Here is a 225252-nt window from a genome sequence, read left to right as displayed (position 1 = left end):
CCTTCAGGCGCTCGGCCTCCGCCTCGATGTCGAAGGCCATTTCCGGCAGGTAGATGCCGTCGATGTTCTTCATCTGCGTGTTCATCATCAGGCCTTCGACATAGTCATTGCCGTTGGTCTTCTGGATATAGGCGCGGGCGGTGGCGGCTGTCAGCCAGCCGCAATGGCGGCCCATGACTTCGTGGATGACGAAGGTCTTGGGTGCTGCGCTCTGTTCGTTGCTGACATTGTCGAAGAAGGAGGCGCCGACTTCGGCGGCCGTCCAGGCGCCGAGCGACTGCTTGATCGGCACAACGTCGTTATCCACCGTCTTCGGCAGGCCGACAACGGTGAGATTGTAGCCGTTGGCACCGAGATAGGCGGCAAGGTCCGCAGCCGTCGTGTTGGTGTCGTCACCGCCGATGGTATGGAGAATGGTGATGCCGTCAGCCGCCAGCCGGTCAGCCGCGACGCGAAGCGGGTTGTCGCCTTCCTTGACCAGACCGCGCTTGGCGCAATCGGCGGCATTGGTGAGCTTGACGCGGCTGTTGCCGATCGGCGAGCCGCCGTAACGGTGCAGCAGATGCGCCTTTTCCCGCATATCCCTGGTGATCTCGATACGGTCACCCAGAAGCACGCCCTGATAACCGGAGCGATAGGCCACGATGTCGATATCAGGCGCAATGTCGCTATAACGCTCGATCAGGCCGCCCACGGCCGAAGAGAGACAGGGCGCAAGGCCACCCGCGGTCAGCATTGCGACTTTCTGTTTGGCCATCATGGCTCTCCTTTTCACATATACCCAAAGACATGTCTGGCAAATGGATGCGACAGCCGCGTGTAGGTGTAAAGTGAATTTATAAAGAAAAACGCCGATTTCTCGCGGTTTTTCAGCGGCTTGAGCAAAGTGGCGGAATATAATCGTTTCAATCGGCATAGCCGGTGGCCGGCTCCCCGTCGTCTGTGGAAAACCATGGCCCCATCGTCTGTGGCACTCTTGTTCCTGAAGCAAAACTGTCGCAAAGATGAATAAAAGTTAATGCCGCCGGCCCGCTGGACATATTGCATTCGCGGCAATATCCCGTCATGCTTGTCGCATGATGTTCGATTTCGCCTGTCTGCAAATTTCATCCCTGTGGGAACGGCTGCTCGGCGCAATCGGCGACGCGGCAGGCGGTGCGCTCGGGCGCGTGGTGGAAGCCATCCGCACCCTTTTCGAGGGCGATCCGGAGACGCGCCGCAAGGTTTCCTTTTCCGTGGCCATCATCGCGCTTTCCGCCAAGATGGCGAAGGCCGACGGTGTCGTCAACGATGCCGAGGTGCGCGCCTTCCGGCAAATCTTCGATTTTCCGGAAGAAGAAGCCAAGAACGTTGCCCGTCTTTATAATCTCGCCCGTCAGGACGTTGCCGGTTACGAGGCCTATGCCGAGCGGCTTGCCGGTCTGTGCGGTTCCGGACACGCCAATTGCGAGATGCTGGAAAGCGTCATCGACGGCCTGTTCCACATCGCCAAGGCCGATGGGCTGATCCATGAGCGGGAACTGGCCTTCCTCGGCCGGATCGCGGAAATCTTCCGTATCACCGAAGATCACTTCGAAACGATCATGGCGCGGCATGTCCATATGGACGGGCGCGACCCCTATCGCGTGCTCGGCGTTTCGCCCTCCGACGATTTTTCCGATATTCGCCGGCGTTATCGTTCGCTGGTTGCCGAACACCATCCTGACAAGCTCATTGCACGCGGCGTTCCCATGGAATTGCATGCGGCTGCGAATGAGCGTATGGCGGCTCTCAACGCCGCCTATGCGGCCATCGAGAAAGAACGCCGCGTCGCATGAGTGAATGTCTGCCGGATTTTACCCCGGATTTCGGGGGCGCAGCCGTTGCGCCTTCGCCTAACCATGGCGAAAGGCTGGGTGTGGCCGGCCCCGATATTATCCTGCTGCATTATACCGGCATGACGACAGCCGACGGCGCGCTGTCGTGGCTCTGCAATCCGGAAAGTCAGGTTTCCAGCCATTATTTCGTCTTCGAGGACGGGCGCGTCATTCAGATGGTTCCTGAAACCCGCCGTGCCTGGCACGCGGGCAAAAGCATCTGGGCGGGGGATGAGGACATCAATTCCCGCTCCATCGGCATCGAGATCGCCAATCAGGGCCATCCCGGCGGCCTGCCGGAATTTCCGAAGAAACAGGTGGAAGCCGTCATCGAATTGTGTCGCGATTGCGGCCAGCGCTGGTCTATCGCCCCGGAAAGGGTGCTGGCGCACTCGGATGTCGCGCCGATCCGCAAGGTCGATCCGGGTGAAAAATTCCCGTGGGACATCCTGTCGCAGCACGGTGTCGGCCATTGGGTGGAGCCTGCGCCGATCCGTGGCGGCCGTTTTTTCCAGCGCGGCGATCATGGCCAACCGGTCGAAGCGCTGCAGTCGATGCTGTCCATCTATGGTTATGGCGTTGAAATTACAGGCGCTTATTGCGAAAAAACCGAAGGCGCCGTGGCTGCCTTCCAGCGGCATTTCCGTCCCGCTCTGGTGGATGGCATCGCGGATTTCTCCACCATCGACACGTTGCATCGGCTGATCGCCAGCCTGCCGAGATTTTCGGCCGCCTGAACGCGAATTCTGGAAAAGCGTTCCCGATTTTCTTGCCGTTCAAGTCGCTTTTTTTGCCGTGCCACAGTTAATCCGCATTGAGGAAGTTTAAGAACGTCACTGCATGCGGTGTCGTTCTTCAGGGGAACCTGCCGTCAATATCAATCAAGGAGACCGGACAGCGGAAGGTCGTGATCGACTTTCCGGGCGCAGATTATTTGTGTCGCTTCATTGTTTCTGTCATCCGATCTGGAGACTTTTTCTACATATGAACAGGGTTGTTGTTGCTGTCGTCGCGGGCGTTGTTATGCTCGCTTCGCAGGCGGGGATTGCTTTTGCCAAAGACGAGGACGTCAAGACCAAAACCGTGACGCTGGAGACCTTCTTCCGCAAGCCCGGTTATCCCATTCCCGAAAAAAGCCTGCCTTCCTCGCTCAGGAACGACTATTCCGATCTGATCGTCAAATATGCCAAGCGTTACGGCGTTCCCACCAATCTGGCGCATGCCGTGGTTTCGGTGGAAAGCAAGTTCAATCCGAAGGCTCGCGGCAGCGCAGGCGAGGTCGGGCTGATGCAGATCAAGCCGGCGACGGCGCGGATGATGGGCTATCGCGGCACGACCAAGGCGCTCTACGATCCCGAGACCAATATTCGCTGGGGCATGCAATATCTGGCGACAGCGCATCAGCTTGGCGGCGGTCAGGTGTGCAGCACGATCCTGCGTTACAATGCAGGCCATGGCGCCACCCGGATGAACCCGGTGTCCAAGCGCTATTGCGGCAAGGTGCAGGCGCTGCTGGCCGGCTGAGGCCGCCGTCGATCGTCTGCGGAATTGCGAAAAGCGATTCCGGTTCGGCCCGGCATGCTGTAGTCAGAAGCAAATCTGATACGGAGCATGACATGCCGGATTTCAAATATATCGTCGTCGGGGCCGGAATGATGGGAGCGGCTGCGGCGCGGCATCTCTCAGTGCAAACGGATGGCGTGGCGCTGATCGGCCCGGACGAACCCGCCGATCGCAAGACCCATCAGGGTGTGTTTTCGAGCCATTACGACGAAGCGCGCATTACCCGCGGTTTTGATGGCGATCCGGTCTGGGCGGAACTCGCGCAGCGCTCCATCCGCCGTTATGCGGAGATCGAGGCCAAAAGCGGCATCCGCTTTTTTACGGAAGCGGGCTGCCTGTTCACCGGAAACGGCAAGGGGCTTGCGGGGGACTATGTCTCGCGCGCGCTTGCCTCGGCCGACCGTCTCGGTCTCGGTGTCGAGACACTCGGCACTGATGCGCTGGCTGGCCGGTTTCCGATGTTCTCCCTGCCGGCCGACCATAGCGGTTATTTCGAGGCGCAATATGCCGGCCACGTCAATCCGCGCGCCTTGGTGAAGGCGCAATGCACGATTGCCGTCGCACAGGGCGCGCGGCTTGTGCGCCAGACGGCGGCGCATATTCGCGATACTTCCCATGGCGTCGAGGTTTCCACTCGAGAAGGGGCGGTTCATACGGCTGAAAAACTCATCGTAGCGGCCGGGGGGTTCACCAACATGGCCGAGCTTCTGCCTTCTCCGGTCGATATGGCGGCCACGGGTCGCACCATCGTCTTTTTCGAGCTGGATGAGGCGCGGCAGGCGCTGTTCGGTGCGATGCCTTCTACCATCGTACTGGCGGAGACCGAGGACGACATCGTCTACATCCTGCCGCCGGTGCGTTATCCCGATGGCAAGGTCTATCTGAAGATCGGCGGCGAGAGCGAAAAAGGCAGGCTTGAAACGCTCACTGACGCGGTTGACTGGTTCCATTCGGACGGCACGCCGGGTGAGGTGGAGTTTCTGAAAAAGCGGGCGCTCTCCTTGATGCCGGCGCTTGCCGGCTGCCCGGTCACCTCAGGCTCCTGTGTCGCCTCCATCACCCGCAGCGGGTATCCCTATATCGGTTATACGCAATCCTCCAATATCGCGGTTCTGACCGGCGGCAATTTCGTCTCCGCCAAGTCTTCGGACGAAATCGGGCGGCTGGGCGCCATGCTGCTTTTGAACGGCCAACTGACCGAGGATGAATTCGCCGCCGAAATGTCGCCGGTTTTCGTCTGACATTCAGGGACGAAGCAGCTACAAGGTTGCGACGGAAATGAGCGGATGAAGAGGGCGGCATGTCGGGACATTTCAGATACATCGTCGTGGGTCGCGGCATGATGGGTGCCGCCGCCGCCCGCCATCTGGCCGAAACGGTGGATGGCGTCGCGTTGATCGGCCCCGGCGAACCTGCCGACATCAAATCGCATCAGGGTGTCTTCGCCAGTCACTATGACGAGGCGCGGATTACCCGCACCATCGACGGCGATGCCGAGTGGGCGCTGCTCGCCAACCGCTCGATCGCGCGTTATGCCGATATTGCGGCCAGAAGCGGCGTTGAATTTTATGCGCCGGTCGGCTGCCTGATGGTGGGGCCCGAACGGGGCGGCGATAATCCTTTTGTCGACGATGTCCGCAAGGCGGCGGCGCGGCTCGGCGTGTCCACGGAACTGCTGGACGGGGAAAACCTCGAAAGCCGCTTTCCCTATTTCTCCTTCGAGCCGGGTTGCGAGGGGGTATTTGAGAGAAACAATGCCGGATACGTCAATCCGCGTGGGCTGGTGAAGGCGCAGGCTGTTCTCGCTGAAAAGGCAGGCGTGACGCTTATCGACGATATCGTCGTCTCGACTCGGGAAGAGGATGGTCGCGCACGGGTGGAGACGGCCTCGGGCGCGGTTTATACCGCAGACCGGGTGCTGGTGGCGGCCGGCGGCTTCTCGATCACGAAAGATCTGCTGCCGCAGCCGGTGGCCCTCGATGTTTATGCACGCACCGTCGCTTTCTTCGAGGTAGATGAGGGCGATCTGGATCAATATGCGGACATGCCGTCGTTGATCTATGAGCCGCGCGACACGACGAAACATATCTATCTTCTGCCGCCGGTGCGCTATCCGGATGGCAAATTCTATCTGAAGATCGGCGGCGATCCCGACGACAAGAGGCTCGGCAGCGACCCGGAAATCCGGGAATGGTTCCGCTCCGGCGGACGCGAAAGCGTGCGTGATCATCTCTCTGAGATCGTCGGATCGCTGGTGCCTTCCATCGATCTCTCGCGTGTCTCGATGGCCGCCTGTGTCGTCTCCAAAACGCAAAGCGGTTATCCGGCCATCGGCTTCACCGCCTCGCCGAAGATTGCGGTTCTGACCGGCGGCAACGGCACGGCGGCCAAGAGTTCCGATGAGATCGGACGGCTCGGCGCTGTGCTGCTGCGGGACGGAAAGATCGCCGACAGCGCCTTTGCGACGGATTTCAAACCGGCATTTCTTTGATCCTTACCTGCGCTTTTCGGTGGCTTTCGCCCCGGAACATGGTTATGCAGCCCATGCCAGTTGGCCGGGCAGCCGCGCTTTACCAATGTCGAAAGACGGTAAGGTGAGGAAAGTCCGGGCTCCACGGAAATACGGTGCCGGATAACGTCCGGCGGGGGTGACCCCAGGGAAAGTGCCACAGAGAGCAAACCGCCATGCATCGCATGGTAAGGGTGAAAGGGTGGGGTAAGAGCCCACCGCGCTTCTGGTAACAGCGGCGGCAAGGTAAACCCCACCGGGAGCAAGACCGAATAGGGATGACACGGGATGGGCGAAAGCCCGTTCACAGCCGGTTTCCAGGCCCGTCATCCGGGTGGGTTGCGCGAGGCGGCATGCAAATGCCGTCCCAGATGAATGGCTGCCACGTTCCGGGTCAAACCGGGGCCATACAGAACCCGGCTTACAGGCCAACTGGCAAATTTTCCTCAATCTTTGCGGCGGCTCGTGTATGCCGCTTCCCCCATGAATAATCAGGAATGTGTATGATTAAATCATACCGTGTGATACAAGGGGAATGAAAGGCGAAAACCATGCGCACCACCCAAGCTTTCAGCATCACACTTCCCCTGGAAATGGCGGAAATGGTCAAGGCAAAGGTCGCTTCCGGCGAATATGCGACGGAGAGCGAGGTTATCCGTGATGGCCTTCGCACCCTGGCAGCCCGCGATGCGGCCGTGGAGCGCTGGTTGCAGGAAGAAGTGACATCCGCATACGATGCTCACAAAGCAGATCCGGGCAGGGCCAAGCCTCTCAGTGAAGGTTTGGCTGAGGTCAGGGCGCGTATTGCCAAGGGTGAGGGGCGCACATAGCTCCGACCTGTCGGAAGCCCTTTATCTATTTATATTTATGCAATTCGTAATGCCAAGTTGCCGCATGTTTTTGCTGGAAACGCTTTTAAATGAAGTATTACGTTGTGCGCCTGTCACCCGAAGCGCAGACCGATCTGGTGCATATCCATCAAAATATCGCCGGCAAATCAGGGTCGTCCGCTGTCGCAGATCGGTACATTGATCGCATCGGCATATTTCTTTCAACTTTGAATGTCTTTCCCGAACGGGGCACGGTGCGTGACGAACTGCGTGTGGGACTCCGCATAATCGGTTTTGAACGCAGCGTCAGTGTCGCTTTTGTGGTGGAGCAGGACGATGTGGTTGTTCTGCGTCTTCTGGTTAAAGGCCAGGAGTTTGATGAGGAAGCACTGCGCCCTGAGAATGCGGATATAGAGCGCAGCGATGGAAACCATCGTGACTGAGCTTCTCATCGATTCCATTATTTTCTGACATTGACGGCCTGACCCATCTGCCCGTGAAGCCGGATAGTGTGGCCATTTCCTTGTTTTTACAAAGAAAAACAGCGCCTTCACCGCATCTTCCCGTGCTGTGAAAGCGCATCGCCGCGCGGTCCGGTAAACCATTCGTTAAACTTAACGGCTTATGAATTTCCGATGCGAAGTCGGTATCGTGCCGGCTTCTCCCATTGACGCCCATAGTGTCCCATGATATCCCAAATGCACACCACATTGGGTCGTGTTTTTGACCCGCAATCGCTGAAACGAGTGAGGAGCCTACGAGGGGCTGCTGCAGGGCACGTCGCCCTGGCGCTTGGCGATGTGTCGTGCGTACCGGTGTCGTCTGCAAAGTGGATGGTTCGCTTTGCGGAATGCGGTTTTGGCGAGTTGAGTAATGGACCGCTTTTTATCGAACGTGACGAACAGGATCGACGCCAAGGGGCGCGTTTCGGTTCCGTCTCCGTTTCGTTCGGTGCTGGTCAGGCGTGGCATTCAGGAGCTTTATTGTCTTCAGGATTTCGCCTTTCCGGCCATAAGTGTCGGCGGTCCGGATTTGCTGGAGCGCTACGAGCGGCAGATTGCGTCGATGGATGCCTTCTCGCGGCAAGCGAACGCGATGTCGCTGCTGGTTCACGGCGGCGGCGTTTTCATGAAGCTCGACCAGGAAGGTCGATTGATGGTGACGGATTTCGTGCGGGAATTCACCGGCATATCCACCGAGGTCACCTTCGTCGGACGGGCGGATCATTTTCAGCTTTGGCAACCGAATGCGTTTTTGGCGGCGCAGGCGGAAGCAAGAGCGGGGCGCGGTTTTTCGGCTGCTCGCCCCGCCTAGGACGGGGACACGGAATGGCGGCGAATTCAGGCGGACGATCTTCTGATGCCGATGGCGGACCTCAGCGTCACATACCGGTCCTGCTTCGCGAAGTCATTGCCGCGCTGGAGCCGTCATCCGGCAAGATCATTCTCGACGGCACGTTCGGCGCCGGCGGCTACACCCAGGCCATTCTCGATCAGGGCGCCGACGTCATCGCGCTCGACCGCGATCCGACCGCTATCGTCGGCGGCCAGGCGATGGTTGCCGCCAATGGCGGCCGGTTGAGCCTCATCCAGTCGCAATTCTCCGATCTCGCGAAGCATGCCCCGCAAGGCGGGCTCGATGGCGTCGTTCTGGATATCGGCGTTTCCTCCATGCAGATCGACGAGGCCGAACGCGGTTTTTCCTTCCAGAAAAACGGCCCCCTCGATATGCGCATGTCGGGTTCCGGCGTTTCGGCGGCCGATGTCGTCAATCGTGCGAAGGTCAGCGATCTGATCCGCATCTTCGGTTTTCTCGGTGAAGAAAAGCAGCCAGGCCGCATCGCCCGCGCCATCGAGAAGAAGAGGGCGGAGGAGCCGTTCCGCACCACCCGCGATCTGGCCGGCCTCATCGAAATCGTCACGCCGCGTAAGGCCAAAGACAAGATTCATCCCGCAACGCGGGTGTTTCAGGCACTGCGCGTTTTCGTCAATGACGAGCTGGGCGAGCTGGCGCAGGCGCTTTTTGCCGCCGAGCAGGTTTTGAAACCCGGCGGCCGGCTGGTCGTCGTAACCTTCCATTCGCTGGAAGACCGTATCGTCAAGAAATTCTTCTCCGACCGTTCGGGCAAGGCCGCCGGTTCCCGGCACCTGCCGATGGTGGAGGACAAGCCCGCCATTTTCGATAACATCGGAAAGCCGATGATCGCCGCCAGCGATGAGGAGGCGGAACTCAATCCGCGTGCCCGATCCGCCAAACTGCGGGCCGGTCTGCGCACGACCGCACCGGCGCGCGCGGCGGATTATTCGATCTTCGAGCTTCCCGATCTCGCCAGCCTTGAAAAGATGGGAGGCTGATATGCTGCGCACTTTCGATGTCATCTTGATGGGTGTGATGGTCGCCGCGGCCGTCGTCACCTATTCGATCAAGCACAAGGCCGATCTGAAGCTTGAGGAGGTCCGCAAGCTGGAGGCCGAGATCAAGCTTGAGAAGGATACGATCGATCTTTTGAGGGCCGACTGGGCGCTCTTGACGCAGCCGAACCGTCTGCACCGGCTCGTGAATGCCTATCAGGACGAGCTTGGCCTTTCGCCGACGCTGCCGACGCAATTGGCGCAACCGCGCGAGCTGCCCATGCTGCGCTCGCAACTGCCGCAGCCGCCCGAGCCGGAAGGCATGAGCGTCGAGGATGTCATTGCCGCCGCCGTCAACGGTTCCAAGCCGGGTGCGACGCTTGGCGCGGCCACCAAAAAGAAATCACCGCCGGCTGGCCAGATTGCCGTCAACGGCACTCCGGTTCCGACACCCCGGGCGCGTGTTTCCCGTCCCACAGCGGCTCCGGCCGTCTCCGCCGTCGCGGGCGATGAAACCGACGACATGGATGACACGATAACAGGATCGGTGAACCGCTAATGTCTTTTCTCTCCCGCGTCATGGTTTTGAAGAGCAAGGCTCATTTTTCCGCCAGCACCACCGGTGTTTATACCGACCATGCGGCTTTTGAGGGCGCCCGCAAGAAGCGCGCCGCCCAGGCGAAAAGCCGTGTCGGCCTCATTATTTTCGGTTTTGTGGCCTTTTACGCCGTCGTTGGCGGGCGTCTTGTGCAATATGGCATGGCCGAGCAGGAAACGGTATCGAGCATCGCACCCGCCGACCGCTTGATGGCGTCGCGCCCCGATCTTCTCGACCGCAATGGCGAGGTTCTGGCCACCGATATTCGCACCGTCTCGCTTTTCGCCGAACCGCATCGCATCGTCGATATCGATGAGGCTATCGAGAAGCTGCGGACGGTTCTGCCGGATCTCGACCAGCGCAGCACCTATCAGAAGCTTTCCTCCAATTCGCGCTTCCAGTGGCTGCGCCGGCAGCTGACGCCGAAGCAGCAGAGCCAGATTCTGGCGCTCGGCATTCCAGGCGTCGGCTTCCGCCCGGAAAAGCGCCGCTTTTATCCCGGCGGGCCGACCGCTGCGCATGTCGTCGGTCACGTCAACATCGACAATCGCGGCGTTGCCGGCATGGAACGTTACGTCGACAGCCAGGGCCTTGCCGATCTGACGGCGCTTGGCATGACCAGCGACCAGCCGCTGGAGCCGGTGAAGCTTTCCATCGATCTGCGCGTGCAGTCCATTGTCCGCGAAGTTGTGACCTCGGCCATCACCAAGTTCCAGGCGATCGGCGCCGGCGCGGTGGTTCTGGATGTGCATACCGGCGAAGTCCTCGCCATGGCCTCCGTGCCGGATTACGATCCGAACAACCCGGCCGAAGGCGCCAAGGAAGGCTGGCTCAACCGCATGTCGAACGGCACGTTCGAAATGGGGTCCACCTTCAAGTCCTTCACGATTGCCATGGGTCTCGATTCGGGCCGCGTTCGTCTCGGCGATACCTTCGATGCGCGTTATCCGATCCGCATCGGCGGTTTCACCATCAAGGACTTCCACGGCAAGGGCCGGATGCTTTCGGTGCCGGAAATCTTCCAGTATTCCTCCAACATCGGTACGGCCAAGATTGCCGACACGGTGGGAACGGAAGGCCACAAGGAATTCCTCACCCGGCTTGGCCTTTTGACCCGCATGCAGACCGAATTGCCGGAAGTGGCGCTGCCGTCGCAGCCGCGCGAATGGAAGAAGATCAACTCGATTACCATTTCCTTCGGCCACGGCGTTTCCACGACACCGTTGCAGACGGCGGTTGCCGGCGCTGCACTCGTCAATGGCGGCAAACTGATCGAGCCGACTTTCCTGCCGCGTACCCGCGAACAGGCCGATCAGGTGGCCAAGCAGGTTCTGAAGCCGGGCGCCAGCAAGGACATGCGTTTCCTGTTCGAATGGAACGGTGTCAACGGTTCGGGCCGCAATGCGCGCGTCGATGGTTTCAACGTCGGCGGCAAGACCGGCACGGCCGACAAGGTCGTCAACGGACGTTACGTGCACGACAAGAACTTCAACGCCTTCCTCTCGGCCTTTCCAATGGACGATCCGCAATATGTCGTGCTGTCCTTCATCGACGAGCCGAAGACGGACAAGGGCAATGGCGCGGCACTCGCCGGCACATCCGCAGCGCCGATGGTGCGCGATATCATCACCCGCACGGCGGCGGTGCTGGGCGTGAAGCCGAAGTTCGGCAAGGATGGCTCGGCCTTGCTCGTGTCTTATTGATTGTTAGCTTATGATGTTCCGGCGATTCGCGCCGGGGGGACAAGACGGACACAGTCGATGAATTTGCGAGATATATCCGGAAATGCGTTTCCGGAATTGAAGGAATTGCTCCTGTCTGAGATCGGGGCGATCGAAATCGGGGGGATCACCGCAGACAGCCGCAAGGCTGCGCCCGGCAGCCTGTTCGTGGCGGTTGCGGGCACCAGGGCGGATGGCGCGGCCTATGTGAAGGACGCGGTTGCCAAGGGCGCGGTCGCTGTCGTTTCCGGACACGCGCTGGATGCCGATGTGCCGGTGCTTTCGGTCACCGATCCACGCCTCTATCTCTCCCTTGCCGCTTCCCGTTTTTATGGAAAACAGCCGGAAACCATGGTCGCCGTCACCGGCACCGCGGGAAAGACGTCCGTTGCATCCTTCGTGCGGCAGATCTGGGCTTTCGCCGGCCATGCCGCTGCGCAGATCGGCACGACAGGTGTGATTGCACCCGGCCGCGAGGATTACGGCGCGCTCACCACGCCCGATCCGGTAACGCTGCATGCGCTTCTGGCCGAACTTGCGGCCGAAGGTGTGACGCATGCGGCGATGGAGGCGTCCAGCCATGGTCTCGACCAGCGCCGTCTCGATGGAGTGAGGCTGGCAGCCGCCGGTTTCACCAATCTCGGCCGCGACCACATGGATTATCACCCCACCGTCGAGGACTATATGGCCGCGAAGATGCGGCTCTTCGATACGCTGATGGAAAAGGGCGCTCCCGCCGTGATCTTCGCCGACGATCCATGGTCGCAACAGGCGATCCGTGCGGCGCGCGAAGCCGGTCTCGATGTGCGCACGGTCGGTCGCAAGGGCGAATATCTGGCCCTGAAGCGTGTCGAGCACTTCCGTCACAAGCAGATGATCGAAGTGCATCATGACGGCGAGATTTATGAAGTCGACATCCCCTTGGCGGGTGATTTTCAAGTTGCGAACGCTCTCGTCGCAGCCGGTCTTGCCATGTCCACCGGGGTTCCCGCAGCAACCGCGCTGAAGGCGCTTGAAAAGCTGATCGGCGCTGCCGGCCGTCTGGAACTCGTAGGCCAGACGAAGAACGGTGCGCTTGCCTATGTGGATTACGCCCACAAGCCGGATGCGCTGGAAAATGTGCTGACCTCGGTCCGGCCCTTCACCTCGGGCCGCATCATCACCGTCTTCGGCTGCGGCGGCGACCGCGACAAGGGCAAGCGCCCGATCATGGGCGAGGTTGCGACGCGGCTTTCCGACATCGTCATCGTCACCGACGACAATCCGCGTTCGGAAGATGCTGCAACGATCCGTTCCGAAGTCATGGCGGCGGCACCCGGCGCATTGGAAATCGGCGACAGGGCGGACGCTATCCGCCATGCGGTGTCGCTGCTTTCGCATGGCGATACGCTGATCGTCGCAGGCAAGGGGCATGAAGAGGGGCAGATCGTCGGTTCGGTAACGCTGCCGTTTTCCGATCATGAACAGGTGCGCGCTGCACTGGCAGGGCTGGAAGGATCGAAGATTTGAGCTGGTTATGGACAGTCGCCGACATGATCGCCATCACGGCAGGACGCCCCGTGGGCAATCTGCCGACCGGAATCACCGGCATTTCCATCGACAGCCGGACGGTCAAGCCGGGCGAAGCGTTCTTCGCCATCAAGGGCGACCGGGTGGACGGTCATGATTACACCAGCTTCGCCGTTGCGAACGGGGCGGGGCTTCTGGTCGTTGCCGAGGCCAAGCTGCCGGCGCTTGGCCGCCTGACCGTGCCGATGATCGTGGTGGAAGATGTGCTTGCCGCACTCGGCAAGCTCGCCATCGCGGCGCGTGAAAGAACGTCGGCGCGCATCATTGCGGTGACCGGTTCGGTCGGCAAGACCACGACCAAGGAAATGCTGCGGCAGGCGCTCGCCCCTTCAGGCCGGGTGCATGCGGCGGTTGCTTCCTTCAACAACCATTGGGGCGTGCCGCTGACGCTGGCGCGTATGCCGGCCGACACGGAATTCGGCGTGTTCGAAATCGGCATGAACCATTCCGGCGAAATCCGGCCGTTGGTGAAGCTGGTGCGCCCGCATGTGGCGATCATCACGACCATCGCCCCGGCCCATCTCGGCAATTTCAAGAACATCGAAGAGATCGCCGCCGCCAAGGCGGAGATTTTCGAGGGTCTGGAGGAGGGCGGTTCCGTCATCCTCAACCGCGATAACGCCCAGTTCGAACAGCTTGAAGAAGCGGCGCAGGAACAGGGCATCGAACATATCCTCACCTTCGGGCAGCATGCCAAGGCGGATTTCCGCCTCGCGGATTTCGAGAGCACGACGACGGGCTCGACGATCTGGGCGATCCTGAACGGCGAAACCAGCGAATTGCACATCAATATTCCCGGCCGGCACATTGCCGACAACGCCATGGCCGTGCTGGGCGCCGTTGCCGTCACCGGCGCCAATCTCGACCGCGCCTTCGAGGCGCTGGGAACGCTCGAGGCGGTAAAGGGGCGCGGCCAGCGCCATCAGCTGGCAATCAACGGCGGCACCTTCCTGCTGATCGACGAAAGCTACAATGCCAATCCTGCTTCCATGCGCGCGGCGATTGCCGTGCTGGCGGAAACGGAAACGCAGGGTCACGGTCGACGTGTCGCCGTTCTCGGCGACATGCTGGAGATGGGCGAGTTTTCCGCGCAGTTGCATGAAGAGTTGGCGGGCCCACTGCTCGCGGCCGGTATCGAACATGTCTGGCTGGCGGGGGAGGCGATGGCCGCATTGCGAGATGCGCTGCCTGATAGTGTGACCGTCATCTGGTTCCCGACGACGGCGGAACTGACCGATTTCGCCCTGCAATGGGTGCAACCGGGAGACGCGCTGATGGTAAAATCGTCACTTGGCCTCGGTTTCGGCAAGATTGTCGCCGCCCTGCTTGACAAGTATCCGGCATTCCCCGAGACGGAACGCCAAGTCTGAAATAGCCTTTTGAAAGGGCAATTATGCTGATCTGGCTCGTCGAACTGTCGGATAAAATTCAAATCTTCAACCTGTTCCGGTACATCACCTTCCGGGCGGGTGCTGCGATGTTCACCTCTGCGTTGATCGTCTTCCTGTTCGGACCGGCGATCATCAATTCGCTGCGCGTGCGCCAGGGCAAGGGCCAGCCCATCCGCGCCGATGGTCCGCAGACGCATTTCAAGAAGGCTGGCACGCCGACCATGGGCGGGCTGATGATCCTTGCCGGCATTCTCGGCGGTTCGCTGCTCTGGGGCGATCTGTCGAACGTCTATGTCGTCGCCGTTTTGATGGTGACGCTCGGTTTCGGAGCCATCGGCTTCTATGACGATTACCTGAAGGTGACGAAGCAGAGCGACAAGGGTTTTTCCGGCAAGGCCCGTCTCGGCATCGAATTCCTGATCGCGGCGATTGCCGTGTTCTTCATGATGAAGATGGCGCTCGCTTCCGCCCCGCATGGCGGCACGCTCGGCAGTTCCATCGCCTTTCCCTTCTTCAAGGAATTCGTGATCAATCTCGGCTACTTCTTCGTGCTGTTCGGTGCTTTTGTCATCGTCGGCGCGGGCAATGCCGTGAACCTGACGGATGGTCTCGATGGTCTCGCCATCGTGCCTGTGATGATCGCGGCCGCCACCTTCGGCGTGATCGCCTATCTCGCCGGCAACGCGGTTTTCGCCAATTACCTGCAGATCAACTTCGTGCCCGGCACGGGTGAGCTTGCCGTTATCGTCGGTGCGGTCATCGGCGCGGGCCTCGGCTTCCTGTGGTTCAACGCGCCGCCCGCCGCCATCTTCATGGGCGATACGGGCTCGCTGGCGCTTGGCGGCCTTATCGGTTCCATCGCTGTCGCGACCAAGCACGAGATCGTCATGGTCATCGTCGGCGGTCTCTTCGTCATGGAAACGCTGTCGGTCATCATCCAGGTCTTCTGGTTCAAGCGCACCGGCAGGCGCGTCTTCCTGATGGCGCCGATCCATCACCATTTCGAGAAAAAGGGCTGGACGGAAAGCCAGGTGGTGATCCGTTTCTGGATCATCTCCGTGGGTCTCGCGCTGCTTGGCCTTGCCACCCTGAAGCTGAGGTGAGCGATGATCCCGGTCACGTCGTTCAAAGGTAAGAAGGTCGCGCTTTTCGGGCTTGGCGGTTCGGGTCTCGTCACGGCCCGGGCGCTGGTCGCCGGCGGGGCGGATGTCGTTGCTTTCGACGACAATCCCGACAGTGTCGCGAAGGCAGAGGCCGAAGGCATCAAGACGGCGGATCTTCGGACGATTGACTGGCCGAGCTTCTCTTCCTTCGTTCTGGCGCCCGGCGTGCCGCTGACGCATCCGAAACCGCATTGGTCGGTCGACCTTGCGAAGGCTGCAGGCGTCGAGATCATCGGCGATATCGAGCTTTTCATCCGCGAGCGCCGTGCGCATGCGCCGGATTGCCCTTTCATCGCGATTACCGGCACCAACGGCAAGTCGACAACGACGGCGCTGATCGCGCATATTCTCAAGGCGTCCGGCCGCGATACGCAGCTCGGCGGCAATATCGGAACGGCGGTACTGAGCCTCGATCCGCCGAAGGCGCAGCGCTTCTATGTTGTCGAGTGCTCGTCCTACCAGATCGATCTCGCACCGACGATCAATCCGACCGCCGGCATTCTGCTCAATCTGACGCCTGACCATCTCGACCGGCATGGGACGATGCAGCATTATGCCGACGTCAAGGAACGGCTGGTGGCAGGTAGCGGCACGGCAATTGTCGGTGTGGATGACAGCCATTCGACGCTGATCGCCGACCGTATCGAACGCGCCGGTGTCAAGGTGGAGCGCATTTCCAAGCGCAATGTCGTTTCCGAAGGTCTTTATGCCGAAGGCAGCCGCATCCTGCAGGCGCATGGCGGCACTTCCGCGCTGCTGGTTGATCTCGACGGTATCCAGACCCTGCGCGGCAGCCACAATGCGCAGAATGCTGCGGCGGCAATCGCCGCCTGCCTTGCCGTCGGGGTTTCCGAAGAGGAAGTTCGCGCAGGCCTGAAGTCTTTTCCCGGCCTCAAGCACCGTATGCAGCCGGTCGGCCGACGTGGCAATGTCACCTTCGTCAACGACAGCAAGGCCACCAATGCCGATGCTGCGGCACCGGCGCTTTCAAGTTTCGACCGCATCTACTGGATCGCCGGCGGTCTGCCGAAAGCGGGCGGCATCACCAGCCTCTCGCCGCTTTTTCCGCGCATCGCCAAGGCCTATCTGATCGGCGAGGCGGCCGCGGAATTTGCCGCGACGCTTGGCGAAGCTGTGCCTTACGAAATATCCGGCACGCTGGACAAGGCCGTGCAACATGCGGCGGCGGATGCGGAAAAAGATGCGACGGCCGGCAATATCGTGATGTTATCCCCGGCTTGCGCAAGCTTCGATCAATATAAGAACTTTGAGATCAGAGGCGATTCGTTCGTCGCGCAGGTCGCGGCGCTCGATGGCATGACGATGCTGGTTGACTCTGGAAAAGGGGGCTGAAGGCCATGGTAAGCCGAGTTGATCGCGGTCCGGTCGCGGAGTGGTTCTGGACCATCGACCGTTTCTTTCTGGCGGCGTTCATCGCGCTGATGGGCATCGGTCTGATGCTGTCCTTTGCGGCCTCGCCTGCGGTTGCCGAGCGCATCGGCCTCAACAGTTTCTTCTTCGTCGAGCGTCAGGCGATGTTCATGGTGCCCTCGCTGGCGATCATGGTCGGCCTGTCCTTCCTGTCGCCGCGTCAGGTGCGCCGCGTGGCGGTCATCATGCTGATCGCCTCGCTGCTGATGATGATCTTCGCGCTATTCTTCGGCATCGAGGTCAAGGGTGCGCGGCGCTGGATTTCCATCGGCACCTTCTCGATCCAGCCATCGGAATTCATGAAGCCGGCCTTCGTCATCGTCTGCGCCTGGCTGTTTGCCGAACGGGCGCGCCATCCTGAAATTCCGGGCAACCTCTTCGCCATCATCACCTTCGGCATCGTCGCGGCGCTCCTGATCGCCCAGCCGGACTTCGGCCAGACGATCCTGACGTCGGTGGTCTGGGGCGGCATGTTCTTCATGGCCGGCGTGCCGTGGTTCTGGATCATCATGCTCGGTGGCGTCGGCGTCGGAGGCATCATCTCCGCTTATCTGATGCTGCCGCACGTGGCCGGTCGTATCGACCGTTTCTGGACCGGCGAAGGCGATACGTTCCAGGTGGATACGGCGCGTGAGGCTATCATTCGCGGCGACTGGTTCGGTCGCGGACCGGGCGAGGGCATCGTCAAGCGCATCATTCCCGATAGTCATACCGACTTCATCTTCTCGGTGGCGGCGGAAGAATTCGGCATCGTCTTCTGCATGTTCCTCGTCGCGATCTTCGCCTTCATCGTGCTGCGCGGCCTCTCGCACGCCTTCAAGGAAAAGGACGATTTCTGCCGCTTTGCCGTGGCCGGCCTCGTTTTGCAGATCGGCATGCAGTCGATGATCAATATCGGCGTCAATCTGGAACTGATGCCCGCCAAGGGCATGACGCTGCCGCTGATTTCCTATGGCGGTTCGTCGATGATGGCGATCTGCGTGACCGCCGGCTTCCTTCTGGCGCTGACACGCCACAGACCCGAAAAGCGGGCGCAGGAGCGGAGTTTCTTCCGCGTCGGTTCCGGCGTTCCCGCGGAGTAAACGATCATGAGCAAGGGTATTGTTCTTCTTGCCGCCGGGGGAACCGGCGGCCATGTCTTTCCAGCCGAGGCCTTGGCGCATACGCTGAAGGAACGCGGTTATCAGGTGCATCTCGTCACCGACAGCCGCGCCGAGCGTTATGCCGGCAAGTTCCCGGCGGATGAAATCCATGTCGTGCCGTCAGCCACCATCGGCTCGAAAAACCCGATTTCCGTGGCGCGTTCGCTCTGGAAGCTGTGGGTTGGTCTGCGCGCCGCGCGTCGGCTGGTGGCGAAACTGAAGCCTGTCGCAGTTGTCGGTTTCGGCGGTTATCCCACCGTGCCGCCGCTTCTGGCATCCACCGGGCTTGGCGTTCCCTCCATCATTCACGAGCAGAATGCGGTGATGGGCCGCGCCAACAAGGCGCTGGCAGGCCGGGTGAAAGCGATTGCCGGCGGTTTCCTGCCACCCGCCAACGGTCAATATTCCGACAAGACCGTGGCGACCGGCAATCCCGTGCGCCCGGCGGTACTGGCGGCGTCGGAGATACCCTATACGCCCTCGCAGACGGGTGAGACATTCCAGCTTGTCGTTTTCGGCGGCAGCCAGGGTGCGCAGTTCTTTTCGAGCGCGGTGCCTGCGGCGATCTGCCTGCTGAAGGATGAGCAGCGCAAGCGCATCGTCGTCACCCAGCAGGCGCGGCCGGAAGACAAGGACAGCGTGATCGCCTCCTATCAGAAGCTCGGCGTGAAAGCGGATGTTTCGCCCTTCTTCGGCGATATGGCGTCGCGTATCGGCGAGGCCGATCTGGTTATCAGCCGCTCGGGCGCCTCGACAGTGTCGGAGCTTTCGGTGATCGGCCGCCCGTCGATCCTCGTTCCCTATCCGCATGCGCTCGATCACGATCAGGCCGCCAATGCGGCAGCGCTTTCGGCGGCGGGCGGGGCAAGCGTCATCAAGCAGGCGGAACTGTCGCCGCAGAAGCTCTCCGGCCTGTTGTCCTCGGCACTTTCGGAGCCGGACCGTCTTTCGGCAACGGCGGCGGCGGCGAAGGCGACGGGCAAACCGCATGCGGCGGATGTGCTGGCCGATCTGGTGGAGGCGATTGCTTCCGGCCGGTCCGTACAGGAATTCAAGAAAAAGAATGAAGGAGTTGGGGCATGAAGATGCCGAAAGCCATAGGCCTTGTGCATTTCATCGGCATAGGCGGGATCGGCATGAGCGGCATTGCCGAAGTGCTTCACAATCTCGGCCACCGCGTTCAGGGGTCGGATCAGGCCGACAGCGCCAATGTGCAGCGCCTGCGCGACAAGGGCATCGAGGTTTTCGTCGGTCATACGGCGGATAATATCGGCGATGCCGAGGTCGTGGTCGTTTCCACCGCCATCAAGAAGAACAATCCGGAACTCATCGCGGCGCGTGAAAAGCACCTGCCGATCGTTCGCCGGGCCGAAATGCTGGCCGAACTGATGCGTTTCCGTAACGCCATCGCCATTGGCGGCACCCACGGCAAGACCACGACCACCTCCATGGTCGCGACGCTGCTGGAAGCCGGCAATCTCGACCCGACCGTCATCAATGGCGGCATCATCAATGCTTACGGCACCAATGCCCGCATGGGCGAGGGCGAGTGGATGGTGGTGGAGGCCGACGAGTCCGACGGCACCTTCCTGAAGCTGCCGGCCGATGTGGCCGTCATCACCAATATCGATCCGGAGCATCTCGACCATTACGGCAATTTCGATGCCGTGCGCGCTGCATTCCGTCAGTTCGTCGAGAACGTGCCTTTCTACGGTTTCGGCGTCATGTGCCTCGATCATCCGGAAGTGCAGGCGCTGGTCGGCCGCATCGAGGACCGCAAGGTCATCACCTATGGCGAGAACCCGCAGGCCGACGTGCGTTTTTCGAATGTACGCATCGACGGCACGCGCTCGATCTTCGACGTGGAAATCCGCCGTCGCCGCACCGGCAAGATATTCTCCTTCAAGGACCTCGTCCTGCCGATGCCCGGCCGCCATAATGTGTCGAATGCGACGGCGGCGATTGCGGTTGCCAATCGTCTCGGCATTTCGGAAGCCGACATTAAGAAGGGCCTTGCCTCCTTCGGCGGCGTCAAGCGGCGCTTCACGCTGACGGGCGAAGCCAACGGCGTACAGGTCTTTGATGATTACGGTCACCATCCAGTGGAGATCAAGGCCGTGCTGAAGGCGGCGCGGGAGGCCTGCAAGGGCCGCATCGTCGCCGTGCACCAGCCGCACCGCTATAGCCGCCTTTCCAGCCTGTTCGACGATTTCGCGCATTGTTTTAACGATGCCGACACGATTATCCTTGCTCCGGTCTATGCCGCGGGCGAAGATCCGATCGAGGGTGCGAGCTCGGAAGCGCTGGTTTCGGCCATCAAGGCCGCCGGCCACCGTGACGCCCGTTTTCTCGAGAAACGTGAAGATCTCGCCTCAGTGGTTGCAGGCATTGCGAATCCGGGTGATTTCGTGGTTCTCTTGGGGGCTGGAAATATCACGCAATGGGCAGCAGTACTGCCTTCGGAATTGAAGAGCATATCAGGAAAGTCTGAATGAGACAGGTCGATGGGGTTAAATTGCTGGGGAGGCTCGGCGACGGGGTAAATGAATTGCGGGGACGTCTGACACCGGATGCGCCCATGGACCGCGTGACGTGGTTCAGAGCCGGCGGTCTTGCGGAAGTCATGTTCCAGCCGCACGATACCGACGATCTGATTGCCTTCCTGAAAATTCTGCCGGAAGACGTGCCGTTGACCGTGGTTGGCGTCGGCTCGAACCTTCTGGTGCGCGATGGCGGCATTCCGGGCGTTGTCGTCCGTCTGTCCGCCAAGGGCTTTGGCCAGGTGGAGCTTGCCGGTGAAAACCGCATCAAGGCGGGCGCGATCTGCCCTGACAAGCATATTGCCGCTATGGCCATGGATAATGGCATCGGCGGTTTTCATTTCTATTACGGCATTCCCGGCTCCATCGGCGGTGCGCTGCGCATGAATGCGGGCGCCAATGGCGGCGAGACGCGCGAGCGCGTCGTGGAGGTCTATGCGGTCGACCGTCAGGGCAACCAGCATGTGCTTTCCAATGCCGACATGGGCTACAGCTATCGCCATTCCGGCGCCGACGCGGGCCTGATCTTCACGGGCGCGCTGTTTGAGGGTTATCCCGAAGACAAGGCGAAAATCCGTGCCGATATGGACGCCGTGCGCCACCACCGCGAAACCGTGCAGCCGATCCGCGAGCAGACGGGCGGTTCCACCTTCAAGAATCCCGAAGGTCATTCCGCCTGGGAGCTGATCGATGAGGCGGGCGGTCGCGGTCTGGTCATCGGCGGCGCGCAGATGTCGTCGCTGCATTGCAATTTCATGATCAATACCGGCCATGCGACCGGTTACGATCTGGAATATCTGGGCGAGACCATCCGCAAGCGCGTGTTCGAAAAGTCGGGCATCCGGCTGGAATGGGAAATCAAGCGGCTTGGCCTTTTCATGCCGGGCCGTGAGGTGGAGCCTTTCCTCGGAAGCTGAAATCCGGTGTTGGCCGGTATGGTTGGCGACAAAACCTTGCGTTGATGCGGCCGTTGGCGTTTATCGTAACGGTCGATCAATGGTTATGGTTTATAGCAAGATGAAAGTGGAGAGGGTGTCGGCCCTCTCCCATATTTTAGACGATTTATATTAGAGTTTTCGACGACGTTAGATGATTGGGCGCTGCTGGGGATGGTATTGGGTCTCTGGAAAAAACTGATCGAGATGATGAGTTTTTCGATTGCGACGTCGGAGCGCCGCCGGCGGCTTGAACCGCTGGAATTTGCAATCCGGGTCGCCTGTGTCGTCACGGTCATAGCTGTTCTTATCTGTTTCTTCGGTCTGCTTCTGCTGGCGGAGTTCGGGCTGGTAACGGATCTCGTCAACGGGCTTATCCTTGGCATCACCCTGTCCGCCGCTATCTCGTTTACGATAACGCTGCTGGTTTGCTGGCTGAATGCCAGGGAAGTGAAGCTTCTGGCGCAATCGCATGAGCGATTTCTGTATCTGAGCCATACGGACGCCTTGACGGGCCTCAGCAATCGCCTTGGGCTTTATGCCGGATGTATCGATCTCGGCCCGCATTATTGCGTCGCCTTCCTCGATATCGATCATTTCAAGTCCGTGAACGACAGGTTCAGCCATCTGGCAGGCGATGCGGTGATTTCCAGTGTCGCACAGCGGATACGCGCTGCCTTCGCTGCCTCCGCCAGCGTTGCCAGAATGGGTGGCGAGGAGTTCGTTGTCGTACAGGAAACCGGGCTGCAATCGTTCCTGGACGTTTGCGAAAGGCTGCGTGCGAGTATCGAGGCCGTGCCGGTCGATTATCAGGAGATGCGGATCGGTGTCACCATATCGATTGGCGTTGCTGTCCGGAAGGATGCCGAAGTCTTCGAAAAAGTCCTGCACAATGCCGATCTGGCGCTCTATCAGGCAAAGGGAACGGGGCGTAACCGCATCTGCGTGTCAGGCCAGCGCGACATCCGCCAATCCGTCGCCTAGCGTATTTCCAACAAGGCCGGGAAGAGATGCGCTGTTGCGCTATCGGGCGCAGATATGAAAAGGCCCGCGAAGCCTCAAGTTCCGCGGGCCTTCCTGTATTTTGAACCCTGCGTGGCTCAGACTTCGTCCTTGCGGGACAGAAGAATGCAGGCGAGCGTGATGAGCGCCGATACGCAGAGATAATAGCCGACATAACCCATGCCGTAATTCACCTGCAGCCATGTGGCGATGTAAGGCGCCAGCGATGCGCCGAAGATGCCGGCCATGTTGAAGGTGATGGACGAACCGGTGTAGCGCACGCGGGTCGGGAAGGGCGCGGCGAGCGCCGTTCCGATCAGGCCGTAGGTCATGCCCATCAGCATCATGGCAAGAGCCGCGAAGACGAAGATCGAGCCTTCGCCACCGGACATCAGGCCGGGCAGCAGGAAGGAGAACAGGCCGATCAGCACCGTCGTCAGGATCAGGATTTCACGGCGACCGAATTTTTCGGCGAGCTTGCCGGCGATCGGAATGAAGATGCCGAAGACGATTGAGCCGAGGATCTGCACTTCCAGCGCGTCGAGGAACGGGATTTTCAGGACCTTGACGTTGTAGGACAGAAGATAGGCGGTGCCGATGTAGAAGAGCACGAAGGTGGCCAGCGCCACGAAGGTGCCGAGCACGAGGCTGCGCTTGTGGTTGCGGAACAGTTCCGCGACCGGCACGGCCACACGCTCTTCCTTTTCGATTGCCTTCTGGAAGTCGGGCGTTTCGGTGATCGACAGGCGAACCCACATGCCGACCGCGATCAGGATGATCGAAGCGACGAAGGGAATGCGCCAGCCCCAGCTCAAAAGCGCTTCCTGAGACATGAAGTGCAGCAGGATCCAGAACACGCCGGACGAAAGGAACAGGCCAACGGGTGCACCGAGCTGCGGGAACATGCCGTACCAGCTGCGCTTGCCCGGAGGTGCGTTTTCCGTGGCGAGCAGGACGGCACCGCCCCATTCGCCACCGAGGCCGAAACCCTGACCGAAGCGGCAAAGCGCGAGCAGCAGCGGGGCCAGAACGCCGGCGGTCTCATAGGAGGGCAGGAGGCCGATCACGACCGTCGAGACGCCCATCGTGAGCAGGGCGGCGACAAGGGTGGTCTTGCGGCCGACGCGGTCGCCATAGTGGCCGAAGACCACAGCGCCCAGCGGGCGGGCGAAAAAGGCGATGGAGAAGGTGGCGAAGGACGCCAGAAGCGCCGTCATCGGGTCATTGTTCGGGAAGAACAAAGTGGGGAACACGAGCACTGCGGCCGTGGCGTAAACATAGAAATCGAAAAACTCGATGGTCGTGCCGACCAGGCTGGCAGTGAGAACTCGTGCAGGCGAATTTGTCTTTACAACGTTCGAAGTGTCAGCGGTCGGCGATACCGGAGATATCGCGTCGGTCATGGTATTGGTTCCATTTTGGATGATTGCAATGTCATGCCTTGGGAGGCGACGACTGCGTTAACGCAATTTTTGTTCTTATGGAATGCTAAAAAAGAAATAATGCAGATAATGTGATCCATCAGTGCGACACGTGTGGTTATGCCTCTCGGGGATGCTTTGGCGATTGAGAGACTGATTCAGGCCGCGGTTTTAAAACGCTGAAACGCCAGATAATTTTCCCTGGGGAATAATCCCGTCTGTTAACGTTTCGACCTTGCCTTTATCGCTGGGCGGCAGACGCGCGAGCGCCGTTTTATTTCCGATCATTGAAAACCTGCATGTTGCAATCCATGCAACTCTCTGATTCCAAGGAGGGAATCCGGATCGGTGCTGATTCTTTAACGAAACTCGGCACGTTGGACGCGGCGGTTAACGAAAGTAAACGATTCATTAACCTTAATGGCGTTTAACTGATCTCAAGGGTCATGTGCCAGAATCACCGTTCGTCAAACTCGGTCGGTTCGGAGCGTGGTTCGTAACGGAGAGTTGGTGTCAGAGGTATCGATGAGCGGCAAGCACGTAGCTGTTCTTTTGGGTGGATTTTCGTCGGAGCGGCCGGTCAGCCTGTCGTCGGGCAACGCTTGCGCGCAGGCTCTGGAAGACGAGGGCTACAAGGTCACCCGGGTCGATGTGGGGCGTGATGTCGCCGCCGTGCTAGCCGAGCTACGCCCGGATGTCGCCTTCAACGCGTTGCACGGTCCCTTTGGTGAAGACGGCACCATTCAGGGCATCTTCGAATATCTTGCCATTCCCTATACGCATTCCGGCGTGCTCGCTTCCGCGCTCGCCATGGACAAGGCGCAGGCCAAGAAGGTTGCCGCTGCTGCCGGCATCCCGGTGGCTGCCGAGCGCGTCATGAACCGCTTCGATTTCACCAGCGAGCATCCGCTTGCACCCCCTTATGTCGTGAAGCCGGTGCGTGAAGGCTCGAGCTTCGGTGTCGTGATCGTCAAGGAAGACCAGTCGCATCCGCCGCAGATTCTCACCTCGTCGGAATGGCGCTACGGCGATCAGGTCATGGTCGAGCGCTATATTCACGGCCGCGAACTGACCTGCGGTGTACTCGACGGCGAGGCGCTGGGCGTCACCGAAGTGGTGCCGCTGGGTCACAATTTCTATGATTATGATGCGAAATATGCGGCTGGTGGCTCGAAACATGTCATTCCCGCAGAAATTTCACCGAAAATTTACCAAAAAATTCAAACACTGGCGGTTATGGCGCATCGGGCGATCGGATGCCGTGGCGTAAGCCGTTCAGACTTTCGTTACGACGACCGTTTCTCAGAAGATGGCGAAGTTATCTGGCTTGAAGTGAATACGCAGCCGGGCATGACGCCGACCTCCCTAGTGCCGGAAATGGCGGCTCATGCTGGCCGCTCCTTTGGTAACCTTGTCAGCTGGATGGTGGAGGACGCTTCGTGTTTGCGGTGATCGGCAAAAAGTCGACGGCAAAAAAGCGCGAACAATTCGCGGCGGCGGCCAGCGCCGACGACCGCATGGTATTGCCGCGTCCTCTGCGTCGCTTCGTGCGTTTCGGTGTCAGCCTTGCGACCGGACGCATTCACATTCCTGCCCATACCGGTACGATTTCGGCCGTCGCCTTTTACGCGGTGACCGGGCTTTACGGCATGTCGCTCGGGGGGCACACCAATATCGTCACCCAGACCACGACATCGGCCGCAGGCTTCGCGGTCGAGGACGTGAAGGTTTCCGGCAATCTGCAGACCTCCGAAATCGAAGTGTTCCAGCTTCTCGGCCTCGATGGCAGCACCTCGCTGATCGCGCTCGATATCGATGCGGCACGCCGCAAGCTGGTGCAGCTTCCCTGGGTGGAAGATGTCGATATCCGCAAGGTGTACCCCAAGACCGTGGAAGTCCGGCTGAAGGAGCGTCAGGCCTTCGGCATCTGGCAGCATGGAACGGAACTGTCGCTGATCGAAAAAAGCGGCAGCGTGATTGCGCCGCTGCGGGACAATAAATTCGCCTCCCTGCCGCTCTTCGTCGGTCGTGACGCGGAAACGGGTGCTGCCGGTTTCGTCGAGCAGCTGGCCGACTGGCCGGAAATCCGCAACCGTGTCCGCGCCTATGTCCGCATTGCCGGCCGCCGCTGGGATCTGCATCTCGATAACGGCATCGTCGTCAAGCTGCCGGAAGAAAACCTGCCGCAGGCGCTGCAATTGCTGGCGCGGCTCGATCTCGAGGAAAAGGTGCTGTCGCGCGATGTCGCCGCCGTCGATCTCCGGCTCGCGGACCGCACCACGATCCAGTTGACCGAGGGCGCCACGGAGCGCCGTCAGGCCGCTGTCGATGCGCGCACCAAGGCTCTCAAGAAGGCGGAGAAGAACACATGAGCTTTTTCGGTTCTTCCCATTTCGGCCTGCCTCGCCTGAAGCCGCTTTCTTCCAAGCGCAGCCACATCGTTTCGGTGCTGGACATCGGCTCGACCAAGGTCGTATGCATGATCGGCCGGCTGACGCCGCGCCAGGAAAGCGAAATTCTGCCGGGCCGCACCCACAAGGTCGAAATCATCGGCATCGGCCACCAGCGCTCGCGCGGCGTGAAGTCAGGCGTGATCGCCGATCTCGACGCGCTGGAAGGCGTCATCCGTCTTTCGGTGGATGCGGCCGAGCGCATGGCGGGTCTCACCGTCGACAGCCTGATCGTCAATGTTTCGGCAGGAAGACTGGCGAGCGATATCTATACTGCGAGCATCGATCTCGGCGGCCAGGAAGTGGAAGCAAGCGATCTGCGCAAGGTTCTGGTGGCGGCAAGCCAGCAGTCCATGCGTCAGGACCGGGCGATCCTGCATTCTTTGCCGACGGGTTATTCGCTGGACGGCGAGCGCGGCATTCGCGATCCGCTTTCCATGTATGGCGATCTTCTCGGTGTCGACATGCATGTGGTCACGGTCGAGCGCACGGCGCTGAAGAACCTCGAGCTTTGCGTCAACCGTGCGCATCTTTCCGTGGAAGGCATGGTGGCGACGCCCTATGCCAGCGGTCTGGCGGCGCTGGTGGACGATGAAGTCGAACTCGGCTGCGCGGCCATCGACATGGGCGGCGGCACCACGACGATCTCGGTTTTCGCCGAAGGCCGTCTCATTCACACCGACGCGATCGGCCTTGGCGGCCATCACGTTACGACAGATCTTGCACGTGGCCTCTCGACACGAATCGAAGATGCGGAGAGACTGAAGGTGGTGCATGGTTCGGCATTGCTGAATGGCGCGGATGAGCGCGACATGATTTCGATCCCGCCGATTGGCGAAGACGATCGCGATCAACCATCGCAAGTTTCAAGAGCACTTGTAACCCGCATCGTGCGGGCGCGTATCGAAGAGACGCTGGAATTGATCCGTGATCGTATCCAGAAGTCCGGCTTCAGCCCCATCGTCGGCAAGCGCGTTGTCCTTACCGGCGGCGCAAGCCAGCTGACGGGGCTGCCGGAAACGGCACGGCGCATTCTCGCCCGCAACGTTCGTATCGGCCGCCCCATGGGTGTGGCCGGTCTTCCGGTAGCGGCGAAGGGACCGGCATTTTCAACCGCCTGCGGACTGATGATCTATCCGCAGGTGGCGGACATCGAAATTCATGCGGCGCAAGGCGGAATGTTCTCGCCGTTTGGTACGGGTAGCGGCCGGATAGCCCGGGTGGGGCAATGGCTGAAAGAGAGTTTTTGAGTGGCCTCGTGGCGTAAGCCGGAGGTTTCAGAGTTGAGTTTTCAAGAATCGGCCAGCGGGGCGATGCGGCCAGAGAAAGAAGGAATGCTAAAATGACGATACAGCTGCAAAAGCCTGATATCACCGAGCTGAAGCCACGCATCACTGTTTTCGGTGTCGGCGGTGGTGGTGGTAACGCTGTCAACAACATGATCACGGCCGGCCTCCAGGGCGTCGACTTCGTCGTCGCCAACACGGATGCGCAGGCGCTGACCATGACGAAGGCAGACCGGGTCATCCAGCTCGGCGTCAACGTCACCGAAGGCCTCGGCGCAGGTTCCCAGCCGGAAGTCGGCCGAGCCGCCGCTGAAGAATGCATCGACGAGATCATCGATCACCTGAACGGCACCCACATGTGCTTCGTCACCGCCGGCATGGGCGGCGGCACCGGCACGGGTGCTGCTCCGGTTGTCGCACAGGCCGCCCGCAACAAGGGCATCCTGACGGTCGGCGTCGTCACCAAGCCTTTCCACTTCGAAGGCGGCCGCCGCATGCGTCTTGCCGAACAGGGCATCGAGGAACTGCAGAAGTCCGTCGATACGCTGATCGTCATTCCGAACCAGAACCTCTTCCGTATTGCCAACGACAAGACGACCTTCGCCGACGCCTTCGCCATGGCCGACCAGGTTCTCTATTCGGGCGTTGCCTGCATCACCGACCTGATGGTGAAGGAAGGTCTCATCAACCTCGACTTCGCCGACGTTCGCTCGGTCATGCGTGAAATGGGCCGCGCGATGATGGGTACCGGCGAGGCTTCCGGTCCGGGCCGTGCGATGCAGGCTGCGGAAGCGGCAATCGCCAACCCGCTGCTCGATGAAACCTCGATGAAGGGCGCACAGGGCCTGCTGATCTCCATCACCGGCGGTCGCGATCTTACCCTGTTCGAAGTCGACGAGGCTGCGACCCGTATCCGCGAAGAAGTCGACCCGGACGCCAACATCATCCTCGGCGCAACCTTCGACGAAGCTCTGGAAGGTCTCATCCGCGTCTCCGTCGTGGCGACCGGCATCGACCGCGTTGCTGGCGTCGGCGAGCAGAACGTTGCCGATATGCGCGCCGCAGCAGCCGTTGCCAAGCCGCTTATCCGTCCTTCCGCGGCCGTTGCTTCCGCTCCGGCCGCAGTTCAGCCTGCTCCAGCAGTATCGCAGGCACAGAAGGCCGTAGACCCGATCGCCCAGACCATCCGTTCGGCGGAAGCCGAAATGGAACGCGAACTCGGTTTCGCCGCACACCAGCAGCCGGCTCAGGATTTCCGTCCGCAGAGCAAGCTGTTCGCATCTTCTCCGGCTGAAGCGCCGGCGGCTCTCCGTCCGGCTCAGCCGGTTCAGCAGGCCGCTCCGGCACCGGTCGCTCCGGCGCCCGTCTACCATGCTCCGGAACAGGTTGCCGCTCCGGCGCCGCGCATGCAGCAGCCGCAGGCTCCTGTCTATCAGGAACCCGCACCGGTTGCCCGCCAGGCCGAGCCGGTACGCATGCCGAAGGTCGAAGACTTCCCGCCGGTCGTGAAGGCCGAGCTGGACCACCGCACCCACGCCGCTCCTGCCGCACAGGAAGAGCGTGGCCCGATGGGTCTTCTGAAGCGCATCACCAACTCGCTTGGTCGCCGCGAAGAAGAAGAAGTTCCCTCCGACATGATGGATGCGCCGAGCATGGCGCCGCAGCAGCGCCGCGCCCCGCTTTCGCCGGAAGCCAGCCTCTACGCACCGCGTCGTGGCCAGCTTGACGATCACGGCCGCGCAACGCCTGCATCGTCCAGCCACCACGATGACGACCAGCTGGAAATCCCGGCCTTCCTGCGCCGCCAGTCCAACTAAGGGCGATTCCATCCGCCTCTTCGAACGCCCGGGTTTCACGATCCGGGCGTTTTGTTTATTTTACGTTATTAACACTAAATTAATTCGTTTTTTCAAAGGTTTACGCGTGTAACAATCCGAAACGAACAGTGATTTGTCGTGGCACCTACATGTGCGTATGTATGAGGCTGGGTAAAGGAAAACACGGACTTGGCCGGTTGCCAAACCGGCTCGAAAACTTGAACGGCGCTCAAGCGGCGCGGTTTGCAAAACAAGGCATATTCGCATGACTATCGGACTGCTCGGATTTCAGACAACTATCGCAAATGCTGTTCAGCTCAAAGGCATTGGCGTGCATTCCGGCAATCCGGTTTCGATGACCTTCCAGCCCGCAGAAGCCGGAACGGGCATCGTCTTCCACCGCCTTCATGACAATGGCAGCGTTACCGAGTTGAAGGCGGTTTCGGCCAATGTCGGCAATACCGACTTGTGCACCGTGCTCGGCCGTTCGCTTTCCCAGTCGGTTGCGACGATCGAGCACGTCATGGCCGCCATCTACGCCATGGGCCTCGATAACCTCATCGTTGAAGTCGACGGTCCGGAAGCGCCGATCATGGATGGCAGCTCTGCACCTTTCATCGAAGCGATCGAATCGGTCGGCATCAAGAGCCTCGGCGTGAAGCGCCGTTATATTCGCGTCACCAAGCCGGTGCGCATCGATTCGGGCGCCTCCTGGGCGGAGTTCCGTCCCTATGACGGTACGCGCTTCGAGGTCGACATCGATTTCGATACGCCGCTGATCGGCAAGCAGTCCTGGAAGGGCGACCTGACGGCGGATACGTTCAAGAACGAACTGTCGCGCGCCCGCACCTTCGGCTTCATGCGTGATGTGGAGCGCCTGTGGGCCGCCGGTTATGCGCTCGGCTCCTCGCTTGAGAACTCGGTCGTCATCTCCGACGACAACAGCGTCATCAATATGGAAGGCCTGCGTTACGCCAAGGACGAATTCGTTCGTCACAAGACGCTGGACGCCGTGGGCGACCTGGCGCTTGCCGGCGCGCAGTTCATCGGCTGCTACCGCTCCTATCGCGGCGGCCACAAGGTCAATGCGAATGCGCTGAAGGCGCTTTTGAGCGACCGCACCGCCTATGAGATCGTCGAAGCGCCGGCTGCCCGCAACCAGATGGTGCGCGCCCGCGAATTCGTTGCGGTCAACATGCCGGAATTCGCGCCCTGGTCTGCGTGAATTCCTTCGCAGGCTATCAATTGACAGAAAAAGCCGCTCCCTTTGGGGCGGCTTTTTCGTGATGCGAACAAGAAGTTGCGTAATATCGCCTGATATTCATGCGATTGCACGGGTCGATGCCATAAAAATGCGTTAATGCGTCATCATTGCGTTGCCCTGCGGATGCTTTTATGGCTAGAACGCCAGTGCAAAGCCGATGCTTATGTATTTGCGCGGGAAGTGGGAACTGTCGAATGAAGCATGTAGGGTCTGGTGCAATGAAGGGTACGATGCGGGGGATCGCCGTCTCGTTGATGTTGGTCGGCGCGAGTGTCGCCGTCACGGCCTGCCAGTCCGATCCGGATATCGACATCACCAAGCTCGGCGTCGAGACCGATCCGCCGGATGTTCTGTACAAGCAGGGGCTTGCCAACATGAACGCCGGTAACATGACGGAAGCCTCACGCAAGTTCGAGGCGATCGACAAGCAGTACCCCTTCACCGAATGGGGCCAGAAGGCGCTGGTGATGCAGACCTTCATTGCCACGCGCACCAACAAGAACGATGTGGCCATTACCAATGGCAGCCGGTTCCTGCGCCAATATCCGCGCTCCAAGGATGCCGCTTACGTTCAGTACATGATCGGTCTTGCCTATTCGAAGCAGATTTCCGACGTCACGCAGGACCAGCGCGCCGCACAGCGCACCGTCGAGGCGATGAACAAGGTCGTCAACGACTATCCCGATTCGGAATATGTCGCCGACGCTCAGGCCAAGATCCGTTTCGCCCGCGACCAGCTCGCCGGCCGCGAAATGCAGGTCGGCCGTTATTATCTTGAGCGCAAGGAATATCTCGCCGCCGTTTCGCGTTTCCGCATCGTTGTCGAGCAGTACCAGAACACCAACCAGATCGAGGAAGCGCTGGCGCGTCTGACGGAAGCCTATTACGCAATGGGCCTGGTGGACGAAGCGCAAACCGCGGCCGCCGTTCTCGGCAACAACTATCCTGACAGCCAATGGTATTCGGATTCCTACAAGCTGCTGAAGGGCAGCGGGCTGGAGCCGCGGGAAAACAAGGGGTCCTGGATTTCGCGCGCCGGCAAGAAGCTCATCGGCGCCTGAGACGGGGCATAGGCCATGCTGGTCCAGCTCTCGATTCGCGATATCGTTCTCATCGAAAGGCTCGACCTCGGTTTCGAGGCGGGCCTTTCCGTGTTGACGGGCGAGACGGGTGCGGGCAAATCGATTCTTCTCGATAGCCTTTCGCTGGCGCTTGGCGGGCGCGGCGATGGCGGCCTTGTGCGGCACGGGGAAGAGAAGGGGCAGGTCACCGCCACCTTCGAGGTCCCGAACAATCACCCGATACGGCTTCTCCTGCGTGAAAACGGTCTCGACGACGATGGCGACCTGATTTTCCGCCGGGTGCAATCCTCTGACGGGCGCACCAAGGCCTATATCAACGATCAGGCCATCAGCGTGCAGATGATGCGCCAGCTCGGGCAATTGCTGGTCGAGATTCACGGCCAGCATGACGACCGCGCGCTTGTCGATACCGATGCACACCGCACGCTGCTGGATGCCTTTGCCGGGCTGAGCGATGAGGCTCGTGCCGTTCAGGGCCTATACCGCACCTGGAAGGACGCCGAGCGTGCCCTGAAGACGCACCGCGCCAAAGTGGAGGCGGCGGCGCGCGAGGCAGATTACCTTCGCTCCTCCGTCGAGGAGCTGGAAACGCTCTCGCCGCGCGACGGTGAAGAGGACGAGCTGGCCGAACGCCGGGCGGTGATGCAGAAATCCGAACGCATTGCCGGCGATATCGCCGAGGCCAGCGAGTTTCTGAACGGCAATGCCTCGCCCGTGCCTGTCATCGCCTCGATGATGCGGCGTCTGGAGCGCAAGAGCCATGAAGCGCCGGGATTGCTGGAAGACACGGTGCAATTGCTGGACGCCGCGCTCGACAGCCTTTCCAATGCGCAGATGGAAGTGGAGGCGGCGCTGCGCCGCACCGAATTCGATCCGCGCGAGCTGGAGCGGGTGGAGGAGCGGCTGTTTGCGCTGCGTGCCGCCGGGCGCAAATATAATGTCGCCGTACCAGATCTGCCGGCTCTCGCTGAAAAAATGGTGGCCGATCTCGCCGATCTCGATGCCGGCGAAGAAAAGCTCGGCAAGCTCGAGGCCAATCTCGGGGTGGTGAAGGCCGATTTCGACCGTGCCGCACAATCGCTTTCCGACAAACGCCGCCACGCGGCGGATGCGCTTTCCAATGCGGTGATGGCAGAACTGCCGGCGCTGAAGCTGGAGCGGGCGCGGTTTACCGTCGAGGTGACCTCCGATGCCGAACAGGCGACGGCCGACGGCATCGACACGGTGGAATTCCACGTCCAGACAAATCCGGGTACACGTCCTGGCCCGATCATGAAGGTGGCCTCGGGCGGCGAATTGTCCCGCTTCCTGCTGGCGCTGAAAGTGGCGCTGGCGGATCGCGGTTCGGCACCGACGCTGGTATTCGATGAAATCGATACGGGTGTCGGCGGCGCGGTGGCGGATGCCATCGGCCAGCGGCTGCGCCGCCTGTCGAAAACCGTGCAGGTTCTGACCGTTACCCATGCGCCGCAGGTGGCGGCACGGGCGGCGACCCATCTTCTCATTTCCAAGGGCCCGTCCGGCGACGGCAGCGAGCGTATCGCCACGCGTGTGGCCACCATGGAGCCGAAACACCGCACCGAAGAGATTGCCCGCATGCTTGCCGGTGCATCGGTGACGGACGAGGCGAGGGCTGCAGCGGCTCGCCTGCTTGCCGCCAAGGACTGACGGCTGCCCGCTGCGTTGCGCGAGCGGATTCGGCTTGTGAGTCCAGCGGCAAAACTGTTTTTAATGTTTGTTATTTCGGCTAAAAGCGTTCGGTAATTCCGAAAAGAGGCCGTCATGTCGAAAGACCAGAAATCCGTCGAAAACCTCACCGAGCTTGAAGCCTCTTCCGAGCTTGCATTTCTGGCGGCCGAGCTTGCGCGCCACGATGCGCTTTACCACGGCAAGGATGCGCCGGAGATTTCGGATGCGGACTACGACGCGTTGAAGCGTCGCAACGATGCGATCGAAGCGGCTTTCCCGGCGCTGGTGCGGGCCGACAGCCCGTCGAGAAAAGTCGGCTTCGCACCGCTTCCGACCTTTGCGCCCATCGTGCATGCGCGGCCGATGCTTTCGCTCGACAACACGTTTTCGGAAGAGGATCTGCGGGATTTCGTCAGTTCCGTCTATCGCTTCCTCGGGCATCTGCCGGACGATTCCATCGCCTTCACCGCCGAGCCGAAGATCGACGGGCTTTCCATGTCGATCCGCTATGAGAACCGCAGGCTGAAGACGGCGGCGACGCGTGGAGACGGCACGACGGGCGAGAATGTCACCGCCAATATCAGGACCATCAAGGAAATCCCGGACGAGCTGCCCGCCGATGCGCCCGATGTGGTGGAGGTGCGCGGCGAGGTCTATATGGCCAAGAGCGACTTTCTGGCGCTCAATGCCCAGATGGAGGCCGAAGGCAAGCAGACCTATGTGAACCCGCGTAACACGGCATCCGGCTCCCTGCGCCAGCTCGACGCCAATGTGACGGCGAAACGCAAGCTGCGGTTCTTCGCCTATGCGCTGGGTGAGGTCTCGAATGGCGGCCAGCCGGCACGGATTGCGGACACGCAATATGGCATCGTCGAGAAATTCCGGGACTGGGGCTTTCCGGTCAACCCGTTGATGAAGCGATTCACCTCCGCCGAGCAATTGCTTGAACATTATAATGAAATCGGCGTCGCCCGACCCGATCTCGATTACGATATCGACGGTGTGGTTTATAAGGTCGACCGGCTCGATCTTCAGGAGCGGCTTGGTTTCCGCTCGCGCAGCCCGCGCTGGGCCACTGCGCACAAGTTTCCGGCTGAGCAGGCCTTCACCACCGTCGAAAATATCGAAATCCAGGTGGGACGCACCGGTGCCCTGACGCCGGTCGCGCGTCTCACCCCGATCACCGTCGGCGGTGTCGTCGTCACCAATGCGACGCTGCACAATGCCGATTATATCGAAGGCATCGGCAATAGCGGCGAGCGCATCCGCCCGGAGGACCACGATATCCGCATCGGCGATACGGTGATCGTGCAGCGCGCCGGCGATGTCATTCCGCAGGTGCTGGACGTGCTTCTGGAAAAGCGCCCGGCTGATGCGGTGAAATATGCGTTCCCGGAAAAATGTCCGGTCTGCGGCAGCCATGCGGTGCGGGAGCGCAATGAAAAGACCGGCAAGCTCGATTCGGTCACGCGTTGCACGGGCGGGTTCGTTTGCCGCGCGCAGGCGGTGGAGCACCTGAAACATTTCGTCTCGCGCAATGCTTTCGACATCGAAGGGCTTGGCACCAAGCAGATCGATTTCTTCTTCGAAAGCGACGATCCGGCGCTTTCGATCAAGACCGCGCCCGAGATTTTCACCCTCAAGGCGCGGCAGGAAGCCTCGCATCTGACCAAGCTCGAGAATATCGACGGCTTCGGCAAGGTCAGCGTCAGAAAGCTGTTCGACGCCATCGATGCCCGCCGCGAGATCGATCTGCACCGCCTGATCTTCGCGCTCGGCATCCGCCATGTGGGTGAGACCACCGCGAAGCTTCTGGCGCGCTCCTATGGCACTTACGAACATTTCGAAGAGAGCATGAAGGCGGCAGCCGACCCGGCGAGCGATGCCTGGGCCGAACTCAACAGCATCGACGGCATCGGCGAGGTGGTGGCCCGCGCCATCATCGAATTCTACAAGGAGCCGCGCAATCTCGATGTCATCGACCGGCTGATACGGGAGCTTCGCCCGAAGGAAGCCGAAAAGCCCTCGACCGATGGCAGTCCGGTGGCGGGCAAGACGGTGGTATTTACCGGCTCACTGGAAAAATTTACCCGTGACGAGGCGAAGGCGCGCGCCGAAAGCCTCGGCGCGAAAGTGGCCGGCTCGGTTTCCAAAAAGACCGATATTCTGGTGGCAGGACCGGGAGCTGGCTCCAAGCTTGCCAAGGCGACGGAACTGGGCGTGCAGACTATGGACGAGGACGAGTGGCTGGCCCTGATCGGCGGCTGATGCACCGTCATGGCGATGTTGTTCTCTGCCGCTAGAGCTTTGCGACGGACACGGAGAGCACAGCATGGATGACCGCATTGTCGTCAGCACAGAGCAGGTCCGGGCGCTGGTTGACAGCCAGTTTCCGCAATGGGCGGGGTTAAATATCCGACCGGTGGAACTGAGCGGCTGGGACAATCGCAGCTTCCGTCTTGGCGATGAGATGCTGATCCGCATGCCAAGTGCCGCCCGGTATGTTGCGCAGGTGGAGAAGGAGCATCGGTGGCTGCCGGTGCTTGCGCCGCTGCTGCCTTTTCCGATCCCTGCGCCATTGGCGCTCGGGCAGCCGGGAGAGGACTATCCGTTCCGCTGGTCCGTCTATCGCTGGCTTGAGGGCGAACCGCTCGCCCGGTATCTGGATCGCGTTGATCTTTCAACCATCGCCATCGATGTTGCCGCGTTTTTAAGGGCATTGCACGGGGTGGACGCTTCGGATGGCCCACCCGCAGGCGCACATAATTTCCATCGCGGCGGCTCGCTTTCGGTCTATGACGGGGAGGCGAAGGCTTCGGCGGCGCGGCTTGCCGATGAGGTGGATCAGGCGCTGGCCATGGAGATATGGCAGCTTGCACTTTCGAGCCATTGGCGGAAGCAGGGAGTGTGGGTGCATGGAGACATTGCCGAGGGCAATCTGCTGGTGAAGGACGGCCGGCTTTCGGCCGTCATCGATTTCGGTAGTTCCGGCGTCGGCGATCCGTCTTCCGATCTCATCCTCGCGTGGAATGTGCTCGATGCGGAAAGCCGCGCCGTTTTTCGCCGGGCGCTGGAGCTGGATGAGGCGACATGGCAGCGCGGGCGCGGCTGGGCGCTGTGGAAGGCTTTGATCGTGCTGGATGCGGAGCGCGGGCGTAACGACAAAATGGCCGAATGGTCGCGGCGGACCATTCGGGAAGTGTTTGCGGATCACCTGGACAACTGACCGGAACTATCGAAGACGCGCCATGCAATAGGCATCGATATACTCGCCGTCGCGGAAGGCGAAGGATTTGAGGTGTCCCTCGACCTCGAAGCCGAATTTGCGATAAAGCGCCAGCGCCGGTTCATTGTCCGTGAAAACGGTCAGTTCGATCCGTTTCAGGTCCAGCCAGCGATCGGCTATGGCGAGGATTTCGCCGATCATGGCGCTGCCGATCCCGCGTCCCTTATAGGCGTCGTGGACGCCCATGCCGATGCTGCCCGCATGCGCCCGGCGGTTGCTGTGGCGCGTCAGGCCGATATCGCCAACGATCTTGCCGTCGAGGATGGCGATCAGCGCAAAGCTGTTGGCCGGCTGGGTTTCGATCCCCTTGCGAATATCTTCCGGAGTGTGATGCGGCCAGCGCAGCGTCCCGTAGCGATATCCGGCCATATTGTGCAGTGCTGTTATCCCCGGCGCATCTGCCAGCGTGCGTGCGCGAATGCACAGGCCTTCGGGCCAGCGCGCGTCGGGGTCGAGTGGCGGGGAAATATCGAAATCCGGCATGTCTGCTCTCCTTCGTTTTTCAGCCGAGGCAGAGCGGAAACACCGCACCCTGCCAATATGCGGCAGGGTGGTGGACGGGATGACCGACTGACTAACGCGCCGATACCGCCACACGCCCTGCGGGGCGAATGGTTGCGGTGAGGTGCATATGGATAGCAAAACCGATCATGGCGGGCATAAGGCCAGAGGCGTCGCTCAGCGTCAAGACGGCAAGGCTACGTTCAGTCCCGGAAATTTCAGGACGAGGAACGTGAGGCCACCTTTTGTCGGAGCGGCCTCAGCTCTCCTGCCGTCACTGCGGCCTCGCGCGGGGCTGACGCCATCTGGAAAGCAGCCTGCCGTCGATCGCCGCAAGACCGGCGGCGATCATCGCCATGCCGGCGAAGTGTTTCATCTCCAGCTGCTCGCCGAGAAGCAGCGAACCGAGCAGTATGGCGCTGACGGGAATGAGGAAGGTGACGAGGGCAAGGTTGGTGGCGCCGGCGCTGGCGAGGATGCGGAAGAAGATCAGATAGGCGAGCGCTGTCGACAAGAGGGCGATGCCGACAAGCGCGCCCCAGGTGCCGAGGCCCGGCATGGCGAGCGTCCATGGTTTATCGATAAGAAGGGCGGCCGGGATGAGCATCAGTGTCGAAGAGGAGATCTGGCCGGTGGCGGTCATCAGCGGCGGTACGCCCATGGCCTTGAAACGGCGGCCGAATATGCCCGCGAAGGAATAGGAGATGGCCGCGCCGAGAATGGCGATCTGGCCCCAGAGACCGGATGAGCCGGTGAAGGCGGCCGGGCCGATCATGGTCGCCACGCCGGCAAAGCCGATCAACACGCCGGTGAGCTTGTTGCCGGTCATCTTCTCGTCGGCGGTCAGAAAATGGGCGACGATGACGGTGAAGAGAGGCGTGGTGGCATTGAGGATTGAGGCTAGTCCGCTGGCAATGTGGGTCTGACCCCAGACGATCAGGCAGAAGGGGATGATGTTGTTGAGCAGGCCCATGCCGAAAAAGGCGCGCCACACCGCCCATTCACGCGGCAGGCGAAGGCCCAGGATGCGGCAGACGATGAGAAGCGCGATTGCCGCCAGGCTGACGCGCAGCGTGACGATGGTGACGGGCGGCAGTTCCTTGACGGCGACACCGATGAAAAAGAACGATCCGCCCCAGAGAAGCGAAAGCGCGACAAGCATCGCCCATTCACCGGCATCCATCTGTTTCTGTATCGCCATCGTCATCTCCCAAAAGCATGAGTATCGACATGATCGCAGGCGGGTTCGCCGCCATCCACCCGATATCGGTTGAGTTTAGCTCAAACTGGAAATGGGTGGTTTTCACTGCGTTTCAGGTCTTGTTGCGTCTATTTACTCCCTGTTTTATGATGTTTTCAAACGATTGTTTCTCGTTCGATAATTGAGATGAGCTAAACCATGGCAGCCGAACTTCCGTCTTTGAAAGGGTTGCAGGCCTTCGAGGCCGCAGCACGGTATCGCAGCGTCACGCTTGCTTCCAATGAGTTGAATGTCACGCCCGGTGCCGTCAGCCTGCAAATCCGGGAGCTGGAGGCGCGGCTTGGCGTGCAATTGTTTTTCCGCAAGCCGCGCAGCATCCAGCTGACGCGTGAGGGGGAGCGTTATTACGGCGCGCTTCGTACCGCCTTCCGGATGATGCGCGAGGCGACGGCGGAACTGACGGCTCGCTCCGAGATCACGGTTCTGACGCTGAGCTGCACGCCGACTTTCGCCGTGCAATGGCTGATGCCGCGATTGCCTGCCTTCCAGCAGCAACATCCGCAGGTGGATGTCCGCATCAGCGTGACGAACCGGCTGGTGGATTTTTCAAGGGATGATGTCGATCTGGCGGTGCGGCACGGGTTCGGTCGTTATGAAGGGCTGGAGAGTATCCGTTTCATCGATGACAGCACCCTGCCGGTCTGTTCGCCGCAACTTCTGGAGAAACATGGGCCGCTTCAGGAGGCAGGCGACCTGAAATCCATTCCGCTTCTGCACGATGAAAACCGCAATGAATGGCGGCGCTGGCTGGAGGCGGCGGGAGCATCGGACGTGGATGCCTCCGGCGGTACCGTCTTCATTGACAGCAACGGCGCGCTGGATGCGGCCAAGGCCGGGCACGGCATTGCGCTGACCCGGCGTTCACTGGTTTCCCGCGAGCTTATGGAAGGCGCATTGATTGCGCCATTTGGGAAGGACATGGCCAGCACGCTCGCCTATTTCCTCGTTTATCCGCGGCGTATGCTGGATAACCCCGATCTGGTGACGCTCATCGACTGGATGCTTTCGGAAGCGGGTTCTGTCGAGGCCGGTTCTCTTTGACGTCAATCCGGTCTATGCCGGAATGAAACAACGGGAATCACTCTTGAAAACCATCGCCATCGATTTCGAGACCGCCAATGAGGAACGGGGCAGCGCCTGCTCCGTCGGGCTTGCATGGATAGAGGGCGGCGAGATCGTTCGCGTCGAGGAACGGCTGATCCGGCCGAAGGACATGCGGTTTTCGCCCTTCAACATCGCCGTGCATGGCATCCGCCCGGCCGACGTCGAAGATGCGCCGGAATTTCCCGAGGTGATGGAGGAGTTCATCGACGACTTCCAAGGCGCCACCATGATCGCCCATAATGCCGCCTTCGATTTCAGCGTCATGCGGGCGTCTTTCGATAAATACCGGCAGTCCTATCCCGATCTTTCCTATCTGTGCAGCGTCAAGATCGCCCGGCATGTCTGGCCCAATCTGGCGTCGCACAAGCTGAATGTCATCGCCCATCACCTGCAGCTGCGTTTCGTGCATCATAATGCCGCCGAAGACGCCGTCGTCTGCGCGGCCGCTTCGATTGCGGCGGCCAAGGCTTTGCGCGTCGCCCATGTCCGCGAGCTGCCGGAAAAGATCGGCATGGTCGCGGGGCGTCTCACCTCCACCGGTTACCAGCCCTGCAGCATGAAAAAACGCGCCGTCTCCCGGGTTGCGTAACGGTGGCTTCCACCTATGTTTGAAGCAGCGTAACGGAGAAGATGCGATGACGATGAGAACTCTGTCGGGTTTGTTTGCGGGCTTTCTGGCATTGCTTCCGGTGACAGCGGCGCATTCGCAGGTGGTGGGTGAGGTCGGTGTCGACTGGATCGGCAATGACATCGTCATCGAGGCGATCGCCGATCCGAAGATCAAGGGCGTGACCTGCCATGTGACCTATTTCGAGCGCGGTGTCATCGACCGCCTGAAGAACGGCAACTGGTTCGAAGACCCCTCTAACAACGCCATTTCCTGCAGCCAGACGGGACCGGTGGAGATCGGCGACATCGATCTGTCGAAGGGCGGGGAAGAAGTGTTCCGGCAGGGCATGTCGCTGGTCTGGAAGAAGCTCGTCGTCAGCCGCGTTTATGACAGGGCGAATGACACGCTGATCTATCTGGTGCATGCGCGGGAGCTGACCGACGGTTCGGCCAAGATGGCGATTTCCACGGTGCCGCTCTATAACCAGCAGGTCACATGGCAAAAGGGCAAGCCGTGAGATTTTGTCCGACGCTGTCCGTCATGCCGGACTTGATCCGGCATCCAGCCACGGTGCGTCTGCGGCATGAAAGAGTCTTTCGCGATCAAGGACTTGATCGCGCTGGACCCCGGATCAGGTCCGGGGTGACGGAGTACTTCTGAAACGGGACTGCCAGACTATGCAACCCGCGCCGCTTCGACGGCGCTGGCGCTAGGCGCTCCAAATCCTATCAAGAGACAAGAGCCGGCTTAATCAGGCCGCTTCGCGTGCCAGCTCGTCCGCAATCACGGTGTCGAGGTTGAGGAAGCAGACCATGCTCTTTTCCAGCGCCACGATGCCGCGGCAGAAGCTGCGCTGTTCTTCCGGAATGATATCGGGCGCGGGCTGCAGGTCTTCGGAGCGGATGGTCATCATGTCGGAGACCTGTTCCACCAGCAGGCCGACCAGCTTGCCGCCGATATCGGTGACGATGATGGCGGAGCGTTCGGACGGCTCGGTCATCTTCATGCCGAGGCGGCCGGCCATGTCGATGACGGGGATGACGGCGCCGCGCAGGTTGATGAGGCCGAGAACATAAGGCGGGGTGTGCGGCATCGGTGTAACCGGCGCCCAACCGCGGATTTCGCGGATCGCCATGATGTCGATGCAGAATTCCTGATCGCCCAGATGGAAGGAAACGATTTCGAGATATGCGCCGGATTGCTTGATGGCGTTGGACATGGCGGCAGGTTTCCTCTGATGGCTCTCTAACAGGCCCGCGCAGGATTGAGCTTTATGCGGTGGCCGGAGAATGGACCGGAAGACATCATGTCGAGGCTTAAAAACCGCTATGGTCATAATGCACAGCAAGATTTTAAACTTTCCCTAACAATTGCTGCTGCCCCGCCGGCAAAACCCAGTATTTTGGCGGTTTTCGCGCTCACGCAAACAGGTTATGATGGGCATATGAACGCACTCGTTTCCCATCCGCTGAAGTTTATTCTGGCTAGTCTTGCCGCTGTGGCCTCGCTTGCCATTGTGCTTCTTGCCTTTGACGGCTGGGTGCGGCACGGCACGGATATTTTCCTGTCCACGGTACAGAGCGGCATCGCCTGGTGCCTGTGACGCGTTTTCCGGCTGCGGATTTGTGACAAATCAGCGCGGTTCCCGCAAATACGCCCAGTTGATTTGCCGCCCCCGTCGCCTTTCGTTATCTGTCTGCCAGGGCCTGCGATATGCCGCCGGCTTTCGGGGTAGGATTGGACAATGAGAAATATTCGCATCGTATTGTGGGCCGTCGTGCTCGTTCTCGCCGGCGTTGTCAGCTGGTTGACGATCGAAATGACGAAGACGCGTAATGAAATGGTGGAGACGGCCTATGGCGTGCCTTTCCAACTCACGGCGCAAAATGGCCAGCCGATCACCGAAAAGGCCTTTCAGGGCAAGCCGACAGCGCTGTTCTTCGGTTTCACCCATTGCCCGGAAGTCTGCCCGACAACCCTTTTCGAGCTGAACGGCTGGATGGAGAAGGTGGACCCGGCCGGCGACAAGCTGCAGGCCTATTTCGTCTCCGTCGATCCCGAGCGCGATACGCCTGAGATCATGCAGCAATATGTCTCCAACGTTTCGAAGCGCATCACCGGCATCACCGGACCGGCGGACAAGATCGCCGAAACGCTGAAGGGCTACCGCATCTATGCCAAGAAGGTGCCGGTTGACGAGAAGGATCCGAATGGCGACTACACCATGGATCACACGGCGTCCGTCATCCTGCTCGATGCCAATGGCCGTTTTTCCGGCACCATTGCTTATGGCGAAAACCCCGAAGTTGCCGAGCAGAAGCTCCAGAATCTTCTGAAGGGCTGATAGAGGCGGCATAATTGCGCCGGGCTTATTGGACTGGCCGAGGTTTTGTGGCAAAGGCAAGAACAATAACCTCATCCAGAGAAAGCAGCCCGCCGTGAGCGAAATCCGACTTTACGTCACCACGACCGAAATCCAGGCGGGTGAAATCCTCGATCTCATGTCGGACTATTTCGGCGAGGAGGATGTTGCGATTGCTACCACCGAGGTGGATGAGAAGCGCGATATCTGGGAAGCCTCCGTCTATCTGATGGCCGAGCAGGAGGAAGAGTTCCGCGAGCGTGTCAGCGCCCTGCTTGCTCCCGCCTTTCCCGGTCTCGTGATCGAGAAGGAGACCGTTCCGGATGTCGACTGGATCGCCAAGTCGCTCGAGGGGCTGAAGCCGGTCAGGGCAGGGCGCTTCATCGTCCATGGCGCCCATGATCGCGACAAGGTGCGGGCGAACGATCTGGCAATCGAAATCGAGGCGGGACAGGCTTTCGGCACCGGCCATCACGGCACGACGGCCGGCTGCCTTGAGATGATCGAGGAGGTTCTGCGGGCGCGGACCGTGCGCAATGCGCTTGATCTCGGCACCGGCAGCGGCGTTCTGGCGATTGCCGTGCGCAAGATGCGCCCCATTCCCGTACTTGCGACGGATATCGACCCCATCGCCGTGAAGGTGGCGAGGGAGAATGTGCGGCTGAACGGCATTGTCTCCGGGATGGCGCTGGAGACCGCGCCGGGCTTCCATTCAGACGCTTTCCGCAAGCATGGCCCGTTTGATCTCATCATCGCCAATATTCTGGCCCGGCCGCTCATCAAGATGGCGCCGCAGCTCGTCACCCATCTGGCGCCCGGCGGCACCGTCATCCTGTCCGGCATTCTGGCGTCGCAGCGCTGGAAGGTGCTTTCCGCCTATAATGGCGCCCGGCTTTCCCATATCCGCACCATCTGGCGCAACGGCTGGGTCACGCTGCATTTGCGTAAAGACTGAACCAGCGGCAACATCCCTTTCGGGCAAAAGAAAAGGCGGCGCTTTCGCGCCGCCTGGAAACCCGCGAGCATGGGAGGAGCTTGCTCAAGCGGGTCGACGTATTCCTGTTCGGCGCGGTGGAGGGAGGATCGCCGCGCCGGACGTCATCAGAATACGTAGCTGGACTTTGCCTTGCGACGAAGATCGGCGCGGTTCATGCCGAGCGCTTCGAGCGACTTGTCGTCGAGGTTCAGAAGGGCTGCGTTGACATGGCGGCTGACCTGACGCTCGCGTGCTTCAACGACGCGATCGAAGGCGGTGCGGAGGAAAGATTTTGCCATTGCTTCAAATCCTTGTTTGCCAGGAGAGTGTCTCTCTCGCTGTGTTGATCTGAAGATAAGCGATGTGTTTTTGTTTAGTTAGAGGGGATATCTCAGGGTAGATATGCATTTATCGCATGTCAATTCGCCTTGAGTATTACTTATTTCGCAAAATGTGCACAATTTATCGCCGCAATCCGGTCTGTCATATATGGCTTGAAACCGGCTTTGTCCGCGTGGCATTGTCGTTGCGTGCCAATGATTTGACGGCGCAACCTTGCAGCTTTTCTCATGACAGTTCCCGAAAGACGCCCATGTTCCAGACCTTCGAAAACAAATCCGCGCCGCAATTTGGCAAGGCCCGCGTCGAGGCGCTGCGCGCCGGTTTCGATGCCCTTGGTATCGACGGTTTTCTGGTGCCGCGCGCCGATGAATATCAGGGGGAATATGTGCCGGAATGCGCCGAGCGCCTGTCCTGGCTGACCGGCTTTACCGGTTCCGCCGGCATTGCGCTGGTGACGCGCACGGAGGCGGTGGTTTTTGTCGATGGCCGTTATACGACGCAGCTCAAATCGCAGGTCGATCAATCGATCTTCAGCGGCGGCGATCTGGTTGGCGCGCCGCCCTCCGTCTGGCTGGCCGAACATGCTCCACAGGGTTTCCGGCTCGGCATCGATCCATGGCTGCACACCGGCGCGGAGTTGAAGCGGCTGGAAAAAGTGCTTGCCGGCAAGGGCGGTTCGGTCGTTCTCCTGGAAAAGAACCCGCTCGACGCCATGTGGCAGGACCGTCCCTCCGAGCCGCTGGAGCCCGTCGTTATCCAGCCCGAGGCCTTTACCGGCAGGCTGGCGAAGGAAAAGATCGCCTCGCTGGCGGAGACGGTCTCGGCAAAGGGCGCGGATGCCCTGCTGGTTACCGATCCATCCTCCATCGCCTGGATTTTCAATGTTCGCGGCAATGACGTGCCGCATACGCCGCATCCGCTGGCGCGCGCCATCATCTATGCCGACGGCAGGGCAGATATTTTTCTCGACAAACGCAAGACCGGCATCGAGACCGAGGCCTATCTGGCGCAGCTCGCGACACAATTGCCGCCGTCGAAGATCGCTGACCGTCTGCATGCTATCGCCAGCGCCAAGGGCCGCGTCATGGTGGATGCGGATTTGACTCCGGTGGCGCTGACCGGCGCAATCACGGCGGCGGGCGGCTCGCTTATCGAGGAGGCCGATCCCGTTCGCCTGCCGCGCGCGCGCAAGAACAAGGCGGAGCTTGCCGGCTCGGCAGCCGCCCATGTGCAGGATGGCGCGGCCATGGTCGAATATCTCTGCTGGCTGGACCGCCAGCAACCGGGCAGCGTTACCGAAATCGCCGCCGTCAAGGCGCTGGAGGCTGCGCGGGTCAAGGTGGGGCAGGGGCTGCAAAACCCGCTCAAGGACGTGTCTTTCGATACGATTTCAGGTGCCGGCGAACATGCCGCCATCATCCATTACCGCGTCACCACCGATACCGACCGCACACTTGCGGACGGCGAGATGTTCCTCGTCGATTCCGGCGCGCAATATGTCAACGGCACCACGGATATCACCCGTACCGTCGCAATCGGCACGGTGCCGGAAGAACAGAAGCGTTTCTTCACACTGGTGCTGAAGGGCATGATCGGCATCAGCACCGCGCGGTTTCCGAAGGGAACGCGCGGTTGCGATCTCGATCCGCTGGCGCGCATTGCGCTCTGGAAGGCGGGAGCGGATTATGCCCATGGCACCGGCCACGGCGTCGGCTCCTATCTTTCGGTGCATGAGGGGCCGCAGCGCATTTCGCGGCTTTCGACGCAGGAGCTTCTGCCCGGCATGATCCTGTCCAACGAGCCGGGTTATTATCGGCCCGGCGCTTTCGGCATCCGCATCGAGAACCTCATCTATGTACGCGAGGCGGAAGAGGTGGCCGGCGGCGACCAGCCGATGTTCTCCTTCGAGACGCTGACCTGGTGCCCCATCGACCGCAGGCTGGTCGTGCCCGCTCTCCTGACCGATGAAGAACTGGACTGGCTGAACGCGTATCACGCCGGGGTTCTGGAGAAGCTTTCTCCCTTGATCACCGACGAGGAGGTTAAGGCGTGGCTCATTGCCGCGACGAAGCCATTGGAGCGGGGCGCTTAGAGCAGCCCGAAATGCCTGATCGCGATGACGATGGCCCAGCCGATGGCGAGCATCGTCAGGCCGGGAAAGCGCAGGCAGACCAGAAGCGCTGCCACCATGCCGATCTTCACCTCGTATCCGCCTTCGAAAAAGGCGGGTGCGACGAGCGTGGTCAAAACCGCGACGGGAACGGCGTTCAGTCCCGCCTCCATGCGCGGCGGGATGGATTTCATCCGCGTCATCAGCACATAACCGCCGATGCGGGTCAGATAGGTGGCGATGGCGGCGAGGGCGATCAGGATCAGCGTATCGATATGCAGCATGTCGCTCATGGCGTTTCCACCCCGCTTTCAGAATTCGCCGTGCCATTCGGCTTCGGTGGATAGAGGACCGCGACGAGAACTCCGGCGACGGCGCCGAGGCTGACATGCCACGGCGAGCCGACGATGTGATAGGCGACCGTTGCACCAACCGCGCTTGCCAGCATGACAGGGTAGAAATTCTCCCGCTGGCGGAAGCTCAAGACCATACCCATGAAATAGATCGGCAGCAGCACATCGAGACCGATGGCTTTGGGATCGCCGACCATATTGCCGAGCGATGCGCCGAGAATGGTCATGGCCAGCCACAGCACATAGACCGGTGCTGCAAAGCCCATGTACCAGGAAAAGCCGACCGTGCCGGTATTTTCGTATTTTCTGACCGATTCGGCGAATTGCGGATCGACCAGTACGAAGAAGCCCGCGGCCTTCTGCAGGAAAGACCAGTTCGAGATCATCCGGGCAATGGCGGCCGAATAGAGGATATGGCGGAAATTGACGGCGAAAACGGATAGAACGATCAGCCAGGGGGCAACCTTCTGGCCGAACAATTCGATACCCACGAGCTGGCTCGCGCCCGCATAGACGGTGCCGCTCATGATCGTGGCTTCGGTGACGCTCAGGCCGTTATCGACTGCGACCGCGCCGAACAGCGCACCGAAGGGGGCGGCGGAGAGGGCGATCGGGAAACCGCTCTTCAATCCCTCGCGAAAATCTGCATTGAACATTTCTGGAAACTCCTTGCCCGCCGCTCTATCGCCGTCCCGCCCGGCTGGCAAACGAATTGCATGAATGGATCGATTGATTCCCTTGAAGCTTCCGTTACGGTAACGCCCCATATGGCCGGTGCCGGACGGACGGCTTCACCACCGTCCTCCCGTACCCCTCAACAGTCAGACGTTGGAAGATCGATGCTGGAAAAGCAGGAAAAGGCCGCCCTGGCCGCACGTATCCGGGATTATCTTGCCCGGGAGACCGAAGCCGAAATCGGCCATCTGCAGGCGGAAATCTTCGTGGATTTTCTGGCCGAGGAATTGGGGCACGTTTTTTATAATGAGGGGCTCAGGGATGCACATGCCGCGATCCTGAGACGCCTTGAGGATGCAGCAGGCGATATCGACGTGCTGGAGAAGCCGAAGCCGCGCTAAACTAGTCCCGCAAAATGTCGCGGCTTTTGAGAATGGCCGCGCCTTTTTCCCGCATCGTCGAAATCGCGGCCTTGATGCCCTGCGGATCGATGCCGCGGCTGGCATCTTCGATGAAACGGACATTCACACCGGGCAGCATGTCGAGGGCATCGAGCACCGAAAAACTGACGCAATAATCGGTGGCAAGGCCGCAGACGTCGAGTTGCGTGACACCCTGACGGCTCAGATAGTCAGCCAGTCCCGTCGTCGCCCCCTGATCATTGTCGCGAAAGGCGGAATAGCTGTCGACGGCGGGGTTTTCGCCCTTCTGCTGAATATAGTCGAAGGCGTCCGTCTTGAGGTCGGGATGGAATTCCGCATCCGGCGTGCCCTGCACACAATGGTCCGGCCACATCATCTGTGGTTTGCCGGAGAGTTCGCCCATGTCGAAGGGCTTCTTGCCGGGATGCTGGGAGGCGAAGCTGCCGTGATTTTCCGGGTGCCAGTCCTGCGAGGCGACGATGAGATCGTAGCCGCCATTGTCGATCAGGGCATTGGCGATGGGCACGACCCTGTCGCCATCGGTAACGGCCAGATTGCCGCCGGGGCAAAAACCGTTCTGGATATCGATGAGCAGCAGCGCCTTCATGATGTGCCTCCCTTTTCAGGGCAGGATGCCAAGCCGGCTTTAACGGATCAAGCCCCTTTCGACCTCTCCGGCAGGCACGGGTGTTTCGGGCAGGGGGCTTGCCCTGTCGCAGTCCTGCCGCATTTGCAGCAAATTTCCGGCCAAGTCGGAATTTACCTGACAATGCGGCGACGGAAATTTTTTAGGCCGATGACGACCCTTTGAGGGGCATTTCCCCGGACCACGCAGTGCGGATGCACGCAGTCTCGGCGCAAGTCATTGTTTTGCCTTCGCCTTACAATGCGCAGACCTTAACGAATTATTTTTGCAGGGACTCGTAAACACTTTGGTTACCATAATTCGTCATGCTTCGAACCAGTCAGTTCCGAAACCGGCGTGGTGTTTGCCCGCCTTTCGGATGTCCCAAAATCCCTCCGGCGTCGGCCGGGTGTGCGTGAACGGTTCGAGTAACGAGTATCATGGCGTTTTCTGCTGCGGCCTATAATGGCGCCGGTCTTGCCGGTTCGTCTTCCGTCAAGAGAGGCAAATCCTTTGCGTTCGGCCGAATGTCCGCCCTCCTTGGCGGCGGCGCCTTTGCCGGCCTTTTCGCCTTCGCCGCCTTTGCCTCGCTGCACAGCATGGCCGCCGCTTCGCATGGTGTCGGGCAGTTTGAAAAGACGTTGGTGACGCGATTCGCTTCCACGGAGACGGCAATTGCCCACGCGGCCGCGCGGGATATTCACGTGCGCAAGTTTTCCCGCCTGAGCGACCACAGCCACGGCCAGCAGAAGGCGGTTCGCCTCGCCGGCATCATGCCCGAGATCGGCGCGAAGGAATTCGGCGAACGCTTTGGCGCAGCTGTCAATGCCAAGGGGCAGGCGACGGTGAAGCAACTTGCCGCGCTCAAGCCGTCGGCGATCGTCGATTCGGCGCTGGGTCGCACCTCCGAGGTTGCCTATCAGAGCGCCGTTCCGCAGCACCCGGCATTTGAAGTGGCGCTGGCGCGGCCGCAGATCGAGGAAGAGGCAAGCAGCCTGCTGCCCGATGATGTGCCGCTGCCGAGTTTCCGCCCCGAGGTTGCAACGGCTCAGACGGTTGAGCCGTCACCGCGTCCCGCGACATCGTCCAAGGTCGAGGAACATGTTCCGGCCGTCGCTTCGGCGCCGGCTTTCGATGCGCCGGTTCCCTTGCGGGCGCCTGCGCCGCCGAAGCAGAGCACCGGCGCCATGCTCGCCTTTGCAAAGCCTGACAATCCGATGCGTGAGCCGAGCAAGATGGATGCGGTTCCGTGGCCGGATCGCGGCAACGGTACGGCGATTTACGATATTTCCTCCGGCGTGGTGCACATGCCGAATGGAGAGAAGCTCGAAGCACATTCGGGCATCGGTAAGATGCGCGACAACCCCGATTACGTGCATGTGAGAATGCGCGGTTCGACGCCGCCTTCCAGCTATCGTCTGACGATGCGCGAGGCGCGGTTCCACGGCGTCGAGGCCATTCGCCTGACGCCGGAAAACGGCGTCAACCCGCACGGCCGCGACGGTCTTCTGGCGCATACCTACATGCTGGCGAAACGCGGCGAATCGAATGGCTGCGTGGTGTTCCGGGATTACCCGCGCTTCCTTGCGGCCTTCAAGCGCGGCGAAGTCAAGCGCATGGTGGTGGTGCCGAAGTTGAACGGCAACCGGCCGACACTTGCGAGCAGCGGCGGTAAAAGCGGCGGCAAGACCCTGCTCGGCATGTTTTCGCGCGGCAGCGATTCCTGAGCTTTCCGCATTTTCCTGACGTAAAACCGCTTTGCACTTTTACTGGAAATGCTCTAGCGACCGCGCCGCTGTGTCAGCACCATGCCGGCGAAGATGAGCAGGATGCCGAGTGCGCTTGCCCAGAGTTTCGGCGGATGATCGCCAAAAAGATCGAGAACCACGCCTGAGACCATCTGGCCGCTGATGACCAGAAGGGCGGTATTGACCGCACCGATGCGCGGAATGAGCCAGCTTCCCGAAGCGATGAAGACGACGCCTATCGGCCCGCCGATAAAGGCAAGCCAGGGCGCATCGGCCGCGCCCGGCGGAATGAGGCCGCCGACGATGAGGCCGATGACCGTCAGCACGGCAAAACCGACAATGTGGTTCCAGAACGATGCGATGAGCGGCGAGTTGGACAGGCTGAGGCGGCCGTTGATCTGGCGGCTCAGTGCCACGAAGACGCCGCCGGTAAAGGCCATGGCGATCCAGACAATCATGCCGTTCTCCCGACAAGGATGATGAGCGCACTACCGCACAGGATCAGCGCCACAGCCGCCATGTCCCGCAGGTCCGGCTTTCTTCTGGGCAGGCCGAAGAGGCCGAAAAGATCTGCCAGGAGGCTGAAGATCACCTGTCCGCCAAGCCCGAGCGCGATGGTGCCGGAAAGCGCCAGCGGCGAATTGACGGCGGTGGAGGTGAGGATGACGATGGCCGCACCCACGACGCCGCCGCAATAGGCCCAGAGCGGCGCTTTCGGTTTTTCTGCCGCGCCCACGTCTTTCTTCGGACGCATGATGGCGAGATAGATCAGCGCCGCCACCGTGCCGGTGCCATGCGCCGTCCAGGAGGAAAACAGCGCATTGCCGTAATGGGCAAGCTGACCGTTGAAATGCACCATCAATGTCAAAAGGCAGCCGCTGGCGAAGGCGGCGGCAAGATGCAGCGGGTTGAGGCGTGGATGCGTCGTGTCTGTCATGGCGGGCCGGAAAGCTGAAGATGGAGACGAGCTTTAGCCCATATGTGCCTGAAGCGGAATCGAATTGCGCCGGCTCACGGTTTTAGACGACATTATCCTGTGCGTTGCGGAACAAGCGATGCGGCCACGCATTATTCCACCATGAAGAAAACGACGCGCAAACCATTGAACCGGATGACGATTTTCGTCATTTCTATTTTCATTCTCGCAGCCGTGGTCGCGGCGGTCTATCTCGTCGGCTTCACGCCCGGCGAAGTGTAAGACGGATCGATCAATGACCGGCCGGGGCGGTCTTGCCCTTGCTGCGCTCCATCGCAACGCACACTTTGGCGACGGCGAAGCGAATGCCGCGCAGCAGGAACCGGCTGGTTTCCAGATAGGCGCGATAGGGCAGAACGGTGAAATAACGCCAGCGCGGCAGGCGGTAGATGCGCAGATTGTTCTGGATTTGGCTTTCTCCGTCCGCATCCTGCGTGGCGCAGAGCGGGTAGAGGAAGGCCGCTTTCAGCCCTGCGAGATATTCCAGATCGAATGCGATGTCATAAGCGAGCCGCATGGGAATCAACTTCGATATCCATTTTCCGGCGCGGCGGTTGACGAGATAGGCCCCCGACCCTTTTTCCCGCGTGATGGCAATGGCGAGCGAACGACCGTTGGAAAGCGGGCGGAACGGGAATTTACGGCCATTGCTGACGGTCGTGAGCCGCAGTAAATCCCAGTCACCGCCATTCAGCACCGCCTCGTCGATGGCGTTGAGAAAATCATTATCGAAGACCACGTCATCCTCAAGGATGAGCGCGATATCTGCATCGCCCGCCATGAATTTATTGGCGCAGGCGACATGGCTGAGATAGCAGCCGATTTCCGGCGGCGAGGTGCGGCGGCCATGCATGAGCATATAGGAAATCTCGCTGAATTCCGGGATGGGGTAATTCAGTTCCCTGCCATTGACGCCGGGGACACGCTCCGCCTTGAGCCCCATGGCGTCGAGGCGCGCGGTCATATCCGCGAGGCGTTTGGTGGCGCTGTCCATATTGATCAGGAAAACGGCGAGCCTGCGCTGGCTTTTCGGTAATATATGCAAAGCTGTCCTCGCCAGTTCCACTTCCCCATTGCAACTCCTTTATTGCAACGGCATGACGCGGGCTATGGAAAAAGCAGCCTTCAGGCAATCACGGTTGTCGAATCAGACCTTTTCCACAAATCCGTCCAGCACGCGCTTCTGGCCGGCGCGATCGAAGTCGATCGTCAGCTTGTTTCCTTCGATGGCGGAAATATTGCCATTGCCGAATTTGAGGTGGAAGACGCGGTCGCCGACAAAAAATTTCGATGGCGTGTCGGCGACGGATTTCGCCACCAGTTCGCCGTCGATCGTGCGGGTGCGCGGGCCGCTTTCGCCATAACCGATGCGTTCGACCGCATGGCCGGAGCGGGTGCCCCAATTGTCACGGGTGGCGTCGCTGCGGTTCTGCTGCGCGCGCTTCCAGCCGGGGGTGGAATAGTTGTTGGTGAAAGGATCGGCCTTGTCGAAGCGCGATTGGCCGTAGCCGCCGCGTCCGCCATAACCGCCGTAACTGCTGTCGGATGCCGCGACATCCACATGGGCGGGTGGCAGCTCATCGAGGAAACGCGAGGGCAGGGTGGATTGCCACAGCCCGTGAATGCGCCGGTTCGAAACGAACCAGATATGGCAGAGCTTCTTGGCGCGGGTGATGCCAACGTAAGCGAGACGACGTTCTTCCTCCAGACCGGAGCGCCCGCCTTCGTCCAGCGCCCGCTGGTGCGGGAACAGGCCTTCTTCCCAGCCGGGCAGGAAGACGGTGTCGAATTCCAGACCCTTGGCGGAGTGCAGCGTCATGATGGAGACGGCATCGAGATTTTCATTCTGCTCGGCATCCATGACGAGGGCGACGTGCTCGAGGAAGCCGCGCATGCTCTCGAAGGCCTCCATCGAGCGGATGAGTTCCTTGAGGTTCTCAAGCCGTCCGGGCGCTTCGGCCGTCTTGTCGGCCTGCCACATGGCGGTATAGCCGCTTTCGTCGAGAATCTGCTCGGCAAGCGTGGTGTGCTCGGTGTTTTCCAAGAGGCCCTGCCAGCGGCGGAAATCCTGCACCACATCGAACAGCGCCTTGCGCGCCTTCGGTTTCAACTCGTCGGTCTCGATGATGTCGGCGGCCGCTGCCAGCATCGGAATATCGCGGGCGCGGGCATAGTCGTGCAGATTACGGATCGTCGTATCGCCAAGACCGCGCTTCGGCGTGTTGACGATACGCTCGAAGGCGAGATCGTCGGCCGGCTGGCACACAAGGCGGAAATAGGCCATGGCGTCGCGGATTTCGAGACGCTCATAAAAGCGCGGGCCGCCGATGACGCGGTAATTGAGGCCAAGCGTGACGAAACGGTCTTCGAACTCGCGCATCTGGAAGGAGGCGCGAACGAGGATGGCCATGTCGTTCAGATTATGGTTCTTGCGCTGAAGCTGTTCGATTTCCTCACCGACAGCGCGGGCTTCCTCCTCGGAATCCCAGGCAGCATGCACCACGACCTTTTCATCGTCAGGGCTGCTGCGTTCGGTGAACAGCGTCTTGCCGAGACGGCCCTCATTATGGGCGATCAGATGGCCGGCCGCGCCGAGAATATGCTCGGTGGAGCGATAGTTGCGTTCGAGCTTGATGACCTTGGCGCCGGGAAAATCCTTGTCGAAGCGGAGGATATTGTCCACTTCCGCGCCGCGCCAGCCATAGATCGACTGGTCGTCGTCGCCGACGCAACAGACATTCTGCGGTTCACCCTTGGCGCGCTGGGCAAGCAGCCTGAGCCACATATATTGCGCCGTATTGGTGTCCTGATATTCGTCCACCAGAATGTAACGAAACTTCTGGTGATACTCTTTCAGAATATCGGTGTGACGGCGGAAGATGCTGATCGGGTGCATCAGAAGGTCGCCGAAATCGCAGGCGTTCAGCGTTTTCAGGCGGTTCTGATAGGCGGTGTAAAGTTCGCGGCCCTTGCCGTTGGCGAAAGCGCGGCTGTCACCCTCCGGAATGTCCGGCGGCGTCAGGCCCTTGTTTTTCCAGCCGTCGATCATGCCGGCGAATTGTTTTGCCGGCCAGCGCTTGTCATCCAGACCTTCAGCCTGAATGAGTTGCTTGATCAGCCGCACGACATCATCGGTATCGAGAATGGTGAAGTCCGATTTCAGGCCGACGAGTTCCGCATGGCGGCGCAAAAGCTTGACGCCGATGGAGTGGAAGGTGCCAAGCCAGGGCATGCCCTCGACAGCGCCGCCGACCAGAACGCCGATACGTTCCTTCATCTCGCGGGCAGCCTTGTTGGTAAAGGTCACGGCAAGAATCTGGCTCGGATAGGCGCGGCCGGTGGCAAGAATATGGGCGATGCGGGTGGTCAGAACGCGGGTCTTGCCGGTGCCGGCGCCGGCGAGCACGAGAACGGGTCCGTCCAGCGTTTCTACTGCCTCGCGCTGTTCCGGGTTGAGGCCGGAAAGATAGTCGGGCGCAGCACGCGTCTGATCGCGCGCCGCCATGGCGCGGGCGGCAATGCCAAGCCCGCCGCCGCTTTCCGCACCGGCATTGTTCGTTGCCCTGCGCGGTGCGGCGGGTTCCTCATCAAAGAACGGCATATCGTCAAAACTGTTGCTCATGCGGCCCAATGTAGTGATTCGGGATATAAAGGCCAGAACCGTGTTCTGCTTTTATTCCGGTATCAACCGTCAAAACGCCCATTCCAAGGCATTTTTTCGTTTCATGTTTGCCTGTCGGCGTCGAAAGCGGCGTCAACGGGCACTTGCAACGCCACCGCAAGCTGGTTGGTCTTGGCGGCAAGCGCGATGACGCGCAGCAAATCGGCATGTTGTTCGGTGGTCATGCCATTGGCTTTTGCTGCTGCCGTGTGGGAATGGGCGCAATAGGAGCAGCCATTGGTGACGGAAACGGCGATATAGAGCATTTCCTTCACCACGGGATCGAGCGCCGAAGGTGTCGCCATCACCGCCTTGACCTCACCCCATGTCTTTTCAAGCAGATCGGCATCGAAGGCGAGGTAGAGCCACATATTGTTGATGAAATCCGATTTGCGGGTGGCGCGGATATCATCGAACACCGCCTTGACGCGAGGATCGGTTTCCGGGTTTTCGGTCTTCGTCACGGTGCTCATGGCTTCCTCCGGTTATGGCGTCTCGGGGGCAGATTAGCCCAATGGCGGATATTTGCGACAGGAATGCACGGATGGATTGCGGATTTGCTGCTCCGGGCGGCATTTGCGGCCAAATTACAATTACGTAAGGAACGGTTTTGTGCGTTGCCTTGCCTTGGCCAAGCAGGAATACTGCACCTGTCTCGGAACGTGCCGTTTTTGGGAACATATCGTGCTGCGCGGATCAACCGGAGAAATATATGCGGGTCTGGAAACAGGTGGGTGTCAGTGTTGCCGTGGTGGGAGCGGGGCTCTGTCTCTGGGGCTTCTATTCGCCCGAAGCCCGCAATGTGCTCGCCAGCATGGGGCTTGGCAAAACGCCTGCCGGGGCGATCGAAGTCGCCGCATCCGGCGGCCCGGCAGCCGGTGCGTCCACAGGGCAGAATGCCGGCGGTGCGCGCCGCAATGGCAACGCCACACTGGTGGTGACGGCCCCGGTGAAGAAAGGCACGGTCAATGACCGGCTGAATGCCATCGGCAATGGCGAGGCGATCCAGTCGGTTGTCGTCATGCCGCAGGCTTCCGGCACGCTTTCCGAAATTCGCACGTCGTCCGGCGCTCGTGTCGTGAAGGGCCAGGTGCTGGCGCGGCTCGACGATGAAGAGCAGGTGATCGAGCGCGACAAGGCACAGGTGGCGCTGCGCAGCGCCGTTGAAAAATCCAATTCCTACAAGAACCTGAAATCCGTTTCCCGCCTCGATGTGCTGGATGCGCAGATTGCCGAGGAAGCCGCCAAGCTTGCGCTGAGCACGGCCGAACTCAATCTCAAGCGGCGCGACATCGTTGCGCCGATAGAGGGTGTGGCGGGTATCGTCGCCGCCAATATCGGCGATAACGTCACCACGCAATCAACCATCGTCAGCATCGATGATCGTTCAGAAATTCTCGTCAATTTCTGGGCTCCCGAGCGGTTCGCAACCGCGATCAAGGTCGGCATGCCGGTGGAGGCGACGTCCATTTCCCGGCCGGGTGAGACCTTCAAGGGCGAGATCGAGGCCGTCGACAACCGCGTCGATGAGGCAAGCCGCACGATCCGTATCCGGGCGAAATTCGGCAATGAGAAGGACGAGCTGAGGGCGGGCATGTCCTTCGGCGTGACCATGCGTTTTGCCGGGGAAACCTATGCCTCGGTCGATCCACTGGCCGTGCAGTGGGATGCGGAAGGCTCTTACGTCTGGCGCGTGGCCGACAATAAATCGAACAAAGTGCGGGTGCAGATCGTGCAGCGCAATCCCGATGCCGTTCTCGTCAAGGCGGAGCTGGCGGATGGCGAACCTGTCGTGATAGAGGGCCTTCAGCGTGTGAGGGAAGGCGGCGCGGTCCGCGTTGGCAACCAGCCGAAGCCTGAAGAGGTTGCCAGCCAATGACGACGCAGCCACCCTCCGGGCAGGATTCCAAGCTCGCCTTTACGGCATTGTTCGTGCGCCGGCCGATTCTGGCGGCGGTTCTCAACACGCTGCTGGTCGTTGCCGGCCTTGCAGCGCTGGTGGGCGTTGAAGTGCGTGAACTGCCTGACGTCGACCGGCCGACGATCAGCGTCAGGACCACCTATGAGGGGGCGGCGCCCGAAACCATCGATCAGGAAGTGACGCAGACCATCGAAGGTGCGGTGGCGCGGGTCAGCGGCGTCAAGTCCATCTCGTCCAACTCGCAATTCGGCACCAGCCGCGTGACGCTGGAATTCGGCGACAATGTCGATCTGGCGGTTGCCGCCAACGATGTGCGCGACGCCATCGGCCGCGTCACCAATCAGCTGCCTGACGATGCCGACGAACCGCAGATCATCAAGGCAGATTCCGACAGCCAGCCGATCATGCGCCTTGCCGTCACCTCCTCCACGCTCAGCATGGAAGACCTGACCAAGCTGGTGGATGACGAGATCATCGACCGTCTGGCTGCCGTCGACGGCGTGGCCGATGTGGAGCTTTACGGCGATCAGGAAAAGGTTTTCCGGGTCGATCTCAATCAGGCGGCGCTCGCCAGCCGCGGTTTGACGGTGACCGATGTTTCGAACGCGCTTGCCAGCGCAGCCCTCGACGTGCCGGCGGGGTCGCTGAAAAGCACGACGCAGGACATCGTCGTGCGCGCCACCGCCAGCCTGACGAAGCCCGAGGATTTCTCCAATCTCCTGATCAAGAACAATATCCGCCTCAGGGACGTCGCGACCGTCATGCTGGGCGCGGATGATGAATCCACCTCGCTGCGCTCCAACGGCGTGCAGGGTGTCGGTCTCGGCGTCATCCGTCAGGCGCAGTCGAACACGCTCAGTATCTCGACCGGCGTGAAGGCGGCCGTCGACACCATGTCGGCCAATCTGCCCGAAGGTACGCGTATCGTCGTGACCAGTGACGATGCCGTCTTCATCGAAGGCGCGCTGCATGAGGTCGAGCTGGCGCTCGGTCTCTCGGCGATCATCGTCGTCGTCGTGCTTTATCTCTTCCTGCGCGACTGGCGCGCCACCCTCATTCCGGCAATCACCATGCCGGTGGCGCTGATCGGCACTATCGTCGCCATCTATATGGTCGGCTTCTCGGTCAATATTCTGACGCTGCTTGCCATCGTTCTGGCGACTGGTCTGGTGGTCGATGACGCCATTGTGGTGCTGGAAAATATCGTGCGCCGCCGGGCGGAAGGCATGGGGCCGCGCGCCGCCGCCGTTCTCGGCACGCAGGAAGTCTTCTTCGCGGTCATTGCGACGACGGCGACGCTTGCCGCCGTGTTCATTCCGCTCTCCTTCCTGCCGGGCCAGCTTGGCGGCCTGTTCCGTGAATTCGGTTTCGTGCTCGCCTTCGCGGTGGGCTTGTCCTCCATCGTGGCGCTGACGCTCTGCCCGATGCTCGCCTCGCGCATGCTGAAGGAGGGGCTGAAGGAGCCGACGGGGCCGCTTGCCTGGTTCGGCAATGTCTTTGCCTCCACCTACAAAACGACGCTTTCCGCCTGCCTCAACAATCCGCTGATCGTCATCGTCGTGGCGCTGATCTTTTCCGGCCTGTCGTGGATTGCCTTCGGCATGATCCAGAACGAACTGACGCCGCGCGAGGACCGCGCCTCGATCATGATGCGGGTCACCGCGCCGCAGGGCGTCAGCCTAGACTATACCCGCGACCAGTTGCAGCGGATCGAGGAAAACCTGCAGCCGCTGCGCGACAGCGGTGAAATCCGCAATATCTATTCCATCACCGGCATGAACGGCTCGTCCAATACCGGTTTCATGGTGCTGACGCTCGCGCCCTGGGCCGACCGTGAGCGCACGCAGAACCAGATTGCCGCCGATGTCACCTCCGCCGCCAACAGGGTGCCGGCGCTGCGCGGCAATGCGATGCAGCCGAACAGCCTCAGAATTCGCGGTGCCGGCAACGGCCTGCAGATGGCGATGGTCGGCAGCAATTATGCGGCGCTGACCGAGGCGACGCAGAAATTGCTGCTTTCCATGGAGGAAAGCGGCCTGTTCGACACGCCGCGTTTCGACAATGAACCCAATCAGGCGCAGATTTCCGTCTCCATCGACCGCGAGCGTGCATCGGATCTCGGCATCGACATCACCGGCCTGTCGCGCGCCATGCAGTCGCTGCTGGAAGGGCGCTCGATTGTCGACGTCTTCGTGGATGGCGATGCGATCCCGGTGCGGCTTTTGTCTTCCACCCGGCCGATCAACGATCCGACCGATCTGGAAAACGTCTTCCTGAAAACCGGCGACGGCAAGATCGTGCCGATGTCGGTCATCGCCACGCTGAAGGAAAATGCGGTTGCGCCGCAGCTCAACCGCGAGCAGCAGCTTCCCTCCGTCGGCTTTACCGCCAACCTCAAGGATGGCGTTTCGCTGGGCGAGGCGCTGCAAAAGGTGAATGAGCTCTCGCAATCCGTCATGCCGCCCGGCGCACGCCTGCTGCCGCTCGGCGAGGCTGCGACGCTGGAGGAAAATTCGAGCGGCATGTTGCTGACCTTCGGTTTCGCCATCGCCATCATCTTCCTCGTGCTGGCTGCGCAGTTCGAAAGCGTCTTGAGTTCGGTCATCATCATGACGACGGTGCCGCTCGGCCTTGCATGCGCGGTCATCGCGCTGTTGGTCACCGGCTCGAGCCTCAACGTCTATAGCCAGATCGGGCTTGTGCTGCTCGTCGGGGTGATGGCGAAAAACGGTATTCTCATCGTCGAATTCGCCAATCATCTGCGCGATCAGGGAGCCAGCGTGCGCGAGGCCATCGAAAAGGCCACCAGCATCCGCCTGCGCCCTGTCATGATGACGATGATTGCGACCATTCTCGGCGGCGTGCCGCTGGTGCTGGCGCAGGGGGCCGGCGCGGAAGCGCGCATCGCGCTCGGCTGGGTCATCGTCGGCGGCCTCGGTTTTGCGACGCTGGTGACGCTTTACATCACGCCGGTCTCCTACCTGCTGATTGCCCGCTTCGCCAAACCGCAGGCGGATGAGGAAATCCGCCTTCACCGCGAGCTTGAACTTGCCGCCCGCCGCAAGGCGCTGGAAGAGGACAAGCCGTTGCTGGCGGCGGAGTGAAAAACGGTTGCCGCCAAACAGTGTTTGGCGCAATCGCGATGCTGGACAAAGCGTTAACCTTATCCCATACCACCTGACGGAATTTCGTAACGGATCGAATCCGTTACGGGCAGATGTTGAGGTGGAGACGGACGATGGCGCTGAAAGATGTGGTGGCGGGAAAGCGGAACGAAGAGGGTATCGCGTCTGCGCTCGCGGTGTTGAAGCAGCAGCTCGGCGACAGGCTCCAGACCGGACAGGCGTTTCGCGAGCAGCACGGCCACACCACCACCTATCTGACCCTGCAGGCGCCTGACGGCGTCGTTTTTGCCGAGAGCGCCGATGATGTGAAGGCCGTGGTAAAGGTCTGCGCGCAATATAAGGTGCCGGTCATTCCTTTCGGAACGGGCTCTTCGCTGGAAGGGCAGGTGAATGCGCCGAACGGCGGAATCTGCATCGATTTCAGCCGGATGAATCGCATCATTGAGGTGAATGCCGAAGATCTGGACGTGACGGTGGAGCCGGGTGTGACGCGCGAGGACCTCAATGTCTATCTGCGCGATACCGGCCTGTTTTTCCCCATCGATCCCGGCGCCAATGCCTCCATCGGCGGCATGGCCTCGACGCGGGCCTCCGGCACCAATGCCGTGCGTTACGGCACAATGAAGGACAATGTGCTGGCCGTTACCGCCGTCGTTGCCAATGGCGAGGAAATCCGCACCGCGCGGCGCGCCCGCAAGTCGTCTGCGGGTTACGATCTGACGCGGCTTTTCGTCGGTGCAGAGGGGACGCTGGGTGTCATTACCTCCGTTACGCTGCGGCTTCAGGGTATTCCGGAAAAGATCGCCGGCGGGGTCTGCACTTTCGACAGCATCAAGGCTGCCTGCGATGCCGTCATCATGACGATCCAGATGGGGGTTCCGGTCGCCCGCATCGAATTGCTGGACGAAGTGCAGGTGCGGGCCTGCAATGCCTATTCCGGTCTGAACTACGCCGAGAAGCCGACACTCTTCGTGGAATTCCACGGCACCGAGGAAACGGCGGCGCTGCAATCGCAGCAGTTCGCCGAGATCGCCGCCGAATGCGGCGGCGTCGATTTCCGTTGGACCAGCGACGCGGCCGAGCGCAACAAGCTCTGGAAAGCGCGACACGATGCCTATTGGGCGTCCCGCGCGCTCGCGCCCCATCTCGACGGACTTTCCACCGATGTCTGCGTGCCGATTTCGCGGCTCGCGGATTGCGTGGTGGAAACGCAGCAGGATATCGAGGAAAACGGTTTTCTCGCGCCCATCGTCGGCCATGCGGGCGATGGGAACTTCCACGTCCTCATCCTCTTCGACGGCAAGGACGCGGAAAGCGTTGCGAAAACCGAAGCCTTCGTCGCCCGCCTCAACCGCCGCGCCATCGCCATGGACGGCACCTGCACCGGTGAACACGGCATCGGCCAGGGCAAGATGAGTTTTCTCGCCGAAGAGGCCGGCAATGCACTGGATCTCATGCGCGCCATCAAAACGTCGCTCGATCCCGATAACATCTTCAATCCGGGCAAGTTGTTCCGGCTTGTCTGATCATTCTCATATTTGATTGGTACAAAAGGCTGCTTGCCGTTAAGGCAGAAAAGAATAGGTTTGCAGCGTTCGCGAAGGGAGATGCAGGTCAGTGCTCGGACGTATTCTGGTTTTTCTGGGCGGACTGCTGGCCGTGGTGCTGTTTTCGGCGCTGCTTATTCCCTATTTCGTCGACTGGACGGATTTCCGCCGCGATTTCGAGGATCAGGCAAGCCGTATTCTCGGCAAAAAGGTGGTGGTGCATGGCCGCGTCGAAGCCCGTATCCTGCCTTTCCCTTCGGTAACATTGCATGATGTGCGCGCCGGAACGGATGCGGATGGATCGCCGCTCATTCAGGTCGCCCGTTTTTCCATGGATGCCGAGCTTGCACCTTTCCTCTCCGGCGAGGCGCGCATCTTCGACATGCGCATCGAGGAGCCCAAGGCCAAGATAAGGCTGCTGAAGGACGGCACGCTGGACTGGATGCGCGGCAGCCGCGCGGAAATTCCCGCCCGCACCGTGGTTCTGGAAAGCGTGCAGATCGAAGGCGGGCAGATCGAATTCATCGATGAGCAATCCGGCCGCAACCGCGTGGTAACCGGTCTTAACGCCGATATGTCCGCCAATTCGCTGGCCGGGCCGTGGAAGGCGGAGGGACGCGCCGCCGTCGACGGGCATCCGGGCTCCTTCTCGCTCTCCAGCAGCGAGCCGGATTATGCCGCCGGCCGCATGGGGCTCAGGGTGCGGCTGGTGCCGGATGAACATCCGGTCGAGGTCGATCTCGATGGCGCAATTGCCGCAACGGCGGGAAAGCCAGCCTATAGCGGTTCTTTCTCCTTCAGTTTCCGCGAAGACGAAAAGCAGAAGCAGCAGGCCGGACAATCGCTGTTTTCCTCGCCGCGCACCCGCGGCAGCTTTGAACTCACCAATGAAAGCGTGCGTATCCCGAGCTACCGCATGGAACTCGGCGGCAGTGAAAATCCCTATGTCGTGACCGGGGAAGCGACGCTCGATACCGGCGCCAAGCCGGAATTCCTGCTGACGGCCGATGGCCAGCAGATCGATGTCGCCCGCTTTGCGCCGCCCGTTGTGCAGGCGGGCAAGACCTCGCGCCAGCCCACCGCCTCGGTTCGCCAGCGTATCGAGGCCTTTGCGGCCATGGTGGCCCGCATTCCGGTGCCGCCGGTGCCGGGCAAGGCCAGCATCAGCCTTCCGGCGCTCGTTTCCGATGACACGACCATTCGCGACATCAGGCTGGATGTGCGCCCTGAAGGCAGCGGCTGGCAGGTGGTGAATGCCGTGGCGACCCTGCCGGGCCGGACGCAACTTGAGGCCAAGGGATCGTTGACGCTTCTCGGCGGCCCCGCTTTCAACGGCAATCTGCTTCTCGCCTCCAACCAGCCTTCGGGTCTGGCGAACTGGCTTTCCGGTTCCGTCGATCCGGCGATCCGCCAGCTCAATGCCGCCGGTTTTTCTGCCGATGTCTCGCTGACGACGCTCAACCAGCGTTTCGACAATCTGGAGCTTGCAGTCGGCGATGCGTCGCTGAAGGGTGAGCTGGAGCGACGTTCCGACGGCAAGACCTCCAATCTTTCCATCGATCTTGCCGGTAACGAAATCGATCTCGATGCGCTGAAGGCGCTCGGCAGCCTGGCGCTTGGCGATCAGGTCGGCAGTTCCGTCCTCGACCACCGCATTACCGCGAAATTCAAAGCTGACCGGTTCAACATGGCCGGTGTCACCGCCAATCATGTCGAGACCGCCTTCACCATGGCGGGCGGCGTTCTCTCGCTGGAGAACATGACGGCCGGAGACATCGCCGGTGCGGAGGTCAGGGCAAGGGGTGAGCTGCAGGGTTCGCTGCTGAAATATGCGGGCAAGGGCACGGTGAACCTGCATGCGGCGGATATGCAGCCGTTCTTCACCATGCTGCAGCAGAAATTGCCGAACCATCCATTCCTCAGCCGTCTGGCGGCGAGTGCGCCGTGGTACGCCAATTCCGATCTCTCAATGGATGTTTCGGTCAATAGCGAAAATGGCGGTGCCAATGTCGCCGTTTCCGGCACTGTCAATGGCAGCCGACTGTCGGCCGTGGCCAAGATGCCGGATTTCCTGTCGATCACCGATGATACCGCCATGTCGCTGGAAGCGGTTCTGAAAAACCAGTCGACGGCCATCCTGTTCGGGCAGGCGGGGCTCGATCCGCTGCCCTTCGATGCGGATGGCGAGGGGCTTTTGTCCATCAAGCTCAACGGCACGCTCGGTTCGCCCGCCCAGACGGAACTGCGCTTCTCGACGGAGCGCACGCATTTTTCGATGAACGGTTCCTTTGCCGTTTCATCCGCCAATTTTGGTGAGGGCAGCGCCGACGTGGCGCTCGAAAGCGCCGACATCGAGCCCTATCTCATCATGAACGCCGTCGGTCTGCCGCAGCTTGGCGGCGGCATGGCGTTGAAGGCCAATGCGAAAGTGGCGGTGGATGGCCAGAAGATCGCGCTTTCCTCGATAGGCGGGCAGGCGGGCGGAAATCCGTTCTCGGGCAATCTGACCTTCCAGCGTGCCGCGCCATATCCTGTAAACGGCGATCTCTCTGTCAGAACGGCCGATCTCGCCTGGCTGGGTGATGCGATCTATGGGCCGGTGATCGATCCGGAAACCGGGGCGCTCAACGCCAAGCCGCTGGCCATGGCCGCGTTCCCGCAGCTCAAGGCTTCGCTTGCCTTGAAAGCGGAGAGCTTCGAGGCTGGCCCCTTCGGCACGGTCACGGGTGTTTCGGCCAAGGTCACGCATGATGCTGGCAGCCTCTCGCTCGACGATGTTGCCGGCACCTTCATGGGCGGCAAGCTGACGGGACGGCTCGCCATGTCCACGGGCGAGGGGGCGGGCATTTTCCGCACCAAGATCGCGGTGACCGACGCCAATCCCGAGCCGATCCTGTGGGCGAATGCCAACGGGCCGGTCGCGGCAGGCCGGGTCGCCATCGACCTGACGGCCGAATCGACCGGCAAAAGCGTCGGTGAAATGCTGAAATCGGCAGGCGGCTCGGGTGAAATCCGGGTCGGTGGGCTGGTGCTGAAGGGGCTCAATCCGGGCACCCTGCCGCCGATCCTGCAGGCGGCGGACGGTTTGCAGCAACCGATCGACGCGCCCAAGGTGCGGCCGCTGGTGGACCAGAGCCTGTGGCAGGGTGAAATCGGCCTCGGCGATGTGGCCTTGCCGTTCTCGCTGAATGGCGGCGCGCTTCATTTCAAGAATCTGCGTGCGGGGATCGATCCGGTAACGCTGACGGCCGATGCAACGGTCGATCTTGCTGCTTCGACGGTGAATGGCGACCTCGATCTCCTGTTCAATCCCGGCACCGAAACGGTTGCGGGGGCCGAGCCTTCGGTGCGCCTGAATTATAACGGCCCGCTTGCCGCGCCGGCTTTGACGACCGACGTTTCGGCGCTCAGCAATTACCTGTCGCTCCGGGCTTTTGAAAAGGAGCGCCGCCGGGTGGAGGCCATGCAGGCCAGCGTTCTCGAAAAGCAGCGCCTGCGCCGCGAAGTGGCGCTTTATCGCTCGCAGGCGGCCGAGCGGCAGGCCGAGAAGGAACGGGCAGAGGCGGAAGCCAAGGCCAAGGCCGAAGAAGAGGCGCGTTTGAAGGCTGCGGCCGAAGAACGTCTGCGTCAGGAAAAGGAACAGCAGGAGCGGTTGCAACAGCAACAACAGGAACAGGGGCAACAACCGACGCCCGAGCGGCAATCCGCGCCGGTTCTGGTGGTGCCTCCGACGGAAAACGCGATCCGGCAACTGGCGCCTGAAAACGCTCCCGCCACGCCGTAAGCTTGCGTGGCAAGCGAGGCTGACTTCCTTTTAAGCTGGTTGACGAACGGCGCGGGGCTTCCCTCCGCATGCCGCGTCATGCTCCGGCCTGTTTTTTGACGTGTTTAGATTTTTGGTGCAGTTCCGAAGACGTCTAACGAAAGTGCGTTCTTCACCGGCGACTTCAAGGGGACCGGACAGCAATGGTTTGACCCAGCGATGAGGCCAAATCCGGCAAAGGTTTGCGACCTTCCGCGGCGAGCATTTTGCGCCGCCCATCAATCGCTTTGACGGAAAAATCCCGGTGAAACTGTCAAATCCAGGTTTCGCGTTCGCCGAATGGCGTGTCGGCGTCGAAATTTTTGGTGCCGATCCTGGCGCTTTCACCGGAAAGGCTCGGCTTTTCCGCATTTTCGCTCGACGGTGCCGATTTTTCGCCGCTGTTTTCGAGAGCCTCAAGCTGGGCTTTGAGGGACGCTATTGCGCTCTTCAGCTCTTCCTGTGCTTTCGCTTCCGTGGTCTCAGCAAGCTCCGACTGCTTTTCGGCAATCTGTGCTTTCAGTTCGGAAACGCTTGAAGACGATGTGGATGAAGAAGACAGCAGGGAAACAGCGGTGCTCGTTCCCGAAACGGCAGAAACCATGGTCGCCTCGTGGCGGATGTGTGGAATGGAAGGATCTGAAACAAAATCTGAAAGCAAGGCTACGCAATACGGGGATGCCTTGGAGGGCAGATTATGCCGCTAATGTTTAATGAATACTTTCACGGCGTTACGAGTTTTCGGCGGAATTTTTCGTAGTGGCTGGATGGGTAAAATCCGGCGGGCGAGATGCCCGCTCGTGGCCGGAGCGTCGTTGACAGGAAAGCTTGCGGAAAGTCAGCGGGTTTTCAGCCAGTTCAGCACATAAACCCGCAGCGACGAGGACAGATTGCTGTCGGCGGCGCGGTTGTCGTCTATTTCGGCAAGCAGGGCCGCGAAACTGATCTTGCGTCTTTCCGCAATGGTTTTCAGCTCGTCCCAGAAGGCATCCTCGAGTGAAATGCTGGTGCGGTGGCCGTGCAACGTCGCGGAGTGCTTGCGGATCATCGGATCGGTCTCCGGTGAAACCGGTTGGAGGTCTGAATCATGTCTCCCCGGCAAGTCCCTGTTTTGCGATTCTTTTCCGATAGTCCCGAAATCCGCGACGTCCGGCCGGCCTGTCAGTCTTTGCCGGTCCCGTCATCGTTTTTTTCGAGCCGCCCCTGATCGAGCGCCTTTTCGGCCTTTTCGTTCAGGGCCGAGGTAAGATTTTTTTCGGTCTTGGTGCGGCCGAAGGACAGGCGGTTCTGTTCCGCCTGCTTTTCTTTTTCGCTACGGGCTTTCTGTTTGCGAAACTGACGCAGATTGACGATATCGGCCGCCATGGGGATATGTCTCCTCGGGTTTCGTAAGCTCGGCGTAAAAGCCGTTATTGCTTCTTGCGGAAGGCATCCAGCGAAACGACCGAGCCTTCCTTCTTTTCCTCGCCGGATTTGGGCGTCTCGGAAGCGGCAGCGGGTTTTGCCTCATGGGAAACGGGATAAGCGGTGATCTCCGCGTCTTCGATTTCTTCCTCTTCGGCCAGAGGCACGTCGAATTCGAGCTCGAAATTGACGGAAGGATCGTAGAAACCGCGAATGGCGTTATAGGGAATAACCAGCTTTTCCGGCGTATCCGAGAAGGACAGGCCGATTTCAAAGCCGGTTTCGGTTACTTTCAGGTCCCAGAACTGGTGCTGGATGACGATGGTCATCTGTTCGGCATATTTCGCCTTGAGGTGCTGGGAAATCCGCACGCCCGGCGCGCCGGTCAGGAAGGTGATGAAGAAGTGATGGTCGCCGGGCAGACGGCCGGTTGCGGCCACTTCACCCAAAACCTTACGAATAACGCCGCGAAGGGCATCCTGTGCGAGAATGTCGTAACGGATATGATCCTGCCCCATGCGGTCCTGTCTTTCCCTTATTCGAACGTCTTTTCATGCACGGCGCGGCTTGCGCGCCAAGGACGCTGTAACACTTTGAATCTTCGCGTAATCCTTGAGCCGGGATCATTTCCGATCCTGACGCTCACGCGTTGGCCAAGTATACGCAATGTCCTGAACGGCAGCAACGGAAAAGCCGATGCCGATTGCGAGTCAGCTATCATATAACCAATTCAGGCAAAATGGAGAAGGTGGAGGTTTCTGTTGCCAGGTACCTCCGAACCCCGCCTCACGGGGCTAACCGTGAGGACTTTAGAGCGGAATTCCCGCACCGCCATTAGGCAGCGAGAGCATATTCCTTAGCGTTGTTGTCGTTTGCAACTACACTTGTGACCCGATAACGGCGGTATCATGCCGAGCAAAAGTTCGATCTTTACGCCCTTGTCGATCCTATTTCGCCCCCATCAAAAACCGGCCTTCGTTTCATGAAAGTCCGCCGGTTTTTGGTGGAGGCGCCGGGTACCGCCCCCGGGTCCAATAGGTTTATTACACCGACCGTTTATCGCCATAGCCGGGTTGCCCCGGCAAGGCTCATATAGGCGTTTCGCCCGCCTGAGAAAAGGGGGGTGATGACAATTCCATGAAAAGGTTTCGTGATTGCGGCCCGCACTTTAGACAATTCTTGACGACGAGGGATTGCTGTCCCATTGTCCATGCAACCGGTCACCAGAAGCAACACCGGGCCGGGGACACACGAAGGAGTGGACATGACTGACTATCTCGCAGATGTGAAGAAATATGACGCAGCAGCCGACGAAGCCGTGGTCGGCAAGATCGTCAAGCATCTCGGCATTGCCCTGCGCAACCGGGATTCCTCGCTGGTGTCCGCTTCCGATCCGGAAGAGCTTGCACGTGTGAAGGCGAGCTGGTGCGGCAAGAAGCTCGGCGTGACCGACGGTACGGCCGATCAGGCGATCGATGCTGTCGCCAAGGCCATGGCTGCGGACCGCTCCAAATCGCGCGTGACCTTTTATTATCTGGTCGCCAAGGAACTCGGGAAACTGCAATCTCTCTGATTTTTCCTGAAAGGCGGGGATAAGCGTTTCCCCGGTGATTGGTTCTGCCGCCCTGTGCTATTATATTCCCCTGATATCAGGGAATCGGCGGCAGAACGCATGAAACAATATCTCGATCTTCTCCGGCATGTGATGGAAACCGGCTCCGACCGCGGAGACCGCACCGGCACAGGTACGCGCTCGGTGTTCGGTTACCAGATGCGTTTCGATCTCTCCGAAGGTTTTCCGGTTCTCACCACCAAGAAGCTGCATCTGCGCTCCATCATTCACGAACTGCTGTGGTTCCTGAAGGGTGATACCAATATCGCCTATCTCAAGGAAAACGGCGTTTCCATCTGGGATGAGTGGGCCGACGAGAACGGCGATCTCGGTCCGGTCTATGGCGCGCAGTGGCGCTCGTGGCCCGCACCGGACGGTCGCCATGTCGACCAGATCGCGCTTTTGATCGAGGGCCTGAAAACCAATCCGAACTCCCGCCGTCACATCGTTTCGGCCTGGAACCCGGCGCTGGTGGACGAGATGGCGCTGCCGCCCTGCCATTGCCTGTTCCAGTTCTATGTTTCGGACGGCAAGCTGTCCTGCCAGCTCTATCAGCGCTCGGCCGACATTTTCCTCGGCGTGCCGTTCAACATCGCGTCCTATGCGCTGCTGACGCTGATGGTGGCGCAGGTCACCGGCCTGAAGCCGGGCGATTTCGTCCATACGCTTGGCGATGCGCATATCTATGCCAACCATTTCGAGCAGGCGAAGCTGCAGATGACGCGCACGCCCAAGGCCCTGCCGACGATGCGCCTCAACCCGGATGTGAAGGATCTTTTCAGCTTTAAGTTCGAAGACTTTACGCTGGAAAACTACGAGGCCGATTCAAGCATCAAGGCGCCGATCGCGGTATGAGCGAGCCGCGTGTCACCATCATCGTTGCGGTGTCCGAAAACGGCGTCATCGGCCGCGACCTCGACATGCCGTGGAAGCTTTCCACCGACCTCAAGCGCTTCAAGGCGATGACGATGGGCAAGCCGCTCATCATGGGCCGCAAGACATTTTTGTCCGTCGGCGAGCGTCCATTGCCGGGCCGCCCGCATATCATCGTCAGCCGCAATGCCGATTACCGGCCGCAAGGCGTGGATGTCGTCTCCTCGCTGGAGGAGGCTTTGAAGCTCGCCAGAAGCAAGGCTGCGGAACTGGGTGTGGATGAGGTCTTCGTGGCCGGTGGCGGTGAGATTTACCGTCAGGCCATGCCCTTCGCCGATCAACTTTCCGTCACCCATGTCGCGGTAAAGCTCGATGGCGACACTTTTTTTCCGGAAATCGATCCTGCCGTTTTTGAGAAAACCGAGGAAATCCCCGCTCCCGCAGGGGAAAAGGACAATTATCCGGTTCTGTTTACCACTTATGTGCGAAGAGCCGCGTCAAAGTGAACTATTTACCCTGATTGGGTATTTAGTTACCACCTCTGCGTTGAAACGGACGCTTCTCCTTCCTATAACGGGTCGATATTCCCGCCGCACGCGAGCAATCGCTTTCGAACGGAACCGGGAGAGGCTTTTATAAAGAGGTATTGATGCCCTGGAGCAATCAGAATGGCGGCGGCGGCCCTTGGGGCGGCGGCGGTGGAGGAAACAACCAGGGCGGCGGTGGCGGCCCATGGGGGCAGGGGCCTAACCGGCCTCGCGGTGGTGGCGGCGGCAATGGCGGCCCCCCCGATCTCGAAGAGATCATCCGGCGCAGCCAGGACCGTTTCAAGAATGTGCTGCCCGGCGGCTTCAACGGCGGCGCGGTTGCCATCGTGGTTCTCGTCGTGCTGGTTTTCCTCGGCATCCAGTCCATCTATACCGTCCAGCCGGACGAGCGCGGCGTGGAGCTGCGCTTCGGCCGCCCCAAGGACGAAATCTCGATGCCCGGTCTGCATTTCCATCTGTGGCCGATCGAGACGGTTGAAATCGTCAAGGTTACCGAGCAGCAGCAGAATATCGGTTCGCGCGCCTCGTCGTCATCGTCGAGCGGCGTGATGCTGACGGGCGACCAGAACATCGTCAACGTTCAGTTCTCGGTGCTCTATACGGTTTCCGATCCGAAATCCTATCTCTTCAACGTCGACAGCCCGGCCGAAACCCTGCAGCAGGTTTCCGAAAGCGCCATGCGCGAAGTCGTCGGCCGTCGTCCGGCACAGGATATTTTCCGCGATAACCGTCAGGCGATTGCGGCGGATGTGCGCACCATCATCCAGTCCACCATGGACGGTTATGGCGCCGGCATTTCCATCAATGCCGTGGCCATCGAAGATGCGGCGCCGCCGCGCGAAGTGGCCGATGCCTTCGACGAAGTGCAGCGTGCCGAACAGGACGAAGACCGCTTCGTTCAGGAAGCCAACCAGTACGCCAACCAGAAGCTCGGCGCCGCTCGCGGTCAGGCCGCGCAGATCCTCGAAGAAGCGAACGCGTACAAGTCGCGCGTCGTCAACGAGGCGCAGGGTGAGGCGCAGCGCTTCGTCTCCATCTATGACCAGTATCGCACCGCGCCGGACGTGACCCGCCAGCGCATGTTCCTGGAAACGATGGAGCAGGTCCTGAAGGGTTCCAACAAGATCATCATCGACGAAAAACAGGGCGTGGTGCCTTATCTGCCTCTGAACGAGATCATGCGCAACAATCCGGGCGCAGCACAGCAGGGAGGCAACTGATATGGGTAACCGTCTTTCTGCCATTCTCGTCGGCCTCGCCGTCGTGCTTTTCCTCGGTTACTCGTCGATCTTCGTCGTCAACGAGCGCCAGCAGGCCATCGTTGTCCGCTTCGGTGAAATCCAGGATGTGAAAACCGCGCCGGGCCTCTATTTCAAGCTGCCCTTCGCCTTCATGGATGCCGACCGGGTACAATATATCGAGAACCGGGCGCTGCGCTTCGATCACGACAATATCCGCGTTCAGGTTTCCGGCGGCAAGTTCTACGAGGTCGATGCCTTCGTGGTCTATCGCATCACGGATGCGCGCCGCTTCCGGCAGACGGTCTCGGGTGACCAGATGTCGGCGGAATCGCGCCTGCGTACCCGTCTCGACGCATCGCTGCGCCGGGTCTACGGTCTGCGCGGCTTCGAATCGGCGCTCTCGGACGCTCGTGCATCGATGATGCAGGAAGTGCGCGACGATCTGCGTCCCGATGCGGAATCGCTCGGCATCAGCATCGTCGATGTCCGCATCCGCCGTACCGATCTGACGCAGGAAGTCTCGCAGCAGACCTTCGAGCGCATGAAGTCGGAACGTCTGGCCGAGGCCGAACTGATCCGCGCCCGCGGTAACGAAGAGGCGCAGCGCCGCCGCGCCATCGCCGACCGTCAGGTCGTCGAACTGGAATCCGACGCCCGCCGTCAGTCCGAAGTGTTGCGCGGTGAAGGCGATGCGGAGCGCAACAAGGTGTTCGGTGAGGCTTTCCAGCGCGATCCGAACTTCTTCGAGTTCTATCGCTCCATGTCCGCCTATGCCAATGCGCTGAACGGCAACGGCACGACGCTGGTTCTGTCCCCGGACTCGACCTTCTTCCGTTATTTCAACAATATCGACGGTGCGGCCCCTGCCGCTCCGGCTGCCCCTGCGCCAGCGCCGGCGAACTGATAGCGGATAAAATGATTTTGGAGGGGCCGGTTTTACCGGCCCTTTCTTTTTGGTCCGTTTTCGTGCCAATGCTGTGGCTAAGGGCAAGGCGTCCCCCGCCTGTTCACGAAAAGGTATTTTTACACTTCATCATTCCGCCTTATGCTTTGCCGATATATGCAGGGCAAGACTATTTGAAACGCGAGGACGCTTATGGCCGTGACCCTTCTTTCGCCTTTTCGCAGCAGTATCGCCGCAGTCGCGGGCATCGCGCTTGTGGCAGGTAGCCTGACGGCACCGGTTGCTGCGAGAGCGCAGAGCCATGGGCCGGAATCGGTGGCCGATCTCGCCGAGCCGCTTCTCGATGCGGTGGTAAATATTTCCACGTCGCAGAACGTCAAGACTGAGGGCAAGGGCCCGGTTCCGCCGCGTCTGCCGGAGGGCTCGCCCTTTCAGGAATTCTTCAAGGATTATTTCGACAGCCAGAAGCCCGAGGGCGGCGAAAAGGTGAGTTCGCTGGGCTCGGGTTTCGTCATCGATCCGGCCGGTTATGTCGTCACCAACAATCACGTCATCGAGGGTGCTGACGCCATCGAGGTGATTTTCCCGAACGGATCGAAGCTCAAGGCAACGCTGGTCGGCACCGATACCAAGACCGACCTTTCGGTGTTGAAGGTGGAGCCGAAAACGCCGCTGAAGGCCGTCAAGTTCGGCGATTCGCGCAGCATGCGCATCGGCGACTGGGTGATGGCCATCGGCAACCCCTTCGGGCTTGGCGGCTCGCTGACAGTGGGTGTCATTTCCGCGCGCGGGCGTAACATCAATGCCGGTCCCTATGACAATTTCATTCAGACGGATGCGGCCATCAACAAGGGCAATTCCGGCGGTCCGCTCTTCAACATGAAGGGTGAGGTTATCGGCATCAATACCGCGATCATTTCCCCGAGCGGCGGTTCGATCGGCATCGGTTTCGCCGTGCCGACGGAGCTTGCCCAGAATATCGTCCAGCAGCTCATCGAGTTCGGGGAGACGCGCCGCGGCTGGCTCGGCGTTCGTGTCCAGCCCGTCACCGACGATGTGGCGGCAAGCCTCGGCATGGACAGCGCCAAGGGTGCGCTGATCTCCGGCGTCGCCAAGGGCGGACCGGTGGAGAACGGCCCGATTCAGGCCGGCGATGTCGTGCTGAAATTCGACGGCAAGGATATTCATGAGATGCGCGACCTCTTGCGGATCGTGGCGGAAAGCCCGGTCGGCAAGGAGGTCGATGTGGTGATCCTGCGTGACGGCAGGCAAGAGACCGTCAAGGTCAAGCTCGGGCAATTGCAGGATACGACCGACGAAAAGGCCTCGGCCGAAGATCAGCAGAGCGAAGACGGCGATGGCGGTGTGGTTGCACCGGAAGATGATGGCGGCGCCGACGATCAGGCGCAGGACCAGACGCCGGAAGTGCGCGAGGCGCCGCAGAGCGTGCTCGGCATGAATCTCGTGGTGCTGAGCAACGAATTGCGCACCGAAAAGGGCATTGCCGAAAGCGTCGAAGGCGTGCTGGTCGCGAGCGTCGATCCGGGTTCGCCCGCCGAGCAGAAGGGCATGAAGGCCGGCGATATCATCGTCGAGGTCGGGCAGGACTTCATGGAAGTGCCGGGCGACGTGCTGGTGCGCGTCAACGGCCTGAAATCCGAAGGCCGCAAGAATGCGCATATGATGGTGGCCGATGCGCAGGGTAATTTGCGCGTCGTGGCGCTGCCGCTGGAATAAGGCGCTTTCCGCCTGGTCAGGCAGGAATCGGGTGGTTATGATCCCGGCTGCTCTCTAATTCTTGGTCTCCATCGAACGGAGGCCAAGGATATGAAATTACTCGAAAACAAGGTTGCCATCATCACCGGCGCGTCATCCGGCATCGGCCGGGCGACGGCGATGCTGTTTGCCGCCGAAGGTGCGGCCGTTGTCATCAATGCGCGCGGCGAAAAGGCCCTGCATGAGGTTGCCGCAGACATTCGTGAGGCCGGCGGTCGTGTCCACACGGTTGCCGGCGATGCCGGTGTTGCCGAAACCCATTCCCGGTTGGCGGATGCGGCCATAAGCGTCTTCGGTGGCCTCGATATCGCCGTCAACAATGCCGGTGCGGTGGGAGCCATGAAACCGCTGGCGGAGATTTTGCCTGCGGAATGGGATCATGCGCTCAACGTCAATCTCACCTCCGCCTTTCTGGGCGCGCGTTACCAGATTCCGCCGATGTTGATGCGGGGTGGCGGCTCCATCGTCTTCACCTCGAGCTTCGTCGGCACCAGCGCCGGCATACCGGGCATGGCGGCTTATGGCGCCGCCAAGGCGGGGTTGATGGGGCTGGTGAAAGGCATTACCGCCGATTATGCGGTGAAAGGCATTCGCGCCAATGCGCTGCTGCCCGGCGGGGTCGATACACCTGCTGCGGGAGACGACGCCCAGAAGGAATGGGCCGCCGGCCTGCATGCAATGAAACGTATCGCGGAGCCGCCGGAAATTGCGCGGGCAGCGCTTTTCCTCGCGAGCCCCATGGCGAGCTTCGTCGCCGGTGCCGCTCTGTTCGCCGATGGCGGCAATGCGGCGGTGAAATGACCTTGGGAACTGGCGGGCAGGTGTCTTATCGCGCCCGCCATTCCTCCAGCGTCAGCGCATAGGTGACGTGCGGCCGCAGATGCGGATGCGTGTCTTCCGGCACGCGCGGATGGTCGAAGTCGCGGGAAGGATCGCGCTTCAGGCCGATGCGTTCCATCACCGCCGTCGAACGGTGGTTGTTGTGGACGGCGAAGGAGACGATTTCTGGCGTTTCCTTTTCGTCGAAGGCCATGACGAGCAGCGACTGCGCCGCTTCCGTGACATAGCCGTGGCCCCAGAAGCGGGTGGCGAGCCGCCAGCCGATCTCCATGGTGCCGACCGGGAAGGGCGGATCGAGGTTCATGACGGGGGAGATACCGCAGAAGCCCATGACCTCGCCGGTTTCACGCAGTTCCATCGCATAAAAGCCATAGCCGCTGCCGCGGATCATGCAGTTGATGGTTTCCAGCACGGCGTCCGCTTCCGCATGGCTGCGGCGGAAGGGGAAAAACTCCATGACCTTTTCGTCGGCGTTGATTTCGCGGAACAGGTCACGGTCGCTCTCTTTCCACTCGCGCAGAATGAGTCGTGGCGTCTCTCGGATGATCATGGAGTGACAAAATCCGTCTTGCGATAGCCCTGGATGTAAAGAAGCGCCGTCAGGTCGCCATGATCGATGCGCATCTGCGCCTCGGCGGCCACGGCCGGTTTGGCGTGCAGGGCAACGCCGGCGCCGGCGAGATGCAGCATGCCGAGATCGTTGGCGCCATCGCCGACCGCCATCGCTTCTTCCGGCGAGATGCCGAGCCTTGCGGCAATATCGTTCAGCGCATCCACCTTGGCCTGTTTGCCGAGGATGGGTTCGGCCACGGTGCCGTCAAGCTCGCCATTGGCTTCGCCGAGCAGATTGGCGCGGTCCTCATCGAAACCCAGCATGGCGGCGACGCGGCCAGTGAAGACGGTGAAGCCGCCGGAAACGAGGGCGGTGTAATAGCCCTTGGCCTTCATGGTGGCGATCAGCTCCCTGCCGCCGGGGGTAAGCGTGATGCGCTTTTCGATGACATCGTCGATAACCGAGACAGGCAAACCCTTCAGCAGCGCCACACGTTCCCGCAGTGCGGGTTCGAAGGCGATCTCGCCATTCATGGCGCGGGCGGTAATAGCGGAAACTTTTTCCTTCAGTCCGACTTCGGCGGCCAGCTCGTCAATGCATTCCTGGCCGATCATGGTCGAATCCATATCGGCGATCAGCAGTTTCTTGCGGCGCTGATCCTGTTCCTGGATGACGATATCGACTGGCTGTCCGGCAAGCGTGGCTGCAATGGCACTGCGAGCCTGTTCGGCTGCGGTGCCGGAAGGCAAGGCGATATCGCAGGCGATGCCATCGGCCAACCAATAAAGGCCCGATGCGTTGACGGCCTTTGCGGCCGCCTCGCCGAGGGCCGGTGTCAGAACAGGATTTGACGGATTGGCGATAAGCGTGGCAACGAGAGCCATGATGAAAAACCTTGATGAGAATTTTGATGCGATCCTGATAACCGGCCCGACGGCAAGCGGCAAGTCCGCGCTTGCGCTTCGTCTGGCGCGGGAGCGGGGCGGCGCCGTCATCAATGCCGACAGCATGCAGGTTTATGACACGCTGCGGGTGCTGACCGCGCGACCGTCCGAAGACGAGATGGAGGGCGTGCCGCATCTTCTCTACGGCCATGTGCCGGCGAGCAGCCTCTACTCAACCGGCGAATGGCTGCGGGAGATTTCCGCCCTGCTTGCGGATTTGCGCGGGCAGGGGCGTTTGCCCGTCATCGTCGGCGGTACGGGGCTTTATTTCAAGGCGCTGACGGGCGGGCTTTCCGACATGCCCGCCATTCCGGATGACATCCGCGATGGGCTGCGTGCCCGGCTGATCGGGGAGGGAGCGGCTGCGCTCCATGCCGAACTCGCACGGCACGATCCGGCCATGGCGGATATGCTGCAGCCGGGAGACGGCCAGCGTATCGTCCGGGCGCTGGAGGTGCTCAAGGCGACCGGAAAGTCGATCCGGGATTTTCAGCGCGCCAGCGGCCCGATGATCGTCGATCCCGACCGGGCGCAAAAATTCGTCGTCCTGCCGGAAAGGCCGGTGCTGCATGACCGCATCAACCGGCGTTTCGAGATGATGATGGATAGCGGGGCGGTGGAGGAGGTGCAGGCGCTTCTCGCGCTCAACCTCGCATCCGATGCCACCGTAATGAAGGCGATCGGCGTTGCCCAGATTGCCGATATGCTGGCCGGGCGCATCGGCGAGGTGGAGGTGATCGAAAAATCGGCGGCCGCGACCCGTCAATATGCCAAACGGCAGATGACCTGGTTCCGCAACCAGATGGGCGACGACTGGACACGTATCCAGCCGTGAGCGCCCATCAGTCTTTCCGGTAGAGACTGCCGAGCGGCTTCTTCAGCAGGCTTTCGCGGAGCGAGGGACGTGCATCGCCGGGTGGCAGGCCATTCTGCGCCTGCATCTGGAAACTCGCCTTGCGCAACTCGTTGACGGCGCCGGAGGCGGCATCGGGTGCCGCCGGATTTGGCGATGCGGAGAGCGTGCGGCCGGGCAGCATGTCCGGGCGGTAGGGCTCGTATCCCTCCGGTGCGGCCGTTCCCAGTTCCCGCTTCCAGCGGTCGATGTCGTCCGTCTCCCGTGGTGCGGCTGCCGGCTCCGGCAGATCGGAAAAGGCTGCTTCGACGCTTTGCTGGAAGCCGGTGATAACGGGCTTGGCCGTGGCGCGCATGCGGGTGACGATGTTGTTCAGATCGACCGTGTCAGGGGTTTCATGGTTCGTATGGCTGATGGTGCCGCTCGCCTTCGGCAATTTGGCCGTGGCCACGCGGTCGAAACGCATGCGCATCGGTACATTGACGGCCTCGCCAAAGGCGATGGCCTCGCCATTGCCGATGGAAGACAGAAAGCTGGTGGTCGAGGTCGATGCGTTCGGTACGGCGGAGAGAATGATCTTCTGGTCGATCTCGTTCGACAGCCGCATGGCGAAAACGGTCGAGCATTGCGACAGGATGGTCTGGTCCAGCTCGCTTGGCCGCTGGCTGATGACGCCGAGCGAAATGCCGTATTTACGGCCTTCCTTGGCGATCTGGGCAATGGATTGCCGGGTGGGGAAAAAGCCGCGCTCGGGGTCGGCAGGCACATAACGGTGCGCTTCCTCGCAGACGACAAGCATATGCAGCGAGCCGCGCGCCAGCACCGCCAGTTCGAAGGACATGCGGCAGAGGACGGAGATCACCGAATTCACCACTTCGGAGGGGATGCCGGAGAGCTGGAACACCGAAATCGGCTTGCCTTCCCCGGGAATGCGGAAAATATGCGCGACCGTCTCCAGAATGGTGTCGCTGATCGTATTGCTGGAGAACATGAAATTGTAGCGCGTGTCGTTGATGGCCGAGAGGATGCGGCCTTTCAGCGAGCGCAGCGCGGGTTTTTCGCCACGCCCTTCCAGCCGGCCGATACGTTCGTCGATGAGGGCGAGAAGATCGGCCATGCGATAGGGCACCGGCGTATCCGGCGTGATCGCGCTCTTGTCGGAGGTGCGGCGCACGGCGGAACCTTCGGTGCCGCGAAATGCTTTTTTCGCTTCCGGAACGAGGTCGCGAAGGACATCCATTTCTTCCGGCACGGGTTTGCGGCCGCGGAAAATCACTTCCGCAAATTCCTCAAGGCGCATCAGCCAGAAGGGAAGATCCAGCGTATCGGTGTCGATGACGACCGAATGATCGGGAAAGGCGGCCGCGAATTCATTGTGCGGATCGAGAATGAGGACACGCAGCTTCGGGTCGGCCTCGATCGCCTTGTTCAGAAGCAGCGAGACGGCGGTGGTCTTGCCCACACCCGTCGAGCCGACGACGGCGAAATGTTTGGCGAGCATCTGGGGAATGCTGATGGTGGCGTTGATCGTGTCGTCCTGAGTCAGCCTGCCGATCGTGCAGGCGTCGCGCTTGCCGCTGTCGTAAATCTTGGCAAGATCGCTGGTGCGGATGCGATGCGCCACTGCACCGAGATAGGGGTAACGGGAAATGCCGGTGGAAAAGCGCTCGCTGCCGTCCTCGGTGCGATAGACTTCGCCAACCAGTTCAACCTCGATCAGCAGCCTGTTCGGCCTGTCCGCCGCCCAGTAGTCCTCGCCGGTTCGCATGGAAAAAACCAGCGCCGCCACACGGCTCGTACCCATTTCGATGGAGATCAGGCGTCCGACGGACCAGAGCTGCGAGACATCGGTGGTGCCGGGTTCCGTTTCGGCGGCGATGGTGGCATGCGCACCGTTACAGGCGATGACGCGGCCCAGCATGCGGTTCGCCGGCTGCTGGCCGGATCGCCGTTCGTTTTCGTCCATGCGGGACGCATTATGAAACGTGTCGTTACTCACATTTTTTCCCGGTACATGCGGATGATCGCGGTGGTTCGGGCAGTATCTGCGTTCTCGATATTAAAAGATTATGCTTAACAACATGTGTACCGGCTGCGTTCGAAAATTTCGCCGAAGCAGCCTTTCGGGTAATAAAAGAAGGCGGCGGCGATTTTTTCCTGCAATATGCGTTGACGGCTGGCGCTTTTGTGGCTAACACTCCGGCCCATGAAAAATCTTAACGTACTTATCGTGGTGGGACGGCGCATGGGCAGGATGGTGTAACCATCCGGCGAAAGCACCCATGCGCTGAACGAGGCTCCTCTAGGGGCCTTTTTTTATGTCTTCAAACAGGCCCTCGGGCTCCTCGATATCCAAAGCCAAAGCGGGATGGAAACAGGCAATGACGGATAAGGACAATACGGAAAACAGCAATCGCATGACAGGTGCGGAGATCGTTCTGCAGGCGCTGAAGGACAATGGCGTCGAGCACATCTTCGGTTATCCTGGCGGTGCCGTGCTTCCGATCTATGACGAGATTTTCCAGCAGGAAGACATCCAGCATATCCTCGTGCGCCACGAGCAGGGCGCTGGCCATGCCGCCGAAGGTTATGCCCGTTCCACCGGCAAGGTCGGCGTCATGCTCGTCACCTCCGGCCCCGGCGCGACGAATGCGGTCACCCCGCTGCAGGATGCGCTGATGGATTCCATTCCGCTCGTCTGCCTGTCCGGCCAGGTTCCCACCACGCTGATCGGTTCCGATGCGTTCCAGGAATGCGATACCGTCGGTATCACGCGCCCCTGCACCAAGCACAATTGGCTGGTCAAGGACGTCAACGAACTGGCGGGCATCATCCATGAAGCCTTCCGTATCGCGCAGACGGGTCGTCCCGGTCCTGTCGTCGTCGATATTCCGAAGGACATCCAGTTCGCCACCGGCACCTACACACCGCCTTCCGCCGCCACCCAGCATGAGAGCTACAAGCCGAAGGTTCAGGGCGATCTCAACGCCATTCATGCCGCCATCGACCTGATGTCGAAGGCGAAGAAGCCGGTTTTCTACACCGGCGGCGGCGTCATCAATTCCGGTCCGGAGGCAACCCGGCTGCTGCGCGAACTGGTCGAGCTGACCGGCTTCCCGATCACCTCGACGCTGATGGGTCTCGGCGCCTATCCGGCTTCCGGCAAGAACTGGCTCGGCATGCTGGGCATGCACGGTTCCTACGAAGCCAATATGACGATGCATGATTGCGACGTTCTGGTCTGCGTCGGCGCGCGTTTCGACGACCGAATTACCGGCCGCATCAATGCGTTCTCGCCGAATTCGAAGAAGATCCATATCGATATCGACCCGTCCTCGATCAACAAGACGGTTCGCGTCGACGTGCCGATCATCGGCGATGTCAGCCATGTTCTGGAAGATATGGTTCGCCTGTGGCGCGCTCTGCCGAAGAAGGTTGAGAAGGCGCAGACGGCCGACTGGTGGGCGCAGATCGAGCGCTGGCGCGCCCGCAATTCCTTCGCCTACAAGAATTCCAACGATGTCATCATGCCGCAATATGCCTTGCAGCGGCTTTATGAGGCGTCGAAGGGTCGCGACACTTACATTACCACTGAAGTCGGCCAGCATCAGATGTGGGCGGCGCAGTTCTTCGGTTTCGAGGAGCCGAACCACTGGATGACCTCGGGCGGTCTCGGCACCATGGGCTACGGCCTGCCGGCGGCCATCGGCGTTCAGGTCGCGCATCCGGACGCGCTGGTCATCGACATTGCCGGTGACGCCTCGATCCAGATGTGCATTCAGGAAATGTCCTGCGCCATCCAGTACGGTCTGCCGGTGAAGATCTTTATCCTCAACAACCAGTATATGGGCATGGTGCGCCAATGGCAGCAGCTGCTGCATGGCAACCGCCTGTCCAACTCCTATACGGAAGCCATGCCCGATTTCGTCAAGCTGGCGGAAGCCTATGGCGCGGTCGGCATGTATTGCGACGATCCGAAGGAACTGGACGACAAGATTGCAGAAATGATCGCGGTCAAGAAGCCGGTCATCTTCGATTGCCGTGTTGCCAATCTTGCCAATTGCTTCCCGATGATCCCGTCTGGTAAGGCTCACAACGAGATGCTGTTGCCGGATGAGGCGACGGATGAAGCGGTTGCCAACGCCATTGACGCCAAGGGCCGTCAGCTAGTCTGAGCCGGGAGAGGAAAAGGACATGAACGCACACCTACAACCCACCGGCTCGGCCTATTTCATCCAGAAGGAAACGGCTGCCGTCGAAAATCACACGCTGTCGGTTCTCGTCAGCAACGAGCCGGGCGTTCTCGCCCGGGTCATCGGCCTGTTTTCCGGCCGTGGCTACAACATCGAGAGCCTGACGGTTTCGGAAACGGAACATGAGGCGCATCTGTCGCGCATCACCATCGTCACGCGCGGCACGCCCATCGTGCTGGAGCAGATCAAGGCGCAGCTTGAGCGCATCGTGCCGGTGCACCGGGTTCTCGATCTCACCGTTCGCGCCCGCGAACTCGGGCAGGAGCGGCCTATCGAGCGCGAAGTGGCTCTCATCAAGGTCGCCGGTTCCGGCGAGGACCGTGCCGAGACGCTGCGCCTTGCCGATGCGTTTCAGGCCAAGGTGGTGGATGCGACGGTGGAGCATTTCATCTTCGAGATCACCGGCAAGTCGTCGAAGATCGACCAGTTCGTGGCGATCATCAAGCCGCTCGGCCTGATCGAGATTTGCCGCACCGGTATCGCGGCGATGAATCGCGGCCCGCAGGGGATGTAACCTCCATATCCAGAGCGTATGCTGGAATATAAGCCCGCGGTTCGCCGCGGGTTTTTTTATGGCTTCACCCGGATCGGCAGATATTCAACCATATGGTTGACTTTCCGCATCGACAGTCTATATTCAACGATATGGTTGAATTATCCGCTTCACATCTCGATACCGTCTTTCATGCCCTTGGCGACGCCACGCGGCGCACGATGCTACGCGATCTTTCCCTTGGTGAGCGAACGGTGAGCCAGTTGGCCCGACCGTTCGACATATCGCTCGCCGCCGCCTCGAAACATATCAAGGCGCTGGAAAATGCGGGGCTTATCCGCCGCGAGGTGAGGGGGCGCATCCATGTCTGCCGCCTTGCGCCGGAACCGTTGGCAGAGGCGCATGAATGGCTCGATTTCTACCGACAGTTCTGGGGCAGCCGCCTCGATATTCTTGAGCAGATGCTCAGGGAGGATGATCAGGGAAAAATCCCTGCAGATGGAGGAAATGACAATGGCTGATATTGCAATGCCTGACGCCTATGGCCGTCTTGTCGAACCGACAACCCTGAAGATCGAACGGCTGCTGCCGGGGCCGATCGAGCGGGTGTGGGCCTATCTGACACAAAGCGAGCTTCGCCGTCGCTGGCTGGCTTCCGGCGAAATGCGGCTTGCGCCCGATGCGCCGTTCGAACTCGTCTGGCGTAACGATGAGCTTTCCGATCCGCCGGGCCGTCGCCCGGAAGGCTTTTCCGAAGAGCACAGGATGGCGTCCCGCATCATCACCGTCGTTCCGCCGCATCGCCTTGTCTTCAGTTGGGGCGAGGGCGCGGAGGTGTCCATCGAGCTTCAGGCTCTGGGCAAGGACGTGCTTCTGACGCTGATCCATCGCCGGCTTGCGGATCGCACGACCAAGCTCAATGTCAGCGCCGGCTGGCACGTGCACCTCGATATTCTCGCTGCCCGGCTTCAGGAAGAGGAGCCGGGACCCTTCTGGGATACCTGGCTGGGGCTGAAAGAGGAATATGAACACCGCATACCGTAATGAAGCGCGGTGCGTTCTCATGGTCTGACGGCGCGGCTTGTCGCGCCGTTTCTTCCGGTCCATACCTGGTGTCGCATCCCCGAACAACGGGCCTGCTTTTCGGCGTGGCGTTCACATTCCGATTCAACCGCTTTAGCGATTGATTCCGAAGTGTTTCGTAACCCTCTGTTACCTCACAGCATTTCCAGCGAGGTCTTGCGCGTTGGCGGCGGGAAGACGGCATCCAGCGCCGCCCAGTCTTCCTCGGTTATTTCAAGATCGGTCGCGCCGCGATTTTCCTCTACGCGGGAAACGCTGGCGGATTTAGGAATGGCGATGACGCCGTCCCTCTCCAGAAGAAAAGCGAGCGCCAGTTGCGCCGGTGTCGCCTGATAGGCCTTGGCGATGCGGATGAGTTCGTGGTTCTTCAAGATGCGGCCCTGCTCGATGGGGGAATAGGCCATCAGCGGCACGCCGCGCTCCTGGCACCAGGGCAGCAGCGAAAACTCCGGCCCACGCCGGGACAGATTGTAAAGCACCTGATTGGCGGCGCAGTTCTTGCCGCCGGGAACCGCGAAAAGCTCCTCCATGTCGTCGGTGTCGAAATTGGAGACGCCCCAGTCGCCGATCTTGCCGTCGCTCTTCAGCCTTTCGAAAGCCGCCACGGTTTCCGCAAGCGAATGCTCGCCGCGCCAGTGCAGCAGATAGAGGTCGATATGGTCGGTGCCGAGCCTTGCAAGGCTGCGCTCGCAGGCCTCTGCCGTGCCTTTGTCGCTGGCGTTCCAGGGGTAGACCTTGCTGACCAGAAACACGTTCTGTCGACGGCCGGCGATGGCCGCGCCGACCACCTCTTCCGATCTGCCGTCCGCATACATTTCCGCCGTGTCGATCAGCGTCATTCCGAGATCGATCGCCTTGCGGATGCTTTCGACCTCCTGCGGCGCGGATGATCTCGTCTCCCCCATGTTCCAGGTGCCGAGGCCAAGGGCCGGAACCTCTTTTCCGGAGGGCAGGGTGACGGAAGGAATATCGTCATACATGGGTTCGCTCCAGCGGTTGGTGATCGGACAATAGAACGTTGTTCCGACTTCTCAAAGCCGGCATGGAGGGCATTGATCCATCAAAAAAATTGACCTCGGCCATCGTTCCGGCGGGGTGGCCTGATGTTGGTCCGGCGGATAGGATTTCGGCTCAAGGAGAAATCATGACTGTCGAAACTCTTGCCGCGCTGGTGCTGTTTGCCTTCACCACATCCATCACGCCCGGCCCGAACAATATGATGCTTTTTGCCTCCGGCGTGAATTTCGGTTTCCGCCGCACCATCCCGCATATGCTGGGCATCGGGGCGGGGTTCCTGTCGCTGCTGATCGGGGTCGGCTTCGGTCTCGGCGCGTTGTTGCATTCGGTGCCCGTGCTTTACACCGGGCTGAAATTCGCAGGCGGGCTTTATCTCGTCTGGATCGCGTGGAAGATCGGCACCTCCCGCAGCCTGAGCGAGGGTTCGGCCGCATCGGAGCCGATGAGTTTCCTTGCCGCGGCCGCCTTTCAGTGGGTCAATCCCAAGGCGTGGGTGATGGCGGTGACGGCAATGGCGACCTATACGGATGAGCGGCAATATTTCCTCACCGTGCTTCTCGTCGGTGTGGCCTTCGCCGCGGTCAATCTTCCCAGCGTTTCCACCTGGGCCGGTTTCGGCTCGGCATTGCGGGAATGGCTGGCGGTGCCGGTCCGGCTCAAATGGTTCAATATCACCATGGCCGTGCTTCTCGTCATCAGCCTCTGGCCGATGCTGAAATAACGGTCTTCACGTCGGGAACTGCCGGTAACATTCCTCGGCGATTGCCTGCACCTCGTCGCGCGTCAGCTCGGCGGACACGGCGTAACCCAGTTCATTGTCGATCCAGTAGAAGGTCTCGATGCCGTCAGCGCTGGCCATGCGGAAGCTGGTGGTGCGGTTTTCCTCGTTGTGGCCGATCAGCACCGTCACCCTGCGGCCGGTCTTGTCCTGATACATCAACATTGCGCCCGGTTTGCCGCTGACGGGGATAAGACGCCCGCCGACGAGGTCATATCCGATCTTCGAGAGATCGGGTATGGTGAAGGGGTAACCGAGCCGCTTGCCGAGCCATGTTGCCAGATGCTGCTGTTCTCCGGCGCCGACTTCGACGGGATGGCGCACCTCGCTCGCGTAGATGAGATAGGCGGATTTCGCCTGCGCCGGAATATCCGTCGTCAGCGACGCCAGGGTCACGTCCTGCGGCGTGGAAAAAGACGGCGGCAGAAGCCTGCCTGCCGCAGCACCCGCCACGAAGATCAAAAGGGCGGCCGCTGTTTGCAGCAGAACCGGTTTTGCCCGCCATGCGCGGTCCCTCTTTTGCGGGCTGAGCATCGATGCATCATGCGGATGCGCGGCGGCATAGGAGGCGAAGGCATTGCGCAGAATATCGGCCTGTTTTCTCCATTCCTCCACACGGGCCTGCTCTTCCGGCCTTTCCGCCAGCCAGGCCTCGACAGCCGCGCGGTCATCGTCGGAAAGAAGTCCGTCGACATAGGCGTGCAGATCGTCTTCGGTTATGGCCTCTAGCCGTTTCATCTTGGTCTCCGCAGGGGTATGATATTATCCGCCGCCAGATGCTGGCGAAGGGTTTCGCGGGCGCGGGACAGTCTGGACATGACGGTGCCGAGCGGGATCGCCAATGTCTCTGCCGCCTCCTGATAGCTGTAGCCTTCCACCGTCACCAGCATCAGCACGGCGCGCATGTCCGGCGAAAGAAGGGCGAGTGCGCCGTGCAGACGGTCGTTCTCCAGCGTGTCGGAGAGCGTCTCCGCGCCGGCGATGCTCTCATGGCCGTCCAGGCTCTCGGACGGGTGGCGTTTCTCGGCGCGGTGGCGGTTACGATAAAGATTCGTCATTATCGTGTAAGCCCATGATTTCAAACCCGTTCCGCGCCATTGCCTTTTATTGGCCAGCGCCTTTTCCACGCAGTCCTGCAAGAGGTCTTCGCCATCGGCATCGGAACGGGAAAGGCTGCGGGAATAACGGCGCAGCATGGGCATCAGCGCCAGCATTTCGGTTTCGAAACTGCCGGCTGCGGGGGAATGGTTCCCCCGCTTTTCATCCGTCATGCCATCAGGGTTTTGCGGCATCCCATACACCGTTCATACCGTCGCCGGTGGCGTCGCCTTTTTTCGTGTCCTTGACCCAGTAATAAAGCGGCATGCCATCCTTCGCCCATTGCATCTTGCCGTCCTTGCGCTTCACGAGGGAATAGGCGCCCTCGGCCTTGTCGCTGGCGGCTGCGAAAAACGGCGGCCAGTTCACCGCGCATTTGTCATAACAATTGGATACGCCCTTCTTGTCGTTCTTGAAAGTGTAGAGCGTCATGCCTTTTTCGCCCGCCAGCACATCGCCCTTGGCGGTCTTGACGGTTTCGACCATAGGGGCGGCATAGGCCGTTCCGGCAAAAGCCAGAACGAGGGCGGGAACGATAAAGCGGATCTTCATGGACATATCCTCCTTGGTTCGGGCGGCCTCTGCCGCCAGCACATCAAGAGACACCGCAACCCGACGGATTATTCCCTGCGACAACGAATTTTTGCGATTTTTAAACTTATCCATTGAGCTAACTATTTCGATATGATAGTTAGCCTTATGGAAAACTATTCAGACGCGCTCGACGATATCTTCCTGTCTCTTGCCGATCCGACCCGCAGGGCGGTGATCCTGAGGCTGGGCGGGGGGGAGGCGAGTATCGGAACGCTGGCCGAGCCCTTCGACATGGCCCTGCCATCCTTCATGAAACATATCCGCCAGCTGGAAGAGGCGGGGCTGATCGTGACGCGCAAGCAGGGGCGCGTCCGGTTCTGCTCGCTGGAGAAACAGCGGTTCTCCATGCTCGATGGCTGGTTGTCGCAACAACGCGCCATCTGGGAAGGCCGCACCGACCGGCTCGAACAATTCGTCATGGCGCAACAGGACAGGATGTCCAGCAAAGGGGAGAATGATCAATGACCGAGACTTTCAATCCCGATCTCGACCTGAAGATTTCACGCATCATCCGGGCGCCGCGCCGGCTCGTCTGGAATGCCTGGACGGACAAGGCCAGCCTCGAACAATGGTGGGTGCCGCATCCCGGCCAATGCCGTGTCGACCGCATGGAGCTCCATCCCGGCGGCGCCTTCGAAACGCGCTACAGCGAGGACGGCACGGCCTCCGGTCCGCATGTCAAAGGATGTTTTCTGGCGGTGGATCATGAGCAGCGTCTGGTTTTCACCGATGCGCTGACGGCGGGTTTTCGCCCCTCCGCCCAGCCGTTCCTCACCGCCGTGATGACATTTCGCGATCACCCCGACGGCATGGAATATGTGGCCTATGCCATGCACAATAACCCTGAGGATCGCGACAGGCACGCGGAGATGGGTTTCTTCGACGGTTGGAACACGGTTGCGGAGCAGCTGGCGCAGCTTGTCGAGAAGCAGGCGGTCAATTGAGCCGCATCAGCCGAACAGGGGAATGTCCGGCTTGTTGAGCATGAGCCAGATGATGCCGAGAACCGCGAAAAAGGCGGGAAAACCGCAGGCGAACCAGATGCGGTAAAGGCGGAACCATTGCGCTGGCAGGGCCTGTCCGGTGGCGGCGCAGTCGCGGGCGATATCGCGCAGTCTGATCTGTATCCACACCACCGGCAGCCAGAAAATGCCGGTGAAGACATAAAGGGCGAGCGAAAGCGCGATCCAGCCCTCGGTCAGCGGCCAGCCGATGATGCGCGCGAGAAAATATCCGGTGACCGGCTGGATGATCGCGGCGGTGGCGGTAAAGACCGTGTCGGCGATGACGACGGTGCCTGAGACATGGGCGATCAGCGCCGGGCTTGCCGTCCGCCGTGCCATAACCATGAAAAAGGCAATGCCCGCGCCGGTGCCGAACAGCACCGTCGCGCCGATGACATGGGCAAGCCGCAGAAGTTCCTCAAGTGCCATCAGCGTTCATCCAAGGTGGCGAGGGCAACGAGCGTCAGGGCGACGGAAGGCAGAACCTTGACCAGAGGACCGAGCGGATCGAGCCAAAGGGTCGGTTCCAGCAGGCTGCCGCCGGCCAGATAAGCGGCGCTGACCAGCAGCATGGCGACCAGCGCCTTTCTGGCGAGCGGCCGCAGCAGAACGGCGATGCCGAGGGCTATATCGATGAGGCAGGTGGCGAGTGTGAGAATGACAGCCGGCGTGTGCGGCATGAAGGGCAGGAAATGCGCCGCTGCTCCAGTGATATTCAGCAGCGGTATGAGGCCGGACAGCAGCCAGAATAAAGACAGGCAGAGAACGATCAGGGGTTTCAACAGATATAATCTGGCAAACCACAGGTCCTGCACGCCGGAAGGGTGGGCGGCCAGCGTCTGTTCCAGGGTCTTGAGTGACGCCATCGCCGGTCCTGCTTCATTCTCCGTTACGATGCCTTCCGACATGACCGTCATGGCGGTCGAACGCAGCGGCGACCGCCAGCCGAGTTTGCCTGCGGCATCCGCCACAAGGCCGACGGGGCGCATGAAGGCGGCTGGAAGATTTATGAAAGGAGCACGGGGCAGGCCCAGCCATTGTCGGTGTCTGGCGACCACGTCCTGCAATGTCAGCGTTTCCTTCGCGGCGAGTTCGAGATCGCTGCCCGACGGGATTTCGCCGTCGATCGCCGCACATACCACGGCTGCCACATCCTCCACCGCGACCGTCCGGACGGCGATTTGTCCATTGACGAGCGGCACCACGAAGGGAAAGCCTGCAAGCGCACGCACGAGTGCTGTGCCGCCGTGCGCGTTTCGCCCAACCACCAGCGCGGGGCGCAGAATGACGTGAGGCAGACCGCTTGCGGCGAGCGCCTCATCGGCGCGGCGTTTGGTGGCGAGGAAGGGCAGGCCGGATGCTGCCCCCGCCGTGCGGGCCGATATCTGGATTATCCGTCTGCCGCCCGCCTGCGCCGTTGCTTCATGGAGCGCCAGCATCGCCTTTTCCTGCGTCGCGGCAAGGTCATCCGACAGGCCGTCCTGCAGCGCGCCCGCGCAATTGACAATGGCGTCATGGTCATGGACCAGCGATGACCAGTCTGTCGCGTGCGTCATCCTGGAAAGATCGGCTGAGACCCAGTTGGCGAAAGGCCATTTGTCGCGGGCGCGGGTGACCGAACGTGCCAGCCCCGTCACGGCATGCCCGCGGAGGTGCAGGCTTTTGAGAACCTCCGAACCGATGAAACCTGTTGCGCCGAGAATCAATATCTTCATACGAGGGATGATAGCGACCACGGTTTAAAAACCAGCCGTGTTTTATTGCCGCATTCTCACACGGCGATTCATCTTTCGTTCTTTTTCTGTTGCGCACCACGCTCGAATCCTGCGATGAGGGCGCATGTTATTTTCACCGCAACAGGACGAAGCGCTCAAGGCGGTTTCCCGCTGGCTGAAAGAAGGCCGCACACCGGTTTTCCGGCTGTTCGGTTATGCCGGAACGGGCAAGACGACGCTTGCCAAGCATTTTGCGGAAAATGTCGATGGCGAGGTGCTGTTTGCGGCCTTCACCGGCAAGGCGGCGCAGGTGCTGCGCTCGCGCGGGGCGACCAATGCCCGCACCATCCATTCGCTGATCTATCGCCCGCGCGGCGAAGAAACGGTGGAAGACGAGGAAACAGGCAAGACTTCGATTGCGCCGATGTTCTCCATCAACCGCCAGAGCCCGCTCGCCAAGGCGGCGCTCATCATCATCGATGAATGTTCGATGGTGGATGAGCAGCTGGGCAAGGACCTGATGAGCTTCGGCACGCCGATCCTCGTGCTTGGTGATCCCGGCCAGTTGCCGCCGGTTTCGGGCGGCGGCTTCTTTACCGAGCAGGAGCCGGATTATCTGCTGTCGGAAATCCATCGGCAGGCCAAGGACAATCCCATCATCCATCTTGCCATGGATGTGCGGGAGGGCCGCGAGATCATGCGCGGCGATTACGGGACCGCGCAGGTGATCTCCAAATCCGAGGTGACGCAGTCGCTGGTTCTCGATGCCGATCAGGTGCTGGTCGGCACCAACCGCACCCGCCGCCGTTACAATCAGCGGCTTCGCGAGCTGAAGGGTTTTACCGCCGATTACCCGCAATCCGGCGACAAGCTGGTTTGCCTCCGGAACGATCCGGCCAAGGGGCTGCTCAACGGCTCGCTCTGGCAGGTGATGAGTTCATCGCGCGAGACGGTGAAGCCCGGCATCAACCTGATGATCCGGCCCGAAGACGACGATATGGATCGTGGTGCTGCCAAGATCAAATTGCTGAAGGCGGCTTTCGAGGATGTGGAAACGGAAATTCCGTGGTCCACGCGCAAGCGTTATGACGAGTTCGATTTCGGCTATGCGCTGACCGTGCACAAGGCGCAGGGTTCGCAGTGGAACAATGTGGTTCTCTTCGACGAGAGCTATGCTTTCCGGGACTCGCGCGAGAGGTGGCTTTACACCGCCATTACCCGCGCGGCGGAGACACTGACAATCGTCCGTTGATCGTGACTATGCACGGATGACGCCGAGCAGAACCGCCTTGGCGACCGCCTGAAAACGGTTGCTGGCATTGAACTTGCCGATGATCTTCGCCTCGAGAACATTGAGATCGCTGCCCGAAAGACCAAGGGCGCGGGCGAGGCGCACCGGGGCGTAACCCTCCGCCATCAGTTCCAGACATTTTCGTTCGGTGTCGGTGAGGGCGATGTCCTTGGCGGGCGCCCGTTCCGTGCCATCCATGCCGTCCGCATCCGTGTCGGCGACCAGCAGTTCCTCGATCTGCTGGGCCTGGCGCTGAAGGGTGGAAAGCTCGGCGGTCAATTCCCGCTTCCGCTGCCGCAGCGCGGCGTGGAATATATCGTCCGCCTCGCTTTGCGAGAGCGAACGGACGAATTTTTCCATGATCTCGGTAATGGCGGCGACGGAAATGCCCACTTCACGGCAGACGTTGATGACGGCCATGCGCTGGACATTGCGGTGGGTGTAGACCCGCATCTGGCCGATGCGCTTCGAGGTCAGCAGCGCCTTTTCCTCGTAAAAATGCAGCGTCCGATGGGTCACCCCGAAGATATTGGCCATGTCGGCGATGGGCACGGGTTCCGCGGGCAGGGAGGAGGGCAGGCTTATATCCGGTAGAAAGCTGCTGATCCTTAGATTGGGTTTGTCCTCGTCGCCGTGACTTTCGAACGGCATCCGGCCATCCTGCATTGTCTCCCCCTTCGCGCTCTTTGACAGTGTGCCTGCCTTTTTAAAGGTGCCCGTTGCTTGTTCCCCCAAGACGGGCATGTTTTCCGATCAAGACCTCATGCCAAACGCTACATCAGAACCGTAACGTGTATTGCCTGTTTTCGTTCCCGCAATAATAAAAAATTCGCCGGCCTTCTTGCGATTGGCCTCAACCTGCGTGAAACAGGATGTCAATTCCGAACCGGAGCCCCGATGCCATGCCCGCAAAACTTTCTGTCAATCTGAACGCAATTGCCATGTTACGCAACCGCCGCGATCTTCCATGGCCGGATGTCGCGCATTTCGGGCATATTGCACTGGCGGCGGGGGCAAGCGGGCTGACTGTACACCCGCGGCCGGATCAGCGCCATATCCGCTTTTCCGATCTGCCGGTGCTGCGCGCCCTGATCGACGACAGTTTCCCTGACACGGAATTCAACATCGAAGGTTATCCGACCGAGGATTTCCTCGTTCTTTGCGAGAAGACCCAACCGGAGCAGGTGACGCTGGTGCCCGACGATCCCTCGCAGGCAACCTCCGACCACGGCTGGGATTTCCGCAAGCACGGCGTTTTCCTGAAAGACGTGGTGGGGCGCCTGAAGGCTGGCGGCATGCGCGTCTCGCTTTTTGCCGATGGCGATGGCGAACGCGAGCCGGTGGAACTGGCGGCGGAAACGGGCGCGGCGCGTATCGAACTTTACACCGGCCCCTATGGCGGCTGTTTTGACGATCCGCAAAGGGGCGATGCGCTTCTCGAAAAGCTCGGGCAGACGGCGGATCATGCCAGAGCGCTCGGGCTTGCCGTCAATGCCGGCCATGACCTCACTGTCGCAAACCTGCCCAGGCTGATGAAACGTATCCCTTATCTGGCCGAGGTTTCCATCGGCCACGGGCTGACGGCGGATGCGCTTGAATATGGCATGGCTGAAACAGTCCGGCGTTTTTGTCACGCCTGCGGTCAGGCTATTTCATAACCAAAGTCAATTTTTTTGCCTATAGTTTGGCTGCGCATGCTCCGTGCGCGAGCTTTTGAAGGCAGAAGACATATGCAAGAACATCATGTTGTCGTCGTGGGTGGAGGCTTCGGCGGTTTGCAACTGGTACACGGGCTGGAGGGGGCCCCTGTCCGCATCACATTGATAGATCGTCGCAATCACCACCTGTTCCAGCCATTGCTTTATCAGGTTGCGACGACGGCTCTGGCGACATCCGAAATCGCCTGGCCGATCCGCCATCTCTACCGCGACCGCAAGGAGGTCACGACCCTGCTTGCGGAGGTGACCGGCGTGGACCGTGCGGCGCGGACCGTGCATTTAAGTTCGGGTCAGGTGATCGGCTTCGATACGCTGGTGCTGGCCACCGGCGCCCGCCACGCCTATTTCGGCCGCGACGAGTGGGAACGTTCCGCTCCCGGTCTCAAGACGCTCGAAGATGCGACGACAATCCGCCGCCGCCTGCTTCTGGCTTTCGAACGGGCCGAACTCGCCACCAGCGAAGAAGAACGGCAGGCGCTGCTGACCTTCGTCATTATCGGCGCAGGCCCGACGGGCGTGGAAATGGCAGGCATGATCGCTGAGCTGGCGCACAAGGCGCTGCCGGCGGAATTCCGTAATGTGGATACGAGAAAGACCCGGGTGCTGCTCGTCGAGGCTGGCCCTCGCGTTCTGCCGGTCTTCACGGAAGATCTTTCGGCCTATGCGAAGGAAGCGCTCGAAAAACTCGGCGTCGAGGTTCTGCTCGGCACACCGGTGACGGCGTGCAGCGATGAGGGCGTGACGGTGGGCGAGACCTATTACCCCTGCCGCACCGTGGTCTGGGCCGCCGGCGTGCAGGCGTCGCCCGCCGCTAAATGGCTCAATGCCCCCGCCGACCGGGCGGGACGTGCCGTTGTCGGGCCGCATCTTCATCTGGAAGACGACCCGAATATCTTCGTCATCGGCGATACGGCCGCCGTCAATCAGGAAAACGGCAAGCCGGTGCCGGGCATTGCGCCCGCGGCAAAGCAGCAGGGCGCCTATGTTGCAAAGGTCATCAAGGCGCGGCTGGCTGGCCAGCCGTCACCACCGCCCTTCCGTTACAGCCATCAGGGCAATCTGGCGACCATCGGCAAACGTGCGGCGGTGATCGATTTCGGCAGGTTCAAGCTCAAGGGCGTGCTGGCGTGGTGGATATGGGGGCTTGCCCATATCTACTTTTTGATTGGAACGAGGTCGCGGCTGGCGGTGGCGTGGAGCTGGCTGTGGATTTACCTGAGCGGCCAGCACAGCGCGCGGCTTATTACCCAGAAAGAGACGTTGAAGGACGAGGCCTGAGGGCCGGGCGGGTAAATGACAAGGGCGGGAAGCATGGCTTCCCGCCCTTGTGTTATGACAGCTGCGCCAAACTACTCCTCCGTCATGCCGGACTCGATCCGGCATCCAGCCGACGCGCGTCTGCGCGGCGAGAAGAGTTTTTTCAGCCCAAGGACTTGGGCTGGCTGGACCCCGGATCTGGTCCGGGGTGACGGCGTGCGGATGTGGCGTGTGTGCCCAATCCAGGGCTCACGCGTCGAGCGACGCCATATCAATGACGAAGCGATACCGCACATCGCTCTTCAGCACGCGCTCATAGGCTTCGTTGACATCCTGAATGTTGATCGTCTCGATCTCCGAGACGATGTTGTGCTCGCCGCAGAAATCCAGCATGTCCTGGGTTTCCTTGATCGAACCGATCATCGAGCCGGAGAGATTCTTCGCGCCGATGATGAGCGAGAAGGCGTGAACCGGGATTGCATGCTCCGGCGCACCGACGACGACCATGCTGCCCTTGGGCTTCAGGAGGCCGAGATAGGCGTTCCAGTCGATGGCGACGCCGGCCGTGCAGATGATCAGGTCGAAGGTGCCGGCCAGCTTCTCGAAGGTCGAGGCGTCGCTGGTGGCGTAATAGTCCTTCGCGCCGAGTTTCAGGCCGTCTTCCTTCTTCGACAGGGTCTGGGAAAGAACGGTGATATCCGCGCCCATGGCGGCACCGAGCTTGACGCCCATATGACCGAGGCCGCCCATGCCGACAATCGCGACCTTCTGGCCGGGACCGGCGTTCCAGCGGCGCAGCGGCGAATAAAGCGTGATGCCGGCGCAGAGAAGCGGTGCGGAAGCGTCGAGCGGCAGGTTGTCCGGGATCGACAGGACATAACCTTCCTTGACGACGATCGAGTCGGAGTAACCGCCATGGGTCGCGGTCTTCGTGAAGGGATCGACGTCGTTATAGGTCTGGACGAGGCCGGGCATGTAGTGCTCGTTGTCGAGATCGCGGGTGGCGCAGCCAACGCAGGAATCGACGAAGCAGCCGACGCCGACATGGTCGCCGACCTTGAACTTCGTGACCTTGGAACCGACGGCTTTCACGACGCCGGCGATCTCATGGCCGGGAACGATCGGGTAGACGGCGTTCTTCCATTCGTTGCGGACGGTGTGGATGTCCGAGTGGCAGATGCCGGCATATTTGATGTCGATGACGACGTCGTCATCATTCGGCTCGCGGCGTTCGAAGGTGAACGGGGTAAGCGGCTTCGACGCATCGGTCGCAGCGTAACCTCTAGCAATAGCCATCTGAATATCCTTTCGGGAGTTGGGGACGACGGAATATGCGATGGAAGCGTGAGGCGGCGTTAGAGCGATCCTCCGAGCTTTTTGCACGATCCTGCAAAAATATGGTGGCGCACTCTTTGCGCGGGCCGTGCGGCTTTCTAGATAAAAGGCATCCGACGCATCTCTTCCTTCAGTTAAGGGATTCCCCCTATGTCCTTGCCGTTTAATGTCTATCAGGAGATCGCCTCCATCGCCGCGCGGCATGCTACCCAGGATGGCGAGGTGCAGACGGCAATCGACTCCCTCGGCATCAGCCGGCGCACGACGCCGAGCGCCCCATGCCACGGCAGCTATCGCCCCTGTCTCGCGCTGGTGATCCAGGGCTCGAAAAGCGTTCAATTGGGAACGGACACCATCAATTATGGCGCGGGGGATTATCTCCTGACCTCGCTTGATCTGCCGGTTGCATGGCGGGTGGTGGAGGCGAGCAGGGAGGTGCCGCATTTCTGCATCGCTCTTGCCATCGACAGCGAAAAGCTGCTCGATCTCATGCGCCGCGTGCCCATCGATCCGCCCGCCGAGCCCGCGAATGCCCAGCGCGGCATCGTCGTCAATACGGCCACGCCGGAACTTCTCGATGCGGCTATCCGCCTGTTGCGCCTGCTCGACCGTCCGGCGGATATTGCTGCCATGGCGCCGCTGATCGAACAGGAAATACTCTACCGCATTCTGACCGGACCGGCCGGCGGGCAGCTGATGAACATCATCGCGGCTGGCAGCCACGGAAACCGCATCGCCCGCGCCATCGCCTGGCTGCGCGAGAATTTCGCACGCCAGCTGCGTATCGAGGATCTCGCCGATCATATCGGCATGAGCGTCTCGTCCTTCCACCATCACTTCAAGACGATCACGGCCATGACGCCGGTTCAGTACCAGAAGCAACTGCGCCTGCATGAGGCGCGGCGGTTGATGCTGCTGGAGCGGCTGGATGCGGGCACCGCCGGCCATCGCGTCGGTTATCAGAGCCCGTCGCAGTTCAGCCGCGAATATAGCCGTTTCTACGGATTATCGCCGTCGCGGGATATTGATGCCTCGCGGGAGATCAGCGCGGCTGGGTAGTTGGGAAGGTTGTGCGTCGGTTAGTGGGTCGATGGCGGGTGGGGCTTTACCCCCCTCTGCCCTGCCGGGCATCTCCCCCTCAAGGGGGGAGATCGACTCGTGGTTGGGTCTCGCCCATCTCAACGTTTGCGAATGAAGCGGCGGTAGCGCCTCCTGCCGATCTCCCCCCTTGAGGGGGAGATGCCCGGCAGGGCAGAGGGGGGTAAGCCCCACCCACAATCGATCTGCCACCAACACAAAACCTCCTGATAAAGCTCCCCAGGCCGGCATTCACGCTGCACCGCACCGCGTCAATTCTCGTCCTCCCCCGAAGAATCCGCTTGACGGGCAAGCAGCCTCCGCTTAAATGGCGCTCGAACCGTACCGTACGGTACATTAATCGAGCCCCTGGAGTGAAAAAGACTTGGCTTCCGACCCGATCACAGCGCAGGAATTTTCGCCGCGCCAGAACGCCGTTCTGGACCAGGCATTGCGTCTATTGGTCGAGGGCGGAGAGAAAGCGCTCACCACATCGGGGCTGGCGCGCGCCGCCAACTGTTCCAAGGAAAGCCTCTACAAGTGGTTCGGCGATCGCGACGGCCTGCTGGCGGCGATGATCACCTTTCAGCAGAGCAAGGTCCGCACCTTCGAAAAGGCGGGCGACCGTGTGTCTGCGCCGCAGCTTGCCGATCACCTCGAGGTTTTCGCGCATGATCTGCTGGATGTGCTGGCGGGTGACGTGTCACTGGCGCTTAACCGTCTGGCGATAGGGCAGGCGAGCCGTGACGGTTCGAAGCTCGGCGATCTGCTCTTGGAACGCGGCCGTCGCCAGATCGACCGGCGAGCGCGTGGGCTGATCGAGGCGGGTCGCCGTTCCGGCTATCTGCGTTTCGATGATGCCGAAGAGGCGTATCGCAGTTTTTACGGCCTCATCGTTTCGGATCTGCATGTACGCATGCTGCTGGGCGAGGCGCCGGACAAGGATTTTTCCGCCCGGGCGAAGAAGGCGGTCGTCGCCTTTCTGACACTCTACGGCACGGAAAAGGTACATTCGGAACTCAGCGGCAAACCCGCCTGACATTCCGGTTCAGACAACTGAGAGACAAGCATTAGGGAAGGACCATAAAATGCGCGTTTATTATGATCGTGATGCCGATCTCAATCTCATCAAGTCCAAGAATGTCGTCATCGTCGGTTACGGCTCCCAGGGCCGCGCCCATGCGCTGAACCTCAAGGATTCCGGCGCCAAGAACGTCGTCATCGCTCTGAAGGCCGGTTCGCCGACCGTCAAGAAGGCCGAAGCCGATGGCTTCAAGGTCATGACCGTTGCCGAAGCCGCCAAGTGGGGCGACCTCCTGATGATGGCGACGCCTGACGAACTCCAGGCCGACATCTACAAGGCCGACATCGCCGGCAACATCCGTGATGGCGCTGCTATCGCTTTCGCACACGGCCTCAACGTTCACTTCGGCCTCATCGAGCCGAAGGCATCGCTCGACGTCGTCATGATCGCACCGAAGGGCCCCGGCCACACGGTTCGCGGCGAATACCAGAAGGGCGGCGGCGTTCCCTGCCTCGTTGCCGTTCATCAGAACGCTTCCGGCAACGCGCTTGAACTCGCTCTCTCCTACGCCTGCGGCGTTGGCGGCGGCCGTTCGGGCATCATCGAAACCAACTTCAAGGAAGAGTGCGAAACCGATCTCTTCGGCGAACAGGTCGTTCTGTGCGGCGGTCTCGTCGAACTGATCCGCGCCGGTTTCGAAACCCTGGTCGAAGCCGGTTACGCACCGGAAATGGCCTATTTCGAGTGCCTGCACGAAGTGAAGCTGATCGTCGACCTGATCTATGAAGGCGGCATCGCCAACATGAACTACTCGATCTCCAACACGGCCGAGTGGGGCGAATACGTCACCGGTCCGCGCATCATCACCGCCGACACCAAGGCTGAAATGAAGCGCGTTCTGCACGACATCCAGACCGGCAAGTTCACCTCCGAGTGGATGCAGGAATGGAAGGCCGGCGCTGCCCGCTTCAAGGGTATCCGTCGCAACAACGACGCCCACCAGATCGAAGAAGTCGGCGCCAAGCTGCGCGGCATGATGCCCTGGATCGGCAAGAACAAGCTGGTCGACAAGGCCGTCAACTAAGCTTCATTGCTTGCAGAAGATTAAAAGGCCGGGGCGATAGCTCCGGCCTTTTTGTTTTCGATGTGCTGTCACACGATGGCGTCTTCTTCTTCGATAATCACCGAAACCGGGAAGTGATCGGAGAACCCACCGAGATTGACGTTTTTGACCGCATCGCCTTTCGACAGGCCGAAGCGGATCGGCCCCTCATTCTTGCTGTGGCTGACCATGGCGGCAATGGCTTCGATTTTTGCCGTCTCCTCACGCGCCTTGAAGCCGCTGCTACCGGTCAGAAGCGATCGGGAAACGAGGATCTGATCGAAGATATTGGCATCGCCGTTGAAATAGAGCGTGCCGTAGATGGTTCTTGCCGTGCCCACTGAATCGACCACCGGCTGGCGCAGGTAATTCCATGTGAGATTGTAGAACATGGCCGATTGCGAGTTTTCGACATCGTCGCGCTCGCGGGTGGAATTGGCGTGGTAGCGTAGCGATGCATCGGAAGGATCGTCGTTGAAGTCGCCGAAGGCGATGACGGCGATGTCGTTGCCTTTCTCTTCCCTGATGCGCTGGTGCCAGTAGCCCAGCGTTTCACCGGCGGTCATGCGAAAACCGGCGCTTTCCACCGCGCCGCCAGAGCGTGACGGCCAGTGATTGGAGAGCGCGATAAGCTGGCGGCCGCCCTTGGTGATGAAGGTGCACTGGGTAATGTCGCGCGTGCCGGTGCGGCGCATCACGAAATGGCTGAAAATCTCGTTCTCGTTGATCAGCAGCTTTTTGCTGTCGTAGATGAAGGCGGTATCGATGCCGCGCTGGTCCTTGCTGGAATCGGCGTGCACGACCCGGTAGGAGCGCGCGGGCATGAGGTCGTTCAGATGTTCCGCCAGCGTCTCCAGAACGAAACGGTTCTCGACTTCGCAGACACCGAGCAGATCCGGTCCCGCGCCGCCGATCTGGCTTATGATCAGACCGAGCTGCTTGACCTTGGTTTTGAACAGGTCCTCGGTCCAGCCTTTCAGATCGTTCTTCAGCCGCTCGGCAATCCACGGCTCGCGCGCCGGATAACCCTCCGGCGCAAACAGGTTTTCGACATTCCAGAACGCCAGGACATATTGGGTCATGATCCGCACACCTCCGGTTGGTTTTTCAAGCCTAGTGGAAGTTTTTGCCATAACAACTTGAAATTGTCATGAAGGTGGGCGGTTGGCGCAATTTTCCCGTTTTCGGCCTTACTTCGCTGGCGGGATGACACCCTTCGTCAGAAGGAAGCAGCCATAAAATCGGGTTTCACCTGTCGTGATGACGCAATAGGCTTTTTTTGCCTGCTCGTAGAAGGCGAAGCGCTCGATGCCATACATGGGAGCGGATTTTCCTTCCGCCGCGTCGATTTCCTTCTGCACTTCCACCTGCACCGGCTCCAGCTGATCCGGCGCGCCCATCACTTCCATGCGGCCGACCGAGGGCTGCAGCGGCGTGTCGAGCGGCAGGACGGAGAGGATCGCCTTCATGGCGCGGGCTGCGGAGACGTTGTCGATATGCAGCACCTTGCCGACGGTCGTGTGGCGGGCAACAGAATCGGAAGGGAAGTTGGTGTCGGAGATTACCAGCGTATCGCCGTGACCCATGGCGCGCAGCGCGTGCAGGACATCGGCATTCAGCGCCGGGTCGATATTTTTCAGCATGTCGTCAAACTCCCATGATGCTTTCGCCGTGTTGCGGCGCGCGCGCAATCCAGCTGGAAAACCATGCCGCGTCAATCGCAAAGGTGTGATTGTGAAGCTTTGCGCAAGGGTGTATTTGGCTTTGTCCGCAAAATCGGGCCTTAAGGCAGGTCGGTTGCGGGCAAGGTGCAGGGAGGCAGAAATAATTCGAAAAACTGATAAGTCAGTATTGCTGACGTATCGACATTTCTGTAAAGATGCACGCATAAAAACGACACAAGAGGAAACGTACCCATGCTCAATTGGGAACAAATTTTCGCCACGCGCTCTTCGCGCATGAAAGCGTCCGAAATCCGCGAGTTGCTGAAGCTGCTCGAGCAGCCCGATATCATCTCCTTTGCCGGCGGTATTCCGGACCCGGCTCTTTTCCCCGCAGAGGAGTTCCAGCAGGCTTATGCGGAAATTTTTTCGGGTTCGCAGGTAAACTCAGCGCTGCAATACTCTGTCAGTGAGGGTTACAAGCCGCTGCGCGAATGGCTGGCGGGTGAAATGGCAGAGATCGGCATCGACTGCACCGCCGACAACGTCTTCATCGTTTCCGGTTCGCAGCAGGGTCTCGATTATCTCGGCAAGCTGTTCCTGTCGCCGAAGGATACGGCGCTGGTGACATGGCCGACCTATCTCGGCGCGCTTTCCGCTTTCAACGCCTATGAGCCGAATTACGACCAGCTTAATCCCGGCGGCAACCGCACGCCCGAGGCCTACCGCGAAACGGCGGCCAAGCTCGGCGGTGCGGTGAAGTTCGCTTATCTCTCGGCCGATTTCTCCAATCCGACCGGCGAAACCGTCGATCTCGCCGGCCGCGAAAAGGTTCTGGCGCTGGCCGATGAACTCGATATCGCCGTCATCGAAGACGCCGCCTATCAGTCGCTGCGTTACGATGGCGAGGCTGTTCCGCCGATCATGGCGCTCGACATCGCCCGCTCGGGCGGCATTGAGAACACCCGCACCATCTATTGCGGCAGCTTTTCGAAGACGCTCGCACCGGGTCTTCGTGTCGGTTACATCGTCGCTTCCGCGCCGGTCATTCGCAAGCTGGTGCTGATGAAGCAGGCTGCCGACCTGCATTCCTCGACCATCAACCAGATCGCCATCGAACGTGTCGCCTCGCGCGGTTTCGACAAGCAGGTCGCCAAGATCAAGGCAGCCTATAGCGCCCGTCGCGACGCGATGCTGGCCGCGCTCGACAGATACATGCCGAAGGGCACGCGCTGGACGAAGCCGGAAGGCGGCATGTTCATCTGGGTGACGTTGCCTGAGGGTATGGATGGCGCAGCTCTGCTGGCGAAATCCATCGCCACGGAAAAGGTCGCCTTCGTTCCCGGCCGGGCATTCTTCGCGGATGGCTCCGGCACGAATACGCTGCGCATCAGCTTCTCCTGCGCCAACGAGGCGATGATCGAGGAAGGCATGAAACGGCTTGGCCGGTTGATCGCGACGGCCCAGGCGGAAACGGGTGAGGCGCTGCCGGCGATTTGAGGGGCTTTGCGGCAACGACGGAGGTTGTGGCTTCACCCCCCTCTGTCCTGCCGGACATCTCCCCCTCAAGGGGGGAGATCGACTCGCGGGCAGGTTTCGCCCATCTCGATGTTTGAGACCGAAGTGGTGTCAGCGCCTCTTGCCGATCTCCCCCCTTGAGGGGGAGATGCCCGGCAGGGCAGAGGGGGGTGAGCCGCAAGCGCCAAGGGGCACTGTTCCCCTCAATCTCGACGATCCCAACAGATCACACCCCAAAAATCCTGCCTGTCACATACATGTTATGCAATCATGTTTTAGCGGTCCCACCAAACAACAGGGACTGGACCCATGAAAACGCTGCTCTCCGCTTTCACCGCCATCGTGTCGCTCGGCTTCATCGCCACCGCCGCCAATGCCGCCGATCTGGTGCTTTATACCAGCCAGCCCAACGAGGACGCGCAGGCGACCGTTGATGGTTTCAAGGCCGCCAATCCCGGTCTCGAGGTTGAATGGGTGCGTGATGGAACGCCGAAGATCATGGCCAAGCTGATGGCCGAGATCAATGCCGGCAATCCGGTTGCCGACGTGCTTCTGATCGCCGATACCGTGACGCTGGAGCGCATGAAGCAGGCTGGCCAGCTTCTCGCCCACAAGTCCGCGGAAGCCAAGAATATCGACGCCTCGCTCTACGATGCGGACGGCTTCTATTATTCCACCAAGCTTATCACGACAGGCATCATGTACAACACCGCTGCCGCGATGAAGCCGACGAGCTGGAAGGATCTGGCCAAGGCGGAAGCCAAGGGTCTGGTGACCATGCCAAGCCCGCTGACGTCCGGTGCAGCGTTGATCCATGCGCAGACGCTTGCCGCCGCAAACGGCCTCGGCTGGGATTATTACAAGCAGCTCAAGGCCAATGAAGCCATTGCCGGCGGTGGCAACGGCGCGGTTCTGAAGTCCGTCGCTTCGGGCGAAAAGGCCTATGGCGTGGTCGTCGATTACATGCCGATCCGTGAAAAGGCCAAGGGCGCGCCGGTTGAGTTCGTCTTCCCGGAAGAGGGCGTTTCGGCCGTCACCGAGCCGGTCGCGATCATCAAGGGCACCAAGCATGAGGAAGCGGCGAAGAAGTTCGTCGATTATGTGCTGTCCGAAAAGGGCCAGCAGGGCTTCGTCAAGCTCGGTTACATTCCTGTTCGCGCCGATGCCGGCATGCCCGAAGGTTTCCCGGCCCGCGACAAGATCAAGGTTCTGCCGCTCAACGCTGCCGATGCGCTGAAGAATTCCGAACAGGACCTGAAGACTTTCTCCGATATTTTCGGCTCAAAGGGCTGATATAGCGGCATGTCCCGTTCGAATGCCTATGGAAGCAGCCAGCCGCGCTGGCTGTTTCCTTTTGTGGTCAGCGTTGTTTTTGCGCTCAGCGCTCTGCCGCTTGGGCGGCTCGCCTATACCGGTATCATATCGTCACTTAACGGTGATATATGGCGGCTTCTCGCCGATCCGGCCCTTTGGGATGCGGCGCTGAACACGCTCTCCACCTCGTTTTTCGGCATGCTGATTTCGCTTTTGATCGGCGGCGCTTTCGCACTTGCGCTGACGCTTTGCGACATTCGCGGCAAGTCGATCTTAAGCTTCCTGTTCATGCTGCCCATGATGATCCCGCCACAGGTGACGGCGCTGTCGTGGATCGGCATGACCGGTCCCTCGAGCACGCTGTTGAAGGCCATCGGCCTTGCGCCGGCGATGGGCTCGCCGCAGCCGCTTTATTCGATTGCCGGCATCGCGCTTCTGCTCGGCGTGCAGCACGCGCCGCTCGTCTATCTGTCGCTGCGGGCCGGTCTGCTGGCCTTGCCTCAGGACGGCATCGAGGCCGCCAAGCTCTCCGGCGCGTCGCCGCGCCGCGTGCTGTTCGATATCATCCTGCCGCTGTCGACGCCGGGATTGATCGCCGGGGCGGCGATTTCCTTCGTCTCCAATGTCGGCAATTTCGGCATTCCGGCGATCCTCGGCATACCCGGCTCGATCTTTACACTGCCGACGCTGATCTACAGCCGTTTTGCCAGTTTCGGCACCAGCACATTCGGCGATATCGCCATTCTCTCCACCATGATCGCCATCATCTCCGTCGCCGGGCTTGCGCTTCAGGAACGGGCGATGAAGGGCAGGGATTATCGTATCATCGGCCTTTCCGGCAAGGCGGCGACCTTCCGGCTTGGGCTGTGGCGGGTGCCGGCGGAGCTTACCCTGTGGCTCGTGCTGTTCTTCATGCTGGTGGCGCCGCTGACGGCGCTGGTGGCAAGCTCGCTCGCGCCTGCCTATGGCGTGCCGCTCAGCATCAAGACGGCGACGCTGCATGCCTATGAGGAATTGCTTTACCGCCAGAGCGTGACCCGTACCGCCTTCCGCAACTCGTTGTTTCTGGCGACGGCCACCTCACTTTGCCTGCTGGCGGTGACGGTGCTGACGGCCTATTTTCTGGTGCGCGGCAAGAGCCGCTTCATGTTCCTGCTGTCGGCGCTGGTCGATATTCCCTATGCGCTGCCGGGGGTGGTGATTTCCGTTTCTTTCGTGCTGCTTTTCGCGGCTCCCATTCCGCTTGTCGGCATCACGCTTTACGGCACGATCTGGATCATTCTGCTCGCCTATTTCTCCTCCTTCTTCGCCGTCAGCCTAAAACCCATGGTCAGCGCCTTCCTGCAATTCGATCCGTCACTGGAAGAGGCGGCAAGGCTCTCCGGCGCCGGTTTCTGGCGGCGGTTGAAGGATATCATCCTGCCGCTGGTCGGGCCTGCGGCGGGGGCTTCGGTCATCCTTGTTTTCCTGATCGCCTGCAACGAGCTGACGGTTTCGGCGCTGCTGTGGTCAGCCGGCACCCAAACGCTCGGCGTGCTCATTTACAATCTCGATGACAGCGGCAGCTTCGATCTTGCCTCGGCACTTTCGGTGCTTGTCGTCATCATGGTGATTTTCCTCATGGCTCTGCTGGAAATTCTGGGGCGCTATCTGCCGAAAGGAGTGGTCCCTTGGCGAAACTGATCCTCAACCGCCTGTCGAAGAGTTTCGGTGCCGGTTCGAAACCAGCCGTGGACGATGTGTCGCTGACGGTGCGCGACGGCGGTTTTCTCGCTCTGCTCGGGCCTTCCGGCTGCGGCAAGACGACGGTGCTGCGCATGATCGCCGGTTTCGAACAGCCGACCGACGGTTCCATCCTGCTTGGCGAGCGGGTGCTGGCCGATGCCGGCAGCATGGTGCCGCCGGAGCGGCGCAACATGGCGATGGTGTTCCAGTCCTATGCCTTGTGGCCGCATATGTCGGTTGCCGACAATGCCGGTTATCCCTTGAAGGTGCGCGGCATTTCGGGTGAGAAATATCGCGACAAGGTGCGTCAGGCGCTGGCCGCCGTCCGCCTCGAGAGCTTCGCCGATCGCCGTCCCGCTGAATTGTCCGGTGGCCAGCGGCAGCGCGTGGCGCTCGCCCGCTGCCTTGTTACCGAGCCTGACGTGGTGCTGCTCGACGAGCCGCTCGCCAATCTCGACCGGCATCTCAGGCAAGAGATGGAGGAGACATTCCGCGAGTTCCACATCCGCTCCGGCGCGACGATGATCTATGTCACCCACGATCAGGCGGAAGCCATGGCGCTGGCAACCGATGTCGCCGTGATGTCGCAGGGCAAGCTGTTGCAGGTCGCGCCACCGGCGGAGCTTTATGCGTGGCCCGAAGGCAGGCTGGTCGGCTCGCTGGTGGGGCAGGGGGCGATCGTGACATTGCCGGTGCCGGAGGGGACTTCGCGCGATCTCGACTGGACGGGGCTTCGGGCAGCGATGGAGAGCGGCAGGCAATTGCCGCAGGCGGATATTCTCGTGCGGCCGCAGGATGTGGTGCGGGATGCGGAGGGCATTGCCTGCACTGTGACGTCGGTTCTCTATGAGGGTGAGCGTTATGCCCTGCGTCTCGACATGCCGGACGGGCAGGCGCTCAGAGCCTATTCGCGGGAAGCGGTTGCAGTCGGTGATTGCCTGCCGGTCGCCATTCGCGCGGCGTGGCGGCTTTAGAGGTGGTGTCACGGGCGACCTGTCGATGCAATAATACGGCAGATCTCGCTTCTCCCATTTTATTGGGTTCCCCGTCATTCCGGCCTTGAGCCGGAATCCAGCCCACGCGCGTCTGCGCGGCGAGAGAGTCCTTTCAGCCCAAGGACTTGGGCTGGCTGGATACCGGCTCAGGGCCGGTATGACGGAGCGAAATTCAGCAATGGGAAAGAGGTAGGCAGCGCCGCACTCGTGCGAGAACACTCCACTGGCGAAACGGGTCTGGAATCGCTAATCTCGGTATTCAAAACAGGGATCATTCATGTCGCTTCGGCTTGCCACCTTCAATATCGAAAATCTCCTCACCCGTTTCGATTTCACCGGCTTTCGCAACCAGACGCGGCGCGACAGGGCGATCCAGCTTTTCGATATCAGGGACGAGGCGACCTATCAGGCGCTGGAAAGCGCGCGGATGGTGTCTTCCACAGACGACACGCGCCAGCTTTCGGCGCTCGCCATCGCCGATGCGGATGCCGATATTCTCTGCCTGCAGGAAGTGGACAACATGGCCGCGCTGCAGGCCTTCGAATATGGCTATCTCTATCGCATGGTCGGCAATGGCTACCTGCAGAAATATCTGGTCGAGGGCAATGACAGCCGCGGCATCGATGTCGCCGTCGTCATGCGCGAGGAGACGCGGGACGGCGACAGGATCGAGGTGGTCGATATCAAGAGCCATGCGGCGCTGACCTATCGCAATCTCGATCTTTTCAATCCCGCGCTTGCCGCCACAAACCAGATCGACGACAAGATTTTCAAACGGGATTGTCTGGAAATCGACCTGAGGATCGGCGGCAAGCCGCTGACGCTTTACGTCACGCATTTCAAATCCATGACCAATGCCCGCGATGCGGTCGACGCCCGCATCGCCACCATGCCGATCCGCGAGGCGGAGGCCATGGCCGTGCGCCGTATCATTGAAAACCGCTGGGGTGTGGGCAATACCCGCAACAAGAATTTCGCCATCTGCGGCGATCTGAACGATTATCAGGAGCGTGTCGCGATTTCCGGCGACAGGCGCAGCGGCTACAGCTTCACGCCCGTCGAAGAGGAGCGCAGCGCGCTCGATATCCTCTCGGCCGATGGTTTCGTGGTCAATCCGATGATGCGCCGTGATGTCATGGATCGCTGGACGCTCTACCATTCACGCGGGCCGCAGGAGCAGCATCTGTGCCAGCTCGACTATATCTGGCTGTCCCGGCGTCTGGCGGAGACAAACGCCACGCATGTTCCCGAAATCATTCGCAATGGACAGCCTTTCCGGACGATATTCCCACCGGGGCAGGAGGTCGAACGTTATCCCCGCACCGGCTGGGATCGCCCCAAGGCTTCCGATCATTGCCCCGTGGTCATGACGCTGGATTTGATCTAGGCGAAGCAAAACCCGCCGCCGGCGATGTTCTTAGCCGTTCGCGACCTTTGGGAAATAGGTTGCCCAGACCCGGTTGCGGCCCGCACGCTTGGCTTCGTAAAGCCGGTCGTCGGCGATGGCGATCAACTCGTCCCAGCTCTTGATCGCACGCGCTTCCTGCCAGACCACGCCGAAACTTGCCGTCAGCGACAGGCTGCTTTGCTCGTCGATGGTCTGGGCTTCGATCAGGCGGCGAAGGCGGTCGGCCGTGGCCGTCGCCGTGGCGTGGCTGACATCCTGCAGCACGACGACGAATTCCTCCCCGCCATATCGGGCAAGAATGTCGTCCTTGCGCAATGCGCTGCGCAACAGGCCTGCGGTCTTCTGAAGCGCGATGTCACCCATGGCATGGCCGTAACGGTCGTTGATCGATTTGAAATGGTCGATATCGACAATCATCACGCCGAGCGACTGACATTGCTCCTCGCCCGTCAATATGGAGCGAACCGCCTTTTCGAGTGCGCGGCGGTTGAATACGCCGGTCAGCGCATCGGTTTCGGAAAGGGTGCGCAGCTGTTCGGCCAGCGCACGCTGCTGGTTTTCCATTTCGCCCTTCTGGCGAAGCTGTTCGCGCAGGAAATCCAGTTCCTCGAACATCTTCTTCACTTCCGGAGCAACCCTGTCCTCATGATTGCTCTCGGAAAGATCACCGCCGGCGATGGCGGCGATCTGCGCCTGGACGGATTGCATGGGCCGGAACAGCGCGGTTTTGTAAACGGATGTCAACCGCAACAGCACCAGAACCGCGATGCCGGCGAGAAAGAGCGAGGTTCCGCCATAGATCAGGGCCTCCTGCTTTTTCTTTTCGATCCGCGCGCGCGTTTCGGAAAGAATAAGATCGCGCAGGGTGTCGGACGACCGCATGCCGTCGATATAGTTTCTGGAGAATTCAAGCGCGCTTGGCTGGGCGGATGGCACGGCCATTACGATCGTGTTCTGCGCGTAACGCAAAGCCTGGCCAAAATAATAGGTTTCGAGATCGCGCAATGCCTCGTCCAGTTGCGGCGTCGAGAGATAAGCGGCGGTATAATTGATCAGCGATGCCCTTAGTGACAGCAGGCTCTGCATTTCGGTATCGAATTTGGTGCGATAACCGAGCTTTTCCTGCCTGTTCGCCTTGAGACTCATGATCACATAGGAACCGAGGCGGCCGATCCGGTCCCGCATCACGCCCGCCGTGCCCGTCAGTGCGATGTCAATCGCCACGTCGGGTGTCACCTTGATGATGGCGCGTGCGGCCCTGCCGCGAAGCAGATTGACACTGTCCGCCGCCTTGAACATCGATGAAATCGCGTTGGACATTGCGCCGTGGTTGCGCGCATCGGGCGGGAGCGCGGCAACCTGATCGGCCAGCTCTCGCGATTGCTCGAGCTTCTGGCGGGTTTCAGCAAGTGACTTCGCCAGTTCAGGCTGTGTCCTGATATCGTCGGCGAAGGATTTCTCCAGCTCTGACAGCTTGTTGTCCGTTGCCTTGCGCGCGGCGGCAAGCCCTTCGGCCAGCCTGGCATCCGGCACGGATGCGCCCATCAGATTATTGGCGGGGCCTCGCTCGGCCGACACCAGCCATGCGGACTGGAGAGCGGTTTCAAAGCGGGTGAGCTGCGCGGCATTGGTGCGATAACGCAGAAAATTGTAGACACTGGGCAGCGCGGCAAGGGTTGCCAGCAGGATGGAGCTTACGGCGATGATGATCGTGCCCGTCAGCTGGATTTTCTGTATGCTCGCGCGCATATGATGCGTTGTTCTCACTGGAATGGTTATGTTTCATCGCCATTCTAGTGGCGCTGCGTAAATACTTCGCTTATTTTCCGGGCCTTTTGCTACAATTGCGATCATGCGGACAGCCCGGCCGGCCACGGTGTGGAAAAGCGGTCTGTCGACGCCACGGCGTTAGTTTTTGCTTTACACCAAGTCAGAATCTGATAGTTGGCAAGGCACTGGCTTGCCCTTGTAGCTCAGTTGGTAGAGCACCTGATTTGTAATCAGGGGGTCGCGGGTTCGAACCCTGCCGGGGGCACCAGTAAAATCAATCGCTTAATCCTGAAATCTATTCGGTTGAATGCACCGGGTGGCGCTTTGCGTCCGCCGCTGCCGTTGGTTGAGCCCTGATGAAACTGGAATTCCCGGCTTCGGCCTGTCAGCCCGGGAGACTTTCGCATCGGGAAACCGGCTCAGCCCACTAGAAGGCGAGATCGGGAAGGACGGGGCATCCGCCAGAGTTGTAAAGCCCGAAGGTTTAAGCATATTGTTCGGCGGATAAGTTGAGCAACAGCGGGCGCTTTCAATGGATGCATATGGTCATTTGCGGATATTGGTAAGCCTCATCCTCGGCCTGGCCATTACCAGAGTGTTGTCCGGACTTTCCAGAAGGCTGCAGGAGCCGCAGAAAACCGACCGCATGCACGCGCAGATCGTCTGGTCGATTGTCCTGCTTCTTGGAGCTGTGCATTTCTGGTGGTGGGAGTTTGCCCTGCGGCTGATCCACAACTGGAATTTCTGGATTTACATTTTCGTTCTGGTCTACACGTCGTTGTTCTTTTTGATGTCGACGCTGCTTTATCCCGATCACATTCAGGAATTGTCCGAACGGGAAAGTTTTTTCGTGCGCAGGCGACATGCGTTCTTTGCCCTGTTTGCGGCCTCGTTCGTCTTCGATCTGGTGGACACTTACATCAAGGGCAGGGAACACTTCGAACAGCTCGGGCCTTGGTATCTGGCAAGGATAGTCGGCGGTCTGCTTATCGCGATTGTGGCGATGAGAACCGATAGCAGCCGCAAAATCATGTGGCTCGGTGTTATCTGGCTCTTCTTTAACGCGCTCTGGATAACGGCGATCTACAGCGACCTGTTCTAGCTCCTCCAGCGGCAAAATAACCGGATCGCGAGCCGCGGCTGCGAGTGGAACGCGCAAGCGCACAATGCGGGGTGGCGGTTTCGATGATCGCCTAGGGTTTTATGTGATAGAGCTTGTGCACGATAGACCAGTTGCCGTCGCGTTCCAGCAGGGAGAGATATTCGTAAAAATCCATACCGTCGAAACGGGTCGTCAGCTTCACCGAGGCGCTGTCGCCTTCCTTGTCGATGCCCATGATTTCAAAAGCGGGATCGTGATCGGGGAGGCCGCGTTCGCTTTTGCGCATCTGGTCGACAAAGTCCTCCAGGGACAGCCATTCGATTTCGCCTTCGAAGGTTCCGACGATGCTGGCGCGCGGGTCGAAAACGTCACGCATCAGGCTCTCATCCGCATAGGCCATGGCATGGACATAGTCCGTGACGGTCTGGGTAATCGTTTGCGGCATCGGATCATCCTCCCTTCTAATCCAAAGGCCAAGCTTACACCCGTTGACGTCTTTCCACCATAACCCCCTGAAAACGCGCCGGTTACGCTTTTCTCCATGGTGTTTTCCGGCCGGTTGCGGCAGGCGCGGTGCGGAACCGTGCGGCATGTTTTGCCGCCGCTTTCCACAATTTTGTCCTGCCTGTCATTATAGTCGCCTTGGGTCCGACAAATTTCGGCATCAAGGGCTTTTTCGCCCGTTCCGATGCGGCGCGCTGCGAGGCTTTGTGTGGGCTTTGCCGGTTTAACCGCCGGGGCGGGGTGCCGCGCCGGGCGGAATTGGCCTATGATCCGCCCGCGTGCCAGACGGGAGCGGTGTTGGGCATGCGGGTAACAGTTTGCGTTTGAAGGTGTTTTTGTGATTGATCCCTATGTTTTGCTTGGCGTGGAGCGCGATGCCGACGAGGCGGCGATCAAGTCGGCCTACCGCAAGGTGGCCAAGGCCGCGCATCCCGATAGCGGCGGCGATGCCGAGCAATTCGCGCGCCTGCAGACGGCCTATGAGCTGCTGAAGGATCCGGTGCGCCGTAAGGTATTCGACGATACCGGCTACGATCCGCAGCTTGCCGACGCCAAGGACCTCAAGGGCCTGCTGATGCTGGAAACGCTGGTGAATGAATTCATTCTGGACGAACGCGAACCCGGCAGTTTCGACCCCGTGGCCGCCATGCGCCGCAAGCTTACCGACGATATTCTGAAGAGCCGTTTCCATATTCTCGAGCTGGAACGGCACCGCACGCGGGTTCGCAAACATATGGACCGTCTCGGCCGCAAGCCGGAAACCGATGTGCTGAGTTCCATGCTGCGCGCCCGCAGCCAGTCCATCGCCGAAGCCATCCGTAATGCCGAAGCCCAGATCGAGGCGATCGAACAGGCCTATACGATGCTCGAAGGTTATTCCTACGAGCTGGAAAGCGTGACGCTGGCCGAGCCCTTGCTGAAAGGCGAGGCGGCGGAATAGGCGGCCGTTCAGGGGCCGTTGACGAGGGCGAGGATGAGCTGATGCACCCGCCCGCCGGGGGAAAGCTCGTCCCGGTCGAAATCGCGGCCGCGCTGGCGCTGCTCGTTGGAAAGCTCACCCAGACGCTGTTGCAGAACGGCGCGCACCTTCTGGCATTTGGCATCGTTCTCCGCCCTTAGCCCGATGCTGAAGGCTTCGATCTTTTTCACCATGTCGAGAATATGGTCACCATGGACGCGTTCATGGGTTTCCACGCCGGAAATGAAGGTCCTCCAGCTGGCGACGACGGCGGGCGGCAGATTGGCCGGCGCTTTCGGCCAGGTGTAGATGATGGTGAGATTGGGCCTCGCGGTGGCCAGCACGCAGGCGCCATCCGGCTGCGGACGGTAATCCCGCCGCCATGTCAGCTTGAAGGTGGTGTGGGCAATGGCCTGCACGCCGGCGGTCGGACCGCGTTCGCCAATGGATTGATAAAGCGCACCGCCCGTATTGCCGCTGATGGCATAGGTTTTTATCTGCTCGGCCGGTTTCCAGTCGGCCGCCTGCGCTGACAGCGGCAGGGCGCCGAGCGTGATTGCGGTGCTGATGGCAAAGGAAAAGAGGCTATTGGCGGGCACGCAGCGATCCTTGGTGATTTGCGCGCCGAAGATAGGCGAGAGGCGCGCCGTCAGGCAAGGGCCCTCCGGCGGGAAGCGCCGGGTTTTCCCTTAGGGCGCCACATATGAAAACCCCCGCGACAGGGCGCGGGGGGACAAGCTTGCGGACTGCAGGGGTAATCAGTCGTCCAGCTTGTCGTAATCGAGCTTCGGAGCGTTCTGAAGCGCTTCCTTGGTGGTGTCGACATAGGCCTTCCAGGTGCCGTTGTCGTTGTGGACCGCGACGGAAGCCGGGTCGAGCACCACATAGCTCTTGTCGATGCCGAGGAAGCCGCCGACGCTGGCCACAAGGCCGATCACCGACTTGCCGTCGCCGATGACGACATCCTCGATTTCGCCGATGTTTTCGTTCTGGGCGTTATAGATGTCCATGCCATCGAGCTGGGAGGCGGTGAGATCGGTCTTCTGGACATTGACGAACTTCAGCGGGCCGCTGGCCTTGGTGCCCATGGTAATGCCGGGGCCGGACAAAGTGGCGTCCGCGCCGGCAGCAGGAGCAGTAGTGGCCGTCTGGGCAAAAGCCACGGAAGAGGAGAGCGCTGCAGCCGCAGCGAGAGCGATGGCATTGATTTTCATGATGTTTCTTCCCTTTGTATGCTGAACGTTGCGTTCGGGGAGGAAACGGCGGGAGGCGGATTTGGTTCCTCATAGGAGGACAGGAAAATTTCGTCTATGCTGAAAAAAGGAACAGGCGTGCGTCGAAATCGGGAGGATGCCATGGCGAAAAACACGGTGGGGAAAGATGCGGAGACCGCACCATCGGACTTCATCGACCGGAAGATCGCGGAGTTCGGCGACTGGCGCGGTGAGACGCTCGCGCATATTCGCGCGGTGATCAGGAAGGCCGATCCGGAGGTGGTGGAAGAGGTGAAATGGCGCGGCGTGCCAGTCTGGTCGCATGCGGGCATCCTCTGCACCGGCGAAACCTACAAAAGCGCGGTGAAGATGACATTTGCGAAGGGCGCCTCGCTGGAGGACCCGGCGGGGCTGTTCAATTCGAGCCTTGAGGGCAATATGCGGCGGGCGATTGATTTTCACGAAGGGGACGTCGTGGATGAGGAGGCGCTGGCGGCGCTGATCCGGGCGGCGGTGGCGTTGAATGCGTTGCGCTAAGGGTTGTATTTGAGAAGTTAGTTTTTGTGGGGACGAATCACAACGTGTGGTAGCGTTTCTGTCTGGCGACAAGTTTCAACATTTGGGTTTCTGCCCGCCTATAGTCCCATAACGTCACTCAGCGGAATATATGTAATGATTCAGGAAATAAGGTTAATAAATTTTCGAAAATTTGAAAGATACACTGTTGTCTGCAGACAAGGAAATATATTTGTTGGCCCTAATAATGCAGGAAAATCTGCTTTGATTGAGGCAATGAGAATATTAGATTCCTGCATTAGGCTATCTAGAAAGAGAAATCCAAAATTAGTCAATTTACCAGATGGGTATATACTTTATGGGTATGAAATTTCACGCGAATTAATTGGTGTTGACCTTTCTCATTCAAGTCATAATTACGTAGATTTACACTCTACTATCGAGTTTAAAATTGACAATGGAAATAAGATAATAATTATTATCGAGCGTGATGGTCCAGTATTGTTTGCTCTGGAAAGTGAATCTAATAGAACTAGTTCAGCAAGTAAATTTCATTCCAGTTTATCTTTAAATATCGTCGTAGTCCCTACACTATCTACTCTCGAAAGAGAGGAGAAGTATGTACTCGATGAAACAATTCAAAAATCATACTGGAAGAAGACGTCCAGTCGTCATTTTCGAAATGTGTGGCTCAGAAAATCAGAAGAGGAATTTTCCGATTTTGCGCACGATGTGACGTCGGCGTGGCCCAACATTATTTTGCAAAAACCTGAACGACAACGAGGCGATCAATCTATAATTGAAATGTTTTATAGCGAGCAGCGATTTGATCGGGAAATTACTTGGGCTGGATTTGGTTTTCAGATTTGGGTGCAAATGTTGACGCACCTTGATAGGGCGAAGAATAGTGGCGTAGTAGTCATCGATGAACCAGATATATACCTACATTCTGATCTACAAAAAAAGCTTATCAAAATCCTGAGGGAACGATATTCGCAGTTCTTTCTTGCGACTCATTCTACGGAAATTATTGATGAAGCCGATGAAATGGAGATAGTTTCCGTTAATTCTCAGTATAAAAATGCAAAACGTATTAAATCCGAAGAAGATTATAACAAACTAAGACAGTATGTTGGGTCTTCAATCAATTATGATATCGCTAGGGTATCTAAAGCTAAAAAAGTAATTTTCGTTGAGGGCGAGGATAGAAGAGTCATCGAGGACTTTGCGAAATTATTGAGTTTGAAAAATTTAACAACTAATGCGGTGCCATTTGTTAAGCTCGGCGGGTTTTTCGGCTGGGAACGTGCCTTGGGAGCAGTTTGGGCATTCAAAGAAATACTGGACATGGATATAGAGGCGTTTTGTCTCTTCGATAGGGATTATCGAAGTACGGAGGAGATTGAAGAATTTCAAAAAAAGATGGAGCACAATAAGGTTAGTTGCCGCGTCCTTGGTAGAAAAGAAATAGAAAATTACCTGATCGACTTGGATGCCATATATTCGGCAGTCTCAAATAAGTTGAATCGTAAAAACATGTCGTTGAACCGTGAAAAATTCGATGAATTAGTTTTTGACGTAATGCTTCGATTTAAGTCAAAAGTATTTTCGCAAATTTCAGCCAAGAGAGTGGAGTTTTCGAAAAAATCTCGTTCGAAACTAGATATGGCTACGGTATTTCAAGATACTTATGAAGATTTAGAGAAATCTTGGTCAAATTTGAGTGAGAGAATAAAAATGATCCCCGGAAAGCAATTCTTCAGCGAGCTGAATACATGTTTTCAGCAAAATGGGCTCCCATCTATTACTTATTCAGCGGTACTTAGATGTATAAAGACGGATAAATTTGACAGAGATTTTATAAACGTACTGCAAGAAATCGATATTTTTTGCGAGAAGTAATTTTGCCTCGAGCATCTCAGTAAAAAATAGTTTATCAACTCACCGCCCCGGCCGGCCCGTCTTGCCCTTGGTTCGGCTCTTGCGTTTCTGCTCGCCGACATCCTCATAGGAACCCGCGCCGATCTTGCCGCGCACCAGCGGTCGCGGATCGTCCGTGGCGCGCTCCGGATGGCGCTCCAGCAACGGTGAGAACCGTTTGCCGGGCTCGGTCTCGGGCTTGTCGGGCACCGCGCCGCGCACGGGTTTTTCGGTTCTGCCCACCGTCATCTCGTCCAGCGTGTTTCTGCGGAACAGCGGTTTGCCCGCATCCGAGCCGGTACCCATCTCGTCGAGCGAGGGTTTGGCGAAGAGGGATTTGCCGCTTTCGTTCGCTGCGGCGCCCGCCTCCGTCCTGCCGGATGTCTCACCCTCCGGCGGGGAGATCGACAAGTGGCTGCGTCTGTTGTTTTTTCCGCCGCCTTCGATGGCGCGGGCCTCTTCCTTGGCCATCGGGTCGTCCATGGTAGCCAGTTCGGCGGCCTTGAGGCGTTTGATTTCGTCACGCAGGCGGGCGGCTTTTTCGAAGTCGAGATCGGCGGCGGCGTCGCGCATGGATTTTTCCAGCGCGTTGAGATGGGCCTGAAGATTGTTGCCGACCAGATGGCCGCCATCGGCGAAGCCCTTGCCGGAAACGCCAGAAATATCGGCCCTTACGTGATCGCGCTCATAAACAGAATCAAGAATGTCCGAAATCTTCGCCTTGACCGATTCCGGCGTAATGCCGTGTTCGGCATTATAGGCCATCTGCTTTTCGCGGCGGCGGGAGGTTTCCTCCATCGCCCGCTTCATCGAGCCGGTGATATTGTCGGCATAAAGGATGACCTTGCCGTCGACGTTACGGGCGGCGCGGCCGATGGTCTGGATCAGCGAGGTTTCCGAACGCAGGAAACCTTCCTTGTCGGCGTCGAGGATGGCGACGAAACCGCATTCGGGAATATCGAGACCCTCGCGCAAGAGGTTGATACCGACGAGAACGTCGAAAGCGCCGAGGCGCAGGTCGCGGATGATCTCGATGCGCTCCAGCGTGTCGATATCCGAGTGCATGTAACGGACGCGGACGCCCTGTTCATGCAGATATTCGGTCAGGTCTTCGGCCATGCGTTTGGTCAGCACGGTGCAGAGCGTGCGATAGCCCTTGGCGGCGGTCTCGCGGATTTCGCTGAGAACATCGTCGACCTGGCTGCGGGCGGAACGCACTTCCACCGGCGGATCGATGAGGCCGGTCGGGCGGATGACCTGTTCGGCGAAGACGCCGCCGGACTGTTCCATCTCCCATGAGCCGGGGGTTGCCGAAACCGCCACGGTAAGCGGGCGCATCGCGTCCCATTCCTCGAAGCGCAGCGGCCTGTTGTCCATGCAGGAGGGCAGGCGGAAGCCATATTCGGCCAGCGTCGCCTTGCGCCTGAAGTCGCCGCGATACATGCCGCCGATCTGGCTGACGGAGACGTGGCTTTCGTCGATGAACAGCAGGGCATTATCAGGGATATATTCGAACAAAGTCGGCGGCGGCTCGCCGGGATTGCGGCCGGTGAGATAACGCGAATAGTTCTCGATGCCGGCGCAGGAGCCGGTCGCTTCCAGCATCTCGATATCGTAGCGGGTACGCTGCTCCAGCCGCTGGGCTTCCAGCAGACGCCCGGCCTTTTCCAGTTCGGCGAGGCGGCCCTTCAATTCTTCCTTGATCGACTTGATCGCGCCGTTCAGCGTCGGGCGTGGGGTCACATAGTGCGAATTGGCGTAAATTTTCACCGATTGCAGGTCACCGGTCTTCTGGCCCGTCAAGGGGTCGAATTCGGTGATGGAATCGATCTCGTCGCCGAACATCGATATGCGCCAGGCGGCATCCTCAAGGTGGGCGGGGAAGATTTCGATGGTATCGCCGCGCACGCGGAACGAGCCGCGCTGGAAATCCATGTCGCGGCGTTTGTATTGCTGGGCCACGAGGTCGGCCAGAAGCTGGCGCTGGTCCAACCGGTCACCCACCTGCATCTGGAAGGTCATGGCCGTATAGGTCTCGACCGAACCGATACCGTAGATGCAGGAAACCGAGGCGACGATGATGCAGTCATCGCGTTCCAGCAGCGAGCGGGTGGCGGAGTGGCGCATCCGGTCGATCTGTTCGTTGATCGAGGATTCCTTCTCGATGAAGGTGTCGGAGCGCGGCACATAGGCTTCCGGCTGATAATAATCGTAATAGGAGACGAAATATTCCACCGCATTGTCGGGGAAGAAGTTCTTGAACTCGGAATAGAGCTGCGCGGCCAGCGTCTTGTTGGGGGCGAGGATGACAGCCGGACGCTGCGTCGCCTCGATCACCTTGGCCATGGTGAAGGTCTTGCCCGAGCCGGTGACGCCGAGCAGCACCTGGCTGCGTTCGCCGGAATTGATGCCTTCCACGAGGTCGTTGATGGCCGTCGGCTGGTCGCCGGCGGGCTGATAGTCCGAGGCCATGCGGATGGCGACGCCGCCTTCCGATTTCGGCGGGCGGGCCGGGCGGTGCGGCGTCCACAGCTTGCCGTCCTTGAACAGCGGATTGCCGCTCTCGATCAGTTTCGACAGCGCGTCCACCGTGGCGGTGACGGCGCCAGGCGCGAGATTGGCGGCTTCCTCCAGCGATACGTCCATGCCGGCGACTGGATTGAGACCGGCGGCGGCGCGGGTTTTCGGATCGCTCGATGCGCCGATGGAAACGCCGCGTGCAGTCTTGGAGGCCGTGGTGTTCTTGGCCGTCTTCGGGGGGGCGTTCTGGGCCTCCTTGCGCGCCTCGATCTCGATCTTCTTGCGGTGCTTGCCTGCCTTCGAGGCGATTTCGCGCTGGGTTTCCACGGAGGAGGCCTCCGCTTCCGCCTCGAGCTGCTTCACCCAATCGGCGACGCTGCCGCTGAGCGGCGCGCCTTCGAAGGACGATTGCGGAGCTTCCTCGAAGCCCGAGGGCGAGGAGGTGGAGTTTTTCGGTGATCTGGCCATGGGCGAAATATGGAGGGAGTCACGCATAAAGGGAAGGGGAGGCGGTGAAAAAATGAGTACAAAAAGGAAACGAAGCGTGCGGAACAAAATTCGGCCGGATGCGTTGCGTAGCGGCTGAAGACAGCTTTGCTCAAATCCGTAGGAAATCGATTCCGGTTTTCGGGCGGATGCGCTAGAGCAAATCCATACGGGCGGAATGAGGGTTCCCTTCTGACTGCCTTCTCCTGCCGCATTTTCATGACATCCCTCCCTTTTTTCCAGGATCCATCATGCCGTTCTCAATCAGCCCTGCCCATATCTGGCCTGTCCTGATGCTCATCGCCTCCAATGTTTTCATGACCTTCGCCTGGTACGGCCACCTCAAGCACAAGGGCAGCGCGCTCTTTCTGGCGATTGTCGCAAGCTGGGGTATCGCTTTCTTCGAATATGTGCTTGCCGTTCCCGCGAACCGCATCGGTTCGGAGGTCTATTCCACCGCGCAGCTCAAGACCATTCAGGAAGTCATCACGCTCGCGGTCTTCGCGCTGTTTTCGATCTTCTGGCTGAAGGAAAGCATCACCATCAATCACGTGATCGGTTTCGCGCTGATCGCCTTCGGTGCTTCCTTCATTTTCAGGTCCTGAAGACAAACGAAAAAGAGACCGGCGCCTTGCCGGCCCGGAGCCAATCGCAACGGATATGAGGTGATGTATCGATGAAAATACGGCCTGCGAAAGTTGACGATGCAACGGGAATGGCGGCGGTTCAGAACGAGATATTCTCGGCCGGCCTCCGAAAAGCGCCGACGGATATCACGGCGGTGCTGGAGAATTACATCCAGCACGCCGACCGTATCGAATGCTCGGTCGCCGAGGATGACGACGGGCGTATTCTGGGCTTCCAGTCGCTGCGTTATGCGCGGACGGACAATCCCTATGGCGTGGCGGAAGGCTGGGGCATCATCGGCACCCATGTCAGCCCGCAGGCGGCGCGAAGAGGTGTGGGATCCGCCCTCTTCGCGGCAACGCGCAGGGCGGCGGAGGCGCGGGGTATTCAGAATATCGATGCCAGCATCGGCGCGGACAACATGCTCGGGCAAAGCTATTACGACGCCATGGGATTTACGACCTATCGCCAGCCGGCGGGGCTGGTCTGCAAGGTTTATCGGCTGGGTTAGACGCGGTTTGCTTCCGGTCAGCCGCGACTGTCGTTTTCGGAATATTGCAGGCGGGCCTTGCAGATGCGAACGTGGTTCTCGTCGGCCCATTGCACCAGCAATTGCATCGGCACCAGAAACGAGCGGCCGAGATTGGTAAGTTCATATTCCACGCGCGGCGGCACCTCGGCATAAAGCGTGCGGCGGATGAAGCCATCTTCTTCCAGCCGTTTCAGCGTGCGGGACAACATCTGCTTGGAAATATCGTCGATCCTGCGGTTCAGCTCGTTGAAGCGCAGCACGCCGCCCTGCAGGGCTTCCAGAACCAAAAGGCTCCATTGATCGCCGATACGGTCGAGCACATCGCGGATGGGGCAGGGCTGGTCGAAGGCAAAAACCTCTTTCGTCTGCGTATCCGCCATGTCCTTACCCCTTGCCCTGTTACCCTTGCAGGTCATCGCCATGTGACCAGATCAGCCGCCGCTGACTTCTTGCGGCTATGGCTGCGATACCATAGCTCTTCTTCGCGGTCTATAATTTAGACCGGTAACGATAGTGACAAGAGGAAAGAAGCCATGGCTAAAATCGCGCTCATCGGCGCTTCCGGCAATGCCGGGTCCCGTATTCTGAAGGAACTTTCCGACCGGGGACATCAGGTGACGGCAATCGCCCGCAATCCCGAAAAGATCGCCAGCCTGCCGAATGTGGTGGCAAAGAAGGGCGATGTTTTCGATCAGGCAGGGCTTTCGGAACTGCTGAAGGGTCACGATGCCGTGATCAGTTCGGTGCATTTCACCGCCAGCGATCCGGCAACGCTGATCGAGGCAGTGCGCGCCTCCGGCGTTCAGCGCTATTTCGTCGTCGGCGGCGCCGGCAGCCTTGAAATTGCGCCGGGCCAGCGTGTGGTCGACCTGCCGGATTTCCCGGCCGCCTACAAGGCCGAAGCGACCAAGGGCGCGGAGTTCCTGGACCGGCTGAAACAGGAAAAGCAGCTCGACTGGACCTTCGTGTCGCCATCCGCCGAGTTCGTGCCGGGCGAAAGAACGGGCAAATTCCGCATCGGCAAGGATAATCTCCTCAGCAACGATGAGGGCAGCCGCGTTTCCTTCGAAGATTATGCCATCGCGCTTGTCGATGAAATCGAGAAGCCGCAGCATTCCCGCCAGCGTTTCACCGTCGGTTATTGAGAGGTAACACCCATGAATTTCGTAACACGCCGTCTTGCCATCGCCGCATTCGCTCTCGTGCCCGCCTTGATGGCGGCGCCCGTTCTGGCGCAAACCGCAACGCGGGATTTCGCGCAGGAAGAAGCCAACCGCAAACTGGTGATCGAGTTTTACGATACGGTCTTCAACAAGCATGAGGTTGACAAGGGCGCCGCCGTCCTCGTCGACAGCTACAAGCAGCACAACCCGATGGTGCCGGACGGCAAGGCGCCGTTCGTCAATTATTTTACCGGCTTCTTCAAGGAGAATCCGCAGTCGAAAGCGCGGATCGTGCGCAGCGCCACGGATGGCGATCTGGTCTATCTGCATATCCATTCAACGGAAAATGAAGGCGATCGCGGTAGGGCCATCGTCGATATCTTCCGCGTCACCGATGGCAAGATTACCGAGCACTGGGACGTGATCCAGGAGGTGCCGGAAAAGGCGGCGAACAATAATACGATGTTCTGAGGGCCGTCGCCGTCGCATTGCCGATAACGGGGAACAGCCGGGATTTTCGCCCGGCTGTTTTCATTTTCAGATCGCGCGTCGTTTCTGGCGCGACTGTACGATCAGATCCAGCGCCAGCATGGCCAGCAGGCTCGCGCCCACCAGCGGGAAAATGATGCCGCCGATGGCGAGTATGGTGAGTAGACCGTGCAGGACGCGTTTTTCCTGCGGCAGGGGCGGCACGCCGAGCGAACCCCTGGGGCGGCGTTTCCACCACATGATGCCGGCAGACACTGCAAGCAGCACAATGCCGATACAGGCCGCTAGAAGCACGATCTGGTTGGCAAGGCCATATTGCTGGCCCAGATGCACGTTGATGCCCCATTCCAGCGCCTTGCCGAGCGGGCCGTAATCGGCGTAGCTCATATCGATCAGCGGCTCGCCGCTATATTGATCGAGATGGACGACCCGTTGCTGCGCCAGATCGTCGGGATAGACGGAGCCGCTATAAACGCCCGTCGGTTTTCCCGGAAGGGAGACAGCGTAACCGGCGGCAAGACCGAGCGCGTCGAAACGTGCTATCGCCTCGTCGATCCCGATTGGCTGGTCTTCGGCGGAATGGGTGGATTCCGGTATTTTCGCCTGCTCCAGTGACCAGCTTGTTTTCGCCACGTGATCGAGATGTTCGCCCGACATCGGAACATCGGTGCGAATGCCCGCCGGACATCCGAAGTTGCTGCCATTCGCCCATTCATTGACCTTCGCACCCCAGACGCCCGACCAGGGCATTCCGGTGACCGCAAGGAAAACGATGAAAAAGCCGACGAAAATGCCGGTGACAGCATGTGTATCGCGCCAGAACACCCGCTTTTTCGGCGTGCCGCGCACGGTCACGACACCGCCGGTCTGTTTTCGCGGCCACCAGAGATAGATGCCGGTGGCGACAAGAAGGATGGACCAGCCGGCGGCGATCTCGATCAGATAGCGGGCATAGGTGCCGAAATATTTCAGGCTGTGGAGATAGCGGATCGTCCACATGACGGTGCCGCGATCCGGCAGGGAGCCCGCAACCTCAGCAGTGTAGGGATTGACGTAGACGGCCCGCTTTCCATCCGCCGTATTGACGGTGATTTCCGCCGACGCGCCCGGATCGGCGGGGGTGGTATATTTCACGGCTGCGCCGGGAACGGCCGCAAGTGCTGCACTCACGATCTCGGAAGGCAGCGCTTTCGGCGCATTTTGCACCACTTCGATCCGCTTCAGGTCTGAATGGATGAGATTATCGAACTCGTCCCGGAAGAGATACAGCGCACCGGTGACGGCGAGCGATATCATGAAGGGCAGGACGAAGAGACCGGCGTAGAAATGCCAGCGCCATACGGCGCGGTAAAGATTTGCGGACGAGGAATGCGCAGGCGCACGCTCGCCCTCGAAAGAGGTCGTAACGGACATGGATGTCTCCGCAAGAGAATTGATTTTCCGGCAGGCCGGAGAGTGTTCTAGCGCTGCGGAGCGGAGGGAGGTGCGCGTGGGCGCGATTCCAGATTGGGCGGCGATGGCGGCAACGCCGCTTCGATGTTCAGGAAGGTGACTTCGACCGCAGGGAGAATATTGTCGGTGCGCTCGACGGGAATAACCGGAAGAGCGGCGGTCGTGGCCGAGGCTAGACGGCAGAGCGTGCCGCAACAGTCGTCGGCGATCTTGCCGGCAGGGTTCTGTTTGCCGGAGCCGCCTTCCGGCATATGGCTGGAACAGATGATTTCATCCGCCGCCAGCGCGGCCATCGCCATGTTGCCGCTGGTCAGGCCGTTGGCGAGGCCCTGCAAAAGGAAAAGCAGAACCGCCAGCATGGCGATGGCGCCAGCCGAACTTCTGTCCTGCATGATCCTGCGAATGAATCCCATGCAATCGGAATGTCATATTTGCGGCGAGATGTCACCGCGACACAATGACGGGAAGGGAGGGGCAATAACGATACCGGCAAGGCGTGGGATGCCGATGCTGCTTGTTGTTATATGTGCCGCTTAAATGGAGAGCGGCGCTGGAGCCCAGCGCCGCAGCGCGCTTATTCCGCTGCCGGAATGGGCGTGGGTTGTCCGTTTTCGTCCATCGCCACCATGATGAAGGTTCCGGCGGTGACTTTTTCCAGCTTGTCATAACGCGACCGCTGCGCCCAGGCTTCCACCGTCAGCGTGATGGAGGTGCGGCCAACGCGGGCGATGTCGGTATAGATGGACAGCGTGTCGCCGATCTTCACCGGCAACTCGAAGGCCATTTCCTTGACCGCCGCGGTGACGACGCGACAGCGGGAACGCTCCGCTGCACGGATGCCGCTCGCCAAGTCCATCTGCGACATGACCCAGCCGCCGAAAATATCGCCGGCCGGATTGGCGTCGGCCGGCATGGCGAGCGTTCTGAGCGTCAGCTCGCCGGTCGGTTTGATGGTCTGGTCGGTCATGTTGAGATTTGCTCCGTGCGAATGACAAAGGCGCAGCATGCGTTGCGCTTTGCGATTTCGCAAGGAAGGCGAAGCGTCAGGACGACGCTTTGCCCAGAAATTGCTGCGTTGCATAAAGGGCGATGGCTGCCGCATTCGAAACGTTGAGCGATTTGATCTCGCCGGGCATATCGAGACGGGCGAGCGCCGAGACGGTTTCGCGCGTTTTCTGGCGCAGGCCCTTGCCTTCGGCGCCCAGCACCAGCGCGATTTTTTCGCCGCTGAACGTCTGCTCGATGGGTGCGGGGCCTTCGGAATCCAGACCGACGGAGAAGAAACCGAGCTTGTGCAGTTCGCCCAGCGCATCGGCCAGATTGGTGATCTGGATATAGGGAATGAGTTCCAGCGCACCGGAAGCCGATTTCGCCAGCACGCCCGACTCGGTCGGGCTGTGGCGCATGGTGGTGATGACGGCGCCGGCGTTGAAGGCGACCGCCGAGCGCATGATGGCGCCGACATTGTGCGGATCGGTGACCTGATCGAGCACGAGAATGAGCGGGCTGTCCTTCAGCGCGCCGAGACGCTTGACCGGCAGTGGCCGGGTTTCCAGCATCACGCCCTGGTGGATGGCCTCGGGACCGAGCACACGGTCGATATCCTGCGGCGAAACCATCTCGACCGGGAAGGGCTGGGCATCCGCCTCGCCGATATCGAGACGCGCAAAGGCGTTCTGGGTGACGGAGAGCTTGACGATCTGCCGTTCGGGATTGGCGAGCGCCGCACGCACGGTATGCAGGCCGTAAAGATGCACCTGATCGGGCGCAAGCTGCGGCGGCTTCCAGTCGTCTGCGCCGCGGTTCTTGCGCTTCGGCTGCTGCGGGGTCGGAATTTCGCCGCGCTCGCGCTTGGCGTCGCGCACGGCGCGGCGCAGGTTGGCATAGTGCGTGTCGCGGGTGGATTTGTTCTTGGGATCGTCTTTGCTCATGGCGCCTTATATCTCCGCCGGGAGGCGCGCACCAGCCCCCGCGATAATCCACAGGGCCGTAAAGAGGTTTGAATTTTTTCCCGAAAATTCGTGAAAGGGCGTGTTGACAGAAACGAACGAGGCCGTCATATACGCGCCACAGACGACGCAACGGCGCTTCGCCGCAGCGAAATCTGAAGAGCTTGGTCGCTCGATCCTAGCAGAAAGCTGGAGGGATGCCCGAGTGGTTAAAGGGGACGGACTGTAAATCCGTTGGCTACGCCTACGTTGGTTCAAATCCAACTCCCTCCACCATTCTGCACGGATCGAAATCACCACCGCGGGTATAGCTCAATGGTAGAGCAGCAGCCTTCCAAGCTGAATACGCGGGTTCGATTCCCGCTACCCGCTCCAGCTTCTCCCCAATATCGTCAATTAAGTTTCTTTAGCGCTGTTTTGCCGCCTTTTGCCTCGGCGGAAACATGCGGCCGTCTTTGGCGTTTTCCACCTGTAGGAAGGGTGTTCTTCCTGAGCGCTTTGTTGTGAGGTTTGCCTGCATCTGTGGGAGCACACCATGCGGAACGCGTCTTCAGGAGGGCTCCAGCGCCGACTGGATCCGCAGTTTTTCCGCGTCCAGTTCGCTCAGCCTTCCCATATGCGCCGTGATTTCCTCAAAGATCGAGGTGCGATCCGTTTTCGACAGGCGCTCCACGCGACGCAGGGCCGTGATGACCTCGATCAGATCAAGTCGCTCCTGTTCAAGCTTTTCCAGATTCCAAAACATCGCGTTTTCCCCGTTGGCACGCCTTCAAACGGCTGGCCGGGCAAAAGGTTCAGATCAGTAGAATTTAAGGTAAATTTTATCTTGTCGGCAACGGCCCGGGCTGGAGATGCAGCCCGGGCCTCAGCCGAATCAATAGGGTGAGCGGCACTGCGTCCGCGTGCCGGCAGGGGCCATATAGCTGTTGTCTGTGGGGTGGTAGGATGTGTAACGCGCTGCACACCATTTTATATGGTCGATTTCGGCTTGAGACAGGGCGTAGCCGTTGGGCGTGGCTTCTTCGCCTTTCCCTGCCGCAAAGGCAGACGCGGGGTAGCCTCGCTGATCTGAATTCTGCGCCTGCGCCTGTGTTTCGTAGGCCGGCTGTATGAGGCTCAACGCATGGGCGGGCACGACGGCAGCGGCAGATATCGCGACGCCAAGAGCGAGCGCGGAGATGGTCTTCGGCATCCTCAACATCGATAAATCCTCGTATTCGTTCGGTATGCTAACGAAAACTTAGGAAATTCGTTCCGGTGAAGGGTTGACGCCACACGAACACGTGATTCTCCGGGCTGGGCGCAGGAGGCGGTTGAAGCGGCAATATCGGGGTGCTCTCCGTCCTGCGGCGGCTTTCATGATGACGGTGCGATGCTGCCTTCACCGGGAAGACGGTGTGTCCGGCAAGCAAGTTCCATTCCCACCTGCTTCACTTTCCGTCCTTTCGCACTGCTCGTTGACAAGCGGAAAATCCGGTCAGATAGTCGGCCGGCAATCATGCAAACGGGAGTCTTCAATGTTTAACAGGGTTGTCATTCTCTCATCCTTTGCGCTGCTGGCATCGGCGGCGTTTGTCTCCCCCGCAGCCGCACTCACCATGAAGGAGTGCAGCGTGAAATATCAGGCGGCGAAAGCCGACGGGTCGGCCAAGGACGTCAAGTGGAACGACTATCGCGCCAAGTTCTGCGGCAGCGAGGCGGCAGCCGAGGATGCGGCCGACGACAAGCAGGTCGCGGCCACCACCGAAAAAGAACCCGCAAAAGCGACGACAAAGGCCCCGAAGGGCGTCGCTTTCCCGAGTGCTGTCGATAAGAAATATTCAAGCGAGACGCCCGCAAAGGCCCGCCTGAAAACCTGTGTCGACTCCTATCACAAGAACAAGAATGACGGCACGCTCGGCGATCTGAAATGGATCCAGAAGGGCGGCGGCTACTGGAGCCTGTGCAACACGGCCCTGAAGAGCTGAGACAGGCGGGGGCGGATTACCTCCGGCACTGGCGCGTTATCCGACATGGTTTCGGATAACGCGTGAGTCGATTCGGCTGCGATCGTTTGCCCTTGCGCCCTTTTTTCCTTGCCGCCATTCGCCGGCATATGCGGATATCGCTTCTTGTCCGCGATCAGGACCTGATCGCGGATGGCTCCGTTCCTTGATGGGTGGAAACGTGCCGTATGGGGCAACCCCGTTTTCGGGCGGGTAAAATCTGCGAATGGCTTGCGATTCAGCCTCTTGATAGAAAGACTTGACCCTGCGGCTTGATCCGCATCCAGCAATTCAACGGCTGCGGCTGTCCGATGACGGCTCGCCGGCAATGTGGGCGGATGACCAGACGATTTCGAAACTATCTCACCGTGCTGGCCATATCGCTGCTGATGTGGACGGTGATCCTTGGCGTCGTTTATTGGCTGTTTCGATAGGTTTTATCACAGCTTGCCGGCCTGAATGAAAGTGCCGCAGGGCCTGTGCGGCGACAAAGCCGCCTTATGCCTGCGAGGCCGATATTCCCGAAAATTTGATATGGTGAGAGGCGGCCGCCCCATTTCGGCTTTGCTGGCGTGACCTTATGGTTCGGTGAAATCAGGAAAGGGTCATCATGAAAAAATCCGTCGCCGCGACATGCCTTGCAGCTTTCTCCATGTCGGTCGCTACCGGCGCCATGGCTGAAGAGCTGGTGATTCCGCTCCCGAATGGCACGACGGTCGAAAAGGTGGAGACCGTCTACCAATGCGCCGCCGACAAGGTGGAGGCCGTCTATTTCAATGCCGGTGAGATCAGCCTCGTGCGGCTGGGGCTGAAGGATGGCGTCACCGTTGCCGCAAATGTCATTTCCGGGTCGGGCGCCAAATATCAGGGCGGCATTTATGTCTGGTGGTCGAAGGGCGAGGAGGCGGATCTTTACGATCTGATGGCGGATCCGGAGATGAAAAAGCCGGTTCATTGCGTGGAAGCGAAGAAATCCTGATCGTCGGGAGCTTTACCTCAAAGGAGCGGCGGCAGGGCGGTTTTTTGAAAACCTTGCCATGCCGCCGGTCAGCGTGGGAGTGCGCGCGCGGCGCGTTCAGCCAAGAACGAGCGACGCAAGAAGCGCCAGCAGGATAAGAGAGCTGGCGACAACGCCGAGCCTCACCCTGCGAAGGCGGCGGGTACGACCGCCGCTCCAGTCATAAGCCATTGGCAGCTTTACCTTTCTTTTTATTATTATGACTTATTGACTAGCTCCCTAGGCTTGCCCGTGGCTGACCTCAATTGTCAGAATCCATCGGCGAAAATTCACGATTTCCCTGTCTTCTCCCGATGTTGCAGCAAGCGCGGCGATTGATTCTTCCTGTCCTGCTACGGCATATCGGGTGAGGGGACCTGATGGGCGCAGGGCATGAAAAAGGCCCGGAAACTGGCGTTTCCGGGCCTTCTGGAGAAGCGTGTCTGCTGGTCGTTTCAGCTCAGATAGGGCTGGAGATAGGGCAGAACCTCGAGCGTGCCGTGATACAGCATGTTGAGGGCGACATAGATGATGACCATCAGGCCGAGATAGGAAATCCAGCGATAGCGGTGCAGCAGCTTTGCGACGAAGTTGGCGGCAAGGCCCATGAGCGCAATCGAAACGACGAGGCCGATGATGAGCACCGTCACATGTTCCTGTGCGGCGCCGGCGACGGCAAGGACGTTATCCAGCGACATGGAAACATCGGCGATGACGATCTGGGTCGCGGCCTGGAAGAAGGTCTTGTGCCCCTTGGTCAGGTCGGCCTCTTCGTCCGTCACCTCGTCTTCGATGGAGCCTGCGGCCTCACGCAGTTCGACCCACATCTTCCAGCACACCCAGGCGAGCAGCAGGCCGCCGAACAATTGCAGGCCGACAATGGCGAGAAGCTGCACGGTGACGGCGGCAAAGCCGATGCGCAGAACCGTGGCGGCGATGATGCCGACCAGGATCGCCTTGCGGCGGAGGTGAGCGGGCAGACCGGCGGCGGCAAGGCCGATGACGATGGCGTTATCGCCCGCCAGCACGAGGTCGATTGCGATGACCTGTAAGAATGCCGTGAAACCGGCGGCTGTGAAGATTTCCATGGGATGGTCCTGAAACGGATAGAGAGGTCGCGAGGGAAGCGACGGATCGAGATATGGCTTGGGATGGCGCGTCCGCGCCGGATTCCAGTCGCCCGTCTCCCCCCGGCGATGAAATGTCCTTAAGCCATCATGCCGGTGCAGGTAAAGAAGTTGTGATAGAAATATCTTATTTAGTGATCGGCCATTCCGGAGGAAGGGGCCGTCGGGCCGATGCCCGCTTCGCCCTCGCGAGGGTTTGAATGTCGCAAATCAGATACCATATACGGGCCTCAAGGCACGCTTAGAGCGCGCGCGAAGACGCTTTCACAATTAAGTCTTGCGCATTCGCTTACAAAGCCTTAAACGGCGACACCAAACCGGTACGCCGGGGAAACTACTTCACGTTCACAGGAAGCAATTCACATGGCAAAGAGCAAGTTTGAGCGCAATAAGCCGCACGTCAACATTGGCACGATCGGTCACGTTGACCATGGCAAGACGTCGCTGACGGCAGCGATCACGAAGTTCTTCGGCGAATTCAAGGCGTATGACCAGATCGACGCCGCGCCTGAAGAAAAGGCCCGTGGTATCACGATTTCGACGGCACACGTTGAATACGAAACGCCTGCCCGTCACTATGCGCACGTCGACTGCCCCGGCCACGCCGACTACGTGAAGAACATGATCACCGGTGCTGCCCAGATGGACGGCGCGATCCTGGTTTGCTCGGCTGCCGACGGCCCGATGCCGCAGACCCGCGAGCACATCCTGCTTGCCCGTCAGGTTGGCGTTCCGGCGATCGTCGTGTTCCTCAACAAGGTCGACCAGGTTGACGACGCCGAGCTTCTCGAGCTCGTCGAGCTTGAAGTTCGCGAACTTCTGTCGTCCTACGACTTCCCGGGCGACGATATCCCGATCATCAAGGGTTCGGCACTTGCTGCTCTTGAAGATTCCGACAAGAAGATCGGTGAAGACGCGATCCGCGAGCTGATGGCTGCGGTTGACGCCTACATCCCGACGCCTGAGCGTCCGATCGACCAGCCGTTCCTGATGCCGATCGAAGACGTGTTCTCGATCTCCGGCCGTGGTACGGTTGTGACGGGTCGCGTTGAGCGCGGTATCGTCAAGGTTGGTGAAGAAGTCGAAATCGTCGGCATCCGTCCGACCTCGAAGACGACGGTTACCGGCGTTGAAATGTTCCGCAAGCTGCTCGACCAGGGCCAGGCCGGCGACAACATCGGCGCACTGGTTCGCGGTGTTAACCGTGACGGCGTCGAGCGTGGTCAGATCCTGTGCAAGCCGGGTTCTGTCAAGCCGCACAAGAAGTTCAAGGCTGAAGCCTACATCCTGACGAAGGAAGAAGGCGGCCGTCATACGCCGTTCTTCACGAACTACCGTCCGCAGTTCTACTTCCGCACGACGGACGTAACGGGCATCGTTACGCTTCCGGAAGGCACGGAAATGGTTATGCCTGGCGACAACGTGACCGTTGACGTCGAGCTGATCGTTCCGATCGCGATGGAAGAAAAGCTGCGCTTCGCTATCCGCGAAGGCGGCCGTACCGTCGGCGCAGGCATCGTTGCCTCGATCGTCGAGTAATTTCAAACCCGCAAGGGATTGAAGAAAACCCCGCTGGAAACGGCGGGGTTTTTTATTGCCGGAAGGGTCAGAGTCCGTTTGAAAACGTCGGACGGGTCGATCCGGCGATGCTTTTTGCGCCTGGCTGCGTCGAAAATCTTGACGATATCATCGGATATCGCCTTCGATCTTCTTCTTGCCAGACACAAAAATCACCTGCCGGCTCTCCGCCGCCGAGTTTCCAAACGGACTCTCAGCAGTCGATGCGGACGATGTCGCCATCCTTGAGATGGAAGAATGCGTCCTGCGGCACATCGAGGCGCAATGCTTCGTCCTTTGGAAGGTTCGCATAGACGCCGCGCAACAGGCGGCTGGTGATGCCGTGGCAGATGACGATCGCATCGCGCGCCTGTCTCTGCTGAATGGTCTCCAGGCTGCGAGCCACCCGGCTCGTCATTCTTTCGAATGTCTCACCGCCCGGCGCGTGGAAGAACCATTCGTATCGATCCAGCCCGTCGCGCATGCCGGGATATTCATAATCGATCTCGTAATCCGTCATGCCGTCCCATACGCCCATGCCGATCTCCATCAGGCCGGGATCGAGGGTGATGCCGTCGATCATGCCGATTTCGCCTGCGACGATCTCGCAGGTCTGTCTTGCCCTGCCGAGCGGGCTGGAGAAAATATGGACTTCATCGGTTTCGATAAGCGCTGCGAGCCTGCGGCCCATGCGTATTGCCTGTTGTCGCCCCAGTTCCGTCAAAGGCGAATCGACCTGACCCTGCCAGCGGCGAACGGCGTTGAATTCGGTCTGGCCGTGACGGACGAGATAGATGCTCATGGGCGTTCCTGTGAAATGCGGGGAAGATCAGCGAATTGAACGATGTACCCTTGGCAGGGGCATGCTGGGGTATTTTGCCAGACAATGTGAAAAAACAAAAAACACACTTGCCATTCTTTTCCCTGCACCTTAAAGGAGCGCATACCGAATTGGCCAAGCGATTTCGCGGCCGGTTCAGGTGATCAAGGGGTATAGCTCAGTTGGTAGAGCGGCGGTCTCCAAAACCGCAGGTCGGGGGTTCGAGCCCCTCTGCCCCTGCCACTTTCCATTCGCAAGCGCGGGTCCTCGCTGCATGGCAGATGGGTGCCGGATTTCCGGCGAATTTCGCGGAATGTCGATTTCCTCTTGTTAAAAAGGGAATCGGTGTTTATGTAGGGTCAAAACAGACACGCGGTGCGTGGGGCTGATTAGTTCGGCTTTACGCGCCGTAATTGCGTGGGCAGTCAATGGCATCCAAAACCAATCCGTTTACGTTTCTGCAGCAGGTTCGCGCCGAAGCGTCAAAAATCACTTGGCCGTCGCGCCGCGAGACCATGATTTCGACGGCTATGGTGCTGGTGATGGTCATTTTTGCGGCTCTGTTCTTCTTTGCTGCGGATCAGCTCATCGGCTGGCTGCTCAGCCTGGTGCTGAACGTAGGCCGGTAACGGCGCGGTCAAAGGCCCGGTGGAAGGATCGAACGGAGAATAAAAATGGCAGCGCGCTGGTATATCGTTCACGCATATTCGAATTTCGAAAAGAAGGTCGCCGAGTCGATCGAGGAAAAGGCCCGCCAGAAGGGTCTGGATCATCTTTTCGAGAAAATCCTCGTGCCGACCGAAAAGGTGGTCGAGGTGCGTCGCGGCCGCAAGGTCGATAGCGAGCGCAAGTTTTTCCCAGGTTACGTGCTGGTGCGCGCCAACCTGACGGATGAGGCCTATCACCTCATCAAGAACACGCCGAAGGTTACCGGTTTCCTCGGTTCGGACAGCAAGCCTGTTCCGATTCCCGATTATGAAGCCGAGCGTATCCTCGGTCAGGTTCAGGAAGGTGTCGAGCGTCCGAAGTCTTCGGTTTCGTTCGAGATCGGCGAGCAGGTTCGCGTTTCCGACGGTCCGTTCGCGTCGTTCAACGGCGTGGTTCAGGATGTCGACGAAGAGCGTTCGCGCCTGAAGGTGGAAGTGTCGATTTTCGGTCGCGCTACGCCGGTCGAGCTGGAATACAATCAGGTCGAAAAGGTCTGATTGGCGGGGCGAGACCCCAAGCGCGTGGAAGGCTAACTGGCTCTTTAAGCCGGGGCAGGGCGCCGCACCACGCAACCGCAGCCGCCGGAGCAATCCGGCTTAAGAGAAGCCGGGTAACCGGTTTGAATTGAAAGGCAGAGAGATATGGCTAAGAAAGTTGCAGGCCAGCTCAAGTTGCAGGTAAAGGCCGGGGCGGCCAATCCGTCCCCGCCGATCGGTCCGGCACTTGGTCAGCGTGGCATTAACATCATGGAATTCTGCAAGGCGTTCAATGCCGCCACGCAGGAAATGGAAAAGGGTATGCCGATCCCGGTCGTCATCACCTATTACCAGGACAAGTCCTTCACCTTCGTCATGAAGCAGCCGCCGATGACCTACTGGCTGAAGAAGGAGGCAAAGATCACCTCCGGTTCCAAGACGCCTGGCAAGGGCGCCAAGGTCGGCTCCATCACCAAGGCTCAGGTCAAGACGATCGCTGAAGCCAAGATGAAGGATCTGAACGCAGCCGACATCGAAGGCGCAATGGCAATGGTTGAGGGCTCCGCCCGCGCCATGGGCCTGGAAGTGGTAGGTTGATCATGGCCAAGGTAGCAAAGCGCATTCAGAAGATCCGCGAAGGCGTGGATCCTAACAAGCTTTACGTTCTCACCGACGCCATTTCGATGGTCAAGGAACGTGCTGTCGCCAAGTTCGACGAAACCGTTGAAGTTTCGATGAACCTCGGCGTTGACCCGCGCCATGCGGACCAGATGGTTCGTGGCGTCGTCAACCTGCCGAACGGCACCGGCCGTGACGTTCGCGTCGCCGTCTTCGCCCGTGGCGCCAAGGCTGATGAAGCCACGGCTGCTGGCGCTGACGTTGTCGGTGCAGAAGAACTGGTTGAAATCGTTCAGGGCGGCAAGATCGACTTCGATCGCTGCATCGCGACCCCGGACATGATGCCGCTCGTCGGCCGTCTCGGCAAGGTACTCGGCCCGCGTGGCATGATGCCGAACCCGAAGGTCGGTACGGTGACGATGGATGTTGCCGGCGCCGTCAAGGCGTCCAAGGGCGGCGCTGTCGAGTTCCGCGTCGAAAAGGCCGGTATCGTACATGCTGGCGTTGGCAAGGCTTCGTTCGACGCTAAGGCTCTTGAAGAAAACATCAAGGCTTTCGCCGATGCCGTCATCAAGGCAAAGCCGACCGGTGCCAAGGGCAACTACGTCAAGCGCGTCGCGATTTCCTCGACCATGGGTCCGGGCGTCAAGATCGACCCTTCGTCGGTTACGGCTTAATCAATTCTCGCGCTTCCCACGGGAAGTGTGAATAAAAGAATTTCCGGCTCCCAGGAGCCGGAGATTTCCGGGGAAACCCGGAACTCCTGTCCGAGATTGCGGGTGGCCATGTCTTTCGGGACCTGGCCTTAATCATTCAACCTGCATGAGACGGGTGAGGCTGGATTTGAGGCATCCTAGATGCCTGACTGTCCGGTTCGAACCTGGTGTGCCTGTGCCTGAAGCCGTTTGCGGCGACAGAGCGGGGGACAGGATCCTCGAGCGTCGCTCGGGATCTTTGTAAAAAGGTCCCTTGGGGCAAAGGCAAACCCGACGGGTTCACATGTTGTGTTCCCGTCTACTGGAGACAGACAGTGGAAAGAGCGGAAAAACGCGAATTCGTCACGGAGCTGAACGAAGTCTTCAAGGCTTCCGGTTCGGTTGTCGTGGCCCACTATGCTGGTGTCACCGTTGCGCAGATGAACGACTTCCGTTCGAAGATGCGCGCTGCCGGAGGCACCGTCAAGGTCGCGAAGAACCGCCTGGCCAAGATCGCTCTTCAGGGCACGGAGTCGGAAGGGATGACAGATCTCTTCAAGGGCCAGACGCTGATTGCATACAGCGTCGACCCGATGATCGCTCCGAAAGTCGTCATGGATTTCGCCAAGACCAACGACAAGGTCGTTGTTCTCGGTGGCGCCATGGGTGCAACCACGCTCAACGCCGAAGCAGTCAAGTCGCTTGCGACCCTGCCTTCGCTGGACGAGCTGCGCGCAAAGCTGCTGGGCCTTCTCAATGCCCCGGCAACCCGCGTCGCTACGGTTGTCGCCGCACCTGCAAGCCAGCTGGCACGGGTGTTCTCGGCTTACGCCAAGAAGGACGAAGCCGCTTAAGGCGGTTTTTCGCTGTAAATATTCAAACTGGTTCGAACTGAACAAAAGGAACTATCAAAATGGCTGATCTCGCAAAGATCGTAGAAGACCTCTCCTCGCTGACCGTTCTGGAAGCTGCAGAACTGTCCAAGCTTCTCGAAGAAAAGTGGGGCGTTTCCGCTGCTGCTCCGGTAGCCGTTGCTGCTGCTGGCGGCGCTGCTGCTGCTGCTGCTCCGGAAGAAGAAAAGACCGAGTTCGACGTTATCCTGGTTGACGCTGGCGCCAACAAGATCAACGTCATCAAGGAAGTTCGCGGCATCACCGGCCTCGGCCTCAAGGAAGCCAAGGACCTCGTTGAAGGCGCTCCGAAGCCGGTCAAGGAAGCCGTTTCCAAGGCTGAAGCTGCTGATCTCAAGAAGAAGCTTGAGGACGCAGGCGCCAAGGTTGACGTTAAGTAATCTTGCGATTGCTGGCGGGAAGGGGCTTCATGCCCCTTTCCGTCGTCGTCGTTTTTAAAACTCATTACCCAAAAGCCGCGTGAAAATGGCTTTTGGGTAATGGGTTCTTCAAGAGAATGGTTCCGAACCGGCTCATCTAGGCAATCCGGCCTGATCGATCCGGGATGTGGAACGAGATTGATGACACCCATTGCTTGACGGGATCGACTGGCCATCGGTTCCCGTCCGTTGCAGGCCCGGATGCAATTTTAAAGGAGCGACGATGGCTCAGACCCTTTCGTTTAACGGTCGCAGGCGCGTACGCAAGTTTTTCGGCAAAATTCCAGAAGTAGCGGAAATGCCGAACCTCATCGAGGTTCAGAAGGCTTCGTACGACCAGTTTCTCATGGTTGACGAGCCCAAGGGTGGCCGTCCCGACGAGGGATTGAATGCCGTATTCAAGTCCGTATTCCCGATCACCGATTTTTCCGGCGCCTCCATGCTTGAATTCGTGTCCTACGAATTCGAAGCGCCGAAGTTCGACGTCGAGGAATGCCGTCAGCGCGATCTGACCTATGCTGCGCCGCTCAAGGTGACGCTGCGCCTCATCGTGTTCGATATCGATGAAGATACGGGCGCGAAGTCCATCAAGGACATCAAGGAACAGTCCGTCTACATGGGCGACATGCCGCTCATGACCAATAACGGCACGTTCATCGTCAACGGCACCGAGCGCGTCATCGTTTCGCAGATGCACCGTTCGCCGGGCGTGTTCTTCGATCACGACAAGGGCAAGAGCCATTCTTCCGGCAAGCTGCTCTTCGCTGCCCGCGTCATCCCGTATCGCGGTTCCTGGCTCGACATCGAGTTCGACGCCAAGGACATCGTCTATGCGCGTATCGACCGTCGCCGCAAGATCCCCGTGACCTCGCTGCTGATGGCGCTTGGCATGGATGGCGAAGACATTCTGTCGACCTTCTATACCAAGGCTTCCTATGAGCGCGACGGCGACGGCTGGCGCATTCCGTTCCAGCCCGAGACGCTGAAGAACGCCAAGGTCATCACCGACATGATCGACGCCGATACCGGCGAAGTCGTGGTCGAAGGTGGCAAGAAGCTGACCCCGCGCCTGATCCGCCAGCTGACGGAGAAGGGCCTGAAGGCGCTGAAGGCGACCGACGAAGACCTCTACGGCAACTATCTGGCCGAAGACATCGTCAACTACGAGACGGGTGAAATCTATCTCGAAGCCGGCGACGAAATCGACGAGAAGACCCTCGGTCTCATCCTGCAGTCCGGCTTCGACGAGATTCCGGTCCTCAACATCGACCACGTCAATGTTGGCGCCTATATCCGCAACACGCTGTCTGCCGACAAGAACGAGAACCGTCAGGAAGCCCTGTTCGACATCTACCGCGTCATGCGTCCGGGTGAGCCGCCGACCATGGAATCGGCGGAAGCGATGTTCAACTCGCTTTTCTTCGATGCAGAGCGTTACGATCTGTCGGCCGTTGGCCGCGTCAAGATGAACATGCGCCTCGACCTCGATGCGGAAGACACCGTGCGCACGCTGCGCAAGGAAGACATCCTCGCCGTCGTCAAGATGCTGGTCGAACTGCGCGACGGCAAGGGCGAAATCGACGACATCGACAACCTCGGCAACCGCCGTGTCCGTTCTGTCGGCGAGCTGATGGAAAACCAGTATCGTCTGGGCCTTCTGCGCATGGAACGTGCGATCAAGGAACGTATGTCCTCGATCGAAATCGACACCGTGATGCCGCAGGACCTGATCAACGCGAAGCCGGCAGCCGCCGCCGTTCGCGAATTCTTCGGTTCCTCGCAGCTGTCGCAGTTCATGGACCAGGTGAACCCGCTTTCGGAAATCACCCACAAGCGCCGTCTTTCGGCTCTCGGACCGGGCGGTCTGACCCGCGAGCGCGCCGGCTTCGAAGTCCGCGACGTTCACCCGACCCATTACGGCCGTATTTGCCCGATCGAGACGCCGGAAGGCCCGAACATCGGTCTGATCAACTCGCTTGCAACCTTCGCCCGCGTCAACAAGTACGGCTTCATCGAAAGCCCGTACCGCAAGATCGTCGACGGCAAGGTGACCAACGACGTGATCTACCTCTCCGCCATGGAAGAGGCCAAGTATTACGTCGCGCAGGCCAACGCGCCGCTCAATGAAGACGGTTCGTTCTCGGAAGAGTTCGTCGTCTGCCGTCACTCGGGCGAAGTTATGCTCGCACCGCGTGACAACATCAACCTGATGGACGTTTCGCCGAAGCAGCTCGTTTCGGTCGCAGCGGCTCTCATTCCGTTCCTGGAAAACGACGACGCCAACCGCGCTCTCATGGGCTCGAACATGCAGCGTCAGGCCGTTCCGCTTCTGCGCGCCGAGGCACCGTTCGTCGGTACCGGCATGGAGCCGATCGTCGCCCGTGACTCCGGCGCTGCCATCGCAGCCCGTCGTGGCGGTGTGGTCGATCAGGTGGATGCGACCCGTATCGTTATCCGCGCCACGGAAGACCTCGATGCCGGCAAGTCGGGTGTTGACATCTACCGTCTGCAGAAGTTCCAGCGTTCGAACCAGAACACCTGCGTCAACCAGCGTCCGCTGGTTTCCGTCGGCGACAACATCTCCAAGGGCGATATCATCGCGGACGGTCCGTCGACCGACCTCGGCGATCTGGCTCTCGGCCGCAACGCGCTCGTCGCGTTCATGCCCTGGAACGGCTACAACTACGAAGACTCGATCCTGATGTCGGAGCGTATCGTTTCCGACGACGTGTTCACCTCCATCCACATCGAAGAATTCGAAGTGATGGCGCGCGACACGAAGCTTGGTCCGGAAGAAATCACGCGCGACATTCCGAACGTTTCGGAAGAAGCGCTGAAGAACCTCGACGAAGCCGGTATCGTTTACATCGGTGCGGAAGTTCAGCCGGGCGACATTCTCGTCGGCAAGATCACGCCGAAGGGCGAAAGCCCGATGACGCCGGAAGAAAAGCTTCTGCGCGCCATCTTCGGTGAAAAGGCTTCCGACGTTCGCGACACCTCCATGCGCATGCCTCCGGGCACGTTCGGTACGGTCGTTGAAGTCCGCGTCTTCAACCGTCACGGTGTGGAGAAGGACGAGCGCGCGATGGCTATCGAGCGCGAAGAGATCGAGCGTCTGGCGAAGGACCGCGACGACGAGCAGGCGATCCTCGACCGTAACGTCTACGGCCGTCTGATCGACATGCTGCGTGGCCACGTTTCCATCGCCGGTCCGAAGGGCTTCAAGAAGGGCGTCGAGCTTTCCAACGCCGTCGTTTCCGAATATCCCCGCTCGCAGTGGTGGATGTTCGCGGTCGAAGACGAAAAGGCTCAGTCCGAGTTGGAGGCGCTTCGTGGCCAGTACGACGAATCCAAGTCGCGCCTTGAACAGCGCTTCATGGACAAGGTCGAAAAGGTCCAGCGCGGCGATGAAATGCCTCCGGGCGTCATGAAGATGGTCAAGGTCTTCGTTGCCGTTAAGCGCAAGATCCAGCCGGGCGACAAGATGGCCGGCCGTCACGGTAACAAGGGCGTCGTCTCGCGTATCGTTCCGGTCGAGGACATGCCGTTCCTCGAAGACGGCACGCATGTCGACATCTGCTTGAACCCGCTCGGCGTGCCTTCGCGCATGAACGTCGGCCAGATCCTCGAAACCCACCTCGCATGGGCATGCGCAGGCATGGGCAAGAAGATCGGCGAGATGCTCGAAGAGTATCGCAAGACGATGGACATCAGCGAGCTTCGCAGCGAGCTGACGGAAATCTACGCGTCTGAAGCCAATGACGAGGTTCAGCGTTTCGATGACGACTCGCTGGTGAAGCTTGCCGAAGAAGCCAAGCGCGGTGTTTCCATCGCGACCCCGGTTTTCGACGGTGCGCATGAGCCTGACGTTGCCGCGATGCTGAAGAAGGCAGGTCTGCATGAATCCGGTCAGTCCGTCCTTTATGACGGTCGTACCGGTGAGCCGTTCGACCGCAAGGTCACCGTCGGCTACATGTACATGATCAAGCTGAACCACCTTGTCGACGACAAGATCCACGCTCGCTCGATCGGTCCTTACTCGCTCGTTACCCAGCAGCCGCTGGGCGGCAAGGCGCAGTTCGGCGGACAGCGCTTCGGGGAAATGGAAGTCTGGGCTCTGGAAGCATATGGCGCGGCTTACACGCTGCAGGAAATGCTCACCGTCAAGTCGGACGACGTGGCGGGCCGCACCAAGGTTTACGAAGCGATCGTCCGTGGCGACGACACCTTCGAAGCCGGTATTCCGGAGAGCTTCAACGTTCTCGTCAAGGAAATGCGGTCGCTCGGTCTTTCGGTCGAACTGGAAAACTCGAAGATCGAGAACCAGCCCGAAGACCAGCTGCCCGACGCGGCGGAATAAGACGATAGAGGCGGGCGCCTTCAAGGGCGCCTGCCGGTTTCCCGGACGGTATTGGCCGGTTCGGGACACTTTCGCCGCATTATGCGGTTAATCCGTATTTAAAGCTCTGGACGGTGACCCGGGAAGAAGCCGGTCCAGATGCAAACAGGGGCAGCAGCTAGCCTCTCAAGGAGACAAGGCATGAACCAAGAGGTCATGAATCTTTTCAATCCTCAGGTGCCTGCGCAGCATTTCGATTCCATCCGGATTTCGATCGCTTCGCCGGAAAAAATCCTGTCGTGGTCCTACGGCGAGATCAAGAAGCCGGAAACCATCAACTACCGTACGTTCAAGCCGGAACGCGACGGTCTCTTCTGCGCGCGCATCTTCGGACCGATCAAGGACTATGAGTGCCTGTGCGGCAAGTACAAGCGCATGAAGTACAAGGGCATCATCTGCGAAAAGTGCGGCGTCGAAGTGACGCTGTCGCGCGTTCGCCGTGAGCGCATGGGCCATATCGAGCTCGCAGCGCCGGTTGCTCATATCTGGTTCCTGAAGTCGCTTCCCTCGCGTATCTCGACCCTGCTCGACATGACGCTGAAGGATGTCGAGCGCGTTCTCTATTTCGAAAACTACATCGTCACCGAACCGGGCCTCACTTCGCTGAAGCAGAACCAGCTTCTGTCCGAAGAAGAGTACATGATCGCCGTTGACGAGTTTGGCGAAGACCAGTTCACCGCCATGATCGGCGCTGAAGCCATCTATGAGATGCTGGCTTCGATGAACCTCGAAAAGATCGCCGGCGACCTGCGCGTCGAGCTTGCTGAAACGACTTCTGACCTGAAGCAGAAGAAGCTGATGAAGCGCCTGAAGATCGTCGAGAACTTCATGGAAAGCGGCAACCGTCCGGAATGGATGATCATGAAGGTCGTTCCGGTCATTCCGCCGGACCTGCGCCCGCTGGTTCCGCTGGATGGCGGCCGTTTCGCGACGTCCGACCTCAACGATCTCTATCGCCGCGTCATCAACCGTAACAACCGTCTGAAGCGCCTGATCGAGCTTCGTGCGCCGGGTATCATCATCCGCAACGAAAAGCGCATGCTGCAGGAATCCGTGGATGCGCTGTTCGACAACGGCCGTCGCGGCCGCGTCATCACGGGTGCCAACAAGCGTCCGCTGAAGTCGCTCTCCGACATGCTCAAGGGCAAGCAGGGCCGCTTCCGCCAGAACCTTCTCGGCAAGCGCGTCGACTATTCCGGCCGTTCGGTCATCGTGACCGGTCCGGAACTGAAGCTGCACCAGTGCGGCCTGCCGAAGAAGATGGCGCTCGAACTGTTCAAGCCGTTCATCTATGCCCGCCTCGACGCCAAGGGTTATTCCTCGACCGTCAAGCAGGCCAAGAAGCTGGTTGAAAAAGAAAAGCCGGAAGTCTGGGATATCCTCGACGAGGTCATCCGCGAGCATCCGGTTCTCCTGAACCGCGCACCGACGCTGCACCGTCTGGGTATCCAGGCTTTCGAACCCATGCTGGTCGAAGGCAAGGCCATCCAGCTGCACCCGCTCGTCTGCACGGCCTTCAACGCCGACTTCGACGGTGACCAGATGGCTGTTCACGTTCCGCTTTCGCTGGAAGCCCAGCTCGAAGCGCGCGTGCTGATGATGTCGACCAACAACATCCTGCATCCGGCAAACGGCCACCCGATCATCGTTCCTTCGCAGGACATGGTTCTCGGCCTGTATTACCTGTCGATCATGAACCAGAACGAGCCGGGCGAAGGCATGGCCTTCTCGGATATCGGCGAGTTGCATCACGCGCTTGAAAACAAGGTCGTGACGTTGCATGCCAAGATCCGCGGCCGCTTCAAGACCGTGGATGCCGATGGCAAGCCGGTTTCGAAGATCCATGAGACGACCCCCGGCCGTATGCTCATCGGCGAACTTCTGCCGAAGAACGTCAACGTGCCTTTCGACGTCTGCAACCAGGAAATGACCAAGAAGAACATCTCCAAGATGATCGACACGGTCTACCGTCATTGCGGCCAGAAAGACACGGTCATCTTCTGCGACCGCATCATGCAGCTCGGCTTTGCCCATGCCTGCCGCGCCGGCATTTCGTTCGGCAAGGACGACATGGTTATTCCGGACAGCAAGGTGAAGATCGTCGGTGACACCGAAGCTCTCGTGAAGGAATACGAACAGCAGTATAACGATGGTCTCATCACCCAGGGCGAAAAGTACAACAAGGTTGTCGACGCCTGGGGCAAGGCTACCGAAAAGGTCGCCGAAGAGATGATGGCACGCATCAAGGCTGTCGAGTTCGATCCGGAAACGGGCCGCCAGAAGCCGATGAACTCCATCTACATGATGTCGCACTCGGGTGCTCGTGGTTCTCCGAACCAGATGCGTCAGTTGGGCGGTATGCGCGGCCTGATGGCGAAGCCGTCGGGTGAAATCATCGAGACGCCGATCATCTCGAACTTCAAGGAAGGCCTGACCGTTAACGAGTACTTCAACTCGACCCACGGTGCCCGTAAGGGTCTCGCAGACACCGCCCTGAAGACGGCGAACTCGGGTTACCTTACCCGTCGTCTCGTCGATGTCGCGCAGGATTGCATCGTCAACTCCAAGGATTGCGGCACCGACAAGGGCCTCACCATGACCGCCATCGTCGATGCCGGTCAGGTCGTTGCCTCGCTCGGCGCACGTATCCTCGGCCGTACGGCTCTGGACGACATCGATCATCCGGTTTCCGGCGAAAACATCGTCAAGGCCGGCACGCTGATCGACGAAGCCGACGTGGCCGCCATCGAGAAGGCCGGTATCCAGTCCGTCCGCATCCGTTCGGCTCTGACCTGCGAAGTGCAGATCGGCGTCTGCGGCGTCTGCTACGGTCGTGACCTTGCACGCGGTACGCCTGTCAACATGGGCGAAGCCGTCGGCGTCATCGCCGCACAGTCTATCGGTGAACCGGGCACACAGCTTACCATGCGTACCTTCCACCTTGGCGGTACGGCGAACGTGGTCGACCAGTCGTTCCTCGAAGCCTCTTACGAGGGCACGATTGCGATCAAGAACCGCAACATCCTGCGCAACTCCGAAGGCGCACTCATCGCGATGGGCCGCAACATGGCCGTCACCATTCTCGATGAGCGTGGCCAGGAGCGGTCTTCGCAGCGCGTTGCCTATGGTTCGAAGATCTTCGTTGACGACGGCGACAAGGTTAAGCGCGGTCAGCGTCTTGCAGAGTGGGACCCCTACACCCGTCCGATGATGACGGAAGTGGAAGGTACCGTTCACTTCGAGGACCTCGTCGATGGTCTTTCCGTTCTGGAAGCCACCGACGAATCCACCGGCATCACCAAGCGTCAGGTTATCGACTGGCGTTCGACGCCGCGCGGTTCGGACCTCAAGCCCGCAATCGTCATCAAGGACGCTTCCGGTGCTGTTGCGAAGCTTGCCCGTGGTGGCGAAGCCCGCTTCCAGCTCTCGGTCGACGCCATCCTGTCGGTCGAGCCGGGTGCGAAGGTCTCCCAGGGTGACGTGCTTGCACGTTCGCCGCTGGAAAGCGCCAAGACGAAGGACATCACCGGCGGTCTGCCGCGCGTTGCCGAACTGTTCGAAGCCCGTCGTCCGAAGGACCACGCCATCATCGCTGAGATCGATGGTACGATCCGGCTGGGCCGCGACTACAAGAACAAGCGTCGCGTGATGATCGAGCCTGCGGAAGACGGCGTCGAGCCGGTCGAATACCTGATCCCGAAGGGCAAGCCCTTCCACCTTCAGGAAGGCGACTATATCGAAAAGGGTGAATACATCCTCGACGGTAACCCGGCACCGCACGACATTCTGGCGATCAAGGGCGTGGAGGCTCTGGCTTCCTACCTCGTGAACGAAATCCAGGAAGTCTACCGTCTGCAGGGCGTTGTGATCAACGACAAGCACATCGAGGTGATCGTTCGCCAGATGCTGCAGAAGGTCGAGATCACCGATGCCGGCGACAGCCAGTACATCGTTGGTGACAACGTTGATCGCATCGAGCTCGACGACAACAACGACCGCCTGATCGAAGAAGGCAAGAAGCCTGCCTATGGCGAGCCGGTTCTGCTCGGTATCACCAAGGCTTCGCTGCAGACGCCGTCCTTCATCTCGGCCGCATCCTTCCAGGAAACCACCAAGGTTCTCACGGAAGCTGCGATTGCCGGCAAGACGGACACGCTGCAGGGCCTCAAGGAAAACGTCATCGTCGGCCGTCTCATCCCGGCCGGTACCGGCGGCACCATGACGCAGATTCGCCGCATCGCCACCTCGCGCGACGACCTCATTCTCGAGGAACGTCGCAAGGGTACCGGTGCAGGCTCTGCGAACCAGATGCTGCAGGACATGACGGACCAGGCTCCGGCCGCCGAATAAGGCGGGAAGGGCAGGGGCTTTGCGAAGCCCCGCCGAAGTTCAGAACGAAACGCCCGGAGCAATCCGGGCGTTTTTGTTTATGTGGAACAGGGACCTGTGGCTTTTGCGGTTGGTCGGCGTCTCCAGCCACCTGCGGCGGGCTCAGCCCTGTTCGCGGATGTTATAACGGGTGAGGACGGAAAGCCGGCGAACGAGATCGGTCTGGCCGGTGCTGCCGGTCTTCGCATAGATCGACTTGGCGTTGCTGCGCACCGTTTCGTGGGAAATCTGCAATTGCTTCGCCACGGCGGGAAGCGAAAGCCCCTTCATGATTTCCAGCGCCACACGGGCCTCGCCCCTGGTGAGGTCGTAAAGCCCCTTTAGCAGTGAGGTCGCGTCGGCGACGGTGCCCATGGGTTGCGATATCAGCACGATGGCGCAGCCTTTCGGGGACAGATCCAGTGCGTTCCTGCGCAACGGTATGACGTGCAGGATGCAGGACCGATCTTCGCCGGTCGGCAGCGGGAACGAGCCGATATTATGCCCGGCAAGCGCCTTATAGAGCAGCCGGTTCACTCTTTCGTCGGCTATCACGATTCTGTCGTGGGCGCGGGTGGAAATACATTTCCTGAGGGAGAGAAACATGTCGTTTGCAGAAAGCACACGGCCGCTCGCCTGAAGCACCGCCGCCGGCGCCCCGATGGCGTTCAGTCCAAGCGTCATGGCGTCGGCTTTCTGCCGCTGCAGCCGGGTTGCCAGCGTGAGGCTGCGGGCAATATGCGGTCTCAGCCGGTCGAGCGCCGCCATGGTTTCCGGCCCTATGACGCCGCTATCGAGCTTGCGTTCGAAAAGCACCGTCATTGCCGGATGGTCGGGCGGCGCAACCTGGGTGGCCGCGCCATATCCCAGTCCGCGCGGTATCAGGAAATCGCGCACGATCGGCAGTCCTGCCCATTCATCATGGGTGAAGACATCGAAATCCTGCACGAAGGAAAATTGCCCCTCACGGACTGCGCGGGTCAGGCGGTCGTTTCGGCGGTTCCAGCCGCCATCCATGAAGGCCTGCATCAGTTCCTGGAAATTGGGCGTGTAAAGCCAGGCTTCTTCTTCACCCTTGCCCCAGGTAAGGGCGCCACCCCAGAAATCCAGCCGGTGACCGATGGCGGCAATGACCTGTGCCCAACGATCGGGGAAAAGCGCTGCCTCATAAATGTCATCGATAATGTCTGCCGACAATATAGTATTCAACCCGTCACTGGAATCTTGTGTCGGGGCTATTTAAACATCATATTTCGGTATTGTTCAACGTATAATCAAATAATACTATTGTATTCAAAGTATATAATCTATGAGTGACTTAATATATTGACCAATTTTCCAAAGGGATCGCGCAGAAACAGCCGGCGCACGCCCCAGGCCTCGGTAACCGGGCCATAGTCGATCGGCAAGCCCGCTTTCAGGATTCTTTCGTGAATCTCTTCGAAATTATCGACCTCGATGGAAAGGTCCGGCACTGCCGCGCCGGAGCCGCCTTCGCTTGCGAAGCTGACCTGCGCCCTGGCTTCGAGCGGACTGGCATAGGTCAGGATCCAGCCGTGGTCCATGGCGACGGTCATGCCGAGAATATCGCCATAGAACGCCTGAGCCCGCGCGGGTTCCGGCGTTGCGATGTTGGCGACGACACGTCTTACTGCCACGGACCTGCGCCTCAGGCGAAGCGGATGATGGCGACTTCGCCTTCGAGCGCGCCCTGATAGGCGGAGGCGTGCGGCTCTTCATCCGGCACGTCGGTCAGCATGCCGATCTGGTCGAGATCGGCTTCGATGAAACCTTCCTCGGAAAGCGCGTTCAGCGTTTCGCGCACGGCGGTATCGTCGTCCGGCGCCCGCAGGATGACGTGGATGTCGATGCCCTCGGAATTGTCGGTCTCATAGGCCTTGCCGATGACGATGAAGACCATCGGCTCGTCGCGTCCGTTGTCGTTGTCGGGGAGGGTGCTCATGACGCGGTTCCTTGATCTGTCGTTGCTGTGATGCGGGCCGAGGGAATCGGTCCCGCCCATGGCGGAGCCGCTCCGGCCCGCCATGGGGAATCAATAGACGGATTTTATGAAAAGCCAAAGCGTGGAGGTCAAAATCGCTGCCTTCTGTGCCGACTTATGTTAAAGCGGGTTGGAAATGGCCCGGACGTGGGCTTTGCGGCCATGGGTGGCGGCGCAAAATGTGGATTCACCCTTGACGAAAGCTGGCTAAAACAGTAGTACGCCCGCCATCGGAGCCTCTGTGGGTGCTGGCCGTTCGGTAACCTTTTTCCCGAACATCATCTCAAACGGGTCTCCATTGCACGTAGAAGACACGAATGTTGCACGCAAGACGCCTCATCCGGTGTCCTCTGCTCTTGGTGGTCCATCCGTGAAAACGGATCGGGCCACGTTTTGCGCATGAGGATATATGCGTGCATCGTCGCCGGCAACGGCATAGCCGCCACCCGTGAGGGTGGCTAAAGTAGTTTTTGCAAGGGATGGTTATATGCCTACCGTAAACCAGCTGATCCGCAAGCCTCGCCAGGCACAGGTAAAGCGCAACAAGGTTCCTGCTCTTCAGGAAAACCCGCAGAAGCGTGGTGTTTGCACCCGCGTTTACACGACGACCCCGAAGAAGCCGAACTCGGCTCTGCGTAAGGTTGCCAAGATCCGCCTCACCAACGGCTTCGAAGTCATCGGCTACATTCCGGGCGAAGGTCACAACCTCCAGGAACACTCCGTGGTCATGATCCGCGGCGGCCGCGTAAAGGACTTGCCGGGCGTGCGTTACCACATCATCCGCGGTGTTCTCGATACCCAGGGCGTCAAGAACCGCAAGCAGCGCCGCTCCAAGTACGGTGCGAAGCGTCCGAAGTAATTCGGGTTTAAACAAATTCCGGCGCTGCGCGAGGTTCTCCGCGTGGTTTAGCGTCAATAACATTGAGAGACAAAGAATATGTCCCGTCGCCATAGTGCAGAAAAGCGTGAGATCAACCCGGACCCGAAGTTCGGCGATCTGGTCGTCACCAAGTTCATGAACGCCATCATGCTTCACGGCAAGAAGTCGGTCGCAGAAAGCATCGTTTACGGCGCATTCGACGTCGTTCAGGGCAAGACGAAGCAGGAGCCGCTCGGCGTGTTCCACTCCGCCCTCGACAACGTTGCTCCGCACGTTGAAGTGCGTTCGCGCCGCGTTGGTGGTGCCACGTATCAGGTTCCCGTCGACGTTCGCCCCGAGCGCCGTCAGGCCCTCGCTATCCGCTGGCTGATCACGGCTGCCCGCAAGCGCAACGAAACGACCATGGTCGATCGCCTTTCCGGCGAACTCATGGACGCTGCGAACAACCGCGGTTCCGCTGTCAAGAAGCGCGAAGACACGCACAAGATGGCCGACGCCAACCGCGCATTCTCGCATTACCGCTGGTAATCTTAACCGGTCGCATATCGAAAGGCAGTCCATTATGGCTCGCGAATATAAAATCGAAGACTACCGCAATTTCGGTATCATGGCGCATATCGACGCCGGCAAGACGACGACCACCGAGCGTATCCTTTATTACACCGGTAAGTCGCACAAGATCGGCGAAGTTCACGATGGCGCTGCCACGATGGACTGGATGGAGCAGGAGCAGGAGCGTGGTATCACCATCACCTCCGCAGCCACCACGACCTTCTGGAAGGGTCGCGACGGCAAGATGCGCCGCTTCAACATCATCGACACCCCCGGCCACGTCGACTTCACCATTGAAGTCGAGCGTTCGCTGCGCGTTCTCGACGGCGCCATCGCGCTGCTCGACGCCAACGCCGGTGTTGAGCCGCAGACGGAAACCGTCTGGCGCCAGGCCGAGAAGTATCATGTTCCGCGCATGATCTTCTGCAACAAGATGGACAAGACCGGTGCTGACTTCTACCGCTCGGTAGAAATGATCAAGACCCGTCTCGGCGCCATCGCTGTTGTCATGCAGCTGCCGATCGGCGCTGAGACCGAGTTCAAGGGCGTTATCGACCTGATCGAGATGAACGCACTCATCTGGCGCGACGAATCGCTCGGCGCTCAGTGGGACGTTGTCGAAATCCCGGAAGACATGAAGGCCAAGGCTGACGAATATCGCGAAAAGCTGATCGAGACCGTTGTCGAGATCGACGAAGAAGCGATGGAAGACTACCTGAACGGCATCATGCCCGACAACGACAAGATCCGTGCGCTCGTTCGCCGCGGCACCATCGACGTGAAGTTCCACCCGATGTTCTGCGGTACCGCGTTCAAGAACAAGGGCGTTCAGCCGCTTCTCGACGCTGTTGTCGACTACCTGCCTTCTCCGCTGGACATCCCGGCGATCAAGGGTATCGACTTCAAGACCGAAGCCGAAATCGAGCGTCATGCCGACGACAGCGAGCCGCTTTCCATGCTCGCGTTCAAGATCATGAACGACCCCTTCGTCGGTTCGCTGACCTTCGCACGTATCTACTCGGGCAAGCTCGAAAAGGGTACGTCTGTCATCAACACGGTCAAGGACAAGCGCGAGCGCGTCGGCCGTATGCTGCAGATGCACTCCAACAGCCGTGAAGACATCGAAGAAGCCTTTGCCGGCGACATCGTTGCTCTGGCTGGCCTCAAGGAAACCACCACTGGCGATACGCTCTGCGATCCGCTGAAGCCGGTTATCCTCGAGCGCATGGAATTCCCCGAGCCGGTCATCCAGATCGCGATCGAGCCGAAGACCAAGGGCGACCAGGAAAAGATGGGCCTCGCGCTCAACCGTCTGGCTGCTGAAGATCCTTCGTTCCGCGTCAAGACGGATGAAGAATCCGGTCAGACGATCATCGCGGGCATGGGCGAACTTCACCTCGACATTCTCGTTGACCGTATGCGTCGCGAGTTCAAGGTTGAAGCAACCGTCGGCGCGCCGCAGGTTGCCTACCGCGAAACGATCACGCGTCAGCACGAAGAAGACTACACGCACAAGAAGCAGTCCGGTGGTACCGGTCAGTTCGCTCGCGTGAAGATCATCTTCGAACCGAACCCCGAAGGCGAAGACTTCAAGTTCGAGTCGAAGATCGTCGGCGGTGCTGTTCCGAAGGAATACATCCCGGGCGTTCAGAAGGGTATCGAAAGCGTTCTGTCTTCCGGTCCGCTGGCTGGCTTCCCGATGCTCGGCGTCAAGGCGACGCTGGTCGACGGTGCATTCCACGATGTTGACTCGTCGGTTCTCGCCTTCGAAATCGCATCGCGTGCCTGCTTCCGTGAAGCAGCGAAGAAGGCTGGTGCACAGCTTCTCGAGCCGATGATGAAGGTCGAAGTCGTAACGCCGGAAGACTATGTCGGTGACGTTATCGGCGACCTGAACTCCCGTCGTGGTCAGATCCAGGGCCAGGAAAGCCGTGGTATCGCCGTCGTCATCAACGCGCATGTTCCGCTTGCGAACATGTTCAAGTACGTCGACAACCTGCGCTCCATGTCGCAGGGCCGTGCACAGTACTCGATGACGTTCGACCACTATTCGCCGGTTCCGTCGAACGTGGCGCAGGAAATCCAGGCTAAGTACTCCGGTCAGAAGTGATCGGGGTACGCCCCACCGAATTTTGAAGATTATTCCCGTCAAGGGACAAGAATGGAGAGCCACTAATGGCAAAGAGCAAGTTTGAGCGCAATAAGCCGCACGTCAACATTGGCACGATCGGTCACGTTGACCATGGCAAGACGTCGCTGACGGCAGCGATCACGAAGTTCTTCGGCGAATTCAAGGCGTATGACCAGATCGACGCGGCGCCTGAAGAAAAGGCCCGTGGTATCACGATTTCGACGGCACACGTTGAATACGAAACGCCTGCCCGTCACTATGCGCACGTCGACTGCCCCGGCCACGCCGACTACGTGAAGAACATGATCACCGGTGCTGCCCAGATGGACGGCGCGATCCTGGTTTGCTCGGCTGCCGACGGCCCGATGCCGCAGACCCGCGAGCACATCCTGCTTGCCCGTCAGGTTGGCGTTCCGGCGATCGTCGTGTTCCTCAACAAGGTCGACCAGGTTGACGACGCCGAGCTTCTCGAGCTTGTCGAGCTTGAAGTTCGCGAACTTCTGTCGTCCTACGACTTCCCGGGCGACGATATTCCGATCATCAAGGGTTCGGCACTTGCTGCTCTTGAAGACTCCGACAAGAAGATCGGTGAAGACGCGATCCGCGAGCTGATGGCTGCGGTTGACGCCTACATCCCGACGCCTGAGCGTCCGATCGACCAGCCGTTCCTGATGCCGATCGAAGACGTGTTCTCGATCTCCGGCCGTGGTACGGTTGTGACGGGTCGCGTTGAGCGCGGTATCGTCAAGGTTGGTGAAGAAGTCGAAATCGTCGGCATCCGTCCGACCTCGAAGACGACGGTTACCGGCGTTGAAATGTTCCGCAAGCTGCTCGACCAGGGCCAGGCCGGCGACAACATCGGTGCACTGGTTCGCGGTGTTAACCGTGACGGCGTCGAGCGTGGTCAGATCCTGTGCAAGCCGGGTTCTGTCAAGCCGCACAAGAAGTTCAAGGCTGAAGCCTACATCCTGACGAAGGAAGAAGGCGGCCGTCATACGCCGTTCTTCACGAACTACCGTCCGCAGTTCTACTTCCGCACGACGGACGTAACGGGCATCGTTACGCTTCCGGAAGGCACGGAAATGGTTATGCCTGGCGACAACGTGACCGTTGACGTCGAGCTGATCGTTCCGATCGCGATGGAAGAAAAGCTGCGCTTCGCTATCCGCGAAGGCGGCCGTACCGTCGGCGCAGGCATCGTTGCCTCGATCGTCGAGTAATTTCGACCTTTGAAATTCAGACTGGCGGCGGTGTGAACAACACCGCCGCCGGACTTTTGGTAAAAAGCCTGGCGGCGTTGCATTTTTAGTGCTTGAAAAATTCGGTGAAAGCGCGTAAACGCGCACTCACACTCACCGCTGGATTCGCAAGCGATTGCGAAACGCGGTGTTTTAGCAATACAGACAACTGAAATGATTGGGATGCGACAGCGCATTTCTCTCGATTTTTGAAAATCTGCGGCGCCACGATCAATAGAAGTTCATGTGTTTCCGCGTGCGGAAACGAATAACAAAGAACAAGGACAAGACGAATGAACGGCCAGAATATCCGTATCCGCCTCAAGGCGTTCGATCACCGGATCCTCGATGCCTCTACCCGTGAAATCGTGTCGACCGCAAAGCGCACCGGCGCCAGCGTTCGCGGCCCGGTTCCGCTCCCCACCCGCATCGAAAAGTTTACCGTCAACCGCTCTCCTCACGTTGATAAGAAGAGCCGTGAACAGTTCGAAATGCGGACGCACAAGCGTCTTCTCGATATCGTTGACCCCACCCCGCAGACTGTCGATGCTCTGATGAAGCTCGACCTCGCTGCTGGCGTTGACGTGGAAATCAAGCTCTAAGACCCGGCCCGATCCATTCAAGGTGAGGGCTGAAGTAACAAGGCCGGACTTCACCTTTGGGTGAAGGCCAATAACAAGGAAGGTACGTGGAGCAATCCAACGACTTCCAAACCGGAGACCGGAAACATCGTGAGATGTCGAAGGGCACTCCTTAACAAAGGCCAGAGAGGGTTTTCCCTTCAAGGCTCGCAAGAGGATGAACCAATGCGTTCAGGTGTGATTGCACAGAAAGTGGGTATGACACGCGTCTATAACGACGCAGGTGAACATATCCCCGTAACAGTATTGCGACTGGATAACGTACAAGTCGTTGCCCAGCGCACGGAAGACAAGAATGGCTATACCGCAGTTCAGCTCGGTGCCGGCCAGTCCAAGGTCAAGAACACGACGAAGGCGCTTCGCGGTCATTTTGCCGCTGCCAATGTCGAACCGAAAGCCAAGCTCGTCGAGTTCCGGGTTTCCCCCGAGAACCTGATCGACATCGGTGCAACACTGACCGCAAATCATTTTCAGTCCGGCCAGCTGGTCGACGTCACTGGAACCACGATCGGTAAAGGTTTTGCCGGTGCTATGAAGCGTCACAACTTCGGTGGTGGCCGCGCTTCGCACGGTAACTCCGTATCGCACCGTGCACACGGTTCGACCGGTAACAACCAGGATCCGGGCCGCGTCTGGAAGGGCAAGCGCATGGCTGGTCATATGGGCCAGACGCGCGTTACGACCCAGAACCTCGAAGTCGTTTCGACCGATGAAGACCGTGGCCTCATCCTCGTGAAGGGTGCAGTTCCCGGCTCGAAGGGTTCCTGGATCATCGTCCGCGACGCCGTCAAGTCGGCTGCGAAGTAAGGGAGCCTTATCATGGAATTGAACGTCAAGACCCTCGAGGGAAAAGACGCCGGCAAGGTTTCTCTGTCGGATGAGATCTTCGGCCTCGACCCCCGCCAGGACATCCTGGCCCGCATGGTTCGCTGGCAGCTTGCAAAGAAGCAGCAGGGAACCCACAAGTCCAAGAACCGGTCGGAAGTTTCCCGCACCGGCGCGAAGATGTACAAGCAGAAGGGTACGGGCCGCGCTCGTCACCATTCGGCTCGCGCACCGCAGTTCCGCGGCGGCGGCAAGGCCCACGGCCCGGTCGTTCGCAGCCATGCACACGATCTTCCGAAGAAGGTTCGTGCGCTCGCTCTGCGTCACGCCCTGTCTGCAAAGCTGAAGGCTGAAGAACTGATCATCGTCGATCAGCTCGTCGCGTCCGAAGCAAAGACCAAGGCTCTGCTGGGCAGCTTCGCTTCGCTTGGCCTGACCAACGCTCTCGTTATCGGCGGCGCCGAACTTGATGGCAACTTCAAGCTCGCTGCTCAGAACATCCCGAACGTGGACGTTCTGCCGGTTCAGGGCATCAATGTTTACGACATCCTGCGCCGTGGCAAGCTGGTGCTTTCCAAGGCTGCTGTAGAGGCTCTGGAGGAGCGGTTCAAATGACGGATCTTCGCCACTACGATGTGATCGTATCTCCTTCGATCACGGAAAAGTCGACGCTGGTATCCGAACAGAACCAGGTCGTATTCAACGTCGCCAAGAACGCTTCCAAGCCTGAAATCAAGGCTGCCGTGGAAGCTCTCTTCGGCGTCAAAGTCACGGCTGTGAACACGCTTATCCGCAAGGGTAAGACCCGTCGTTTCCGTGGATTCGCCGGTAAGCTGAAGGACGTCAAGAAAGCCGTCGTCACGCTCGCCGAAGGTCAATCCATCGACGTGTCCACCGGACTCTAAAGGTTAGGCCCAAGCGGGCAAAGACCCAAAAGGGAACAAGAAAATGGCATTGAAAAGTTTCAATCCGACCACGCCGAGCCAGCGCCAGCTGGTTATCGTGGACCGCGCTTCGCTCTACAAGGGCAAGCCGGTAAAGGCTCTCACCCAGGGCCTCAGCTCCAAGGGTGGCCGTAACAACCAGGGCCGGATCACCGTCCGTTTCCAGGGCGGCGGTCACAAGCGGACCTACCGTCTGGTTGACTTCAAGCGTCGCAAGTTCGACGTAGAAGGCACCGTTGAGCGTCTGGAATACGACCCCAACCGCACCGCGTTCATCGCGCTGGTTACGTATACCGACGGCGAACAGGCTTACATTCTCGCGCCACAGCGTCTCGCTGCCGGTGACAAGGTGATCGCCTCCGACAAGGCAGTGGACGTGAAGCCCGGCAACACCATGCCGCTTCAGTACATTCCGGTCGGTTCGATCATCCACAACGTCGAGATGAAGCCGGGCAAGGGCGGTCAGATCGCTCGCTCCGCCGGTACGTATGTCCAGCTCGTCGGCCGCGATGCCGGCATGGCCATCCTGCGTCTCAACTCGGGCGAACAGCGTCTGGTGCACGGCTCCTGCCTCGCATCGATCGGCGCTGTTTCGAACTCGGACCACGCCAACATCAACGACGGCAAGGCCGGTCGTTCCCGTTGGCGCGGCAAGCGTCCGCACGTTCGCGGCGTCGTCATGAACCCGGTCGACCACCCGCACGGTGGTGGTGAAGGTCGCACGTCGGGTGGTCGCCACCCGGTTACTCCGTGGGGCAAGCCCACGAAGGGCAAGCGCACCCGTTCGAACAAGTCGACCGACAAGTTCATCATGCGCTCGCGCCATCAGCGTAAGAAGTAAGAGAGGTAGTCACTAATGGCTCGTTCAGTATGGAAAGGTCCGTTTGTTGACGGCTATCTTCTCACCAAGGCTGAGAAGGTGCGCGAGAGCGGACGTAACGAAGTAATCAAGATCTGGAGCCGTCGCTCCACGATCCTGCCGCAGTTCGTTGGTCTGACCTTCGGCGTCTACAACGGCAGCAAGCATGTGCCCGTCTCCGTCAACGAAGACATGGTCGGACACAAGTTCGGTGAATTCTCTCCGACCCGTACCTATTACGGTCACGGCGCGGACAAGAAGGCAAAGAGGAAGTAATCATGGCGAAGGCTAAGACCGAACGCCGGCTGAAGGACAACGAGGCTCAGGCCGTTGCCCGTACGCTCCGCGTCAGCCCCCAGAAACTGAACCTGGTTGCCGCTCTTATCCGTGGCAAGAAGGTTGATCGCGCTCTCGCCGAGCTCGAATTCTCCCGCAAGCGCATTGCAGGCACCGTCAAGAAGACGCTGGAATCTGCAATTGCCAATGCGGAAAACAACCACGACCTCGACGTCGACGCTCTCGTCGTCGCCGAGGCCTATGTTGGCAAGTCCATCACCATGAAGCGTTTCCACGCTCGTGGCCGTGGTCGTGCTTCCCGCATCGAAAAGCCGTTCGCTCACCTCACGATCGTTGTTCGTGAAGTCGAGGAAAAAGGGGAGGCCGCATAATGGGTCAGAAAATCAATCCGATCGGCTTCCGCCTCGGCATCAACCGTACCTGGGATAGCCGCTGGTACGCTGACACCGCAGAATACGGCAAGCTGCTGCATGAAGACCTGAAGATCCGGGCTTACCTGATCAAGGAACTCAAGCAGGCCGGTATAGCCAAGGTCGTCATCGAGCGTCCGCACAAGAAGTGCCGCGTTACGATCCACTCGGCTCGTCCGGGTCTGATCATCGGCAAGAAGGGTGCGGACATCGAGAAGCTTCGCAAGAAGCTTTCCGAAATGACCAACTCCGAAACGCACCTCAACATCGTTGAAGTGCGCAAGCCGGAAATCGACGCGACGCTGGTTGCCCAGTCGATCGCTCAGCAGCTCGAGCGCCGCGTGGCTTTCCGCCGTGCGATGAAGCGTGCTGTTCAGTCCGCAATGCGTCTTGGCGCCGAAGGCATCAAGATCACCTGCGGCGGCCGTCTCGGCGGTGCAGAAATCGCTCGTACCGAATGGTACCGCGAAGGTCGCGTTCCGCTGCACACGCTGCGTGCGGACATCGACTACGGCACGGCTGAAGCTGAAACCGCATTCGGCATTTGCGGCATCAAGGTCTGGATCTTCAAGGGCGAAATCCTTGAGCACGATCCGATGGCTTCTGAGCGTCGCGGTCTCGAAGGCGACGCACAGGGCCCTGCAAGCCGTGAGCGTGGCGATCGTCCCGATCGTCGTCGCGAAAACGCTTGATTGACGCTGGCGAAAGATAAGCTCGGAGAAGTAAGAAAATGTTGCAGCCAAAGCGTACTAAGTACCGTAAGCAGTTCAAGGGACGCATCAAGGGCGTCGCCAAGGGCGGCTTTGACCTGGCATTCGGTGAATTCGGCTTGAAGTCGCAGGAACCGAACCGCGTGAATGCGCGCGAGATCGAAGCGGCCCGCCGCGCGATCACGCGTTACATGAAGCGCGCAGGTCGCGTGTGGATCCGCGTATTCCCCGACGTTCCGGTCACGGCAAAGCCGACCGAAGTTCGTATGGGTAAGGGCAAGGGTTCGGTCGATTACTGGGCATGCAAGGTCAAGCCCGGTCGTATGATGTTCGAGATCGACGGTGTGTCCGAGGAGATCGCCCGTGAGGCGCTTCGTCTCGGCGCTGCCAAGCTCTCGGTCAAGACGCGCTTCGTACAGCGCATCGCAGAGTAAGGAGCAAGGCACATGAAAGCCGATGAAGTTCGCGGCCTCAGCGCCGACCAGCTCAAGGACAAGCTCGCCGATCTGAAGAAGGAGCAGTTCAACCTGCGCTTCCAGAAGGCAACTGGTCAGCTGGAGAAGTCCTCGCGCATCAACGAAGTCCGCAAGGATATCGCCCGCGTTAAAACCATTGCCCGCCAGAAGGCGGCAGAAGCCAAGGCCTAAGGAAGAATAATATGCCGAAACGCATTCTGCAGGGCGTCGTAGTGTCCGACAAGAACGAGAAGACTGTCGTGGTCCGGGTTGAGCGCCGATTCGCTCACCCGCTGCTTCAGAAGACCGTTCGTCGTTCGAAGAAGTACAAGGCACACGACGAAAACAATCAGTATAAGGTCGGCGATGTCGTTTCCATCGAGGAATGCGCACCGATCTCCAAGGACAAGCGCTGGACGGTCGTTTCCGCCCAGGCTTAATTTCATCAGAATCGCGCCAGGTGTCTTGCACTTGGCGCGAATTCCTGTATGAAGCACCGCAAGGACGCTCGTGAATCGAGCGTCTTTTGCTTTGATGCGCACGGAAGGTCCTTCGGGAAACCACCCTGTCACGACATTTCCGCGCAAAAAAAGAGATATTCATAAGCTGGGGCAGGGGGCTTACTCGGGAGAGTTTGCCCAACCGTCCCGGTAACAACAAGAAGGCGACCTGACATGATTCAGATGCAAACAAACCTCGACGTGGCGGATAATTCCGGCGCACGTCGTGTCATGTGCATCAAGGTGCTGGGCGGCTCGAAGCGCAAATATGCTTCTGTTGGCGACATTATTGTCGTTTCCATCAAGGAAGCTATTCCGCGCGGCCGCGTCAAGAAGGGCGACGTGATGAAGGCGGTTGTCGTGCGCACCGCCAAGGACATCCGCCGCGCTGACGGCAGCGTCATCCGTTTCGATAACAACGCAGCCGTTCTTATCGACAACAAGAAAGAGCCCATCGGCACCCGTATCTTCGGACCGGTTCCGCGCGAACTTCGCGCCAAGAACCACATGAAGATCATCTCGCTGGCTCCGGAAGTACTGTAAGGAGCGAATGCGATGCAGAAGATTCGTAAAGGCGACAAGGTTGTCGTATTGACCGGTAAGGACAAGGGTCGTACCGGCGAAGTAATCCAGGTTTTGCCGAAGGAAGATCGGGCCGTTGTGCGTGGCGTTAACATGGTGAAGCGTCACCAGCGCCAGACCCAGGCCCAGGAAGCCGGCATCATCAACAAGGAAGCATCCTTGCACATCTCCAACATCGCCATCGTCGACAAGGATGGCAAGCCGACCCGCGTTGGCTTCTCGGTTGTGGATGGCAAGAAGGTCCGCGTGGCCAAGCGTTCGGGAGAAGTGATCGATGGCTGATAAGTACGAGCCGCGTCTCAAGACGGAATACGTTTCCCGTATCCGTGGCGCCATGCAGGAGAAGTTCTCCTACGCCAACGTGATGATGATCCCGAAGCTTGAAAAGATCGTGATCAACATGGGTGTTGGCGAGGCGACTGCCGACTCCAAGAAGCCCACCATCGCTGCCGGTGACCTGGCTGCGATCGCCGGCCAGAAGCCGGTCGTTACCCGCGCTCGCAACTCGATCGCAGGTTTCAAGGTTCGCGAAGGCATGCCGATCGGTGCGAAGGTTACCCTTCGTGGCGCCCGCATGTACGAATTCCTTGATCGTCTGGTCAACATCGCGCTTCCGCGCGTTCGCGACTTCCGGGGCCTGAACCCGAAGAGCTTTGACGGCCGTGGCAACTTCGCCATGGGCATCAAGGAACACATTGTGTTCCCTGAGATCAACTACGATAAGGTTGATCAGATGTGGGGCATGGACATCATCGTTTGCACGACGGCGACGTCGGACGACGAAGCTCGGGCTCTGCTGACAGAGTTCAACTTCCCGTTCCGTCACTAACCGTAACGACGAGCGTAGAAAAGGAACTCCGATATGGCGAAAACAAGCGCAGTTGAAAAGAACAAGCGCCGCCGCAAGTCGGTCGCCCAGCAGGCCGCCAAGCGCGCCGCACTGAAGGCGATCGTGATGAACCAGTCCCTTCCGATCGAAGACCGGTTCAAGGCCACTCTGAAGCTCGCTTCGCTGCCGCGTGACGGCTCGAAGACGCGTATCCGCAACCGCTGCGAAGTAACGGGCCGTCCGCGCGCGTTCTATCGCAAGCTCAAGATGTCGCGTATCGCGCTTCGTGAGCTGGGCAATTCCGGCAAGGTGCCGGGCATTGTCAAGTCGAGCTGGTAAGGAGACGGGCACATGACCATGACTGATCCTTTGGGTGATATGCTCACCCGCATCCGCAATGGTGCTGCTCGCCGCAAGTCTTCGGTAAGCACGCCGGCTTCCAGCCTCCGCGCACGCGTTCTCGACGTGCTGCAGGCTGAAGGCTACATTCGCGGTTATTCCAAGGTCGATTTCGAAAACGGCAAGTCCGAATTCACGATCGAGCTGAAGTACTACGAAGGCGCGTCCGTGATCCGTGAGATCGGCCGCGTTTCCAAACCGGGCCGCCGGGTTTATGTCTCGGTAAAGTCCATTCCGCAGGTCGCGAACGGCCTCGGCATCACCATCCTTTCGACCCCGAAGGGCGTGATGGCCGATCACCAGGCTCGCGAACAGAACGTTGGTGGCGAGGTTCTTTGCTCGGTCTTCTAAGACCCGAGCAAGGATCTCCATAACGAACAGACAGGATTGAATAATGTCTCGTATCGGTAAAAAGCCCGTTCCGGTTCCAGCAGGTGTGACGGCCAATGTCGACGGCCAGAAGGTTACTGCTAAGGGCCCGAAGGGTGAACTGTTTTTCGTCGCTAACGACGACATTCAGCTGAAGCTCGAAGATAACGGCGTTTCCGTAACGCCGGCTAACGGCACCAAGGAAGCTCGTTCGAAGTGGGGCATGTCCCGCACGATGATCGAGAACATCTTCAAGGGTGTTAAGGACGGCTATGAGCGCAAGCTCGAAATCAACGGCGTTGGTTACCGTGCCGCCATGCAGGGCAAGAACCTGCAGCTGGCTCTCGGCTTCAGCCACGACGTTGTTTACGAGCCTCCGGTCGGCATCACCATTGCCGTTCCGAAGCCCACGGAAATCATCGTTTCCGGCATCAACAAGCAGCAGGTTGGCCAGGTAGCCGCGGAAATCCGCGAATACCGCGGTCCCGAGCCCTACAAGGGCAAGGGCGTGAAGTACGCTGAAGAGCGTATTGTCCGCAAAGAAGGCAAGAAGAAGTAAGGATCACGCGAAATGGCTAGCAGGAAAGAAGCACTTGCACGTCGCGCGAGCCGCGTGCGCCGCCAGATCAAGGCGGTTGCCAACGGCCGCCCGCGCCTGTCGGTTCATCGCTCGTCGAAGAACATCTACGCCCAGATCATCGATGACGTTGCTGGCAAGACGCTTGCGTCTGCCTCCACGCTCGAAGCCGATCTGCGCGGCTCGCTCAAGACCGGCGCCGACGTTGCAGCAGCAACCGTCGTAGGCAAGCTGGTTGCCGAGCGTGGCGTCAAGGCTGGCGTCAAGGATGTCGTATTCGACCGTGGCGCGTTCATCTACCACGGCCGCATCAAGGCCCTGGCAGACGCTGCCCGCGAAGGCGGCCTGAACTTCTGAGTGCATGACCCTTTCGATTTTTTGAGATCGAAAGAAAGGATCATGCACCAACAAAGATGCTGCAGCGCTTTTCGCGCTGCAGCTTCCGCCCGGACAACGATCCGGGCGGAATTTCACCGGACCATGCGGATCTCTTCATCGGGGCCGCTGGTCTTTTCGTTTGCCGTTCCACCCGCAAAAGAAAAAGGACAAGGACAATGGCACAGGATAAAAGAGGTTCCCGCGAAGAGCGTCAGAACCGCGAAGAGCGCGATAGCGAATTCGTCGACAAGCTGGTCGCGATCAACCGCGTTGCAAAGGTTGTTAAGGGTGGCCGTCGCTTCGGCTTCGCCGCTCTCGTCGTCGTTGGCGACCAGAAGGGCCGCGTCGGCTTCGGTCACGGCAAGGCTCGTGAAGTTCCGGAAGCAATCCGCAAGGCAACTGAAAGCGCAAAGCGCGATCTGATCTTCGTTCCGCTGCGTGATGGCCGTACGCTTCATCACGACGTCAATGGCCGTCACGGCGCAGGCAAGGTTCTGCTGCGTTCGGCCAAGGCCGGTACCGGTATCATCGCCGGTGGTCCGATGCGCGCCGTTTTCGAAACGCTCGGCGTTCATGACGTTGTTGCCAAGTCGACCGGTTCTTCGAACCCGTACAACATGGTTCGCGCTACGTTCGACGCTCTGAAGCATCAGGTTCATCCGAAGGACATCGCTGCACAGCGCGGTCTGAAGTATGCGACCCTTCAGGCTCGTCGTGCCGCTTCCGGCAACGCTTCTGAAGAATAAGGAGCTGGATCATGGCCAAGAAGACTACTGAAGCCAAGAAGACTGTTACGGTCGAACAGATCGGCAGCCCCATTCGCCGCCCGGCAATCCAGCGCCAGACGCTGATCGGCCTGGGTCTCAACAAGATGCATCGTCAGCGCACCCTGGAAGACACTCCGGCGGTTCGCGGCATGATCCGTGCGGTCCAGCATCTCGTTCGCGTCGTTGACGAGAAGTGAGACGGAGTAACCTATCATGAAACTCAATGAAATCAGAGACAACGAAGGCGCCTCCAAGGACCGTATCCGCGTAGGTCGCGGTATCGGTTCCGGCAAGGGCAAGACCGGTGGTCGCGGTGTGAAGGGCCAGAAGGCTCGTTCGGGCGTCGCCATCAACGGTTTCGAAGGCGGTCAGATGCCCATCTACCGTCGTCTGCCGAAGCGCGGTTTCAACAACATCTTCGCTTCCGAATATGTTGTCGTATCGCTCGGCCGCATTCAGACCGCCATCGACGCCAAGAAGCTTGACGCTTCCGCAACGATCGATGCCGCTGCTCTCAAGGCTGCCGGCGTTATCCGCCGCGCCAAGGACGGCGTACGCATTCTCGCCGACGGCGAGCTGAAGGCCAAGGTCGCTTTCGAAGTTGCCGGCGCTTCCAAGCCCGCAATCGAAAAGATCGAAAAGGCTGGCGGTTCGATCAAGCTTCTCGCAGTTGCAGCAGAAGCCGCCGAGTAATATATAGACTTCAGACGCCCGGGGCTCGTCGCTCCGGGCGTTTGCGCTCCCTGGCCTATGGTGCTTTCGATCTAAATCGATTTATAGAGCATCAGGGCAATCTCTTCGCGGTGTGCTTCCACGGCCCCGCTTGCGGCAGAAAGTGCTGCAGGGAGAGCCTCACAGTTCTTGAACTTCCGTAGGGGAGGGGATAGGACATAAAAAACAGGGTGAGGCATGATGGCGGCTCAGAGCCGCGTTTGTCCGAAGCCCGGTTTTGACCAGTATCTTTTAGACCTTTCCGCATCGGCCGGTTGCGCTGGCTGGCAAGGGTCATTCGGAGAAATTTATGGCTTCAGCAGCGGAACAACTGGCTTCGAACCTGAATTTTTCGACCTTCGCTAAGGCGGAGGATCTGAAAAAGCGTCTCTGGTTTACTCTTGCCGCACTTCTCGTCTACCGTCTCGGCACCCACATTCCGCTTCCGGGCCTGAACCCCGAAGCCTATGCGCAGGCCTTCCGTGGCCAGGCCAACGGTATTCTCGGTCTTTTCAACATGTTTGCGGGTGGCGCCGTCGAGCGCATGGCGATCTTCGCGCTCGGCATCATGCCTTACATCTCCGCTTCGATCATCGTGCAGCTCATGACCTCGGTCGTGCCCTCGCTCGAAGCGTTGAAGAAGGAAGGCGAAGCCGGCCGCAAGATCATCAACCAGTATACGCGCTACGGCACGGTGCTGCTCGGCACGCTGCAGGCTTATGGCATTGCGGTCGGCCTCGAAAGCGGCAACGGCCTCGTGGTCGATCCGGGCTGGTTCTTCCGCATTTCCACCGTCATCACGCTGCTCGGCGGCACGATGTTCCTGATGTGGCTGGGTGAGCAGATCACCTCGCGCGGTATCGGCAACGGTATTTCGCTGATCATCTTCGCGGGCATCGCCGCAGGCCTGCCCAAGGCGCTGGCCGGCACGCTGGAACTCGGCCGTACCGGTGCGCTTTCCACCCCGCTCATCCTGACGGTCGTCGTGGTCGCCATCGGCGTCATCGCGCTCATCGTCTTCGTGGAGCGCGCCCAGCGCCGCCTGTTGATCCAATATCCGAAGCGACAGGTCGGCAATCGCATGTTCCAGGGCGATACCTCGCATTTGCCGCTGAAGCTCAACACGGCCGGCGTCATTCCCGCGATCTTTGCATCGTCGCTGCTGCTGCTGCCGGCAACGGCTGCGGGTTTTGCCGGAAACACCAACCTGCCGGGCTGGGCAACCTCGATCATCGCGTCGCTGCAGCACGGGCAGCCGCTGTTCATGGCGCTCTACGGCCTGCTGATCGCGTTCTTCGCGTTTTTCTATACGGCGATCGTCTTCAATCCGAAGGACACCGCAGATAACCTCAAGAAGCATGGTGGCTTCATTCCGGGCATCCGTCCGGGCGAGCGCACCGCGGAGTACATCGATTACGTCCTGACCCGCATCACCGTGGTCGGCGCGATTTATCTTGTCTTCGTCTGTATCCTTCCTGAGACACTTATCGCACGCACGGGCATTCCATTAGCCCTTGGTGGTACTTCGCTTTTGATCGTTGTCAGTGTAACTCTGGACACGGTTGCGCAAATTCAGGGCCACCTGATCGCGCAGCAGTATGAAGGGCTGATCAAGAAGTCGAAGTTGCGTGGAGGAAAGAGGGGACGATGAGACTGATATTTTTGGGTCCGCCGGGTGCGGGCAAGGGAACCCAGGCCAAGCGGCTGACGGACAAGTACGGGATCCCGCAGCTTTCCACCGGTGACATGCTTCGCGCTGCGGTCAGCGCGGGCACCGAAATCGGCAAACGCGCCAAGGCCGTCATGGACGCCGGCGGGCTTGTTTCCGACGATATCGTCAATCAGATCGTTTCCGAACGCATCGAAGCACCGGACTGTGCCAAGGGCTTTATTCTCGACGGCTATCCGCGCACCGTTCCGCAGGCCAAGGCGCTTGCCGAGAACATGCGCAAGAAGAATCTGGTCCTCGATGCCGTCATCGAACTCAAGGTGGACGAAGAGGCGTTGATTCGCCGAATCGAAAACCGCGTGGCTGAAACCATTGCCGCCGGCGGTACGGTTCGCTCGGATGACAATCCGGAAGCGTTCCGCAAGCGCCTGACGGAATATCGCGAGAAGACCGCGCCGCTGTCCGCCTATTACAGCGAACAGGGCGAGCTCGTGACGCTGGATGGCATGGCTGACGTCGATGCCGTCACCGAGGCTATCGAGCGCGTTCTCGAGAAAGCCTCCGCCTGATCGATGGAGCGGATGGGCGAGGCTGTTGCGCTCTTGCCCATATCTCGCTTGCGCATGGCGGCAGATCCTTTGGATCGTAAAAGAATCTTGGCGGAGCCGGTTGCTTTTTTGCGCTGATTCCGTTAAACACCGCGCCAACTCGCGACATCCCAAGCGACTGGCGCGGATTTCCCTAAGGGAAGGGAGATCCGGGTTCGGTCGTTTTGACTTGTCACGGACACCAATTTGAACTGGCGGTCTTGTCGGCCGCTCGAATGGAATCACCACTTGCCGGATGGCAACTGGAACCAAGGAGAAGAGACGTGGCACGTATCGCTGGCGTCAACATCCCGACCGCGAAGCGCGTTGTTATTGCGCTGACCTACATTCACGGGATCGGTCCGAAATTCGCGCAGGAAATCATGGACAAGGTCGGTCTTCCGGCTGAGAAGCGCGTTCATCAGCTGACGGATGCTGAAGTTCTTCAGATCCGCGAAGCCATCGACCGCGACTACCAGGTCGAAGGCGACCTGCGTCGTGAGACCTCGATGAACATCAAGCGTCTGATGGACCTCGGTTGCTACCGCGGCCTGCGTCACCGTCGTGGCCTTCCGGTCCGCGGTCAGCGCACGCACACCAACGCCCGCACCCGCAAGGGTCCGGCGAAGGCTATCGCTGGTAAGAAGAAGTAATTTTCCGGTTCTCCGGAAAGGGGAGGCTGGTGCAGTCCGCGCCAGCCTTTCTGAGTTTGGCGTGAAGCTCCGATGGGGTTGATCGCCGGTGTAGCCGCTGGTGTTACGGCGGTGAAGAGATCAATGAAAGGTATAAAATGGCCAAGGAAGCCGCACGTATTCGCCGTCGCGAACGTAAGAACATCACGTCGGGCGTCGCGCACGTCAACTCGACCTTCAACAACACGATGATCACCATCACCGACGCACAGGGCAATGCTATTGCCTGGTCGTCCGCTGGTGCCAAGGGCTTCAAGGGTTCGCGCAAGTCGACCCCGTTCGCTGCCCAGATCGCTGCTGAAGATTGCGCGAAGAAGGCTCAGGAACACGGCATGAAGTCGCTTGAAGTTGAAGTTTGCGGTCCGGGTTCCGGCCGTGAATCGGCACTTCGCGCCCTGCAGGCTGCCGGTTTCATGATCACTTCCATTCGCGACGTGACGCCGATCCCGCACAACGGTTGCCGTCCGCGCAAGAAGCGCCGCGTCTGACGCGACCGTGGTTCGGAAATTCCGCCTTACCTCAGGTCTGGCGGAATTTTCGTGTATCTGGCGTGTGCGCGTCGATTTCGATCGGCGGACTTGCGCTCAAGAACCCACCAATGAACCGCTGAATTAGGTTCCTCTCGGTGTTTTCATGCTCGGTCCGTCACGATTGGATGGTGGCGGCGAACGGAAGGTTTAAAGATGATTCAGAAGAACTGGCAGGAACTTATCAAGCCGAACAAGGTCGAGTTCACCTCGTCCAGCCGCACTAAGGCAACGCTGGTTGCCGAGCCGCTGGAGCGTGGTTTCGGTCTTACCCTCGGCAACGCGCTGCGTCGCGTTCTGTTGTCTTCTCTGCGTGGCGCCGCTGTGACGGCCGTGCAGATCGACGGTGTCCTGCACGAATTCTCCTCCATCCCCGGCGTTCGGGAAGATGTGACGGATATCGTGCTCAACATCAAGGAAATCGCCATCAAGATGGACGGCGATGATTCCAAGCGCATGGTCGTGCGCAAGCAGGGTCCGGGCGCCGTGACCGCTGGTGACATCCAGACGGTTGGCGATATCGAGATCCTGAACCCCGACCACGTGATCTGCACGCTGGACGATGGCGCTGAAATCCGCATGGAATTCACCGTCAACAACGGCAAGGGTTACGTACCGGCTGAGCGCAACCGCGCGGAAGATGCCCCGATTGGCCTCATTCCGGTGGACAGCCTCTATTCTCCGGTCAAGAAAGTGTCCTACAAGGTGGAAAACACCCGTGAAGGCCAGGTTCTCGACTATGACAAGCTGATCATGACGATCGAGACCAACGGTTCGGTTTCCGGCGAAGACGCCGTTGCCTTCGCCGCTCGCATTCTTCAGGACCAGCTCGGCGTCTTCGTCAACTTCGACGAGCCGCAGAAGGAAGCAGAAGAAGAATCGGTTACCGAACTCGCGTTCAACCCGGCGCTTCTCAAGAAGGTCGACGAGCTCGAACTGTCCGTTCGTTCGGCAAACTGCCTGAAGAACGACAACATCGTTTATATCGGCGACCTGATCCAGAAGACCGAAGCCGAAATGCTTCGCACGCCGAACTTCGGTCGCAAGTCGCTGAACGAAATCAAGGAAGTTCTCGCTTCCATGGGTCTGCACCTCGGCATGGAAGTGCCGGCATGGCCGCCTGAGAACATCGAAGATCTCGCAAAGCGTTACGAAGACCAGTACTAACAAACAAGAAGGCAGACCTCAAAGACTGCCTTTCCCCGTCAAACAGCAGATAAGTCATCTGCATGTGCCAGGAAACGGCAGGCCTTAGAGAAGGAACCTGCGTAGAAGGAGAATAGCAATGCGCCACGGTAATTCAGGCCGCAAGCTCAATAGAACCGCCAGCCACCGCAAGGCAATGTTTGCCAACATGGCTGCTTCGCTCATCACCCATGAGCAGATCGTAACCACGCTTCCGAAGGCGAAGGAAATTCGTCCGATCGTTGAGAAGCTCGTCACCCTCGGCAAGCGCGGCGACCTGCACGCTCGTCGTCAGGCGATCTCGCAGATCAAGGATCAGGATGCCGTTCGCAAGCTGTTCGACGCGATCGCAGCCCGCTACGCAAACCGCAACGGCGGCTACCTGCGTATCATGAAGGCCGGCTTCCGCCAGGGCGATAATGCCGCTCTCGCCGTCATCGAATTCGTCGAGCGCGACGTTGACGCCAAGGGCGCAGCCGACAAGGCTCGCGTTGCCGCTGAAGCTGCTGCTGCCGAAGCTGCATAAGGTTTGACGCCCGTTCAGGCGTCATGAGTTAAAAAAGCCGGGCGAGAGATCGCCCGGCTTTTTTTGTTGCTTCACTTTCCGGATTTAAGGCTGTCGACCCGGCAAGTAGCGGCTGATTTGACGAATAATGTCAACAAGTGTGGCCATCAGAACAATGCGGTCCGAAACATGATGCGCGAGCCAGAGCCTTTGCAGGTCTTCTTCTTTAACGTCGTCGTTCTCAATGCGTTCAACAAGCCCTGATAACGCCTGCCGATGAGCACTGTTCAAGGCGCGGCCAATTCGAGCAGGGTCGAAAGCCGCGCCAGTTGCCATTGTGTTGAATATTTCGGAGAGAGCCGTTTGACCGGAAATGGAGATTTCAGGGCGGTGGGCAGTTCGGAGGTTTTGATCGGTCGGCTTCATGATCGTGATGGGCGTTGCAGAGAGTTCCTGTCAGCGCGTCTCCCCCGCTTCCTTGCCATGATCGAGGGCCGTATCAGCCGATAGCCGAGCAGGATCACCATCGTGCTGATATAAAACACCGGCTCCAGCGTGACCGACTTTCGCGCCAGCACGAAATGCAGCACGCCGACGATGAGCACGAGATAGACGAGCTTATGCAGCGTGTTCCAGCGGCTGCCGAGTTTGCGGATCGACCAGCGGTTGGAGGTGAGCGCCAGCGGTATGAGCATGAGAAGCCCGGCCATGCCGAGCATGATATAGGGGCGCTTCAGAATATCGCCGGCGATGGAACCGAGGATCAGGCCACGGTCCAGCACCAGATAGACGGTGAAATGCGCCAGCACGTAATAAAAGGCGATCAGCCCCAGCGCGCGGCGATAGGCGATGAGGTTGATGTTGAAGAGATCGCGCAGCGGAGTCACCAGAAGCCCGAGGCACAGAAAGCGCAGCGCCCAGATGCCGAGCAGGTGCTCGAAATCCTTGACCGGATTGAAGCCGAGGCCGCCGGTTGCGGCGAGATAGAAATACCAGAGGCCCGGACAGAGGCCGATCACATAAAGCGACCAGATGGCCGCCGGCTGGTAACGCTTCGGCAGCGAGGGAAGAGGCAGGGCGAAGGCCATGGTCAATAATTCGCTTTCAGGTCCATGCCGGCATAGAGGCTCGCCACCTCGTCATAACCGTTGAACATCAGGGTAGGGCGGTTCTGGGTGCCAAAGAAGCCGCCTTCGCCGATGCGCTGTTCCGTCGCCTGGCTCCAGCGCGGATGGTCCACATTCGGGTTGACGTTGGAATAGAAGCCGTATTCGCGGGCATTGGAATTTTTCCAGGTCGTTTCCGGCTGTTTTTCGACGAGCGAAATGCGGACGATGGATTTGATACCCTTGAAGCCGTATTTCCACGGCACGACGAGGCGGATCGGCGCGCCGTTCTGGTTCGGCAGCGTCTCGCCGTAGAGGCCGAGGGCGAGGATGGTGAGCGGATGGCGCGCTTCATCGAGGCGAAGCCCCTCGACATAGGGCCAGGAGAGAGGCTGGAACAGGCCGCTTTGCCCCGGCATTTCGTCCGGCCGCACCACGGTTTCGAAAGCGACATATTTCGCGCTGCCAAGCGGCTCCACCTTGTCGAGAAGGGTGGCGAGCGGGAAGCCGATCCACGGAATGACCATCGACCAACCCTCGACGCAGCGCATGCGGTAAGTGCGCTCTTCGAGAGGATATTTCATCAGCTCTTCAATGCCGAATTCCTGTGGTTTGGAGACGAGGCCATCCACTTTCACCGTCCAGGGGGTAGGCTTGAACTTGCCGGAATTTTCCTTCGGGTCGGATTTTCCCACACCGAATTCGTAGAAATTATTATAGCTGGTGACAGCATCGAGCGGAGTGAGCTTCTCATCCAGCTTGTAGGCGCCGGGTTTTGCGGAAAGCGGCGCGGCAACAGCCTCGCGCCCGGCCAGCCCGATTGCCGCCAGCCCCGCCGCCGTGCCGAGGAAGCCACGTCTGGACAGGTAGATATTCTTCGGCGTGATTTCATTTGCCGAGATGAGGGGCGGGCGATAGGCGGGCATTGGAACCTCCACAAAAGCCGGGTACATCGGCGATAAATCGATTATGATAGCCAATACGGCCGCTGCACAGATATGTTTCAGCGCTCTGCGGAAAAACAACGGTGGGGCGGCGGAAATCGCGCATTTGTGATGAAGGCGCGGCCGGATAGCACGATGAAGAGAAAGCGTACCGTACCGAACCGTACTGTTTTGCCCCAAGGTGACAGTGACAGGGCTTGCGGTTTGCGCTAGAAAAACCGCAAAATAGGGCAGAGGCCGTTTTGACCGCGCAGCGGAAGACGCGTCTTAGCCCAAGAGATTGAGGAAAACACCATGCCAGCCTATCGCTCCAGAACGACAACCCACGGCCGCAACATGGCGGGCGCGCGCGGCCTTTGGCGCGCCACCGGCATGAAGGACAGTGATTTCGGCAAGCCGATCATCGCGGTAGTCAATTCCTTCACACAGTTCGTGCCGGGCCATGTGCATCTGAAGGATCTCGGCCAGCTCGTTGCCCGCGAAATCGAGGCGGCCGGCGGTGTGGCCAAGGAATTCAACACCATTGCGGTCGATGACGGTATCGCCATGGGCCATGACGGCATGCTCTATTCGCTGCCGTCGCGCGAGATCATCGCGGATTCGGTGGAATATATGGTCAATGCCCATTGCGCCGATGCGATGGTGTGCATTTCCAACTGCGACAAGATCACGCCCGGCATGCTGAATGCGGCGATGCGCCTCAACATCCCCGCCGTCTTCGTTTCCGGCGGTCCGATGGAGGCCGGCAAGGTCGTCCTGCATGGCAAGACGGTGGCGCTCGATCTGGTCGACGCCATGGTTGCGGCTGCAGACGACAAGGTTTCCGACGAGGATGTGAAGGTCATCGAACGCTCGGCCTGCCCGACCTGCGGTTCCTGTTCCGGCATGTTCACGGCCAATTCCATGAACTGTCTGACCGAGGCGCTGGGTCTGTCGCTGCCCGGCAACGGTTCGACGCTCGCCACCCATTCCGATCGCAAGCGACTGTTTGTCGAAGCCGGCCATCTGATCGTCGATCTGGCGCGCCGTTATTACGAGCAGGAGGATGAAACCGTCCTGCCGCGCACCATCGCCAACAAGGCGGCATTCGAAAACGCCATGTCGCTGGATATCGCCATGGGCGGCTCCACCAACACGGTGCTGCATATTCTGGCGGCGGCGCATGAGGGCGGCGTCGATTTTGGCATGGAAGACATCGACCGTCTTTCCCGCAAGGTTCCCTGCCTTTCCAAGGTCGCGCCTGCCAAGCAGGATGTGCATATGGAGGACGTTCACCGCGCCGGCGGCATCATGCGCATTCTCGGCGAGCTGGAACGCGGTGGGCTCATCAATCGCGATACCTATACCGTTCATGAGGCGACGCTGGGCGACGCCATCGACCGCTGGGACATCACCCGCACCAACAGCGAGACGGTGCGCCAGTTCTTCAAGGCCGCCCCCGGCGGCGTGCCGACGCAGGTGGCCTTCAGCCAGTCCTCGCGCTGGGACGATCTCGATACGGACGGCGAAAACGGCGTCATCCGCTCGGTCGAGAAGCCTTTCTCCAAGGATGGCGGTCTGGCCGTGCTTTACGGCAACATCGCGCTTGACGGCTGCATCGTGAAGACGGCGGGCGTCGATGAATCCATCCTGAAATTCACCGGCCCGGCAGTGGTTTACGAAAGTCAGGATGCGGCGGTGAAGGGCATTCTCGGCAACGAGGTCAAGGCGGGCGACGTCGTCGTCATCCGCTACGAAGGGCCGAAGGGCGGGCCGGGCATGCAGGAAATGCTCTATCCGACCAGCTATCTGAAATCCAAGGGCCTCGGCAAAGCCTGCGCGCTGATTACCGACGGCCGTTTCTCCGGCGGCACCTCCGGCCTTTCCATCGGTCACGCCTCGCCGGAAGCGGCGCAGGGCGGCGCCATCGGCCTCGTGCGTCAGGGCGATCTGATCGAGATCGACATTCCGAACCGCACCATCAACCTGAAGGTCACCGATGCAGAGCTGGCTTCGCGCCGCGCCGAGCAGGAGGAACTGGGCTGGAAGCCGGAAGCGCCACGCAAGCGCAATGTCACCACGGCGCTGAAGGCCTATGCGGCCTTTGCCTCGAGCGCTGACAAGGGCGCGGTGCGGATTCTGCCGGAGTAATTTCCGGATTTGCGAGATGATAAAAAGCCGCCGTTGATAAACGGCGGCTTTTTTGTGCCGATCACTCTTTATCGAGCCGATAAGGTCGAAGCGGCACGATTTTCCGCCGTTGCCGGCAAAAGGCATTTGCACGGCCGGTTGTAACAAAGCCCAGCTTGTCCATCAGCCGGTGCGACGCCCTGTTGTCAAACAGGGGATTGGCATGCAGGGTTTTGATGCCCATGTGCTGAAAGGCATAATCGATGACGAGGCGCCCGGCTTCTTCTCCATAGCCCTTTCCCCAGACACGGCGATCAAGCCAAAGGCCGAATTCGCCTGAAAGGCCGATGAGACCGACCAGCCTGCCATCATCCACCGCCCACACCGGCAGCCGACGCTCAGCAATGCGCCTGATGAGGCGCCGTGCATCATCGGGTTCGAAAGGGTAGGCCGTGCGCAGCAGATTGCGCAAAATGAGCCTGTCGTTCGTCAGCCGGGCGAGTGGCGAGGCGTCCGTCATTTTAAAGGGCCGCAGGACAAGGCGTGATGATTTCAGTTGCGGCATCGTTTCCCGTCTTTTGCATTTGCGGCAGGGCAATAGTCCTCAAGATCAGAAACTGATTCAAGCGCTTTGCATCTCGATTCCGGAATGCAGGCCAACGCCCTGTTTTCATACAGATTTCGCGAGATCATCGAATTGGGGTGTGGAAAGAAATAAGGTCACATTGGAGTGATTGGCGGCGTTTCCTCTTTTCATCGCCGTACGGCTTCCTAGCTCAGTGACATGAAAAGACGAACCGCACTTGCCCTTATCGCTTCCCTGCCTTTCGCCCCGCTTGCCCGCGCGCAAAGCACCGGCAATGGCATCCGTTTCGATCCGTTGCTGCGGGAGGCGGATGCGCTTTCCAGCCTCAAGGCGGTCATTGTCAGCATCGATGGCGAAGAGGTCGCGAGCCGCGCCTATCACGGCGCGGGTTTGAACGGCTCCACCAATATCAAGTCGGCCTCGAAATCGATCATCTCGGCGCTGGTGGGCATGGCCATTGATCGCAAGATTCTCGAAGGCGCCGACCAGCCGATCGCGACCGTTCTGCGCGGCGATTTTCCGCAAAATCCCGATCCCCGGCTGGAACGGATCACCGTCGGCAACCTGCTGTCGATGCAATCCGGCCTGGAGCGCATGTCCGGCCCCAATTACGGCCGCTGGGTCGCCAGCCGCAACTGGGTGCGGATGGCGCTGGGTTCCGGTTTTGCCGGGGAACCGGGCGGCGGTATGCTCTATTCCACAGGCTCCACCCATCTGCTCTCGGCGATCCTGACAAAAGCTTCCGGCCGTTCGACGCTGTCGCTTGCGCGCGACTGGCTCCGTCCGCTCGAAGGATTTTCAATCGGCGGCTGGGAGCGCGATCCGCAGGGCATCTATCTCGGCGGAAACCAGATGGCGATGACGGCGCGGTCTTTGCTGGCCTTCGGTGAGCTTTACCGCCGGGGTGGTGTGACACCCGGCGGCGAGCGGTTGATTTCACAGGGCTGGATCGAGCAATCGTGGCGGCAACGTACCAATTCCGTCTTCAACGGCGACGGCTATGGCTATTGCTGGTTCATCAAGGAGATGGCAGGCGAGACGGTCTATTATGCCTGGGGTTATGGCGGCCAGATGCTCTATATCGTACCCGCCAGACGGCTATCGGTCGTGATGACCTCTCGCGAGGACGCACCTTCCGCCCGAACCGGTTATCGTGACCAGTTACATGGCCTTATGGAAAACATCATCCGGGCGGTGTGAGGAGGTCAGAGCGGCCGGTTGATGCTCTGGAACGCCTCTCCGAGACGTTTCATGCGTTCCTCGTAAGCGCCGGTAAGGCAGGCAACGTCCGCTGCGCATTCCTGGCGTTTCTTCAGCCACTGGCTCTGCTCGTCGCGCAGCGTGTCGCGTGCGCCCATGGCCATCAGCTGGGTGAGGATGTCGAAGGTGGTGGCCATCTTCACATCCTGATCGTTCAGCGTGCGGTTGTCGCAGATCGCCTTTTCATCCGCGGCCAGATCGGTCTTTGCGCAATCGAAGCTCGCCGCGTTGGCCAGCGAAATGAAGGAGGGGGCAAGCAGGATGCCGCAGGCAAGGAGGATCGGTTTCAGATGCATGGTCGTCTCTTTTTAAGGACAGTCAGGTGCCGGTGAAACCGAAAAGGGGCGCTGTTGGTTCCAATAGGGCTAACCGATCCATGCCTGGAAAAGGACGGCCATCATCTTGCCGCTCTTTGCTTTACAGGCTTTGGCGTTATAACTCCATCATACTGATGACGATGAGGAATCACATGCGAAGCGTGTTGAAGTATCTGTCCACCGGCTTTCTCGCCGCACTCATTCTCCTGCCCTTGGGTGCTGCGGCGCAGGATAACAGGACCGTGCCGTCGAGCCACACGGAAATGCAGCTTTCCTTCGCGCCGCTGGTCAAGCGCACCGCGGGCGCGGTGGTGAATGTCTATGCCGAACGCGTCGTGCAGCGGCGTCTGTCGCCCTTTGCCGGTGATCCTTTCTTCGAACAGTTCTTCGGCCAGCAGATGCCGAACCGCACGGAAAAGCAGTCGTCGCTCGGTTCCGGCGTCATCGTGACCGCCGGCGGCCTCGTGGTGACCAACAATCACGTCATCGACGGTGCCGATGACATCAAGGTGGCGCTGGCGGATGGGCGTGAGTTCTCCTCCAAGGTGCTGCTGAAGGATGACCGCGTCGACCTCGCCATTCTGCAGATCGATGCGAAGGAGCAGTTCCCGGTGCTGTCGCTCGGCAATTCCGATGCGATTGAAGTGGGTGATCTGGTGCTGGCCATCGGCAATCCGTTCGGTGTCGGCCAGACGGTGACGAGCGGCATCGTCTCGGGTCTGGCGCGCAACCAGGTGACGCAGGGCGATTTCGGCTTCTTCATCCAGACCGACGCTTCCATCAATCCCGGCAATTCCGGCGGCGCATTGATGAACATGGCGGGTGAGCTGATCGGCATCAATACGGCCATCTTCTCCAAGGGCGGCGGCTCGAACGGCATCGGTTTCGCCATTCCCGCCAATCTGGTCCGGGTTTTCGTCGCTGCCGCCGAGCGTGGCGATGCAAGCTTCGAGCGGCCCTATATCGGCGCGACCTTCGATCCGGTGACATCGGATGTCGCCGAGGCGCTTGGCCTGCATCGCGCCCGCGGCGCGCTGGTCGTCAGCGTCGTCAAGGGTGGGCCGGCCGAAAAGGCGGGTATTGAACCCGGACAGGTGGTTACCGCCGTCAATGGCTTCGAGGTGGAGCATCCGGATGCGCTGGGTTATCGCCTGACGACCGCCGGCATCGGCAAATCCGCCGAACTGACTGTCATGGACAAGGGGAAAGAGAAAAAGGTGACCATCGCGCTCGATACCGCGCCGGAAACCGCACCGCGCGATGAACGGCTGATCGAGGGACGCAATCCCTTCGCCGGCGCGACTGTCGCCAATCTTTCGCCGAAGCTTGCCGATGAATTGCGCATGCCCTCGCAGGTGACCGGCGTTGTCATTACCGATGTGAAGCGCGGCTCGCCTGCCTATCGCGTCGGCTTCCAGCCGAAGGACGTCATCCTGTCGCTGAACGGCGCGGATATCGGCACCACCGCCGCTGTCGAGAAGGCGCTGGACGACAATCCTGGCTTCTGGCGGGTGGAAATCCTGCGCGACGGTCAACGCATCCGGCAGTTCCTGCGATGAGCGACGACCTCTTTGCCCCGCAAGTGCCCGTGGAGGTCGCCAACCGGCGGCCTCTCGCCGATCGTCTGCGTCCGAAGACGCTGGCCGAGGTGAGCGGACAGCCGCATCTGACGGGCGAAGAGGGCGTTTTGCGCCGTATGATCGATAGCGGCTCGCTCGGATCGATGATTTTCTGGGGGCCGCCGGGGACGGGCAAGACAACGGTTGCCCGGCTGCTTTCGGGCGAGGCGGGATTGGCCTTCGAGCAAATCTCGGCGATCTTTTCCGGTGTGGCCGATCTCAAGAAGGTATTCGAAGCGGCGCGCGCACGCCGGATGAACGGCCGGCAGACGCTGCTTTTCGTCGATGAGATACACCGTTTCAACCGCGCCCAGCAGGACAGCTTCCTGCCGGTCATGGAGGACGGCACCATCATTCTGGTGGGGGCGACCACCGAAAACCCGTCCTTCGAACTGAATGCCGCTCTTTTGTCACGGGCGCGTGTGCTGACCTTCGGTTCGCATGACGAGGAGAGCCTGAGCGAATTATTGAAACGCGCCGAGGAGGCGGAGGGCAAGCCCCTGCCGCTCACCGAGGATGCGCGGGCGAGCCTGATCCGCATGGCCGATGGCGATGGCCGTGCCGTGCTGACGCTTGCCGAAGAGGTCTGGCGCGCGGCGCGGAAGGATGAGAGTTTCGACACCGAAGGGCTGACGCGCATCGTGCAGCGCCGTGCCCCGGTTTACGACAAGAGCCAGGACGGCCACTATAATCTCATTTCCGCGCTGCATAAATCGGTGCGCGGTTCGGACCCGGATGCCGCCCTTTATTATCTGGCCCGCATGTTCGATGCCGGCGAAGAGCCGCTCTATATCGGGCGGCGGCTGGTGCGCATGGCGGTGGAGGATATCGGCCTTGCCGATCCGCAGGCGCTCGCCGTCTGCAATGCCGCCAAGGATGCCTATGATTATCTGGGCTCACCGGAGGGAGAACTGGCGCTGGCGCAGGCTTGCGTCTACCTCGCCACCGCGCCGAAATCGAACGCCGTCTATGTGGCCTTCAAGGCGGCGATGCGGGCGGCCAAGGAAAACGGTTCTCTGGTGCCGCCGAAACATATTCTGAATGCGCCGACCAAGCTCATGAAGGGCGAGGGTTACGGCGACGGCTACCGTTATGACCATGACGAGCCGGATGCCTTTTCCGGACAGGATTATTTCCCGGAGAAAATGGGGCGCACGACCTTTTACGATCCGCCTGATCGAGGTTTCGAAAGGGAAATCCGCAAGCGTCTGGACTGGTGGGCGAAGCTGCGTCGCGAGCGTGGATCGCGCTAGGATTTTACGCGGTTGCGCCGAAAGCTGTATCGCGGTCGATCTTAAGAAAAAGATTCAGGCCGCTGGCAAAAAGAGTCGTGAAACCGCGACAACTCGCTGTTTTTTAAGGAAGATCAGGATGCCTTGCGATGCGGCGCCGCCTGCTGCTGCGCGGGCAGCATCTTGACCGAGGATTCCGCCAGGCCGCTATGGCCTTCGGCATCGATCACCAGATGCCAGTGCAATGTCTCGGGAACGGCGATGCGGATCGGCGATTTTTTCGCGACGCCGCCGAGATATTTGAAATCGAGCAATTCGGTGAAACGCTGGAAATTCGCGCCCGTCATCAGCCGGACATTGTTGACGGCTGACAGGGATATTTCAAGGGTAGTTCCTGCCCGCAATTCCTTCAGGTCATAATGCGTATAGCGAAAATTCGGCCGGGCCATCGCGCCCTCCCTGTAAAGTAATTTCGGTCAAAGAGGATAGGGGCCGCACGGTTAACGGTGTCTTTAAATGCCGCCGGCCGGTTTGAAAATTCACGCTTGCTGTGCCTGTCTGGCATGGTGGCGCCAAGGAGTATGAGAATATAAGAATAATACCAACGTATAATATGTGTATTTAATAATAATAAATTTTTTGCCTTTAACATCGGCTGGTCGAAGTGCATCAGCGACGTTGAGGGGGAACATGAAAAACGTAACAATATCTACGCGCCTTTATGCGCTCGTCGCATTGTTTCTGGCAATACTGGCCGCGGCCCTGACATTCAGCCTGTTTGAAAGCTACCACGAAATGGAGCGCGAACGGAAAGCCGGGCTTGCGGCAATGAACGAAACCGCTGTTGCGATTCTCGATCAATATTACCGGCTGGAGCAGGGCGGAAGCCTGACGCGGGAGGCGGCGCAACAGCAGGCCAAGACGACCATTGCGGCAATGCGCTACGGCAATGGCAGCGGCTATTTCTGGATCAACGACATGCATCCCAAAATGGTGATGCATCCGATCAAACCCGAAATGAACGGCACGGACCTTACCGCCAACAAGGACCCGAACGGCAAGGCGCTGTTCGTCGAGTTCGTGAATACGGTCAAGGCGGGCGGCAAGGGCTTTGTCGATTACTACTGGCCGAAGCCCGGCGCGCCGGAGCCGGTCGAGAAATTTTCCCATGTCGCCGGTTTCGCCCCCTGGGGCTGGATTGTCGGCACCGGTGTTTATGTTGACGATCTTGAAGCGGTATTCTGGCGCGACGTCTATTTTAATGGCGGTCTTTGCATCGCCGCCGGTCTTCTGGTTGTTGGCGTGGCCGCAGCCGTCGTGCGCAGCGTGACGCGGCCGATCGATCTTATCCGCCAGAGCATGCGGCGGATTGCCGACGGTGACGGCGCGGCAGATATACAGTTCGCCGACCGTCGCAATGAAATCGGCGCGATTGCCAAGACGCTGCTGGTGCTGCGCGACAGCGTCAATGAACGCAGCGCGCTGCAGGCCCGCGAGGCCGACCAGCAGCGGGCACTGGAGCAGGAGCGGCACGGTAACGAGATGGTTCTGCGTTCCGCATCCGAGCGGCAGGCCCATGCCATGGAGCGACTGGGCAATGCGCTCGAAGCGCTTGCCAATGGCGACCTTACCGTTTCGCTTGCGGATATCGGCGCGGATTATGAAAAGCTGCGCATGGACTTCAACCGTGCCGTCGGCGCATTGCACGGCGCGATCGAGGCGATTGCCAGAACCGGCCATGTGGTCAATGACAGCGCCTCCGACATCAGCGGTGCGACCGGCAATCTTTCCCGCCGGACCGAACAGCAGGCGGCGGCGCTGGAGGAGACGGCTGCTGCTCTGGACGAGATCACCGCCACGGTGCGCACCGCTTCCGAGCGTGCCAACGAGGCCCGGCAGATGGTGCAGGACACGAAAACCAGCGCCGGCCGCTCGGGCGAGATCGTGCGCAATGCCGTCGACGCCATGGGCCGCATCGAGGAGTCGTCGAAGCGCATCGGCCAGATCATCTCGGTCATCGACGAAATCGCCTTCCAGACCAATCTTCTGGCGCTGAATGCCGGTGTGGAGGCGGCGCGTGCGGGCGAAGCCGGGCGTGGTTTTGCCGTGGTGGCGCAGGAGGTTCGCGAACTGGCCCAACGCTCCGCCAATGCGGCCAAGGAAATCAAGACCCTCATCAACCGTTCGGCCGAAGAAGTCGGCGGCGGCGTCGCACTGGTGCGCTCGACGGGCGATGCGCTGGAGGAGATCGTGGCGCTGGTCAATCGTGTCGATGGGCATGTGAACTCCATCGCCACGGCGGCGCGCGAGCAGGCGACCGGCCTGCAGGAGATCAACACCTCCGTCAACCACATGGACCAGATGACACAGCAAAACGCCGCCATGGTGGAAGAAACGACGGCGGCAAGCCAGACGCTTGCCGAGGAAAGCCGCCAGCTGCGCTCGCTGCTGTCGCGTTTCGAGCTTGGACATGGTGCCGGGCGCGAGGTTTCGCGGGCTGCTTGATTTCAGGTGTTTCAGGAAAGTTAAAGGGCGCGGCTTTGGCCGCGCCCTTTTGTTATAGGCAGGACTTTATCCGCCGGCGTCGTCATCGGACGCGATTGTCGCGGTCTTGTGTGGATGGGACTGCGCCAAACACATCATTCGTTATTTCCCGCAACCAATAAGGTTTCGTTTACCTCATTTCTTTAAAATTTATCCTGTATTGCCGCGAATAGCGGCCGCTGAAGGTACAGGTTCTCGTATGGCGTATGTTTCCCTTCCGCGTCGTCTTGTGACGTTGCTGATGATTTCCACGGTCATGGTGTCGTGTTCGGCGGAGGGCCTCGTGCCACCGGCGGAGGTGGACGGCACCACACGCGTCAGCGCCATCCGCTCCTCGCGGCAGCAGGGTTACAGCGCGCCGGCGGGTGCGGTGTATCAGGCAGAGCAGGCCGGGCAGGGCGCCGATTATCCGGCAGCCGTTTCACAGCCGATGCCGGAGCCTTACGCCTCGCAGGATCCGCTGCTGCAATCGCCGCAGGGCGGACAGGGTTATTCAACGCTCGATTCCCAGCATCAGGCGCGCATGGCGGCAAGCGGCCATGGCAATATGCCGGCGCAGACAATGCAGGGCCAGACGATGCAGGGGCAGACCATGCCCGCGCAGCAGATGACCAGCAACCAGATCGCCGAAGGCGAAGGCGGCGTGAACATGGATTCCATGCTGGGCGTGGAGCCGGTCCGAGGACTTGCCGAAGAACAGGATGCGGATATTGCCGAAGGCGCGTCGGCGCAGCCGGTGGTGGATGGTATCGGCACCGATAATCCCGTAGCCGTTCCTCCGGCCCGCCAGCCGCAACGGGCCAGCCAATCGCGGCTCATCCCGCCGCCGCCGGTAGGCTCTTCTTCCCGTCGTCAGCCGGTGGAAGAGGTGGCCATGGTGATGCCGAACGATCCGATGGCGGGCGGCGGGCTGCAAAGCAACCGCTCGATGCCGCCTGGCGTCATGCCATCCTCCGAAGTTGCCTGCCGCTCCGAACTTCGCCGTCTCGGCGTCGCTTTCCGGGATGTTGCGCGCATTGCCGACGGCCCGACCTGCGGTATCGATTATCCGATCGAGCTCAGCGGTCTCGCCAGCGGCGTCGCCATCCGGCCGGCGGTGAAGCTCAATTGCCAGGTCACGCTTGCCTTCGCCAAATGGGTGAAGTTCGAACTCGTGCCATCCTCGCGCTTCCGTTATCTCTCCGGCGTCGGCCGCATTACGCCGATGGGCGGTTATTCCTGCCGAAAGATGAATTCACGCTCCAGCAATCCGTGGTCCGAACATGCACGCGGCAACGCCATCGATATCGGCACCATCACGCTGAAGAACGGCAAGGAAATCGACGTGCGCAGCAAGAGCTTCTTCGCCTTCCGCGAAAAAGCGCTGCTGAAGGCGGTGAGGTCCGATAGCTGCAAATATTTCTCCACCGTTCTCGGACCGGGCAGCGATCCCAATCACTGGAACCATTTTCACTTCGACCTGCGCACCCGCAAGTCAGGTTACAGGCATTGCGATTAGGGGATTGGGACGAGAACGGCGTGATTGGGCAGGGCAATAGTCGGGCGGGCGTTTTAGACGCTCGCTGTAATGCGTCACGTTTGCAACTTCCGTCATTCCGGCTCAAGGCCGGAATGACGGAGTGTGGATTCACTTGTCGGAATTCCAACTCCTCTGTCACACCCCACAAAAAAAAGACCGGCCCGAAGGCCGGTTGAAGAAGACAGCCTTATCGGGGGGATATCGGCGTCTTTGCAAGGGCATGCAATGGGAAACGATCCCATGGAGTGGTCCATCCGGCGCGGATGTGCGGCAAAAGACATCGCGCCGTACTGACCTGCGGCCAACATGGCTTGCCGCGCTCTTCTGATACGCTATGAGGGTCACATGTTTGTGACAACGGCCCTCGGGAGCCTGCCTTTATGCCCCCTGTTTCAGAGCTGATGGTCTTTGCTGCGGCGCTTGCGGCAGCGGGTGTGGTCGCCGGTCTTCTGGCGGGGCTGTTCGGCATCGGCGGCGGCGCGGTGCTGGTGCCCGTCTTTTACCAGGTCTTCGGGCTGCTGGATGTGCCGGAGGCGGTGCGTATGCATCTCTCGCTCGGCACGTCGCTCGCCATTATCGTGCCCACTTCCATCCGCTCGTTCCTGACGCATCGTCAGAAAGGCGCGGTCGATATCGATCTGCTGAAGGGCTGGATCGTCGCCGTGCCGCTCGGCACCATCCTCGCATCCGTGGTTGCCGCCCATGCCTCGAGTGTTGCGCTGCGGCTGATCTTCGCCTTCATCGCGCTGGCGCTTGCCTTCCGGATGATCTTCAACCGGGCAAGCTGGCATCTGGGTTCCGACCTGCCGCAAAACCCGGGCCGTTTTCTGGTGGGCACCGGCATCGGGCTTTTTTCGGGCCTGATGGGCGTGGGCGGCGGGGTGATGAACAACACCTTCATGACGCTTTACGGGCGCACCATTCATCAGGCGGTCGCCACGTCTTCCGGCGTCGGCGTGCTGATTTCGCTGCCGGGGCTTCTGGGTTACATCTGGGCCGGCTGGGGCGATGCGGGCCTGCCGCCGTTTTCCACCGGCTTCATCAACTGGATCGCCGTGGTGCTGTTGATCCCCATCACGCTTGTCGTTGCGCCCTATGGCGCGCGACTGGCGCATGCGCTCAGCAAGAAGCAGCTTGAGCGCGCCTTCGGACTGTTTCTGGTCTTCGTTGCGGCGCAGTTTTTCTATAGCGTTTACGGCTGATTTTCCCTCTCCGCCGAACGCAGTGTTCAGCCCGTCGGACTGGCATTTGCGCCTTTCCCGGCCTATATGGCGTGCATCTTACTCGGTTTTTCGGAAGATTCGCCATGAATGCCATTGTTTCGATACGGAATCTGACAAAATCCTACGCAAACGGCTTTCAGGCGCTCAAAGGTGTCAGCCTCGATATCAAGGAGGGGGAAATCCTCGCCCTTCTCGGTCCGAACGGTGCTGGCAAGACGACATTGATCTCCATCGTTTGCGGCCTCGTCAATCCCGGTGAAGGCTCGGTGCTTGTCGGCGGGCACGATGTGGTGAAGGATTTTCGCCAGACCCGCGCCCTGATCGGCCTCGTGCCGCAGGAACTGACCACAGACCAGTTCGAGACGGTGTGGAACACCGTCAGCTTCTCGCGCGGCCTGCACGGGCAAAAGAAGAACCCGGAACTGATAGAGCGCATCCTGAAATCCCTGTCGCTCTGGAACAAGAAGGACAATATGCTGCGGGAGCTTTCCGGCGGCATGAAGCGGCGTGTGCTGATCGCCAAGGCGCTCGCGCATGAGCCGAAGGTTCTGTTCCTTGACGAGCCGACAGCCGGCGTGGATGTGGCGCTGCGCCGCGACATGTGGAACGTGGTTTCCGAGCTGCGCGCCAAGGGCGTCACCATCATCCTCACCACGCATTACATCGAAGAGGCGGAAGAAATCGCCGACCGTGTGGGTGTCATCAATGGCGGCGAATTGCTGCTGGTGGAAGAAAAGACGGCGTTGATGAAGAAACTCGGACGCAAGCAGCTTTTCCTGGAGCTTGCCCAACCGGTGGAGCAATTGCCCGACAGTCTTGCGCCCTTCGGTCTGACGCTTTCCGATGACCGCTGCACCGTCACCTATGAAATCGAGGATAATGGCGAGCAGGGTCGCATTGCCGATGTTCTAAGCGCTCTTTTCGCCGCCAACATCCATTTCAAGGATATTTCAACGCGGCAGAGTTCGCTTGAGGATATCTTCGTTTCGCTGGTGGGAGGCCAGAAATGAATTTCGAAGCCATCAAGGCCATCTATCTGTTCGAAATGGCGCGCACGCGTCGCACCCTGCTGCAGAGCGTGGTCTCCCCGGTCATTTCCACCTCGCTTTATTTCATCGTATTCGGAACCGCGATCGGTTCGCGGATTCAGGAGGTTGGCGGTGTTTCCTACGGCGCGTTCATAACGCCCGGTCTCATCATGCTGACGCTTCTGACGCAATGTATCGGCAACGGCTCCTTCGGCATCTATTTCCCGAAATTCACCGGCACGGTCTATGAAATCCTCTCCGCTCCGGTGGCGATGACGGAAATTCTGGCCGGTTATGTCGGGGCGGCGGCGACCAAGGGGCTGATGATCGGCACGATCATCCTGATTACCGCTTCCTTCTTCGTGGATATCACCATCGCCCACCCGTTCATGATGATCCTGTTCTTCGTGCTGACGGCGGTGAGCTTCAGCCTGTTCGGGTTTATTATCGGCATCTGGGCGACGAATTTCGAGCAGCTGAACCTTATTCCCATGCTGGTGGTGCCGCCGCTGACCTTCCTTGGCGGCAGCTTCTATTCCATCGACATGCTGCCGCCCTTCTGGCAGACGGTCAGCCACTTCAACCCGGTGCTTTATCTCATCAGCGGTTTCCGCTGGAGTTTCTACGAGATCGCCGACGTCAATCCTGCCATCAGCCTCGCGATGATCACGCTGTTTCTGGCGCTCTGCCTCGGTGTTGTCGGCTGGATGTTCAAGACGGGGTATAGGCTGCGCAACTGACGGCGCAGGCCATCAGAAGACAAGTGAGCTTTCTCCATACGCAACGTCATCCTCGGGCTTGTCCCGAGGATCTGCAACCGATTGATTTTATTGGACGTGAATAGATCCTCGGCACAGGGCCGAGGATGACGGAGGCGAGGCTTGCGCAAGGCCCCTCAAGACATGATCAACCCACCATCGACATTGATCGTCTGGCCCGTGATATAAGCCGCGTCGTCGGAAGCCAGAAACGCCACCAGTGCGGCGACTTCGGCGGGCGTTCCGGCGCGGCGCATGGGAATGTTGCGCACCCATTCGGCCATCAGTTCGCCGGGCTTGTACTCACCCAGCATCTGGCCCCAGACGCGGTCGTTATAGTCCCACATTTCGGTGTGGATGATGCCGGGGCAAATGGCGTTGACGGTGATGCCCTCCGGCGCCAGTTCCTTGGCAAGGCTTTGCGTCAGGCCGATAACGCCGAATTTGGAAGCGGCATAATGCGGGGTATAGATGAAGCCCTGGCGTGCCTGGCCGGAGGCGGTGTTGACGAGGCGGCCTTTGGTGCCGCTTTCGCGGAAGCGGCGGATCGCCTCCTGGCAGCAGAGGAACGCGCCCTTGGTATTGACGTCGAGGTTGAAATCCCACTGTTCCTGCGTCAGTTCCTCGATCTTGGAAATGGTGATGACGCCGGCATTCTGGACGGAGATGGAAAGCGGGCCGATCGCCTCCTCGGCGGCGCCATAGGCCTCGCGTACCGCTGCCGCATCCCGAACGTCGAGGATCACGCCATGGGTGATGGTGCCGGTTTCGTCCGCGAGTTTTTTCGCAGCATCCTGCGTGTCCCTGTCGACAGAGGCGATGGCGACTTTCGCACCTTCCTCGGCAAAACGGCGGGCGATGCCGTATCCGATGCCCTTGTTGCCTCCGGTCACGAATACGGATTGACCTTCAAAGCGCCTCATGTCTCCTCCTTATGGGATTTTGGCTATGTTTCCTGGCCGACCAGTCGTTCGGCGGTGAATTTGTCGGTGACGAGCACGTCGATCACACCGGTTCTGAGCGCACCGGCAATCGCCTCGGTTTTTTTCGAGCCGCCGGCGAGCGCAATGACACGGTCGACATTGGAGAGGTTTTCCAGCGGCAGGCCGATGACCCGGTCGTCGAGCGGCGTCTTCACCGGCTTGCCTTGCCTATCGAAGAACCGGAGCGATATGTCGCCCACCGCACCCGCCTGCGCGAGATCGGCGAGTTCCTTGGCGGAAAAGATGTTGCCGGAGCGGGCGAGAAGCTCCGATGGCTCGACCGCACCGATGCCGACGACGGCGAGCGTGATCGACCCGAAGAGATCGATGGTTTCGCGCACGAAGGGATCGGCGAGCATCAAAAGCTTCGCCTCGCGGGATGTGGCGACGCCCGGCACCGGTAGCAGTTTCGGTTCGGCCTCCGTCAGCCGCGCCAGACGCGTGGTGATCTGGGTGGCGTGCGTCTGTACCGATGGGTCGCCCATGCCGCCCAGCGTCTGGACGATATAGCGCGCCTTGGCGCCTTTGAGGGGGTGGATGTTTTCCACCATCTTGAAGATCGTCTGGCTCCAGCTGGAAACGCCGATGATCTCGTTCTGCGACAGTGTCACTTCGAGAAAATGCGCCGCCGCTTCGCCGATGCGGGCCATGATCGCGCCATCGCGATCCTCGCTGCAATCGACAACGATGGCCTCCGGCAGGTCGAAACGTTCGCGCAGCTGCGCTTCCAGATCGCTATAGGTGCCGGGCGGCGGAATGATGCTGGTGCGGACAATGCCCTCCGCCTCGGCGCGCTTCAACATGCGCGAGACGGTGGCTTGCGAAAGATTGAGATGCTGGGCGATTTCCGCCTGTCGCTTGTGCTCGCTGAAATACATCTGCGCCACGCGGGAAATCATTCGAAGTTCGTTTAGCCTGCCCATAAGCCCTCCAGGGTGAATTTTTATTCACCATTACCCGAGGTTACAGGCAAGGTCGAGCGGGCAATCGCATCGCGCCAGACGCTGAGCCGCTGGCTGTTTTCGTGAGTGGACGGCGCGATGGTGTTGCCGTTGCTGTTCAACGCCGCGATGGCATCGAGATCGCTCCAGACACCGAGGGCAAGGCCGGCGAGATAGGCTGCACCCAGCGCCGAAGCTTCGGGCGCGTCGCGCTGGATGATGGGGTGTTGCAGCATGTCGGCGACGCATTGCATCAGGAAACGGTTCTGGCTCGGCCCGCCATCCACGAACAGGCGTCCGAAACCGGAGGGCGACTGCTGGCGCATGGCGGCAAAGACGTCATGGACCTGAAAGGCAATCGAGTCGGTGACGGCGCGGGCCATCTGGGCACGGGTGGTGCTGAAATTGATCTGCGAGAACAGGGCGCGCGCATTGGTATCCCAATAGGGCGCTCCAAGGCCAACGAAGGCCGGCACGAAACCGGGGCCGTTTGGCTCGGCAGTGGCGGCGAGTTCCACCAGCGCGGCGACATCCGGCAGGCCGAGAATCTCCGTCATCCAGGGCAGGGAGGCGGCGGAAACGAGAATATTGCCCTCGAAAGCGAAGGTCGGTTTGCCGCCGAGCCGCCATGCGACGGTGGTGGTGATACCGCGTTGCGGCGCGATGAAATGCGGCAGCGTCGTCATGACCGAGGAGCCGGTGCCGAAGGTCACCTTGCCGTCACCCGGATTGAAGGCGCCATGGCCGAAGAGGGCGGCGTGGCTGTCGCCGATGGCGGCGAGGATAGGCGCGCCGTCCTTGATGCCGGGAACGCCTGATGTGACGCCAAAATCGCCGCTGCTGTCGCGCAGATCAGGCAGGGTGTTGATATCGATGCCGAAGAGCTCGCAAAGCTCATCGCTCCAGACCTGCCGGTTGAGATCGAGCACCTGGCTGCGGGCGGCATTGGAGGCGTCGCAGGCATGGACCTTGCCGCCGGTGAAGCGATGGATGAGCCAGCTATCGATGGTGCCGAGGCGGAGCTTGCGGCCCTTCGGCGCGCGCTCCAGTAGCCAGCGCATTTTTGCGCCCGGAAACATCGGGTCGATCGGCAGGCCGGTCAGCGCCATGACGCGCTCGGAATGGCCCTTTTCGATCAGTTCGGCGCAATCCTGCGCCGTGCGGCGGCATTGCCAGCTGAGCACCGGGCCGAGCGGCTCGCCGGTTTCGCCGTCCCAGATGGTCACGGATTCGCGCTGGTTGGAGATGGCGATGGCTGCGATATCGACGTTAGAGGGCGCGGCGGCAAGGCAGGCGGAGATCGCTTCGCAGACCGAGGCCCAGATGCGCTGCGGCTCCTGTTCCACCCAGCCGGGCTGCGGATAGGCGATGCCGACCGGTGACGAGCCGCGCGCCAGCAGTTCTCCGCTTTCCGAGACGAGTATGGCCTTGGAATTGGTGGTGCCCTGATCGATGGACAGAATGGCGCGCATCATGGGAGTCTTTCGTCGGCAGTTTTTCGTTTCGGCCTTGCGGCGATTAAACGACGATATTGCAGAAAGGGTGTCGCCGCGCATCCGAAGACACGCGACGACTCTGGGAGGAGACCTTATTTTCTCTTGATCAGCGCTTCGGCCGCATCCGCAATAGCGGCCGGCGCCATGCCGAATTCATCCAGCAGCCATTCGGCCGAACCGGTATGGGCGAAGACGCCGGGAACGCCGAGACGCTTCATCGGCACGGGGGCCTGTTCGACCACGACTTCGGCAATGGCCGAGCCGAGACCGCCGAAGATCGAATGTTCCTCGGCCGTCAGGATCGCGCCGGTTTCGGTCGCTGCGGCGACGATGGCCGCCTCATCGATGGGACGTACGGTCGCCATGTTCAGTACACGCGCCCTGACGCCACGGCTTGCCAGAATATCGGCGGCCTTGACGATGCGGTGCGTCAGCGTGCCATTGGCGATCAGCGTCACATCGGAGCCCTCGCGCAGCAGATTGGCGCGGCCGAGTTCGAAGACATGGCCTTCCGGCAGCAGATCCGGCACGCCGACGCGCGACAGCCGCAGGAAGCAGGGGCCGGCATAGTCCGCCGCCCATTTGACGGCGGCGGCCGTCTCGATGCGGTCGCAGGGGGCGATGACCGGCAGGTTTGGCAGAACGCGGGTCCAGGCGAAATCTTCGATGGAATGATGCGTCGGGCCGAGTTCGCCATAGGCCATGCCCGAGGATATGCCGATCAGTTTCACATTGGCGTTGGAATAAGCAAGGTCGGCCTTGATCTGCTCCAGCGCGCGGCCGGTGAGGAAGCAGGATGCGCCGCAGACGAAGGGCAACTGGCCGCCATTGGCGAGACCGGCGCCAACGCCGACCATGTTCTGTTCGGCAATGCCGACATTGACGAGGCGCTCGGGGAATTTCGACTTGAAGCCGCCGAGCTTCGAGGAGCCGACCGAATCGTTGCAGACGGCGACGACCCTGTCATTGCCGGCGGCCAGCGCTTCCAGCGTTTCGGCGAAGGCGTCGCGGCAGTCATAAAGCTTGGCGGCGGTTACGGGCGCGTTCATTACAATGTCTCCGAAAGTTCTTTGACGGCGATTTCATATTGTTCCCTGCTCGGAACCTTATGGTGCCAGTCAACGCGGTCCTGCATGAAGGAAATGCCGTGGCCCTTGTTGGTGTGGGCGACGATGCAATGCGGGCGGTCGCCGCGATGCTCCAGCGCCGGCACGACTTCCGCCATGGCATTGCCGTTGATTTCGCTGACTTCCCAGCCGAAAGCCTCGAGCTTCGGGCGAAGCGGCGCGACATCATTGGTTTCCGAAAGCGCCGCACCCTGCTGGAAGCGGTTGTGGTCGACGATCAGCGTCAGGTTGTTGAGGCCGAATTGTGCGGCGGACATGATGGCTTCCCAGTTGGAGCCTTCCTGCATCTCGCCGTCGCCGGTCATTACATAGGTGTGGTAGTCCGCGCCGGAAAGCTTGGCCGCCTTGGCCATGCCGACGGCAACCGGCAGTCCGTGACCGAGCGGGCCGGTATTGGTTTCCACACCCGGAACCTTGTTACAGTTCGGGTGGCCGTTGAGGCGCGAATTCGGCTGCAGGAAGGTCGAGATTTCCTCTTCCGGGATGAAACCGCGCTTGGCGAGCGTCACATAAAGCGCGCAGGCCGTATGGCCCTTGGAAAGCACGAAGCGGTCGCGGGCAGGGTTTTTCGGATCATCCGGCCAGATGCGCAGGACGCGGAAATAAAGGGCCGTCATGATGTCGATAGCTGACATTTCGCCGCCGACATGGCCCGCACCCGCTTCAAAAACAGCCTGTACGTCGCGAAGGCGAATCTGGCGCGCAATGCGCTCTAGCTCCTGGGACTGCATGGAATCCTCTTCAAAACATGCGTGTGAATATTTATACAGCTATTTATATAATTGCAGAGATGGCGTTTCTGTCAAGCCGGAATTGTGAATTGTGTTGTTTGGATCGGCGTGAGCGGGCATGGCGATGGTGCAACATCCCAAGCGGCAGATACCCACGCAGCCCTCATTCCTGTGCTCGTCACAGGAATCCAGTCAGCCCAAGTCCTTGGGCTGTAGGGACTCTTTTCGCCGCGCAGACGCGCGTCGGCTGGATTCCTGTGACAAGCACAGGAATGAGGGGAGAGGCGACAGGCAGGCAGTTGCCGGTCTTCGTTCACGGCAGACCTCGCCATTAACGCCCTATTGACAAGCTTCTCGAAACTGGCTTATGCATGTTTCACCGATGATGAATAATTATTCTAATCGGTTTAAAAAATGCAAGACAGTCACCGGGAGGAGCCATGTCCGCGATTGAACGCAATGAGGGGGTCACGCACACCAGGAGCCCGCTTGCCTGGTTGAGCGGTGCGACCGGACCTCTTTTGGGCCTGCTGCTGCTCTGCGTGTTTCTGACCTTCGCCAGCGAGAATTTCCTGTCGCTGCGCAATGGGCTCAACATTCTCGACCAGATCACCGTTCTCGGCATCATGGCCGTCGGCATGACCTTCGTGATCCTTCTCGGCGGCATCGATCTGTCTGTCGGCTCGGTTTTGGCGCTGTCGATGATGATCATGGGCTGGACGGCCAATGTGGCGGGCATGCCGATGGGTATGGCCATCGTGCTGGCGCTGATCGCGTCCGCCGCCTGCGGCCTCGTGGTCGGTATTCTGGTTACGGCTTTTCGGGTGCCGGCCTTCATCGCCACGCTGGCGATGATGTCGGTGGCGCGCGGTCTCGCCAATATGATCACCGATGGACAGCAGATCGTCGGTTTCCCTGACTGGTTCATGATGCTGGCAATCGACCGCCATTTCGGCGTGCTGACAGCGACCGTGCTTCTGATGCTTGTCGTCGTTCTGGTTTCCTGGCTGTTCCTGCGCTTCCGTTCGGAAGGCCGCACGGTCTATGCGGTCGGCGGTAACCCGGAAGTGGCGCGTCTTGCCGGCATCAATGTGCCGCTGGTGACGATCTGCGTTTATGTCGCCTGCGCGGTTCTTGCCGGTCTCGCCGGCATCGTTCTTGCGGCGCGTCTTGACTCGGTGCAGCCCTCAAGCGGCTTCGGTTACGAGCTGGATACGATTGCGGCCGTTGTCATCGGCGGAACCTCGCTTTCGGGCGGTGCGGGCGGCATCGGCGGAACGCTGATCGGCGTGCTGATCATCGGCGTGCTGCGCAACGGTCTCAACCTGCTCAACGTCTCTCCCTTTTTGCAGCAGGTCATCATCGGTGTCGTCATCGTGCTGGCCGTTGGCGCTGAAACATTGCGCCGCCGCAGAAGCTGAATTTGCCTGCGGGCGGTGCTGAGCCGTCCGCGCAATAAACGACCCTCCCGCCATGGGAGGCGTGAAAAACGGCCGGAGGGGAGGAGGTTCGATCTGCCCGAAGGTCAACAATCAACAAATGGAGGAATAATCATGAAATTTTCACGCATTCTGCTGACATCCGCCGCCCTTCTCGCCCTGTCGCTCGGCTCTGCCAACGCAGCCGAAGTCAAGAAGATCGGCCTTGCCGTCGCCAATCTGCAGGCGAACTTCTTCAACCAGATCAAGCAGGCCGTCGAAGCCGAAGCCAAGACGCGCGGCATTGCCGTCGTCACCGTCGATGCCAAGGGCGACGGCCCGACGCAGGTGAACCAGATCCAGGATCTGCTGACCCAGAATATCGATGCGCTGATCTATATTCCGGCCGGCGCCGCTGCCGCGACCGTTCCGGTGAAGCTTGCCAAGGCCGCCGGCGTTCCGGTCATCAACATCGACCGCAATGCCGATGGCGCGCCGGGCGATACCTTCCTCGCCACCGATTCCGTCGCTTCCGCCAAGGCGGTTTGCGATTACATCATCAAGCAGGCCGGCGGTGCTGGCAAGATGGTCATCATCCACGGCCAGAAGGGCACGACGCCGGAAGTGGACCGCACCAAGGGCTGCATGGAATCGGTAAACGCCAATTCCGGCGTGAAGATCGTTGCCGAACAGTGGTCCAACATGTGGAGCCAGGATGAAGGCTTCCAGATCATGCAGAACATGCTGCAGGCCAATCCGGATGTTTCCATCGTCTTTGCACAGGCCGACGGTCTGGCGCTCGGCGCTGCACAGGCAATCAAGGTTGCCAACCCTTCGCAGAAGATCGTCGTTGGCGGCTTCGATGGTGATACGGCGGCGCTTGAGGCGCTGAAGAACGGCGTCTTCGACGTGACCGCAACACAGCAGACCCAGAAGATGGGCCGCACGGCTGTCGAGATGGCCGTCAAGATCGTCGGCGGCGAGAAGGTTCCGGCCGTGCAGCTTTCCGATGCGACGCTGACCACCAAGGAAAATGTCGAAGGCTTCATCGCCAACCATCCCTGATGCATCCGCCCCGCGCGTTCGATGGGATGCGCGGGGCTCTCATTGGTTTGTCTTTATGCAATTTGGACACAAGGCTGTGGCGTATCTCCGCCGCGATCATGTCCTGGGAGGTCCCGTCATGCGCGAGCCGGTTCTTTCGCTCCGTGGCATCAGCAAACGTTACGGCCCGCTCGAGGTTCTGAAGAACGTCGATCTCGATGTTTATCCCGGCGAAGTGGTGGCCCTGCTGGGTGAAAACGGTGCGGGCAAATCCACGCTGTCAGGCATCATCGCCGGTTCGCGTGAGCCGTCCGAAGGCACGATGACATGGCTCGGGCAGCCCTATGCACCGTCTTCGCCGCGAGAGGCGATCGACAAGGGCATCGTCCTCATCCATCAGGAATTGAAGCTTCTGCCGGAGCTTTCCATCGCCGAAAACGTGTTCATTGGCCGCTGGCCGATGAAAAACGGCGTTGTCGACCGCGCCGAGATGGTGCGCAGAGCCCAGCAGCAATTGGCGCGCCTCAACCTCCACATTCCCGCAACCCGCAAGGTGGCCGGCCTTTCGACCGCCAATCAGCAGCTGATCGAAATCGCCAAGGCGCTGGCGCTGGACGCCAAACTTCTGATCCTCGACGAGCCGACGGCGGCACTCGGCGGCGCGGAAACGCAGGCGCTGTTCGAGCAGGTGCGCAAGCTGCGCGCCGAGGGCGTAGGCATCATCTATATTTCCCACCGCATGGAAGAGATCAAACAGATCACCGACCGCATCGTCGTGTTGCGCGACGGCGAACGGGTGCATGAATTTGCCGATAGCGCGACACCGGTGCGCACCATCGTCGAAAGCATGGTCGGCCGCTCGCTGGAGCGCCTGTTTCCGACGCTGCCGGAGCCGCAGGACAAGATGGTGCTGGAAGTGAAGGGGCTGACCGGCGCGGACAATGCTTTCCGCGACATCAGCTTCGGCGTCCGCGCGGGTGAAATCCTCGGTATTGCCGGTCTGATCGGGGCGGGACGCACCGAACTGGTGCGGGCCATTTCCGGCGCCGATCTGACGAGTGCGGGTGAGGTTCTGCTGGATGGTAAGGTGCTGACGCTGAAAAGCCCGGCGGATGCGATTGCCAAGGGCATCGTCATGGTGCCGGAAGACCGCAAATTGCAGGGGCTGGTGGTGGAGCACGAGATCGGCGAAAACCTGATCTATGCCAATCTCGACCGCGTCGGCACCGGCTGGATCACGCCACGCATCAAGCGCGCCTTTACCAGGGAGGCTATTGCCAAATTCGGGGTGAAGGGCCGCAGCGAACAGCCGGCGTCCGATCTTTCCGGTGGCAACCAGCAGAAGGTGGTCATTGCCAAATGGCTTGCCCGCAATCCGCGCGTGGTGGTGCTGGACGAGCCGACCCGCGGCATCGATGTCGGCGCGCGGGCGGGCATTTACGATATCATTGTCGGTCTGGCGAAAAGCGGCGTGGCCGTCATCGTCGTCAGTTCCGATCTGGAAGAGGTGCTGGGCGTTTCGAACCGCATCCTCGTGCTCGCGCAGGGAAAACAGGCCGGCATCCTCAACCGCGACGAAGCGAACGACGTCTCGGTCATGGAACTGGCAACCATTTGAAGAAGGAAACAGAGATGTCCACCATTACGCTCAACGCGCCGAAACTGTTCGATCTTTCCGGCCAGGTGGCGCTCGTCACCGGCGCCGGTTCCGGCATCGGCCAGCGGATCGCCATGGGGCTCGCACAATCCGGCGCCAATGTCGCGCTGCTCGATCGCCGCACCGATGACGGTCTGGCGCAGACGGCGGATTTCATCGCCAAGGCTGGGCGCAAGTCGATCCAGATTGCGGCTGACGTCACCAGCAAGCAGGCATTGACTGAAGCGGTTGCGCGTACTGAGGCCGAGCTTGGCGCGCTGTCGCTCGCCGTCAATGCGGCCGGCATCGCCAATGCCAATCCTGCCGAGGAAATGGAGGAAAGCCAGTTCCAGACGATGATGGATATCAACCTGAAGGGCGTTTTCCTCTCCTGCCAGGCGGAAGCCAATGCCATGCTGAAGAACGGACGCGGCGCAATCGTCAACATTGCCTCCATGTCGGGTGTCATCGTCAATCGCGGGCTAATGCAGTGCCACTATAATGCCTCGAAGGCTGGCGTCATCCACATGTCGAAATCCATGGCAATGGAGTGGGTGGGTCGCGGCATCCGCGTTAACACCATCTCGCCGGGTTACACGGCGACTCCGATGAATACGCGGCCGGAAATGGTGCACCAGACGAAGCTGTTCGAAGAGCAGACGCCGATGCAGCGCATGGCGGGTGTGGATGAAATGGTCGGCCCGGCGATCTTCCTGCTGTCTGATGCGGCAAGCTTCGTGACGGGCGTGGATCTGCTGGTGGATGGCGGTTTCTGCTGCTGGTAGGGTTTTCGACGCGGTAGCGCTGAGGTGGACGATAGGGCGCGCCAGACCTATGGGCCAGGTTGACGCGGCTTTTTCCCTCCGTCACCCGGACTTGATCCGGGGTCCAGTGCGATCAAGTCTTTGATCACAAAAGACTCTTCTCACGGCGCAGACGCGCCGTGGCTGGATGCCGGATCTAGTCCGGCATGACGGAAGAGGAGAAGCCAGACGGTTTCACAAGCATCACGCCCGGCTTGCGCCGGGCGTTTTCGTATTCACACCACGATCAGCAGCTCACGCAACCTGCTTCTGCACCACTTCCTCGACAATCTCGCCCTTGAGGTAAGCAACAAGGTCCTTGATCGTCACGACCAGCAGGCCGTGGCGTTCGGCGAAGACTTCGAGCTGGGGCAGGCGGGCCATGGTGCCATCGTCATTGGCGACTTCACAGATGGTGCCACAGGGATATTTGCCGGCGAGGCGGCAAAGGTCCACGGCCGCTTCGGTGTGGCCGGTGCGGCCGAGAACGCCCTGCGGGTTGGCGCGCAGCGGGAAGATGTGGCCGGGCCGGGCGAAATCTTCCGGGCGCGATTCTTCCGATACCAGCGCGCGCACGGTCTTTGCGCGGTCGGCGGCGGAAATGCCGGTGGTGGTGCCCGGAATATAGTCCACCGAGACGGTGAAGGCCGTCTTGAGGGATTCGGTATTGCGCGACACCATCAGCGGAATGTCGAGCGCATCGAGACGCTCGCCCGGCATGGCGACGCAGATCAGCCCGCGCGCATGGTTCATCATGAAGGCGATCTGCTGTGGGGTGATGCTGTAGGAGGCGGCGATGATATCGCCTTCATTTTCGCGGTCTTCGTCGTCAACCACAATCACCATCTCGCCACGGGAAATGGCTTCGATGGCGTCTTCAATTTTAGCAATGGTCATTTTCTTTCAAGCCTTTCAAGGGTTATGCCGTTTTGCGGCATTTTCGCGCTTCGAGAAGCGCCAAATATCCCTTGGGCGAACAATGCAATGCGAAGCCCGCTCACGCGCAGGCGTCCTATGCCTTGTCCTCTTCCATCCGGACTATACCGTCGGCTCCGGCCTCTCACCGGATCTGCTGACCTTCCGGCTTTGGAGACCGGAAGCGCTCGCGGGCTCCGGGAAAAATCCCGATACCGCCGGTGGGGAATTGCACCCCGCCCTGAGAACGGAACCAACATAAATTATCAAATGGGAAGGAATCAAGGGGCAATGGTTCGTTGGGCGGGGGCCGGGCAGAAAGAAATCTCTCGGAAAGGCGTATCTATGAGCATTTTAGTTCCGCCTATTTTAGGTCGAGTTCCTACCGTGTTTTTCCATCGAGACCGATTTGATATTGGCGGCGCAAATCGTGGCCCGCTCGCCATCTGAAGTATCGTATTTATGTTGTTAATATTGGAATCTTATGATTTTTATATTGTCGTTATTACAATATGTATTTTCTTATATTTAAGGGAATTGTTGCATGTCAGCGACGCAGCAAATATCTGAAAGCCCGCAATTGCTCGCCGCGTTGGTCGCGGCTTCCACAGCCTTCACGCTGTGGATACTTGGACAATTTGTAGCGGTGGGCGTAGGATTCTGGAAAAAATCGCGAGAAAAAGAGAAATTTATTCGATCCCTGTATGCGGAAATCGACTTTAATACAGCCGATATGGCGATCTTCCTTGCGGCACCTATTTCCTATGTGACGTTCAGGGAGCGCATCAAGGAAAACAAGGATTTCGTCCCGCATATTACAGATGCACGTCACACACATTTCTATCTGAAGAATATCGATTCCATATCGGCCACTGGAAGAGAGTATATTGGAGATGTGGTCTATTTCTATGGTGTTCTGGATAAAATCCGCGCCAAGATAGATGGAATATACCGTAAGAGTTTCACCAATATTTCACTCGAGGGTCGGGAGAGCGCCATTCGCAGCCTCTACGAGCACGCGGAAGAGGCAAAGAAAACCGGCGAGAAGCTTTTGCAGACAATGGAAGGAAAATACAGGGGATACAAACTAAAGCGAAAAATCCGTTCGCCGGGCATCTCAAAAAACCAAAAAGCGCCGAAACCATAGTTCGACGCTTCGCTTCTCACAGTGGAAAGACGTTTAGATCAAAGTAGGATAGGATCTGGACCGATCATGTTGAGAACTCCTGCGTTGAATATGTAATCTTGTCTCATGGTCAGTGCGGCCTGTCAATGATTTGCCGAATTGACGGTATTTTTCGAGATAATCCACTGCTTCAGCGGGTCAACGTCGACCACCCCTTTCCTCGTTACTTCACGTATATTGTGATGGGGGCGTTTGATAGCAAGATAAGACGCCTTCTCCGAGAGGAGCTTATCGGTCCCGCAACCGCAATTCATCGGTCTGCATCTGCAGCGAACCGAGCGTCGACAGGAAGCTCATGCCGAGCAGGCTTTGGCCCAATTGGCCATCCTGGGCGACGAGGGCGGGGATGTTGCGTCGCATGATCGGGCCAATGCTGATTTCCGACAGGGTAACGGGGGCTGCCGCCGTGCGGCCATTCGCGGTCATCACCGGTACGGTATAGCGGAGATTTGCGGTGTCGATGCCAATTGCGGTCGCATCCGCATTGGCGAGCACCACGGAACTTGCACCGGTATCGACCAGCATGTGGATCGTCTTGCCCTCGACGCCGACATTCGCTTCGAAATGGCCGCTCATCGATTTATGCAGGACGATTTCCTGTTCGCCGCCAGCCGTCGTCACCACCACGGCGCGGCCGGGCATCAGGCCGCCCAGCAGCCGGTCTCCGAAGGATTGCAGGTCGTAGCGATAGAGATAGAGCGAGACGAGGCCGAGAATGATGACGAGCCAGACGGCGAGCTGGCGGATGACGGTACTGAGGCTGCCGCGTCTTCCCGCCAGGATGCCGGCCGATAATAGACCGGCAATGGGCAGAAGATAAAGCACGTGGGCGAATTGATCATTGTCGATGCCGAGCGTTCGGCCGCCGTCGTGATTGATGAGAAGCAGGCCAAGGCCGACGGCCAGCAGGAGGAGAACGATGGTCAGCCTGTTCATGCGGTATGCGTCTCCTTGGCGGTCTCGGGCAGGTTTGCCAGTCTTTGCGGCAGCAACCGCATGATTTCGCGGCGCTTCTCGTCGCTATACCCCGCCCAGCCGCCGATTTCATCCAGCGTCCGCCCGCAGCCGATGCAGAGGCTGCTGGTTTCATCGAGGCGGCAGATATGGATGCAGGGTGTTTCCATGATGATTTATATCAGGCCGTCACGTCGCAAGGGCAAGGGCGACGAGAATCACGATCTCCGTGATCTGCTGGCAGGCGCCGATGGTGTCGCCGGTATGGCCGCCGATCTTCCTGTCGCAGAGTCTGCCGAAAAGCACGGCCGCCAGAAAGGCTGCCGCCAGCACGAGTGCAATCGACAGAAGCGGCAGCGCGTGCAGCGTGAAGAGTGTGAAAAGCAGCAACCCGATCACCAGCGCGATGTTGCGCTCGCTTGAGCCCGGCTGACCGGCGCCGGCGGCGATGCCGGAGGTTTTGGCGGCGGGCAGGGATTGCCAGTGCCACACCATCAGGGCGCGGCTCAGGACAAGCGCGGCGATCAGGGCGGCGGCGGCGGTCTTTGCCGGCAGCGTCTCGATGAGCGAGGCGAGTGCGGTGGCGCGAAGCGCAAAGGACAGGATCATGGCAATCGTGCCATAGCTGCCGATGCGGCTGTCCTTCATGATCTCAAGCATGCGGGCCTTCTCCTTGCCGCTGCCGAAACCGTCGGCCATGTCGGCCAGGCCGTCTTCGTGCAGCGCGCCGGTGATGAGCGCCGTCAGGCCGATGACGAGCCAGCCGGTGAGCTGCGGAGAGGCGTCGAAGGCTGCGAAAACCACAATAAGGAAAGCGGCGGGCAGGGCGATCAGCAGGCCGGCGGCGGGAAAGGCGCGGGCGGTGCGGCGCATCGACACGCCGTCGGCATCATCGAAAAACTGCGAGGGAACGGGCAGGCGGCTCAGAAAGGCGAGGGAATGCATGACATCTGTTATAAAATCCCCGGCCTTCATGCTCTCTCCGTTGCAGTCGCTGCATTTCCGGTTGTTCCGCGGCGCATCCGCGATTATGAGAGGCGCAACAAAGACCGATTTGCCGGAAAAAACAAGTTCCGGACGCATGAGCCGATGCGACAGCCAACCCGACGACGAGAAAGACAGATATCATGAGCATGAGCGGATTGCCCTTCGACGATTTCCGCGCGCTGCTGCGCGAGCTTCCCGGCCCGGATACGCACGCGCTTGTGGCGGCCAAGGAGCGCAATGCGCAGCTGACCAAGCCTGCCGGTTCGCTCGGACGTCTCGAAGAAATCGCCATGTGGCTGGCTGCCTGGACCGGCCGTTCTCCGGCCGTCACCCGTCCGCTGGTGGCGATCTTCGCCGGCAATCATGGCGTTACCCGGCACGGCGTTACGCCCTATCCGACATCCGTTACCCAGCAGATGGTGGAAAATTTCGCGGCAGGCGGTGCGGCGATTAACCAGATCTGCGTTGCAAACGATCTTGGCCTGAAAATTTTCGATCTGGCGCTCGATTACCCGACCGGCGACATCACCTGCGAGCCGGCGCTTTCCGAGCGCGACTGCGCCGCCACCATGGCCTTCGGCATGGAAGCGATTGCCGGCGGAACCGATCTTCTCTGCGTCGGCGAAATGGGTATCGGCAACACCACGATTGCGGCGGCGATCAATCTCGCGCTTTATGGCGGCACCGCGGAAGAATGGACCGGTCCGGGGACCGGTTCGGAAGGCGAAGTCATGGCCCGCAAGATCGCGGCGGTGAAAGCAGCGGTGGAGTTCCACAAGGATCATCTGTCCGATCCGCTGGAGATCATGCGCCGTCTCGGCGGACGCGAGATCGCAGCGATTGCCGGCGCCATCCTTGCTGCCCGCGTGCAGCGCATTCCCGTGCTGATCGACGGTTATGTGGCGACGGCCGCTGCCGCTCTCCTCAAGGCCGCCAATCCTGCGGCGCTCGACCATTGCCTGATCGGCCATGTCTCGGGTGAGCCCGGGCATCTGGCCGCCATCGAAAAGCTCGGCAAGACGCCGCTTCTGGCGCTTGGCATGCGGCTCGGCGAAGGCACGGGGGCAGCGCTTGCCGCCGGCATCGTCAAGGCCGCTGCCGCCTGCCATTCCGGCATGGCGACATTCGAAGCGGCGGGTGTCGACACCCGCATCAGCTCCCGCACCGACCATTGAGGCTGAAGATGGACGTGACGCCGCAAAAGAAGCAACCGGAACCCGCCTTTCGAAAGGAAAAAGGCTGGCGGCATCTTTTTGCCGCCGCGCGCTATTCCGTGCAGGGGCTTGGCCGGCTGTGGCAGGAAGCGGCGTTCCGGCATGAGGTTCTCGCCTTCGGCGTCGGGCTTGCCCTGCTTCTGATCGTCAGCGCACCCTTTGCCCATCTTCTCGTCTTTACGGTGCTGATGCTGCTTCTGTTTTCGGTGGAAGCGCTCAATACCGCCATCGAAGAACTGGTGGACCGCATTTCACCGGAAATCTCCTCGGTCGGGCGGCACGCCAAGGACCTCGGCTCCTTCGCCGTCTTCTGCCTGTTGATGGCGAACGGATTTTTCGTGCTGTATTCGCTGGTAACGACGCTGTTCGTCTGAAGTTGTTAGCCTCAAGGCATTTCCGGACGGAAAACCGGGGGCCACTTTTCCTGGAAATGCCCTAAGCGAAGGACCGCCGGCGCGGCTGGATGGCGTGGGTTTCTTCCACGGCCGGCAGGCTTTGCAGCACGCGTTTGGCCGGCAGGATGGCGATGCCTTCGGTGCCCTCGCGCAGTTTCGATTTCAGGATGAACTGACCGTCATGCTTGGCGAGAATGGCCTGAACGATGGGCAGGCCAAGGCCGGTTCCCTGTTCGGCGCTCTTGATCGCGATCGATCCCTGACCAAAGGCGGACAGCACCACGGGAATTTCATCTTCGGGAATGCCGGGGCCGTTATCCCTGATCGAGACATATTGGCCGCCGCCTGCCGTCCAGCCGGCTTTCACGAGGATTTCACCGCCCTGCGGCGTGAATTTCACGGCGTTGGACAGCAGGTTGAGGATGACCTGGCGGATGGATTTCTCATCGGCCCAGACCTGCGGCAGGCTGTTTTCGAACTGCTGGGAAATTTTGATGTTCTTGGCGCGGGCGCGAAGCTGGATCATGCCGATGCAATCCTCGGCGATTTCCAGCATCGAGATCGCTTCTTCGTTCAGGTCGTAGCGGCCGGCCTCGATGCGCGACAGGTCGAGGATTTCGTTGATGAGATCAAGCAGATGCTGGCCGGAGCGATGGATATCGCCGGAATATTCCTTGTAAAGCGGATTGTTGAGCGGGCCGAGCACCTCTGATGACATGACCTCGGAGAAACCGAGAATGGCGTTGAGTGGCGTTCTGAGCTCGTGCGACATGGAGGCGAGAAAGCGTGATTTCGCCAGATTGGCTTCTTCCGCGCGCCGCCGCGCCTCGTCCGAAACCGAGTTCGCGACTTCGAGTTCGGCGATCAGGTCATCCTTTTCCGTCTGCGAGGAGAGGAGCTTGATGCTGGTCTGGTAAAGGCGGCTGGTGATGCGATGACAGAAGAGTATGGCCATGCCGAACATCAGCGCGAGACCGACATCGAAAGGATTGCGCGAAATGGCCGATGTCATGCAGAGAGCCGCCAGCACCGGCAAAAAGGTCATGAAGGTCGCCCGCCGCAGCATGAAATTGGCCATGGCGGTGAGCGAAAGCGCGATCAGCAGCGTCGAGCCCTTGAAGAAAAGCACGAGCGTCGGGTTGTTGCGCACCGGTTCGGCCAGCGCGAACATCGCCCAGGCGCAGCCGATGAGGATCTGCATGCCGAGGAAGAGACTTTTCCAGTGCTGAAGATTGTCGGCCGTGATTTCCTGTTTTGCCGCCCGCTTGGCCAAGAGCAGAGAAAAGGCGTGGAAGCTCAGCGCAATCAGCGACCAGATGATCAGGCTGATGTCGCGGGTGATATAAAGGCCGATGATGGAGGCGAGCAGGATGAAAAGCGGCATGATCATCGCGCCCTGCAGGGTTTCGGCGATGTGCATGGTCAGCATTTCGCGTTCATAGGCGTCGCTTGCGCCGGCCCCTTGCTGCAGGCGTTCACGCGTCGTCTTCACCGTGTCGAAGACCGCCTTGTTGCGATGCTTTTTCGACCGGTCGACGATGATCTTGTCGGTGGACGTGCTGACGCTTTTACTCATTGTTACAACGCAGGGTGACATGAACCCTTGCAGACTACGCGCAAAATCTTAAGAAGATGCTGCCGTGAAAGGATTTGTTTGCCATTTCTGACAAGGGTTTGTTGTTACATGAGACGAAATGGAGGCAAGGGCAGGCGGTTTTCGGCATTTCGCGATGGCGGGCTTTTTCTCGCCACGGTTTTTCTCGGTATTCTGATCGCGGCCAAGCTCGACCAGATCAACAGCGAAACCTATAGCGGCCGCTTCTTCGTGATCGATGGCGATACGCTGTCGAAGGGTGAGGAACGTTTCCGACTGCTTGGCATCGATGCGCCGGAGCTTGCGCAGACATGCCTGCGCGGCAGCGAAAGCTGGCCGTGCGGCGCGGAAGCGCGTCGTGTCCTGCAAAGGCTGGCCGGGGCTGAGGATTTCTCCTGTTCCGGCAGTTCCAGGGACCGTTACGGGCGGCTGCTCGTTTATTGTTCCGCCGGCGGCAGGGATGCCTCATCGGAAATGGTGTCGGCGGGTTTTGCCGTCGCATCCGGTTATTTCCAGTTCTCCAGCGAGCAGGCGGCGGCGCGCAGGCAGGCACGCGGCATCTGGGCGGGAGAATTCGAGAAACCGTCGCAGTGGCGGCGGGAACACCGTGCCGCGGATATGGAAACGCCGGCGGCGGGGTTCCTCACCATTGTCCGTCATCTTCTGGGGTGGGATCATGGTTGAGCTAGCACCGGTGCGTGATGACGGGCTGGACGTATTGCGCGGCGAAATCGCCGGCTGTCGTCTCTGTCGCGACAAGCCGCTCAGGGGAATGGCCGATCGCCTGCCGCACGAACCCCGGCCGGTGGTCGTCATGTCGACCAAAGCGCGCATCCTGATTGCCGGGCAGGCACCGGGGCTTCGCGTGCATGAAACAGGGCTGCCGTTCAACGATGCCTCGGGTGACCGGCTGCGCCAATGGCTGAACGTCGACCGGCAGACGTTCTACGATCCGGATCGTTTCGCCATCGTGCCCATGGGCTTCTGTTTCCCCGGTTATGACGACAAGGGCAGCGACCTGCCGCCCCGGCGCGAATGCGCGCCGCAATGGCGTGAGCGGGTAATAATGGCGATGCCGCAGGTGGAGCTGATCCTCGCCATTGGCCAATATGCACAGGCTTTTCATCTGGGTGAAAGGCGGCGCAAGACCATGACGGCAACGGTGCAGGACTGGCGCGGCTTTCTCCATGCCAATTCCGGCCCCGGCATTTTTCCCCTGCCGCATCCAAGCTGGCGCAATACCGGCTGGCTGAAAAAGAACCCATGGTTCACGGAGGAACTGCTGCCGGTTCTGCGACAACATGTGGAAATGCGGCTTTAGTGAAACAATTTTCTGTTTTTCTGCAAAAATTAGTGTATTGAAAGGAAATTAATTCAGGAGGATAGACGCATTGGATCGCCTAGACCGTAAGATTTTGCGCATTCTGCAAGAGGATTCCACGCTGGCCGTTGCCGATCTGGCGAAAAAGGTCGGCCTTTCCACGACGCCCTGTTGGCGGCGTATCCAGAAGATGGAGGAAGACGGCGTTATTCGCCGGCGCGTGGCGCTGCTCGATCCGGTCAAGGTCAACACCAAGGTCACGGTTTTCGTCTCCATCCGCACTGCCTCCCATTCCATCGAATGGCTGAAGCGTTTCTCCGAGGTGGTTTCCGAGTTTCCGGAAGTCGTCGAATTTTACCGCATGAGCGGCGATGTCGATTATCTGCTGCGCGTCGTCGTGCCTGATATCGCGGCCTATGACGCCTTCTACAAGCGCATGATCGCCAAGATCGAAATTCGCGACGTGTCCTCCGCCTTCGCGATGGAGCAGATCAAATATACGACCGAGCTGCCGCTCGATTACATGCTGCTGGACAATCCGAAATCCGGCGAGGAGTGATCCGCCGCCGGTCAGTTTTTTGACCAATGCCCTTTCCGGTTGCCGGGGAGGGCATTTTCATTTGCGGGTCGTTTTTCCCGTCGATCTGGCCCGTCAGGGGCTGATCCAGCCGGAAGGTCCATCCCGGTAGCCGCCGCCGGGGCACGACAATTCTATTCCGCCCATCGTGGCAAATTCGCACATTCAATTCTCCCGGCGCTGTCTCCGCGCAAACTACGATTTTGATAAAATCTCTCGAATATCTACGCTTTTGCTGTCGAAGGATGGAATAGCGAGGGATATCCATATGCTTACACGACGCGGAACATTGGGACTGATTGCAGGTGCGACCGGGGCGGTGTTTCTGCCGCATATCCGGCGGGCGAGTGCCGCAACCACCACATTGCGGATTGGCTGGCAGAAGAATGGCGTGATAGCGCTCGCGAAAAGCCAGGGCGCGCTCGAAGCGCTGCTGAAGGATCGCGGCATCGAGGTCAAATGGTCGGAATTCTCTTCCGGGCCGCCGCTTCTCGAAGCGCTGGGTGCCGGCGCGCTGGATATCGGCCCGACCGGCGATGTGCCGCCGCTTTTCGCGCAGGCTGCGGGCGGTAGTCTGCGTTATGTGGGCACTTACAAAGCGGCGGCCGGCGGATCGGCCATCCTCGTGCAGAAGGATTCGCCGCTGAAGACGCTGGAAGACCTGAAAGGCAGAAAGGTCGCCTTCAAGCGCGGCTCCAGCGCCCATAATGTCACCGTCAAGGCGTTGCGAAAGGCAGGGTTGACGTTGAACGACATTACGCCGGTCGATCTTGCCCCGCCGGATGCGGCCGCCGCCTTCCGCAGCGGCAGCATCGATGCCTGGTCGATCTGGGATCCCTATTTCGCCGTGGCGGAAAAAGAGCCGACGACACGGGTTCTCTCGACCGCCGAAGGCATCGTCGATCCGTGGAGCTATTTCCTTGCCAATGGCGATTTCGTGGAGGCCAATCCCGATCTCGTGCCGCTGATCCTCAAGGAGCTGGCGAATGTGGGTGCGAAAGCGCAGGCCAATATCGATGCAACGGCAAAGTCGCTGGCGTCGATCACCGGCGTTCCCGAGGATGTCACCAAGGTCTCGCTGACACGCCCGGGCGCCAATCTCGGGCGGGTTTCGCTGGTTCCGGATGAGGCCATCGCCTATCAGCAGGCGCTTGCGGATGAGTTCTACGACCTGAAGATCGTGCCGAAGAAACTCAACGTGGCGGATATCGTCTGGCGGCCGAAGGCGAGCTGAGCGGGTCGGAAAAGGTGAGTCTCTTCAACCCGCTGGCGGGTGTTGCTGAGAGGTTGATTCAGCAATGTTCCTTATACGTAGGGCGAGCATGTCCCGCTTGTTTCTTCTCCCCGGCGGGGAGAAGAAATCTGCCGCAACGTCTGCGACGATGCCGAAGCGGCATCAGCCCTTGAGCTTGGCAATCACCAGATGGCCGGGTGTCGGATTGCCGTCCTGCATGCGCACGTTGATGTCGGTCACTTCGAGAACCTCGAAACCGGTCGCGGCGAGTCTTTCGCGGACATAGGTTTCCGCATGGGCGAAACGCTGGTGCGGGCCGACCATATAGGGGCGTCCGGCCAGGGTTTCTTCGGGCAGGGTTTCCGACGAGAAGATCAGCAGGCCGCCGGCATTGAGGTTTTCGGCGGCGCCGAAAAACAGCGGCTCCAGCGCGCCGAGATAGGGCAGCACATCGGTGGCGGTGATGATGTCGAAAGGCTCGTCGTCATTATCCTCGAGAAAATCCTCGGCTTCGGCGACGTAGAGCGTCTCGTAGAGGTCCTTCTCATGGGCGATTTCGACCATGTTTTCCGAAATATCGATGCCGGTGATATCGTCGGCCATGTCGCGCAGCGCTTCACCGGTAAGGCCGGTGCCGCAGCCGAGATCGAGCAGGCGCTTGAACGGGCCGAGGTTCAGCGTCTGCAGCCGCTGGCGCACCATCATCGGCACAGCGTAACCGAGCTGTTCGACAAGAATATCCTCGAAAGCTTCGGCGTGCTGGTCGAACAGGGTTTCGACATAGGCGTCGGGCGCCTTTGGCGGGGTTTCGCCCCGGCCCATGGCGGCGATGCGAACGGCCGCTCCGCCGTGATCGTCGGGATCGATGGCCAGAACCTCTTCATAGGCCTTCACCGCTGCGTCCACATCGCCGGCTTTTTCAAGCGCGAGCGCGCGGTTATAGGCTTCGGCAAGCGCCTCTTCGTCGATTTTCTGGTTCTTCGTCATCGTGCCTTATCCGTCAGCATCTTCAGTTGAGGTTTGCTGTAAGCCGCATCGGGGGCGGGCGCAATGTTTATGTGGTGCGACGGCTCAGTGGATGATGAACTCCCCCTTGAGCGCGCGCCATTCCTGCGCCGAGATGACCTGCCGGTGCACGTAGCGGACGGAATGCAGCGGTCCGTCGAGCTTTTCCTTCCAGAATTTGAGGAAGCCATGCATCTCAGGGAAGTCCGGGGCAAGATCATAGTCCTGCCAGACATAGGTCTGGAGAACCAGCGGATGATCCGGCAGGCGATAAAATATCTGGGCGGTGGTGAGGCCGTAGCCTCTCAGCATCATTTCCATGTCCTTGTTCATGACGGCGGTTCCCGTTTCCATGATTGCCGATCACAGCGTTACCGCTGTATCGAATATGGGAACACGTCATGGTTAATCCAAGCTTGCCAAAGACATGGGTTGTCACAAAATATTTATATTTTTCAAAATGTTGGCAGCCTTCATTGATGAGTGCTGCCAACGTTGCGACTAGCGCTTGAGATGCCGGGTCAGGCGGGCTTCCAGCCATGCCCAGACATGCCGTAGCGTTTCGACGATCGTCAGGTAAAAGATCGCGGCCCACAGATAGGCCTGATAATCGAAGGTGCGGGAAAAGGCGTAGCGGGTCTGGCCCATCAGGTCGAAGACCGTGACGATGGAGACCACCGCCGAACCCTTGATCATCAGGATGATTTCGTTGCCATAGGGACGCAGCGCCACGATGAGCGCCTGGGGCAGGATGATCTTGCGGAAGGTGACGAGTTTCGACAGGCCGAGCGAGGCGGCGCCCTCATGCTGGCCGCGCGGCACGCTGCGGATCGCGCCGCGCAGGATTTCGGCCTGATAGGCGGCGGTGTTGAGGGTGAGCGACAACAGGCCGCAATACCAGGCCTCGCGGAAGAACCACCACAGGCCGACGGTTTCCAGCCCCTGGCGGAAACTGCCGAGGCCGTAATAGATCAGGAAAAGCTGCGCCAAAAGCGGCGTGCTGCGGAAGACGTAGACATAGGCATAGGCCAGCGCGCCGATGATGCGGTTTTCCGACATGCGGCCGAAGGCGATCGGCACGGAAAGAATGGCGCCGAGAATGATCGAACTGCCGACGAGGGTGATGGTGGTGATGAGACCGTCGATATAGCGCGGCCCGTAACGCTGGAATTTGTCCCAGTCCCAGCCCTCGATCATGGCGAAGATCAGCCCGGCGGCGAGCAGCAGCCAGAGCGTGATGACGGCGATGCCGACGATGCGCGAAATATTGAGCGGCTTTTCCGCAACGGCCGGGGCGGGGCGGGGGGGAATGAGTTCCTGAATATGGCTCATCGGCTTACCTCCGACTTGCGCGACCAGCGATCGATGAAGCCGATGCCGATGGAGGAAAGCAGCGCGAGGATGAGGTAGAGCAGGCAGGCGATGCTGTAGAAGAAGAAGGCTTCCTTGCTGACGCGGGCGGCGATGCCGGTCTGGCGAACGATATCGGCAAGGCCGATGATCGAGACGTAAGAGGTGTCTTTGAGCAGGATGACCCAGAGATTGGTCATGCCGGGAAGGGCGATCCTGACCAGCTGCGGAATGATGATGAGCACCATGGTGCGGCCCCGCGAAAGCCCCAGTGCCGCGCCTGCCTCATATTGCCCCTTCGGTATGGCCTTGAAGGCGGAGAGCAGCACTTCGGACGCATAGGACGAAAACACCACGGACAGCGCCACCATGCCCGCCACGAAGGCGTTGATCTCGACCGGACCGGTGATGCCGACATAACCGGCCACCGATTGCAGCAGCATCTGGATGCCGTAATAGACGATGAAAAGCGTCAGCAGTTCCGGCAGGCCGCGGAAGATGGTGGTGTAGATGCCGGTCGCCAGCCGCAGCGATTTTTCTTCCGATTGCGCGGCGAGCGCGATGAGAAAACCGATCAGCAGCCCGACGGGCAGGGTGGCGAGCGCCAGCGAGATGGTGACCTTGACGCCGAAGGCGATTTCATCGCCCCAGCCCGCATCGCCGCAGGCGACCAGGGTGCCGTTTCCGAAAAGCGAGAAGAGACCGACCGGCCCGCAAAAGGGATCGAGAAGTGTCGAGACATAGGTCCAGAACGCACCTATGGCGGAAAATGCTCCGCTCATGCCAATTTTCCCCTGCGGTCTTAAGCCGCCGTGATTGTTATCGTGACGTTTTCAAACAAAAATGGCGGAAGGGCAAGCCTTCCGCCACGAGATTTCAACAGATCGAACGGGCTTACTCGCCGTAAACGTCGAAATCGAAGTATTTTTTGTTGATCTCCTGATACTTGCCGCTGGCGCGAATGCCGGCGATGGCGGCGGTGAACTTGTCGGCAAGCGCCGTGTCACCCTTGCGGACGGCGACGCCCGCGCCATTGCCGTTGATCTCGACATCGACCGGAAGCGGCGTCAGGATCTTGCAGCAGGCGCCCGCATCCGTCTTCAGCCATTCCGACAGAACGACGATATCGTCGATGACGGCGTCGATACGGCCATTGGCGATGTCGAGCTTATATTCGTCGGCGGTCGGATACATCTTCACGTCGGCATCGGGGAAATGCTTTTCGGCATAGTTGGAGTGGGTGGTGGAACCCTGCGCGCCGAGCGACTTGCCCTTGAGATCCTCGACGGACTTGATCGGCGAATCCTTCGGCACGGCGATGGCCGGCGGGGTGTTGTAATATTTCTTGGAGAAGTCGACCTTCTCGAGACGCTCGGGCGTGATCGACATGGACGCGATGATGGCGTCGAACTTCTTGGCCTGAAGGGCGGGAATGATGCCGTCCCAGTCATTGGTGACGAAGGTGCATTCGGCCTTCATTTGTTCGCACAGCGCCTTGGCGATGTCGATGTCGAAGCCGGTCAGCGTGCCGTCGGCTTCGAGATTGTTGAAGGGCGGATAGGCGCCTTCGGTGCCGATGACGATCTTGTCCTGCGCGAGGGCTGCGCCGGAAAACAGCGAGATGGCGGCAATCGATACGGCTGCGAGCAGACGGGTGGAAATAGGCATTTCGATCCTCTCTTTTGGTCGTTCATCCGCGGTCTGTTGTTGTTTTCAGTGCGGACGCCATGGGCGCAGGGCGCAGCGGATGATGCCGCCTGTAGCCTTCAGCGCGGATGCGATTATTCATCCGGTTGGTCAAAAAATGCAACTGCAATATTAGTGATCGCGATTGTGCCGCAGAGCTTCCACGAAAACGCCTTGATCTGTTCATTTCCGGTACAGAAGGCTTTGTCCATCATGGGAACCGAAGCCTGTGCGAGGCGTTGACCAGCGCCTGCACGCGCAGCCGGAATCAAGATGTCGCAAGACTGGCGACCAATAATGGCAGATGAGGAAACACCGATGCTGAAGAAGAACACATTGCTGACGGGGGTGGTTTTCCCCCTCATGTCGCTGGCGATTGCGGTGGAGCCGGCCGCGGCCGGTTTTGCCGGTGCTGCGCGGGCGCAGACGCCCGTGTCGCAGGCGCTTCCCGGCGATGCTGCGACCGGCCCGGTTATACTGGCGCAGGCGCAGCCGGAAGAACCGAACCCGGAAGAGGAACTGCGCAAGCGTCGCAAGCAGGCCGAAGAGGAGCAGCCGCAGGCCGAGCCGCAACGACAGGAGCGTGCGCCCGAGCCGCAGCGTGAACCGGAGCCCAAGCGCGAAGCTGCGCCTGCCGAACCGCGCCCTGAGCCGCAACCCGAACCCCAGCGGGAACCACAGCAGCAGCGCGAGGCCCGCCCGGAGCCCGCGCCGGCCGAGCAGCCGCAGGAGCGTCCCCGCAAACCCGAACGCGCGCAGGAGCCGCAGGGCGAGGGCGAACAGCGCCCCGCACGCCAGCGCGAGGCCGCACCCGAAGCCGCACCTGCCGAAGAGCAGCCGAAGGAACGTCCGCGCAAGCCGGAACGGGCCGAACAGCCCGCAGGTGAGGGCGAGCAGCGTCCCGAGCGTCCCCGCAAGGAGCGCGCGAAGGAACCTGCCGCCGAACAGGAGCCCGCAGCACGCCCTGAAAATGCCGGTGAGCCGGCCAAGCCCCGCGAACCGGCACCCGCCAAAAAGCCGCCGGTAGAGGAAAAGGCCCCGGAACAGAAAGCCGAGCCGGCCGAAAAAGCCGTTCCGGAGAAAAAGCCGGCCGCCCCCGAGCCTGCCGCGAAGGAAGCACCGGTTCCGACCGAAGCGCCGACGCCCGCGCGTCCGCCGGCACCTGAAGCCCAGCCAAACCCCGCACCGGGCCGTCAGCCTTCGGAACAGCCGCCGGTAGAGGGCCAGGGCAGAACCGAACCCGCAGCCCCGCTGCCAGGCGCGCCGACGCCGCCGCCGAGCGGTACGACAACCGGACAGGCGCCGGCTGGTGAACCCGTTCCCAATCAGGTCGCTGTTCCGCAGACGGAAGCGCCGCCGATGACGAAGGAGGAACTGGACAAGGCCAAGGCAATCGCCAAGGACCCGTCCAAGACCGCCGATACCGTCATTCTGCCGGTCGACAAGGGCGCTGCCGTTCTCGACAGCGACAAGGAAGTGGAACGCTCCGGCAACCGCCAGACCCGCGAGGAGCGCCGTCGTGAACGCGAACAGGCGGGTGACGTGAAGGTCCCGACCTCCGACGCCGAAGCGCAGCGCGCCGGCGCCGCCGAAGGCAAGGCCCCGCCGCCGCCCGTCAAGATGGAAGCCATCACCTCGCAGCAGGGCGAGCGTGTCGACCGCCGCCCGCAATATGAGCGGCCGGAAGGCGTGCGCGAATGGCAGCCGCGCGAAGGCCGCCCGCGTGACCGTGACCGCGATGCGCCGATCATCCTGCAATTCGGCGACCGTGTCGTGGTGCGCGGCGACGACAACCAGCGCTTCATCCGCGATGGCGGCGAGCCCTATTACGAGCGTCTGCCCGGCGGCCGTGTCCGCGAAACCGTGGAGCGTCGTGACGGAACGCAGGTGGTGACGATCCGCAACCGATATGGCGACGTGATCCAGCGCTCGCGCATCGACGATCGCGGCCGCGAATATGTGCTGTTCTATGCACCGGAGCTGATGGAAGATCCCGACCGCGATTACGTCTATCGCGATCCGGGCCTCGACCTGCCGCCGATGCGCCTGCGCATTCCCGTGACGGACTACATCATCGACACCTCGAGCGATCCGGACCGCGATTATTACCGCTTCCTGGAACAGCCGCCGGTCGAGCCGGTGGAGCGTGTCTATTCGCTGGATGAAGTGCGTTATTCGGCCCGTATCCGCGACAAGGTGCGCCGTATCGACCTCGATACCATCACCTTCGCCACCGGCAGCGCCGAAATTCCGATGACGCAGGCCCGTTCGCTGCGCAAGGTGGCGGATGCGATCAACAAGGCGCTGGACAAGAACCCGGGTGAAACCTTCCTGATCGAGGGCCATACCGACGCCGTCGGCTCGGATGAAAGCAACCTCGTGCTTTCCGACGAGCGCGCCGCTTCCGTCGCCAATGTCTTGACCGATGTTTACGGCATTCCGCCGGAAAACCTCGCGACGCAAGGCTATGGCGAGCGTTATCTGAAGGTCCAGACGCTCGGCCCGGAACAGCAGAACCGCCGCGTCACCATCCGCCGCGTGACGCCGCTGGTGAAGCCGGTCGCCCAGAACTGATCGGGTTCGACAGGAAAAACAAAGGCCCGGAAGCGCAAGCTCTCCGGGCCTTTTTTGTTGCTTACGATGTCCCCAGCGCCGAGGCGTTTGGCAAAGCTGGATCATCCGCAATCCGTCACCCCGGACCAGATCCGGGGTCCAGCGTGATCAAGTCCTTGATCACGAAAGACTCTTTCACGGCGCAGACGCGCCGTGGCTGGATGCCGGATCTAGTCCGGCATGACGGAGGAGAGGTTTTCGAACCCTGCCGTCACCCGCAAACTTGAGGATGATCCCAACCCCGGCGGCTAGTTCAGAGCCACCGCGATTTCCGCAGCCAGCTGCGCATTGTTGCGCACCAGCGCGATATTGGTTTCCAGGCTGCGGCCATCCGTCAGGCGGAAGATGTCGCCAAGCAGGTAGGGGGTGACTTCCTTGCCGGTGATATCGTCGCGCTCGGCGTGGGAGATGGCGCGGTTGATGTAGATTTCCATCTCCTCGCGCGGAATTTCGTCCTCTTCCGGCACGGGATTGGCCACCAGCATGCCGCCCTCGATACCCAGCTGTTCGCGGGTTGTCTGGAAATTGGCGATTGCCGCCGGGCTGTTGAGCGAGAGCGGGCTCGGCAGACCAGAGGAGCGCGACCAGAAAGCCGGGAATTCTTCCGAGCCGAAAGTGACGACCGGTACGCCATTGGTTTCGAGAACCTCGAGCGTCTTCGGAATATCGAGAATGGCCTTGGCGCCGGCGCAGACGACGATCACGCCGGTCTTCGCAAGCTCGGTCAGATCGGCGGAGATGTCGAAGGTCTCTTCCGCGCCCTTGTGCACACCGCCGATGCCGCCGGTGGCGAAAACGCGGATGCCGGCGCGGGCGGCGGCGATCATGGTGGCGGCCACCGTGGTGGCGCCGGTGCGGCGCTCGGCGATCGCGAAGGCGATATCGGCGCGCGAGACCTTCATGGCGTCGGTGGTCTGGGCCAGCGCCTCGAGCTGGTCTTTCTCAAGGCCGATATGCAGGGTGCCGTGAATGACCGCGATGGTGGCCGGAACCGCACCCTGATCGCGGATGATCTGTTCGACGCTTTCCGCCATTTCGATATTGCCGGGATAGGGCATGCCGTGGGTGATGATGGTCGATTCAAGCGCCACGATCGGCGCACCGCGCTGCTTGGCGGCGGCGACTTCCTGAGAATAGACGATGGGCAGGAGCGGGGAGATAGGGCGGGTCATTTCATCTGTTCCAGTTTTTAAAAGCGGGTTCATGCCAGCATTTCAGCCTGGGGAACAAGCCCCAACATGGCTTCGACACTGTCTTTTGATAGATCCTGGGAGGTGGCGAAGGGCGATTGCACGGTGATGGCCGCTGCCGCCGCGCCTTGCCTCAACGCTTCAGCAATCGTCTTTCCCTCGGCGATGGCGGCGAGATAACCCGACGCCATGGCGTCGCCCGCGCCGGTCACGTCCTTCACCTCGCGGATGAGGGGCGGGTGGAGGATCGCCGTTTCCGTCCTGCTGAAGGCCACCACCTCGCTTGCGCCGCGGGTAACGACGCCGCCGGCAAGCCCGGCCTTGCGCAGGATGTCGGGCCAGTCGCGGACATTGGCCGCCGTCTCGCCGGTCAAGGCGCGGGCTTCCGCCTCGTTCATGAAGAGGATGTCGATATCGCCGAGCGCCGCTTTCAGCTTCACCGCCTTGGCGGGGGATATGGCGATGGCCGCAAGCGGCTTTTCGCAGGCGCGGGCGACGAGGCCGAGCGCCGTCAGCGTGTCTTCCGGCAGATTGGCGTCGCAGAGCAGGATGTCGCTCGCCGTGATCGCCTCGCGAACGGCGCGTATCTTTAGGCGGCGCGGGGTGAAGAGCTTGTAGAGGTCCATATCGGCAAGCGCGATGACGAGATTGCCGTCACGCTCCAGAATGGCGGTGTAGCTTGGCGTGCGGCGGTCCAGGAAGGTGAAGGGTGTGTCTTCCACGCCCGCCTGCCTTGCGGCCTCCGCCACCGCCTCACCGGTGACGTCGCCGCCGCGCGGGGCGATGACGCGGACCTGAAAACCGAGGCGGGAAAGATTGCGCGCGGCATTGAAACCGCCGCCGCCTGCCTCTTCCATCCAGGAGCCGGGGTTGCTCGCGCCGGGCGCCGTCTCAGTCTCGATCATGCCGCGCCTGTCGATATGCGCGCCGCCCAGAACGAGTATTTTCTTCACGCTTGCGTTTCCCTCTTTGGCGGATGGAAAGACCGGACGATTCGGCCTAAACTGACGTCTTCCTGACCTCGCATCCGGTTTGCGGCCATGGGCCAGGCACGGAAAAACGAAAGCAGAACAAACGACTTATCGCTATTTGTTTTCAATATGCTGGCTCAGCCTTGCGAAATGAGAACAAATAGAGTACATACCGTTTCCATACTGCTTCATTGCCTGTGCGGCTTCAATAACCTAAAGGTGGTTCGGATGGCACAAAATTCTTTGCGTCTCGTAGAGGATAAATCGGTGGATAAAAGCAAGGCACTGGAAGCGGCGCTCTCCCAGATCGAACGGTCGTTCGGCAAGGGATCGATCATGAAGCTCGGTTCCAATGAAAACGTGGTTGAAGTGGAGACCGTTTCGACGGGTTCGCTCAGCCTGGATATCGCGCTCGGCATCGGCGGTCTGCCGAAGGGGCGCATCATTGAAATTTATGGCCCGGAAAGCTCGGGCAAGACGACGCTGGCATTGCAGACCATTGCCGAAGCGCAGAAGAAGGGCGGCATCTGCGCCTTCGTCGACGCCGAACATGCGCTCGATCCGGTCTATGCCCGCAAGCTCGGTGTGGATTTGCAGGGCCTTCTGATCTCGCAGCCGGATACGGGCGAGCAGGCGCTGGAAATCACCGATACGCTGGTGCGTTCCGGCGCGGTTGACGTGCTGGTCGTCGACTCCGTTGCGGCGCTGACGCCGCGGGCGGAAATCGAAGGTGAAATGGGCGACAGCCTGCCGGGTCTTCAAGCGCGTTTGATGAGCCAGGCGCTGCGCAAGCTGACGGCGTCGATCTCCAAGTCGAAGTGCATGGTGATCTTCATCAACCAGATCCGTATGAAGATCGGCGTCATGTTCGGTTCGCCGGAAACGACGACGGGCGGTAACGCACTGAAGTTCTATGCGTCCGTTCGTCTCGACATCCGCCGTATCGGCGCCGTCAAGGAGCGCGAAGAGGTTGTCGGCAACCAGACGCGTGTGAAGGTCGTCAAGAACAAGATGGCGCCGCCCTTCAAGCAGGTGGAATTCGACATCATGTATGGCGAAGGCGTTTCCAAGACCGGTGAGCTTGTCGATCTCGGCGTGAAGGCCGGCATCGTCGAGAAGTCCGGTGCATGGTTCTCCTATAATAGCCAGCGTCTGGGGCAGGGGCGTGAAAACGCCAAGATATTCCTGCGCGACAATCCGGAAACGGCCAATGAAATCGAACTGGCGCTGCGCCAGAATGCGGGCCTGATCGCTGACCGCTTCCTGCAGAATGGCGGGCCGGACGCCGGCGAAGGCGACGACGGCTCCGACGACGGCTGACACCTTCCGTGAAGGCTCGGGCATTGCCGCCCGCAGACTTTGCCGAACTGGTATAGATCAAAAAAGGGTCGTGCGATTTTTCTTCGCGTGGCCCTTTTTATTTGCCTATATGTCTTGCTTCGCCTCCATGGCTGGACAGGGCAGGATGCGAACGATAAAAGCCAGTGATTTTGCAATAAAGCCATCGTTCCCGATGGCAATGATGGACTCCAGCTGTGAGCGGTGTGTGGGCATGAGCGGTGTGAATGAAATTCGGTCGACCTTTCTCGACTACTTCAAGAAGAACGGACACGAGATCGTGCCCTCCAGCCCGCTGGTGCCGCGCAACGATCCGACACTGATGTTCACCAATGCCGGCATGGTGCAGTTCAAGAACGTCTTCACCGGTCTTGAAAGCCGTCCCTATTCCACGGCCGCTTCGGCGCAGAAATGCGTGCGCGCCGGCGGTAAGCATAACGACCTCGACAATGTCGGTTATACCGCCCGTCATCACACCTTCTTCGAAATGCTCGGCAATTTCTCCTTCGGCGATTATTTCAAGGAAGAAGCGATCACCCATGCCTGGAACCTGATCACCAAGGAATTCGGCATCGACCGCAATCGTCTGCTGGTCACCGTTTACCATACCGACGACGAGGCCTTTAACCTTTGGAAGAAGATCGCCGGTTTCTCTGACGACCGTATCATCCGCATTCCGACCAGCGACAATTTCTGGGCGATGGGCGATACCGGCCCCTGCGGCCCCTGTTCGGAAATCTTCTACGATCATGGCGATCATATCTGGGGCGGCCCGCCCGGCTCGCCGGAAGAAGATGGCGACCGTTTCATCGAAATCTGGAACCTCGTCTTCATGCAATATGAGCAGCTGACGAAGGAAGAGCGCATCGACCTGCCGCGTCCGTCAATCGACACCGGCATGGGGCTTGAGCGCATTTCGGCGCTGCTGCAGGGCAAGCATGACAATTACGATACGGACCTGTTCCGCGCGCTGATTGCCGCTTCCGTGGAAGCGACCGGCGTTCCGGCCGAAGGCGAAAAGCGCGCCAGCCACCGCGTCATCGCCGACCATCTGCGTTCGTCCGCCTTCCTGATCGCCGATGGCGTTCTGCCGTCCAATGAGGGCCGTGGTTATGTTCTGCGCCGCATCATGCGCCGCGCCATGCGCCATGCCGAACTTCTCGGCGCGCGCGAGCCGCTGATCTACAAGCTGCTGCCGGCGCTGGTGCAGCAGATGGGTCGTGCCTATCCGGAACTGGTCCGTGCCGAGGCGCTGATTTCCGAGACGCTGAAGCTTGAGGAAACCCGTTTCCGCAAGACGCTGGAACGCGGCCTGTCGCTGCTCTCCGACGCCACCTCGACGCTGCACAAGGGCGATATGCTGGATGGCGAAACCGCCTTCAAGCTTTATGACACCTACGGTTTCCCGCTCGACCTGACGCAGGATGCGCTGCGCGCCCGCGAAATCGGCGTCGATATTTCCGGCTTCACCGATGCGATGGAGCGCCAGAAGGCGGAAGCCCGCTCGCACTGGGCCGGTTCCGGCGACAAGGCGACCGAGACCGTCTGGTTCGAGCTCAAGGAAAAGCTCGGCGCGACCGAGTTCCTTGGTTACGACACGGAAACCGCCGAAGGCGTCATCCTGGCGATCGTCAAGGACGGCAAGGCCGTTGAGAGCGCTGTGGATGGTGAGACCGTGCAGGTCGTCGTCAACCAGACGCCTTTTTATGGCGAGTCCGGCGGCCAGATGGGCGATACCGGCGTCATCACCGGCGATAATGGCGCCTTTGCCGTTTCCGACACCCAGAAGCGCGGCGAAGGCCTGTTCGTCCACATGGGCACCGTTTCCAAGGGCGGCCTGAAGGTGGGCGATGCCGTTCAGCTGACGGTCGATCACGACCGCCGCTCGCGCCTGCGCGCCAACCATTCCGCAACCCACCTGCTGCATGAGGCGCTGCGCGAAGTGCTCGGCACCCACGTTGCCCAGAAGGGTTCGCTGGTTGCGCCCGAGCGCCTGCGTTTCGACGTTTCGCATCCGAAGCCGATGTCGGCCGAGGAGCTGAAGGTCGTCGAAGAGATGGCGAACGAAATCGTGCTGCAGAACTCGCCGGTTGTCACCCGCCTGATGAGTGTGGACGACGCCATTGCCGAAGGCGCCATGGCGCTGTTCGGCGAAAAATACGGCGATGAAGTTCGGGTTGTCTCCATGGGCACCGGCCTGCATGGCGCAAAAGCCAACCGTCCTTACTCCGTCGAGCTTTGCGGCGGCACGCATGTGGGCGCCACCGGCCAGATCGGTCTCATCCGCATTCTCGGCGAAAGCGCCGTCGGTGCGGGTGTGCGCCGCCTCGAAGCCGTAACGGGTCAGGGCGCGCTTGCTTATCTCTCCGAACAGGATGAACGCGTGAAGGCACTCGCCTCGTCGCTGAAGGTCCAGCCGGGCGACGTGCTGTCGCGCGTTGAAGGGCTGCTCGACGAACGCAAGAAGCTGGAGCGCGAGCTTGCTGATGCGCGCCGCAAACTCGCCATGGGCGGCGGTTCGGCCGATGCCGGCGCAAGCGATGTCAAGCAGGTTGCCGGCGTCAATTTCCTGGCGAAATCCATGTCCGGCATCGACGCGAAAGATCTCAAGGGTCTTGCCGATGAGGCCAAGGCCAATCTTGGCTCCGGCGTCGTGCTTCTGATCGCCGTTTCCGAAGACGGCAAGGCAAGCGCCGTTGCGGCCGTGACCGAAGATCTGACGGCCCGTTTCAGCGCCGTTGATATCGTCCGCACCGCATCTGCCGCACTCGGGGGCAAGGGCGGCGGCGGTCGCCCTGACATGGCGCAGGCCGGCGGCCCTGATGGCGCCAAGGCGCAGGATGCCATCGAAGCGGTGGCAGCGGCCCTGGCGGCCTAGTCAGTGTAAATTGAAAAGGGCGGGGTTTACCCCGCCCTTTTGATTCCGGCTCAAGCCTTCCTGTGCATGAACGGTTGTGCAGGTCTCCCCGTCTTTCAGCCCGCCGCCTGCAAATCCTTTGCCGCTTCCTCATCGAGCTGGGCAGCCCGCTTGAAGGCAGGGCGATCGGTGAGATGCGCCATGTATTCCAGAAAGGCCGGGCGTTTTTCGATCGTGCCGAAATGCAGGCCCCAGCCGATATGGGCGCCGACATAGACATCCGCCGCCGTGAAGAGATCGCCGGCGATAAAGCGGTTTTCGCTGACGGCCCGCTCGAGCGTATTCATCACATCCGCATAGCTGCCGCAGCCGGCCATGCGCAACTTCTCCTTCGGCACTTCAAAACCCATGGCTTTCATGCTTGCCGTCATTTCCAGCGGGCCTGCGGCAAAGAACATCCAGCGATAATAGAGCCCGCGTGCCTTGGGTGTCGGCGCAAGGTTCGCGCCGGGAAAGGCATCGGCGAGATAGGCGCAGATGGCTGCCGCCTCGGTGACAATCGTGTCGCCATGTTTGATGGCGGGCACCTTCGCCATCGGATTTATCAGCCGGTAGGCGGGCGATTTCATCGAGGTCTCGAAACCCAGTATTTCCGTTTTATAGGGAACGCCCACTTCCTCGAGCATCCATCGCGCAATGCGCCCGCGCGACATGGGATTGGTGTAGAAGATCAATTCACTCATGCTTTTGCCTCCCCAAGCAAAATCCTCGAAGCATCCCGGGAAAACCGATGCGGATTTCGCGCCTGCGCTTCGCTTTTTTAAAGTCCGCAGCATCCTTTGCGTGTTCCCAAAGGTCGTGCGATGCTCCGATGAATATTTGACTGTGCCGGGCAAGTTATGTGCAAGTAGATGCTATTTAAGATTTATCTTATTGTTGTACTGGCCGCAGCACGCGAAATTGAAGTTTGCGCCTAGTACAACGGCTAATCAAGATACTGTGAACAAAAAACAAACCCGGCATTGCGCCGGGTTTGCTTTTCCTCACGTCTCTATCTTCAGCCATCTATGCCATGCCGTGAAATCCTTTAGGCGTCAAAGTCGCCCCGGCTTAGTGAGATTGTTTTCTTCCCACCTGCCTTGTTGCGGCGAGAAGCGCCAGAAAAAAACGCGGTTGTGGTGAGCAGGTGCGGAGAAGGTTGGAAAGTGCCCAGCGTTGCTGCTGGGGAGCGGGCGGTGCTGCTCAATCGGGTTGCGGCGGCGGAAGCCGGCGATGCCGCGCAGTTGATGTTTAAGCTCTACGGTACACACAAAAAACCCGGCGCTGAGGCCGGGTTTTGAAGTCGCTTGGAAAGCAGGCTTAAGCCGACATTGCCTTCTTGAGGTTCTCGTCGATCTTGTCGAGGAAGGCGGTGGTGGAAAGCCAGGGCTGGTCCGGTCCGATGAGGAGCGCCAGATCCTTGGTCATGTAGCCGCTTTCGACGGTGTCGACGCAGACGGTTTCGAGCGTTGCCGCGAACTTTGCCAGTTCCGCATTGTCGTCCAGCTTGGCGCGGTGGGCGAGGCCACGGGTCCAGGCGAAGATCGAAGCGATCGAGTTGGTCGAGGTTTCCTGACCCTTCTGGTGCTGGCGATAGTGGCGGGTAACCGTGCCGTGTGCCGCTTCGGCTTCAACCGTGCGGCCATCGGGAGACAGGAGAACCGAGGTCATCAGGCCGAGCGAGCCGAAGCCCTGAGCAACCGTGTCGGACTGCACGTCGCCGTCGTAGTTCTTGCAGGCCCAGATGTAGCCGCCGGACCACTTCAGTGCGGAAGCGACCATGTCGTCGATCAGGCGGTGCTCATAGGTGATGCCGATTTCGTCGAACTGCTTCTTGAATTCGGTCTGGTAGACTTCTTCGAAGATATCCTTGAAGCGGCCGTCATAGGCCTTGAGGATGGTGTTCTTCGTGGAGAGGTAAACCGGCCACTTGCGCATCAGGCCATAGTTCATGGAAGCGCGGGCGAATTCGCGGATGGATTCGTCGAGGTTGTACATGGCAAGCGCCACGCCGGCGCTCGGGGCGTCGAAAACGTCCTTCTCGATGACCTGGCCGTCTTCACCCACGAACTTGATGGTCAGCTTGCCCTTGCCGGGGAACTTGAAATCGGTTGCCTTGTACTGGTCGCCGAAAGCGTGACGGCCGACGACGATCGGCTTGGTCCAGCCGGGAACGAGGCGCGGAACGTTCTTGCAGATGATCGGCTCGCGGAAGATGACGCCGCCCAGAATGTTGCGGATCGTGCCGTTCGGGCTCTTCCACATCTGCTTCAGGCCGAATTCCTCGACGCGCTGCTCATCTGGGGTGATGGTCGCGCACTTGATGCCGACGCCATGCTTCTTGATGGCGTGCGCTGCATCGACCGTGACCTGGTCGTTGGTGGCGTCGCGGTTTTCAACCGAGAGGTCGTAATATTCGATGTCGAGATCGAGGTATGGCAGGATCAGCTTGTCCTTGATGAGCTGCCAGATGATACGGGTCATTTCGTCGCCGTCGAGATCGACGACCGGATTGGCTACCTTGATCTTTGCCATGAATTCCTCACCTTCGAAGCTGTGGCGCCAGATGGCGCCGGTATCCGGAAAAAATATCCGGTGCGGCTATAGCATCGCGCGCGCCTGAGGCAAAGCCATGGGGGGCGCTTTTTTGGCGCAGCGCAATAACGCTTTGCGCATTGCCAAACCATAATGCCGGAATACAGTCAGGCGAATCGCTTCGCCCGCCTGTCGGGCCTATCCCGGGATCACATCATGCGGAATATTCTGCTTCTGACTGCCGCCGTCCTCTTTTCGCATAGCGCGCTCGCCGCCGGGCCTGCCGATCCCGTCCAGAAGGTGATGGATATCACTGTCAAGAACTGGTCGGGCGAGGCGGAAAACTGGAAATATGTTTTCGACGAGGACATGCTGACCAGCCTGTTCAGCAAGGATTTCGTCGCGCAATATCGTGAAGCCTCCAAGAAACCGGCTTACGAGGCCGAAAGCGGCGAGACCGGCGATCCCTTCGGTTACGATGTCGTGACGAAGTCGCAGGATGGCTGCCCGCTGGCCGATGTTTCCGTGACGCCGGGCGCGGTGAAGGACGGCGTGACGGATGTGACGGCGAAATTCAAGCTCTGGGCCTGCATGGATGAGGCGGAGATGAAGGCGACGGTTGACGAAGTGCATTTCGACGTCGTCGAGGAAGACGGCCGCCCGGTCATCAGCGATATTCACCGGGTCGGCGATGAGGGCAGGGATTCGCTGCGCGAAGAGATGGCGACGATCATCAAGGGAGAGCAATAAGGGGCGTCTTGCCAGCGGGATGGATCCAGGCTTTCTCCGCGCCGGCTTTGATTTTGGCGCCGATCTGTGCCAGTGAAGCGCGCTTTAGCGCATCGGGCTGAAAATCGATGCGACGCTTCAACACACGGACAAAAGACGATGGCAGGCACAAACAGCGATCTCGAACTTGTGGCGGAAGGCCCGGCGATCATTCTCGTCGAACCGCAGCTTGGTGAAAATATCGGTATGGTGGCGCGGGCCATGGCCAATTTCGGCCTGGCCGAATTGCGTCTGGTCAATCCGCGTGACGGCTGGCCGAGCGAGAAGGCGCGCGCCGCGGCCTCCAAGGCCGATCACGTCATTGACGCCACGAAGGTATTCGAGACGCTGGAAGAGGCGATCAAGGACCTGAACTTCGTTTATGCCACGACCGCGCGCGAGCGTTACGGTTTCAAGCCGGTGCGTGCGCCCGTCACCGCCGCCGATACGCTCAGGGCAAAATTCAAGGCTGGCGAAAAGACCGGTATCCTCTTCGGGCGCGAGCGCTGGGGGCTGACCAATGAGGAAGTGGCGCTGGCCGACGAGATCGTGACATTTCCGGTCAATCCCGCTTTTGCCTCGCTCAATATCGCGCAGGCCGTGCTTCTGATGTCCTATGAATGGATGAAATCCGGCATGGACGATCTGGGAGAGACGCTTTTCCAGTCCGTCGAGCAGCGTCCTTCGACCAAGGAACAGGTTTTCGGCCTGTTCGAACATATCGAGGAAGCGCTGGATGCGCGGGGTTATTTTCATCCCGCTGAAAAAAAGCCGAAAATGGTCGACAATCTGCGCGCCGTGCTGTCGCGACGCGGGTTTTCCGAGCAGGAAATCAGCGTTTTCCGTGGCGTGATCAATTCGCTCGACCGCTTTCCACGGCAGTGGCCGAAGCAGGCGGGAAGGGCAGCGGGGCCGTCGGCCGGGGGAGCAGGGGAGAATGCTGAAGACGAGTGAGGCGGCGGCCGATGTGCTGAAACCGGTGCTGGTGTTCGATTCCGGCATTGGCGGGCTGACCGTGCTGCGCGAGGCGCGGGTGCTGATGCCCGAGCGCGGCTTCATCTATGTCGCCGACGATGCGGGTTTTCCCTATGGCGGCTGGGAGGAGGAAGCGCTGAAGGCGCGCATTCTCTCGCTCTTCGACAAGCTGCTGGACGACTATAGCCCGGAAGTCTGCATCATCGCCTGCAACACCGCCTTTACGCTCGCTGGCGCAGATCTTCGCGCCCGCTTTCCGCAGATGACCTTCGTTGGCACTGTGCCCGCCATCAAACCGGCGGCGGAGCGCACCCGCTCGGGCCTCGTTTCCGTGCTGGCGACACCGGGCACTGTTAAGCGCGCCTATACGCGCGATCTCATCCAGTCCTTCGCCAGCCAATGCCATGTCCGCCTCGTCGGTTCGGAAAACCTGGCGCGCATGGCGGAAAGCTGGATCAGGGGCGAGCCGGTTTCGGATGAGGCTGTGCTTGCCGAAATCGAACCCTGCTTCATCGACAGCGAGGGAAAACGCACGGATATCGTCGTTCTCGCCTGCACCCATTACCCCTTCATGGCCAATCTGTTTCGCAGGCTGGCGCCATGGCCGGTGGATTGGCTCGACCCCGCCGAGGCGATTGCGCGGCGCGCGCGCCACCTCGTGCCGCTGCCGCAGGATGCGGAGCATCCGGATGGTTTCGATTTTGCCGTCTTCACCTCCGGCAAACCGGATTTCGCCACCCGGCGGCTGATGCAGGGTTTCGGTCTCAGCGTTTCGGCGGCCTGATCGCCTGTTGTATTTTTGCATCTGTTTTATCCGTCTTTTGCAATTCGAGATTGCGACCACTTGTCGCGCCGGATTTCTTGTGTAAGATGCATCTTGTCTGTAACCGCTATAAATGGAGGCGTGGAATGACCAATGACATCAATATGCGCCTTAACGGCATGTCAGGCCTTTCCGGCATGATTATCGGCGGTTATGTGACCCGAGGCATCTCCCTCCGATAAGGCTTATGGCCTGATTTCCTTGCCGTTTGGCATTTTCACTTCGTTCGACATGTGATCGCGCGTCCGCGTGGCCCTTGCTGCTGCGTCCGCGCTTCCGGCATGTCGTTTTCCATCGATAAAGGACCTGGCCGCTTTGCCGCGCCGGGATGGATTTCCCATGCAGAAAAATCAACCATTGGTAGCATATGCGCTGCCGGATGCGGTCGATCGCTTGTTCGTCACATTCGGTGTCTGGAAAACCCTCAAAGCGGTTCTCGTTGCCGCATTGGTGCCGCGTGCACCGCCGACTGATCCTGCCGATCTGCCAGAGCGCCTTCTGGTCGATATCGGCCTTGACCCGTCGCGGGTGAAGCGGCGGCGGGATTGGGAGGTTCCTCACTGGGCGCCCCGGTTTTGATTGGCAAAGGCCTCTCCGGCAAAGAAATGTCGGGGCGGCCGCCGCATCTCTGCCGTTACGTATTGTATAGCGACGCGATACAGGATACGGTGTGTCTATGATCGTCAGTTTCCGACACAAAGGGCTAGAAGCTTTTTATCGTTCCGGGACGACGAAGGGTATTCAGCCTGCCCATGCCGCCAAGCTTGGCCGAATACTAACCTTGCTTGAGGTTGCGGCAGGTGCTCCCGATCTTAATCTTCCTGGTCTCAAACTTCATCCGTTAAAGGGTGATATGAGGGGCCACTGGTCCATATGGGTGAATGGAAACTGGCGTGTGACGTTTCGATTTCTGGATAGCGACGTCGAACTTGTCGACTATCAGGACTATCACTGAAGGGAATTGTTCCAATGATGAAATTTCCTGTTCATCCCGGTGAGTTGTTACGGGAGGAGGTTATTGCCGCACTTCAGCTTTCCGTAACAGACGCTGCTGAAAGGCTTGGAATGTCGCGCGTAGCGCTTTCTCGGGTCTTGAACGGACGGGCAGGAGTGAGCCCAGACCTTGCCTTACGGTTGGAGCGGGCAGGGGTCAGCACCGCGCGGGCATGGCTTGCCATGCAGTCGAATTACGATCTTGCACAGGCGATGAAACGTGAGCAGCCGCCCGTTCGCCCATTGGATGACAGGGCGGCATAATCTTCGAAGATTTGGCTTGATACCTTCTGGTTTTGGTGGCTTGCTCCTAAAAATCAGATAGGGAGATTCATCATGCCGCTGGAAAACTGGCTGGCCTTCGTGGCCGCATCCGCCATCATGCTCGCCATTCCGGGACCGACGATCCTGCTGGTGATTTCTTATGCGCTGGGCCATGGCCGCAAGGCCAGTACGGCGACGGTGACGGGCGTGGCGCTTGGTGATTTTACCGCGATGACGGCCTCGATGCTGGGGCTCGGCGCGCTGCTTGCCACATCGGCGGCGCTTTTCACCGGGCTGAAATGGATCGGTGCGGCTTACCTCATCTATCTCGGCATCAAACTGTGGCGTTCGCCGGTCAGCGGCGAGGGTGCGGAAGGGACGGGCGTGACCGGCCGCGAAAGGCCGCTCAAAATCTTCCTGCATGCCTATATCGTCACCGCGCTGAACCCGAAGAGCATCGTGTTCTTCGTGGCTTTCCTGCCGCAGTTTCTGGTGCCGACATTGCCCTTCTGGCCGCAGGTGCTGATTTTTGAAGCGACATTCCTGGTGCTTGCCACGGTGAATGCGGCGCTTTATGGACTTCTGGCAAGTGCCGCCCGCAATACGATCCGCAAGCCGAAGGTTCAGCGCATCGTCAACCGCACGGGCGGCGGTCTCCTGATCGGCGCCGGTCTCGTTGCCTTCGGCTGGAAGAGGGCGGTGTCGGCGTAAAGCCCCTCAAACATCTGAGGTGTCGATCGCCTGAAATTCGGACATAACAAAATGGCATTGCCGCATATTCTTCTCGCCCTGATCACCGTGTTTTTGTGGGGCTTCAACTTCGTTGCCATCAAGATCGGGGTCGCGGACATGCCGCCCCTGTTCCTGACGGCGCTGCGTTATCTCTGTGCGGCCGTGCCTCTGGTATTCTTCCTGCCGAAACCGAATGTGCCGTGGCGGCATATGATCGTTTACGGCATGGCCATGGGTTTCGTGCAGTTCGGCCTGCTTTATCCGGCCATCAAGCTCGGTCTGCCTGCCGGGCTTGCTTCGCTGGTCATGCAGTCTCAGGCTTTTTTCACGCTGGCGCTTGCCGTGCTGTTTCTCGGCGAGCGGCCTTTGCCTTCGCAGGTCGTCGGCGCGGTCATCGCTTTCAGCGGGCTTGCGGTGATCGGCGTGGAGCGCATGACGGCTGCGGCTCTCGTGCCGCTTCTGATGGGCATCGGTTCGGCGATTGCCTGGGCTTGTGGCAATATCGTCAACAGGCGTATCGGCCAGGTGAACGCCGTTTCCTTTGTTGCCTGGACTAGCTTGGTGCCGGTCCTGCCGCTGGCGGCGCTTTCGCTGGTGGTGGAAGGGCCGGGTGCGATTGCCGATGGCCTTGCCAACGCAACGGCAATGACGGCTTTCGTGGTGGTCTATATGGCCTATGGCGCTACCATTGTGGGCGCGGGCATCTGGAGTTATTTGCTTCTGCGTTATCCGGCCGGAACCGTGGCGCCCTTTTCGCTGCTGGTGCCGGTGGTCGGTTTCGTCAGCGCCTATTTCGCTTTTGCGGAGCACATCACCGTCTTCGAGGTGGTGGGCGCGGCGCTGGTGATTCTGGGGTTGATGCTCAACGTCTTCGGGCGGCGTATCGCCTTTTCCTGGTTTCGGGGTCGGCCCGCATAGGCTGAATATTGAATTGCCTGTGCATTATCGGGATGCGGCAGACGCAACCGGCGATTTTTTGGTAAAGAGCATGTTCGGCCGCCGCCACGGGAATCGGCCGGATGACATGCAGCACGAGGAACGAAACATTGCAGGTCGGCATCGACATGGGAACCCTATCGGGCGGGCAGCAGGCCAAGCTCGATATCGAGGAATTGCTTGCGACGCGTTTGCTGGTGCAGGGCAATTCCGGTTCCGGCAAGTCGCATCTGCTGCGCCGGCTGCTGGAGCAATCGGCGCAATGGGTGCAGCAGGTCATCATCGATCCCGAAGGCGATTTCGTCACGCTTTCCGACAAGTTCGGTCATGTGGTGGTGGATGGCGAGCGTACCGAGGCGGAGCTTGCCGGCATTGCCAACCGCATTCGCCAGCACCGCGTCTCCTGCGTGCTGACGCTGGAAGGCCTCGATATCGAACAGCAGATGCGGGCCGCCGCCGCGTTCCTCAACGGCATGTTCGATGCGGATCGTGAATTCTGGTATCCGGTGCTTGTCGTGGTGGACGAGGCGCAGATGTTTGCGCCCTCCGTCGGCGGTGAGGTGACCGAGGATGCCCGCAAGGCATCGCTTGGCGCCATGACCAATCTCATGTGCCGTGGCCGTAAACGCGGCCTTGCCGGCGTCATCGCCACGCAGCGTCTGGCCAAGCTTGCCAAGAACGTGGCGGCGGAAGCCTCGAACTTCCTGATGGGCCGCACCTTCCTCGATATCGACATGGCGCGCGCTGCCGATCTGCTCGGCATGGACCGGCGGCAGGCGGAAATGTTCCGCGATTTGCAGCGCGGCAATTTCGTGGCGCTCGGCCCGGCGCTGTCGCGCCGGCCGCTGCCCATCGTCATCGGCCCGGTGGAAACCTCGGCGCGTTCCTCTTCGCCGAAGCTGATGCCCCTGCCGGATGCACTGCCAGATGTCGAAGACCTGATTTTCACGCCGGATCCGGAAGAGTTTACCCGGCCTGCCGTGCGCCGCACACCGCCAGCACCACGCCCGACCACGGATATTCTGGCCGAACTCTCCCGTTCCACGCCTGCCGCCGTCGGTCCTTCACCCGAGCAGCCGCGCAGCGGCCAGCCGGAGATGACGCCGGAGGAGCGTGAGGAGAAAATCGCGACGGTTCTCGTCGAAATTCTCGACGATCCGCAATCGGCCTATCGGACCGATGCCGTGCTTTATCAGGACTTTCTGGTGCGCGCCCGGATGCGCCGTATTCCCGGCACGCCGATGACGCTGCCCGAATTCCGCCGGCAGGTGGCGATTGCCCGCTCCGGCGTGGATGCGGCGATGGCGGCAAGCGATGGCTGGGAAAAGGCGCTGGAATTGTCGATGTCGGTTTCCGATGACCTGCAGGGTGTTTTCCTGCTGCTGGTCAAGGCCGCTCTCGGCGAGGAGCCTTGTCCGTCGGATGCTCGCATCGCCCGCGCCTACGGCACCCATTCCGCCCGCCGCGCGCGGCGGCTCCTCGGTTATTTCGAGGAGAAGGAGCTTGTGGTGGTGCATGCCGACTTCTCCGGCAAGCGCATCGTGGCTTTCCCTGATCTCGACGCGAAAACCGCACCAGGTGACGCGGATGCGGCTGAGGACGATGCGCGGCTTGCGGCGGAGTAATCGCTATTCTGCCAAAATCCGCACGGCAAAGCGGATCGTCGTGTAGAGACCGACGAGGCTTAAAGCCAGCACGCAAACAATAACGGCTATGACAAGTGCCGAGGCCAATCGGTGCGGCCGTTGATAGGGGCGGGTGCTGACATCCGTTTTTACGGGAGCGACCCGGGAGAGCTGCGCCGCTGTCCATCCGCTGCGTTCGAATTCCGGCGAGGCAATAAATTCCGCCAGATGCCGTTGCCGTCTTATGGAAGATGGCAATTGCGCCAGAAAGCGTTGCGGTTCGCGCCGGTTGCTTCTCGACAGGAATATGTCGATCGCTTCCCTGAAGCGTTCCTCGCGCGCGCCGGAGCAGAACAGCATGCGTCCCGCTTCCACGAGATCGTTCATCTCGAGCAGTACTTCGCCGTATTTTTGAAAGAGCGCCAGATCGACTTCAGGATGGCTGAGCCTGCCTTGAAGGATTTCCTTCGCTCGCCAGAGTTTCTGTTCGGAAATGGCTTGGTCAACGGGTTCAAAGGTCATTTTAAAGCAATGAATTGGAAGTCTGTTTCAAAACTTGGGAAGTATATTCTAGGGTCGTATCAATAATACGGATTATATATTTTCGTCGTCAAAAAAGAAAGAGGAGGCGATGACGCCTCCTCCTTGCTCTTCATTACTCGATGGCCTTTGCTTCCTTGCGCGTCGCGATCAGCGAACCGATGATGCCGGTTGCGAGGATGGCGACGGTGACGCCGAGAGAGACGGCGGGCGGGATCTTGGCGATGCCGAGCATGTCGGCGACGAAAATCTTCGAACCGACGAAAACCAGAACCGCAGCCAGCGCGTATTTCAGATAAGCGAAGCGGTGGATCAGGGCGGCAAGCGCAAAATAGAGGGCGCGCAGACCGAGGATCGCGAAGATGTTCGACGTGTAGACGATAAACGGATCGGTGGTGATCGCGAAGATCGCCGGGATCGAATCGACTGCGAAGATCAGGTCGGCGATTTCGACCATGATGAGCGCCAGGAAGAGCGGCGTCACGAAGGTCTTGAGTTTGCCGGTGGCCTCATCGGTTTCCTTGACGAAGAATTTCTCGCCATGCAGCCTGTTTGTCACCGGAAGGTGACTGCGCAGGAACTTCAGGATGCGGTTATTGCCGATATCCGATTCATCATGGTCGGACGAGAACAGCATCTTGAGGCCGGTGAAGACGAGGAAGGCCGCGAAGAGATAAAGCACC

The 225252-nt window shown here is 59.9% G+C and carries 226 protein-coding genes, 4 tRNA genes, 2 other RNA genes and 1 riboswitch (2 of these 233 cut by a window edge); of the genes, 155 read left to right on the top strand and 77 right to left on the bottom strand.

The window, feature by feature from the left end; genetic code table 11:
* Positions 1 to 757, bottom strand: the 5' portion of a protein-coding gene (locus FGF54_RS09265; RefSeq protein ID WP_142780188.1) for a pyrophosphate--fructose-6-phosphate 1-phosphotransferase. The gene continues 455 nt to the left of window position 1, outside the view; 757 of the gene's 1212 nt are visible here — the first part of the coding sequence; it begins with the start codon at positions 755 to 757; its stop codon lies beyond the left edge, outside the window.
* A gap of 319 nt (positions 758 to 1076) precedes the next feature.
* On the opposite strand from FGF54_RS09265, the gene FGF54_RS09260 reads away from it, so the two are divergent.
* From FGF54_RS09260 to FGF54_RS09160, 21 genes are all read left to right on the top strand, one after another.
* Positions 1077 to 1817 (top strand): DnaJ family molecular chaperone, encoded by a 741-nt coding sequence (locus FGF54_RS09260; RefSeq protein WP_003522185.1) that lies wholly within the window; start codon positions 1077 to 1079, stop codon positions 1815 to 1817.
* Positions 1814 to 2593, top strand: a complete 780-nt coding sequence (locus tag FGF54_RS09255; protein ID WP_142779483.1) for an N-acetylmuramoyl-L-alanine amidase — start codon at positions 1814 to 1816, stop codon at positions 2591 to 2593. The genes FGF54_RS09260 and FGF54_RS09255 overlap by 4 nt, the downstream gene beginning before the upstream one ends.
* Before the next feature lie 247 nt (positions 2594 to 2840).
* Positions 2841 to 3380 (top strand): lytic transglycosylase domain-containing protein, encoded by a 540-nt coding sequence (locus FGF54_RS09250; protein WP_003522187.1) that lies wholly within the window; start codon positions 2841 to 2843, stop codon positions 3378 to 3380.
* Positions 3381 to 3472: 92 nt separating this feature from the next.
* Entirely contained in the window at positions 3473 to 4660 is a 1188-nt protein-coding gene (locus FGF54_RS09245; RefSeq protein ID WP_142779482.1) for an FAD-dependent oxidoreductase, read from the top strand.
* 59 nt (positions 4661 to 4719) lie between these two features.
* Complete coding sequence (locus FGF54_RS09240) at positions 4720 to 5910, top strand: FAD-dependent oxidoreductase (protein WP_142779481.1); 1191 nt, start codon at positions 4720 to 4722, stop codon at positions 5908 to 5910.
* Positions 5911 to 5966: 56 nt separating this feature from the next.
* Positions 5967 to 6368: RNase P RNA component class A (gene rnpB / locus FGF54_RS09235), an RNA gene on the top strand.
* Positions 6369 to 6479: 111 nt separating this feature from the next.
* The gene (locus tag FGF54_RS09230) at positions 6480 to 6758 is read left to right on the top strand and encodes a type II toxin-antitoxin system ParD family antitoxin (protein ID WP_059756642.1); all 279 of its coding nucleotides are present in this window, start codon (positions 6480 to 6482) and stop codon (positions 6756 to 6758) included.
* Positions 6759 to 6847: 89 nt separating this feature from the next.
* Positions 6848 to 7201: a type II toxin-antitoxin system RelE/ParE family toxin gene (locus FGF54_RS09225; RefSeq protein WP_142779480.1), complete on the top strand. Its 354-nt coding sequence runs from the start codon at positions 6848 to 6850 to the stop codon at positions 7199 to 7201.
* Between the two features lie 430 nt (positions 7202 to 7631).
* Positions 7632 to 8072, top strand: a complete 441-nt coding sequence (mraZ, locus tag FGF54_RS09220) for a division/cell wall cluster transcriptional repressor MraZ (protein ID WP_142779479.1) — start codon at positions 7632 to 7634, stop codon at positions 8070 to 8072.
* Positions 8073 to 8086: 14 nt separating this feature from the next.
* The gene (gene rsmH, locus FGF54_RS09215) at positions 8087 to 9112 is read left to right on the top strand and encodes a 16S rRNA (cytosine(1402)-N(4))-methyltransferase RsmH (protein ID WP_142779478.1); all 1026 of its coding nucleotides are present in this window, start codon (positions 8087 to 8089) and stop codon (positions 9110 to 9112) included.
* Between the two features lies 1 nt (position 9113).
* Positions 9114 to 9668 (top strand): hypothetical protein, encoded by a 555-nt coding sequence (locus FGF54_RS09210; RefSeq protein WP_020811527.1) that lies wholly within the window; start codon positions 9114 to 9116, stop codon positions 9666 to 9668.
* Positions 9668 to 11410, top strand: coding sequence for a penicillin-binding protein 2 (locus FGF54_RS09205; RefSeq protein ID WP_003522193.1), 1743 nt, complete (start codon positions 9668 to 9670; stop codon positions 11408 to 11410). Before FGF54_RS09210 ends, FGF54_RS09205 begins: the two co-directional genes overlap by 1 nt.
* A 57-nt stretch (positions 11411 to 11467) precedes the next feature.
* Positions 11468 to 12937, top strand: coding sequence for a UDP-N-acetylmuramoyl-L-alanyl-D-glutamate--2,6-diaminopimelate ligase (locus FGF54_RS09200; RefSeq protein ID WP_035263157.1), 1470 nt, complete (start codon positions 11468 to 11470; stop codon positions 12935 to 12937).
* A complete protein-coding gene (locus tag FGF54_RS09195; RefSeq protein ID WP_035263158.1) occupies positions 12934 to 14367 on the top strand; it encodes a UDP-N-acetylmuramoylalanyl-D-glutamyl-2,6-diaminopimelate--D-alanyl-D-alanine ligase in 1434 nt (477 codons plus the stop codon). The genes FGF54_RS09200 and FGF54_RS09195 overlap by 4 nt, the downstream gene beginning before the upstream one ends.
* 23 nt (positions 14368 to 14390) lie before the next feature.
* Entirely contained in the window at positions 14391 to 15491 is a 1101-nt protein-coding gene (gene mraY, locus FGF54_RS09190; RefSeq protein WP_003522196.1) for a phospho-N-acetylmuramoyl-pentapeptide-transferase, read from the top strand.
* A gap of 3 nt (positions 15492 to 15494) precedes the next feature.
* Positions 15495 to 16904, top strand: a complete 1410-nt coding sequence (murD, locus tag FGF54_RS09185; RefSeq protein WP_142779477.1) for a UDP-N-acetylmuramoyl-L-alanine--D-glutamate ligase — start codon at positions 15495 to 15497, stop codon at positions 16902 to 16904.
* Between the two features lie 5 nt (positions 16905 to 16909).
* Positions 16910 to 18064 (top strand): putative lipid II flippase FtsW, encoded by a 1155-nt coding sequence (gene ftsW / locus FGF54_RS09180; RefSeq protein WP_003522198.1) that lies wholly within the window; start codon positions 16910 to 16912, stop codon positions 18062 to 18064.
* Between the two features lie 6 nt (positions 18065 to 18070).
* Positions 18071 to 19207: an undecaprenyldiphospho-muramoylpentapeptide beta-N-acetylglucosaminyltransferase gene (gene murG / locus FGF54_RS09175; RefSeq protein WP_142779476.1), complete on the top strand. Its 1137-nt coding sequence runs from the start codon at positions 18071 to 18073 to the stop codon at positions 19205 to 19207.
* A complete protein-coding gene (gene murC / locus FGF54_RS09170) occupies positions 19204 to 20619 on the top strand; it encodes a UDP-N-acetylmuramate--L-alanine ligase (protein ID WP_142779475.1) in 1416 nt (471 codons plus the stop codon). The genes murG and murC overlap by 4 nt, the downstream gene beginning before the upstream one ends.
* Complete coding sequence (gene murB / locus FGF54_RS09165) at positions 20616 to 21581, top strand: UDP-N-acetylmuramate dehydrogenase (RefSeq protein ID WP_020810676.1); 966 nt, start codon at positions 20616 to 20618, stop codon at positions 21579 to 21581. Before murC ends, murB begins: the two co-directional genes overlap by 4 nt.
* Before the next feature lie 192 nt (positions 21582 to 21773).
* Positions 21774 to 22583 (top strand): GGDEF domain-containing protein, encoded by an 810-nt coding sequence (locus FGF54_RS09160; RefSeq protein WP_031233977.1) that lies wholly within the window; start codon positions 21774 to 21776, stop codon positions 22581 to 22583.
* 116 nt (positions 22584 to 22699) lie between these two features.
* Here the strand turns inward: FGF54_RS09160 and FGF54_RS09155 are convergent, their stop codons facing one another.
* On the bottom strand, positions 22700 to 24004 hold the full coding sequence (locus FGF54_RS09155; RefSeq protein WP_003522203.1) for an MFS transporter: 1305 nt from the start codon (positions 24002 to 24004) through the stop codon (positions 22700 to 22702).
* A gap of 543 nt (positions 24005 to 24547) precedes the next feature.
* Between FGF54_RS09155 and FGF54_RS09150 the strand changes: the two genes are divergently transcribed.
* The 9 genes from FGF54_RS09150 to FGF54_RS09110 all read left to right on the top strand — a co-directional run bounded on the left by FGF54_RS09150 (position 24548) and on the right by FGF54_RS09110 (position 36836).
* Positions 24548 to 25474 carry a D-alanine--D-alanine ligase gene (locus FGF54_RS09150; protein WP_142779474.1) on the top strand — a complete coding sequence of 309 codons (927 nt, stop codon included), beginning with the start codon at positions 24548 to 24550 and terminating at the stop codon, positions 25472 to 25474.
* Complete coding sequence (locus FGF54_RS09145) at positions 25462 to 26394, top strand: cell division protein FtsQ/DivIB (protein WP_035263162.1); 933 nt, start codon at positions 25462 to 25464, stop codon at positions 26392 to 26394. The genes FGF54_RS09150 and FGF54_RS09145 overlap by 13 nt, the downstream gene beginning before the upstream one ends.
* The gene (gene ftsA / locus FGF54_RS09140) at positions 26391 to 27722 is read left to right on the top strand and encodes a cell division protein FtsA (RefSeq protein WP_003513208.1); all 1332 of its coding nucleotides are present in this window, start codon (positions 26391 to 26393) and stop codon (positions 27720 to 27722) included. Before FGF54_RS09145 ends, ftsA begins: the two co-directional genes overlap by 4 nt.
* 92 nt (positions 27723 to 27814) lie before the next feature.
* Positions 27815 to 29575, top strand: coding sequence for a cell division protein FtsZ (gene ftsZ / locus FGF54_RS09135; RefSeq protein WP_059756666.1), 1761 nt, complete (start codon positions 27815 to 27817; stop codon positions 29573 to 29575).
* A 265-nt stretch (positions 29576 to 29840) separates the two neighbouring features.
* Complete coding sequence (gene lpxC / locus FGF54_RS09130; protein WP_059756668.1) at positions 29841 to 30800, top strand: UDP-3-O-acyl-N-acetylglucosamine deacetylase; 960 nt, start codon at positions 29841 to 29843, stop codon at positions 30798 to 30800.
* 233 nt (positions 30801 to 31033) lie between these two features.
* Positions 31034 to 31900, top strand: a complete 867-nt coding sequence (locus FGF54_RS09125; protein WP_003522209.1) for an outer membrane protein assembly factor BamD — start codon at positions 31034 to 31036, stop codon at positions 31898 to 31900.
* Positions 31901 to 31915: 15 nt separating this feature from the next.
* Positions 31916 to 33589, top strand: coding sequence for a DNA repair protein RecN (gene recN, locus FGF54_RS09120; protein WP_142779473.1), 1674 nt, complete (start codon positions 31916 to 31918; stop codon positions 33587 to 33589).
* Between the two features lie 114 nt (positions 33590 to 33703).
* Positions 33704 to 35878: an NAD-dependent DNA ligase LigA gene (ligA, locus tag FGF54_RS09115; protein WP_142779472.1), complete on the top strand. Its 2175-nt coding sequence runs from the start codon at positions 33704 to 33706 to the stop codon at positions 35876 to 35878.
* 64 nt (positions 35879 to 35942) lie between these two features.
* Positions 35943 to 36836, top strand: coding sequence for an aminoglycoside phosphotransferase family protein (locus tag FGF54_RS09110; protein ID WP_142779471.1), 894 nt, complete (start codon positions 35943 to 35945; stop codon positions 36834 to 36836).
* A gap of 6 nt (positions 36837 to 36842) precedes the next feature.
* Here FGF54_RS09110 and FGF54_RS09105 read toward each other — a convergent pair whose 3' ends face one another.
* Positions 36843 to 37379, bottom strand: a complete 537-nt coding sequence (locus tag FGF54_RS09105; protein WP_142779470.1) for a GNAT family N-acetyltransferase — start codon at positions 37377 to 37379, stop codon at positions 36843 to 36845.
* Positions 37380 to 37671: 292 nt separating this feature from the next.
* Positions 37672 to 38598 carry a DMT family transporter gene (locus FGF54_RS09100; RefSeq protein WP_168208041.1) on the bottom strand — a complete coding sequence of 309 codons (927 nt, stop codon included), beginning with the start codon at positions 38596 to 38598 and terminating at the stop codon, positions 37672 to 37674.
* Positions 38599 to 38796: 198 nt separating this feature from the next.
* Here FGF54_RS09100 and gcvA point away from each other — a divergent pair, with 198 nt between their 5' ends.
* From gcvA to FGF54_RS09085, 3 genes are read left to right on the top strand one after another with little or no spacing between them, the layout of a single operon-like run.
* Positions 38797 to 39699 (top strand): transcriptional regulator GcvA, encoded by a 903-nt coding sequence (gene gcvA, locus FGF54_RS09095; RefSeq protein WP_142779469.1) that lies wholly within the window; start codon positions 38797 to 38799, stop codon positions 39697 to 39699.
* Between the two features lie 43 nt (positions 39700 to 39742).
* Positions 39743 to 40351 carry a 3'-5' exonuclease gene (locus FGF54_RS09090; RefSeq protein WP_142779468.1) on the top strand — a complete coding sequence of 203 codons (609 nt, stop codon included), beginning with the start codon at positions 39743 to 39745 and terminating at the stop codon, positions 40349 to 40351.
* 46 nt (positions 40352 to 40397) lie between these two features.
* Entirely contained in the window at positions 40398 to 40889 is a 492-nt protein-coding gene (locus FGF54_RS09085) for a CreA family protein (protein WP_142779467.1), read from the top strand.
* 234 nt (positions 40890 to 41123) lie between these two features.
* Here FGF54_RS09085 and FGF54_RS09080 read toward each other — a convergent pair whose 3' ends face one another.
* A complete protein-coding gene (locus FGF54_RS09080) occupies positions 41124 to 41591 on the bottom strand; it encodes a chemotaxis protein CheW (protein ID WP_003522339.1) in 468 nt (155 codons plus the stop codon).
* An 87-nt stretch (positions 41592 to 41678) separates the two neighbouring features.
* Between FGF54_RS09080 and FGF54_RS09075 the strand changes: the two genes are divergently transcribed.
* From FGF54_RS09075 to FGF54_RS09065, 3 genes are all read left to right on the top strand, one after another.
* Positions 41679 to 41975: a hypothetical protein gene (locus FGF54_RS09075; protein ID WP_246666937.1), complete on the top strand. Its 297-nt coding sequence runs from the start codon at positions 41679 to 41681 to the stop codon at positions 41973 to 41975.
* A 141-nt stretch (positions 41976 to 42116) separates the two neighbouring features.
* A complete protein-coding gene (gene sco, locus FGF54_RS09070; protein WP_003522341.1) occupies positions 42117 to 42716 on the top strand; it encodes a cytochrome oxidase assembly protein Sco in 600 nt (199 codons plus the stop codon).
* A 94-nt stretch (positions 42717 to 42810) separates the two neighbouring features.
* Entirely contained in the window at positions 42811 to 43689 is an 879-nt protein-coding gene (locus FGF54_RS09065; protein WP_142779466.1) for a 50S ribosomal protein L11 methyltransferase, read from the top strand.
* Positions 43690 to 43835: 146 nt separating this feature from the next.
* On the opposite strand, the gene FGF54_RS27190 is transcribed toward FGF54_RS09065, so the two are convergent.
* Positions 43836 to 44009 carry a hypothetical protein gene (locus FGF54_RS27190; protein ID WP_003522343.1) on the bottom strand — a complete coding sequence of 58 codons (174 nt, stop codon included), beginning with the start codon at positions 44007 to 44009 and terminating at the stop codon, positions 43836 to 43838.
* A 293-nt stretch (positions 44010 to 44302) separates the two neighbouring features.
* On the opposite strand from FGF54_RS27190, the gene FGF54_RS09055 reads away from it, so the two are divergent.
* On the top strand, positions 44303 to 46144 hold the full coding sequence (locus tag FGF54_RS09055; RefSeq protein WP_142779465.1) for an aminopeptidase P family protein: 1842 nt from the start codon (positions 44303 to 44305) through the stop codon (positions 46142 to 46144).
* Here the strand turns inward: FGF54_RS09055 and FGF54_RS09050 are convergent.
* The gene (locus tag FGF54_RS09050; protein WP_080790335.1) at positions 46141 to 46455 is read right to left on the bottom strand and encodes an AzlD family protein; all 315 of its coding nucleotides are present in this window, start codon (positions 46453 to 46455) and stop codon (positions 46141 to 46143) included. The two genes, FGF54_RS09055 and FGF54_RS09050, sit on opposite strands and share 4 nt — an antisense overlap.
* Positions 46452 to 47171 carry an AzlC family ABC transporter permease gene (locus tag FGF54_RS09045; protein WP_142779464.1) on the bottom strand — a complete coding sequence of 240 codons (720 nt, stop codon included), beginning with the start codon at positions 47169 to 47171 and terminating at the stop codon, positions 46452 to 46454. The genes FGF54_RS09050 and FGF54_RS09045 overlap by 4 nt, the downstream gene beginning before the upstream one ends.
* Positions 47172 to 47354: 183 nt before the next feature.
* On the opposite strand from FGF54_RS09045, the gene FGF54_RS09040 reads away from it, so the two are divergent.
* The gene (locus FGF54_RS09040; protein WP_003522348.1) at positions 47355 to 47591 is read left to right on the top strand and encodes a DUF2164 domain-containing protein; all 237 of its coding nucleotides are present in this window, start codon (positions 47355 to 47357) and stop codon (positions 47589 to 47591) included.
* 1 nt (position 47592) lies between these two features.
* Here the strand turns inward: FGF54_RS09040 and pncA are convergent, their stop codons facing one another.
* The gene (gene pncA / locus FGF54_RS09035; protein WP_142779463.1) at positions 47593 to 48219 is read right to left on the bottom strand and encodes a bifunctional nicotinamidase/pyrazinamidase; all 627 of its coding nucleotides are present in this window, start codon (positions 48217 to 48219) and stop codon (positions 47593 to 47595) included.
* A 458-nt stretch (positions 48220 to 48677) separates the two neighbouring features.
* Here pncA and FGF54_RS09030 point away from each other — a divergent pair, with 458 nt between their 5' ends.
* Positions 48678 to 49964, top strand: coding sequence for a DUF2778 domain-containing protein (locus FGF54_RS09030; RefSeq protein ID WP_142779462.1), 1287 nt, complete (start codon positions 48678 to 48680; stop codon positions 49962 to 49964).
* A 53-nt stretch (positions 49965 to 50017) separates the two neighbouring features.
* Here the strand turns inward: FGF54_RS09030 and FGF54_RS09025 are convergent, their stop codons facing one another.
* From FGF54_RS09025 to FGF54_RS09005, 5 genes are all read right to left on the bottom strand, one after another.
* A complete protein-coding gene (locus FGF54_RS09025) occupies positions 50018 to 50443 on the bottom strand; it encodes a DMT family transporter (protein WP_020812062.1) in 426 nt (141 codons plus the stop codon).
* Entirely contained in the window at positions 50440 to 50922 is a 483-nt protein-coding gene (locus FGF54_RS09020; protein ID WP_080816515.1) for a DMT family transporter, read from the bottom strand. The genes FGF54_RS09025 and FGF54_RS09020 overlap by 4 nt, the downstream gene beginning before the upstream one ends.
* A gap of 271 nt (positions 50923 to 51193) precedes the next feature.
* Positions 51194 to 52006 carry a glycosyltransferase family 25 protein gene (locus tag FGF54_RS09015; RefSeq protein ID WP_142779461.1) on the bottom strand — a complete coding sequence of 271 codons (813 nt, stop codon included), beginning with the start codon at positions 52004 to 52006 and terminating at the stop codon, positions 51194 to 51196.
* A 102-nt stretch (positions 52007 to 52108) separates the two neighbouring features.
* The gene (locus FGF54_RS09010; RefSeq protein ID WP_142779460.1) at positions 52109 to 54583 is read right to left on the bottom strand and encodes an ATP-dependent helicase; all 2475 of its coding nucleotides are present in this window, start codon (positions 54581 to 54583) and stop codon (positions 52109 to 52111) included.
* Between the two features lie 101 nt (positions 54584 to 54684).
* Positions 54685 to 55095, bottom strand: a complete 411-nt coding sequence (locus FGF54_RS09005; protein ID WP_142779459.1) for a carboxymuconolactone decarboxylase family protein — start codon at positions 55093 to 55095, stop codon at positions 54685 to 54687.
* A 239-nt stretch (positions 55096 to 55334) separates the two neighbouring features.
* On the opposite strand from FGF54_RS09005, the gene FGF54_RS09000 reads away from it, so the two are divergent.
* From FGF54_RS09000 to FGF54_RS08985, 4 genes are all read left to right on the top strand, one after another.
* Positions 55335 to 56501: an efflux RND transporter periplasmic adaptor subunit gene (locus FGF54_RS09000; RefSeq protein WP_142779458.1), complete on the top strand. Its 1167-nt coding sequence runs from the start codon at positions 55335 to 55337 to the stop codon at positions 56499 to 56501.
* Positions 56498 to 59647, top strand: coding sequence for an efflux RND transporter permease subunit (locus FGF54_RS08995; RefSeq protein WP_142779457.1), 3150 nt, complete (start codon positions 56498 to 56500; stop codon positions 59645 to 59647). The genes FGF54_RS09000 and FGF54_RS08995 overlap by 4 nt, the downstream gene beginning before the upstream one ends.
* A gap of 134 nt (positions 59648 to 59781) precedes the next feature.
* Positions 59782 to 61194 (top strand): FAD-binding oxidoreductase, encoded by a 1413-nt coding sequence (locus tag FGF54_RS08990; RefSeq protein WP_059756704.1) that lies wholly within the window; start codon positions 59782 to 59784, stop codon positions 61192 to 61194.
* Between the two features lie 91 nt (positions 61195 to 61285).
* A complete protein-coding gene (locus tag FGF54_RS08985; RefSeq protein WP_142779456.1) occupies positions 61286 to 64999 on the top strand; it encodes an AsmA-like C-terminal region-containing protein in 3714 nt (1237 codons plus the stop codon).
* 292 nt (positions 65000 to 65291) lie between these two features.
* On the opposite strand, the gene FGF54_RS08980 is transcribed toward FGF54_RS08985, so the two are convergent.
* The 5 genes from FGF54_RS08980 to ssrA all read right to left on the bottom strand — a co-directional run bounded on the left by FGF54_RS08980 (position 65292) and on the right by ssrA (position 67543).
* Positions 65292 to 65621 (bottom strand): hypothetical protein, encoded by a 330-nt coding sequence (locus FGF54_RS08980; RefSeq protein ID WP_142779455.1) that lies wholly within the window; start codon positions 65619 to 65621, stop codon positions 65292 to 65294.
* A 234-nt stretch (positions 65622 to 65855) separates the two neighbouring features.
* The gene (locus tag FGF54_RS08975; RefSeq protein WP_142779454.1) at positions 65856 to 66065 is read right to left on the bottom strand and encodes a ribbon-helix-helix domain-containing protein; all 210 of its coding nucleotides are present in this window, start codon (positions 66063 to 66065) and stop codon (positions 65856 to 65858) included.
* Between the two features lie 113 nt (positions 66066 to 66178).
* Positions 66179 to 66382, bottom strand: coding sequence for a DUF4169 family protein (locus tag FGF54_RS08970; RefSeq protein ID WP_003522363.1), 204 nt, complete (start codon positions 66380 to 66382; stop codon positions 66179 to 66181).
* Positions 66383 to 66426: 44 nt separating this feature from the next.
* Positions 66427 to 66939 (bottom strand): SspB family protein, encoded by a 513-nt coding sequence (locus FGF54_RS08965; RefSeq protein WP_020812051.1) that lies wholly within the window; start codon positions 66937 to 66939, stop codon positions 66427 to 66429.
* Between the two features lie 229 nt (positions 66940 to 67168).
* Positions 67169 to 67543, bottom strand: a transfer-messenger RNA (tmRNA) gene (gene ssrA, locus FGF54_RS08960).
* Between the two features lie 142 nt (positions 67544 to 67685).
* Between ssrA and FGF54_RS08955 the strand changes: the two genes are divergently transcribed.
* The 7 genes from FGF54_RS08955 (at position 67686) to FGF54_RS08925 (ending at position 74176) form a co-directional block, all read left to right on the top strand.
* The gene (locus FGF54_RS08955) at positions 67686 to 67994 is read left to right on the top strand and encodes a DUF2853 family protein (protein ID WP_003522365.1); all 309 of its coding nucleotides are present in this window, start codon (positions 67686 to 67688) and stop codon (positions 67992 to 67994) included.
* Positions 67995 to 68093: 99 nt separating this feature from the next.
* Positions 68094 to 68888, top strand: a complete 795-nt coding sequence (locus tag FGF54_RS08950) for a thymidylate synthase (RefSeq protein ID WP_080851482.1) — start codon at positions 68094 to 68096, stop codon at positions 68886 to 68888.
* Positions 68885 to 69412 carry a dihydrofolate reductase gene (locus FGF54_RS08945; RefSeq protein WP_142779453.1) on the top strand — a complete coding sequence of 176 codons (528 nt, stop codon included), beginning with the start codon at positions 68885 to 68887 and terminating at the stop codon, positions 69410 to 69412. Before FGF54_RS08950 ends, FGF54_RS08945 begins: the two co-directional genes overlap by 4 nt.
* Positions 69413 to 69555: 143 nt before the next feature.
* Positions 69556 to 70674 (top strand): FtsH protease activity modulator HflK, encoded by a 1119-nt coding sequence (gene hflK / locus FGF54_RS08940; protein WP_003522368.1) that lies wholly within the window; start codon positions 69556 to 69558, stop codon positions 70672 to 70674.
* A 1-nt stretch (position 70675) separates the two neighbouring features.
* Positions 70676 to 71599: a protease modulator HflC gene (hflC, locus tag FGF54_RS08935; RefSeq protein WP_020812048.1), complete on the top strand. Its 924-nt coding sequence runs from the start codon at positions 70676 to 70678 to the stop codon at positions 71597 to 71599.
* Between the two features lie 192 nt (positions 71600 to 71791).
* On the top strand, positions 71792 to 73336 hold the full coding sequence (locus tag FGF54_RS08930) for a Do family serine endopeptidase (protein WP_003522370.1): 1545 nt from the start codon (positions 71792 to 71794) through the stop codon (positions 73334 to 73336).
* 90 nt (positions 73337 to 73426) lie between these two features.
* The gene (locus tag FGF54_RS08925; protein WP_142779452.1) at positions 73427 to 74176 is read left to right on the top strand and encodes an SDR family oxidoreductase; all 750 of its coding nucleotides are present in this window, start codon (positions 73427 to 73429) and stop codon (positions 74174 to 74176) included.
* A gap of 25 nt (positions 74177 to 74201) precedes the next feature.
* On the opposite strand, the gene FGF54_RS08920 is transcribed toward FGF54_RS08925, so the two are convergent.
* Both FGF54_RS08920 and serB read right to left on the bottom strand, forming a co-directional pair.
* Positions 74202 to 74765: a GNAT family N-acetyltransferase gene (locus FGF54_RS08920; protein WP_142779451.1), complete on the bottom strand. Its 564-nt coding sequence runs from the start codon at positions 74763 to 74765 to the stop codon at positions 74202 to 74204.
* Positions 74762 to 75652, bottom strand: a complete 891-nt coding sequence (gene serB / locus FGF54_RS08915; RefSeq protein ID WP_020812045.1) for a phosphoserine phosphatase SerB — start codon at positions 75650 to 75652, stop codon at positions 74762 to 74764. The genes FGF54_RS08920 and serB overlap by 4 nt, the downstream gene beginning before the upstream one ends.
* Here serB and miaA point away from each other — a divergent pair.
* Complete coding sequence (gene miaA / locus FGF54_RS08910) at positions 75651 to 76547, top strand: tRNA (adenosine(37)-N6)-dimethylallyltransferase MiaA (RefSeq protein WP_142779450.1); 897 nt, start codon at positions 75651 to 75653, stop codon at positions 76545 to 76547. The two genes, serB and miaA, sit on opposite strands and share 2 nt — an antisense overlap.
* A gap of 7 nt (positions 76548 to 76554) precedes the next feature.
* Here the strand turns inward: miaA and FGF54_RS08905 are convergent, their stop codons facing one another.
* Positions 76555 to 78564 (bottom strand): ATP-binding protein, encoded by a 2010-nt coding sequence (locus FGF54_RS08905; RefSeq protein ID WP_142779449.1) that lies wholly within the window; start codon positions 78562 to 78564, stop codon positions 76555 to 76557.
* A gap of 382 nt (positions 78565 to 78946) precedes the next feature.
* Between FGF54_RS08905 and FGF54_RS08900 the strand changes: the two genes are divergently transcribed.
* The 4 genes from FGF54_RS08900 (at position 78947) to FGF54_RS08885 (ending at position 82355) form a co-directional block, all read left to right on the top strand.
* Positions 78947 to 80740, top strand: a complete 1794-nt coding sequence (locus FGF54_RS08900; protein ID WP_035239227.1) for an acetolactate synthase 3 large subunit — start codon at positions 78947 to 78949, stop codon at positions 80738 to 80740.
* Between the two features lie 19 nt (positions 80741 to 80759).
* Positions 80760 to 81332, top strand: a complete 573-nt coding sequence (gene ilvN / locus FGF54_RS08895) for an acetolactate synthase small subunit (protein WP_003522378.1) — start codon at positions 80760 to 80762, stop codon at positions 81330 to 81332.
* A gap of 131 nt (positions 81333 to 81463) precedes the next feature.
* Complete coding sequence (locus tag FGF54_RS08890) at positions 81464 to 81832, top strand: helix-turn-helix transcriptional regulator (protein ID WP_031233868.1); 369 nt, start codon at positions 81464 to 81466, stop codon at positions 81830 to 81832.
* A complete protein-coding gene (locus FGF54_RS08885; RefSeq protein ID WP_031233869.1) occupies positions 81825 to 82355 on the top strand; it encodes an SRPBCC family protein in 531 nt (176 codons plus the stop codon). Before FGF54_RS08890 ends, FGF54_RS08885 begins: the two co-directional genes overlap by 8 nt.
* A 173-nt stretch (positions 82356 to 82528) precedes the next feature.
* On the opposite strand, the gene FGF54_RS08880 is transcribed toward FGF54_RS08885, so the two are convergent.
* The gene (locus FGF54_RS08880) at positions 82529 to 83374 is read right to left on the bottom strand and encodes an aldo/keto reductase (RefSeq protein ID WP_142779448.1); all 846 of its coding nucleotides are present in this window, start codon (positions 83372 to 83374) and stop codon (positions 82529 to 82531) included.
* A gap of 164 nt (positions 83375 to 83538) precedes the next feature.
* Here FGF54_RS08880 and FGF54_RS08875 point away from each other — a divergent pair, with 164 nt between their 5' ends.
* Complete coding sequence (locus FGF54_RS08875) at positions 83539 to 84132, top strand: LysE family translocator (RefSeq protein WP_142779447.1); 594 nt, start codon at positions 83539 to 83541, stop codon at positions 84130 to 84132.
* A 6-nt stretch (positions 84133 to 84138) separates the two neighbouring features.
* Here FGF54_RS08875 and FGF54_RS08870 read toward each other — a convergent pair whose 3' ends face one another.
* The 3 genes from FGF54_RS08870 to FGF54_RS08860 are packed head-to-tail and all read right to left on the bottom strand — an operon-like array spanning position 84139 to position 85845.
* Complete coding sequence (locus FGF54_RS08870) at positions 84139 to 84927, bottom strand: anti-sigma factor (protein WP_020810223.1); 789 nt, start codon at positions 84925 to 84927, stop codon at positions 84139 to 84141.
* Positions 84924 to 85481: an RNA polymerase sigma factor gene (locus FGF54_RS08865; protein WP_065655851.1), complete on the bottom strand. Its 558-nt coding sequence runs from the start codon at positions 85479 to 85481 to the stop codon at positions 84924 to 84926. The genes FGF54_RS08870 and FGF54_RS08865 overlap by 4 nt, the downstream gene beginning before the upstream one ends.
* Positions 85465 to 85845, bottom strand: a complete 381-nt coding sequence (locus FGF54_RS08860; RefSeq protein ID WP_078051963.1) for a hypothetical protein — start codon at positions 85843 to 85845, stop codon at positions 85465 to 85467. Before FGF54_RS08860 ends, FGF54_RS08865 begins: the two co-directional genes overlap by 17 nt.
* 141 nt (positions 85846 to 85986) lie before the next feature.
* Between FGF54_RS08860 and FGF54_RS08855 the strand changes: the two genes are divergently transcribed.
* Together FGF54_RS08855 and FGF54_RS08850 are read left to right on the top strand one after the other, a co-directional pair.
* Positions 85987 to 86346 carry a helix-turn-helix transcriptional regulator gene (locus FGF54_RS08855; RefSeq protein WP_168208040.1) on the top strand — a complete coding sequence of 120 codons (360 nt, stop codon included), beginning with the start codon at positions 85987 to 85989 and terminating at the stop codon, positions 86344 to 86346.
* Positions 86343 to 86825 carry an SRPBCC family protein gene (locus FGF54_RS08850; protein ID WP_142779445.1) on the top strand — a complete coding sequence of 161 codons (483 nt, stop codon included), beginning with the start codon at positions 86343 to 86345 and terminating at the stop codon, positions 86823 to 86825. The genes FGF54_RS08855 and FGF54_RS08850 overlap by 4 nt, the downstream gene beginning before the upstream one ends.
* Positions 86826 to 86831: 6 nt before the next feature.
* On the opposite strand, the gene FGF54_RS08845 is transcribed toward FGF54_RS08850, so the two are convergent.
* Together FGF54_RS08845 and FGF54_RS08840 are read right to left on the bottom strand one after the other, a co-directional pair.
* Positions 86832 to 87314: a DUF2269 domain-containing protein gene (locus tag FGF54_RS08845; RefSeq protein WP_142779444.1), complete on the bottom strand. Its 483-nt coding sequence runs from the start codon at positions 87312 to 87314 to the stop codon at positions 86832 to 86834.
* Positions 87314 to 88600, bottom strand: coding sequence for an SDR family oxidoreductase (locus tag FGF54_RS08840; protein ID WP_142779443.1), 1287 nt, complete (start codon positions 88598 to 88600; stop codon positions 87314 to 87316). The genes FGF54_RS08845 and FGF54_RS08840 overlap by 1 nt, the downstream gene beginning before the upstream one ends.
* 124 nt (positions 88601 to 88724) lie before the next feature.
* Here FGF54_RS08840 and FGF54_RS08835 point away from each other — a divergent pair, with 124 nt between their 5' ends.
* The gene (locus FGF54_RS08835; RefSeq protein WP_059756749.1) at positions 88725 to 89852 is read left to right on the top strand and encodes an ATP-dependent RecD-like DNA helicase; all 1128 of its coding nucleotides are present in this window, start codon (positions 88725 to 88727) and stop codon (positions 89850 to 89852) included.
* A gap of 6 nt (positions 89853 to 89858) precedes the next feature.
* Here the strand turns inward: FGF54_RS08835 and FGF54_RS08830 are convergent, their stop codons facing one another.
* Positions 89859 to 90557 (bottom strand): MerR family transcriptional regulator, encoded by a 699-nt coding sequence (locus tag FGF54_RS08830; RefSeq protein WP_142779442.1) that lies wholly within the window; start codon positions 90555 to 90557, stop codon positions 89859 to 89861.
* Between the two features lie 236 nt (positions 90558 to 90793).
* On the opposite strand from FGF54_RS08830, the gene FGF54_RS08825 reads away from it, so the two are divergent.
* Together FGF54_RS08825 and FGF54_RS08820 are read left to right on the top strand one after the other, a co-directional pair.
* The gene (locus FGF54_RS08825; protein ID WP_142779441.1) at positions 90794 to 91549 is read left to right on the top strand and encodes a pyridoxine 5'-phosphate synthase; all 756 of its coding nucleotides are present in this window, start codon (positions 90794 to 90796) and stop codon (positions 91547 to 91549) included.
* 72 nt (positions 91550 to 91621) lie between these two features.
* Positions 91622 to 92887 carry an NAD(P)/FAD-dependent oxidoreductase gene (locus FGF54_RS08820; RefSeq protein WP_142779440.1) on the top strand — a complete coding sequence of 422 codons (1266 nt, stop codon included), beginning with the start codon at positions 91622 to 91624 and terminating at the stop codon, positions 92885 to 92887.
* 228 nt (positions 92888 to 93115) lie between these two features.
* Here FGF54_RS08820 and FGF54_RS08815 read toward each other — a convergent pair whose 3' ends face one another.
* On the bottom strand, positions 93116 to 94162 hold the full coding sequence (locus FGF54_RS08815) for an NAD(P)-dependent alcohol dehydrogenase (RefSeq protein WP_142779439.1): 1047 nt from the start codon (positions 94160 to 94162) through the stop codon (positions 93116 to 93118).
* A 189-nt stretch (positions 94163 to 94351) separates the two neighbouring features.
* Between FGF54_RS08815 and FGF54_RS08810 the strand changes: the two genes are divergently transcribed.
* From FGF54_RS08810 to ilvC, 3 genes are all read left to right on the top strand, one after another.
* Positions 94352 to 95260, top strand: a complete 909-nt coding sequence (locus FGF54_RS08810) for an AraC family transcriptional regulator (protein ID WP_020811163.1) — start codon at positions 94352 to 94354, stop codon at positions 95258 to 95260.
* A 403-nt stretch (positions 95261 to 95663) separates the two neighbouring features.
* Complete coding sequence (locus FGF54_RS08800) at positions 95664 to 96317, top strand: TetR/AcrR family transcriptional regulator (protein ID WP_003507581.1); 654 nt, start codon at positions 95664 to 95666, stop codon at positions 96315 to 96317.
* A gap of 49 nt (positions 96318 to 96366) precedes the next feature.
* Complete coding sequence (gene ilvC / locus FGF54_RS08795) at positions 96367 to 97386, top strand: ketol-acid reductoisomerase (protein ID WP_035260000.1); 1020 nt, start codon at positions 96367 to 96369, stop codon at positions 97384 to 97386.
* 68 nt (positions 97387 to 97454) lie between these two features.
* On the opposite strand, the gene FGF54_RS08790 is transcribed toward ilvC, so the two are convergent.
* Together FGF54_RS08790 and FGF54_RS08785 are read right to left on the bottom strand one after the other, a co-directional pair.
* A complete protein-coding gene (locus FGF54_RS08790) occupies positions 97455 to 98486 on the bottom strand; it encodes an endonuclease/exonuclease/phosphatase family protein (protein WP_080851523.1) in 1032 nt (343 codons plus the stop codon).
* 108 nt (positions 98487 to 98594) lie between these two features.
* A complete protein-coding gene (locus FGF54_RS08785) occupies positions 98595 to 99047 on the bottom strand; it encodes an RbsD/FucU family protein (RefSeq protein WP_003522400.1) in 453 nt (150 codons plus the stop codon).
* A gap of 273 nt (positions 99048 to 99320) precedes the next feature.
* Here FGF54_RS08785 and FGF54_RS08780 point away from each other — a divergent pair, with 273 nt between their 5' ends.
* From FGF54_RS08780 to FGF54_RS08755, 5 genes are all read left to right on the top strand, one after another.
* Positions 99321 to 100565: a PLP-dependent aminotransferase family protein gene (locus FGF54_RS08780; protein ID WP_059756777.1), complete on the top strand. Its 1245-nt coding sequence runs from the start codon at positions 99321 to 99323 to the stop codon at positions 100563 to 100565.
* Between the two features lie 327 nt (positions 100566 to 100892).
* The gene (locus FGF54_RS08770; RefSeq protein WP_080816585.1) at positions 100893 to 101876 is read left to right on the top strand and encodes an ABC transporter substrate-binding protein; all 984 of its coding nucleotides are present in this window, start codon (positions 100893 to 100895) and stop codon (positions 101874 to 101876) included.
* A gap of 9 nt (positions 101877 to 101885) precedes the next feature.
* The gene (locus tag FGF54_RS08765) at positions 101886 to 103580 is read left to right on the top strand and encodes an iron ABC transporter permease (RefSeq protein WP_142779438.1); all 1695 of its coding nucleotides are present in this window, start codon (positions 101886 to 101888) and stop codon (positions 103578 to 103580) included.
* Complete coding sequence (locus tag FGF54_RS08760; RefSeq protein ID WP_142779437.1) at positions 103568 to 104596, top strand: ABC transporter ATP-binding protein; 1029 nt, start codon at positions 103568 to 103570, stop codon at positions 104594 to 104596. The genes FGF54_RS08765 and FGF54_RS08760 overlap by 13 nt, the downstream gene beginning before the upstream one ends.
* Before the next feature lie 298 nt (positions 104597 to 104894).
* A complete protein-coding gene (locus FGF54_RS08755; RefSeq protein ID WP_142779436.1) occupies positions 104895 to 106004 on the top strand; it encodes an endonuclease/exonuclease/phosphatase family protein in 1110 nt (369 codons plus the stop codon).
* A gap of 30 nt (positions 106005 to 106034) precedes the next feature.
* Here the strand turns inward: FGF54_RS08755 and FGF54_RS08750 are convergent, their stop codons facing one another.
* Positions 106035 to 107774: a GGDEF domain-containing protein gene (locus FGF54_RS08750; protein WP_142779435.1), complete on the bottom strand. Its 1740-nt coding sequence runs from the start codon at positions 107772 to 107774 to the stop codon at positions 106035 to 106037.
* Positions 107775 to 107987: 213 nt separating this feature from the next.
* Between FGF54_RS08750 and FGF54_RS08745 the strand changes: the two genes are divergently transcribed.
* Together FGF54_RS08745 and FGF54_RS08740 are read left to right on the top strand one after the other, a co-directional pair.
* A tRNA-Thr gene (locus FGF54_RS08745) sits at positions 107988 to 108063 on the top strand.
* A gap of 264 nt (positions 108064 to 108327) precedes the next feature.
* A complete protein-coding gene (locus FGF54_RS08740) occupies positions 108328 to 108897 on the top strand; it encodes a hypothetical protein (RefSeq protein ID WP_003522434.1) in 570 nt (189 codons plus the stop codon).
* A gap of 91 nt (positions 108898 to 108988) precedes the next feature.
* Here FGF54_RS08740 and FGF54_RS08735 read toward each other — a convergent pair whose 3' ends face one another.
* Complete coding sequence (locus FGF54_RS08735) at positions 108989 to 109342, bottom strand: nuclear transport factor 2 family protein (RefSeq protein WP_003522435.1); 354 nt, start codon at positions 109340 to 109342, stop codon at positions 108989 to 108991.
* A gap of 396 nt (positions 109343 to 109738) precedes the next feature.
* On the opposite strand from FGF54_RS08735, the gene FGF54_RS08730 reads away from it, so the two are divergent.
* Positions 109739 to 110341, top strand: a complete 603-nt coding sequence (locus FGF54_RS08730) for a J domain-containing protein (protein ID WP_003522436.1) — start codon at positions 109739 to 109741, stop codon at positions 110339 to 110341.
* Between the two features lie 8 nt (positions 110342 to 110349).
* On the opposite strand, the gene FGF54_RS08725 is transcribed toward FGF54_RS08730, so the two are convergent.
* Together FGF54_RS08725 and FGF54_RS08720 are read right to left on the bottom strand one after the other, a co-directional pair.
* Positions 110350 to 110958 (bottom strand): DUF922 domain-containing Zn-dependent protease, encoded by a 609-nt coding sequence (locus FGF54_RS08725; RefSeq protein WP_142779434.1) that lies wholly within the window; start codon positions 110956 to 110958, stop codon positions 110350 to 110352.
* 159 nt (positions 110959 to 111117) lie between these two features.
* Complete coding sequence (locus FGF54_RS08720; protein ID WP_142779433.1) at positions 111118 to 111573, bottom strand: PRC-barrel domain-containing protein; 456 nt, start codon at positions 111571 to 111573, stop codon at positions 111118 to 111120.
* Between the two features lie 141 nt (positions 111574 to 111714).
* Here FGF54_RS08720 and FGF54_RS08715 point away from each other — a divergent pair, with 141 nt between their 5' ends.
* Together FGF54_RS08715 and FGF54_RS08710 are read left to right on the top strand one after the other, a co-directional pair.
* Positions 111715 to 112110, top strand: coding sequence for a DUF1801 domain-containing protein (locus tag FGF54_RS08715; RefSeq protein ID WP_142779432.1), 396 nt, complete (start codon positions 111715 to 111717; stop codon positions 112108 to 112110).
* 135 nt (positions 112111 to 112245) lie between these two features.
* Entirely contained in the window at positions 112246 to 113991 is a 1746-nt protein-coding gene (locus FGF54_RS08710) for an ATP-dependent endonuclease (RefSeq protein ID WP_142779431.1), read from the top strand.
* Positions 113992 to 114030: 39 nt separating this feature from the next.
* On the opposite strand, the gene uvrB is transcribed toward FGF54_RS08710, so the two are convergent.
* Positions 114031 to 116997, bottom strand: a complete 2967-nt coding sequence (uvrB, locus tag FGF54_RS08705; RefSeq protein WP_142779430.1) for an excinuclease ABC subunit UvrB — start codon at positions 116995 to 116997, stop codon at positions 114031 to 114033.
* Positions 116998 to 117266: 269 nt separating this feature from the next.
* On the opposite strand from uvrB, the gene FGF54_RS08700 reads away from it, so the two are divergent.
* Positions 117267 to 117620 carry a DMT family protein gene (locus tag FGF54_RS08700; protein WP_003507620.1) on the top strand — a complete coding sequence of 118 codons (354 nt, stop codon included), beginning with the start codon at positions 117267 to 117269 and terminating at the stop codon, positions 117618 to 117620.
* 110 nt (positions 117621 to 117730) lie between these two features.
* Positions 117731 to 118153, top strand: coding sequence for a GNAT family N-acetyltransferase (locus tag FGF54_RS08695; protein WP_142780185.1), 423 nt, complete (start codon positions 117731 to 117733; stop codon positions 118151 to 118153).
* Positions 118154 to 118170: 17 nt separating this feature from the next.
* Here the strand turns inward: FGF54_RS08695 and FGF54_RS08690 are convergent, their stop codons facing one another.
* Positions 118171 to 118554 carry a helix-turn-helix domain-containing protein gene (locus FGF54_RS08690; RefSeq protein ID WP_059759567.1) on the bottom strand — a complete coding sequence of 128 codons (384 nt, stop codon included), beginning with the start codon at positions 118552 to 118554 and terminating at the stop codon, positions 118171 to 118173.
* Between the two features lie 153 nt (positions 118555 to 118707).
* Here FGF54_RS08690 and FGF54_RS08685 point away from each other — a divergent pair, with 153 nt between their 5' ends.
* Together FGF54_RS08685 and FGF54_RS08680 are read left to right on the top strand one after the other, a co-directional pair.
* Positions 118708 to 119319 carry an NAD(P)-dependent oxidoreductase gene (locus tag FGF54_RS08685; protein ID WP_142779429.1) on the top strand — a complete coding sequence of 204 codons (612 nt, stop codon included), beginning with the start codon at positions 118708 to 118710 and terminating at the stop codon, positions 119317 to 119319.
* A gap of 12 nt (positions 119320 to 119331) precedes the next feature.
* The gene (locus FGF54_RS08680) at positions 119332 to 119808 is read left to right on the top strand and encodes a nuclear transport factor 2 family protein (protein WP_142779428.1); all 477 of its coding nucleotides are present in this window, start codon (positions 119332 to 119334) and stop codon (positions 119806 to 119808) included.
* A 66-nt stretch (positions 119809 to 119874) separates the two neighbouring features.
* On the opposite strand, the gene FGF54_RS08675 is transcribed toward FGF54_RS08680, so the two are convergent.
* The 4 genes from FGF54_RS08675 to rlmB form a co-directional block, all read right to left on the bottom strand.
* Positions 119875 to 121239, bottom strand: coding sequence for a PepSY domain-containing protein (locus tag FGF54_RS08675; RefSeq protein WP_142779427.1), 1365 nt, complete (start codon positions 121237 to 121239; stop codon positions 119875 to 119877).
* A 47-nt stretch (positions 121240 to 121286) separates the two neighbouring features.
* Positions 121287 to 121691 carry a DUF2946 family protein gene (locus tag FGF54_RS08670; RefSeq protein ID WP_142779426.1) on the bottom strand — a complete coding sequence of 135 codons (405 nt, stop codon included), beginning with the start codon at positions 121689 to 121691 and terminating at the stop codon, positions 121287 to 121289.
* 161 nt (positions 121692 to 121852) lie between these two features.
* Positions 121853 to 122245: an acyl-CoA thioesterase gene (locus FGF54_RS08665; RefSeq protein WP_077981754.1), complete on the bottom strand. Its 393-nt coding sequence runs from the start codon at positions 122243 to 122245 to the stop codon at positions 121853 to 121855.
* Positions 122246 to 122321: 76 nt separating this feature from the next.
* On the bottom strand, positions 122322 to 123209 hold the full coding sequence (gene rlmB / locus FGF54_RS08660; RefSeq protein WP_003522448.1) for a 23S rRNA (guanosine(2251)-2'-O)-methyltransferase RlmB: 888 nt from the start codon (positions 123207 to 123209) through the stop codon (positions 122322 to 122324).
* 209 nt (positions 123210 to 123418) lie between these two features.
* Here rlmB and FGF54_RS08655 point away from each other — a divergent pair.
* Positions 123419 to 123503, top strand: a tRNA-Tyr gene (locus FGF54_RS08655).
* Positions 123504 to 123528: 25 nt separating this feature from the next.
* Positions 123529 to 123602: transfer RNA gene (locus FGF54_RS08650), tRNA-Gly, on the top strand.
* A gap of 175 nt (positions 123603 to 123777) precedes the next feature.
* Here FGF54_RS08650 and FGF54_RS08645 read toward each other — a convergent pair.
* Complete coding sequence (locus tag FGF54_RS08645; protein WP_035263387.1) at positions 123778 to 123972, bottom strand: hypothetical protein; 195 nt, start codon at positions 123970 to 123972, stop codon at positions 123778 to 123780.
* Positions 123973 to 124101: 129 nt separating this feature from the next.
* Positions 124102 to 124428, bottom strand: coding sequence for a BA14K family protein (locus FGF54_RS08640; protein WP_003522452.1), 327 nt, complete (start codon positions 124426 to 124428; stop codon positions 124102 to 124104).
* A gap of 316 nt (positions 124429 to 124744) precedes the next feature.
* On the opposite strand from FGF54_RS08640, the gene FGF54_RS08635 reads away from it, so the two are divergent.
* On the top strand, positions 124745 to 125194 hold the full coding sequence (locus FGF54_RS08635) for a hypothetical protein (RefSeq protein WP_035263391.1): 450 nt from the start codon (positions 124745 to 124747) through the stop codon (positions 125192 to 125194).
* Between the two features lie 628 nt (positions 125195 to 125822).
* A complete protein-coding gene (locus tag FGF54_RS08625) occupies positions 125823 to 126191 on the top strand; it encodes an MliC family protein (protein ID WP_142779425.1) in 369 nt (122 codons plus the stop codon).
* A gap of 473 nt (positions 126192 to 126664) precedes the next feature.
* Here FGF54_RS08625 and FGF54_RS08610 read toward each other — a convergent pair whose 3' ends face one another.
* On the bottom strand, positions 126665 to 127297 hold the full coding sequence (locus FGF54_RS08610; RefSeq protein WP_035263395.1) for a TerC family protein: 633 nt from the start codon (positions 127295 to 127297) through the stop codon (positions 126665 to 126667).
* Positions 127298 to 127699: 402 nt separating this feature from the next.
* On the opposite strand from FGF54_RS08610, the gene tuf (FGF54_RS08605) reads away from it, so the two are divergent.
* Positions 127700 to 128875: an elongation factor Tu gene (gene tuf / locus FGF54_RS08605; RefSeq protein WP_003525183.1), complete on the top strand. Its 1176-nt coding sequence runs from the start codon at positions 127700 to 127702 to the stop codon at positions 128873 to 128875.
* A gap of 232 nt (positions 128876 to 129107) precedes the next feature.
* On the opposite strand, the gene FGF54_RS08600 is transcribed toward tuf (FGF54_RS08605), so the two are convergent.
* Positions 129108 to 129695, bottom strand: a complete 588-nt coding sequence (locus FGF54_RS08600) for a histidine phosphatase family protein (RefSeq protein ID WP_142779424.1) — start codon at positions 129693 to 129695, stop codon at positions 129108 to 129110.
* Between the two features lie 185 nt (positions 129696 to 129880).
* On the opposite strand from FGF54_RS08600, the gene FGF54_RS08595 reads away from it, so the two are divergent.
* From FGF54_RS08595 to rpoC, 9 genes are all read left to right on the top strand, one after another.
* Positions 129881 to 129956, top strand: a tRNA-Trp gene (locus FGF54_RS08595).
* A gap of 185 nt (positions 129957 to 130141) precedes the next feature.
* On the top strand, positions 130142 to 130342 hold the full coding sequence (secE, locus tag FGF54_RS08590) for a preprotein translocase subunit SecE (protein WP_003523719.1): 201 nt from the start codon (positions 130142 to 130144) through the stop codon (positions 130340 to 130342).
* A gap of 45 nt (positions 130343 to 130387) precedes the next feature.
* On the top strand, positions 130388 to 130918 hold the full coding sequence (gene nusG / locus FGF54_RS08585; protein ID WP_003523721.1) for a transcription termination/antitermination protein NusG: 531 nt from the start codon (positions 130388 to 130390) through the stop codon (positions 130916 to 130918).
* Positions 130919 to 131062: 144 nt separating this feature from the next.
* Positions 131063 to 131494, top strand: a complete 432-nt coding sequence (gene rplK, locus FGF54_RS08580; RefSeq protein ID WP_003523723.1) for a 50S ribosomal protein L11 — start codon at positions 131063 to 131065, stop codon at positions 131492 to 131494.
* Positions 131495 to 131496: 2 nt separating this feature from the next.
* On the top strand, positions 131497 to 132192 hold the full coding sequence (gene rplA / locus FGF54_RS08575) for a 50S ribosomal protein L1 (protein WP_003523724.1): 696 nt from the start codon (positions 131497 to 131499) through the stop codon (positions 132190 to 132192).
* A gap of 353 nt (positions 132193 to 132545) precedes the next feature.
* A complete protein-coding gene (rplJ, locus tag FGF54_RS08570; protein WP_003523725.1) occupies positions 132546 to 133064 on the top strand; it encodes a 50S ribosomal protein L10 in 519 nt (172 codons plus the stop codon).
* A 59-nt stretch (positions 133065 to 133123) separates the two neighbouring features.
* Positions 133124 to 133501: a 50S ribosomal protein L7/L12 gene (rplL, locus tag FGF54_RS08565; protein WP_004442635.1), complete on the top strand. Its 378-nt coding sequence runs from the start codon at positions 133124 to 133126 to the stop codon at positions 133499 to 133501.
* Between the two features lie 262 nt (positions 133502 to 133763).
* Positions 133764 to 137900, top strand: coding sequence for a DNA-directed RNA polymerase subunit beta (rpoB, locus tag FGF54_RS08560; RefSeq protein WP_003523727.1), 4137 nt, complete (start codon positions 133764 to 133766; stop codon positions 137898 to 137900).
* Positions 137901 to 138080: 180 nt separating this feature from the next.
* Entirely contained in the window at positions 138081 to 142289 is a 4209-nt protein-coding gene (gene rpoC, locus FGF54_RS08555) for a DNA-directed RNA polymerase subunit beta' (RefSeq protein WP_065655887.1), read from the top strand.
* Positions 142290 to 142430: 141 nt separating this feature from the next.
* Here the strand turns inward: rpoC and FGF54_RS08550 are convergent, their stop codons facing one another.
* From FGF54_RS08550 to FGF54_RS08540, 3 genes are all read right to left on the bottom strand, one after another.
* The gene (locus FGF54_RS08550) at positions 142431 to 143516 is read right to left on the bottom strand and encodes a helix-turn-helix transcriptional regulator (RefSeq protein WP_142779423.1); all 1086 of its coding nucleotides are present in this window, start codon (positions 143514 to 143516) and stop codon (positions 142431 to 142433) included.
* 98 nt (positions 143517 to 143614) lie between these two features.
* Positions 143615 to 143965: a VOC family protein gene (locus FGF54_RS08545; RefSeq protein ID WP_142779422.1), complete on the bottom strand. Its 351-nt coding sequence runs from the start codon at positions 143963 to 143965 to the stop codon at positions 143615 to 143617.
* A gap of 11 nt (positions 143966 to 143976) precedes the next feature.
* Positions 143977 to 144270: a hypothetical protein gene (locus FGF54_RS08540; protein WP_035262574.1), complete on the bottom strand. Its 294-nt coding sequence runs from the start codon at positions 144268 to 144270 to the stop codon at positions 143977 to 143979.
* A gap of 526 nt (positions 144271 to 144796) precedes the next feature.
* On the opposite strand from FGF54_RS08540, the gene rpsL reads away from it, so the two are divergent.
* The 31 genes from rpsL (at position 144797) to rplQ (ending at position 164549) form a co-directional block, all read left to right on the top strand.
* On the top strand, positions 144797 to 145168 hold the full coding sequence (rpsL, locus tag FGF54_RS08535; protein ID WP_003507760.1) for a 30S ribosomal protein S12: 372 nt from the start codon (positions 144797 to 144799) through the stop codon (positions 145166 to 145168).
* A gap of 78 nt (positions 145169 to 145246) precedes the next feature.
* On the top strand, positions 145247 to 145717 hold the full coding sequence (gene rpsG / locus FGF54_RS08530) for a 30S ribosomal protein S7 (protein WP_003507761.1): 471 nt from the start codon (positions 145247 to 145249) through the stop codon (positions 145715 to 145717).
* Between the two features lie 34 nt (positions 145718 to 145751).
* Positions 145752 to 147851: an elongation factor G gene (fusA, locus tag FGF54_RS08525; protein WP_003523732.1), complete on the top strand. Its 2100-nt coding sequence runs from the start codon at positions 145752 to 145754 to the stop codon at positions 147849 to 147851.
* Between the two features lie 65 nt (positions 147852 to 147916).
* The gene (gene tuf, locus FGF54_RS08520; RefSeq protein ID WP_003525183.1) at positions 147917 to 149092 is read left to right on the top strand and encodes an elongation factor Tu; all 1176 of its coding nucleotides are present in this window, start codon (positions 147917 to 147919) and stop codon (positions 149090 to 149092) included.
* 311 nt (positions 149093 to 149403) lie between these two features.
* Positions 149404 to 149712 (top strand): 30S ribosomal protein S10, encoded by a 309-nt coding sequence (rpsJ, locus tag FGF54_RS08515; RefSeq protein WP_003507767.1) that lies wholly within the window; start codon positions 149404 to 149406, stop codon positions 149710 to 149712.
* A 204-nt stretch (positions 149713 to 149916) separates the two neighbouring features.
* The gene (rplC, locus tag FGF54_RS08510; protein WP_003507769.1) at positions 149917 to 150558 is read left to right on the top strand and encodes a 50S ribosomal protein L3; all 642 of its coding nucleotides are present in this window, start codon (positions 149917 to 149919) and stop codon (positions 150556 to 150558) included.
* A gap of 12 nt (positions 150559 to 150570) precedes the next feature.
* Positions 150571 to 151191: a 50S ribosomal protein L4 gene (gene rplD / locus FGF54_RS08505; RefSeq protein WP_003495173.1), complete on the top strand. Its 621-nt coding sequence runs from the start codon at positions 150571 to 150573 to the stop codon at positions 151189 to 151191.
* Positions 151188 to 151481, top strand: a complete 294-nt coding sequence (locus FGF54_RS08500; RefSeq protein ID WP_003521003.1) for a 50S ribosomal protein L23 — start codon at positions 151188 to 151190, stop codon at positions 151479 to 151481. The genes rplD and FGF54_RS08500 overlap by 4 nt, the downstream gene beginning before the upstream one ends.
* Before the next feature lie 43 nt (positions 151482 to 151524).
* Positions 151525 to 152361, top strand: coding sequence for a 50S ribosomal protein L2 (gene rplB, locus FGF54_RS08495; protein WP_003521004.1), 837 nt, complete (start codon positions 151525 to 151527; stop codon positions 152359 to 152361).
* A gap of 15 nt (positions 152362 to 152376) precedes the next feature.
* Complete coding sequence (gene rpsS / locus FGF54_RS08490) at positions 152377 to 152655, top strand: 30S ribosomal protein S19 (protein WP_003507772.1); 279 nt, start codon at positions 152377 to 152379, stop codon at positions 152653 to 152655.
* 2 nt (positions 152656 to 152657) lie between these two features.
* The gene (gene rplV, locus FGF54_RS08485) at positions 152658 to 153047 is read left to right on the top strand and encodes a 50S ribosomal protein L22 (protein WP_003521005.1); all 390 of its coding nucleotides are present in this window, start codon (positions 152658 to 152660) and stop codon (positions 153045 to 153047) included.
* Positions 153047 to 153778, top strand: a complete 732-nt coding sequence (rpsC, locus tag FGF54_RS08480) for a 30S ribosomal protein S3 (RefSeq protein ID WP_003495188.1) — start codon at positions 153047 to 153049, stop codon at positions 153776 to 153778. Before rplV ends, rpsC begins: the two co-directional genes overlap by 1 nt.
* Before the next feature lie 38 nt (positions 153779 to 153816).
* Positions 153817 to 154230 carry a 50S ribosomal protein L16 gene (gene rplP, locus FGF54_RS08475; protein WP_003495190.1) on the top strand — a complete coding sequence of 138 codons (414 nt, stop codon included), beginning with the start codon at positions 153817 to 153819 and terminating at the stop codon, positions 154228 to 154230.
* A 12-nt stretch (positions 154231 to 154242) separates the two neighbouring features.
* A complete protein-coding gene (rpmC, locus tag FGF54_RS08470) occupies positions 154243 to 154443 on the top strand; it encodes a 50S ribosomal protein L29 (RefSeq protein WP_003495193.1) in 201 nt (66 codons plus the stop codon).
* 11 nt (positions 154444 to 154454) lie between these two features.
* On the top strand, positions 154455 to 154691 hold the full coding sequence (gene rpsQ / locus FGF54_RS08465) for a 30S ribosomal protein S17 (RefSeq protein ID WP_003495195.1): 237 nt from the start codon (positions 154455 to 154457) through the stop codon (positions 154689 to 154691).
* 234 nt (positions 154692 to 154925) lie between these two features.
* Complete coding sequence (gene rplN / locus FGF54_RS08460; RefSeq protein WP_003495199.1) at positions 154926 to 155294, top strand: 50S ribosomal protein L14; 369 nt, start codon at positions 154926 to 154928, stop codon at positions 155292 to 155294.
* A 12-nt stretch (positions 155295 to 155306) separates the two neighbouring features.
* Positions 155307 to 155615: a 50S ribosomal protein L24 gene (gene rplX, locus FGF54_RS08455; RefSeq protein ID WP_003521006.1), complete on the top strand. Its 309-nt coding sequence runs from the start codon at positions 155307 to 155309 to the stop codon at positions 155613 to 155615.
* Entirely contained in the window at positions 155608 to 156162 is a 555-nt protein-coding gene (rplE, locus tag FGF54_RS08450; protein ID WP_003495201.1) for a 50S ribosomal protein L5, read from the top strand. Before rplX ends, rplE begins: the two co-directional genes overlap by 8 nt.
* Positions 156163 to 156195: 33 nt before the next feature.
* Entirely contained in the window at positions 156196 to 156501 is a 306-nt protein-coding gene (gene rpsN, locus FGF54_RS08445) for a 30S ribosomal protein S14 (RefSeq protein ID WP_003507785.1), read from the top strand.
* Between the two features lie 12 nt (positions 156502 to 156513).
* Entirely contained in the window at positions 156514 to 156912 is a 399-nt protein-coding gene (rpsH, locus tag FGF54_RS08440; protein WP_003521007.1) for a 30S ribosomal protein S8, read from the top strand.
* Positions 156913 to 156955: 43 nt separating this feature from the next.
* Positions 156956 to 157489: a 50S ribosomal protein L6 gene (rplF, locus tag FGF54_RS08435; RefSeq protein ID WP_003495204.1), complete on the top strand. Its 534-nt coding sequence runs from the start codon at positions 156956 to 156958 to the stop codon at positions 157487 to 157489.
* 12 nt (positions 157490 to 157501) lie between these two features.
* A complete protein-coding gene (gene rplR, locus FGF54_RS08430; RefSeq protein WP_003521008.1) occupies positions 157502 to 157864 on the top strand; it encodes a 50S ribosomal protein L18 in 363 nt (120 codons plus the stop codon).
* 197 nt (positions 157865 to 158061) lie between these two features.
* A complete protein-coding gene (rpsE, locus tag FGF54_RS08425) occupies positions 158062 to 158631 on the top strand; it encodes a 30S ribosomal protein S5 (RefSeq protein ID WP_004442585.1) in 570 nt (189 codons plus the stop codon).
* A gap of 11 nt (positions 158632 to 158642) precedes the next feature.
* Positions 158643 to 158849 carry a 50S ribosomal protein L30 gene (gene rpmD / locus FGF54_RS08420; RefSeq protein ID WP_020812287.1) on the top strand — a complete coding sequence of 69 codons (207 nt, stop codon included), beginning with the start codon at positions 158643 to 158645 and terminating at the stop codon, positions 158847 to 158849.
* A 16-nt stretch (positions 158850 to 158865) separates the two neighbouring features.
* On the top strand, positions 158866 to 159345 hold the full coding sequence (gene rplO, locus FGF54_RS08415) for a 50S ribosomal protein L15 (protein WP_003521009.1): 480 nt from the start codon (positions 158866 to 158868) through the stop codon (positions 159343 to 159345).
* 328 nt (positions 159346 to 159673) lie between these two features.
* The gene (gene secY / locus FGF54_RS08410) at positions 159674 to 161014 is read left to right on the top strand and encodes a preprotein translocase subunit SecY (protein ID WP_003521010.1); all 1341 of its coding nucleotides are present in this window, start codon (positions 159674 to 159676) and stop codon (positions 161012 to 161014) included.
* Complete coding sequence (locus FGF54_RS08405; protein WP_003521011.1) at positions 161011 to 161601, top strand: adenylate kinase; 591 nt, start codon at positions 161011 to 161013, stop codon at positions 161599 to 161601. The genes secY and FGF54_RS08405 overlap by 4 nt, the downstream gene beginning before the upstream one ends.
* Positions 161602 to 161903: 302 nt before the next feature.
* A complete protein-coding gene (gene rpsM, locus FGF54_RS08400) occupies positions 161904 to 162272 on the top strand; it encodes a 30S ribosomal protein S13 (protein ID WP_035263425.1) in 369 nt (122 codons plus the stop codon).
* 137 nt (positions 162273 to 162409) lie between these two features.
* Positions 162410 to 162799 (top strand): 30S ribosomal protein S11, encoded by a 390-nt coding sequence (gene rpsK / locus FGF54_RS08395; RefSeq protein WP_003521013.1) that lies wholly within the window; start codon positions 162410 to 162412, stop codon positions 162797 to 162799.
* A 195-nt stretch (positions 162800 to 162994) separates the two neighbouring features.
* Complete coding sequence (locus FGF54_RS08390; protein WP_003495228.1) at positions 162995 to 164005, top strand: DNA-directed RNA polymerase subunit alpha; 1011 nt, start codon at positions 162995 to 162997, stop codon at positions 164003 to 164005.
* Between the two features lie 118 nt (positions 164006 to 164123).
* The gene (gene rplQ, locus FGF54_RS08385; protein WP_003521014.1) at positions 164124 to 164549 is read left to right on the top strand and encodes a 50S ribosomal protein L17; all 426 of its coding nucleotides are present in this window, start codon (positions 164124 to 164126) and stop codon (positions 164547 to 164549) included.
* Positions 164550 to 164633: 84 nt separating this feature from the next.
* On the opposite strand, the gene FGF54_RS08380 is transcribed toward rplQ, so the two are convergent.
* Genes FGF54_RS08380 through msrP form a run of 3 tightly spaced genes read right to left on the bottom strand, consistent with a single transcriptional unit; the run spans position 164634 to position 166560 of the window.
* Positions 164634 to 164954, bottom strand: coding sequence for a hypothetical protein (locus tag FGF54_RS08380; RefSeq protein WP_142779421.1), 321 nt, complete (start codon positions 164952 to 164954; stop codon positions 164634 to 164636).
* Positions 164951 to 165616 carry a protein-methionine-sulfoxide reductase heme-binding subunit MsrQ gene (msrQ, locus tag FGF54_RS08375; protein WP_142779420.1) on the bottom strand — a complete coding sequence of 222 codons (666 nt, stop codon included), beginning with the start codon at positions 165614 to 165616 and terminating at the stop codon, positions 164951 to 164953. Before msrQ ends, FGF54_RS08380 begins: the two co-directional genes overlap by 4 nt.
* A 2-nt stretch (positions 165617 to 165618) precedes the next feature.
* The gene (gene msrP / locus FGF54_RS08370) at positions 165619 to 166560 is read right to left on the bottom strand and encodes a protein-methionine-sulfoxide reductase catalytic subunit MsrP (protein WP_142779419.1); all 942 of its coding nucleotides are present in this window, start codon (positions 166558 to 166560) and stop codon (positions 165619 to 165621) included.
* A gap of 312 nt (positions 166561 to 166872) precedes the next feature.
* Between msrP and ilvD the strand changes: the two genes are divergently transcribed.
* Positions 166873 to 168708, top strand: a complete 1836-nt coding sequence (ilvD, locus tag FGF54_RS08365; RefSeq protein ID WP_142779418.1) for a dihydroxy-acid dehydratase — start codon at positions 166873 to 166875, stop codon at positions 168706 to 168708.
* 61 nt (positions 168709 to 168769) lie between these two features.
* Here the strand turns inward: ilvD and FGF54_RS08360 are convergent, their stop codons facing one another.
* On the bottom strand, positions 168770 to 169207 hold the full coding sequence (locus FGF54_RS08360) for a GNAT family N-acetyltransferase (protein WP_168208039.1): 438 nt from the start codon (positions 169205 to 169207) through the stop codon (positions 168770 to 168772).
* Positions 169208 to 169471: 264 nt separating this feature from the next.
* Here FGF54_RS08360 and FGF54_RS08355 point away from each other — a divergent pair, with 264 nt between their 5' ends.
* Positions 169472 to 170473, top strand: coding sequence for a serine hydrolase (locus FGF54_RS08355; protein ID WP_142779416.1), 1002 nt, complete (start codon positions 169472 to 169474; stop codon positions 170471 to 170473).
* Positions 170474 to 170478: 5 nt separating this feature from the next.
* Here the strand turns inward: FGF54_RS08355 and FGF54_RS08350 are convergent, their stop codons facing one another.
* Complete coding sequence (locus FGF54_RS08350; RefSeq protein WP_142779415.1) at positions 170479 to 170829, bottom strand: lysozyme inhibitor LprI family protein; 351 nt, start codon at positions 170827 to 170829, stop codon at positions 170479 to 170481.
* Positions 170830 to 171002: 173 nt separating this feature from the next.
* Here FGF54_RS08350 and FGF54_RS08345 point away from each other — a divergent pair, with 173 nt between their 5' ends.
* Entirely contained in the window at positions 171003 to 172409 is a 1407-nt protein-coding gene (locus FGF54_RS08345) for a DegQ family serine endoprotease (RefSeq protein ID WP_065655902.1), read from the top strand.
* A complete protein-coding gene (locus FGF54_RS08340; RefSeq protein ID WP_142779414.1) occupies positions 172406 to 173722 on the top strand; it encodes a replication-associated recombination protein A in 1317 nt (438 codons plus the stop codon). The genes FGF54_RS08345 and FGF54_RS08340 overlap by 4 nt, the downstream gene beginning before the upstream one ends.
* 113 nt (positions 173723 to 173835) lie before the next feature.
* Here FGF54_RS08340 and FGF54_RS08335 read toward each other — a convergent pair whose 3' ends face one another.
* Positions 173836 to 174150 carry a DUF1883 domain-containing protein gene (locus FGF54_RS08335; protein WP_142779413.1) on the bottom strand — a complete coding sequence of 105 codons (315 nt, stop codon included), beginning with the start codon at positions 174148 to 174150 and terminating at the stop codon, positions 173836 to 173838.
* 241 nt (positions 174151 to 174391) lie between these two features.
* Between FGF54_RS08335 and FGF54_RS08330 the strand changes: the two genes are divergently transcribed.
* The 5 genes from FGF54_RS08330 to FGF54_RS08305 all read left to right on the top strand — a co-directional run bounded on the left by FGF54_RS08330 (position 174392) and on the right by FGF54_RS08305 (position 180755).
* Positions 174392 to 176206: a methyl-accepting chemotaxis protein gene (locus FGF54_RS08330; protein WP_059760437.1), complete on the top strand. Its 1815-nt coding sequence runs from the start codon at positions 174392 to 174394 to the stop codon at positions 176204 to 176206.
* A 238-nt stretch (positions 176207 to 176444) separates the two neighbouring features.
* The gene (locus FGF54_RS08325) at positions 176445 to 177743 is read left to right on the top strand and encodes an extensin family protein (protein WP_142779412.1); all 1299 of its coding nucleotides are present in this window, start codon (positions 176445 to 176447) and stop codon (positions 177741 to 177743) included.
* A gap of 401 nt (positions 177744 to 178144) precedes the next feature.
* Positions 178145 to 178966 (top strand): sulfite exporter TauE/SafE family protein, encoded by an 822-nt coding sequence (locus FGF54_RS08315; protein WP_035261319.1) that lies wholly within the window; start codon positions 178145 to 178147, stop codon positions 178964 to 178966.
* Positions 178967 to 179070: 104 nt separating this feature from the next.
* Entirely contained in the window at positions 179071 to 179997 is a 927-nt protein-coding gene (locus tag FGF54_RS08310) for an ABC transporter ATP-binding protein (protein WP_003520395.1), read from the top strand.
* Positions 179994 to 180755, top strand: coding sequence for an ABC transporter permease (locus tag FGF54_RS08305; protein WP_003520396.1), 762 nt, complete (start codon positions 179994 to 179996; stop codon positions 180753 to 180755). The genes FGF54_RS08310 and FGF54_RS08305 overlap by 4 nt, the downstream gene beginning before the upstream one ends.
* Before the next feature lie 155 nt (positions 180756 to 180910).
* Here FGF54_RS08305 and FGF54_RS08300 read toward each other — a convergent pair whose 3' ends face one another.
* The 5 genes from FGF54_RS08300 to FGF54_RS08280 all read right to left on the bottom strand — a co-directional run bounded on the left by FGF54_RS08300 (position 180911) and on the right by FGF54_RS08280 (position 186051).
* Positions 180911 to 181696, bottom strand: coding sequence for an SDR family oxidoreductase (locus FGF54_RS08300; protein WP_142779411.1), 786 nt, complete (start codon positions 181694 to 181696; stop codon positions 180911 to 180913).
* Between the two features lie 23 nt (positions 181697 to 181719).
* Positions 181720 to 182679, bottom strand: a complete 960-nt coding sequence (locus tag FGF54_RS08295; RefSeq protein WP_059760430.1) for a sugar-binding transcriptional regulator — start codon at positions 182677 to 182679, stop codon at positions 181720 to 181722.
* 20 nt (positions 182680 to 182699) lie between these two features.
* A complete protein-coding gene (locus FGF54_RS08290; protein WP_142780184.1) occupies positions 182700 to 184169 on the bottom strand; it encodes an FGGY family carbohydrate kinase in 1470 nt (489 codons plus the stop codon).
* Between the two features lie 116 nt (positions 184170 to 184285).
* A complete protein-coding gene (locus FGF54_RS08285; RefSeq protein WP_142779410.1) occupies positions 184286 to 185242 on the bottom strand; it encodes a transketolase family protein in 957 nt (318 codons plus the stop codon).
* Positions 185242 to 186051 (bottom strand): transketolase, encoded by an 810-nt coding sequence (locus tag FGF54_RS08280; RefSeq protein WP_078052753.1) that lies wholly within the window; start codon positions 186049 to 186051, stop codon positions 185242 to 185244. Before FGF54_RS08280 ends, FGF54_RS08285 begins: the two co-directional genes overlap by 1 nt.
* 440 nt (positions 186052 to 186491) lie before the next feature.
* Between FGF54_RS08280 and FGF54_RS08270 the strand changes: the two genes are divergently transcribed.
* The 4 genes from FGF54_RS08270 (at position 186492) to FGF54_RS08255 (ending at position 190934) form a co-directional block, all read left to right on the top strand.
* Positions 186492 to 187472, top strand: coding sequence for an ABC transporter permease (locus tag FGF54_RS08270; protein WP_065655910.1), 981 nt, complete (start codon positions 186492 to 186494; stop codon positions 187470 to 187472).
* A gap of 132 nt (positions 187473 to 187604) precedes the next feature.
* Positions 187605 to 188534, top strand: coding sequence for a sugar ABC transporter substrate-binding protein (locus FGF54_RS08265; protein WP_142779409.1), 930 nt, complete (start codon positions 187605 to 187607; stop codon positions 188532 to 188534).
* 118 nt (positions 188535 to 188652) lie between these two features.
* Positions 188653 to 190131, top strand: coding sequence for a sugar ABC transporter ATP-binding protein (locus tag FGF54_RS08260; protein ID WP_142779408.1), 1479 nt, complete (start codon positions 188653 to 188655; stop codon positions 190129 to 190131).
* Positions 190132 to 190145: 14 nt separating this feature from the next.
* The gene (locus FGF54_RS08255; RefSeq protein WP_065115987.1) at positions 190146 to 190934 is read left to right on the top strand and encodes an SDR family oxidoreductase; all 789 of its coding nucleotides are present in this window, start codon (positions 190146 to 190148) and stop codon (positions 190932 to 190934) included.
* 273 nt (positions 190935 to 191207) lie between these two features.
* Here FGF54_RS08255 and ribB read toward each other — a convergent pair whose 3' ends face one another.
* The gene (ribB, locus tag FGF54_RS08250; RefSeq protein WP_142779407.1) at positions 191208 to 191849 is read right to left on the bottom strand and encodes a 3,4-dihydroxy-2-butanone-4-phosphate synthase; all 642 of its coding nucleotides are present in this window, start codon (positions 191847 to 191849) and stop codon (positions 191208 to 191210) included.
* Between the two features lie 120 nt (positions 191850 to 191969).
* A riboswitch (FMN riboswitch) is annotated at positions 191970 to 192120 on the bottom strand.
* A gap of 291 nt (positions 192121 to 192411) precedes the next feature.
* Here ribB and FGF54_RS08245 point away from each other — a divergent pair.
* On the top strand, positions 192412 to 193014 hold the full coding sequence (locus FGF54_RS08245) for a hypothetical protein (protein WP_125146930.1): 603 nt from the start codon (positions 192412 to 192414) through the stop codon (positions 193012 to 193014).
* 267 nt (positions 193015 to 193281) lie between these two features.
* Here FGF54_RS08245 and FGF54_RS08240 read toward each other — a convergent pair whose 3' ends face one another.
* From FGF54_RS08240 to FGF54_RS08230, 3 genes are read right to left on the bottom strand one after another with little or no spacing between them, the layout of a single operon-like run.
* Entirely contained in the window at positions 193282 to 193989 is a 708-nt protein-coding gene (locus FGF54_RS08240; protein WP_003522163.1) for a TIGR02281 family clan AA aspartic protease, read from the bottom strand.
* Positions 193986 to 194177, bottom strand: coding sequence for a DUF1289 domain-containing protein (locus FGF54_RS08235; protein ID WP_035262220.1), 192 nt, complete (start codon positions 194175 to 194177; stop codon positions 193986 to 193988). The genes FGF54_RS08240 and FGF54_RS08235 overlap by 4 nt, the downstream gene beginning before the upstream one ends.
* A gap of 19 nt (positions 194178 to 194196) precedes the next feature.
* A complete protein-coding gene (locus FGF54_RS08230; protein WP_142779406.1) occupies positions 194197 to 194982 on the bottom strand; it encodes an adenosylcobinamide-GDP ribazoletransferase in 786 nt (261 codons plus the stop codon).
* 152 nt (positions 194983 to 195134) lie between these two features.
* Between FGF54_RS08230 and cobT the strand changes: the two genes are divergently transcribed.
* The gene (cobT, locus tag FGF54_RS08225) at positions 195135 to 196169 is read left to right on the top strand and encodes a nicotinate-nucleotide--dimethylbenzimidazole phosphoribosyltransferase (protein ID WP_142779405.1); all 1035 of its coding nucleotides are present in this window, start codon (positions 195135 to 195137) and stop codon (positions 196167 to 196169) included.
* An 8-nt stretch (positions 196170 to 196177) separates the two neighbouring features.
* Positions 196178 to 196582 (top strand): diacylglycerol kinase, encoded by a 405-nt coding sequence (locus tag FGF54_RS08220; RefSeq protein ID WP_142779404.1) that lies wholly within the window; start codon positions 196178 to 196180, stop codon positions 196580 to 196582.
* A 61-nt stretch (positions 196583 to 196643) separates the two neighbouring features.
* Here FGF54_RS08220 and pdhS2 read toward each other — a convergent pair whose 3' ends face one another.
* On the bottom strand, positions 196644 to 198179 hold the full coding sequence (gene pdhS2 / locus FGF54_RS08215; RefSeq protein WP_142779403.1) for a two-component system sensor histidine kinase PdhS2: 1536 nt from the start codon (positions 198177 to 198179) through the stop codon (positions 196644 to 196646).
* A 108-nt stretch (positions 198180 to 198287) separates the two neighbouring features.
* Between pdhS2 and FGF54_RS08210 the strand changes: the two genes are divergently transcribed.
* The 4 genes from FGF54_RS08210 to FGF54_RS08195 all read left to right on the top strand — a co-directional run bounded on the left by FGF54_RS08210 (position 198288) and on the right by FGF54_RS08195 (position 201329).
* A complete protein-coding gene (locus FGF54_RS08210) occupies positions 198288 to 198881 on the top strand; it encodes a thermonuclease family protein (protein ID WP_142779402.1) in 594 nt (197 codons plus the stop codon).
* Positions 198874 to 199518 carry a uracil-DNA glycosylase family protein gene (locus FGF54_RS08205; protein ID WP_168208037.1) on the top strand — a complete coding sequence of 215 codons (645 nt, stop codon included), beginning with the start codon at positions 198874 to 198876 and terminating at the stop codon, positions 199516 to 199518. The genes FGF54_RS08210 and FGF54_RS08205 overlap by 8 nt, the downstream gene beginning before the upstream one ends.
* Positions 199519 to 199588: 70 nt before the next feature.
* Positions 199589 to 200077, top strand: a complete 489-nt coding sequence (locus FGF54_RS08200) for an Lrp/AsnC family transcriptional regulator (RefSeq protein WP_003507846.1) — start codon at positions 199589 to 199591, stop codon at positions 200075 to 200077.
* A gap of 286 nt (positions 200078 to 200363) precedes the next feature.
* Entirely contained in the window at positions 200364 to 201329 is a 966-nt protein-coding gene (locus FGF54_RS08195) for an aliphatic sulfonate ABC transporter substrate-binding protein (protein WP_142779401.1), read from the top strand.
* Positions 201330 to 201491: 162 nt separating this feature from the next.
* On the opposite strand, the gene FGF54_RS08190 is transcribed toward FGF54_RS08195, so the two are convergent.
* The 6 genes from FGF54_RS08190 to FGF54_RS27185 all read right to left on the bottom strand — a co-directional run bounded on the left by FGF54_RS08190 (position 201492) and on the right by FGF54_RS27185 (position 205705).
* Positions 201492 to 202316 carry a class I SAM-dependent methyltransferase gene (locus FGF54_RS08190; protein WP_065655920.1) on the bottom strand — a complete coding sequence of 275 codons (825 nt, stop codon included), beginning with the start codon at positions 202314 to 202316 and terminating at the stop codon, positions 201492 to 201494.
* Positions 202317 to 202400: 84 nt separating this feature from the next.
* Positions 202401 to 202667, bottom strand: coding sequence for an usg protein (locus FGF54_RS08185; protein WP_003522173.1), 267 nt, complete (start codon positions 202665 to 202667; stop codon positions 202401 to 202403).
* A gap of 168 nt (positions 202668 to 202835) precedes the next feature.
* Positions 202836 to 203666 carry an ABC transporter permease gene (locus FGF54_RS08180; protein ID WP_065655921.1) on the bottom strand — a complete coding sequence of 277 codons (831 nt, stop codon included), beginning with the start codon at positions 203664 to 203666 and terminating at the stop codon, positions 202836 to 202838.
* A complete protein-coding gene (locus tag FGF54_RS08175; RefSeq protein ID WP_059760406.1) occupies positions 203663 to 204466 on the bottom strand; it encodes an ABC transporter permease in 804 nt (267 codons plus the stop codon). Before FGF54_RS08175 ends, FGF54_RS08180 begins: the two co-directional genes overlap by 4 nt.
* 112 nt (positions 204467 to 204578) lie before the next feature.
* Positions 204579 to 205352 (bottom strand): ABC transporter substrate-binding protein, encoded by a 774-nt coding sequence (locus FGF54_RS08170; protein ID WP_142779400.1) that lies wholly within the window; start codon positions 205350 to 205352, stop codon positions 204579 to 204581.
* Between the two features lie 113 nt (positions 205353 to 205465).
* The gene (locus tag FGF54_RS27185; protein ID WP_168208036.1) at positions 205466 to 205705 is read right to left on the bottom strand and encodes a hypothetical protein; all 240 of its coding nucleotides are present in this window, start codon (positions 205703 to 205705) and stop codon (positions 205466 to 205468) included.
* Here FGF54_RS27185 and FGF54_RS08160 point away from each other — a divergent pair.
* Positions 205689 to 207944, top strand: coding sequence for an OmpA family protein (locus FGF54_RS08160; protein ID WP_142779399.1), 2256 nt, complete (start codon positions 205689 to 205691; stop codon positions 207942 to 207944). The genes FGF54_RS27185 and FGF54_RS08160 overlap by 17 nt on opposite strands.
* Before the next feature lie 287 nt (positions 207945 to 208231).
* Here the strand turns inward: FGF54_RS08160 and FGF54_RS08155 are convergent, their stop codons facing one another.
* A complete protein-coding gene (locus tag FGF54_RS08155) occupies positions 208232 to 209155 on the bottom strand; it encodes a pseudouridine-5'-phosphate glycosidase (RefSeq protein WP_003525163.1) in 924 nt (307 codons plus the stop codon).
* 29 nt (positions 209156 to 209184) lie between these two features.
* Positions 209185 to 210126 (bottom strand): carbohydrate kinase family protein, encoded by a 942-nt coding sequence (locus FGF54_RS08150; RefSeq protein WP_142779398.1) that lies wholly within the window; start codon positions 210124 to 210126, stop codon positions 209185 to 209187.
* A gap of 246 nt (positions 210127 to 210372) precedes the next feature.
* Between FGF54_RS08150 and recA the strand changes: the two genes are divergently transcribed.
* Together recA and alaS are read left to right on the top strand one after the other, a co-directional pair.
* Positions 210373 to 211464: a recombinase RecA gene (gene recA / locus FGF54_RS08145; protein ID WP_035260734.1), complete on the top strand. Its 1092-nt coding sequence runs from the start codon at positions 210373 to 210375 to the stop codon at positions 211462 to 211464.
* A 232-nt stretch (positions 211465 to 211696) separates the two neighbouring features.
* Positions 211697 to 214360 (top strand): alanine--tRNA ligase, encoded by a 2664-nt coding sequence (gene alaS, locus FGF54_RS08140; protein WP_142779397.1) that lies wholly within the window; start codon positions 211697 to 211699, stop codon positions 214358 to 214360.
* 95 nt (positions 214361 to 214455) lie between these two features.
* On the opposite strand, the gene FGF54_RS08135 is transcribed toward alaS, so the two are convergent.
* A complete protein-coding gene (locus FGF54_RS08135) occupies positions 214456 to 215082 on the bottom strand; it encodes a glutathione S-transferase family protein (RefSeq protein ID WP_142779396.1) in 627 nt (208 codons plus the stop codon).
* Between the two features lie 616 nt (positions 215083 to 215698).
* The gene (locus FGF54_RS08130; protein ID WP_142779395.1) at positions 215699 to 216913 is read right to left on the bottom strand and encodes an NADP-dependent isocitrate dehydrogenase; all 1215 of its coding nucleotides are present in this window, start codon (positions 216911 to 216913) and stop codon (positions 215699 to 215701) included.
* A gap of 216 nt (positions 216914 to 217129) precedes the next feature.
* Between FGF54_RS08130 and FGF54_RS08125 the strand changes: the two genes are divergently transcribed.
* From FGF54_RS08125 to FGF54_RS08080, 9 genes are all read left to right on the top strand, one after another.
* Positions 217130 to 217663 carry a hypothetical protein gene (locus FGF54_RS08125; RefSeq protein WP_168208035.1) on the top strand — a complete coding sequence of 178 codons (534 nt, stop codon included), beginning with the start codon at positions 217130 to 217132 and terminating at the stop codon, positions 217661 to 217663.
* A gap of 138 nt (positions 217664 to 217801) precedes the next feature.
* Positions 217802 to 218635, top strand: coding sequence for an RNA methyltransferase (locus tag FGF54_RS08120; protein ID WP_080851639.1), 834 nt, complete (start codon positions 217802 to 217804; stop codon positions 218633 to 218635).
* On the top strand, positions 218619 to 219440 hold the full coding sequence (gene murI / locus FGF54_RS08115) for a glutamate racemase (RefSeq protein ID WP_080856500.1): 822 nt from the start codon (positions 218619 to 218621) through the stop codon (positions 219438 to 219440). The genes FGF54_RS08120 and murI overlap by 17 nt, the downstream gene beginning before the upstream one ends.
* Before the next feature lie 378 nt (positions 219441 to 219818).
* The gene (locus tag FGF54_RS08105) at positions 219819 to 220058 is read left to right on the top strand and encodes a hypothetical protein (protein ID WP_080834873.1); all 240 of its coding nucleotides are present in this window, start codon (positions 219819 to 219821) and stop codon (positions 220056 to 220058) included.
* 97 nt (positions 220059 to 220155) lie between these two features.
* The gene (locus FGF54_RS08100) at positions 220156 to 220434 is read left to right on the top strand and encodes a type II toxin-antitoxin system RelE/ParE family toxin (RefSeq protein WP_020810459.1); all 279 of its coding nucleotides are present in this window, start codon (positions 220156 to 220158) and stop codon (positions 220432 to 220434) included.
* A 14-nt stretch (positions 220435 to 220448) separates the two neighbouring features.
* Positions 220449 to 220736: a HigA family addiction module antitoxin gene (locus tag FGF54_RS08095; RefSeq protein WP_020810458.1), complete on the top strand. Its 288-nt coding sequence runs from the start codon at positions 220449 to 220451 to the stop codon at positions 220734 to 220736.
* A 72-nt stretch (positions 220737 to 220808) separates the two neighbouring features.
* On the top strand, positions 220809 to 221447 hold the full coding sequence (locus tag FGF54_RS08090; RefSeq protein ID WP_142779394.1) for a LysE family translocator: 639 nt from the start codon (positions 220809 to 220811) through the stop codon (positions 221445 to 221447).
* 51 nt (positions 221448 to 221498) lie between these two features.
* Positions 221499 to 222386 carry an EamA family transporter gene (locus FGF54_RS08085; protein WP_142779393.1) on the top strand — a complete coding sequence of 296 codons (888 nt, stop codon included), beginning with the start codon at positions 221499 to 221501 and terminating at the stop codon, positions 222384 to 222386.
* A gap of 128 nt (positions 222387 to 222514) precedes the next feature.
* Positions 222515 to 224029 carry an ATP-binding protein gene (locus FGF54_RS08080; protein WP_168208126.1) on the top strand — a complete coding sequence of 505 codons (1515 nt, stop codon included), beginning with the start codon at positions 222515 to 222517 and terminating at the stop codon, positions 224027 to 224029.
* 3 nt (positions 224030 to 224032) lie between these two features.
* Here FGF54_RS08080 and FGF54_RS08075 read toward each other — a convergent pair whose 3' ends face one another.
* A complete protein-coding gene (locus FGF54_RS08075; protein ID WP_142779391.1) occupies positions 224033 to 224551 on the bottom strand; it encodes a DUF6584 family protein in 519 nt (172 codons plus the stop codon).
* A gap of 133 nt (positions 224552 to 224684) precedes the next feature.
* A protein-coding gene (locus tag FGF54_RS08070) for a TerC family protein (protein ID WP_142779390.1) crosses the window boundary here: on the bottom strand, positions 224685 to 225252 show its 3' portion. It continues 416 nt past the right edge of the window; 568 of the gene's 984 nt are visible here — the last part of the coding sequence; its start codon lies beyond the right edge, outside the window; it ends in the stop codon at positions 224685 to 224687.

The sequence above is a fragment of the Agrobacterium sp. T29 genome (assembly GCF_006970545.1).
Lineage (GTDB): Bacteria > Pseudomonadota > Alphaproteobacteria > Rhizobiales > Rhizobiaceae > Agrobacterium > Agrobacterium leguminum.
This window is presented reverse-complemented; position numbering and strand designations above follow the sequence as displayed.

Coding starts and splice junctions, on each gene's coding strand:
- FGF54_RS09260 (WP_003522185.1), top strand. CDS start 1,077: ATGATGTTCGATTTCGCCTGTCTGCAAATTTCATCCCTGTGGGAACGG.
- FGF54_RS09255 (WP_142779483.1), top strand. CDS start 1,814: ATGAGTGAATGTCTGCCGGATTTTACCCCGGATTTCGGGGGCGCAGCC.
- FGF54_RS09250 (WP_003522187.1), top strand. CDS start 2,841: ATGAACAGGGTTGTTGTTGCTGTCGTCGCGGGCGTTGTTATGCTCGCT.
- FGF54_RS09245 (WP_142779482.1), top strand. CDS start 3,473: ATGCCGGATTTCAAATATATCGTCGTCGGGGCCGGAATGATGGGAGCG.
- FGF54_RS09240 (WP_142779481.1), top strand. CDS start 4,720: ATGTCGGGACATTTCAGATACATCGTCGTGGGTCGCGGCATGATGGGT.
- FGF54_RS09230 (WP_059756642.1), top strand. CDS start 6,480: ATGCGCACCACCCAAGCTTTCAGCATCACACTTCCCCTGGAAATGGCG.
- FGF54_RS09225 (WP_142779480.1), top strand. CDS start 6,848: ATGAAGTATTACGTTGTGCGCCTGTCACCCGAAGCGCAGACCGATCTG.
- mraZ (WP_142779479.1), top strand. CDS start 7,632: ATGGACCGCTTTTTATCGAACGTGACGAACAGGATCGACGCCAAGGGG.
- rsmH (WP_142779478.1), top strand. CDS start 8,087: ATGGCGGCGAATTCAGGCGGACGATCTTCTGATGCCGATGGCGGACCT.
- FGF54_RS09210 (WP_020811527.1), top strand. CDS start 9,114: ATGCTGCGCACTTTCGATGTCATCTTGATGGGTGTGATGGTCGCCGCG.
- FGF54_RS09205 (WP_003522193.1), top strand. CDS start 9,668: ATGTCTTTTCTCTCCCGCGTCATGGTTTTGAAGAGCAAGGCTCATTTT.
- FGF54_RS09200 (WP_035263157.1), top strand. CDS start 11,468: ATGAATTTGCGAGATATATCCGGAAATGCGTTTCCGGAATTGAAGGAA.
- mraY (WP_003522196.1), top strand. CDS start 14,391: ATGCTGATCTGGCTCGTCGAACTGTCGGATAAAATTCAAATCTTCAAC.
- murD (WP_142779477.1), top strand. CDS start 15,495: ATGATCCCGGTCACGTCGTTCAAAGGTAAGAAGGTCGCGCTTTTCGGG.
- ftsW (WP_003522198.1), top strand. CDS start 16,910: ATGGTAAGCCGAGTTGATCGCGGTCCGGTCGCGGAGTGGTTCTGGACC.
- murG (WP_142779476.1), top strand. CDS start 18,071: ATGAGCAAGGGTATTGTTCTTCTTGCCGCCGGGGGAACCGGCGGCCAT.
- murC (WP_142779475.1), top strand. CDS start 19,204: ATGAAGATGCCGAAAGCCATAGGCCTTGTGCATTTCATCGGCATAGGC.
- murB (WP_020810676.1), top strand. CDS start 20,616: ATGAGACAGGTCGATGGGGTTAAATTGCTGGGGAGGCTCGGCGACGGG.
- FGF54_RS09160 (WP_031233977.1), top strand. CDS start 21,774: ATGGTATTGGGTCTCTGGAAAAAACTGATCGAGATGATGAGTTTTTCG.
- FGF54_RS09155 (WP_003522203.1), bottom strand. CDS start 24,004: ATGACCGACGCGATATCTCCGGTATCGCCGACCGCTGACACTTCGAAC.
- FGF54_RS09150 (WP_142779474.1), top strand. CDS start 24,548: ATGAGCGGCAAGCACGTAGCTGTTCTTTTGGGTGGATTTTCGTCGGAG.
- ftsA (WP_003513208.1), top strand. CDS start 26,391: ATGAGCTTTTTCGGTTCTTCCCATTTCGGCCTGCCTCGCCTGAAGCCG.
- ftsZ (WP_059756666.1), top strand. CDS start 27,815: ATGACGATACAGCTGCAAAAGCCTGATATCACCGAGCTGAAGCCACGC.
- lpxC (WP_059756668.1), top strand. CDS start 29,841: ATGACTATCGGACTGCTCGGATTTCAGACAACTATCGCAAATGCTGTT.
- FGF54_RS09125 (WP_003522209.1), top strand. CDS start 31,034: ATGAAGCATGTAGGGTCTGGTGCAATGAAGGGTACGATGCGGGGGATC.
- recN (WP_142779473.1), top strand. CDS start 31,916: ATGCTGGTCCAGCTCTCGATTCGCGATATCGTTCTCATCGAAAGGCTC.
- ligA (WP_142779472.1), top strand. CDS start 33,704: ATGTCGAAAGACCAGAAATCCGTCGAAAACCTCACCGAGCTTGAAGCC.
- FGF54_RS09110 (WP_142779471.1), top strand. CDS start 35,943: ATGGATGACCGCATTGTCGTCAGCACAGAGCAGGTCCGGGCGCTGGTT.
- FGF54_RS09105 (WP_142779470.1), bottom strand. CDS start 37,379: ATGCCGGATTTCGATATTTCCCCGCCACTCGACCCCGACGCGCGCTGG.
- FGF54_RS09100 (WP_168208041.1), bottom strand. CDS start 38,598: ATGGCGATACAGAAACAGATGGATGCCGGTGAATGGGCGATGCTTGTC.
- gcvA (WP_142779469.1), top strand. CDS start 38,797: ATGGCAGCCGAACTTCCGTCTTTGAAAGGGTTGCAGGCCTTCGAGGCC.
- FGF54_RS09085 (WP_142779467.1), top strand. CDS start 40,398: ATGACGATGAGAACTCTGTCGGGTTTGTTTGCGGGCTTTCTGGCATTG.
- FGF54_RS09080 (WP_003522339.1), bottom strand. CDS start 41,591: ATGTCCAACGCCATCAAGCAATCCGGCGCATATCTCGAAATCGTTTCC.
- FGF54_RS09075 (WP_246666937.1), top strand. CDS start 41,679: ATGTCGAGGCTTAAAAACCGCTATGGTCATAATGCACAGCAAGATTTT.
- sco (WP_003522341.1), top strand. CDS start 42,117: ATGAGAAATATTCGCATCGTATTGTGGGCCGTCGTGCTCGTTCTCGCC.
- FGF54_RS27190 (WP_003522343.1), bottom strand. CDS start 44,009: ATGGCAAAATCTTTCCTCCGCACCGCCTTCGATCGCGTCGTTGAAGCA.
- FGF54_RS09055 (WP_142779465.1), top strand. CDS start 44,303: ATGTTCCAGACCTTCGAAAACAAATCCGCGCCGCAATTTGGCAAGGCC.
- FGF54_RS09050 (WP_080790335.1), bottom strand. CDS start 46,455: ATGAGCGACATGCTGCATATCGATACGCTGATCCTGATCGCCCTCGCC.
- FGF54_RS09045 (WP_142779464.1), bottom strand. CDS start 47,171: ATGTTCAATGCAGATTTTCGCGAGGGATTGAAGAGCGGTTTCCCGATC.
- FGF54_RS09040 (WP_003522348.1), top strand. CDS start 47,355: ATGCTGGAAAAGCAGGAAAAGGCCGCCCTGGCCGCACGTATCCGGGAT.
- pncA (WP_142779463.1), bottom strand. CDS start 48,219: ATGAAGGCGCTGCTGCTCATCGATATCCAGAACGGTTTTTGCCCCGGC.
- FGF54_RS09030 (WP_142779462.1), top strand. CDS start 48,678: ATGGCGTTTTCTGCTGCGGCCTATAATGGCGCCGGTCTTGCCGGTTCG.
- FGF54_RS09025 (WP_020812062.1), bottom strand. CDS start 50,443: ATGATTGTCTGGATCGCCATGGCCTTTACCGGCGGCGTCTTCGTGGCA.
- FGF54_RS09020 (WP_080816515.1), bottom strand. CDS start 50,922: ATGACAGACACGACGCATCCACGCCTCAACCCGCTGCATCTTGCCGCC.
- FGF54_RS09010 (WP_142779460.1), bottom strand. CDS start 54,583: ATGAGCAACAGTTTTGACGATATGCCGTTCTTTGATGAGGAACCCGCC.
- FGF54_RS09005 (WP_142779459.1), bottom strand. CDS start 55,095: ATGAGCACCGTGACGAAGACCGAAAACCCGGAAACCGATCCTCGCGTC.
- FGF54_RS09000 (WP_142779458.1), top strand. CDS start 55,335: ATGCGGGTCTGGAAACAGGTGGGTGTCAGTGTTGCCGTGGTGGGAGCG.
- FGF54_RS08995 (WP_142779457.1), top strand. CDS start 56,498: ATGACGACGCAGCCACCCTCCGGGCAGGATTCCAAGCTCGCCTTTACG.
- FGF54_RS08990 (WP_059756704.1), top strand. CDS start 59,782: ATGGCGCTGAAAGATGTGGTGGCGGGAAAGCGGAACGAAGAGGGTATC.
- FGF54_RS08980 (WP_142779455.1), bottom strand. CDS start 65,621: ATGGTTTCTGCCGTTTCGGGAACGAGCACCGCTGTTTCCCTGCTGTCT.
- FGF54_RS08975 (WP_142779454.1), bottom strand. CDS start 66,065: ATGATCCGCAAGCACTCCGCGACGTTGCACGGCCACCGCACCAGCATT.
- FGF54_RS08970 (WP_003522363.1), bottom strand. CDS start 66,382: ATGGCGGCCGATATCGTCAATCTGCGTCAGTTTCGCAAACAGAAAGCC.
- FGF54_RS08965 (WP_020812051.1), bottom strand. CDS start 66,939: ATGGGGCAGGATCATATCCGTTACGACATTCTCGCACAGGATGCCCTT.
- FGF54_RS08955 (WP_003522365.1), top strand. CDS start 67,686: ATGACTGACTATCTCGCAGATGTGAAGAAATATGACGCAGCAGCCGAC.
- FGF54_RS08950 (WP_080851482.1), top strand. CDS start 68,094: ATGAAACAATATCTCGATCTTCTCCGGCATGTGATGGAAACCGGCTCC.
- FGF54_RS08945 (WP_142779453.1), top strand. CDS start 68,885: ATGAGCGAGCCGCGTGTCACCATCATCGTTGCGGTGTCCGAAAACGGC.
- hflK (WP_003522368.1), top strand. CDS start 69,556: ATGCCCTGGAGCAATCAGAATGGCGGCGGCGGCCCTTGGGGCGGCGGC.
- hflC (WP_020812048.1), top strand. CDS start 70,676: ATGGGTAACCGTCTTTCTGCCATTCTCGTCGGCCTCGCCGTCGTGCTT.
- FGF54_RS08930 (WP_003522370.1), top strand. CDS start 71,792: ATGGCCGTGACCCTTCTTTCGCCTTTTCGCAGCAGTATCGCCGCAGTC.
- FGF54_RS08925 (WP_142779452.1), top strand. CDS start 73,427: ATGAAATTACTCGAAAACAAGGTTGCCATCATCACCGGCGCGTCATCC.
- FGF54_RS08920 (WP_142779451.1), bottom strand. CDS start 74,765: ATGATCATCCGAGAGACGCCACGACTCATTCTGCGCGAGTGGAAAGAG.
- miaA (WP_142779450.1), top strand. CDS start 75,651: ATGATGAAAAACCTTGATGAGAATTTTGATGCGATCCTGATAACCGGC.
- serB (WP_020812045.1), bottom strand. CDS start 75,652: ATGGCTCTCGTTGCCACGCTTATCGCCAATCCGTCAAATCCTGTTCTG.
- FGF54_RS08900 (WP_035239227.1), top strand. CDS start 78,947: ATGACGGATAAGGACAATACGGAAAACAGCAATCGCATGACAGGTGCG.
- ilvN (WP_003522378.1), top strand. CDS start 80,760: ATGAACGCACACCTACAACCCACCGGCTCGGCCTATTTCATCCAGAAG.
- FGF54_RS08890 (WP_031233868.1), top strand. CDS start 81,464: ATGGTTGAATTATCCGCTTCACATCTCGATACCGTCTTTCATGCCCTT.
- FGF54_RS08885 (WP_031233869.1), top strand. CDS start 81,825: ATGGCTGATATTGCAATGCCTGACGCCTATGGCCGTCTTGTCGAACCG.
- FGF54_RS08880 (WP_142779448.1), bottom strand. CDS start 83,374: ATGTATGACGATATTCCTTCCGTCACCCTGCCCTCCGGAAAAGAGGTT.
- FGF54_RS08875 (WP_142779447.1), top strand. CDS start 83,539: ATGACTGTCGAAACTCTTGCCGCGCTGGTGCTGTTTGCCTTCACCACA.
- FGF54_RS08870 (WP_020810223.1), bottom strand. CDS start 84,927: ATGAAACGGCTAGAGGCCATAACCGAAGACGATCTGCACGCCTATGTC.
- FGF54_RS08865 (WP_065655851.1), bottom strand. CDS start 85,481: ATGCCGCAAAACCCTGATGGCATGACGGATGAAAAGCGGGGGAACCAT.
- FGF54_RS08860 (WP_078051963.1), bottom strand. CDS start 85,845: ATGTCCATGAAGATCCGCTTTATCGTTCCCGCCCTCGTTCTGGCTTTT.
- FGF54_RS08855 (WP_168208040.1), top strand. CDS start 85,987: ATGGAAAACTATTCAGACGCGCTCGACGATATCTTCCTGTCTCTTGCC.
- FGF54_RS08850 (WP_142779445.1), top strand. CDS start 86,343: ATGACCGAGACTTTCAATCCCGATCTCGACCTGAAGATTTCACGCATC.
- FGF54_RS08845 (WP_142779444.1), bottom strand. CDS start 87,314: ATGGCACTTGAGGAACTTCTGCGGCTTGCCCATGTCATCGGCGCGACG.
- FGF54_RS08840 (WP_142779443.1), bottom strand. CDS start 88,600: ATGAAGATATTGATTCTCGGCGCAACAGGTTTCATCGGTTCGGAGGTT.
- FGF54_RS08835 (WP_059756749.1), top strand. CDS start 88,725: ATGTTATTTTCACCGCAACAGGACGAAGCGCTCAAGGCGGTTTCCCGC.
- FGF54_RS08830 (WP_142779442.1), bottom strand. CDS start 90,557: ATGCAGGATGGCCGGATGCCGTTCGAAAGTCACGGCGACGAGGACAAA.
- FGF54_RS08825 (WP_142779441.1), top strand. CDS start 90,794: ATGCCCGCAAAACTTTCTGTCAATCTGAACGCAATTGCCATGTTACGC.
- FGF54_RS08820 (WP_142779440.1), top strand. CDS start 91,622: ATGCAAGAACATCATGTTGTCGTCGTGGGTGGAGGCTTCGGCGGTTTG.
- FGF54_RS08815 (WP_142779439.1), bottom strand. CDS start 94,162: ATGGCTATTGCTAGAGGTTACGCTGCGACCGATGCGTCGAAGCCGCTT.
- FGF54_RS08810 (WP_020811163.1), top strand. CDS start 94,352: ATGTCCTTGCCGTTTAATGTCTATCAGGAGATCGCCTCCATCGCCGCG.
- ilvC (WP_035260000.1), top strand. CDS start 96,367: ATGCGCGTTTATTATGATCGTGATGCCGATCTCAATCTCATCAAGTCC.
- FGF54_RS08790 (WP_080851523.1), bottom strand. CDS start 98,486: ATGACCCAATATGTCCTGGCGTTCTGGAATGTCGAAAACCTGTTTGCG.
- FGF54_RS08785 (WP_003522400.1), bottom strand. CDS start 99,047: ATGCTGAAAAATATCGACCCGGCGCTGAATGCCGATGTCCTGCACGCG.
- FGF54_RS08780 (WP_059756777.1), top strand. CDS start 99,321: ATGCTCAATTGGGAACAAATTTTCGCCACGCGCTCTTCGCGCATGAAA.
- FGF54_RS08770 (WP_080816585.1), top strand. CDS start 100,893: ATGAAAACGCTGCTCTCCGCTTTCACCGCCATCGTGTCGCTCGGCTTC.
- FGF54_RS08765 (WP_142779438.1), top strand. CDS start 101,886: ATGTCCCGTTCGAATGCCTATGGAAGCAGCCAGCCGCGCTGGCTGTTT.
- FGF54_RS08755 (WP_142779436.1), top strand. CDS start 104,895: ATGTCGCTTCGGCTTGCCACCTTCAATATCGAAAATCTCCTCACCCGT.
- FGF54_RS08750 (WP_142779435.1), bottom strand. CDS start 107,774: ATGCGCGCGAGCATACAGAAAATCCAGCTGACGGGCACGATCATCATC.
- FGF54_RS08740 (WP_003522434.1), top strand. CDS start 108,328: ATGGATGCATATGGTCATTTGCGGATATTGGTAAGCCTCATCCTCGGC.
- FGF54_RS08735 (WP_003522435.1), bottom strand. CDS start 109,342: ATGCCGCAAACGATTACCCAGACCGTCACGGACTATGTCCATGCCATG.
- FGF54_RS08720 (WP_142779433.1), bottom strand. CDS start 111,573: ATGAAAATCAATGCCATCGCTCTCGCTGCGGCTGCAGCGCTCTCCTCT.
- FGF54_RS08715 (WP_142779432.1), top strand. CDS start 111,715: ATGGCGAAAAACACGGTGGGGAAAGATGCGGAGACCGCACCATCGGAC.
- FGF54_RS08710 (WP_142779431.1), top strand. CDS start 112,246: ATGATTCAGGAAATAAGGTTAATAAATTTTCGAAAATTTGAAAGATAC.
- uvrB (WP_142779430.1), bottom strand. CDS start 116,997: ATGGCCAGATCACCGAAAAACTCCACCTCCTCGCCCTCGGGCTTCGAG.
- FGF54_RS08700 (WP_003507620.1), top strand. CDS start 117,267: ATGCCGTTCTCAATCAGCCCTGCCCATATCTGGCCTGTCCTGATGCTC.
- FGF54_RS08695 (WP_142780185.1), top strand. CDS start 117,731: ATGGCGGCGGTTCAGAACGAGATATTCTCGGCCGGCCTCCGAAAAGCG.
- FGF54_RS08690 (WP_059759567.1), bottom strand. CDS start 118,554: ATGGCGGATACGCAGACGAAAGAGGTTTTTGCCTTCGACCAGCCCTGC.
- FGF54_RS08685 (WP_142779429.1), top strand. CDS start 118,708: ATGGCTAAAATCGCGCTCATCGGCGCTTCCGGCAATGCCGGGTCCCGT.
- FGF54_RS08680 (WP_142779428.1), top strand. CDS start 119,332: ATGAATTTCGTAACACGCCGTCTTGCCATCGCCGCATTCGCTCTCGTG.
- FGF54_RS08675 (WP_142779427.1), bottom strand. CDS start 121,239: ATGTCCGTTACGACCTCTTTCGAGGGCGAGCGTGCGCCTGCGCATTCC.
- FGF54_RS08670 (WP_142779426.1), bottom strand. CDS start 121,691: ATGGGATTCATTCGCAGGATCATGCAGGACAGAAGTTCGGCTGGCGCC.
- FGF54_RS08665 (WP_077981754.1), bottom strand. CDS start 122,245: ATGACCGACCAGACCATCAAACCGACCGGCGAGCTGACGCTCAGAACG.
- rlmB (WP_003522448.1), bottom strand. CDS start 123,209: ATGAGCAAAGACGATCCCAAGAACAAATCCACCCGCGACACGCACTAT.
- FGF54_RS08645 (WP_035263387.1), bottom strand. CDS start 123,972: ATGTTTTGGAATCTGGAAAAGCTTGAACAGGAGCGACTTGATCTGATC.
- FGF54_RS08640 (WP_003522452.1), bottom strand. CDS start 124,428: ATGTTGAGGATGCCGAAGACCATCTCCGCGCTCGCTCTTGGCGTCGCG.
- FGF54_RS08635 (WP_035263391.1), top strand. CDS start 124,745: ATGTTTAACAGGGTTGTCATTCTCTCATCCTTTGCGCTGCTGGCATCG.
- FGF54_RS08625 (WP_142779425.1), top strand. CDS start 125,823: ATGAAAAAATCCGTCGCCGCGACATGCCTTGCAGCTTTCTCCATGTCG.
- FGF54_RS08610 (WP_035263395.1), bottom strand. CDS start 127,297: ATGGAAATCTTCACAGCCGCCGGTTTCACGGCATTCTTACAGGTCATC.
- tuf (WP_003525183.1), top strand. CDS start 127,700: ATGGCAAAGAGCAAGTTTGAGCGCAATAAGCCGCACGTCAACATTGGC.
- FGF54_RS08600 (WP_142779424.1), bottom strand. CDS start 129,695: ATGAGCATCTATCTCGTCCGTCACGGCCAGACCGAATTCAACGCCGTT.
- secE (WP_003523719.1), top strand. CDS start 130,142: ATGGCATCCAAAACCAATCCGTTTACGTTTCTGCAGCAGGTTCGCGCC.
- nusG (WP_003523721.1), top strand. CDS start 130,388: ATGGCAGCGCGCTGGTATATCGTTCACGCATATTCGAATTTCGAAAAG.
- rplK (WP_003523723.1), top strand. CDS start 131,063: ATGGCTAAGAAAGTTGCAGGCCAGCTCAAGTTGCAGGTAAAGGCCGGG.
- rplA (WP_003523724.1), top strand. CDS start 131,497: ATGGCCAAGGTAGCAAAGCGCATTCAGAAGATCCGCGAAGGCGTGGAT.
- rplL (WP_004442635.1), top strand. CDS start 133,124: ATGGCTGATCTCGCAAAGATCGTAGAAGACCTCTCCTCGCTGACCGTT.
- rpoB (WP_003523727.1), top strand. CDS start 133,764: ATGGCTCAGACCCTTTCGTTTAACGGTCGCAGGCGCGTACGCAAGTTT.
- rpoC (WP_065655887.1), top strand. CDS start 138,081: ATGAACCAAGAGGTCATGAATCTTTTCAATCCTCAGGTGCCTGCGCAG.
- FGF54_RS08540 (WP_035262574.1), bottom strand. CDS start 144,270: ATGAGCACCCTCCCCGACAACGACAACGGACGCGACGAGCCGATGGTC.
- rpsL (WP_003507760.1), top strand. CDS start 144,797: ATGCCTACCGTAAACCAGCTGATCCGCAAGCCTCGCCAGGCACAGGTA.
- rpsG (WP_003507761.1), top strand. CDS start 145,247: ATGTCCCGTCGCCATAGTGCAGAAAAGCGTGAGATCAACCCGGACCCG.
- fusA (WP_003523732.1), top strand. CDS start 145,752: ATGGCTCGCGAATATAAAATCGAAGACTACCGCAATTTCGGTATCATG.
- tuf (WP_003525183.1), top strand. CDS start 147,917: ATGGCAAAGAGCAAGTTTGAGCGCAATAAGCCGCACGTCAACATTGGC.
- rpsJ (WP_003507767.1), top strand. CDS start 149,404: ATGAACGGCCAGAATATCCGTATCCGCCTCAAGGCGTTCGATCACCGG.
- rplC (WP_003507769.1), top strand. CDS start 149,917: ATGCGTTCAGGTGTGATTGCACAGAAAGTGGGTATGACACGCGTCTAT.
- rplD (WP_003495173.1), top strand. CDS start 150,571: ATGGAATTGAACGTCAAGACCCTCGAGGGAAAAGACGCCGGCAAGGTT.
- FGF54_RS08500 (WP_003521003.1), top strand. CDS start 151,188: ATGACGGATCTTCGCCACTACGATGTGATCGTATCTCCTTCGATCACG.
- rplB (WP_003521004.1), top strand. CDS start 151,525: ATGGCATTGAAAAGTTTCAATCCGACCACGCCGAGCCAGCGCCAGCTG.
- rpsS (WP_003507772.1), top strand. CDS start 152,377: ATGGCTCGTTCAGTATGGAAAGGTCCGTTTGTTGACGGCTATCTTCTC.
- rplV (WP_003521005.1), top strand. CDS start 152,658: ATGGCGAAGGCTAAGACCGAACGCCGGCTGAAGGACAACGAGGCTCAG.
- rpsC (WP_003495188.1), top strand. CDS start 153,047: ATGGGTCAGAAAATCAATCCGATCGGCTTCCGCCTCGGCATCAACCGT.
- rplP (WP_003495190.1), top strand. CDS start 153,817: ATGTTGCAGCCAAAGCGTACTAAGTACCGTAAGCAGTTCAAGGGACGC.
- rpmC (WP_003495193.1), top strand. CDS start 154,243: ATGAAAGCCGATGAAGTTCGCGGCCTCAGCGCCGACCAGCTCAAGGAC.
- rpsQ (WP_003495195.1), top strand. CDS start 154,455: ATGCCGAAACGCATTCTGCAGGGCGTCGTAGTGTCCGACAAGAACGAG.
- rplN (WP_003495199.1), top strand. CDS start 154,926: ATGATTCAGATGCAAACAAACCTCGACGTGGCGGATAATTCCGGCGCA.
- rplX (WP_003521006.1), top strand. CDS start 155,307: ATGCAGAAGATTCGTAAAGGCGACAAGGTTGTCGTATTGACCGGTAAG.
- rplE (WP_003495201.1), top strand. CDS start 155,608: ATGGCTGATAAGTACGAGCCGCGTCTCAAGACGGAATACGTTTCCCGT.
- rpsN (WP_003507785.1), top strand. CDS start 156,196: ATGGCGAAAACAAGCGCAGTTGAAAAGAACAAGCGCCGCCGCAAGTCG.
- rpsH (WP_003521007.1), top strand. CDS start 156,514: ATGACCATGACTGATCCTTTGGGTGATATGCTCACCCGCATCCGCAAT.
- rplF (WP_003495204.1), top strand. CDS start 156,956: ATGTCTCGTATCGGTAAAAAGCCCGTTCCGGTTCCAGCAGGTGTGACG.
- rplR (WP_003521008.1), top strand. CDS start 157,502: ATGGCTAGCAGGAAAGAAGCACTTGCACGTCGCGCGAGCCGCGTGCGC.
- rpsE (WP_004442585.1), top strand. CDS start 158,062: ATGGCACAGGATAAAAGAGGTTCCCGCGAAGAGCGTCAGAACCGCGAA.
- rpmD (WP_020812287.1), top strand. CDS start 158,643: ATGGCCAAGAAGACTACTGAAGCCAAGAAGACTGTTACGGTCGAACAG.
- rplO (WP_003521009.1), top strand. CDS start 158,866: ATGAAACTCAATGAAATCAGAGACAACGAAGGCGCCTCCAAGGACCGT.
- secY (WP_003521010.1), top strand. CDS start 159,674: ATGGCTTCAGCAGCGGAACAACTGGCTTCGAACCTGAATTTTTCGACC.
- FGF54_RS08405 (WP_003521011.1), top strand. CDS start 161,011: ATGAGACTGATATTTTTGGGTCCGCCGGGTGCGGGCAAGGGAACCCAG.
- rpsK (WP_003521013.1), top strand. CDS start 162,410: ATGGCCAAGGAAGCCGCACGTATTCGCCGTCGCGAACGTAAGAACATC.
- FGF54_RS08390 (WP_003495228.1), top strand. CDS start 162,995: ATGATTCAGAAGAACTGGCAGGAACTTATCAAGCCGAACAAGGTCGAG.
- rplQ (WP_003521014.1), top strand. CDS start 164,124: ATGCGCCACGGTAATTCAGGCCGCAAGCTCAATAGAACCGCCAGCCAC.
- FGF54_RS08380 (WP_142779421.1), bottom strand. CDS start 164,954: ATGAAGCCGACCGATCAAAACCTCCGAACTGCCCACCGCCCTGAAATC.
- msrQ (WP_142779420.1), bottom strand. CDS start 165,616: ATGGCCTTCGCCCTGCCTCTTCCCTCGCTGCCGAAGCGTTACCAGCCG.
- msrP (WP_142779419.1), bottom strand. CDS start 166,560: ATGCCCGCCTATCGCCCGCCCCTCATCTCGGCAAATGAAATCACGCCG.
- ilvD (WP_142779418.1), top strand. CDS start 166,873: ATGCCAGCCTATCGCTCCAGAACGACAACCCACGGCCGCAACATGGCG.
- FGF54_RS08360 (WP_168208039.1), bottom strand. CDS start 169,207: ATGACGGACGCCTCGCCACTCGCCCGGCTGACGAACGACAGGCTCATT.
- FGF54_RS08355 (WP_142779416.1), top strand. CDS start 169,472: ATGAAAAGACGAACCGCACTTGCCCTTATCGCTTCCCTGCCTTTCGCC.
- FGF54_RS08350 (WP_142779415.1), bottom strand. CDS start 170,829: ATGCATCTGAAACCGATCCTCCTTGCCTGCGGCATCCTGCTTGCCCCC.
- FGF54_RS08345 (WP_065655902.1), top strand. CDS start 171,003: ATGCGAAGCGTGTTGAAGTATCTGTCCACCGGCTTTCTCGCCGCACTC.
- FGF54_RS08340 (WP_142779414.1), top strand. CDS start 172,406: ATGAGCGACGACCTCTTTGCCCCGCAAGTGCCCGTGGAGGTCGCCAAC.
- FGF54_RS08335 (WP_142779413.1), bottom strand. CDS start 174,150: ATGGCCCGGCCGAATTTTCGCTATACGCATTATGACCTGAAGGAATTG.
- FGF54_RS08330 (WP_059760437.1), top strand. CDS start 174,392: ATGAAAAACGTAACAATATCTACGCGCCTTTATGCGCTCGTCGCATTG.
- FGF54_RS08325 (WP_142779412.1), top strand. CDS start 176,445: ATGGCGTATGTTTCCCTTCCGCGTCGTCTTGTGACGTTGCTGATGATT.
- FGF54_RS08315 (WP_035261319.1), top strand. CDS start 178,145: ATGCCCCCTGTTTCAGAGCTGATGGTCTTTGCTGCGGCGCTTGCGGCA.
- FGF54_RS08310 (WP_003520395.1), top strand. CDS start 179,071: ATGAATGCCATTGTTTCGATACGGAATCTGACAAAATCCTACGCAAAC.
- FGF54_RS08305 (WP_003520396.1), top strand. CDS start 179,994: ATGAATTTCGAAGCCATCAAGGCCATCTATCTGTTCGAAATGGCGCGC.
- FGF54_RS08300 (WP_142779411.1), bottom strand. CDS start 181,696: ATGAGGCGCTTTGAAGGTCAATCCGTATTCGTGACCGGAGGCAACAAG.
- FGF54_RS08295 (WP_059760430.1), bottom strand. CDS start 182,679: ATGGGCAGGCTAAACGAACTTCGAATGATTTCCCGCGTGGCGCAGATG.
- FGF54_RS08290 (WP_142780184.1), bottom strand. CDS start 184,169: ATGCGCGCCATTCTGTCCATCGATCAGGGCACCACCAATTCCAAGGCC.
- FGF54_RS08285 (WP_142779410.1), bottom strand. CDS start 185,242: ATGAACGCGCCCGTAACCGCCGCCAAGCTTTATGACTGCCGCGACGCC.
- FGF54_RS08280 (WP_078052753.1), bottom strand. CDS start 186,051: ATGCAGTCCCAGGAGCTAGAGCGCATTGCGCGCCAGATTCGCCTTCGC.
- FGF54_RS08270 (WP_065655910.1), top strand. CDS start 186,492: ATGTCCGCGATTGAACGCAATGAGGGGGTCACGCACACCAGGAGCCCG.
- FGF54_RS08265 (WP_142779409.1), top strand. CDS start 187,605: ATGAAATTTTCACGCATTCTGCTGACATCCGCCGCCCTTCTCGCCCTG.
- FGF54_RS08260 (WP_142779408.1), top strand. CDS start 188,653: ATGCGCGAGCCGGTTCTTTCGCTCCGTGGCATCAGCAAACGTTACGGC.
- FGF54_RS08255 (WP_065115987.1), top strand. CDS start 190,146: ATGTCCACCATTACGCTCAACGCGCCGAAACTGTTCGATCTTTCCGGC.
- ribB (WP_142779407.1), bottom strand. CDS start 191,849: ATGACCATTGCTAAAATTGAAGACGCCATCGAAGCCATTTCCCGTGGC.
- FGF54_RS08245 (WP_125146930.1), top strand. CDS start 192,412: ATGTCAGCGACGCAGCAAATATCTGAAAGCCCGCAATTGCTCGCCGCG.
- FGF54_RS08240 (WP_003522163.1), bottom strand. CDS start 193,989: ATGAACAGGCTGACCATCGTTCTCCTCCTGCTGGCCGTCGGCCTTGGC.
- FGF54_RS08235 (WP_035262220.1), bottom strand. CDS start 194,177: ATGGAAACACCCTGCATCCATATCTGCCGCCTCGATGAAACCAGCAGC.
- FGF54_RS08230 (WP_142779406.1), bottom strand. CDS start 194,982: ATGAAGGCCGGGGATTTTATAACAGATGTCATGCATTCCCTCGCCTTT.
- cobT (WP_142779405.1), top strand. CDS start 195,135: ATGAGCATGAGCGGATTGCCCTTCGACGATTTCCGCGCGCTGCTGCGC.
- FGF54_RS08220 (WP_142779404.1), top strand. CDS start 196,178: ATGGACGTGACGCCGCAAAAGAAGCAACCGGAACCCGCCTTTCGAAAG.
- pdhS2 (WP_142779403.1), bottom strand. CDS start 198,179: ATGAGTAAAAGCGTCAGCACGTCCACCGACAAGATCATCGTCGACCGG.
- FGF54_RS08210 (WP_142779402.1), top strand. CDS start 198,288: ATGAGACGAAATGGAGGCAAGGGCAGGCGGTTTTCGGCATTTCGCGAT.
- FGF54_RS08205 (WP_168208037.1), top strand. CDS start 198,874: ATGGTTGAGCTAGCACCGGTGCGTGATGACGGGCTGGACGTATTGCGC.
- FGF54_RS08195 (WP_142779401.1), top strand. CDS start 200,364: ATGCTTACACGACGCGGAACATTGGGACTGATTGCAGGTGCGACCGGG.
- FGF54_RS08190 (WP_065655920.1), bottom strand. CDS start 202,316: ATGACGAAGAACCAGAAAATCGACGAAGAGGCGCTTGCCGAAGCCTAT.
- FGF54_RS08185 (WP_003522173.1), bottom strand. CDS start 202,667: ATGAACAAGGACATGGAAATGATGCTGAGAGGCTACGGCCTCACCACC.
- FGF54_RS08180 (WP_065655921.1), bottom strand. CDS start 203,666: ATGAGCCATATTCAGGAACTCATTCCCCCCCGCCCCGCCCCGGCCGTT.
- FGF54_RS08175 (WP_059760406.1), bottom strand. CDS start 204,466: ATGAGCGGAGCATTTTCCGCCATAGGTGCGTTCTGGACCTATGTCTCG.
- FGF54_RS08170 (WP_142779400.1), bottom strand. CDS start 205,352: ATGCCTATTTCCACCCGTCTGCTCGCAGCCGTATCGATTGCCGCCATC.
- FGF54_RS08160 (WP_142779399.1), top strand. CDS start 205,689: ATGCTGAAGAAGAACACATTGCTGACGGGGGTGGTTTTCCCCCTCATG.
- FGF54_RS08155 (WP_003525163.1), bottom strand. CDS start 209,155: ATGACCCGCCCTATCTCCCCGCTCCTGCCCATCGTCTATTCTCAGGAA.
- recA (WP_035260734.1), top strand. CDS start 210,373: ATGGCACAAAATTCTTTGCGTCTCGTAGAGGATAAATCGGTGGATAAA.
- alaS (WP_142779397.1), top strand. CDS start 211,697: ATGAGCGGTGTGAATGAAATTCGGTCGACCTTTCTCGACTACTTCAAG.
- FGF54_RS08135 (WP_142779396.1), bottom strand. CDS start 215,082: ATGAGTGAATTGATCTTCTACACCAATCCCATGTCGCGCGGGCGCATT.
- FGF54_RS08130 (WP_142779395.1), bottom strand. CDS start 216,913: ATGGCAAAGATCAAGGTAGCCAATCCGGTCGTCGATCTCGACGGCGAC.
- FGF54_RS08125 (WP_168208035.1), top strand. CDS start 217,130: ATGCGGAATATTCTGCTTCTGACTGCCGCCGTCCTCTTTTCGCATAGC.
- FGF54_RS08120 (WP_080851639.1), top strand. CDS start 217,802: ATGGCAGGCACAAACAGCGATCTCGAACTTGTGGCGGAAGGCCCGGCG.
- murI (WP_080856500.1), top strand. CDS start 218,619: ATGCTGAAGACGAGTGAGGCGGCGGCCGATGTGCTGAAACCGGTGCTG.
- FGF54_RS08105 (WP_080834873.1), top strand. CDS start 219,819: ATGCAGAAAAATCAACCATTGGTAGCATATGCGCTGCCGGATGCGGTC.
- FGF54_RS08100 (WP_020810459.1), top strand. CDS start 220,156: ATGATCGTCAGTTTCCGACACAAAGGGCTAGAAGCTTTTTATCGTTCC.
- FGF54_RS08095 (WP_020810458.1), top strand. CDS start 220,449: ATGATGAAATTTCCTGTTCATCCCGGTGAGTTGTTACGGGAGGAGGTT.
- FGF54_RS08090 (WP_142779394.1), top strand. CDS start 220,809: ATGCCGCTGGAAAACTGGCTGGCCTTCGTGGCCGCATCCGCCATCATG.
- FGF54_RS08085 (WP_142779393.1), top strand. CDS start 221,499: ATGGCATTGCCGCATATTCTTCTCGCCCTGATCACCGTGTTTTTGTGG.
- FGF54_RS08075 (WP_142779391.1), bottom strand. CDS start 224,551: ATGACCTTTGAACCCGTTGACCAAGCCATTTCCGAACAGAAACTCTGG.